Below are 222,843 nucleotides of genomic sequence, written 5' to 3' on the forward strand. Positions count from 1 at the left end.
GATATGACCAGCACCCTGATCATCGGCGCCACCGGGCTTCTCGGCAGCGAGATGGCGAAGGCCAGCGCGCGCAATGGCGACAACCTGCATGTGCTGGTCCGGCCGGCGACATCAAGCAATGAGGAACGCATGCGTCCGCTGAAGGACTTGGGGGCTGCCGTCCATGTCGGCGATCTCGACGACTATGACAGCCTTGTGCGGGCCGTCGGCAAGGTCGATCGGGTCATCAGCTCGGTGCATGTCGGGTCGGCCAGCGAGATGACGCTGGTACGCGCCGTCAGGGACGCGGGCGTCTCCCGCTATGTGCCGTCCGCGGGCTTCGGCCTCGACTTTGCCGCCGCCGCACCCGGCACGATCCAACCGCTCGACATCAAGCGGGCCGTCTTCGACGCGGTCAGGCAAGCCGATCTGCCTTATACGGTGATCTACACCAACGGCTTCTTCTCGACATGGGTGGCCACGCTGGGCGACCTGACGCGCTTCGGCTCGTCGCCGCTGCCGCCCGACGAGGTGACGCTTTACGGCGCAGGCAATGTGCCGGCGACCTTCGTCAGCGAGAAGGACATCGCCGCTGTCACAATGCGTGCGCTGGAAGATCCCAATGCCGTTCGCAGCGAAATCCGTATTGCGCAGAACAAGATCACGCAGAGTGCGATGATCGAGCTGTGGCGCCGGGTGAGCGGCCGTTCGCCGCACGTCAAGCAGATGAGCGCCGAGGAACTGGAGACGATGATCGCGGCGGCGCCAGGCCTTGGATTGCTGCGCGCGTTCTGGATCCGAGGCGAGACCGCGCTCGAGACGGCCACCCCCGAAGCGGGCGCGCTTTATCCGGAGCTGAAGTTCGAGAGCATCGAAAGCGCTTTTGTCGCGATGGCGGGCGCGGTGTGACTGTTAAACGGACGACGGAAGCCGCGCCCCGAGGCGCGGCTCCTGTCGTTGGCTTCCGGTGGCGGTTGACCCGACAGCTCATCCGGCCGATAGGTCCGCGCGAACAGCCCGAGACCTGCCGATGACCGACTTCAAAGATGCAACCCGCGCCGCCGACTCCGCCTGGCAGAACGATGTCCGCGCCGGCGTGCGCCATGTACGCGACCTCTCCTCCCTGCCGCTCGCGCCGGCCGAACGCGAAGCCGCGCAAGCCGCCGCCACGCTGCACAAGGTGCGCGCACCAAAAAGCTATCTCGACCTGATCGACTGGAACGATCCCGCCGATCCGATCCGGGCGCAGGTGATCCCGTCGCCTGGGGAACTGGAGGAGGCGGAGGGCGAGCTCGGCGACCCGATCGCGGATCACGAATTCAGCCCGGTGCCCAGGCTGACGCATCGCCACGCCGACCGGGTGCTTCTGTTCCCGACCTATCAATGCGCGGTCTATTGCCGGTTCTGCTTCCGCAAGGAATCGCTGACCTCGATCGGCCGTGGCTATACGCGCGAGGCGCTGGAGCCGGCGCTGGCCTATATCGCTGGCCATCCCGAAATCCGCGAGGTGATCCTGACCGGCGGCGATCCGCTGTCGCTCCCGGACGCGGCGCTGGCCGAAATCCGCGCCCGCATCGAAGCTATTGCCCATGTGCGGCTCCTGCGTATCCACACGCGCGTGCCGGTGGCGTTGCCTTCGCGCATCACATCAGGGCTGGTCGCGGCGCTGCAGGGCCGGCTGATGGTGACGGTGGTCACCCATTTCAACCACGCGCGCGAGATCACCGATGTCACCGACGCCGCATGCCTCAGCTTGCGGCAGGCAGGCTTCGTGCTGCTCAACCAGAGCGTTCTCTTGAAAGGCGTCAACGACAGCGTCGAGGTGCTGGAAGAGCTCTGCCGCGAGCTGATGTACCGGCTTGGGATAAAGCCCTATTACCTGCATCATGGCGACCTGGCGCGGGGCATGGCGCACCGGCGCACCACGATTGCCGAGGGCCAGGCGCTGGCCGAAGCGCTGCGGGCGCGATTGTCCGGCATCTGCAATCCGGTCTATGTGCTGGACCTGCCGGAAGGGGGAGGGAAGGTACCGCTCGGGCCGTGCCATGTCGAGGCACGGGACGGGCAGAGCTGGCGCATACGCGGGCTGGATGGCGCGGTGAGAGACTATCGGGAGGTGGTTGGCGTATAGGCCAACACCTATCCTGCGACAAACGCCAGCACGACCACGCGCGGGGCAACGCAATATGCGAGGCTGACCTTGCGGCCCATCCTCGTCGTCGCGCGGCCTGCGTCGAGGTCCACGGCGATATCCTCGTAGCCCAGCACTTCGCGATCGAGCGGATAGGCCGCCTTGTAGACCGCCTCCTTGGCGCAAAACAGAATGCGGCCGGCAAGCCGTCGGTCGGCCGAGCCCATCCGATCCGCCGCTGTCGAGACGATCGCGAAAATGTCGTCGGGCAGAGGTAGCGCCGGCTCGACGTCGATGCCGAGCGAGACGATGCGGCCAACAGGCGCGACCGCGGCCACCGCCATGTCGTCGTCATGCGCGAGCGAGCCCGTCATCCCCCCGGGCCAGGCGGGCGCGCCGGATGGCGAGCGCAAGAGCGCGAAACCGTCGAAGCCGGCATCGGCCAGCAGCCGGTGCGCGATCCAGCGCGCCGCGCCGCTGGCCCGCCGCATGGCCGGCTGGCGGGCGGGGATGGAGCGTGCCTCCGGCGGCAGCAGATGGACCTCGTCACGCCTGCGGATGATCCGGCAACCGGTGCGGATCCCGGCAGGGGCCATGGCGGCCATGGCGCGGGCGAGGGCGATTTCCTCGGACGGATTGGCTGACGGTGTCATCGACCGCCGGCCGGGAGCACGAGATCGGCGATCATTTCTCCGTCCTCGTCGAGCCCTTCCTCCACGAAACCGGCGCTCCGGTAGAGCCGCCGTGCCGCCTCGTTCCCGGGTTCGTAGCAGATCGACACGTGCCTGATGTGGCCGAGCCTTCCGATTTCCTCCAGCACCGCCCGCAGCGCGGCCTTGCCATAGCCCCGGCCCTGCCATGCGCGGTCGATCATGAAGCGGTAGATGCGCGCCTCGTCATCGTCCCGCGGCGCCTCGTACATCAGGAACCCGACGAGCTGGTCGCCAACCATCACGGCGCGTGGCCGCGCGTCCCGGTCGGATCCGGCTTCGCGCAGCGAGTCCGCATTGCTGGCGACGAAATCCATCTGCTCCGGAGCCAGTCGCAGGGCCGTGACCAGGGTTCGGTTGGCCTTGGTCACGGGAGCGATACGGATGTCCAAATTGCCGGGCGCGCCGTCCGTCAAGGCGCCGACGCCCTGGAGCCCTCGCTGACGGGCTCCACGAACCGATGCAGCTTGGCCGGGTTGCCACGCCAGATGGAATTGGGCTCCAGCTCCTCGCCCTTCATGACGAAGGCGTCGGCATCGACCATCGAACCTTCGCCCATCACGACGCCGTAGTGGACGAAAGCGGAAGGCCCGAGCGTGCAGCCCTTGCCGATGCGGATGAAGTCGGACTTGAACGCGCCTTCCTCCAGCGAATGGGCCTGGATCACGCAACCCTCGTTGAGCGTGACATCGTCGCCGATCTCGACCAGCGAACGCTCGGTCAGGTTGGCGCCGCCGTCATAGACTCTGCTGCCCACCTTGACGCCCAGCATGCGCAGGATCATCGGCCGGAACGGCGTGCCGCTGAACAGGCGCACGATGGGCGAATCCGCGAGCTTCCAATGCCGTTCGTGGCGCCAGAAGGTGACGTCGTAGATCGTCGTTATCCGAGGCTTCAGCTTGCGAAAGCCAAGGCTTGCCCGCTCGACGAAGATGTAGAACGGAATGGTTATCGCCGAGGTCAGAAGCACCGCCACGAAGAGGGCGACTTCCGCCCATTCGGTGTAGTAGTTCAGCGCCCGGTCCCAGATCGCCAGCGTGGCGAACAGCATGACCCATTGCGTCGCCATGAACAGGACGATCGTCACCAGATTGTGGAGGTTCTTGAGCGGAATGCGCCTGCGCCGGTCTTCCTCGTCGATGCCGGCGATGAGTTCCTTGTCGCGGTTCACCATGCGCGGGATTTCAAAGGGCGGCGAGCCCAGAAGGCCGACATTCTCGCGCAACGGCCCGTCGATCGGCACCATCACCTTGGTGCCGAGCAGGACGTTGTCGCCCGTGCGTCCATCCGGCGGATAGTAGATGTTGTTGCCGAGATAGTTGCGCTCGCCGATCCGTGTCGGCTCGAGCCGGAACGCGGAGGCGGACTTGTGCATGTTGATCATGAAAAGCCCGTCCGACACCATGGTCTGGGTGCCGATCTCGCACAGAAGCGGGTTTTCGTGCTGCTGGTTGGAGCCGAAATTGGAGCCGGTCTGCACCACCTTGTTGAGGTTCCAGCCGATGGCGCTCATGTAATGGACGATGGCCGAGCTGTCGCCGAACACCAGCCCGAGCACGCGGGAGTTGCTGGTGAACTCGGCAACCGTCTGCAGCCAGTAGCGGAAGCCGTAGAGCGTGTAGGTGCGGCCGGGTTTCAGGATCAGGCTGAACAGGCGCGGCACCAGCGTGGCGGCGAGGAAGGCCACGGCGATGTAGCCGAAAAGCGTGACCGTGGTGCCGATCGCCACAATGCCGATCGTCTCCTGATAATCGTCGCCGACATTCTCCCAATAGCTGTGGAACAAAAGCGGCAGCGGGGTGACAATGGCGAACAGGCCTACCAGCTGCACAGCCTCGTAGAGGAAGCGCCGGAAGCGGGGAGGGTTGACATTGCGCACCTTGCAATAGTCGGCCGTGGTCGGCACCGCCGGCGATCCATGCCAGTGTTCGCCGTCGGGAATGCTTTGCCCGCGCTGCAGCGAGGACGAATGGCCGAGCTGGCCATCGTCGCCGATCGCGGTGTCGATGTCGAGCGTGCAGCCGACGCCGACGAAGGCATCGCGGCCGATGGTCAGCGGCCCGGTGTGGATATAGCCGGCCTGGGCGCGATAGCCGAGGATCAGCGATTCCTTGCGCAGGATCGTTCGGTCGCCGATCGAAATCAGGTCCGTGCACACGGGCACGGCGCGGGATTCGATGACCACGTTCTTGCCGATCCTGGTCCCCAGAAGTTGCAGGTAGAGGCTGTAGAGCGGGCTGCCGCGGAACAGCACGACGGGCGCCGAGCGGATCAAGGTCTTGACCACCCAGAAGCGATAGTAGCGCAGCCCCCAGATCGGGAACGCTTCCGCCTTCCAGCGACCCACCAGCACCCATTTGGCCAGGATGGCAAAGCCCGACATGCCGAAAAACACGCCGGCCGACAGCACCACGCACCTGAAATAGAGCCGCAGCGGATCGTCGAGCGTGTCATAGACCCAGTTGAGGCCGCCATTGAGCGCCCACAACGCCACGTAGCTGTAGGTCGCGTAAAACAGCAACTGCGCCGCGCCGCAGGTCCAGTAGGCGAGGTCGGATGCCCGACGGGTGAGAACGGGCTCGGTGGTGGCCACCGTCATCTCTTCGGCCACGCTCAGGTGCTTGGCCAGGCGCGCCACGGTCGGATAGAGATAGATGTCGCGCATGGACGTCGTCGCCCATTCCTTGCGTGTGCGCACGCGGGCACAGAAATGCGCCATCAGCAGCGAGTTGGCGCCAAGGTCGTCGAAGAAATTGTCCTCGACGGACACGTCGTCGAATTTCAGCACGGCGCATAGCGCGTCGGCCAGGAAACGCTCATCGTCATTGCCGGGCGCCACCATGGCGCGGTCGGCCGAAAGCCGGACGCTGGTCGGTTTGGGAAGCTGGTGAAGGTCGACCTTGTTGGAGACCGTCATCGGGATCGCCGGCAGTTCCTCCAGGTAGGAGGGCACCATGTAGTCCGGCAGCCGCCGCTTCATCGTCTGCGCGATGTCGGCGCGCGAAAGCGCCGGCTGGCCGGCCTTGGGCGCGTAGTAGGCAACGAGTTCGACACGGCCGGGTTCGATCTCCCAGGTGGTGACGGCGGCCTGCGCGATCCCGGGCTGGTCCAGCAGCACGGCCTCGATCTCGCCGAGTTCGATGCGATAGCCGCGGATCTTCACCTGGGTATCGATGCGCCCGGCATATTCGATCTCGCCGACGTCGTTGATCCGGCCAAGGTCGCCGGTGCGGTAGATGCGCCTGGACGGGTTGTTCGGCAGGCCGAGGAAGTCGGCAATGAACTTCTGCTCGGTCAGGTCCGGCCTGTTGAGATAGCCGACCGCCAGCCCGATGCCGGCAATGCCGATCTCGCCCAGTTCACCGGGCTCGGCAAGTTCCGGCACGGAGGGGTCGAGAATGACGATCGAATAGGTGGGCAGCGGCGCGCCGATCGTCACCGGCCGGTCCGGCGTCAGCGCGCCCATGGTTGCCGTGACCGTCGCCTCGGTGGGGCCATAGGTGTTGAGGATCTGCCGGCCGGGCTTCGACCAGCGCACCACCAGATTGTGGGGGCAGGCCTCGCCGCCCACCAGCAGCGTGCGCAGGCTGGGCACGTCCGATGTCATCGACGACAGAAGCGTCGGGCTGCAGGCCATGCAGGTGATGTCGTGATGGCGCAGGAAATCGACGAGCTCTTCGCCCACCAGAGGCATCTGGCCCGGTGCCGGCACGACGGTCGCGCCGGCGACGAACGGCACCCAGATCTCCTCGGAGGAAAAGTCGAAGGCGATGGTCATGCCCTGGTAGACGCGGTCGCCCGGCCGGTAGCCGTAAGATGCCGCGGCGACGCGGATGAAGTTGACGAAGCTCTGGTGGCGGATGGCCACGCCCTTGGGGCGGCCGGTGGTGCCGGAGGTGTAGAGGATGTAGCAGATGTCGTCGGCTGGAGAGGGCGCCTTGTGCGGCTTCAGCGGCGCGCTGGATTGTTTGGAGATTTCGGCGGAAGCGCTGTCGATCAGAAGGTGCGGAACGGGCAGTTGACCGGCCCGCGATGCGTAGGCGGCAATGGTGACGATCAGGCTGACGCTGGCGTCTTCGACGATGAGCGCCATGCGCTCTTCGGGAAACGCGGTGGCCAGCGGCACGAAGGCGGCCCCCGCCTTCACCACCGCCAGCAAGGCCACATAGGTTTCGGCGGACCGGTCGAGGATGAGGCCGACCCGGTGACCCGGCTGCACGCCGCGCTTGATCAGCAGACGGGCGAACTGGTTGGCGCGGCTATCCAGCTCACTATAGGTCCAGGCACGGCCCTCGGAGATCACCGCCGGCAGCGTGGCGAATGTTTCGGCGAGTTGCTCGAAGACCTTGTCGAGCCGCTCGTCGGGCTGGCCTGCCCAGGCAAAATCGGCTCCCACCAGGACCTGGCTGCGTGCTTCGGAGCCGATTCCTGCAGCCAAATCGACGCTGCCGGAGCGAGCCTCGGGCTCTGCGCCCGATCTTGCCGTTTCCCTGTCCAGTTCGGCGATATCGATACCGTGGTCCATTTCCAAACTTTCTCGTCCTGGCGAAGCCGTCACAGGCGCATCTCGATCATGCCGCCGCTCGAGCAGGCATTGTCGGCTGCGCCGCCGCTGCAATTTGATCGTTGTTGATGGAGGTGGAATGACCGAAGCTTCCAGGACGGAAGATTCCGTTATCCCGGCCGGCGATCACCGACCGGCTGGCACCCCATTTCGGCCGGGCGGTTATCACAGAATCGGCCGCTCCGTCCTCACAATTCGGCAGCGTGGGCGCGCGGCACAGGCGTGCGCATCGCCCGGGGGCCGCCGGCGGCGAGCGACATGCCGGGCAGGGCACCCATCCATCCGTCCGAACCTCGTTGCATTGCCCCGTACCTATGCCGTGCGCCTGTGCGGCGGCCGGATTTCCGGCCGTTGAGGGATGCTTATGCCATCCGATCTTTTCGCCAGTTTTTCTGAAGTGTTGAATCTTGTTTCTGAATTGTGTCTGGCCGCCCTTCCGCATGGCCGCCGCCGCCGCTTCGCGCCCTTGCAGAAAAATCTCACGCCGCCCGGGAATAAAGCATGGCCTTCGCGGGTCTTGTTATCAGCGGGGCCGACCGGCCCGCGACGCGAAGAAACGAAAAGGATTATCGAAATGACCAAGCTCGCTCTCAGCGTGGCCGCGATGCTGCTCGCCTCGAGTTCCGCCTTTGCCGGCAGCGACCATTTCGGCGCCAACACCGCCGACCAGACGCGCGCCACCGTCGACACCAATGCCACCGCCTCGATCCCCTACACGGCGCGTCCTGACGGCGTCGACACAAAGGTGAGGACCGGGCCGAGCCGGCCGGCGACCAAACCCGACGCGGACGAACCCGGCCAGGGCATCTGGGGCAACTGAGTTCATGGAGCGGCACCGGCTCCCGACAGTGCCGCTCCGCTCCGCGATCGGTGACGAAGGGCCAGGGGCTTGGCCCTTCGTCATTCCCTTTGGCTTTCGCGACTTAGCCACCACTCAACACTGGAGATCACCATGTTCAGCATGACACGCCGCACAGTGCTTCAATCCGCCGCCGCCGCTGCCGCTTTCGGCCTTGCCGGCAAGCTGGAATTCACCCGGCCCGCTTTCGCCGAAACGGCGGTGGAACCCGCCGTCGGCTTCTACAAATACACGGTCGGCGACATCGAGGTCACCGCCGTCTATGACGGTATCTGGAGGAAGCCGCACGACCCGGCCTTCATCAAGGACGTCTCTGTCGACGAAACCAAGGCGGCGCTCGCCAAGGCCGGGCTGACCACGGACTTCATGCCCATTCCGCTCACCGTCGTCGTGCTCAAGATGGGCGGCAGGCTGATCATGTTGGACGCGGGCTCGGGCGTCGGCCAGTGGCAGACCAATGCCACGCATCTGCCGGCCAACATGGCCGCCGCCGGCATCGACTACAAGGCGATCGACACCATCATGATCTCGCATTTCCACCCCGACCATGTCTGGGGGCTGATGGAGAAGGGCACCAACGCGCCGGTGTTCCCCAATGCCGAGCTGATCGTCAATGCCACCGAATACAATTGGTGGACCGACCCCGGCAGGCTGGCCAAGCTGCCCGAGGGCCGCAAGCCGGCCGGCAAGCGCATCGCCGAGAACTTCCCGAAATGGAAGAACTGGAAGCTGGTCGAGGACGGCGCCGAGGTCGTGCCGGGCATCCAGATCATCGCCGCACCGGGCCACACGCCCGGCCACTCGGTATACCTCGCCAACTCCGGCAAGCAGCAACTGATGATCTCGGCCGACACCATGTATGTGCCGGCGCTTCTGGCGCCGCATCCGGAATGGCAGGGCAGCTACGACCAGGACGGACCGACGGCGATCGCCACGCGCCACAAGATCATCGATCGGGTGATCGCGGACGACATTCATATTTCCGGTTCGCACTTCCCGTTCCCGGGCACCGGCGTCTTCGTGAAAGACGGCAATGCCTATGGCTTCACGCCGGTTCAAGTTTGAACGCGGCACCCGGACAAAGCGAGAAACACAATGAAACAATTTTTCTTGGGCAGAAACGCCCTGTTCGGCCTGCTCGGCGCCATTGCCGTGCTGGCCGTCGTTCCCGTCGCAACCGTCATGCCGGCCTATGCGGTCGATGACATCGAGGGCGCCGACGCGCCCGACCTCACCGCCGTCCAGGCCAAGATCGACGCCAAGGACTACAAGGGCGCGCTGGCCGATTTGCGGGACCTCGCGCAGGACAATCAGCAGGCCGACGTCTACAATTTGCTCGGCTTCACGCTGCGCAAGACCGGCGACTTCACCACCGCGCTGACCTATTACAACAAGGCGCTGGAGCTGAAGCCCGACCACAAGGCGGCCCGCGAGTATCTGGGCGAGCTCTATGTCGAGACCGGCGACATGGCCAAGGCCAATGAGCAACTGGCCTCGCTACGGAAACTGTGCCCGGCAGGCTGCGACGAGCTTTCCGACCTGCAGAAGGCCATCGACACCAAGGTGACGCAGTAAGTTCCCCCTCACCCGGATTGCCGAGACCGAATTGCAAGGAACAATTCGGGTCAATCCGACCTCTCCCCGGGGGAGAGGAGGGCGCTGGCTCTGACACAAGTCTCTTCTCCCCAGCTGGGGAGAAGGTGGTCGCGAAGCGGCCGGATGAGGGGGCTTGGCGCTGACCTGGAACCTGGTGAATCCCGGTTCGGGCGCCCGTGGCTGGCGCCCATTGCCGGAGCCGGCGCCTCTCCCTCGAGCCGGCTCCGGCCCTTTCAAGCATCATAGGCGGCAGCCGTCCCCGCGCAGCGCCTGCACGGTTTCAAAAACATCGGAGCCCAACCATGACCCTGAACGAACGCGCCGCGAAGCCGCACCGCCTCGCCACCAGACTTTGCCTGAGGGATGCGACCCTGCTCGCCGGACGCCTGCTTTTGTCCCTCATCTTCCTGCACGAGGGCGTGACACTGGCCACCCATTTCGAAGGCGCCGCCAAGGCGATGGCGGCCCTTGGCGTCGGCCTGCCGCTGTTCGTTGCCGTCGTGGCGCTGCAACTGGGGGCAGGGTTCTCCGTCGCAACGGGCTTGCTGACGCGGCCTGGCGCCGTTGGTCTCGGCCTGTTCTGCCTGGCGACGGCCATGCTGTTTCACACCAACTTCGCCAGCCAGAACGAACTGCTGCATTTCGAAAAGGATCTGGCGATTGCCGGCGGCATGTTCATACTGGCCATGACCGGTGCCGGCAGGGTCTCGCTGGACTGGTTGTTGGCCTGTCACCTGCTGCGGCGGCGGCGCGACAAGGACATGGTGGCAGCGCTGCTTGCAGTCGAGAACCAGTTTTCCGTGCAGGTTAGGCCGCCGGTCTGAGGCGAGCCGCGCCCCCGCCCGGTCCACGCGCGTTTACGGCACGCACTTTGCTGGAACCAGCTTCGATGCTCCGCATTCTTTAAGCAGGGACTGAAGGAGCGTGACGTGAAAGCGATATTGGCACTGGTCTGCGGCTTTGTTTTGACTCTCGCGGTCTTCGGTAGCGGCCTCGGCTTTGCCTTCTGGGTGCTTGCCGCCAAGTCCCCGCATGAGGCAAGGCCGACGGTCAGCGTGGCGGAATTGTGGACCAGGAACGCGCGGCCGGTGGATAAGGCGGCGCAAAATCTCCAGCGCTTGCCGGCCGACCAGCCCGCCCCGTCCGATGTCGCCGTCAAGGAACCGGCACCGGACACGACCGCGACCGGTTCGATCGCACCGGCCGCTGCAGCCGATGCGCTGCCGGCGTCCCATGTCCGGTGGTGTGCCGACCACTACCGTTCATGCCATCCCGACGACAACAGCTATATGTCCTATAGCGGGCAGCTACGTCCCTGCGTCTCGCCCTATCTCGACGCCGGCGCCGACCAGGGTACGCAGCCCGCGGCGGCCGTCAGCTATGTCGCCGCGGGAGACGCCGCGTCGGCCGCCACGACGGCGCTTTCCGCCGACCATATCGATTCCTGCTTCAGCCGCTACCGCTCCTACCGGCCCGATGACAACAGCTACCAGCCATATTCCGGCGGACCCAGGCGTCAGTGCGAATAGCCACGCCGGCGGCGGGGCGGGCGGCTGCAAGGCGGCGCCTTATGATCTCCAATGATCACGCAAATTTTTTGGATCGTTCGCACCGGCGCGGCGTTCATGCCTCACACGAGTGGAGGAATGGAAATGAACGACGACCGAGACGACAAAATCAGGGACCGTGACGACAAGATCAAGGACCGTGCCTACGAGATCTGGCAACGCGAAGGCGCTGTCCATGGCGACCACGAGCGGCACTGGCACCAGGCCGAGATGGAGATCGACAGGGAAGCCGCCCTGCCGCTGACTGCCGACGATGCGCTGCCGCAAACCGGCGAGATCGCCAGCTCCGACGTGCTGACGGTCGAGGACCTGGCCATCCGCACCGGCATATCGGGCGACGAGGCGCAGGAGCTGCTCGACAGGCTCGGTACCGACCGCGCCGCGATCGAGCAGGCCGCGCGCGGGCTCAAGGCGAGGAATCGCGGCTAGGTCACGAAATTATCGAGGGAAAAGCCGTTCCGCGCCTTCCCTGGAATCGCCCTGACCAGCGCCCGAAAAGCAATGCCCCGGGCAGCCAATGCGGTCGTCTGGTGCTGTGCGGTCGGCAACATCCATAGCGGCATCAGCGACGGAAAATCGGGCGGAGCCAAATCAGTCGGAACCCTTGGCCGCCTCGAAGGTTCACCCTGTCCCAACCAAGGAGATGTACTCATGGACCATGCCAATCACGTAAGGCTGAGCAACGCCGAACTCACCGCTGACGTTCTGGACGGCGCCACCATCTACGGCCCCGACGACGAGAAGATCGGCTCGGTCGACCACCTGCACGGCAGCCAGGTGGTCATCGATGTCGGCGGCTTCCTCGGCATCGGCGCCAAGCCGGTCGCCGTCGCCGCCAGCGAACTCGATTTCATGCGCGACGAGGACGGCGACGTCCATGCCGTGACCAACTGGACCAAGGACCAGCTGAAAGCCATGCCCGAACACCGCGACTGACAGGGAGGGGGGCTCGGCGACTGCCGGGCCCTTCGTCTTTTCCAAGGGAGAGACCGATGATCAGGAAGCTGAAAGACGGAAAATACCGGCTTTATTCGCGCAAGAAGGACGAGAAGACGGGCAAGCGGCGGAATTTGGGGACGTTCGACACAAGGGAAGCGGCGGAGAAGCACGAGCGGGAGGTGCAGTATTTCAAGCGGCATTGAGGGGGGCAATGACCGTCAACGAGTGTGCGCCATTCATCCGATAGCGAGACGCGAATGGAGAGCCGATTCGTTAACATCAGGCGCTTACACGAGGCTCGTAATCTAGATTTGCAAGCGCGAGAGCGGGCGATGCTGCGTCCCACTGCAGACGGCGAGTTACTATCGAGAGATCCGGCGCGCTTACAACAAAACGCTCATCATAACGAGCGTACAACGTATCAAAGAAGCCGTTGAGCATCAAAGGGCTGCCCTCTGTCGGAAAACTATCCAGCAAATCGTTCTTTCGAGGGGCATGCATTTCAACGAGGCCAAAGCCTATTGCTTCATAACGGCTCACGTCATTGCGGATCCCACGACGGCCAACCAATTCGCGCAAGGCATTGTGGAAGCGGACTATGGCGGCAACTGGTTCGCCCCCTTCCGTTAGAGCAATGTCGTTCGCGGTTAACGTTTTCGCGGCCTCTGCGGTATCCTGCATATTGGCTGCGACCGAGGCAGCGTCACCCAGCGCCGTCTCTATGTTTCGATTAGCGCGGAGAAGGACAAGATAGCCAAGCACAAGAGCCGGATATGTAATGTGCAAATTAGTGCATTCATCAATCGTTTCTTCCATTCTATTAGTTAGGTTTCTAAACGCGCCAGTCACTCCTTTACATGAGACAGCCAGTACGGGTCCAATACCGTCTCGTGTCACAACGACATCCACATTTTTGGTCTTTAGTCCGCCGAGAACGGTTCGCTCACCGCCGCGAGACAACGTCGGTTCATAGTGGAGTTTTGGAGGGCGGCCAGCACCGCGCTCTACCTTGAATGGTGGTCTGGGTACAATATCGTCGGGGTCAAAGCCACCTTCAACCACCAGCCGACAGGCAACATACCAATGTAGAGGTTTAATATGGCTGGCGCTTTGAGTTTTTCCCGTGAACTCGGCGAACGCCGCGAGAGCCTCAGACTGACTGGTCCACTGACAGGTCTTCGCCTCTAGATTAATGGGCATAGTGTCTCCAGCCTTGGAGCGTTTTAACAGCGTCCTCTAGTGCTTCATCAATAGTGCCGACAAGCAAATGTTCTGCTGGAAACAATATCCGGGTGGCTTCTCTAGGCTCTAATTTCAACATGCCACCCCCAAGTGCATGACCTTCCAGTTCGCAGCTGAGGCGCACAAATGAGCTGAGCCACAGTGGGAGCAGTTTCTTAGCTAAAATTTTGTCTCTTATGCGAACGGAATGCACGCTATTAGTGCATGTAATCCCTGCAAGATTTTGGGCTAGATTCACCGAGCGACCTGACATGTAACTCAGAACGAAATCGGGCACTTGGACGTCTGGCACCGCATACCAAGGGGTGCGATTGCTGCACTTATAGCCAAGCCGAGCTTCGCGCCCGATGCTGCTGTCTAGATATTGCCGAATACTAAGCGGCAGTTCCTGCTCCCGCTTAAGGCGAAGTAGCAATATCTTGTCGTCACTTTTGGTCCATGCTGCAACGGTTGCATGTGTTATCTGTTTGCTGGGCATCGCGCGACCGTTGCGCAGGCTTGGGTGCAAGAATTCCGCCGGAATCTTAAGGCGCTTGGCTTCCGAAGGGCGCAGGTGAAAGAAATCATTGTCGCCGCTTACATATCCAATCCCAATACTCGCGAAATCCCCAAACCGCCTGCTACTTGGGTCACGAATGGCGGTTGTATAAATCTCCCGTACTTTCTCGGGCAGAAGATAGGGTCGCAAACGGCGAGACCAGGTAGTCCGCCACTCTTTCAAATCAATAAAGCAGTTGGGCTTTGGCCGCTGCCCGGCAGGTTTGAATTCATCGCAAACGGTAAGCTCAATATGTGAGGCCGAGCTGCCGCGTCCATCCGTATAGATGAGCCAGCAGTCCTCGGAGAGGGAGGAAAAAAGCTTCTTCCGGATGGCTATGATGTGAACTCGGGAGAAGGATCGTACGAGATATTCAAGCAGAGGCGCAGCATACGGTGCATGGCCTATTTCCGCTGGCACCACAAAGGCCATTCGCCCTCCCGGCTTCAGTAGTCCGGCGGTTGCCACGAGAAATGGAGCCCAGGAAGACGCAAGGCCGGTGAACTGCACCCCCTCGCGCGCGCACAATGCCAAAGCGCGATGCCGAACCTCACCCTTGAAGGTTTGATAGCGAATAAAGGGTGGATTACCTGCAGCACACTCGAAGCGTTCAGTGGTCGCTGCAGCCCAGGTAAAAAAATCGCCTTCGTGAACCAACGCCCAGGGAGCGACTGAAATTGCTGCCTGCGCTGAAATCGGGTTCTGTTCTATGCCGACCGTGTTGCGATGTGCCGAAAGAAACCGACCGTCTCCGCACGACGGATCGAGCAGGCGGTCCGAAGGATCTCGGATGGTCCAAGCAACAAGAGCCTGCGCAACATCGCCCGGTGTAAAATAGGCACCGGACCGTTTTTCGACAATATCGGCGAATCATGAGTCATCATGGCTTGACCTTGTAGGACTGGGTGGGTTCTTGCAATGAAAGAACATAGTGGGAACATGCGACCTCAGCAATAGCCAAATTCAATCAAAGGTTGACACGCTTGAGTCAATGCAACCCCCACCCCCATTAACCATTCGTTAACCATTCGCGCCCTAGCGTTTACCTCTCAGTAAGGATTCGCCAGCCGTGACTTTTGCCGCCCCCCTGGAGACCAAATCCATTCGCTTCCGCGCCCGTTCTTTCGTCGCCTTCACGCTGGCGCCGGAGGCGCCGATCGCGGCTTGGCTGGAGGGGCTGGATCACTGGATCGGCAATTCGCCGGGGTATTTTGCCGGGCGGCCCGTGGTGCTCGATTTGAACACGCTGAAGCCTGAGGTCGCCGACATCGCGCTGCTGGTCGCTTCGCTCGGCGCGCGCGGCATAAGGGTCTATGCGATCGAGCTCGAAGGGGCTGCGCTCGGGCTTGACCTGCCGCCGCTTTTGACCGGCGCCAAGGAGGCGACCACGGACGGCCTGCTTCCCGGCCGCAAGGGCAAGGCGGAGGCGGCGGAAGAAGCAGGCAAGCTGGAGACGGTGTTTTCGGAACGCGGCAAGGATGCTGGCAGGCCCGGCGAGGGCAAGGTCGACGAAATCAAGGCCGAGGCCGGCAAGAGCGAGGCCGCCAAGGCGGCGGACGCCGGCGTTGTGGAAACGGCGCAGGCCGGCACGCTGATGATCAAGTCGCCGATCCGCTCGGGCCAGTCGGTCTTCCACCCGCATGGCGATGTCATCGTGCTCGGCTCGGTCGCTTCCGGCTCGGAAATCATCGCGGCGGGCTCGATCCATGTCTATGGCACGCTGCGCGGCCGCGCCATCGCCGGCTCGCAAGGCAACAGGTCGGCGCGCATCTTCTGCCGCAGGAACGAGGCGGAGCTGATCTCGGTCGATGGCTGGTACACCACCGCCGAGGAGATGGAAGGCGTCTCGCGCGGCAAGGCGGTGCAGGCTTTCCTCGAAGGCGACATGCTCGCCGTCGTGCCGCTGAACTAGGGCGGCGCGATGCTGACGCCCGGTTTCACGGTTCCGGCCCGGACTGGCGCGGAGACAAGATCGCCGCGCGCAAGCTTCGGACCGGTTTGGGATGGCATGATGGCAGGCTCTGACAACAACCGTGCGGCGCACGGCAACGACAACAGGCAACGGAGGCTTTTTCCATGGGCAAGGTAGTGGTCGTCACATCGGGCAAGGGGGGCGTCGGCAAGACCACCTCGACGGCCGCGCTCGGGGCCGCGGTCGCCAAGACCGGCAAGAAGGTGGCGCTGGTCGATTTCGACGTCGGCCTGCGCAATCTCGACCTGATCATGGGCGCCGAGCGGCGCGTGGTGTTCGACCTCGTCAACGTCATCCAGGGTCAAGCCAAGCTGTCGCAGGCGCTGATCCGCGACAAGCGCGTCGACACGCTGTTCCTGCTGCCGGCCTCGCAGACGCGCGACAAGGACGCGCTGACGGAGGACGGCGTCGGCGAGGTGATCGACAAGCTGCGCTCGGTCTTCGACTATGTGTTCTGCGACAGCCCGGCCGGCATCGAGCGCGGCGCGCAACTGGCCATGCGCTTCGCCGACGAGGCGGTCATCGTCACCAATCCGGAAGTGTCGTCGGTGCGCGATTCCGACCGCATCATCGGCCTGCTCGACGCCCGCACGATGCGCGCCGAACAGGGCGAGCAGATCGCCAAGCACGTGCTGGTCACCCGTTATGACGCGGCGCGGGCCGCGCGCGGCGAGATGCTCTCGATCGACGACGTGCTGGAAATCCTCTCGGTGCCGCTGCTCGGCATCATCCCGGAAAGCCAGGATGTGCTGCGCGCCTCCAACCTCGGCTCGCCGGTCACGCTGTCGGAACCGCTCAACAACGCCGCACGCGCCTATCTCGAAGCGGCACGGCGGCTGGAAGGCGAAGATCTGCCGGTGGTGGTTCCCTTCGAGCGCAAGGGTTTCCTCGACCGTCTGCTCGGAAGGAGGGCCGCATGAGCATCCTCGACCTCTTCAAGCGGCGCACCAGTGCGCCGGTGGCGCGCGAGCGGCTGCAGGTGCTGCTGGCCTATGAGCGCCGCAGCCGTGGCCAGCCCGATCTCGTGTCCATCCTGCGCGAGGAGATCATGGCTGTGATCGCCAAGCATGTGCAGATCGACCAAGACTACATCCAGGTCTCGATGGATCGCGGCGAGACCATGTCGACGCTGGAAATCGACATCCAGATCCCCAACAAGAGCGCCGTGCCGCTGGCCATGGCGGGCTAAAAACCGCCGCGCTTTTTCCTCGCCCCACTCCAGAGCGGTTCAGCGTTTGATAGAATCGCTGAACCGCTCTAAATCTTTGTTTTCACGCAATTCCGGACGGAAAACCGCTACGCACTTTTCCTGAATTGCTCCAGGAGGGGGCGAGGAAGCCGGATTTGCCGAGGCCCGGACCGCCGGCATTTGTCCAGATCAGTTCAGCGAAAATTTCGACCTGAAGCTCTCGGCGGTGTTGCGGTTGGGATAATCCTGATCCGGTATCGCAACGCCGAGATGGCCGCACAGCGACTCCCAGCCGTCGCCAAGAGCGTGGACCAGCAGCCGCTCCGGTGGCACCCTGGCGTAAACCTCACGGACATTGGCCTCGTAGCAGGCAATGGCATGCGCCCGGTCACCGGGCCGGCCGCCGAACACCTGCTTGGCGATCAGGGCAAGGCCCAGCGACTCCTGATCCACGCTTCGCTCAAGCCCCGCCGCGATCGTTTTTTCAAAACTCTCCCACCAGTTTTCGGCCGAGCGGTAGGTCAGGATCACCCTGGCGTCCGGATAGAAGTCGATCAATTCGCGCCAGTAGTATGCCGAGGGCCAGTCCAGACAGGAGACATAGCCGCAGAGCAACTGGTTCCAGTCCGGCGCAGCACCTTGGGCCAGCGCACGCCACATCCGTTTCTGCTCCTCGTTGCCGATCGCTTCATGCATGTGATGACAAGGGCCGAAGCCGAGAATGGCCAGCGCCTCCCGCATCGAATCCGTGCCCGTTCGGCCGAAGCCGGTTCCGATTACCTTGATCGACATCTCCACACCCTCCCGTTCGATCCGCAAGCCGATTGCCGGCAGCATATCAGACCGCAGATGACGATCGCCATCGCCTTCGGCAGGGGCGAACAGCGCCGACGCTCAAACCGCCGCGAACGCCACGGTCTGCGCCGGAGGCTCGGCACCGGCTGCTCGCCGTGTCCAAATCACCAATGTCGAAAATTTACATTTCTCAACGGGGCCTTCCCTTGCGGAATAAGCGGATGTATGGATACATATTAGGAGTTTGTTAAATATCTGGTTTGGTTGCGTAAGAGGGAGTTCCGTATGAACTTCAAGAACCTGATCAAGCGTGCTGAAGACGTGGATAACGCGCTCCAGGAGTTGCAGGACGATCTGGCGGACGCCCTGGATGCCAGCCTCGACAGCGAATTCGAAGCACCGCCAAAGGGCGACGATGTCCCCGATGCCGCGTCAGGCGCCGACGCCTCGCCACCCAAAGCCGAAGCCGCGCATGCGGATGCCGCGGACAATCCGGACGGGGCGGGCAACGCCGAAACTGCTGGAACCGCGCAACGATTGATGCCCCATGCCCAGACCCGGCTGGCGGCGTTGAATGCTTTCGAAGGGATGTTCCACGACGCCAGGGATTACCTGGATGAGATCAATGGCAAACTGTCGGAGATCTCGACCTCGCACCATCTGACGCGGGAATTCCTCAACATCCTCCACACCGACATTCTTCGCGCCAACGAACTGGAGCTCGCAAACGCCGGGCTGATCGCCGAGCAGAGAATGCTGTCGGAAAAGTTGCACGACACCGCGGCAAAGCTGCGCGAGCGCGAGGGCGCGTGCGAATTGCTGCAGCAGCGCGAGACGAGCCTCGTCCAGGACCGGGAGACACTTCGCGCAACGCTTGCGGCGGTAAGGCTCGAACTCGCGGAGGCGGCCAACGCCAACGCCAAACGCGATGCCGAATTCGGCGACATCGCCAACCGGCTGACGGCCAGGACGGTCGAGGCAAACAGGCGCTTGCGCGAGAGCAAGATGCTGCGGGAAAAACATGTCAGCCTGTCGGCCGAACTCGACAAGGTGCTGAAGCGCGAGACCCAGGCGCGCCACAGGCTGGACGAGCTTTCGACAATCCATGCCAGCGAAGCGGCGCGGCTTGCCGAACTGCTGGCGGCGCTCGGCAAGAGCGAGAAGGAGGAGATCCGGCTGCAGAAGGCGCTCGAGGCCACACAGGCGAAGCTGGCCGAAAAGATCGAGTCGGCGAGCATGATGGAAGGCGACTGGGAAGCCGAACGGGCTCGCGCCCAGACGGAAATGGGCGGATTGCGTTCCGAGAAACAAGATCTGGAATCGCGGCTGGAGCGGGCTTCGAACGAAAACAGCGCAGCCGCCGCCGAGATTGCCAGGCTCAAGACCGACCTTGACGACGCGGTGACTGAAAAGAAAATCGCCGATGAAAGATTGGCCGCGCTCACGGATGAGAACGAAGCCGACAAGCTGAGCCTTTCGAAAGCGAACGCCAATCTTTCGCAGCTCACGCTGCAACAGGCGTCGGAGGACATCCAACGGGATGTCCAGCGGCAGGAATGCGAGGATCTGCGGGCTGAAATCGCGTCGCTCAACGCCCGGATCAAGGAATTGCTTCCCTACGAGCGGCTCCACAAGGCCACCAGCGGCCGGTCGCGCGAGGGCGAGGTGGTCGAGATCGCCGCCGTGGTGGCCGAGAAAGCCCGTGCAACGAGCCGGCGGCCCATCCGCAGGAACCTGCGCGCCACGTCATAGCTCGCTCGGCACACGCAGTCGCTGGCCCCGTTGCCTGGCGGCGTCCCGGCTTGGGCTGCCTTAACGATCCCGCCGGCCGCCGCCCTGGCGCAATCACACAGCCGCGAATACCACCGTCTGCGCCAGCCCGCCGCCCCGGCGGTTCTCCAGCGTCACCGTGCCGCCGTAGCGCTCGATGATCTCCTTGGCGATGGCAAGACCGAGGCCGGCGCCGGGAATGGATTGCAGGCGGCCGGGGTCGACGCGGAAGAAGGGCTCGAAGGCCTTGTTGATGAGGTCGGGCGGAATGCCCGGGCCGATATCCGATATGGAGAGCACGGCGCGCCCGTCGGCGAGGTCGAGCGCGATCGTGCAGGCCTTGCCGTGAGTGGCGGCGTTGACGATCAGGTTGCGCAGCGCCCGGCGCAGGCCGAGCGCGCCGGCGCGCACCGAAACCCCGTCGAGATGGCCGATCGAGACGGAATGGCCGAGCGTGGCCATCTCGGCTGATATGTCGCGGACCATCTTTTCCAGGTCCAGCGGCTCGACGGCATCCTGGTTGACCTCCTCGCGCACCAGGCGGATGGCGCTGTCGGCGATGCGGTCGAGTTCGTCGAGATCGTGCAGCCACTTGTCGCGCTCCTCGTCGAGGAATTCGGCGCGCAGCCGCATGCGCGTCATCGGCGTGCGCAGGTCATGGCCGGCGGCGGCCACCAGCCGCATGCGGCTCTCCATGGCGGTTTTCAGCCTGGATGAGAGCTGGTTCAGCGCATGGGCCGTCGCCTTGACCTCGGCCGAGCCTACCTCCGGCACGGGCGCCAGCACGCCGTCCGAACCGATCTTGGACACGGTGGCCTCCAGCATCTCGAGCGGCCGGATCAGCACAGAGGTGAAATAGACCGAGACGGCGGTGGCGCCGGCCACGATCAGCGAGATCCAGCCGGCGAGCACCAGCCATTCGCGCCTCGGCGGATCGATATGCGCAACTTCCAGGATCGCCCAACGGCTGTCGGGCAGGCGCATCGATGCGAACTGGGTGGGATCGTCGGCCTTCTCGCTGACGATGGCCTCGAAGTCGAAACCCCGGCGGCGCAGCAGATCATTGAGCATGGCCGTTTCGGCGCGGTCCACCTTGCCGGCGGCCGGCCGGTCGCTGAATTGCACCCGCAGCACATCGGGTATGGGTCCGGGCAGCAGCCGCACCACGAGCTCCATCTGCTGGGCAACCCAGGGCACGACGAGTTCCGGCGGCGGCCCACCGCCGCGCACGCTGAGCACGGCCACCGTCGCCAGGCCGACGACGCCGACGATCGAGGCGACCAGCAACAGGATCAGGCGCCGGCGCAGCGAGTTCACGCCTGCGCCTCCACGGTCTCGACGCGCGCGGTGAGCTGGTAGCCGCCATTGCGCACGGTCTTGAACAGCGGCCCGTCGCCGGTGTCGGTGAATTTGCGGCGCAGCCGGCTCATCAGCACGTCGACCGAGCGTTCGAGCGGATCGCGCTCGCGCCCTTGCGTGAGATCAAGCAGCTGGTCGCGCGACAGCAGCCGGCCGGGACGGTCGAGGAACACCTGCAGCAGGTCGAATTCAGCGCCGGTGAGATCGACGGCCACGCCTTGCGCGTCCGTCACCTTGCGGGTGTCCGGCTCCAGCCTGTAGCTGGCGAAACGATAGGCGCGGGGTGGGGAGGCCGGCGCTGCCTCTTCCGGCGTCGAGCGCCTGAGCACGGCGCGGATGCGGGCGGTAAGCTCGCGCGGGTTGAACGGTTTGCCCAGATAGTCGTCGGCCCCGAGTTCGAGCCCGATGATGCGGTCGACATCCTCCTTCAGCGCCGTCAACAGGATCACCGGGACGTGCGGCTTGCGGTCGCGCAGGGCGCGGCAGATATCGAGACCGGAACCGTCCGGCAGCATGACGTCGAGCACGACAAGGTCGAACTGGCCGGCGGCCAGCTTCTGCTCGCATTCGCGCCGATCGGCCGCCACCGAGACGCGAAAGCCCTGGCCGTCGAGATAGCGCCCGAGCAGGGTCCGGATTTCGCGGTCGTCGTCGACGACGAGGATATGGGGTTGTGGCTGCATCATCGTGCCCTTGCCCGCGATTATCGGGGCATGTCCTGATTATAGGGAGAGCGCCCTGAAGCGGCATGGAAAATTGCAACGCAATGTTTCTGGCCGGCTGATGGAAACATTCGGAAACAAATTGCCCTTTTGGGGAAACCTTCGGCAACACGCCGACGCGAAGCAGACAAACACGCTTCCTATCCTCCTGACGTCCAAGGCATGGATGAAAGGATATCGTCATGCGAAGCAGACTTCTTGCGCTCGGCCTGTTTTCCGCCGCCGCCATTCACCCCGCGCTGGCGGCGCAGCCCGAACCGGGCGCAGCGCCCGGCGAGCCACCCGTCACGGCAATGCAGGATGGACCAGACCATGGCCCGCAGGGTTTGGGCCCGCAGGGTTTCGGCCCGCATGGGCCGATGCGGCATGGTCCGCAGGGTTGGGGGCCGCAGCGCTTCGGACCCGAAGGCCTTGGCCCCCACCACATGGGGCCGCCGCCGGAATTCATGCTGGCCGCCCGGCTGGCCGCGCTCGAAACCCGCGTCGGCATCCGCGGCGAACAGCTCGACGCCTGGCGCGATTATACCAGCGCACTGCAGGCGGTGCTTTCGCCGCCGCGACCCGATCGCGGTCCTGGCGGCACCGGGGGGCCAGACAGCGGGCCGCGGGTAAAGGGTCCCGATGCGGGTCCTGTCGGCAAGCCCGATCCCTTCGCCTTCCAGGAAAGGCTGGCTGACGACGTCACGGCGCGGGCGGCCTCGGCGGCGAAGCTGAAGGACGCAATCGCCGAGCTGCGGGCCAAGCTCACGCCGGAACAACTCGAAATCCTCGCTTCGGCGGAACGCCCCAACGGACCACCCCCCGGTCGCTGGGACGGTTCGCCGGATGATGCAGCCAGTCCGGCAGGCCCGCCCAACGATGGCCTGATGACGTCGCCACCCCAGCCCGGGAATGGCTGACAACGCCGACCGGCTGCGCCGGCCGGCCCCGGTAGCCAACCCGTTCCCGGGCCGGCCGGTTTCCTTCCGGGATGGCGGATCGCGCCATCCCGAACCCTCGAGAATGAAGGCACGACGATGTGGGAAGCCCTGATGCTGCTGCGGCTGATCGCATCGGCCAGCCCTAAATTTCCGCTCGGCCATGCCAGACGGGCATGCCATGCGGCGCTGCCGGCCGACACGCTGAAGGGCGCGATCCGGCTGGACTTCGCCGCCTGGCGCCTGTCTCTCCCGCTTTCGCAACGGCCCGGCGAAAATCATGACCGCAAGATCGCGTAAGGCCGGCAAGGCGCTTGGCATGTCGGTCCCGATCGGCATAATGACGCGGAGGGCATCGCGGCCAGCCATTCGATCCTCGGGTGCGCTCCAGCCGAGAACAAGGGGCGCTACATGAGCCGCTTCGAAGCACTGCTCGATGCCGCCCGCGGATGGGCGCGGCCCTTCGTCACGACATCGACCGTTCCCAGCCTTGCCTCCGGCCGCCGGCGTTCGGCCTCGCTCCTCACGGCGCGATCCGATGCCCAGGCGGTCACCGCACCTCCAGCGAAAGATCGTTCAGCCCATGTCCATCCAGTCTAGCCAGTCCTCCCTGCCGGCTCGCCGGCTCGCGCCCTGGATGGCTGCGCTCGCAGCGGCCCTTCTGCTGGCGGCCTGCTCGCAGGAGGGCGGCAAGACGCCCGCGGGCATGGGCGGTGTCGGCAAGCCGGAAGTCGGCGTCGTCACGCTGCATCCGCAGTCGGTAGCGATAACAGCCGAACTTCCGGGGCGCACGGCGGCGTCGCTGATCGCCGAGGTGCGCCCGCAGGTGAACGGCATCATCCAGCAGCGCCTGTTCAAGGAAGGAGCCGAGGTGGTGGCGGGGCAGCCGCTCTATCTCATCGATCCGGCGAGCTACAAGGCAGCCTATGACAGCGCGGTCGCCGCCCAGCAGAAGGCGGAAGCGGCGGTGCCCACTGCGCAGGCCAAGTTCGACCGCTACGCTGGACTGTTGAAGCAGAACGTTGTTTCCAAACAGGATTATGACGACGCCGCCGCAACGCTGGCACAAGCGCAGGCGGATGTGGCCTCCGCCAAGGCCAGCGCCGAAACCGCGCGCATCAGCCTCGACCGCACCTCGATCACCGCACCGATCGCCGGCCGCATCGACAAGTCCACGCTGACGCCGGGCGCGCTGGTGACCGCCAACCAGGAGACGGTGCTGACCACGATCCGTTCGCTCGACCCGATCAATGTCGACGTCACGCAGTCGAGCACCAACCTGCTCAATCTGCGCCAGGCGATCTCACAAGGGCGGCTGAAGTTCAGCGGCCCCAATGTCAGCGTCAAGCTGAAGCTCGAGAACGGCACCATCTACGCGCAGACCGGCAAACTGGAATTCGCCGGCGCCAATGTCGACCAGACCACCGGCACATTCGCCCTGAGGGCCGAGTTCCCCAATCCCGACCGCCTGCTTCTGCCCGGCATGTATGTGCGGGCGCTGGTGGAGGAGGGGGTCGCCCAGAACAGCTTCCTGGTGCCGCAACGCGGCGTCACCCGCAACACCAAGGGCGAAGCGACGGCCATGGTCATCAATGCGCAAGGCAAGGTCGAGACGCGCGTGCTAGCCGTGCGCAACAGCGTCGGCAACAATTGGCTGGTCGATAACGGTGTCGGCGATGGCGACCGCGTCATCGTCGAGGGGCTGCAGCTCGTGCGCCCCGGCGGCGACGCGACCGGCGTCGAAGTGACGATCGACGGGGCCACCGGGGAGATCAAGGACCGGGGCCAGACATCGGCCCTGCCAACCCCATCCAAGACGGCCAGCACCGGCCAGCAGCCCGCCGCGACCGGGAACTGAACGATGTCAGCATTTTTCATCAACCGGCCGATCTTCGCCTGGGTGATCGCCATCGTGATCATGCTGGGCGGCCTTCTCGCGCTCACCACGCTGCCGATCTCGCAATATCCGCAGATCGCACCGACCACGGTCAACATCAGCGCCACCTATCCCGGCGCCGACGCGCAGACCGTCGAGAATTCGGTGACCAAGGTCATCGAGCAAGGCATGACCGGCATCGACAATCTGGACTACATGACAGCGACGTCGACCTCGACCGGTTCGGCCTCGATCACGCTGACCTTCACCAGTTCGGCCGATCCCGACACCGCCCAGGTGCAGACGCAGAACAAGCTGCAACTGGTGCAGTCGCAACTGCCGCAGGTGGTGCAGAGCAACGGCATCACGGTTTCAAAGTCGTCGACCGGCTTCCTGATGGTCATCGGCTTCGTCTCCAGCGACGGCAAGATGAACTCGACCGATCTCGCCGACTATGTCGACGCCACGGTCAATGACACGCTGAAGCGCGTCGAGGGCGTGGGGTCGACGCAGCTCTTCGGCTCCGGCTACGCCATGCGCATCTGGCTCGATCCAGACAAGCTCGCCAAATATGCGCTGATGCCGAACGACGTGGCGACCGCCATCCAGGCGCAGAACACGCAGGTTTCGGCCGGCCAGCTCGGCGGGCTGCCGGCGCGCAAGGGCCAGCAGCTCAATGCCACGGTGACCGCCAAGAGCCGGCTGCAGACCGCCGAGCAGTTCCGCAACATCATCCTGAAGAGCCAGACCGACGGCTCGCTGGTCCGCCTCAACGATGTCGCCACGGTCGAGCTCGGCGCCAAGAGCTATACGACGCAGGCCCATTACAACGGCAAGCCGGCGGCGGGTGTCGCCGTAAACCTGGCGACCGGCGCCAATGCCATCAGCACCGCCGAAGCGGTGCGCTCGACGATCAACCGGCTGAGCTCGACCTTCCCGCAAGGGGTCGAGGTCGTCTACCCCTACGACACCTCGCCTTTCGTGCGGCTGTCGATCGAGGAGGTGGTCAAGACGCTGGCCGAGGCGATCGTGCTGGTGTTCCTGGTGATGTTCATCTTCCTGCAGAATCTGCGGGCGACGATCATCCCAACCATCGCGGTGCCGGTGGTGCTGCTCGGCACATTCGGCGTGCTGTCGCTGTTCGGCTATTCGGTCAACACGCTGACCATGTTCGCCATGGTGCTGGCCATCGGCCTGCTCGTCGACGATGCCATCGTCGTGGTCGAAAACGTCGAGCGCGTCATGGCGGAGGAAGACCTGTCGCCGAAAGAAGCGACGCGAAAATCGATGAACGAGATCACCGGCGCGCTGATCGGCATCGCTACCGTGCTGTCGGCCGTGTTCGTGCCGATGGCCTTCTTCGGCGGTTCCACCGGCATCATCTACCGGCAGTTCTCGGTGACCATCGTCTCGGCCATGGTGCTGTCCGTGCTGGTGGCGCTTGTGCTGACGCCGGCCCTCTGCGCCACGATCCTGCGGCGTCCGAAGGACCACGCCACGCAGACCGGCCCGTTCGGCTGGTTCAACCGTACCTTCGATCGCGGCACGCTTGCCTATCGCGACGGGTCGCGCGGCATCATCAACCGGTCGTGGCGTTTCCTGGCCGTCTTCCTCGCCATCGTCATCGCCATGGGCTGGATGTTCGCGCGGCTGCCAAGCTCGTTCCTGCCGGAAGAGGACCAGGGCATCCTGATCACCTCCGTGCAACTGCCGGTCGGCGCGACGCAGGACCGGACCGAGCGCGTGCTGGCGCAGGTGACCGATCACTATCTCAACGACGAGAAGGATGTGGTCGACGGTGTCTTCACCGCCTCCGGCTTCGGTTTCGGCGGCGCCGGGCAGAATGTCGGCATCGGCTTCGTGCGGCTGAAGGATTTTGCCCAGCGCAAGTCGCCCGCAATGGCGGCGCAAGCGATCGCCGGCCGCGCGATGGGCGCGTTCAGGAAGATCAGGGATGCGCAGGTCTTCGCGCTGGCGCCCCCCGCCATCCAGGGTTTCGGCAACACAAACGGCTTCGATTTCTACCTGCAGGACGTCAACGGCGCCGGCCATGACGCGCTGATCCAGACGCGCAACCAGCTTTTGGGTCTCGCCGCGCAGAGCAAGCTGCTCGCTAACACCCGCCCCAACGGGCAGGAGGACCAGCCGCAATTCTCGGTCGACATCGACCAGGAAAAGGCAAGCGCGCTGGGCGTCAGCCTTGCCGACATCAACAACACCCTGTCCAGCGCCTGGGGCAGCGACTACGTCAACGACTTCATCGACCGCGGGCGGGTGAAGCCGGTCTACATGCAGTCGGACGCGAATTTCCGCATGCAGCCGGAGGACCTCGACAAATGGCAGGTCCGCAATGCCAGCGGCGTCATGGTGCCGTTCTCGGCCTTCGCCTCCAGCCACTGGACATTCGGGTCGCCCCGGCTCGAACGCTACAATGGTTCGGCGGCGGTCGAAATCCAGGGCGCGGCGGCAGCGGGCGTGAGTTCGGGTGCGGCGATGGACGAGATCGACAAGCTCGTCGCGCAACTGCCGGCCGGCTATTCGCACGAATGGACCGGGCTGTCGCACCAGGAGCGGCTTTCGGGCAACCAGGCGACGTCGCTCTATGCGATCTCGGCCCTGGTCGTGTTCCTGTGCCTGGCGGCACTCTATGAAAGCTGGTCGATCCCGTTCGCGGTCATGCTGTCGGTGCCGATCGGCATCTTCGGCGCGCTGGCGGCGGCAAGCCTGTTCGGCCAGACCAACGACGTCTATTTCAAGGTCGGCCTTTTGACCACGATCGGCCTAGCCGCCAAGAACGCCATCCTGATCGTCGAGTTCGCCATCGAGCGGCAGACGGCCGGCATGGGGCTCGTCGAGGCGACGCTGGAGGCGGCGCGACAGCGATTGCGGCCGATCCTGATGACGTCGTTGGCCTTCATCCTCGGCGTCACGCCGCTTGCGATCGCCAGCGGCGCCGGCTCGGGGGCGCAGAACTCCGTCGGCATCGGCGTGATGGGCGGCATGATCGCGGCGACGGTGATCGGCGTGTTCCTGGTGCCGCTGCTGTTCGTCACGGTGCGGCGCATCTTCAAGGGCAGGGTGGCCAAGCCAGATCCCGGGCAAGATACGGGCGAAACGCCGGTGACGGCCAACCAGCAATAAGGGTCCTCCATATGACAGGTTTTGAACGTGGCTCGGTGGCCGCGGGGCGGCTCCTTGCGCCCATGCTCGGCGCGGCCTTGCTCGCGGGATGCGTCGTCGGTCCGGACTACCGGACGCCCATCCTGCCGATGCCGGCGAACTGGAGCGGCCAGAAGCTGGCGAAGTCCGCCGAGCCGGCGCAGCTGTCGCAATGGTGGCGGCGTCTGCGCGACCCGCAGCTCGACACGCTGGTCGAGGAAGCGGTCGCCGGCAATCTCGATGTCGCCACGGCGAAGGCCAAGATCCGCGAGGCGCGCGCCAGCTATCGGCAGAGTGCGGGCACACTGTTCCCGTCGGCCGAAGGCTCGGCATCGGCGACGCGCAACAAGACGGCCGCCGCTGCGGCCGGCGGCACCGCCAGCGATGCCTACAGCGATTACCAGTCCGGCTTCGACGCCAGCTGGGAACTCGACCTGTTCGGCGCCAACCGCAGGGGTGTCGAGGCCGCGCGCTATGGGGTGGATGCCTCGCAGGAGGAATTGCGCTCGACACTGCTGACGCTGGTCGGCGATGTCGCATCCACCTATACCCAGGCGCGCGGCTACCAGGCACGCATCGCGCTCGCCCGGCGTTCGGCCGCCTTGCAGCGACAGACCGCCGAACTCACCCGCACGATGGCGCAGGCGGGCACCGCGACCGCCGCCGATGTCGCCAAGGCGATGGGACAGGCGGCCAGCACCGAGGCCGCGGTGCCGACGCTGGAGGCAAGCTATGCCGAAGCGATGCATCGCCTATCCGTACTGACGGGTCGCCCGCCGGCGACACTCGGCGAGCGGTTGAAGCGCAGCACTGCGATCCCGGCGCCAAGGCTGCCGATCCCGACCGGGATTCCGTCCGACATCCTGTTGTCGCGCCCGGATGTGCTCATGGCCGAGCGGCAATACGCGCAGTACACCGCCAGGATCGGCCAGGCCGAGGCCGCGCGTTATCCCACGGTCAGCCTGACCGGGGACATCAGCACCACGGCCTACCGGCTCGGCGATCTCGGCAAGAACTCCTCGATCGGCTGGTCCTTCGGGCCGACGCTGAGCGTCCCGCTGTTCAACGCCGGGCAGTTGAAGGCGGCCGTCGAGGTCGCCCAGGCGCAGCGCGACCAGTATTTCATCGCCTACCGGTCTTCGGTGCTGACCGCGCTCGAGGATGTCGAGAATGCGCTCGTTGCGCTGGCGCAGGAACGCATCCGCATCGGCAAGCTTGCCTCGTCGGCGAAATCCTATGGAGATGCGGCGCGGCTGGAGGGCACGCTCTATAAGGCCGGCGAGACCAGTCTTCTCGACGTGCTCGACGCCCAGCGCTCGCTCTACTCGGCCGAGGATTCGCTGCTGCAGAGCCGCGTCCTGCTGGCGACCAACTACATCGCCCTCAACAAGGCGCTCGGCGGCGGCTGGGACGGCGCGGTCGATACCACCAAGCCCGAGATCGTCGACGTCAAGGCCCGGCCACGGATAGTATCGAAGCTCACGACGCAATGAACAAAATGTGCAACCCAAACCAACGGCGGTCCGTTTATAGTGTCTTCGAGGCAATGAGATGTCGCGTATCTACGATCTTGCATCCAATGGCGTCCGACGTGTCTATGAAAAACGCATAGACGCGCCGGCGATCCTCGATGCAGCCACCGACTTTCCGAACGCGGCGAAATTCATCGCTGCCTGGCGCGGCATACGCGACGAAGCGCTGGCCATGCGGCTGGGTAGGGCGCCGCGCTTCCATGACATCATGCCGGAGCAGGCCGGGATCTCGGCCAATGACGGCATCGACTGGCGCATGTTCGTGCTCAAGGCCTACGATGTCGGCATTCCCGAAAACCTGGCGCGGATGCCGGTTCTGAGCCAGTTGCTCGCCGAGTGCCCCGAGGTGAAATCGGCGGCCATCTCGTTCCTGGCGCCGCGCAAGCACATTCCGAGCCATCGCGGACCGTTTCGCGGCATCATGCGCTTTCACCTCGGTCTGGTCATCCCGCGGCAGGCCGATGGCCGCCCCGCGACCATCATGATGATCAATCATCAGGAGAAGCGGATCGCGGATGGCGAAGGCATGCTGTGGGACGACACTTTCCCGCATGAGGTGATGAACAATGCCGACGAGGCGCGCATTGCGCTGCTGCTCGACGTCTGGCGCCCGAGGATGCCGCTGGACATGGAAATCCTGTCCCGGCTGATCGTGCGCGGCGTGCAGGCGGGGATGCGCCACAGGGGCGTGTCCTTCTCCGGCTGAACCTGGCCACCATTCCACAACGCCAAATGGCGGCGGCACGAAGCGGGCTTCCCCGCCGCTCTTCGCCTGCTTGACAGCCTTAATTAATTTATTAACATTACAAAATAATAGGGAGGAGAACGATGGGTGTCCATCACGGAGCGATCCTGCGCATCCTGCGCGACGACGGTCCGCAGTCGCGTGCCGAACTGGCGCGGCGCACCGCGCTCTCACCGACCGCGCTGACCCATCTGACGGCGCATCTGCTCAGCGAAGGGACGGTCGTCGAGCTCAACCAGGCCGCTGCCGGCGACGCGCCCGTCGGCCGGCCGGCCATCGGCGTCGCGCTGGTGCCCGATGCACTGTCGGTGGTTGGCGTGCACATCGGCGCAGGCACCATCCATGCCACGATCACCGATCTCAAGGCCTCCTCGAAGGCCATGGCCTCGCAATATTTCGATACCGCCACCAGCGAACCGGCCGCCGTGATCGGCAAGGTGGTGCGGACCGTCGAGCAACTGATCCGCAAGACCGGTATCGAGCGGTCGCGCCTGATCGGCCTCGGGCTCGGCGTGCCTGGTCCGGTGGACACCAAGCGGCGGCGCAATTTGCAGTCGGTCAATTACGACTGGAAGAACGTGCCGTTCGCCGACGAACTCGAAAAGGCGCTGCGCATGCCCGTTGTGGTCGAGCACAATGTCAGCGCCATGGCGCTGGCGGAATCGCGCTACGGCATCGGCCGCGACGCCACAGCGCTGCTCTACATCTACCTGCGCACCGGCCTTGGCGCCGGCCTTGTCATCAACGGCATGCCGTTCCGCCCCGGCGGCTACGGTGCCGTCGAACTCGGCCATGTCCAGGTGATCGAGGATGGCGAACTTTGCGCCTGCGGCAACAGGGGCTGCCTGGAGACGTTCCTGTCCGAACGGGCGCTGGCCCGCGACGCGCGCATCGAGGCGCCGCACCCCAAGCGGCTGCTGGCTGCGTTGGAGACATATGCCGAACCCTGGAACGCGGCGCTCAAACATCTGACGACGGCGATCGCGACGGCGACCAACCTGCTCAATCCGGACCTGATCGTCTTTGGCGGCCATCTCGCCGAAGCGCCGGAAAGCTTCATCGATCATATCCGCCAGGGCGTTCCGCCCCGCGTGCTCCCGCCGATGCGCGATGTGCTGCGCATCGAGCGCTCGAGCCTCGGCCCTGGGGCCGGCGCCATCGGCGCTTCCGCCGCGGCCCTCGACCATTTCTTCTATTCGGGGGTTTCGCGATGAGCGGGGCAGCCAAGACGGCCCGCCCCGGCGGCAGACCGGCGGGAGGGCAGGGCGCGGACTACGCCAGCCTCGCGCTCAATCTCGTCGGGCTCGTCGCCGGTGTCGCCATCTGGTGGGCGCTGACGGCGGGCGGGGCTGTTGGCCTGCCGCCGCCGCCGCAGGTCGCGGCACGGTTTGGCGATGTCATCGCCAGCGGGCAGCTTGCCACCGATATCGCCTCCAGCCTGGTGCGGGTGCTGACCGGCTTCCTTCTCGGCGTGATCCTGGCGATCCCGGTCGGCTTCGTCATGGGTTGGTACAAGGTCGCACGCTCGCTCATCGAGCCGTACCTGCAGTTCTTCCGCATGATCCCGCCGCTGGCCATCATTCCGCTGGCGATCGTCACCATGGGCATCGACGAGACGCCAAAAATCTTCGTCATATTCCTGGCATCCTTCCTGGCCTGCGTCGTCGCCACCTACCAGGGCGTCATCAGCGTCGACAAGACGATGATCAACGCCGCGCGTGTGCTTGGCGCCAAGGACATGACGATCTTCCTGCGCGTCATCATTCCGGCATCGACGCCGTTCATCCTGGTTGGCGTACGCATCGGCCTGGGATCGGCCTGGGCGACGCTGGTTGCCGCCGAACTGATCGCCGCACAGAGCGGCCTCGGCTTCCGCATGCAGCAGGCGCAGCTCTATTACGACCTGCCGACCATCTTCGTCAGCCTGATCACCATCGGCCTGCTCGGCCTTGCCATGGACCGCATCCTTTTGGTGATCGAGCGTCGGCTCACCGTCTGGCAGGAGCGCGTGTGATGGTCCCCCAGATCGCCCCAAAGATCGTTTTCGACAACGTCACCCGACGCTTCGATCTCCAGGACGCCGCCTTCGTCGCGCTCGACCGGCTGTCGCTCGACATCGCCGACGGCGAGTTCGTCACGGTCGTCGGCCCATCCGGCTGCGGCAAGTCGACGGCGCTCAACATTGCCGCCGGCCTGCTCAAGCCAAGCGAGGGCAGCGTGCTGGTCGATGGCAAGGCCGTTGAAGGGCCGGGGCCGGAGCGCGGCATGATCTTCCAGCAATACGCGCTGTTCCCGTGGCTGACCGTTCGCCAGAACGTCGAGTTCGGGCTGCGCATCAAGGGCGTGGAGGCGTCGCGCCGGCGTGAGATCGCCGAGCGTTTCATCGACCTCGTGGGTTTGCGCGATTTCGCCGACGCACTGCCCAAGACGCTGTCGGGCGGCATGAAGCAGCGCTGCGCCATCGCGCGCGCCTATGCGGTCGACCCCTCCATCCTGTTGATGGACGAGCCCTTCGGCGCGCTCGACGCGCTGACCCGCGTGCAGCTTCAAGACCAGTTGCTCGACACCTGGAGCCGGGAGCGGCGCACTGTGATGTTCATCACCCATGATGTCGACGAGGCCGTCTATCTGGCCAACCGCGTCATCGTCATGGCGGCGCGGCCGGGTCGGCTGAAGGAGATCATCGATGTCCCGCTGCCTTACCCCAGAACCGAGGAAATCCGGCTTTCGGCCGAGTTCATGACCATCCGCAACCGCGTCTGGCAAGCCGTTTACCACCAGTGACGGCGAAGCCGTTTATCAGCAGTAACAGGAGGAGAGTAACGTGACACTGACAAGACGGAACTTCATGGCGTCCTCGGCGGCACTTGCCGCGTTGGCCGCCGGCGGCATTCAGGCCAAAGCGGCGGGAACGCCGGCGCGCATCGGCTACAACGGCGATTTCTGGGGCGCCAGCATTGCCGGCATCGCCGCCGACCAGGGTTTTTACACCAAGCACGGCGTCGACGCCGACATCAAGGTCTTCACCAACGGGCCGATCCAGGTGCAGGCACTCGGCGCCAACAGCCTGGAGTTCGGCTATCTCGGACCAGGCGCACTCTGGCTGCCGGCGACGGGCAAGGCCAAGATCATCGCCGTCAACGACGTCGGCTTCTCCGACCGGGTGATCGCGCAATCCGGCATCAAGTCGATCGCCGAGCTCAAGGGCAAGAAGGTGGCGATCGCCGCCGGCACTTCCGGCGACATGCTGCTGCGGCTGGCGCTGCGCAAGGCCAACATGGCGATGACCGATCTCGACATCGTGCAGATGGATCCGAGCACGATCGTGGCGGCCTTCGCCTCCAAGCAGGTCGACGCCGCCGGCATCTGGTATCCGTTCGTCGGCATCATCCAGAAGAGCGTTCCCGATCTGGTGGAACTGGCCAAGAACGATGACTTCTATCCCGAAACGACCTTCCCGAGCGTCTTCATCGCCCGCAACGACCTGATCGAGGGCAATCCCGACCTCGTCCGCAACGTGGTCCGCGCCATCAAGGATGCGCAGGACTTCCGCGCCGCCAACCAGGACAAGGCGATCGAGATCACCTCGAAACTGCTCGGCATTCCGGCCGACCAGTTGAAGACGGAGGCCGGCTACGGCCGTTTCATGACCTCGGCCGAGCTCATCAAGCTCACCAAGGACGGCAGCGTGAACGGCTGGTTCAGGACGATGAACGACCTGTTCAAGACCTTCGGCAAGCTCGACACCTCGCTCGACCCCAAGGATTATTATCTCGGCGATCAGTACATCGCGGCCTGATACCGGCTCTCGAACACAACGGGCCCCGGGGACCAGCCGGGGCCTGTTCCTGAAAAATCATACACCAGCGGCGAGTCCTTCATGAACGTCCTCTATATCGATATCGACAGCCTGAGACGCGACCATCTCGGCTGCTACGGCTACCATCGCAACACGTCTCCCGTCATCGACGGCCTCGCCCGCGACGGCATCCGCTTCGAGAACGTCTATGTCTCCGACGTGCCCTGCCATCCCTCGCGTACCGCGTTGTGGAGCGGCCGCCACGGCATGCGCACCGGCGTCGTCGGCCATGGCGGCACGGCCTGCGAGCCGTTCCGCGAGGGCGCCGCACGGGCCTGGGCCGGGACCTTCTACGAGGAGGGCTGGATGCGGGCGCTGCGCGATCTCGGCTACCACACCACGACGATCAGCAGCTTCGGCGAACGGCATGGCTGCTGGCACTGGTATGCCGGCTTCAACGAGATCATCAATCCGGGCAAGGCCGGCATGGAGAATGCCGACGAGGTGTCGGGGCTGGCGCTCGACTGGCTGAAGCGCAATGGCTCTGCTAAAAAATGGTTCCTGCATGTCAATGTCTGGGACCCGCACACGCCCTATCGGGCGCCCGACAGCTTCGGCGACCCCTTCGCCGATCAGCCCCTGCCGGAGTGGATGACGAAAGACGTGTTCGAGAAGAGCCATGCCGGCTACGGTCCGCACAGCCCGCAGGAACCCTCGGGCTTCGACATCGCGCCGGGCGGATCGACATACCGTCGCATGCCGTCGCCGATCGACGACATGGGCAAGGTCAAGGCCTGGTTCGACGGCTACGACACCGGCGTGCTCTACGCCGATCACCATGTCGGCCTCATCATCGAGGAGCTGAAGCGGCAGAACCTGTTCGACGACACCATCATCGTCATCGGCGCCGACCATGGCGAGAACCTCGGCGAGCTCAACGTCTGGGGCGACCACCAGACGGCGGACGAGTTCACCTGCAACGTGCCGCTGGTCATCCGCTGGCCCGGCGCCAAGGACATGCACGGCGTCAATTCCGGCCTGCACTATCATTTCGACTGGGCGGCAACGCTGATCGACCGGCTTGGCGGCAGCGTGCCGGCGCTGTGGGACGGGCAATCCTTCGCGACCGCACTCGCCACCGGCGAGGAGGGCGGCCGCGATTTCCTGGTGCTGAGCCAGGGCGCCTGGGCAGTGCAGCGCGGCGTGCGGTTCCGGCTCGACGGGGCCGACTGGCTGATGCTGCGCACCTACCATGACGGCTACAAGGACTTTGGGCCCGTCAGCCTTTTCAACCTCAGCGAGGATCCGCACGAGCAGCATGATATTTCCGCTAGCCGGGGCGACGTGGTCGATCACGCCAGCCGCCTGCTCGAGGACTGGCGCACCACGATGGCCAGGAGAAGCGACAGCGATGTCGACCCGCTGGTGACGGTGATGCGGGAGGGCGGGCCATTCCACTGCCTCGGCGAACTGCCGGGGTACCTCGAAAGGCTGCGCCAGACCGGCCGCGCGGCGGCGGCCACCGAGCTCGAGCAGCGCCACCCGGCACCGCCGCAACGGCGCAAATCGCTGAACTGAGGAGGACGCGGCCTCGCCTGACCGCGCCTATCCACTGCAAGGTTGCGCCGAGGCGGAAGACTCGCAACATCGACGTGCTCGGTCACCTTGCGGATGATCGCCGGGAATTTCCCTGCCGGCATGTACGTGCGGTCCTCGTCGACGTCCCAGAGATGCACGATGATCCCGGCCAGGATTCGGGATTGGCGCCGCAGGTGGATTCAAATTCCCGATTGTCAGAAGCGAGCATGTGCGCTAAATCCTGATTTCGATATTTCTAGGATTGTTGAGATATGGATGAGCGTCAGGCCCTGTCCGCCTTCGCGGCTCTTGCGCAGGAAACACGCCTGCGCATCCTACGGCATCTTGTGATCGCGGGGCCGGATGGAATCGCCGCCGGTGCCATAGCCGAAAAGGTCGAGGTCTCGGCGTCGAATGTAAGCTTCCACCTCAAGGAACTCGAACGCGCGGGGCTGGTGAGCGTGCGCCGTGATTCCCGGTCGATGGTCTACAGCGCCGAATATGACGCTCTGAGCGGGCTTATCCGCTTTTTGATGGAGGATTGCTGCTCCGGGCGGCCCGAGATCTGCGCTCCGGCGCTGGCGCCGGGCTGCTGCGCGGCCGGCGCGCGAGGGACGGTTCGATGACAGTCGAACGCCAATTCAACCTGGCGCGCCGTCTGGTCGCGGAAAGCCTTGGTACGGCGCTGCTGGTGGCCACCGTCGTCGGTTCAGGCATCATGGCGCAGTCGCTGACGAGCGACGGCGCGCTGGCACTTCTGTGCAACACGCTGCCAACCGGTGCGAGCCTGGTCGTGCTGATCACAATCTTCGGCCCGATATCCGGCGCCCATTTCAATCCGGCCGTGTCGCTCGCCCTGACACTGTCGCGCCGCCTGCCGGCCAACGATTGCGCCTTGTATGTGCTGGCCCAGCTCGCCGGCGGCATTGCCGGCACGGTGATCGCACATCTGATGTTCGGGCTGGCGCCGCTGGCGCTGTCGACGCATGGCCGCACCGGCGCCGCGCAATGGCTTTCGGAGGGCGTTGCGACCTTCGGCCTGCTCGCCGTCATCCTGGCGGGCTTGCGCTTCCAACGCGCGGCCGTGCCCTGGCTGGTCGGCCTCTATATCACCGCCGCCTACTGGTTCACCGCCTCGACATCCTTCGCCAATCCCGCGGTGGCCGTGGCGAGGGCGTTCACCGACACGTATTCCGGGATCGGCCCGGCAAGCCTTCCGGGCTTCATCGCCGCGGAATTCGCGGGCGCCGGCTTCGCCCTGGCGCTGATGACGTGGCTGCTTGAGCCGCAATCCGAAATCAAACCTCTTGTCGTCGAGGCCGGGCCATGACCGTCACGATCTACCATAATCCCGACTGCGGCACCTCGCGCAACACGCTTGCCATGATCAGGTCGAGTGGCGAGGAGCCGGTCGTCATCGAATATCTGAAACATCCGCCCAGCCGGGACCGCCTGCGTCAGCTTATTGCCGCCATGGGAATTCCGGTGCGCGCCTTGCTGCGCGAAAAGGGCACGCCCTATGCCGAGCTTGGCCTGGCTGATCCCAAATGGAACGACGAGCAGCTGCTCGATGCCATGATGACGCATCCGATCCTGATCAACCGGCCGATCGTCGAAACACCCAAGGGGACGCGGCTGTGCCGGCCATCCGAGCTTGTGCTCGGCCTGCTCGACCATCCGGCGGCCCACTTCACCAAGGAAGACGGCGAGGTGGTGGCCGGTGACCGTGGCATCACATGATCGGAGCCTTTCCGATCTCGAAGCCTCGGGACGCGCGCCGATAGCGCTTCGGGGCGCTGCCGCGCTGCTCGTCGTGGTGGCGATCACGAGATTGCCGGAGGGACGCACCGAGCGCGTGTGAAGCCCGACGGCGTTGCCGTTCATGCCATTTGGCCGTGCCCCCATCGAGGCATCCGCACTGCCTCACGACAGCCGGGCCCGTTCACCCTATTGCGTTGCTGCCGGGCTGGTTTGCCCCTGCCGGCACGGAGGATGAGCCACAAGTGACATCGACGCCGGTAGCCAGACGCGAAGCCGCACCCTTGCCGGTCGCGGCGCTGATGGGCGCCATGGTATCGATCCAGATCGGCGCCACCTTCGCCAAGTCGCTGTTCCCGGTGATCGGCGCGCAGGGAACGACGACGATCAGGCTGGTGGTCGGCGCGCTGATGCTGATCGCGGTGCTGCGGCCCTGGCAGATGCGACCCTCGCGCGCCACTCTGCCCTGGCTGGTCGCTTACGGGATGACGCTTTGCGCGCTCAACCTCCTGTTCTATGCCGCACTCGCCAGGATCCCGCTGGGCGTTGCCGTGGCGCTGGAGTTCTCCGGGCCGCTGCTGGTGGCGACGCTGACCTCGCGGCGGGCGAGCGACTTTGCCTGGATCGCGCTGGCGGTCGCGGGCATCGGGCTTTTGTCGCCCTTCATCCACACGCTGAAGCCGCTCGACCCGATCGGGGTGATGCTGGCGCTGGCGGCCGGCGGTTTCTGGGCGCTCTATATCGTGCTCGCCCAGAAGGCGGGCGCGGAACTCGGCACCCGCACCACCGCCTATGGCATGGCCATTGCCGCGGTCCTGGTGCTGCCCTTCGGCATTGCCGATGCAGGGAGCGGCCTGCTTGCGCCATCGATCCTGGTCAGTGCGCTGCTCGTCGGCCTGTTCTCCAGTGCGCTGCCGTTCTGGCTCGAGATGGTGGCGCTGACCCGCATGCCGGCGCGCATCTATGGCACGCTGACCTGCCTGGAGCCGGCGCTGGGCGCGCTGGCCGGCTTCCTGTTCCTGCATGAAACCCTGACCATGCCGCAAATGGCCGGCATCGCCGCCGTCATTGCCGCCGCCTTCGGCACCGCGCTGACGTCGCGGCCCCCGGTGCCGTCGCCGGAATAGGGGGCGGATCCGCCGACGCGGCTCATTCCGGGAAGGCGATTCCGACACCTCCGGCCGCCGCGTTCGCCAATCGCCGCCACCGCTCCCCCCATGGACTTCTCCAAAATACAACCCATATGGATTCCGTGGAGCTTTGAGCGTGACCTTCGCGCGGGTGGCCCTTCTTGCCGCAGCCCTTGTTGCCGTGGCTGTCGTTTCTCCCTTCTCTTCCGCCGGGAGTGAGAGGGTCGCGCTGAGCGTCGCCATTGACGGCGCCATCGGGCCGGCAAGCACCAGGCAGCTCGAGGAAGCACTCGACGTCGCCGTCAGGCGGGACGCCGCGGTCCTCATCCTTCAGCTCGACACGCCCGGCGGGCTGGTCACCTCGATGCGCGAGATGATCGCAGATATCCTGGCTTCGCCGGTGCCCGTCATCGGCTATGTCGCGCCGGCCGGCGCCCATGCGGCGAGTGCCGGCACCTATATCCTCTACGCCACTCATATCGCGGCGATGGCACCGGGCACCAATCTGGGCGCCGCGACGCCGGTCGAGATAGGCGGCCTGCCGTCGCTTCCCGGCGGCGAGAAGGACAATGGCCCGGCCAAGGACGAGAAGGACGCCACCGGGCGGCCGGCAGGCGATGCGATGATGGCCAAGGTGACCAATGACGCCGTCGCCTTGATCCGTTCGCTCGCCGAATTGCGCGGCCGCAATGGCGACTGGGGGGAGAAGGCGGTGCGCGAGGCGGCGAGCCTTTCAGCCAACGCTGCGCTGCAGGAGCATGTGATCGATTTCGTCGCCCGCGACACCACCGAGCTCCTGCAACTGGCCGATGGACGCACCATCGATGTGGCCGGCAGGAAAGTGGTGCTGGCCACGAAAGGGCTGCCGGTCGAGACGCTGGAGCCCGGCTGGTTCATCCGGCTGCTCGCGATCATCACCGACCCCAACACCGCCATCATCCTGATGCTGGTCGGCGTCTATGGCATCATCTTCGAGGCCACCAGTCCAGGTGCCGTGGCGCCCGGCGTCATCGGCACCATCTGCCTGGTGCTCGGCCTCTATGCGCTCAACCTCCTGCCGATCAACTATACCGGCCTTGCCTTGATGCTGCTCGGCATCGCCTTCCTCGTCATCGAGGCCTTCAATCCCACCGTCGTGCTCGGGCTCGGCGGCGTGGCCGCCTTTCTGTTCGGCGCCGCCATGCTGCTGAGAGTCGAGGCGCCGGGTTTTGCCATGTCGTGGGCCGTCATCGGCCCCGCCGCTGCGCTGACGCTTGGACTGGCGCTGCTGACCGGCACTTATGTCTGGGCGGCGCGGAGGAACCCGCCGCGCGTCGGCGGCGAGGCCATGCGCGGCCTGCCAGCCGAAATCCTAGATTGGCAGGGCGGCGAGGGCCATGTGCTGGCCCAGGGCGAGCGCTGGCGGGCGAAGGCCGACGAACCCGTCGCACCCGGCGACAGCGTCGAGGTGACCGGTATCAGCGACCTCGTGCTGACGGTGCGTCGGCGCGACGCGGCAAGGAAGGGAGCAAAACAATGAGCATCGGTTACGTGGCCTATCTGTTGCTGACGCTGGTCGTGGTCATATTCCTGTCCGCGGCCGTCCGCATCCTGAGGGAATATCAGCGCGGCGTGGTCTTCACGCTCGGCCGCTTCACCGGGGTCAAGGGTCCCGGTCTCATCATCCTCGTCCCCTTCGTCCAGCAGATGGTGAAGGTCGATCTGCGGGTGGTGGTGCGGGACGTGCCGCCGCAGGACGTCATTTCGCGCGACAACGTCTCGGTGAAGGTGAACGCGGTGCTCTATTTCCGCATCGTCGACGCCGAGCGGGCGGTCATCCAGGTCGAAGACTTCATGGCCGCCACCAACCAGCTGGCGCAGACCACGCTGCGCTCGGTGCTGGGCAAGCACGAGCTCGACGAGATGCTGGCCGAGCGCGACAGGCTGAACAGCGACATCCAGGAGATCCTCGACCAGCGCACGGACGCCTGGGGCATCAAGGTCTCCAATGTGGAGATCAAGCATGTCGACCTCAACGAGAATATGATCCGCGCCATCGCCAAGCAGGCCGAGGCGGAGCGGCTGCGGCGCGCCAAGGTGATCAATGCCGAGGGCGAGCAGCAGGCGGCGGCGAAACTGGTCGAGGCGGGCCGGATGCTGGCGGCCGAGCCGCAGGCCATGCAGCTGCGCTATTTCGAGGCTTTGCACGATATCGCCGGTGAGCGCTCGTCCACGGTGGTGTTCCCGCTGCCGGTGGATCTGCTCAGCCAGTTCATGAAGGGGCAAGGGAAGTGATGGAGGAGCGCGGAATCTCCCCCCTCGAGGGGGAGATGTCGCCAAAGGCGACAGAGGGGGTCGCCGCGCGTGGAGCGCCAACTCCCCTTGCGGCGCAGACAAGGCCGAGCCCGGTCGAACCGACCCCCTCTGGCCTGCCGGCCATCTCCCCCTCGAGGGGGGAGATCAGGCAGTTCTAAATCAGCTTCTCCAGCGTGATCGGCAAATCCCGCACGCGTTTGCCCGTTGCGTGGAACACTGCATTCGCGATGGCCGGCGCCATGCCGACGATCGCCAGTTCGCCCACGCCCTTGCCGCCGAGCACCGAGGAGTGCAGGTCGGGGATGCCGACCGAGATGACCTCGATGTCGGGGATGTCGGCATTGGTGGGGACGAGATAGTCGGCGAGGTTGTTGTTGACGATGCGGCCGTGGCGGCGGTCCATGATGCCTTCTTCGAGCAGCGCCTGGCCGATGCCCATGATGATGCCGCCCTTCCATTGGCTTTCGGCGAGCTTCGGGTTGTAGAGCCGACCGGAATCCAGCGCCGACACCACGCGCGACACGCGCACCGTGCCGAAATCCTCGTCGACGCGCACCTCGACGAAATGCGCGCACCAGGAGTGGCGGGAATAGTCGCCTTCCGTGTGCGGCAGCGCCATGGCGATGGTGGTGTAGTTCTTGTAGCGGTCCTCGGCGCTCGAATTGGCCGGCATGGTGTCGCCTACCGCTTCGATGCGGTCGCGGCCGACGCTTTCGAGCAGTTCGGAGATCGATACATCGGGACCGTCGCCGCGCGGCGCGGTGATACGGCCGTTGGCGACGACCAGCGTGTTGGCCTGCAGCGCGTGGAAGGGCGAGCGTGGATCGCTGATCGCAAGCCCGACCAGCTGGTCGAGTGCGGCGGTCGCGGCCTTATGGACGGCACCCGTCATCACGCCGGCCAGCCGTGAGCCGCCGGTGACGCCGGCGCGGGGGAAGCGGGAGTCCCCCAGCTTCACCACCACGTCGTCGGCGCTCACGCCAACCGTTTCGGCGGCGGTCTGTGCCAGGATGGTGTAGGTGCCCTGGCCCATGTCGATCGAGGAGCTTTCGACCTCGACCGAACCATCGGCCAGGATGCGCACGATCGCCTCGCCATAGGCGCGCCGCACCGGATAGGTGCCGGCGGCGACGCCCCAGCCGATCAGCTGGTTGCCGTCGCGCATCGAGCGGGGCTCAGGCGTGCGCCTGGCCCAGCCGAAGCGCTCGGCGCCCGCTGCAAAAGCTTCGCGCAACTGCCTGGTCGACCATGCCTTTTTCGCTTCCGGATCCTGCTCGGCATAGTTCCGCAGCCGGATTTCCAGCGGATCGATGCCGACTTCGTAGGAGAGTTCGTCGATGGCGCTTTCGATACCGAAGGCGCTGGGGTTTTCGCCCGGCGCGCGCATGGCGCCCGGCACCACCGAATTCACCCGCACGACATTCTGTTTCGAGGAGAAATTCGGCGTCGCGTACATGATCGAGGTGACCGACCCCAGCGGCTCGACCCACATGCCGTCGATCGAGGTTTCGTTGACGCCGCGATGCACGATCGACTGGATCATGCCGTCATGGTCGGCGCCGATCGTTACCGTCTGGCGGGTCGCGGCGCGGCCGCCATAGCCGGTGAAGGTCTGCGGCCGCGTCATCACCAGCCGCACCGGCCGGCCGAGCATCTTGGCGGCACATGCCGCTACCGCGCCATGGCCGAGCGCCAACGCCTTGGAGCCGAAGCCGCCGCCGATATAGGGCGACACCAGCCGCACATTCTCGAACGGCACGCCGAACCATTCGGCATAGGTGCGCGCCATGCCGTCCAGCCACTGGCTCGGCTCCCACACGGTGAGATGGTCGCCCTCCCAGCGGGCGATCAGGCCATGCGGTTCCATCGGCGCCTGGTATTCGCGCGGCGTGTTGTAGGCGGCGCAGATGCGCACCGGGGCGGAGGCGAAAGCGGCCTGCGCGTCGCCCCATTCCTTGGTCATGGCGTCGACCGGGATGCCGTCGCCGGCCTTGCCGTCGCTGAGGTCGACGATTGCCGGCGTCTCATCATAGCTGACCTTGACCAGCGCCGCCGCGGCGACCGCCTGCTCGAAGGTCTCGGCGACGACGGCGGCGACATGCTGGCCCGAGAAGGTGATGTCGCGCGCCAGCGGGCAATAGGGCTTGTCCGGCGGCGGGGTGCCGAACCAGTCCGACGCGGTTCTCAGGCTGATGATCGTGTCCGGTGTCAGGACCTTGAGTACGCCCGGCGCCGCCTCGGCCGCCTTGCTGGCGATGGCGCGCACCTTGCCGGATGCAATCGTGCTTTCGACAAGCACGGCATGGGCGAGGCCTTCGAGTTGCTGCTCGACGGCGTATTTCGCCGCGCCGGTGATCTTGGCCGGGCCGTCGACGCGCGACAGCCGGCCGCCGACCGCGTCGGCGCCGCCATCGGAAGCATCGCCATGTCTGATGCTGCGAACGGTCATGCCGCTTCTCCCAATGTGAGGATGGCGCGCGCCACGACACGCGGCGCGAGCTCGATCTTGTAGTGGTTGGCGCCATGGTCGACGGCGCCCTCGACGGCGAGCAGGCTGGCGGCCCGCACGGCGTCCGGTTCCAGCACCTTGCCTTTCAACGCGTCTTCGACCGCCCGCGCACGCCACGGCTTGGTCGCGACGCCACCGAGCGCCACGCGCAAGTCGCGGATGGTGCGGCCATCTGGTTCCAGTTCGAGACCGACCGCGGCACTGGCGGCGGCGAATTCATAGGACTGCCGGTCGCGGACCTTCAGATAGGTCGAGCGGCGGGCGGCGGCGGAAGCGGGGATTTCGACGGCGGTGATCATCTCGCCCGGTTCGATCGCGTGTTCCTTGTCCGGCGTTGCGCCGGGCAGCAGGAAAAAGTCGTCCACTAAAAGCTGCCGCTCGCCGAGATGCACCGTCGCGTCGAAGGCGACCAGCGCGGTGGCGAGGTCGCCGGGATACATGGCGATGCAGGCCTCGCTGGTGCCGAGCACCGCGTGCCCCCTGGTGACGCCGCCGATGGCCGAACAGCCGCTGCCGGGCTGGCGCTTGTTGCAGGCGGAGAAATTCGAGGGATCGCGGAAGTAGGGGCAGCGGGTGCGCTGCATCAGATTGCCGCCGATGGTCGCCATGTTGCGGATCTGGGCCGATGCCGCCTGCCACACCGCTTCGGAGACGGCCGGGAAGCGGCCCTTGATGTCTGCGTGGTCGGCGACATGGCCCATGCGGGCCAGCGCGCCGATCATGGCGCCGCGTTCGTCGACCGCGATCCCATCCAGCCCTTCGAGATGGGTGATGTCGACCAGCGTTTCGGGCTCGGCGACGCCGCATTTGGCGAGGTCGATCAATGTGGTGCCGCCGGCGAGCAGCATGGCGCCGGGCAGGGCGGCCGCCTGGCGCGCGGCCTCGGTCGAGGTGGCTCGAAGATAGGCAAAGTCCCTCATGACGCGGCCTCCAGCGCTGCCTGGCGCACGGCGGCGACGATGTGCGGATAGGCGCCGCAGCGGCAGAGATTGCCGGCCATGTATTCGCGGATCTCCTCATCCGATCCGGCATGGCCCTCGCGGATGCAGGCCACCGCCGACATGATCTGGCCGGGCGTGCAATAGCCGCACTGGAAGGCGTCCCGTTCGAGGAAGGCAGTCTGCACGGGATGCGGTTCGCCCTCCCGTGCAAGCCCCTCTATGGTGGTGATGGCGCGGCCCTCGGCTTGCGCGGCCAGGGTGAGACAGGCGAGCACGCGCTCGCCGTCGACATGCACGGTGCAGGCACCGCACTGGCCGTGGTCGCAGCCTTTCTTGGTTCCGGTCAGGCCGAGGCGATCGCGCAAGGCATCGAGCAGCGTAACACGCGGCTCGAGTTCCAGCGTGTGATGCTGGCCGTTGATATCGAGATGAACGGGAATCGTGGTCTTGCTCGTCATGGGCGTCTGGCTCCAGTTGCTTGACGCTGAGGGGAATGAAATTGCAGTCAGGGTAGGAAGGATCCACCGCTTGCCTGCCCTGGCGCTGCGCAGTCGCTTCGTGCGGGCCGCTCGTTCACCCCAGCATGTCCTCGATCCGGATCGGAAAGCGCCGGGGCCGCACGCCGGTCGCGTGCCAGACCGCATTGGTGACAGCGCCGGCCGTGCCGGTAATGCCGATTTCACCGACGCCCTTGATGCCGAGAGCGTTCACGTGAGGGTCGTCCTCGTGAACCAGCAGCGCCTCGACCGATGGCACGTCGGCATTCACTGGGACATGATAGTCGGCGAGGTTGGCATTCTGGATGCGGCCGGAGCGCCGGTCGGTGACGGCTTCCTCATGCAGCGCGAAGGAAACGCCCCAGATCATCCCGCCATAATACTGGCTGCGCACCAGCCGCGGGTTGATGACCCGTCCGGCGGCGAATGCGCCGACCAGCCGGGTGACGCGAATCTGGCCTAAATCCGGGTCGACCTTGACCTCGGCGAAGACGGCGCCGTGCGCGTGCTTGGCGTAGGTCTCCTGCGAGGCCGGATCCGGAGCACCCTTACCACGGCCTTCGATCTCGGCAAGGCCCGCGCGGGCGAGGATGTCGGCATAGCTTTCGCTGCGGCTTTCGTCGTCGCGCCGGTAAAGGCGTCCGCCGCGTGCCAGCACACCTTCATTGCCGGCGCCGAACAGGGGCGAAGCCTCGTTGCCGGTGGCGAGATCGGCCAGCCTGGCGATGACGGCCGCACCCGCATTGTGGATGGCCATGCCGGCCGTCGCCGTATGGCCCGAACCGCCGGCGATACCCGCATTGGGCAGGTCGGAACTGCCCGCCCTGAAATCGACCTGGTCGATGTCGAGCCCCAGCCCGTCGGCCGCAATCTGGGCAAAGGCCGTCCAGGCGCCTTGGCCCATATCCTGTGCGCCGGTCTCCATCAAACCGCTGCCGTCGGCCCTCAGCACCGCGCGTGCTTCGGCCTGGAACATGATTGCCGGGAACGTTGCGGTGCCCATGCCCCAGCCGGTGAGGAAGCCGTCGGCGTCGCGCATCCGCCTCGGCTGCAGCGGACGGCTCGCCCAGCCGAATCTCTCGGCCGCCTGCTCGTAGCATTCGCGCAGCGCCTTGGAGGAGAAGGGCTTTCCCGTCATAGGCTCCACTTCGGCATAATTCCTGAGCCGGAATTCCAGCGGATCCATGCCGCAGGCGTGGGCCGCCTCATCGATCGCGCTCTCGAGCGCGATCGAACCGGTGGCCTCGCCCGGCGCGCGCATGAACAGCGGCGTGCCGGTGTCGAGCCGCACAGCATCGTGCGAGGTGGCGATGGCCGGACTGGCATAGAGCGTGTGCGAGGCGTCCGCCGCCGGTTCGAAGAAATCGTCGAACGTGCTGGACGTGGTCCTGGCGTGATGGGAGATCGCGGTCAGCCGCCCTTCGCCATCCATGCCCATGCGCAATGTCTGGCGGGTCGGGGCGCGATGGCCGACCGGGCCGAACATCTGCTCGCGCCGGAGCACCAGCTTGACCGGGCGGCCGACAAGCTTGGCCGCCAGTATGCCGAGCACCTGCGGTCCGGAAATCATGCCCTTGGAGCCGAAACCGCCACCCAGGAACGGGCTGCGGATGTGGACGTTTTGGGGCGCGATGCCGAACAGGCCGGCAATGCGGCCCTGTGCCATGGCAAGGCCCTGGCTCGGCGTGTCGATCGACAGCCGGTCGCCATCCCAGGCGGCGACGATTGCGTGGGGCTCCATGGCGTTGTGGTATTGGGCCGGCGTCTCGTAGGTCGCCTCGATCCGCGTCCTTGCCGATTCGAGGCCGGCCTCGACGTCGCCCTTCTGCTGCACCGCAGGGCCGCCGACGCCGACACCGCGGGGCACGAAGCCTTCGGCGCCGTCGAGGCCGACGCGCGCCGGCAGGACCTCATAGCGCGGCGACAGTAGCGCCGCGCCTTCGGTCGCTGCTTCCAGCGTCTGCGCGATCACCACGGCAATGCTCTGGTTGGGATAGCGAACCCGATCGTTCTGCAGCAGGTCGAGCCGGAACATGAAGGGATGGTCCTTGGCATCCGGATCGGCGGCGAGCGCCGGCCGGTTCAGCGGCGTCATCACCTCGACCACGCCCGAATGCGCCTTGGCCGCCTCGACATCCAGCGAGACAACCCGGCCGCGCGCGATGCTGGAGACGGCGAGCGCGGCGTACAGCATGCCGGGCGGATGGTTATCGGCGGCGAAGCGCGCGGTCCCCGTGACTTTCAAGAATCCGTCGCGGCGGGTCAGCGGCTGGCCGATGCTGGAGCCATGACGCGTGTGGGCAGGCTGTTGGTTGGGGCCGAGTTCAAGCGTCATGACGCACTCCGGGAAGGGAGGAAAAGGGGGAAGCGGGCAGCGCGGGCATAAGAGCGGGCGTTCCGGCAAGGGCGGACATCAGCGTCCTGACGACAATGCGGCGGGCAAGCTCGATCTTGAACGCATTGTCGCCGGGTGGGCTGGCGTCGGCCAACGCGGCATCCGCGGCGCGAACGAACGCCGCTTCGTCGGCATCGGCGCCAAGCAGCACCGCTTCCGCCGCGCGAGCCCGCCATGGTTTGGCCGCGACACCGCCGAGCGCCAGCCGCGCGGCTCGGATCTTGCCGTCCCTGACCGTCAGGGCCGCGGCCGCCGAGACAACGGCGAAGGCATAGGAGGTGCGTTCGCGCATTTTCAGGTAGCGGGCGTGAGCGGCGAAGGACGCTGCTTCCGCCGGCAGGCGGATCGCAACGATCAGCTCGCCCGGCTCCAGCACGGTTTCGCGCTGCGGCGTGTCGCCCGGAAGCCGGTGGAATTCCTCCAGCGTCACATGGCGCCGGCCCTGCTTGCCCTCGATCTCGACCACGGCGTCCAGCGCCACCAGCGGCACGCAGAAATCCGAGGGATGGGTGGCGATGCAGGCATCGCTCCAGCCCAGGATGGCGTGCAGGCGGTTCTCGCCGCCCAGTGCCGAGCAGCCGGAACCGGGTTCGCGCCTGTTGCAGGCGCTGGCGGTGTCGTAGAAGTAACTGCACCGCGTACGCTGCAACAGATTGCCGCCGGCGGTGGCCGCATTGCGAAGCTGTGCCGAGGCGCCGGAAAGCAGCGCTTCTGCCACCGCAGGATAGGCCTTGGCGAAGGCCGGATCGTGCGCGAGATCGGCATTGCGGACCAGCGCGCCGATGCGCAGGCCGCCATCATCGAGCGTCTCGATGCGGTTGAGTTCCGGCAGCCGGGTGATGTCGACGATCCGTTCGGGGCTGGTCACGCCGCCCTTCATCAGGTCGAGCAGATTGGTGCCGCCGGCGAGATAGGCCGAACCCGGCTCGGCTGCCGCCACAAGGGCCTCGGAAATGGTGGCGGGCCTGACGTAATCGAAGTCTCTCATGCCGCGGTCCTCCGGTCGGTCCTGGCAAGTTGCTGCTGGGCTTCCAGGACGGCCTCCACGATGCCGCTATAGGCCGCGCAGCGGCATATGTTGCCGCTCAACCCCTCGCGGATGCGCTCGGGATCGGCGCCAGCCTGTCCTTCGGCGATCAGGCCTATCGTGCTCATGATCTGGCCGGGCGTGCAGAAACCGCACTGGAAGCCGTCATGGGCGATGAAGGCGGCCTGCACCGGATGCAGTTCTTCACCGTGAGCGACGCCTTCGATGGTCAGCACCTCGGCGCCGTCATGGCTGACTGCCAGCGCGAGACAGGAGTTTATGCGCTTGCCGTCGACCAGAACCGTGCACGCACCGCACTGGCCGCGATCGCAGCCCTTCTTGGTGCCGGTGAGCTCAAGCTGCTCGCGCAGCAGGTCGAGCAAGGTGACGCGGGGGTCTACTTCCAATTCGTGGTGGTGTCCGTTGACGGTAAGCGAGATGGGGAGGGTGGTGGTCATGGGCGTCTGGCTCCAGTTGCTTGACGCTGAGGGGAATGATCTGGCGCTTGGGAAGGAAAGGGCAAGGTCAGGCGGCGGCCGATCCGCGGCGGGTGGGGAGGGGTGACAGATTGCGGCTTCGAAAGACGTGACATACCGGCTCACCTGATTATATGATAAAGGTTCTCCACTAAAAGCGGAGGTGCCTCCGTTTATTACGTGGGGGCTGGCCAGGCATGGTTCAAGCCCCCATATCCCTGGTGGAGAAAAAAATTGGCTTTTGAGCCCGTCACGACTGCCGATCAGAAACCCGTCGCCGACAAGCCATTGCGTGCCGATGCCCGGCGCAATCGGGACCGGCTGGCCGTGGTGGCGGCTTCAGTCTTTGCCGAGCGCGGCATCGACGCCTCGCTGGAGGAGATCGCGCGGCGCGCCGGCGTCGGCATCGGCACGCTCTACCGGCATTTCCCGACGCGCGAGCATCTGGTCGAGGTGGTTTACCGCCGTGAGGCGGAGGGGCTGTGCGCGGCGGCCGGCGAGCTTGCGGCCAAATATCCCTCCGATGTCGCGCTGGAAGAATGGATGCGCCGCTTCGTCGACTATATCGCCACCAAACGCGGCCTGGCGACCAGCCTGCGCATCCTCCTCACCACCAATTCGACGCTGTTCTCCGACACGTCCGGCCGGGTCTCCCAGGCGCTGCGGCAACTGGTCGAGGCGGCGGTGGCCGACGGCACCATCCGCGCCGACGTCGACGCCTCGGACGTTCTGCATGCGCTCGGCGGCATCTACTCGGCGCCCGACACGCCGGAGTGGCGCGACCGATCGCGGCGGCTGGTCAAGCTGTTGATGGACGGCTTGCGGTTCGGGGCGGAGCGGCCGGCGAAAGGCCCGCGCTGAGCGAGGCGAGCGGCCGACACTCCCGATCCACCCGCTGGGCCACAAGGCTCGCACAAGCGCCGGAGCCCAAGGTGGAGCCGCACATCGTGCAGGCGGCGTGGAGGCTGAACCGGCCGTAACCACCGCGTGGCAGAAGGCTTGAGGGCTTGAAAAGCGCGGCAGTTCAAATCGAGACATTCGACGACCGGAATCTAATCATGGGCAAGGCGCCCATCGTGCGGGCCGTCTTCGAGGGGCGGGATATCTCACCGTTGTGGAATGGGCTGTTCGGGCGCATTTCGGCCGATATCACCGATGCCGCGGCGTTCCTGGACGTATCCATCCTGCTTCATGCCATCGGCGAGGAAGACAAGGCGGCGCTCAGCCAGAAGGCAGCGCTAGAGATCAGCCGCCAATACCGGGTCCGCAATGGACGCGGCACGGGCCCGAACGTGCTTGTCTTCATGACGGCCGGCGACTTCATGGCCAACACGCCCATCGAATTCCTGCTCGAAAACTCCGATGCGAACCTGCTGCTCTACTATGTCGACGCCGACACGGCGGACCTCGGGGATGTTCCCGTGCATGATGTCGCCTTCGTGGCGGTTGGCGAGTCCGCCGAGAATCTGGCGGTGCTGGCCAACCTCGACCGCTTGCTTCGCGGCTGGAGCGGGCCAATCATGAACAACGCGCCACGCCTCATCATGGCGCTATCGAGGGACGGCGTCGCCGAGGCGCTCAAGGACGAGCCTTTGATCCTTGCCCCGGCCGCCGCACGCGCCGGTCGGGCCGTGATCGAGCGGCTGGCTTGCGGGGAAATCGAGGTCGAGGCAATCCTCGGGGCGGCCACGTTTCCGGTAATTGTCCGACCGTTCGGGACGCATGCCGGCAAGGGAATGGAGAAGATCTCCACACGACCGGAGCTTTCGGCCTATTTGAATTCGCACGACGAAAGCCAATTCTACATCACGCCGTTCATCGACTATAGCGGCCCGGATGGCAAATTCCGCAAGCAGCGCGTCGCGTTCATCAACGGGCGCCCCTATGCCAGCCACCTCGCTGTCTCCGAGCATTGGATGGTTCACTACCTGAACGCCGGCATGACCCAGCACGAAGACAGGCGTGCCGAAGAGGCGTCGTGGATGGCAAATTTCGACAGCGACTTCGCGGTGCGTCACGCGCGTGCCTTCGACGCCCTTCACCGGCGCCTCGGGCTCGACTATTTCGCCATCGATTGCGCCGAGCTCGCCGACGGCCGCCTGCTGGTGTTCGAGGCGGATGTCGCGATGATCGTCCATTCCATGGATTTGGAGAGCATCTTTCCCTACAAGAAGAACGCCATGCGCAAGCTCTTCGCAGCATTCGAAGGCGCGCTGGAGCGGCGCGTGGCGCGCATAAAGCCGACCCCGACGATTGTTTGCGCCCACACGGGAAAACCCGCCGTCTACCAGAGAACGCACGACGACTGCCTGGTTTGCGCCCTGGCGATGCTTACGGGCCGCACCTACGAGGAGATCGAGGACATCGCGCGGGGCTGCGATCCGGCATATCCGCTCGGCGGCCCGATGAGCCATTCGATCATGCGCGGCGTCGCCAACAAATGCGGTTTCGTCCTGCTCAGCAGCATCTACATGCTGTGGGCCAAGCCCGCCATCATAGGCGTGGTTTCGCCGACCGTTCCCAACACCGGCCATGCCGTCTTCTGGGACGGCGAGAAGATCATCGATCCGGGTTGGTGCGAACGCGTCGACCGGTCCTATGTCGACCGATGCGGATTGGAATTCACGCAGCGGGCAAGCGATCTCGAACCGCTGATCAGCCACGACATCCAGATCTCCTACCTGGCCGGTGCCGTGGCGGCCAATGAACCGCTTTGATCGCAACCAACTCGCCACCGCCCTGACTTCGGAGACCATCATGCCTGCAATTCAGCGCGGGATCTCGCCGGTGCCGACGGGCTTGGAGCCGGAAACGGTTGGCAACCGCTCGGATTCGCCGGCGTCCGTTTCGTTCCTGCTCCAGACAGGCGGCGACAGGCGCATCTGGCCGGACGCGATCACGCGGCGCAACCGCTATGGCACGCTGGCAATCCCGGCGGACGATGAAATCTCATTCTCGTCGACGACGGCCAGCAATATCTCCCGCGAGGGGTACCTGGCGGCCGGAGCCGAGCTCGCGCGCCTGACCGATATCGCGTCGCCGTCCTCCGTCGCTTCCGAGCAATGGTTCGCCGACATCCGGGACCGGATCGCCGGCAATCTTGGCTGTGCGGGCGCGCATGTCGTTCTCGCCGCCTCTGGAACGGATGCGGAGCTTCTCGCGCTGTGCATCACCGTGGGCGTTTCCAGGCGCCCCTTGACCAATCTGCTTGTCGCGCCCGATGAAACGGGGAACGGCGTTCCGCGGGCGGCGGCAGGTTCGCATTATTCGGATTTGACCGCTCTCGGCAGTGCCGTCGAGGCCGGTGCGCCGCTTGAAGGGCTGCCGCCGGGCCGGATCGAGGTGCGCACGATCGCCATCCGCAACCAGACGGGCGAGCCTCGCCATCAGCATGACATCGATGCCGACATCATCGCTGCCGTCGAGCTGGAGCTCAGGCGGGATCGCGATGTCCTGGTTCATGTGCTCGACACATCGAAAACCGGTTTGCCGGCCGTGACCCGGCAAGCCGCGCGCCACGCCGCGGCCCTTGCCCCGGGGCGGGTGCGGGTTATCGTCGATGCCTGCCAGTTCCGCGGTTCGATCTCGCGACTGAAGCAGGACCTGGCGGATGGCTTCATGGTGGCCTTGACCGGGTCCAAATTCGTCGCCGGCCCGCCTTTTTCCGGCGCTCTGCTCATCCCACCGGCATTTGCCGAGGAACTCGCCGTGAGATCCGACATTCCGGCGGGCCTTGCGGAATACAGCGCCGCGCTGGACTGGCCCACGGCCCTCCGCCAAGGGATGAGGTTCAAGTTCAAGTCGGGATTGAACCTGGGACTGGGTCTGCGCTGGGTTGCCGCGCTTGCCCATCTCGACCGCTATACGGAGGTCGACGAATCCCGGCAAAGCCTGGTCAAGGCGCAGTTTGTCCGCTCGGTGCGCTCTCGAATTGATGCGGTGAAAGGTATCTCCCTGCACGAGGACGATGAGGGCGACCACCTCGGCTCCCGTGCAATGGTCCCGGTGACCCTCATGACCGGCGCAGGAACTTTCGCCTCGTTCGAGGCGTGCCAGGACATCCAGCTGTCGATGCGTGGCCTCCATGGAGGCCCGGTCTGCCATATCGGACAAGCCGTGCGCCTGGGGTCGCGCACGGTTCTGCGCATCGCCGCTTCCGCTGTCGATGTGATCGGCGTTTCCCAGGCGATGTCAGCCGGCCAGTCGCTGCACCAAGCCCTTACCCCGTTAGAATCAAGGCTCGACATCCTGCTTCACAAATTGTCGGCGGTGCTTCACCATCGGCGAGGCGCCTGATGGCGCGGGCGATCACGCAGGAACGCGTGGCGGCAACGGTTGCAGCCGAGACCTCGGCCAGCCTCGACCCATCGGACTGGGGCCAGTTCCGCGAGATCGCGCACGGCTTGCTGGACGACATGATCGCCCACATCGAGACGATCAGGCAAAGACCTGTATGGCAGCGGCCGAGCGATGAAGCGCGCGAGCGGTTTGCCCGCCCGCTGCCGAACCGGCCGCGCGACCTGGGCGATGTCCTGGATGACGTGCGCACGCACATCATGCCGTTCGCGACCGGCAACCTGCATCCGTTGTTCATGGGATGGGTTCATGGCGCGGGCACGCCGATCGGCATGGTGGCGGAAATCGTCGCCGGCGGCCTGAACATGAATTGCGGCGGCCGCGACCACGCCGGTCTGGTCGTCGAACAGCAGATCGTGCGCTGGATGAGCGAGGCCCTCGGCTATCCCTGTGGCGCAAGCGGATTGTTCCTCACCGGCTCGTCAATGGCAAACTTCGTCGCGGTGACGATCGCCAAGACCGAGGCGCTGGGCCAGTCGGTGCGCGAAACCGGCCTTCGCAACTGCGACCGCCAGCTCGTCGCCTACACCTCCGCCGAGGCCCATTCCTGCATCGCGCAGGCAATGCAGTTGTCCGGCATCGGATCGGCAAATCTGAGGACTGTCGCAGTCGACGATGCCGGAAGAATGCTGCCCGGCGCATTGCGCGACGCTATCGGGCAAGATCGGGCGAAGGGACTTCTGCCGTTCCTGGTCGTGGGCACTGCGGGGACGGTAAACACCGGGGCAATCGATCCGCTCGCCGAAATCGCGGAAATCGCGTCAAGGGAGAAACTCTGGTTTCATGTCGATGGCGCAATCGGTGCACTGGCCGTGCTGTCGGATTCGCTGCGCGACCTGTTCGCGGGCATCGAAAGTTCCGCATCGGTGGCGCTCGATTTCCACAAATGGGGCCAGGTTCCCTACGATGCCGGCTTCCTGCTGGTGCGCGACGGCGATGCCCAGAAGCGCACGTTCGCCCAGCCCGCCGCCTATCTGCAGCGTGGCGACCGCGGGCTCGCCGCCGGCGAAACCTGGCCATGCGATCTCGGTCCCGACCTGTCGCGCGGGTTCCGCGCCCTGAAAACATGGATGACGATCGAAGCGCTGGGAACCGATCGCATCGGCGGCTCGATAGCACACACCTGCATGCTCGCCCGCCATCTCGCCGAAGCTCTGGAGCGCCATCCGGCATTCCAGCTGAAGGCGCCCGTGGCGCTCAACATCGTCTGTTTCGGCATTCGCGGGGCGGACTCTGAGTTCACCCGCAACCTGGTGCTGGATCTTCAGGAATCCGGTCTTGCCGCGCCTTCGTGGACAACCCTCGACGGCGAGCTGGTCGTGCGCTGCGCCATCGTCAACCATCGCACCACAGAGGCCGACATTGACGGGTTCCTGGATACTCTCGACAGGTATCTGGCCGATCGCCGCTTTCTCCCGCCCGGTGACCGTCGCTCGTCATCGTGATTGACGCGGCGCCGACAGCGGGGTTGCCGGGTGCGGCTAAGGCTTCGCTTCGACCAGGATCACCAGCGATTCCGGGACGACGCCGTCGAACGCCATGGCGTCGGCGGCCTGCTTGCTCTTCATCGTTGCCGCCAGGGCGTCCATGTCGGGAACGTCCATCATCACGGCCACGCGTTTCGGGTTCTGCGGATCGACGAAGGTACGGATGTTGGTGATCCCAAGCGAGCCGAAAAGCTCCTTGCGCCTGGGCGAACCGAGCCAGTGCTTGGTGTCCTTCGTGATGTCGTGATGGCCAATGATTGTCGGCATGGCATCCTCCCTAAGGTGACGCCGGCGGCCGAAATCGCCCGCCTGATGCTGCGATCCACCTGTGCAAGCACTGAGCGCCGTTTCCCCGACGCTGTCAATTAGCTATTGCTTATACGGCGTTGCGAGATCCCGGCCTGACCAGCTTCATTGTCTTCTCCGATGTGCGGGGATGTCGATGCGGGGCTCGGGGTCTATTGGACCTGCCGGCCGGAGATCACCCGCAGCCAGGGAGCGAGGTGGAAGGCGCTCATCATGAGATACATGGCCGGCATTCCGGTCAGGGTCGGCCCGGAGAGCGGCGAGGCGCCCATGCACAGCATGGCTGCGTCACCACCTTGAAGACAGGAGAGCAGGGCCATCAGCGCAAAGGTTGGCGCCGCGGCGAGACACAGCCAGTCGGCGATGCGCGAGGCTCCCGTGGTTTCAGGAACGGTGCCGTCGGCGCGTGGGTGGATGTCGCTCATGGTTTCTACCCTTGATGTTGCGCCTTGTCCTTGGGGTCCTCTCCCCCGCCAAGGGCGCGGGAGAGGTGGGTTTTCCCGTCAGGGCCGTACTACTCGGCCTTGTTCCGGAACGCGGCCTCTCCGGCAGCAGAGACTTCCGCCCATTTCTTGTCCGCCCCGGCATCGTAATTGTCGTGCCAGTTCCACCAGCTGTAGAGCGGCGTCTGGGGATAGCCTTCGGGCGAATCCTCCCAGGCTTCCTGGCGGCCGAGCGGAGTGACGTCGAGATAACTCCACACCGTGCCCATCGCCTCGTCGCCGCGGTTGTTGATGAAATAGGTGCGGAAGACGCGGCTCCCGTCACGGATGAACACGTTGTGGCCGTGCCATTCGTCGACGCCGAAATCCTTGTCGAAGCTGTCGGTGATCGTGTACCAGGGAATTTCCCAGCCCATCCGCTGCTTCAGCCGCGCAATGTCGGGCTGAGGCGCGCGCGAGGCGTAGGCGAGCGTCGTGTTGCGGGCGTTGAGATGAGCGAGGTGGCCGACCTGGTCGGCGCCGAGCGAGCAGCCGCGGCAGGCGTGGTCCGGCCAGCCATAGACGCCCGGCTCGAAGAAGGCGCGGTAGACGATCAACTGGCGGCGGCCTTCGAAGAGGTCGAGCAGGCTCGCCTTGCCGTCGGGACCCTCGAAGACATAGGCCTTGTCCACTTCCGTCCACGGCATGCGCCGGCGTTCGGCCGACAGCGCGTCCTTGGCGCGCATTGTCGCCTTCTCCTTCACCAGCATCTTTTCGTGCGCGGCTTCCCAGTCCTGCCGTGAAACGATCGGCGGGGTCTTCATCGTCATGTGCTCGGTCATTGGTCTTCTCCTTTGTCGGTGATGGCGTCGTTGCGGTGTGTTGTTGCCTGGGGATGCCGGGTTGCCGCGGGCGCGGCGGGATCCGAAAGGTCCGGCGCGGCGCAGCAGGGGTGGCGTCCGGGCTGCTTGGCCGTATCGCTCGGCATGTCGAAATCGAGGTCGGTGGAGGCAGGCATTTTCTGGTTCTCCCTTGCGTGCCGTCATTGCCGGCACGACTTGCTGGTTGACGGTACTGACGTAAGTTAGGGGCGCGCGGTGCCGAGGTGGGAGTTACAAGTGTGACGGGATTTGCATGGACTCGCTGATCACCGCGGCAGCGCTGGCGCTGGCTGCCGGCGATCCGCTCGGCGCGCTCGATCGCGTCGCCCTGCGCGAGGATGCGCCGGCACTGGCGCTGCGCGGCATCGCCATGGCGCAGCTCGGCGACTTCGATCGCGCCAAGCTCTTGTTGCGGCGGGCCGCGCGTGCCTTCACACCGAAAGAGGCGGTCGCGCGCGCCAGATGCGTCGTCGCCGAGGCCGAGATCGCACTGGTCTCGCGCGATCTGGGCTGGCCGGCCAAGGCGCTCGACGCGGCCCGCACGGCACTGGAAAAGCATGGCGACAGCTTGAACGCGGCCCATGCCGGCCACCTCAAGGTGCGGCGCCTGCTCTTGATCGGCCGCCTCGACGAGGCCGAGCATGTGCTGGCCGGGCTGGACCCGGCGCCCCTTCCGCCGGCGGCCAGGGCCGCGCACGAGCTCGCCGTCGCCGGCATCGCCATGCGGCGCCTGCGGACCAGGCCGGCGCGCGCGGCGCTGGAATGGGCACGCCATGCCGCCCGCAAGGCCGGCATTCCGGGCCTTGTCGCGGAGGTCGACAGCGCGTGGCTGGCACTGGAGACGCCCGCGGCGCGGCTGATCGCCCAGGGTCGGGAACGACCGCTGTTGCTGGAAGAGGTCGAGGCGTTGCAGGGATCGCCGGCGCTGGTCGTCGATGCTTTCCGCTACTGCGTGCGCGGCGGCGGAGTCACGATTTCGCTGGCGAACCGGCCAGTGTTGTTTTCGCTGGCGCGGACGCTCGCAGAGGCATGGCCCGGGGACGTTTCGCGGGGGGATCTCGTGGCGCGGGCCTTCGGCGGCAGGCATGCCGACGAATCGCATCGCGCGCGCCTGCGCGTCGAGATCGGGCGGCTTCGCGCCGAGCTTCGCGCGCTGGCCGGCATCAGTGCCACCAAGAGTGGCTTCACGCTGGCGCCGCGCGAGGCGCGCCCGGTGATGGTGCTGGCGCGGCCGATCGAGGAGCGGCACGCGGCCGTGCTTGCCTTGCTGGCCGATGGCGAGGCCTGGTCGAGTTCGGCCCTGGCGCTGGCGCTTGGAACCGGCCAACGCAGCGTGCAGCGGGCGCTCGAGCCGCTTGCCGAGGCCGGCAAGGTGCAATCCTTCGGCCATGGCCGGGCGCGTCGCTGGATGACGCCGCCGGTGGCGGGTTTCACGACCACCTTGTTACTCCCGGCCCCGCTGCCGAACGGCTAAGGTTCAGGTGAGGCCGGCCTGCAAGGGCCAGCGGGATGACGACCACGATCGAGGACAGGACATGAAACATTCAGCGGCCGAAATCCTGAGGGAATATGGACCCTTTCCCGGTGCCAATACGGTGGCCGGGGTGAGCTTCGACGGCACCAACGTCTGGTTTGCCTCCGGCGACAGGCTGAATGCCTTCGATCCGCAGAGCGGGCAGGCGTTGCGTTCGATCGATGTCGCGGCTCACGCCGGCACCGCCTATGACGGCCGGCATTTCTTCCAGCTCGCCAAGGACCGTATCCAGAAGATCGATCCCGACACGGGCGAGGTGCTTTCCACCATTCCCGCCCCCGGCAATGGCGGCGATTCCGGCCTGACCTGGGCCGAGGGCACGCTGTGGGTGGGGCAGCACCGGGAGCGCAAGATCCACCAGATCGATCCCGAGACCGGAGCGATCCTGCGCACCATCGAATCCAACCGTTTCGTCACCGGGGTGACCTGGGTCGAGGGCGAATTGTGGCACGCCACCTGGGAGGGCGACGACAGCGACCTGCGCCGGATCGACCCACGCACCGGCAAGGTTCTGGAAAAGCTCGACATGCCTGCCGGCATGGGCGTCTCGGGTCTGGAATCCGATGGCGGCGACCGCCTCTTCTGCGGCAGCGGAAATGCCGGCGTGGTGAGGGCGGTGCGCCGGCCGAAATGAGCGGCCACGAATTCTCCGCCAGCGACTGGCCGTTGCGGGATGCCGAGCCTAGATAGGCTGGACCATTCCCCGCAAAAGGACGCTCCCATGCCCGAACAGATCACCTTGAAGGACGGCGCCGCCATTCCCCAGCTTGGCCTTGGCGTGTGGCAGGTCGATCACGACATCACCGCGCAGGTGGTGGGCTGGGCGATCGAGGCCGGTTACCGGCTGATCGACACCGCGCAGGGGTATCAGAACGAGGAAGGAGTCGGCGAGGCGATCCGTGCGGCCGGCGTGCCGGGAAGCGAGCTGTTCATCACCTCGAAGCTGCGCAACGGCGCCCACCAGCGCGACGCGGCCCTTCGTGCCTTCGACGACACGATGCGGAAGCTCGGCGTCGAGCAGCTCGACCTGTTCCTGATCCACTGGCCGGTGCCCAGCCAGGACAAATATGTCGAGGCCTGGAAGACGCTGATCGAGCTGAAGCAGGCCGGGCGCATCAAGTCGATCGGCGTTTCGAATTTCAACAAGGATCATCTGGAGCGCATCATCGGCGAGACGGGCGTGACGCCCGTCGTCAACCAGGTCGAGCTGCACCCGCGCTTCCAGCAGCGCGATCTCAGGGCGTTTCACGCCCGGCACGACATCCAAACGGAAAGCTGGAGTCCATTGGGCAGCGGCCGCCTGCTGAGCGACCCGACCATATCAGGCATCGCCCGCAAACACGGCAAGTCCGCCGCCCAGACGATGATCCGCTGGCACCTCCAGCAAGGGCTGGTCGTCATCCCGAAGTCGGTCCGCCAGGACCGCATCGCCGCCAATTTCGACGTCTTCGATTTCGAACTGGACGCGCAGGACCTCGAGACGATCGGCGGCATGGATTCGGCCGACGGCCGCGGCGGTCCGGATCCGGCGACGGCGGCCTTTTTGTTCTGAGAGGACGGGCCCCACGACGTGGGCCTGAAATTGCCCTAAATCCCCGACCCGTCCAGTTGTTGCGCATCGTCGCCTTCCCATGGCGCCGGCATCGAGGCGCCGCGGCTGAGATTGGCCGAAGGCATCGGCATCCAGCACTTCAGCTCCGGCTCGGCGTATTCGACGATCCGGCCGGGCGAGGAATCGGAGGCGCGCCAGCCTTCGTCGCCGAACTGATCGGCGCGCGACCAGTAGGCGAGGTCGACTTCCGCCGGCCCCTGTTCGGACGGGCGGACCGTAACGAGGATCCGGCTGCCGTCTTTCGGCGCGTTCGACATGTGGCGCCAGCGGTCGGGCTCGTCCATCTTTTTCCTCCTGTCTTGCCGTGGGATCGAGTGTCGCCTCGCCATCGGAGACGGTCAACCCAAACTTTGCACGACCCGTGCGGTTTCGATGGGCTGCTGGTACCACCCGGTCTGCCGGGAATGTATGATTTGTCGGATTGCACCAGCCGCATCCGTCCTCGGTCTGGCGATGGTCGCCTGGACAAGGAGAGGCATTCATGAGTGACAGGGTCGAGCCGATGCCGGCCGGGGGCGAAGTCAAACTGTTCTTCAGCCGCAACCCCAATCCGCGCCTGGCGGTCGCGGTGGCGCGCCATCTCGGGGCGAGGGTGACCTTCGAAGCCGCGTCGCCGTTCGCGCCTGGGCAGGCGGAGCGATTCCGGCCGCTCAATCCCAACCTTTCCCTGCCCATACTGGTTTGGCCCGGCGGCAGCCTGTGGGAGGCCGACGCCATCGCGTGCCGTCTGTCGCGCGACATGCGGTCGGATTTCTGGCGCGGCGGCCAAGCCGAGCCCGACATGATCCGATGGCTGAGCTGGGGCAAGGAGAATTTCGTGCGGGCCTGCGACATGGTGCATTTCGAGCGCGGCACCAAGCAGCGCTATCACATCGGCCCGATCGATCCGGAAAAAATCGCGGAGGGATTTGCGGAGTTCCGCAAGGCCGCCGCCATCCTGGAGGCGGTGCTGACCGACCGGCAATGGCTTGCCGGCAATTCGGTCTCCTATGCCGATTTCCGCATGGCGACCTTCTTGCCCTTCAACGATGTCGCCGGCCTGCCGCTCGACGATTATCCAGCCGTGGCGCACTGGTCCCGCCGGCTCGAATCCATCGACGCCTGGCGTGATCCCTTCAACGGTCTGGCCGCACCGCATTTGCCGCCGCTACCGCGACATGATGCAACGCGGGTGACGGGCACAACTGACGACCGGCGTATACCAAAGACAACTTGAAGACGCCGGCCGCCATTTGGGCGTTGGGTGCATCACGTTGGGGCACGATGCAGGGTCAGGTTAGGCGGATGGGGGGCGCCTTCAACCGGAACGCCCCGCCATGGTAAACAGGTGATTACTATCCACAGGCGAGGACCGGTAATCGGGGACGGATTGCCGGTTTGCGGCCGTTCATGGCGGCCATGTCGTCATCCTCTGGGCTGTGCGCAACGCGAATCGCCGGCCATGCCCCGCTCGACGGGCCGCGATCGGGTTGGTAAGCCCGTCTGCGAAGGAGCTGATGAGTCTGGCATGACCGTTGCGATCGAGATGGGACACACGACGGCGGGCGCCCCGGCGAAACTCGATCTCGAGGAATTGCTGGCGACCCGCCTTCTGGTGCAGGGCAATTCGGGCTCCGGCAAGTCGCATTTGTTGCGGCGGCTGCTGGAACAGAGCGCGCCCTGGGTGCAGCAGACCATCATCGACCCCGAAGGCGATTTCGTCTCGCTGGGCGAACGCTACGGCCATCTGGTGATCGATGCCGAGGAGCATACCGAGCGTGGCCTGCAGGCGGCCGGCGAGCGGGCGCGCATCCACCGTGTCTCCACGGTGCTCAATCTGGAAGGGCTCGATGCCGAGAACCAGATGCGGCGCGCCGCCGCCTTCCTCGGCGGGCTGTTCGAGGTCGCGCGCGATCACTGGTACCCGATGCTGGTGGTGGTGGACGAGGCGCAGCTTTTCGCGCCGGCGGTGGCCGGCGAGGTTTCGGACGAGGCGCGCAAGCTCTCGCTCGGCGCCATGACCAATCTGATGTGCCGCGGCCGCAAGCGCGGGCTGGCCGGCATCATCGCCACGCAGCGGCTGGCCAAGCTCGCCAAGAATGTCGCGGCGGAAGCCTCCAATTTTCTGATGGGCCGCACCTTCCTCGACATCGACATGGCGCGCGCGGCCGATCTCCTGGGCATGGAGCGGCGGCAGGCGGAAGCCTTTCGCGATCTGGAGCGCGGGCAGTTCATGGCGCTGGGGCCGGCGCTGTCGCGCCGCCCGCTCGGCCTGCACATCGGCCCGACCGACACGAGCCCGCGCAACGGCACGCCCAGGCTGATGCCGCTGCCTGAGGCGGCGCTCGAGGATGCCCGCGCCATCATCCTGGCCGCGCCGCCGCCCGAAACATCACGGCCGCAGCGCCGGGTGGCGTCGCCGGATCTGCTGGAGCAGCTGATGGCGGCGAAATCGGCGCCGCGCGACATTCGCCCCGAACCGGCCGAACCCGCGCCCAGCGCCGAGGATCTGGCCGAACGTCGCGAGCGGATGGACCGCATCCTGCGCGCCATCCTGGCCGAACCCGATGCGGGATTTCGCGTCATCGGCGTCCTCTACCAGGAGTTCGTCGTGCGCTGCCGCATCGAAGGGCTGGCCTCGGTGGTGCCGGACCTCCAGGAATTCCGCCGCATGCTGACACGCGCCCGCGCCGGGGTGGGGTCCGACATGGCCGAGGATGACGCGTGGCGGGATGTTTCGGTGCGCGCCTCACTGCTGCCGGAGGACATGCAGGGCGTGTTCATGATGATCGCGCGCGCCGCGAAGGAGGGCTGGCCGTGCCCGAGCGATGGCGCGATCGCCCGCGCCTATGGTTCGCACTCCATGCGCCGGGCCCGGCGGCTGCTCACCTACATCGAGGAACAGGGCCTCATCGTGTGCCAGCTCGACGGCGCCGGCCGGCGCACGGTGACGCTGGTCGAGCTCGCCTGGGCCACCGCACCGGGCGACCCCAACGCCGAGGGGGCGGAACAGGGAAGCCTGGCGCTGTGAGAAGGCCATGACGGGTTCAGCATCCGGCGGATCGCAAAGGCAGCCTGACGGCAATGCTGCCCGGGTCCGCATCATGGGGACGCCGCGATCCGGCACGAATCTCGCCAAGCACCTGGTCGAAACCCATCTCAAAGTGCCCGTCGTCTTCGACCAGGGCTTTTGGAAGCATGGTGTCTTTCCGGCCCTGATGAACGGGCGCGAGCTGAAATATGGCGACCTGCCCATCCTCGTGATGAGCAAGGACCCTATTACCCAGCTTCTGTCCTGGTTCCGTTTCACCAGGAACGGCAGCCTCTTCAGGCCGGCCAGGCGTCTCGGCCCGTTCCTCAACCAGCCGTTCGAAATCAGGCAGGACTTCACGCAACCGAAGCAGATGGAGTACAGGTTCCGCACACCCGCCGACTACTGGAACCAGTTCTACTTCGCCATGGAGGCGCTGCGCCGCACCGGCGCGCCGGTGCATTTCGTCTGCTATGAGCAACTCGTTTCCACGCCGGCGCTTTGCCTGGGTGCGATTTCCCGCTTTCTCGACCAATCCCCACCCTTCGCGGCCGGCGCCGCCGTGACGATTCCCCAATACGCGATCGGTGCAAGCAACGACATCGACCGACCCGCCGACCCGGCCGCCAAGCAGGGCCCGTTCGATGCCACGCGTGCGGATCTGGCATTCGCGCTTGCCAGGATCGGCTGGCGCAATGCGCGCAAAATTATGCGTGACGTCGACGATGACGTGCTCGATGCGACGGGACGGCATGGATTTCGCGAAACCTGGCGACAGGCAATAGGTCCCGCCGCGGTATTGAGGTCGTTCATCGGCTTCTGGTGAGGCCAGCCCCGCGCGGCGACGGCACCCCTTACTGGAGGGTGATGACACCGTCGATCGCCTGCCATTGCGATGGGGTGATGAGCCGGTGGTGGGCGACGTGGACGGAGTGAAGCGGTCCTTCGAGTTCGCGCTCCCTGGCGGCGAAACAGGTGTCGGAGGTTTCCGAGGTATCGGTCGGCGGCTGAACGCCGAAAGGCGACCAATCCCATTCACCCTGTCCGCGGCGGGCCGCGCTTTTCGCTGTCCGGTCCGGCGCGGGCCCTGCGCAATCGAGAGGAGGTACAGCCATGAATCGCGGGCAGTTTGAAGAACCGGTCACCCTTCTTGTCGGAATGGGCTTTCCGAGGACGATCGAAAGCGTGATGGACGCCTACCTGCTGTTGCAGGACTGGTCCGCCGCCAACCGCAACAGCGCCCATGCCCTTGCCCTCAATGCCTGCAAGGCGGGCATCGCCGGCGAGATCGACCCGCAAACGGTGCGGGCGACCCTGGTCACCTTCGCCCGCCGCAACGACATATTGCTGCCGAATACGCCTTCGCCGGCCGCGACGCTGGGCAGTGAGACGATGGGCAATGAAATGCATGCGGGGTGAGACGGCAGGTCCGTCCGATGTGCAGGCATCGCCCCACGGTTTTGGCGGGGCGTGGAGCTGCCCGGAACCAGCGATGGCCACTCAGCGTTGGATTTCCCGAGGCGAGGTGACGTCATGAGCATCCTGCAAAGCATCAAGGAAGCAGATGGACAGCTGACCGGTGGCGCGAGACCGGGCACGAAACAGGCGGCCGATCTGGTCAGGTCACGAAAGGCGAACGCGTTCAGATTTGCGGATGATGGGCTGGTGCCCAATCATCCGTCCTGGCCGCTGGTCGTCTATCGTGGCGCCGTAAGGCTGCCGGACGACTTCGATCCCGCGGCCGTCCTGGAAGAGCTTTTTGGTGCCAATGGCTGGGGGAATAGCTGGCGCAACGGCATCTACGACTATGTCCACTACCATTCGCGTATCCACGAAGTGCTCGGCGTGGCGCGGGGCACGGCGAAGGTTAGGTTCGGCGGCAAGAAGGGTCGAACGCTGGAGCTTAAGGCCGGCGATGTCGCGGTTCTCCCTGCCGGCACCGGGCATCAGTGCATCAGCGCGTCCGACGACTTTCTCGTGGTTGGCGCCTATCCGCCATCCGGTACTTATGACGAATGCACGACCACCGCCGATCACGCCAAGGCGGTGGTGACGATCCCCAGGGTCGGTCGTCCGCGCAAGGACCCGGTCCATGGAAGCAAAGGCCCGCTACTGGCGGCGTGGACGAAAGGCTGAGTTCGCCGATGAGGACGAGGTTGCCGGCGCAAGCCCTGCCTCGGCCGGAGCCCCAGGCCCGGTCGAAGCAGCAGGCCAAGTGCACGGCCGGACAAATAGTCATCACTTCGGTGGAACGCAGTTGGCCGCTGGAGGTTGGGAGCCGTCGAGTGCTTTACAACGGACTGGTAAGCGGAGAGTGCCCGCCTTCGGCCGACGCCGGGGCGGGCTCTTTTCGATCCGGCCTCTGCGGGTTTGACCGTTGCTCGTCACACGTAGGTGATTTTTAACCGAGGACGGCTGCCCGTTTCGCGCCAGGTCGCGCGGGCGGCGCGAGCGTCACGCCTTGCTTGTGCTCAGTCGCTCGAGCGCATCGACGATCAGGTCGCAGAATTTCCGATGGTCGAGCTTCATCGCCACGGTGTGGCGGAAGTCGGCCTGTTCGCTCGCCGTGCCGCCGAAATGGTGCATCCCGCCCATCTTCTCGAAATTGCAGACCGTCATGCCCTTGGTCCACCGGCCGGCGATTTCGACGCGGATATCGGCCTTCTCGGTGGTGAAGACGGTCGGGTCGATCATGGCCGCGACGCAGCATGCATCATGGATCGCGGGGTACTCGATCTGCAGGAGGCCGCCATGCGTGGTCGCTATGAACTCCCAGATATCGAGGATGAACTTGGCGATCGGGCCGCCGACGGCGCGCACCCTGTTTTGCAGGTCCGGAGTGGCCAGCGCCTGGTGCGTGAGGTCGAGGCCGACCATGGTGACGTCCCAATCGGCGCGGAACACGACGTCGGCGGCCTCCGGGTCGCCATGGACGTTGAACTCCGCCGCCGGCGTGATGTTGCCGCGGGTGTAGGCCCCGCCCATCGCGACGACCCGTTTCACGCGTCCGATGATGCGTGGATCCTTGCGGATGGCGAGCGCGATGTTGGTGTAGGGGCCCACCGGAACGAGCGTGACGGTCTTCGGCTCGTGCGCCATGACCGTGTCGATGATGAAGTCGACGGCATGCCGCTTGTCGAGTTCGAACGAGGCGGGCGGCAGCTCCGGCCCGTCCAGCCCGGTTTCGCCGTGGATCTCGACGGCCAGCACCTGCTCGCCGATGAGCGGGCCGGGCGAGCCCTTTGCCACCGGCACCTTGATGCCATAGGCGGTGCATACGGCCAGCGCGTTGCGCGTGGTGTTCTCGACATTGTGGTTTCCCGAGACCGTGGTGATGCCGAGAAGGTCGATATTCGGATTCCCCGCCGCGAGCAGGATGGCGATGGCGTCGTCGTGCCCGGGATCGCAGTCCAGGATGATCTTTTCCATGATGTCATCTCCCTTGCCGGTCGAGCCCCGTGGCCGCCCAGCGTGAACATTCCCGGCCCGCGCCTACTTGTCCTCGACGATCCGCAAATACGCCGCCGTCACGAACAGCACGATCAGCCCGAACAGTATTCGCCGCGCTCCCTCCGGCATCTGCAAAATCGTCAGCAGTGTCGTCAGCACGGTGAGGATCAGCGCGCCGACGATGGTGCCGGTATAGCCGCCGCGGCCGCCGAAGATGGAGGTGCCGCCAATGACGGCGGCGGCCACCGAGGGCAGCACAAGCGGTTCGGCGAGCGAGAGCGAGGGCGCTTTGATCAGGCCGATATAGAGCAGGCCGGTGATGCCGGCGAGCACGCTCGATGTGATGTAGAGCGCGGTGATGACCTGCCAGTACCGGACACCGGAAAGGCGGGTGGCGCGCTCATTGTCGCCGACGGCGTAGAGCAGGCGGCCGAAGCCGGTGCGGGCGAGCGTGAAGACAATGAGGCCGGCCAGCGGCACGTAAAGCAGTAGTGCGTTGGGGAAACCCCAGGTGACTCCGGTGCCCAGCCAGGCGAGGAAGTCGGGGATTTTGGCGCCCGACGCGATCACCGTGCGCTGGTAGACCTGCAGGCAGCCGGTGCCGATCAGGCTGGTGCCCAGCGTCATGATCAGCGGGTGGACGCGGAAGACGCCGACGCCGATGCCGTTGACGAGGCCGATCAGCACAGCCGGCATCATCGCCAGCAGGAAGGCCACCGCCGGGTCCTGGTTGACCACTTGCGTGGCCATGATGAAGGCGCTCATCGTCGCCACCGTGCCGACCGACAGGTCGATGCCGCCGGTCAGCATCGTCATCGTCTGGCAGCCGGCGAGGATCGCCAGCGGAATGGCGAATTTGATGGTGTTGGCGATCCAGCGCTCGTTGACGATGCCGGGGCGCAGGAGCTGCAGGATCACCACCAGGATGACGAGCAGGATGATCAGCGGGATCAGCGGCCGGTCGGCCATGAAGCGTTTTATGCGGCGGCCGAGGGGCACGGGCGCAGGCGTGATCGCGGTGCTGCTCATGGGGCGGCTCCTGCTCGCGATTGGGTGGGGCAAGCGACGCGTCTACCCCCTCTCTTCTTATGGAAGAAGGTGGATCGGAGCGCAGCGCCGAGACGGATGAGGGGTGGTGGACGAAATGAGGCGTCGGCGTTCCCTGGAACACCCCTCATCCGACCTCGCTTCGCGAGGCCACCTTCCCCCACAAGGGGGAAAGGAAGAAGCGCACGCCCATGCTCCCGCCTCATCATTGCCGCCCCCGCATGGTGATGAAGGCGCCGAACATCACCACGGCGACCATGATCAGGCCTTCGATGATGGCGGTGACGTTCGGATCGATGGCGAGCAAGGTGAGATCCGTGCGCACGAGGCGCAGCACGAAGACGGCGACGATGGGGCCGAGCAGACCGCCCTTGCCGCCGCCGAGCGCCACGCCGCCCAGCACAACCGCCGCGACGCTGGCAAGCAGGTAGGGACCCGGGATCGGAGCGCCGATGCCGGTGCTCATGGTCAGCGCGAGCCCGCCCATGGCGGCGAACAGGCCCGACAGCGCGTAGGCGATGATCCTCGTGCGGGCGACGGGCACGCCGCTGCGGAACGCCGCCAGTTCGCTCGAGCCGATGGCGTAGATGGAAAGGCCGAGGCGCGAGCGCCGGAGCGGGATCCAGACGACGCAGAGGCAGACGACCAGCACCAGCAGCGCCTTCGGGACCCAGGCGTCGACCGAGTCCGGCAAGCCCGGTATCGGCACGGTGCCCGAGATCATCGCCTTCAGCCATTCGGCCGCTGCCCCGCCCGGCGCGCCGAGCACCAGCAGGGCCGCACCCTGCAGCACGAACAGCATGGCCAGCGTGACGACGATGTCGGGCACGCGGGTGACGACGATGAGCACGCCGTTGAGCGCGCCGAGGACAAAACCCATGGCAAGCACGAAAGGCACCACGAAGAGCGCGTATTCCTCGCTGGCGCCCGCCATCATCGAGGCGGCGGTGACGCTGGTCAGCGCCATCATGGCGGCGACCGAGAGGTCGATGCCACCCGCGATGACGACAACGGTCTGCGCGGCGACGGCGAAGGCATAGGGCAGCACGGCCCGCGCCAGCGAGCCGAAATCGCCGCTGCCATAGCCGGGTTGGATCACTTTGGTGACGATGAACAGGATGATGAGGAGTGCGAACAGGCCTGTTACCCAGCCCTGGCGGCGCAGGAAATGGCTCATGGCGCGGCCTCCGGCGTATCGGAGGCATTGGCCGACGTCGAATCCGACGGATTCGCCGAGGGATCGGCGAGAATGCCGACATCGGCCCTGGCGCCGCGCGGCAGGCCGTAGGCGGCGCGCATCAGCGCCGGTTCGTCCGCCTCCTCGACCGGGAAGATATCGACGAGGCGGCCGCCGAAGATGACGATGACGCGGTCGCAGACGCGCTGCACCTCTTCCAGTTCGGAGGTGTAGAACAGCACCGATTTGCCGTGGCCGGCGAGCTCGCGCAGCAGAAGATAGATTTCCTGCTTGGTGCCGACATCGATGCCGCGCGTCGGGTCGAAACACAGGATGGTACGGGCATCCGCCGCGATCCAGCGGGCGATCGTCACCTTCTGCTGGTTGCCGCCGGAGAGGCGCTGCACCTCGCCCTGGGCGCGGGTGTCGATCTGCAGGCGCTGGATGGCGCTGAGCACGGTCGCGCGTTCGCGGCGCATCGGGATCGGTCCCCAGTTGCGCAGGGCAGCACTGAAGGGAAGTGCTATGTTCTCGCGCACCGAGCGCTGCATGGCGAGCGCCTCGGAGCGATCGCCGGGCACATAGGCGATGCCGGCGCGGATGGCGTCGATGGGGTGAGAAAACTTCGCCGGCTGGCCGTCGACCTCGATGGTGCCGCCGGATGGTTTGATCGAGCCGGCCAGGGCGGCGAACAGTTCGTCCTGGCCTTGGCCTTCGAGCGCCACGACGCCGGCCACCTCGCCGTCGGCGAGATCGAAGGACACGTCGTTGAGCTTGGTGCCGACGCGCAGATTGCGCACCGCGATCCGAGGCCGGGCAGGGGCGGGCGCTGCCTTCTGGGCGGCGGTGCGGGCGGCGACGTGGGTCTTGACGACGCGGGTGCCGAGCATCAGCTCGACAATCTTTTCCTCGACGCCCGGCTTGATGTCGACGACGCCGACGGTTGCGCCGTCACGCAGAACCGTGGCGCGGTCGCACAGTGCCGAGATTTCAACGAAGCGATGCGAGATGAAGATCACGGCGCGGCCGGCGTCGCCTTGGCGGCGCACCACGTCCAGCACCTTTTCGGCGAGGTTGGCGGGGAGTGCCGCCGTCATCTCGTCGAGCAGCAGCACGTCGGGCTCGACGGCCAGCGCACGGGCGAGGTCGAGCACACGCAACACGGCCAGGGGGATGTCGCGCGCGGTTTCGCGTAAATCGAGGTCGGGAATGCCGAGTTCGCGCACCCAGGCGCGGAACGGCTCGACCGGCGTGCCGGTCAGGCGCAAATTGGACAAGACGTCCAGATCGGGGATCAGCGACGGCTCCTGATAGACGGGCAGCAGGCCGGCGCGGCGCGCGGCGGCGGGCGAGCGTATGTCGCGCGCCTCGCCACGGATCAGGATACGCCCTGCGTTGGCAGAGATCGCGCCGGTCAGGATCTTCACCAGCGTCGACTTGCCGGCGCCGTTGGCGCCCATCAGCGCATGCACCTCGCCCGGCAGGACGGAGAGCGACGCGTCGCGCAGCGCGGCAACCGCGCCGTAATTCTTGGCGACGCCTGACGCGTCGAGGAGGGGATTGGCGGTCAAATCGTGTGGTTCTCGTTCCAGAAACTAATGCCGGTGCTCTACGGCGACCTTTCCTTCTCCCCTTGTGGGAGAAGGTGGCCGAGCGAAGCTCGGTCGGATGAGGGGTGTTCCAGGGAACACCAACGTCTCACTCCGTCCAAGCACCCTCATCCGTCTCGGCGCCGATCCACCTTCTCCACAAGGGGAGAAGGCGGAAACGCGGCTCTTGCTTACTCCCCCGGGCCCTTGCACGCCACGATCTGGTCCTTGGTGTACGTCGTCCAGCCCGGGATCATGATCGAGACCGGCCATTCGGGGCTGAGCGACGGATCGGCGGCGGCCTTCAGCTTGGCCTTGCCTTCCTCGGTGGCGTTGTCCCAAAGCTGCGGGTCGACCAGCACGGTCTGCTGTGCCGGCTTCTTGCCGTCGAGGATCTGCAGCGCCAGAGTCACGCCGGCGCCACCGATCGAGCCGGGGTTGGTCACCGCCGCCCCGACGAGGCCCTTGACCGAGCTCAGCTGGCCGACGAATCCCGCATTGTCGGCGCCGACCACTGGCACCAGCGGCGCCTGCGATTCGACCAGCGCGTCGACGATGACGTTGTCGATGCCGGAGGTCCAGACGCCGTTGAACGGCGTGCCGGTGGCCAGGAACGACAGCATCTGCTGCTTTGCCTGGTCCTGCTGCCAGCCGGTGAAGACTTCCTGCGCGACCTTTACATCGGGGAATTCGGCCAGCGCCTTCTTGAAGCCTTTGTCGCGGTCGCTATCGGCGGACGCACCGGCCGCACCGCGCATATAGAACACCTCGCCCTTGCCACCCATCTGCTGGAACAGCCATTTGGCGCCGAGATAGGCATATTGTTCCTGGTTGTTGGAGATGATGTAGGCCGAAGGCTCGGTGACCGCCTGGTCTACGGCGACGACGACGATGCCGGCCTTGGTGGCTTCCTCGAGACCCGCCTTGATGCCGGCCGGATCGGCGGGGTTGACGACGATGGCGTCGACCTTGGCGCTGATCAGGTTGCGGATGTCTTCGAGCTGGCCGGCCGCATCGGTGTTGCGGTGGGCGATGTTGAGCTTGGTCACTTCGCCCGAGGCGAGCGCCTGCGCCTTCATGGCGCACACCATCTCCTCGCGCCAGCCATTGCCCTGCACGGTGTTGGAGATGCCGATCGTGTATTTGCCGGCGGCGGATGACACGCCCACCGAAGCCAGCAGGGCAGCACCCGCAAGCAGCGGGACGATGGTCAGGATTTTCTTCATTTCAGTCTTCCTCCACATTGTTTTTCAGTTCCAGTTCAACCCGTTAAAGCACGCCGCTGACAAAATGAGTCACGCGGCGCGCTTCACTTCATTTGACGAAGGGGCGCAGCACGTCGCGGGCGAGCAGGAAGCCACGCTTCACTTGATCGTCGCTGCCTTCAAATCGCCTGTCCTCGTGTTCGATGATGATGGAGCCGTCATAGCCGGCGCGGTAGAGGCCGGAGAAGAAGCCGCTCCAGTCGACATCGCCGAGCCCCGGCATGCGCGGCACCTGCCACCCTATGCCAGCCGAAAGGATTCCGCGCTCGTACAAACCATCATGATCAATCATCAGGTCCTTGGCGTGGACATGCAGCATGTAGGGGCCGAACTCCCTGATGAAGCGCGCTTGGTCGATCATCTGCCAGACCAGGTGCGAGGGGTCGAAATTCATGCCGACCTCACCGCCCCAGGCTTCCAGGATGCGACGCCAGACCTGCGGCGAATAGGCGATGTTGTGCCCGCCGGGCCATTCGTCATGGCTGAAGATCATCGGGCAGTTCTCGAAGGCGATTTTTACCCCGTGGCCGCGCGCATGAGCGACGATCTCGGGCCAGATTTTCAGCGCTTCCTGCCAGTTGACGTCGACGGTTTTCGAGGCATCGCCGCCGCAGAAGGTGTTGACGACAGGCACGCCCATATTGGCGGCCAGCACGATGACCTTCTTCAGATGGCCGATGACGGCCTCGCGGTGGGCGGCATCGGGATGCAGCGGGTTGGGGTAGTAGCCGAGGCCGGAGACGGAAATGTTGTTTTCCGCCAGCGAGGCAACGATTTCCTTCGCCTGTGCGGCCGAGGTCGAGGCGGCATCGATATGGCTGGTGCCGGCATAGCGGCGAGTCGCGCCGGAGGTCTTCGGCCAGCAGGCGATTTCCAGCGCCTCGAAGCCGACGGAGCTCGCCCAGCCGGCAACCTCGCCAAGCGGCGTCTCCGCGAACGGTGCGGTGAGCAGTCCAAGTTTCATCATGCCTCCCTAGAGCGCGAACCCGCGATCGTTTCCTATAATGCCGATTGTTTGGATCGCTTCAACCTCGCGACCCATTCTGTTCCAGACTGTGTCGAACGGCCGCCATCGGATCATCCGAGAGCAGCTTTGCAAGCGCCGATGCGACGGCCGCGCGAAACGCAGCGTTCGCGGCAAGGCCGGGTTCGAAAATCGTGTCGATGGCCAGGATGGCTGAAGCCAGCGCCCGTGCATCGTCCCCGGTTTCGTCGGCGATCGCGGCGATCTTGCCGGCATAGGGATCCGATACCGGCCAGCGTTCGCCGAAGCGCGTCGAGGCCAGGATCAGATAGGCCATCCAGCCGGCGACCGGCACCGAGAGCAGTCCAATGCTCGCGCCCTGGCTCAGCCGATCGCGGATCGGGTTGAGCAGGCGCTGGACGATTTTCTGCGAGCCGTCGGTGGCGATCTGGTGATTGCGGTGGCGGATGGCGGTGTTGCGCAAGCGGCCAAGGCTCTGCTCGACATAGGCCGATGGCTCCATCCCGGGCACCGGCATCAGCGTCGGCAGCGTTTCCTCGACCAGCATGCGCCTGACGAAGACCGAAAGCAGCGGATCGGCGATGGCATCCGATGTGTGTTCGAGCCCGGCCAGCCCGCCGAGCGTGGCAAGCGTCGTTTGCGCCCCGTTCAGCACCCGCATCTTGAGATGCTCGAAGGGTGTGACGTCGTCGACAAAGGTGGCGCCGGCCAGATCCCAGCGTGGCATGCGGCCGGCAAATTTCTGCTCGATCACCCATTGCCGGAACGGCTCGCCGACGGCAACGGCGCTATCGCGGTAGCCGAACCATTGTTCGACGCCGCCGAGGTCATCGCGCGTCACCGCCGGCGCGATGCGGTCGACCATGGCGGAGGGGAAGGCGGCGTTGGCCGCGATCCATTCGGCCAGCCCATCGCCGCGCCATTCGGCGAAACTCCGCACGACATTTTCCAAGATGATGCCGTTTGTCGGAATGTTGTCGCAGGAGAGCAATGTCAGCTTCCCGCCACGCGCGGCACGGCGCATCTCAAGCGCCCTGGCCAATATGCCGGCCACGCTGCGCGGTGCTTCGGGGTTGGCGAGGTCATGGACGATGTCGGGATGATCGAGATCGAGTTCGCCGGTCGAGGGGATGTGGCAATAGCCTTTTTCCGTGACCGTCATCGTCACCAGTTCGATGTCGGGCGAGGCCAGCACGTCGAGCGCGGGCGCGGCGCTCTCCTGGCTGTCGACCACCTTCACGATGCTGCCGATGACGCGCGCCTCGACATGGTCGTTCTCACGGATCAGCCTGGTATAGAGGCCGCCCTGCCGGCCGAGCGTATCGGCAAGGGTGGGCGGGCGGATGTTGATGCCGATAATGCCCCAGCGGTCGAACCGATGCGACAAAAGATCGTCGGTGTATTCGGCCTGGTGGCAGCGGTGGAAGGCGCCGACGCCGAGATGCGCCATGCCGGGTTGGAGCGCGGCCCGGTCGTAGGACGGCTTCCGGACAGCGGCGGGAAGCCTCTCCAGGAGACCAGGGCCGAGCGTTTCGATGCTGCTCACCGGTTTGCGCCGATCACCGACTGCTCCTGGTCGATCACCGAACCGGTCATCGGGCCGGCGGCGTCGGAGAGCAGGAAGACGGCGAGGTTTGCGATATCGTCTGGTGCCAGCAACCTGCCGAAGGGCTGCGCGGCGTTGGCGGCGTCGAGCCATCCCGGGCCGTTGCCCAGCGTCTGCGCCTGCATGACGCGTTCGGCCGGCGTGTCGGTCCACCCGACATTGATGCCGTTGACGCGGATGCGGTCGAAGCGGTGGGCATTGGCGGCGTTCTTGGTCAGCGTCGCCAGCGCGCCCTTGGTGGCGGAATAGACGGCAAGCTCCGGCGAGCCGCAATGGGCATTGACCGACAGGATGTTGACGATGGCACCGGGCTGTCCGCGCTTCCTCATGTCGGCGATGGCCGCCTGCATCAGAAAGAACGGCGCGCGCGCGTTGACCGCGAACAGCGCCGCCCAGTCGTCGGGGGTGGCATCGAGGAAGGAGGCGCGGTCGGTGAGGCCGGCGGCGTTGACCAAGCCGTCGATGCGGCCGAAGCGCTCGATGCAGGCCTGCGCCAGCAAGGCCGGGGCTTGCGAATCCGCGAGGTCGGCGGCGACGAAAATCGCCGGCGTGCCCAATTGCGACAGCTCCGCCGCCACGGCGTCGCCCCGTGTCTTGTCGCGACCGGTGACCAGCAGGCCAGCGGCGCCCGAGCGCGCCAGCGTCTCGGCGATGGCGCGGCCGATGCCTTGTGTCGACCCGGTGACCAATATCACCTTGCCGTCGAGCCTGATCTCCATTCCTCCTCCCGGAACAAAGTTTCTATTTTTCGAAATATGGAACGATGGTTCCCGATAGTCAATTGTGCCAGCGGCGCCTTACTTACCGCGCCGTGCGGCGACCCCATGGACCAGCGCCATGCCGACCGCCAGCGAGGCGGCCAGCGAGCGGAAGCCGGCGAAGTCGGATTCCACCACTTCCAGCCAGCTGTCCGACAGCCGGGTCAGCGGGCTGAACGTGCTGTCGGTGATGGTGACGATGCGGGCCTTGCGCTCATGCGCCACGGCGACGAGGTCAGGCGTGATCGAATTGTAGGGGCTGAAGGAAACCGCCAGTACCGCGTCGCGGCTGCCGATGCAGCCGATCTGGTCAAGCGCGGTGGAACCGACATTGTCGACCAGCACGTTGCGCACGCCCTGCTGCGAAAGCGTCAGCGACAGATAGGCGGTGACGGGAAAGGCGCGCTTGGAGCCGATGACATAGATCAGGTCGGCGGTGGCCAGCAGCGTCACCATCTTCTCGAAGCTCTCGACGTCCAAACCGGCTTCGATGCGCCCAAGCGAAGCCTGCGAAGCGCCGACCATGCCGTGCAGGAAATGCAGATGCGCATTGGGCTCGGGTGTCTCCCGGTCCTGGCCGCGTCCTTCGGGCCACGATCCCTTCACGTGCTCCTTGAACAGGCCTTGGAAATCGGAAAAGCCGGAATAGCCGAAAATCTGCGCGAAGCGCACCAGTGTCGAGGGCTGCACGCCCGCCTGCGCGGCCACCTGCGCGATGGTGCCAAGAGCCACGTCGCTCGGGTGCTGCCACAGGAAGATCGCCACCTGCCGCAGCCGCTTGGGAAAGTGCACGGTGCCCGACGACAGCACCGCGCGCAGTTCCTCATAGGTCCGCGGCTGGATATAACCCAACGCCGCCAGGGAGCGTCCGCGCTTGCGCGTCGCCGCCTCGTCGGCACTGGACCGTCCGGATGACTTGCGTGCCCCACTCATGATTTCAGGCTAACGTGGCACGATCGTATTACAATATGGAAATTGGAAATCTTGTTCGAAAGTGCTAGGGGCTCGGCTCGGGTGCTGAGGGTTGGCCGAGACCTTCCCCGACTTCGTCATCCCCGGGCGGAGCAGGAGCGAAGCTCCGTCGCGAAGACCCTGGGATCCATGCCGTGACGGCTGTCGAGGAATGCAGCGGATAGGGATTCTGCACGGTAGCGGCACTTCAAAATCGCGGCATGGATCCTGGGGTCTGCGCCGCGTCGCTGCACTCCTTGCTCCGCCCCAGGATGACGAAGCGATAGGTAGGAGGATAAGGATGGTCTATGCGACATCGGACGGATCGGCGGGCAAGCGCCTGAGGGTCGGCATGGTCGGCGGCGGCCGCAATGCCTTCATTGGCGCCGTGCATCGGCTGGCCATGCGGCTCGACGACCAGATCGCGCTGGTCGCCGGTGCGCTGTCGTCCGATCCGGAAAACGCCGCCGCCTCGGCCGCCGAGATCGGCATCGCGCCGGAGCGCAGCTATGCCGACTATCGCGCCATGGCAACGGCCGAAGCCGCGCGGCCGGATGGCATCGAAGCTGTGGTCATCGTCACGCCCAACCATCTGCACGCGCCGATCGCCACGGCCTTCCTCGAAGCCGGCATCGACGTGATCTGTGACAAGCCGCTGTCGACGACGCTGGCCGACGCCGAAGCGCTGGTGGCGCTGACCAGGGCAAAGAAACGCCGCTTCGTCGTCACGCTCAACAACACCGGCTACGCCATGGTGCGGCAGGCGCGCGAGATGGTGATGGCGGGCGAGCTTGGCCGGATCGTGTCCGTGCACGGCGCCTATATCCAGGACTGGCTGACCAAACCGATCGATGCCGAGGGCCAGAAGCAGGCGGAATGGCGCACCGATCCGGCCAGGGCAGGGCAGTCGGCGGTGCTGGCCGACATCGGCGTGCACGCCTTCAACCTGGCGAGCTTCATCTCCGGCCGCGAGGCCGAGACGGTGTCGGCCGACCTGTTCACCGCGGTGCCTGGACGCCGGCTCGACGACAACGCCCATGTGCTGGTGCGCTGGACGGGCGGAGCGCGCGGCACGATCCTGGCCAGCCAGACATCGCCCGGCCACTACAACGACCTGTCCGTGCGCGTCTATGGCGACAGAGCCGGGCTCGCATGGTCCGGCACGCGGCCGGAGGAACTGCGCTTTACGGTCCATGGCGAGGAAACCCGCACGCTGGTGCGCGGCGGCCACGGCTCGACGGCGGAAGCCCGCCGCGTCTCGCGCATGCCGGCGGCGCATCCGGAGGGCTATATCGAAGCCTTCGCCAATTTCTACCGCGATGCCGCCGACATCATCCGCGCGCACCGGTCGGGCGCTGCCATCGATCCGGCGCGCGCGGCGCAGGTGCCCGACGTGGTCGACGGCGCACGCGGGGTGAAGTTCGTTGCCGCGGCGGTGGAGTCGAGCGCGGCTGGCGGGGCGTGGACGGCCGCGCGGTTTGGCTGAGGCGCGCGAAGCTTTCTGCTATAGAGCGCATGCCGGGGATTTCGAATGAGGGCTAGCTTGCCACTGGCAACCGTCGAGATCGAGCAAAGCTTCTCAGCCGGTCGGAATCCATTGCGTGCCCGAATGCATAGCCTTGCAATATGTCGCAGCCAAGCTCTTTGAGCACACGGGCGTGCTTCATTGTCTCGACGCCTTCGGCTATGATCTCGATGCCTAGGGATTTGCCGATTTCGATGATCGACGAGACGACCTGCCGTCGCTGGTGCGAGTTCACGATAGGATCCACCAACTGGCGATCTATCTTGAGGCGGCGAGGCTGCAATTTGAGCAGGCTGACAATAGAAGCATAACCGGTACCGAAATCGTCGATTTCGATGTCGATGCCGAGTTGCTTGATCTGCTCGACGTTCCACGTGACCAGATCATCGTTGTTGTCGAGGAAGATCGACTCGACGAGTTCAAAGGAAAAAGTCCCCTTTCTGATGTTGAGGTCACGCAAGCTCTTCAGGAGTTCCTCGTCTTGAAGGCGTCGTGCCGATACGTTGACCGACACGCGCGGAATACCGATCTTGTCGGCGGACCACGCTTCGAAATCCAGAAGCGATTGCTGGAGGACTTTCCGGTCAATTACCGACACGACGTTCAGTTCTTCAGCGGTCTTCAGGAAAGCATCAGGCGTCAGAATCCCCTTCTCTGGATGCCTCCACCGCACCAGCGCTTCAACGCCGACGATCTCCAGCGTCTTTGCATCAAATTGAGGCTGGTAGAACACGATGAATTCGTCTCGTTCGAGGCCGGCTAGAATCTCGTCGGCAATTCTCTTCGTGTTGACGATTTCGCTTTGCAGTTCTCCGCTGAAGAATTCGTAGCGGTTGCGGCCCCGCTTCTTTGCCCGGTAGAGGGCAATATCGGCATTCACCAGCAACTGTCTGGTATCGGCCTCTCTATCATTGTCGATCGCAATCCCGACGCTGACGCCAAACCGACATTGATGGCCGTGGTAATAAACAGGTCTGCGCATCTGCTCGATGATGTTGTCAGCGAGCGCCGCGGCCTGGCTGACATCGCCGTGCACCGTGCAGAGCACGATGAATTCGTCTCCTCCAATGCGAGCGACAAAACCGTGGTCGCCGACGTTGGACTTGAGAACGGATGACGCATGCACCAGCATTGCGTCGCCCGCCGCATGACCAAGCGTATCGTTGATGTGCTTGAAGCGGTCCAGATCGATGTGAAGCAGCGCCGCGCAGCCGCCGTTTACTCTGGCCTTTGCCGCATAATCTTTCAGCATCTGGTCCAGATAGCGCCGATTGGGCAAATCCGTCAGCGAATCGTGCAGGGCAATGTGTTCGATGCGCGCTTGGGCGGACTCGAGTTCGGTATTTTTCGACTCGGTCAACTGCTTTGCGCGAACCAGATCGGTGGTCAGCAAGACGTCTGCCGTCACGTCCCACTCCGCGCCGACCATTCGAGGCGAATTGTTTGCTATCTGGTAGAAGATCGCCGTGGACCGGACGTGACGGATTTCGCCGTTGGGCCGAACAACCCGGTATTCCGATGAATATGTGCTTCGCCCGGCTACTGCCTTGTCGAAATCCGCAAGCGCGCCAGGCAGATCGTCAGGATGAATGGCCCCGGCCCAGTCCGAATATCCGCGCGGTCCGCCATCGGGCTCCCTGCCGTAGATCTCGTTGACGCGATCGTCCCACGTCAGATGGTTGGTTTTGAGGTCGTGCTCCCACACTCCGATGGCCGACGCCTCCAGAGCAAGTTCCAGCCGTCGCGACAGCCGATGCAGTTCCCCGTAGTTTCGCTGCCTCTCCTTGATCAGGCGGCCTGCCGCCAGGGAGGGGATCAAGATCAGCGCGGCCGCTGCCGCCATGATCGCCCTCAGCAGCCATGCGTTGGCGGGAGTGGTGGGCCAACCGTTCTTGGGAATGGCGGCGATCTGCCAGGAGCCCGACGGGAGCAGAACGTCGGCCGTCACCGGATTGTTTTTGACGACGCGTTGGTCACCGAAGAACTGGACTCCCTTCGCGCCAAGGGCATCGCTGCCGATGAGCGCGACGTCAATCCCGAGATCCTTGTCGAGGAGACCCGTCGCCTGGTAAAGGCGCTGCACGTCGACGACCGCCGAAACGATGCCCCAGAACCGGTCGGTGTTGCCCGCGCTTTTCACGAATACCGGGAAACGACCGATGAAAGCCTGTCCTCCCTGCGCCAGATCGACCGGGCCAGCGAGAATGAGCCTGCGCTCGTCGCGCGCACGCAGGGCAGCCGCCCGCTGCTGGTCGTTCTTGCGGTAATCGAGACCGATGGCCTTCTCGTTGCCGGCCATCGGATACATCAAGGAAATGACCAGGTCGGGCGCGCCGGCAATATTGCGAAGTTGGGACTCTTCGCTGAACAGGCGGCTGGCAAGTTCCGTGAAGCGTTGCTCTCCCATGTATGGTTCGGTCGTGACCGCGGCGACCAGACCTCGAACCAGCTGAAGGTTGCCGTTGATGTTTCCTTCGAGCTTGGCGCGAATGACATTGACCTTGGCCAGCACATCCACGCGGGCGGCCTGGTCCGAAACGATCTTGTTCTGATGGTCCGCGAACGCCGCGCAAAGGGCAATAACCACAATCGCAATCCCCACCGGCATCCTTGCCGGCGAGAAGACGGCCTTGCTCACGCGGCCGAGCATTTTGGCGAAATGAGCCAAAAGGGCGAGGTTCCCTGTGCTTGTCAGGCTCCTGGGTGAGCCTCATCAGGGGAATATTAGTACGCAATAACTTAATTTTAGCCTTCACAGTCTTTAAAATTTTTGCGCTAAAATTTTTGCGCGTGCCGGCGCTGGTGCGGGCAATTGCACCAGCACTCGCCACATGGTGGCGTCAGTGGCTATCGACCTTTTTCTGGACGATCCGATACGTGCCAACGCCGCGCTTGGTTGCTCCAATTGAATAGGCCATCGGAATCTTTGGAGCGTTTTCGGGGAGGCCGTACATGTCCTTGCCGGCCCTCACCGCGAATGAAAAATGCTGCCAGGAAACCGCGTCATGCTCGTTGAGGAAATCGAGCGTGAGCCCGGCCGCGATCAGCGCGTTCACCACGTCGCTGATCGGATGGATCCACTCATAATATCGAGGATGCTCCAGGGTTCGTTCATCGCCGGTATAGGTCTGCTTCTCGTTCCAGACGAGCGGCCGCGCCACCGGCGTTCGCCAGTCGTCCTTCAATTCGAGGGCGGCAGCCTTGCGATTGCACTGGAACATCAAGGGATGGCCCTCGGCCATGTACAGCCGGCCGCCAGGCCGCAGAAGGTCGGCGACCACCCGCGCCCAACGAAAGACATCGTCAAGCCAGTTCACCGACCCCCAGGTGACGTAGACTACGTCATAGGTCTGGTCGAGTGCTTCGACCGCCTCGTATAGCGGCGCCTCCACGAAGCGAACGTCACTGCCTGCCTTGGAGGCGAAATCCCTCGCCGCGGCGACCGCCCTCGGTGAAAAGTCCAGGCCGGTCACGCTGCCCGCGCCGAGATTCCTCAGGCTGATCGTGTCCAGCCCGATGTGACATTGCAGATGGACGATGTCCTTGCCGAAAATGTCTCCGACCTCGCGCGTTTCCAGCTCATAGAGATTGGATCCACCGGCCAGCACATTCTCAATGCGGTAGCTGCCCGTTCTGTCGGTCGCGTGTATTTCGGCCCGATCGTCCCAATTCAGCAGGTTCGCGTCCAGAAACGGTTCCAAAATGCCCCCCATCTCAGCCGTTGCAAGGTTAACAGCTGGTTAATAGACATTGCAGCGAGCAGGCATGCGCGTCAATCCCGGAAGTCGCGCCCGTCGCGGCGCCCATTCCCGAGATCGAGACGATCGCTGTCATCAGCCCGGTGATGAAACAGCTGCTGGGAAGAGGCTCCCCGGTTCAGCGAGTCCGCCTTTGCCGGCCTTTGAGGTGACGAGTCAGCGATATTGCCGGCAATCACCCGACATCCAATTGCGCTACCAAATCCGACAGCATCGGCCGCTGACCCTTCAGCATCTTCACCTCGGCTTCGGCCAAGGTGAACCAGCCGGCTCTGTCGACCTCAGGGAATTCCTTCATCGTTCCGGACTTCGGCGGCCATTCCATGGTGAAGGTGTTGCTCTTGATGGCGGCCACATCGACGTCGGCCTCGACGGACCAGGCGATAACGATCTTGCCGCCGGGTTGCTTGTAGTCACCCAAGCGCGTGAACGGGCCATCGATGGTGATGCCAATCTCCTCGCGGGTCTCGCGTTGCGCCGCCGTCAGTTCGTCCTCACCCTCGACGAGGCCCTTCGGTATCGACCAGGCGCCATCGTCCTTCTTCACCCAGAACGGGCCGCCGGGATGCACCAGCAGCACCTCGGTGTCATCACCGCCGCGGCGATAGATCAGCAGGCCCGCGCTGCATTTTGCCATATTTGCATGTCCGTTTGCGGCATTGGTGCGAAGTCGGCGGATTCCGCGCCGATCATGGCTGCCGATCTTGCACGGGGAAATTACGACGCTATGTCAGGCACATCCGCATTGCACCTTATCGGCGAGTCCGGCAATCTGATAGCATCGTTTCCGGGGCGGCGTCGAAGGTCAGGTGAGGCGTCCGAATGCAGCTGAGTCTGATCGGCTACTACAGCGACTTCGTGGTCTATCCCCTGGTGATCGCCATATTGGGCGTGGCCGGGCTGGTCGAGGCCGGAGAGGAGGGGGCGCCGGACTGGATCGGCACTGTGCTGATCTGCCTCGGCCTGTGGACGCTGGTCGAATACGTCCTGCACCGCCTCGTTCTTCATCACATTCCCTGGATCAAGGACCTGCACGACCGCCATCATGTCGAGGAGCGCAGCCCGGTGGGCACGCCGACCTGGCTCAGCCTGGGCGTCCATGCACTGATCGCCTTCCTGCCCGTCTGGATGATCTCCGGTTTCGCAACCGCCAGCGCGGTGAGCTGCGGATTGATGCTGGGCTATCTCTGGTACGTCAGCGTCCACCACATGATCCATCACTGGCATCCGACCCACCCGAGCTATCTCTACACGCTCAAGCGCCGCCACGCGGTCCACCACCATGTCGACGAGAACGCCAATTTCGGCGTGACGTCGATATTCTGGGACCGGGTTTTCGGCACCGCACGGCTCTGAGAGGCGTTATTCGCTTTTTCTTGACAATCCGTGCTTGCCTGATGTTACTGCCGCAAGCCGCTTGGGCGTGGGGAAATTGCCGTGAAGAAGATCTATCGAAAGCCGGTGCTGGTGAAGCGCGCGTTGTTGTCCACCGTGACCGCCGCGCCGGTTAGTTCCGGGCGTTGACCCGGAAGGTGTGACGGCGAGGGGCTGAGGCACCTCCGCTCACAGGTCCTTTTGCGCCAGTTCCCTGAATTCGTCGGGCACCGAACGCGCCGCCTCCAGCGCCACCGTGCCGTAGCCGACCGCCTGTTTGCCGAAGCGCTCGCGGATCTTGTCAATGGCGCGGTCGGCGCCGAAGCGCGCGAGGCCTTTCTGGCTGCCGGGGCGGCGCTTCTCGTCGGCGAGGCCGAGCGGCAGGTCGAGCTGCAACTCGGCGCCTTCTTCCAGATGCGACACGGAAATCGCCAGCAGCGAGATCGTTTTCTCTGCGGCGTGGTCGGCGAGCGCGCCGCGCACCAGGTCGCCGGCTATCTCGGCCAGCATCGCGGTTGCCGAGATCGGCTGTTCCAGCGTGATCGAGCGCGTGACGGCGCTGAGATCGGCAAAGCGCACGCGCACCGTCACCGTGCGGCCGGGGCGGTTCTTGGCGCGCAACCGGCTGGCGACACGGTCGGCCAAATGCAGCAGCGTCGGCACGATCACCCGCGCCACGGCCGGCTTCTGCCCGAGCGCCGATTGCGCGCCGGCCGAGTGCGCCCGGCGCTTCGTCTCCAGCTTGCGAGAGTCGCGGTTCCACGACAGGGCCGCAAGCTTTTCCCCGGCGGCGGGGCCAAGCAGCCGGGTCAACGCGCCGCTGTGCGTCCGGGCCAGTTCGCCGATGGTCTCGACGCCGATCTCGGCCAGCCGCGCCCTGGTTGCCGGCCCGACGCCCCACATCAGTGCGACCGGCAAATCGTGCAGGAAGGAAAGCTCAGTGCCGGGGTCGACCACCACCAGCCCGTCGGGCTTGGCGACCTGCGAGGCGATCTTGGCCAGATGCTTGGTACGCGCCACGCCGATCGAGATCGGCAGGCCGAGTTCGGCCCGTACGCGGCGGCGGATCGCCGTGGCGATCTCCCGGGGAGAGCCGAACAGATGCGTGCAGCCGGCGACATCGGCGAAGGCCTCGTCGATGGAGATGCGCTCGACCACCGGCGTGAAATCGTCGAGCACCTTGATCGCCGCGTCGCCCAGCCGCTGGTAGTGGCTGAAATTGCCGCCGACGAAGATCAATTGCGGGCAAAGCTCGCGCGCCTTGCGCCCCGGCATGCCGCCGCGCACGCCGAAGGCGCGCGCTTCGTAGGAGGCGGCGAGCACAACGCCGCCGCCGACCGCGATCGGCTTGCCGCGCAGCGCGGGGTCGAGCAACTGCTCGACCGAGGCATAGAAGGCGTCGAGATCGGCATGGAGGATGGTGGCCATCGTTTCCATCCTGTTCCGCTCATCCGCGATTGCTGATAGACCGGAACATATAGAGAACAAAAGCAGACCCGTTGTCAATGCGGGATCGTAGGGGCCGTAGGATGCGCCTTTCGCCGCGAGGGAGAGGCCTACACAAGATGCTCCGACCGCAGCGCTGCCTTCATCCGCTCCAGCGCTGGTTCGCCGCCCCCGGCCAGTTCGTCGGCGATGCGGGCGAGGTGATCGTCTGCCTTGCGGTGCTTGCTGCCCCAGGCGCCGAGCGTGGCCAGCACCGGCAAGAGGTCGATGCCGGCTTCGGTCAGCCGGTAGATCGCCTTCAGCCCGTGGGTGGGATCCTCACTGCGGGTGAGGATGCCTTCATCCTGCAGCGTCTGCAGCCGCTCGGCCAAAGTGCGTGAGGAGATGCCCTCATCCGATTGCAGGAACTCGCGAAAATGCTTTTTGCCGGCGAAGACCAGGTCGCGGATGATGAGCAGCGTCCAGCGATCACCGAGCAGCTCCAGCGACAGGCTGATCGGGCAGCCGGATCTTTCACGCGTCGACATCGCTATGGTTCCACTTTTAAATCACTTTACTATTGACATCATTTTTGGACAAGTCAATACTTCCAAAAGTAAACCATTCCTGGGCTGCCGGAGCTGACGAGGAGACCCCGATGAAAAAGCTCATCCTTCAAATGCAGATGTCGGTCGACGGTTTCGTCGGCGCCAATGCCGAGCATCCGTGGCAGCTCTGGGAGTGGGGCGACGACAATGGCTGGGACGCCGAGTTGAAACAGGACTTCAACACCGTCTTCGCCGGAATCGACACCATCCTGCTCAGCCGCAAGATGGCCGAGGAGGGTTATCTCACCCATTGGGGCAATGCGGCGAGAAAATATCCGGCTGATCCGTTTTATGCCTTCGCCCAGCGCATCGTCGACGCGCGCAAGGTGGTGCCGAGCGACAGGCTCGAAGCCTCGCGGTGGGAGCGTACGACGGTGGCGAGCGGCGACCTGCCGCGCGAAGTCAAGGCGCTAAAGGCGGGCGAGGGTGGCGACATGGCCGTCTTCGGCGGCGCCGGCTTTGCGTCGGCGCTGATCGCGGCCGGGCTGGTCGACGAGTTCCAGCTGTTCATCAACCCGGCGGTGCTCGGTGCCGGACGCCGGATCTTCGACCAAGGCGGCTTCCGAAACCTGCGGCTGCTCGGCTCGAAGGCCTATGGCTGTGGCATGGTGGTCAACCGCTACACGCCGGCCGGGTGAGGGGACGCCCAAAAAATAGTGTTCGGGTAGAATCCTTTGCCCGCCTCTCTTCGTCTTCAAGGTGCGGTCGCCATCAGGGCGGCCGCGTCAAATGCTGAATGGAGAGACAGACCATGATCCTGGTGACAGGCGCCACCGGCCTGAACGGCAAGGCGATCGTGTGCGAATTCGCGCGGCAGAGGCGTCAAGCGCGGGCGCTGGTTCGCGATTTGGACCGAGCATCCGCGGCGGGGCTCGGCGTTTGAAGGGGAGATCGTGCTGGTCGTCGACAGGCTGCATGGCGAGGTCTGGCGGCAGGCATATCTGGTGCGGATCGGCGCCACGGGCGGGGTGATCGACAGCATCAGCGATTACTATGCCTGCCCGTGGATCCTGGAGATTACTTCGCATCATGAAAGATGATGCCGGCCGTGTGGCGCATGCCTGAGCGCAGTCGGCTGACGCCGTGGCGCAGATTGACGCGGTAATTGCCTTTCGTTCCCCGCACCGGCCGGTTGTGGACGGCAAAGGCCACCGCATCGCCCTGGCGCAAGGGCACCACCTCGACCCGGCTCTGCATGCGCGGCCGCTGTTCGGTCAGCGCGAATTCGCCGCCGGTGAAATCCTTGCCCGGCTCGGACAGCAGGATCGCCACCTGCAGGGGAAAGGCGAGGTCGCCATAGAGGTCCTGGTGCAGGCAGTTGAAGTCGCCCGGCACATATTGCAGCAGAAGCGGCGTCGGCCTGACCTGGCCGGCGGCATGGCATTGGTCGAGAAACGCGGCATGCGTGGCGGGGTAGCGCATGGCGACCCCCATGCGCTCGTTCCACCGGTTGGCGACATCGGCCAGCCTGGGATAGAGCGCGCCGCGCAGGCCGCCCAGCAGGTCCGGCAAGGGATAGCGGAAATAGCGGTATTCGCCCTTGCCGAAACCGTGCCTGGCCATGTGGATGTGGCTGCGGAAATGCTGCTCCTGGGGGTAGAGGCCGGCGAGCTGCCGGCACTCTTGCGGCGACAGCAGCTTTTCCATCACCGCGCAGCCGAAGCCGTCGAGCTCGGCGGTGAGCGCCGGCCAGTCGTAGGCGCCGATGCGTGTCTCGGCGGCTTCGACCAGCGATGGGGCAACCCTGGCGTCGGCGTTCATATCGCGGCCACCCGGTCCAGCAAGGCGCGCTTGCATTCGACTCCCCAGCGGTAGCCGGACAGTGTGCCGTCGGCGCGCAGCACGCGATGGCAGGGAATGCCGAGCGCGATGGCATTGGCGGCACAGGCCCTCGCCACGGCGCGGGCGCCGTCCGGCATGCCGAGGCGCCGGGCAAGGGCGGTGTAGGTGACGGTGGCGCCGCACGGGATGGTGCGCAGCATCTGCCACACGCGCTGTTGGAAAGGTGTGCCATGGCGCATGTCGAGCGGCAGGTCGAGGCCGGCAGCGGGCTTCTCGATGAAGGACGCTATCGCGGCGAGATCGCCGCGCAAGCCGGCCTCGTCCTCGAGCAGCACCCTGCCGGGAAAGCGGTTCGCGAGGTCCCGTTCCAGAGCCTTGGCGTCGGCGCCGATCAGGATGGCGCGGACGCCGATGGGGCCGCGCGCGACGAGAATGTGTCCAAGGGCGGATTCGCCAAGGGCATAGGTGATGGTGTCGAGGGCGGCAGCGCTGGAGGTCGCCGCCGGCATATGGGCTTGCATGTGGTTCATTGCCTTCACTCCTTCCGTATGCCTGAACCCTAGCCGCCTGCCGGCTGCTCCTCACTCCGGTGCTTGCTTTCAAATCGAACTCTGAGAATTTGGCTTGAAAGGAACCGTAGAGCGCTCAGCGTATTAGGCGATCCGCGTGACGGACACCTCGCCCAGCACGAACACTTCGCCCGACATCAGCCGCATCTCGATCTCGCCGGTCGCGGTGCGGTTCCACTCGGCCTTGCCGTCCTCGACAAGCGCGCCAATGGCAGCCATCACCAGCGCCTTCGCCTTTTCTTGGCCGACGGCAGCGCGGTTGGCGGCCTGGCTGTTCGCACTGGTGGTGGAAGACCTGGCCATCACGCGCATTGCCGGGTTCCCTGTCAGGCCCGCGAGGGCCGGCTGTCGGCTGCCTTCACCGGCCCGCCGGCCTCGCGGTCGAGCAGCACGCGTTTGCGCTCCGCGCCCCAGGCATAGCCGGACAAAGCGCCATCCCTGCGGATCACGCGGTGGCAGGGAATCGCCACCGCAAGGGCGTTGGCGGCACAGGCGGCGGCGACGGCGCGGGCCGCCATCGGCGCGCCGATACGCTGCGCGATCTCGGCGTAGGAGATGGTGCGACCGGGCGGTATGTTTCGCAATGCCTGCCAGACGCGCTGCTGGAAGGCGGTGCCGCGTACGTCGAGCGGCAGGTCGAGACCGAGCGCCGGCGCCTCGACGAAGCCGACGACGCGCGCGACGAGCGCCTCATAGTCGCCGTCGCCGCCGACCAGCCGCGCCTTGGGGAAACGGTCCTGCAGATCGCGCACCAGCGCGTCGGGATCCTGACCGAGCAGGATCGAGGCGACGCCCCTCCGGCTCGAGGCGACCAGGATGGTGCCGAGCGAGGATTCGCCGACGGCGAAGCGGATCTCCTCGTTGGCGCCGCCGGCGCGGTAGCGCGTCGGCGTCATGCCGAGCATGCCAGTCGATTTTTCGTAGAAACGCCCGCTCGAATTGAAACCGGCATCGTAGATCGCCGACGTCACGCTGGCGCCGTCTTGCAGACCCTGCCGGACCCGGGCGGCACGCCGGGCCGCTGCATAATCTTTCGGTGTCAGCCCGGTGACCGCCTTGAAAACGCGATGGAAATAGCCGGGGCTGCGGCCTGCTGCATCGGCCAGTTCGGCGAGCGACGGTTCGTCCTCGCTGTCCTCGATAAGGCGGCAGGCATAGGCGACCATCGCGGCGTTGCCTGCCTCGAGCGAAGGGCCGTCCGGATTGCAGCGCCGGCATGGGCGGAAGCCTGTCGCCCTGGCCTGGTCCAGCGTGTCGTGCAACTGCACGTTCTTCGGGTTGGCGCGCCGCGATGGACAGGATGGCCGGCAATAGACGCCGGTCGTCGCCACCGAATACCAGAATGCGCCATCGGCCGACTTGTCGCGCGCCACGATGCGCGCCCAGCGCGGATCATCGGCCACCGTCAGCGGCGCGGGTTGCGGATGTTTGGCCAAGGTGATGAACATAAGCGCATTGAAGCCGCCAAAAGCCGGCCTCGCCACCCGTTTCCTGCCAATGTCAGGAGGTGAGCTTGCCTTGAATGGGCGCTTTGGCCAATGGTCCGGTTTCAAACCGAGATACAATCAATCTCGCCCCAATTCGGGTAAAGAATGACAAGATTGATCCGATCCCGTGGAAGCCATTCATTCGCACATGCAATTGTTCAACCTGTCGCGAAAGGCTTTGGCCGAGGTGATCGGATCGTCGCCTCGGGCAACCGAGGTGCTGAACAGAAAGCGCGCCCTTACCCTCGACATGATCTTCAAACTGAACAAGGAATGGAACATTCCCGCCGAAATTCTCGTGCGACCCTATCACCTCGCAAATGAAAGGGGCGGCAAGCGCGCCTAAGCTTATCCATGCGCTTGCCGATAGCGCCGGCTCCTACGCCGCGCGTTTGGGTTCGACCGCGAAAGGGCTGAGCCCGAGCCAGGCCTGCATCTTCCTGCCGATGGCCTGGTCCCCGGTCAGGGCGACTTTCGCGCCGGCCTTTTCGACCGTGAGCACTCTCATCCAGATCGCCGTCATCGTGTGCAGGTCGGTCGACACATAGAGGTCGACGTCGAAGCCCGGATCGTACCAGCACAGGTCGACTTCGCCGTGCTTTTCCACGATCAGCCACCAGGAGCGCTTGGAGGCGGGGAGTTCCTGATACAGGAATTGTATCACCGTGCGTCCCTCGGGCAGCGGCGAGGGATTCAGGTTGCGCCGCATGTCCCACATCAGCAGCGACGGATCGAGGTTCTTGAGGGACAGGCGGGACTCGACCCATTTCTGGCCCCAGAAGCCCATCGCCTCGACGACCGGGCGCAAGTCGCGGCCGGCCTCGGTCAGCCGGTAGTCGAAGATCCCTTTTTGTCCCTGGACCTCCTTGCGCTCGACGATCCCCGCCAGCTCAAGCTCCTTCAGCCGTTGCGACAGAAGGGTCGGCGACATTTTGGGCACGCCGCGGCGCAGGTCGTTGAAGCGGGTCGACCCCGCCACGAGCTCGCGCATCAGCACCATCGTCCAGCGGGTGCACAGCACCTCGGCGGCCATCGATAGCGGGCAGAACTGTTTATATCCGTGCTGGGTCATGACTTGTGTCTCTCCCTCGAACCTGAGGCAACATTAGTCCTTCATGATTGAAGCGGCGAGTACAGAAACCGTACCGGCCCAGTACAGATCACGGACTGGCTGGCGTGGACCCTGCCATGCGAACCCTTTGGCCGGTGCACGGGATCCCCCTGTGTGCCGCAACCAGGAGACCACAATGACTGCTTACGTTATCGCGGACATCAAGATGAAGGATCCGAAATGGGTTCCGGCCTATGCCGCCTCGGTGCACGACCTCGTCCACAAGCATGGCGGCAAATATCTGTCGCGCAGCGGCAATGTGAAGACGCTCGAAGGCAAGCCGCTCGACACAACGCTGATCGCCCTGATGGCTTTCCCGTCGGAAGCCGCGGCGCGCGCCTTCACCGACGATCCGGCCTATGCGCCTTTCGTTTCGGCCCGCCAGGGTGGCAGCGACAGCCGTTTCCAGCTGATCGACGACACCGATCTGGCCGGAACGATACCGTATCTGCCCAAGGGATGACCGGCATTCGCCGCGTCGTCTTCGGGATCTCCAAACAGCAACAGCCACGGCGCTTGCCGGTCGCGCCGCCGTATTGTCGGCGGCCAGCCAGCCGTGCTTTTTCAACAGGAATGGAATGGAAATGAAATCGAACTTTCGCAACGGGCTTCTCATGGCGGGGGCCATGCTCGCCGTCTGCACGACCTTCGCACAGGCGCATCAGGAGGCGGCAGCGGGCGCGCCGGATGTCAGTCCGCTGGCCGAAAAGGTGCGGGCCGCCAACAGCCGGTTTCTCGACGTCAACGCCGCGACGGCGGAAGGCTATGCGCCCATTCCCTGTGCCAGCGGCATCACCGGTGGCGCCATGGGCATCCACTATGTCAATGGCGAGTATCTGAAGGACGACAAGATCGACATCGCCCGTCCCGAAGCGGTGATGTACGAGCCGATGGCCGACGGCACGCTGAAGCTGGTGGCGGTCGAATACATCACCTCGAAGGGGCCGGCCTCGCTTGAGGGACAGCTGTTCAACTTCAACAGTGCACCCAACCGCTATGGCCTGGGCCAATTCTACGAACTGCATGTCTGGGCCTGGAAAGGCAACCCGACCGGCACGTTCGCCGACATGAACCCGAAAGTGTCGTGCGAGCACGCGATGGCGCCAAGCCAGTAACCGGGATGGCCAGGCGGCATTGGCGCCGCCTGGCCAAAGCCTCGATTTCGCGTGAAGTCTCTCAGGCGGCCTTGATCAGGCCGAGCTGGGTGAGGGCGGCGACGCCGTCGTCGAGGCCGATTTCCTCGACGATCCTGCCGTCGATCACCTTCAGCACCGTGGTGCCGGTGAAGCGCATGGCGCGGCCGGTGGCGGCGGGCAGCGAACCGGCGAGGAAATCACCGAAGGCCGGGCCGGTATGCGTGCCGCCGCCTTCCCACTGGCCGACGACATAGTCGCCCTCGGCGATGAGATCGGCGGTGGCCCAGAAATTGAGATCCGGGAAAGCGGCTCGGAAATCGGTCATGAAGGCCTTGATGTCGTCGCGGCCGCGGCGCGGCTCGTGCAGCGAATACTTCAGCAGCATGTCGGGCGCGGCGACGGCGTCGACGACGGAGAGATCGCAGGTTTCACCCCAGAAGTCGGTGAACCATCTGACGACGACGGCTTTGTTGTCTTCCTGCTTGGTCATAGGGAGGTCCTCTTTTTGTCTGGCTCGGATCACCTGTGTCGATGATCCGAGGCATCCCTAGGACGACAGGACGCGCGCAAAACTCCGGTTCTTGCCCGCCAATCGAAAGACTGAAGTCACGATGGTCGCCGGGAGAGCAGGGATTCCGCCTCCTCTGCTGCCCGGTAACTGTTTCTTCTCTGGTTTTGCCGCAGATTGCCTACGGGTGGGGCAAGCGAAACGGACGATGGCGCGCCAGGGCAAGAAAAATCGCGACGAAGCGTTCTGGGTCAAGGCCCTGGAGAGCGCCGGTCTTGGCGTCTGGGACTGGGACCTTCGCACCGGCACTTGCTTCTACTCGGCGACCTGGGAGCGAATGCTGGGCTACGAGGAGAACGAGCTTGCCGCCACCAGCGACCTGTGGCTGCAACTCACCCATCCCGATGACCGCGAGCGTGCGCTGGCCAGCGGCGACCGCCACATTGCCGGGCTGGCCGACACCATCGAGACCGAACTCAGGCTCAAGCACAAGCAGGGCCATTGGATATGGGTGCTCGACCGCGGCGGCACCGTCGAGCGCGACGCCGGCGGCAAGCCGGTCAGGCTGATGGGCGTGCAGACCGACATCTCGAAGCAGAAGGCGGCCGAGGCCGCGCTCGAGCAGGTCAATATCCGATTCCGCCTGGCGCTCGCGGCCAGCGGCACCGGCATCTGGCACTATGACATGGCCACCAAAAAGAGCTATTGGGACGCCCGCACCAGGGACATGTTCGGCGTCGTCGCCGACACCGACGAGGTGGATGGCGACCTCTGGCACAGCTATCTGCATCCCGACGACAAGGAAGCGGCCGAACGGGCGCACCAGCCGCCACCCGGCTCGAACGGCGTTACCGCCTCGCAATATCGCATCATCAGGCGCGACGGCCAGATCCGCCATATCGAATCGCTGGTGCGCTTCATCGGCGCCGCCGGCGAGGCGGGCCAGATTCTCGGCACAGTGCGCGACATCACCGAGGCCAAGCTACGCGAACAGGAGCTTGCCTTCGCCGCCCGCCATGACGCGCTGACCGGCCTGTGGAACCGCGCCGCCTTCGACAGGCTGCTCGCCGATCAGATCGCCACCGGGGTGCCGCTTGCGGTGTTCTATGTCGATCTCGATTACTTCAAGGCGCTCAATGATTTCGCCGGCCATGCCGCGGGCGATCTGGCGCTGAAGAGCGTCGCGGCTGGTATCGGCAGCTGCCTGCCGCCATCGGCGCATGCGGCGCGGCTCGGCGGCGACGAGTTCGCGCTGATGGTGCCCGATTGCGACGCCGCGCAAGCCGAGCGGCTGGCCGGCGCCATCCTGGCGGCCGTGCGCGACGCCGATCTCGGCCTTGCCGCGACGTCGCGCCGGCTGGCGGCCAGCATCGGCATCGCCATCGTTCGCGACCGTGTCACCACGGTTGCCGACGCGCTGGCCTGCGCGGACGACGCCTGCTACGCGGCCAAGGCCGCCGGGCGTGATCGCTTCGCGCTGTTTTCGACCGATGCCGTCTCGGGGTCGGGCGGCCTCAACGCCGCACGCCTCGCCGCCGACACGGTGGACGCCATGGACGACGGCCGGCTGAAACTGTTCGGCCAAGAGATCCACCGGCTAGGCAGGCCCTGGGAAGAGAACCGCCATGTCGAGGTGCTGGCACGGCTTGCCGGAAAGAGCGGCCGGCTGATCCCGCCCGGCGAATTCATACCGGCGGCGGAGCGCTTCGGCGTTGCCGCGCGGCTCGACCGCTGGATCATCCGAACCGCGCTGTCACGGCACAGCGCGGCGATGAAGTCCGGCGCGATCACGCTTGGCTTCAACCTGTCGGCGCAGACGCTGAGCGATCCCGGGCTGTGGGATTTCGTCGACCGCATCATCGAGGAAACCGGGGCGCCGCATTCGGGCATCGGCTTCGAGATCACCGAAACCGCGGCGGTCACCAATTTCGATGCCGCCGAAACCTTCGTGCGCAAGGCGCGCGAGCGGCGCTGCAGGGTCAGCCTCGACGATTTCGGCGCCGGCATGAGTTCGTTCGAATATCTCAGGCGCTTTCCGGTCGACGCCATCAAGATCGACGGCTCGTTCATCGAGCACGTGACGGAAAGCCGCTTCGACCGCGAGATCGTGCTGGCCATAGCCAGCATCGCCCGCAGCCTCGGCTGCGCCGTCGTGGCCGAGAAGATCGAGCGGCAGGAGACGGTGGCCATGCTGGGCGATATGGGCGTCGAGTTCGGCCAGGGCTTCCTGCTGCACCGGCCCGAACCGCTGGAGCGGATCGTGGCGCGCGCGACGGGGATGGCCGGCGCATCGGGTCGCAAGGCGTCCTGACGAAGAACTTGATGCGCGAACACTGAACCGTTCAACGCGGCGCGTTGCGTTCAGCCGTGCTGGCGTACCGCCCCTGGCGGAAATTCCAGCACACCGGGTTCCGGCTTCCTGTGCTGTGCTTCCGTCACCGCCTCGATCAACAGATCGAGGGCCTCGCATGTCGAGCGGCTCGTCTCGTCATTGCCGTGCAGATAGTGGTAGGCGCGTTCGAGATGGAGACGGGCGGCTGAAAAATCGCTGGTCAATGGTCCCTCCATGATCCCGCCCTAATGTACCTTGGCCGACCTGACGAAACGCGCGGTAAATATCCACAGACGTCTTTTAGTCAAATGCCGAAGAGGCGAGACTGGTGGCGCCGTCGTGTCAGGAGTAGCGGCGCCGCGGCCTTGCGCGGTGTGGCGGCGCGGCTAGAGTCCGCTATTTCGCCCGAGGTGAAATCGATGATCGTCCAAGCCTGCATCAACGGCGCGCGTCCGCGCGATTTCCATCCCAGGCTGCCGCTGACGGTGCAAGCGATGGCCCACGATGCCGCCGCCTGCGTCGCGGCGGGCGCCGCCGAACTGCACATCCATCCGCGCGGCGCCGGCGGGCGCGAAAGCCTGGCCGCCGTGGATATGACGGTCCTTGCCGTGCGCCAGGCCTGTCCGGGCACATTGATCGGCGTATCGACCGGCGCCTGGATCGAGAACGATGTGGCGCGGACGCGCGCCGCTATCGCCGCCTGGCGGGAACTGCCCGATTACGCCTCGGTCAATCTCTCGGAGGCCGACGCACCCCATGTGATGGAGCTGTTGCATAAGCAGGGCATCGGCATCGAGGCAGGGCTTGCCACGAGGGAAGACGCGGAGCGCTTCGTGGCGCTTGCCGATCACCGCCGCGTGCTGCGCATCCTGATCGAGATCGACATGCCGGACCTGGCCACGGCCCTCGACGAGGCGCACCATATCGCCGCCGTTCTCGAACGCGCCGGCGTGCGGCGGCAGATCCTGCTGCACGGCGTCGACGGCACGGTCTGGCCGTTCGTGGACCTTGCGCGGCAAAAGCGCTGGTCGACACGGGTCGGGCTGGAGGACGGCAAGACGCTCGCCGACGGAACGGTGGCCAGGGACAATGCGGAAATCGTGGCTGCGGCGGTAGCGGCCTTTCACGGCGGAGTCGAAGACCGTACCGGCACATCCTGAGACGCGGCTCGGGCTGTCGCGAAGCGGGCGGCGCACGCGGGGGCGCCGCCACGTCGCGGAGGCGACCAGCGCAGGCGCGGCACAAATTAATTGGATGTAACTTGAGGAACAATTCAAATCAGGGCACGTTCAAGGATGGATGCGGGAGGAACCTGTCCAACTGTCTCGGAGCTCTCGCATGTCGCTTTCCGGCTCGACAACCCGCTACGGCAACCTTGCCCAGGCATTTCACTGGTTGACGGCGGTGCTGGTGCTCGCTGCCTTCTTGGTTTCGGCAGGTGGCCCGCCCGAACGGGTCTATTCGGCGGCCAGGGCGCCCACGCTGCTGCTGCATGAGTCACTCGGCTTTGCCGTTTTCTGCTTGTTGGTCCTTCGCCTGCTCTGGCGTCCGTTCGACCGCATTCCCGACGCGCCGGCCATGCCCGGCTGGATGGAGCTTGCTTCGAAAGCAACGCACTGGGCGCTTTACGCTCTGCTGTTCGCGGTCCCTGCGACGGCCATGATCGGCGCCTTGTTCGGCGGCCACCCGGTGACGGTGTACGGCCTGGGAGCGATCGGCCCGTTTTCTGGTACCTGGGGCGCTCCATTGGCTGAAATCCATGGCACGCTTGGCGATGTCATCATGTGGCTCGCCGGCCTGCACGCGGCAGCGGCCATCTTCCATCATGTCTTCCTTCGTGATCGCGTGCTGAGCCAGATGGTACCGGGCCTGCCCGACCCATCGGCCAGCCTCGGACGCCAGACACAGCCTTGACCCCAGAATGATAGGGATCGCCTGATTGACCACTGGGTGCCCTGCAGCGCCAGAAGCCGGCCTTGTCGGCATGGCCGTGATCGAGGCTCAACAGCAGCGGCAAAGTTGGTCTCACGGCGGTCTCGTGTCCGGGAGATATCATGTCCCGGGCGCGGTGTTCACTATTCCGCAGCGCCGCGTAGAAGGAGTTTCTGAAACTGGGCCGGTCGTTATTTCAGAAACTACCCTCAAATTGAACAGCTGTTGGAAGTTGATCGAATCTGACATATGGATTCCATTATTGCAGGAATGAGGATGTTTCTGAAATATGGATTTGTCAGCCCTATAGAGCGGGGGGTTACGACAAGCGGCTGGAATATCGTAGTTTCGCGCCGACCCCGGTCAATCATCCCTGGATCATCTCCGACCCGGAAGTCATAGACGTACTTGGTCGTGCCGACCGCGCATTGGGCGAATTGAACGCGTTCGCGCAGCTCGTCCCCGACATTGATTTCTTTATCAGCATGTATGTCGCGAAGGAAGCGACGCAGTCGAGCCGTATCGAGGGCACACAGACCAACATCGAGGACGCCTTCAAACAGATCGTGGACCTGTCTCCTGAAGCGCGCGACGACTGGGGAGAGGTACAAAACTACATCCAGGCGATCAATAGTGCCATTGTCGGCCTTGAGCGCCTGCCTTTCTCAGGGCGTGCGTGGCGAAACCAAGCAGTCCGGCGAATTTAGAACCAGTCAGAACTGGATTGGCGCGAGTCTAAGAAACGCAGTCTTCGTGCCCCCGCATCACGAGCATGTTCCCGAGCTCATGAGCGGTATGGAGAAATTCATCCATGACGACAGCCTGCGCGTACCGCCGCTCATCCGCATTGCCATCGCCCACTATCAATTCGAAACCATCCATCCGTTTCTGGATGGCAACGGGCGGCTGGGCCGCCTGATGATTTCGCTTTACCTCGCCTCGCAGGGGCTTCTTGTCAAACCCGCGCTCTATCTTTCCGATTATTTCGAGCGCAACAAGACAGCCTACATCGATCACCTCATGGCCGTACGCGAAGGCAACCATATGCGCGACTGGCTGATCTTCTTTCTGCACGGAGTTGAAGAGACAGCACGCGCATCTGCTGATGTGTTCCGCAAGATTCTGGTGCTCAAAGAGCAGATAGAACGGGAAACGCTGCCGCGCTTTAGCCATCGCCGCCAAGGAAACGCGCAACAGCTTATAAGACATCTCTACAGGCGACCATTGGTCGACGTGAAGGGCGTCACTATTCTGTTGGACACGACGACAAACACGTCTACGTCATTGATTGTCGATCTCATGGACCACGGCGTTCTAATCGAAGTCACCGGCCAAAGACGCAATCGGCTTTTCGTGTTCGAACGATACCTCCAGCTCTTCGAGAGGCGCCGAGATGGCTGACGTCCGCGCATAGATCGCGTAAGGTCCTCTGAAGGCAGCAGTCCGATTTCCTACTCCCATCCTAAGATCACAGCCGCAAGATTGTTGCGATCGCCTGATCGACCACCGGGTGCAGGCCGCTGGCCTGGAAGGACAGGCGGTTGCCGGAGCCGACATTGCTGGTCATGGCGATGGTCAGGTCCGCCTCGGGATCGTGCAGCATGACGGCGACATAGCCTGGAATGCTTCCCTGGTGCCCATAGACGGCGCGGCCGGCATAGGCGCTCTGGAACATGCCGGCGCCGGTCTCGCGCATGCGGGTGCCTGGAAAACTGGCCGGCACACGGTGTTCGAACATCTCGGCGAAGAAGGCTGGCGACAGCACCTTGCCGGAGAACAAGCCGCGCATGAAGCCCACCATGTCGGACGGCGTCGACACCATGTCGCCGCAGCCATAGGCGGCGCCGAACGGGAAGGAATCGGACGAGTCCTGCAACTGGTCGGAATAGGGCAGCACGCCATCCATGCGCCACATCTCGCCGCCCGAGGCGATGTCGGTGGGCGCGTTCGGCGCCGGCGGCGGACGGTGGTAGTAGCCGCGCACCATGGATTTTTGCGGAAACGCCTCGGTCGCCGGCGACCAGGTGTTGTCCAGGCCGAGGGGCTGCAGGATCGCGCTCCTGACATACCCCGCCAGAGAATCTTTCGCGACGGCCTCGATCACCAGGCCGGCCAGGACATAGCCGGTGTTGTTGTAGACGGCCGGGCCGCCCGGCGCCTTCTGCTTGTCGGAGGCGAAGGCGATGTCGACCAGCTGCCGGGGTGTCCACTGCCGGCTCGGGTCCATCGGGATGTAATACTCGAATTCCGGCAAGCCGCTGCGATGGTTGATCAGCTGGCGTGCAGAAATGTCTTTCGCACCCGGCAGATCCGGAAACCAGGAGGAGATCGGCGCGCCGAGGTCGACCTTGCCGGTCTCGGCGAGCTTGACGAGTGCTGCGGCGACGAAGGTCTTGGTGCAACTGCCGATCTTGAACAGCTGCTCGGGTGCGACGGCGGTGCCATGTGCGCGGTCGGCGAGGCCGGCGGTGAGGGCGGTCGGTGCGGCGCCGTTCCGGGCATAGGCCAGCGAGGCACCCACCGCGCCGTCCGCGAGGTAGCGGTCGAGAAGAGAGGTCAGATTTTCACGCATGGTTCACCTTTCTTCCTTCTCCCCTGTGGGAGAAGGTGGATCGGCGCGCAGCGCCGAGACGGTTGAGGGGTGGGTGACGGAGTGCCGTCGGTGCCAAGCTGGAACACCCCTCATCCGACCTCGCTTCGCGAGGCCACCTTCTCCCACAAGGGGAGAAGGAAGGGCGTCGCCGGCATCCTACTCCGCCATGTCGACGGCGGCGAAATTCTGCCGGCCGAAGGGATCGAGCACGTAGTTGAGCACGCTCTTGCGGATCGGGATCGCGACCATCGAATGGGCGATCGGCGCCACCGGCACCTCGGCCTTCAGGATCGCCTGCGCCTTGCCGTAGATCGCGGCGCGCTCCTTCGGGTCGGCGGCGACGCGTCCCTCGTCCAGCAGCTTCTCGAAATCCTTGTCGCACCAGCGCGAGCGGTTGGAGCCGCCCTTCACGCCGTCGCAGGACAGGAGATAGCTCAGCATGTTGTCGGGGTCGCCATTGTCGCTGCTGCCGCCGAGCAGGAACGCGTCCTGCTCGCCCGCCGCGGTGCGCTTGAGATATTCGCCCCATTCGAAGCTGACGATCTCCGATTGCACGCCAACCTTCGCCCAGTCGGCCTGGATCATCTCGGCCATGCGCTTGGCGTTGGGATTGTAGGGGCGCGACACCGGCATCGCCCACAGGCTGATCTTGAGGCCGCTTTCGTGGCCGGCCTCTTTCAAGAGGGTCTTGGCGCCATCGGGGTCATAGTCGATGCCGGCATCGGTGACGGCACCAAGCTGCGCCGGCGGCACGACGCTGCCGGCAACCGTGCCGGCGCCCGCATAGACCGCCTCGACGATGGCCTTGCGGTCGACGGCCTTGGCAAGTGCCATGCGCACGCGCACGTCGCCCAGGGGCTGGTGTTCGACGTTGAAGCCGAGGATGCCGATGTTCTGGCCCTTGAGGTCGAGCACGGTGATGTCGGGATCGTTTCGCAGGTCGGCGACCGCGCTTGGCGGCGGCGGGGCGGCGACCTGGCATTCGTTGGCCTTGATGCGCTCGACGCGGGTGGTCGGTTCGGGCGTGATGGCGAAGACCAGCGTGTCGATCTTCGGCGCGCCGCGCCAGTAATCCTTGTTGGCGGCGTAGCGGACCTGGCTGTCGGGCACATAGGCCTGAAGCACGAACGGCCCGGTGCCGACCGGCATGCTGTCGATCAGCTCCGGCGTGCCTGCCGCCACCATTTTTTCGGTCTGCTCCAGCGACAGGATCGAGAGGTAGTCGAGCGCCAGCCCGGCGAGGAAGGTGACGTTTGGAGCCGTCAGCGTGAAGCGCACTGTGTAGTCGTCGACCTTGTCAATCTTGTCGATCAGCGTGCCCATGCCGAGCGCGTTGAAGTACTCGTAAGCGCCGCCGCCGAGCTTGTGATAGGGATTGGCGGCATCGCGCTGGCGGTTGAAGGTGTAGAGCACGTCGTCCGCGTTGAAGTCGCGCGAGGGCGTAAAATGCTCGTTCGACTGGAACTTCACGCCGTGCCTGAGATGGAAGGTGTAGGTCTTGCCGTCAGGCGAGACGTCCCAGTTCTCCGCCAGGGCCGGCCCAACCTCCGTCGTGCCCGGCTTGAACTCGACCAGCCGGTTGAAGATCGTCTTGGCGGCGGCGTCCATGGTGGAATCGGCAATGCCGATCGCCGGGTTGAAGGTCTCGGGGTTGGCTTCCGAGCAGTAGACCAGCGTCTTGGCGTAAGCCTGCCCGCCGAGAAGGACGGAAGAGGCGAGAAGGGATGTGGCAAGCACTGCGCGCAGAACGGTGGATTTCATCGCAAACGCTCCTGATGACACTTTACGGATTGAGGGAAGGGCACGGAATTCATGGAGCCACGGCCGAGGCCAGGAAGCGATCGGGCGCCAGCGCCGACGCGGTGACGCCGAGTGCGGCGATGTCCCCGGGCAGGGGTTGGCCGCGCATCAGCGCCGCGCTCAGCCTCGCCAGCGTCAGCGACACCTGGAAGCCATAGCCGCCCTGGCCGCCGAGCCAGAAGAAGCCGGGCAGGCGCGGGTCGAAGCCGGCGACCGGCGTGCGGTCGGGGGCGAAGGTGCGCAGGCCCGCCCATGGCGTCGAGGGACGGCCGATGCGCATCGACGTCGCCTGCTCGATGCGGTCCACGGCGATGGCGACGTCGATGTCTTCCGGCCAGGCGTCGCAAGGCTCGGAATCGGTCTCGTCGGCGAGCGAGCCGATCAGCCTGCCGGCATCGGGCTTGAAGTAGAATTGCTCGTGCAGGTCGACCACCAGCGGCCAACCGGCAATGTCCATGCCGGCGGGCGCATCGAACAGGAAGGCGGTGCGCCGCTTCGGCTGGAAGCCGAGGCCCGGCAGCCCCGCCATGCCGGCGACGACATCGACCCAGGCGCCGGCGGCGTTGACGACGATGTCGGCCGAGTAAATGCCGGCGCTCGTTTGAACCCGATAAGCGCTCCCGTCGCGTGAAATGGCGCGGACCTCCTCGCCGGTGCGGATGATGCCGCCGCCGGCTTTCAGCGCCGAGGCGCTCGACCCCAGCATCTTGCCCGTGTCGACGTCGACCGCGTCCGGCTCATAGACGCCGCCGCAGGTGTTTTCCCTGGCAATGACGGGAACCAGTGCGTGGAGCTCTGCCGCCGACAGGCGGCGCACGCTCGGCACCAGCGCCTGCAACTCGCCGGCAAGCCGGTCGATGTCGGCATCGTCACCGGTCCATCCGACATGCAGTGCGCCACGGCGGTGGGCGACGAAGCCGCCTTCGACGATTGCCTGCCGGCTGGCCAGCGTCAGTCCGCGCACCAGACGGTTGCCATAGGTCTCGGTGAACAGAGCAGCCGAACGGCCGCTGGCGTGGTAGCCGAGATGCGGCTCGCGCTCGATGACGATAACATCGGCCCAGCCCGCCACCTCGGCGGCAAGCGAGAGGCCGGCAATGCCGCCGCCGATGACGACGATCTTGGTGGGAAAATTCGACTGCATCCGTTAGTCGTAAAAATAATTTCGTATCCAGTCAATATTTAGCGTATAAGAAAAATATTGCTCCGATTGATGAAACCGGGGAGTTGGACTACCTAGGGTGGAGAAGCGGCGTGGTCGCCGCGCCATGGAGCTGACAATGTCGGAGCAACCGAACCTCGGTGATTGTCTGCGCGCCTTGAGAAAAACCCATGGCTGGACCTTGCAGGAGGTCAGCACGCTCACCGGCGTCGCGGTGTCGACGCTGTCGAAGGTCGAGAACGACCAGATGTCCCTGAGCTACGACAAGCTCTTGCAGATTTGCGAAGGGCTCGGCATCCACGTGACGGAATTGCTCAGCGGCGACCGCAAGCAGCCGGCGGCGCGCACCCGCCGCTCGGTGACCTCGCAGTCCAACACGCTGCGCCAGCTGACCCGCAACTACGACTACCGGTATCTCGCCACCGACCTGGTGCGCAAACGCATGGTGCCGATCCATGCCTATGCGCGCGCCCGCACGCCGGAGGAGTTCGGTCCGCTGACCAGGCACGCCGGCGAGGAATTCCTGATCGTGCTCAAGGGCGAGATAGAACTGCACACCGACCAGTACGCGCCGGTGCGGCTGAAGGCGGGCGAAAGCGTCTACATCGATTCCACCATGGGCCACGCCTATCTCTCCGTGGGCGAGGGCGACGCCGAGATGCTCTGCGTCTGCTCGGGCGAGGAGCCGGACATGGAAGGCACATTGCTCAGCGTTCTGGAGACGGTGGAGGGCTAGGGGCTTCCCTGGCACCAGCCCGACGGTCGCGCCTCCGCACGCAGCGTGGGTCCTAGCCGAATTCCTGCCAGACAGGATGAACTCCGGACTAATAATGGCGACGGATTCAGGCTATCATTTCGTTGGCAAAGCGACGGGGATGGTCATGCGAGAGTTGCCAAGGAATGTCGATGCGGACGCAGTCATCGAGATCGGCCGTTACCTGGACGATCAGGCCAAGCTCGCACCGATCTCGCTCTCTCAAGCAATCGAGGCCGTTCGGAAGCTGGTCGAAACCAAGCTTACCGACTTCGATCTCGAAGAACTGATCCTCGAGAGTGCGGCGGCACGTCGTCTCGCCTTGCTTCTGGACACGTACAGGGACCGGCGATGACTATCCGGCTTCGACGCCGATGTTGCCGATCCTGGGTCCATTTCTCTGTCGCCTTGACCGCGCCTGGCAGGCGGAAGGATGCCGGATTGTGTTGAGTTTTTCTGCAGGCTGAATTCAGTCTTTCCGGTTCGAACTGGCCGCAAAAACCGGCTATACCGGCGCCGAAGCGGCAATTCCGGTGCCCGCCAACCCGATGAGGAAAACCCAATGAATTCAGAAAAGACAGCCGTCGTCGTGGCCGGCGGCAGCGGCATGGGGGCGGCAGCGGCCAAGCGGCTGGCGGCGGACGGGTTCAAGGTCGCCATCCTGTCTTCGTCCGGCAAGGGCGAGGCGCTGGCCAAGGAGTTGGGCGGGCTCGGCGTTACCGGCTCCAACCAGTCGAACGACGACCTGCAGCGCCTCGTCGACCTGACGCTGGAGCGCTACGGCCGCATCGACGTGCTGGTCAACAGCGGCGGCCACGGCCCGCGCGCGCCGATCCTCGAAATCACCGACGAGCAATGGCACACCGGCATGGACGTCTACCTGATGAACGTCATCCGGCCGGTGCGCATCGTGGCGCCGCTGATGGTCAAGCAGAAGGGCGGCGCCATCATCAACATCTCGACGGCCTGGGTGGCCGAGCCGAACGCGATGTTCCCGACCTCGGCCGTGTTCCGCGCCGGCCTTGCCGCCTACGCCAAGATCTTCGCCAACACCTATGCGGCCGACAATGTGCGCATGAACAATGTGCTGCCCGGCTGGATCGACAGCCTGCCCGCCACCGAGGAGCGCCGCGACAACGTGCCGATGCAGCGCTACGGGACGAGCGAGGAAATCGCCGCCACGATCGCCTTCCTGGCATCGGAAGGGGCGGGTTATATTACTGGACAGAATATCCGCGTGGACGGGGGCGTTATCAGGGCGCTGTGAGGTTGGACGGTAGGGCTTCCCCTTCTCCCCTTGTGGTAGAAGGTGTCGCCGAAGGCGACGGACGAGGGGTGTTCCAGCTTGGTGACACCTCTGAAATCACCATAGCCTCATTTCTTCCAACACCCCTCATCCGTCTCGCCGCTGCGCGCCGATCTACCGCCCGGGGGCGAGCCACAGGTCTCGCCCCGTCCTTCGGACCCCACAAGGGGAGAAGGCAAAAGGCGTCACCGCTGATCCGCATCCGTCAGGGTCCGCAGAAACGCCACGATATCGTCAATCTCGGGGTCGGTCAGCGCCGGCTTGCCGCCGGGCTTTTTGCCGTCGAAGGGTGGATCGGTGTTGAGGTTTCCCCAGTAAGCCTTTGGCAGATCGTCATATTTGTTGACGGTGCCGTCGGCGTTCCTCGGATACCAGCGGCCGGGGTCGGTGTCGCGGCTGGCGTAGAAGGCGACGGCGTCGCGCAGCGTGTGAAAATATCCGTTGTGGAAGAAGCTCTCGCGCAGCGCGACGTTGCGCAGCGTCGGTGTCTTGAACAGGCCGCAATAATCGGCGCGGCCGCGAAAGTCGGTGCGTTGCGGGCCGCACAGACCGAGATCGGCATAGGCGGGGTCGGCGTTGGCCGGAATGGCCGGGTTGCGCGGCACGGCGATGGCGATCAGGCCGAAATCGGTGAATTGTGGCGGCTCGCCGTCATTGGCGGGTTCGCTGAGATGACAGGAGGCGCAATTGCCCTTCGTCTCGTCCTCGAACAGTTCGCGGCCGTGCAACTCCCGCGCCGACAGCGTCGCCTTGCCGGCGAGGAAGGCGTCGTAGCGGCTGGAATAGGGATAGAAATCGGCGGCGCTCTGCTCGAACGTGCCGAGCGCCTCGGCGGCGGCGTCGAAGGCGTCGCCCGGACGGTCGAAGACATCCGGCCCGAACACCGCCTTGAAGTCATCGGCATAGAGCGTCTTGCGCAAGGCGGCGACGACCGCCCCGCCGTCCTTGTTGGCCATCTCGAAGGGCGAGAGCAGGGGGATTCTCGCCTGGTCCTTGCCATGGTCGACGCGCCCGTCCCAGGTCAGGCCGCCGGTCGGGCCGTTGTCGACGCTCTCGTCGCCTTCGTCCTCGGAATCGTGGAAGTGCTCGGTGAAAGCGGGTGCCGCCTGGAGATAGCGCAACGACGGCACCGCGCGCACGCCAGGCAGATCGAGATGCGGCCCGCCCATCTCGACCGGAGATGCCGAGGCCGGGCCGAAGGCATGGCGCGGATCATGGCAGGACGAGCAGGCCTGCTTGCCCGATGCCGACAAAGCGGGGTCGGAAAACATCTTTCGGCCAAGCGCCGTCAGGGCCTCGGCGCGCGCGAACGCCTGCGCGCGCGTCAGCGGGCCGGGATGGACGCCAGCCGGCCCCGCCGTGTTCGCGGGCGCGGCAAAGCCAAATGTCGAGATCGCGGCAATCGCGATCGCCCGGCTTTTCCATCGTCTCGTCGGCTTCTTCATCGTCTGATTGTATGGGACATGGTCGGCCTGGAAATAAGAATGCAGTGCTACGGATTGATGACCGGCCCCGGCGCTCACGAAAGCGTGTTCGCATGGGCGGCGGATGTCACAAAGGTGACAAGGCATCTACGTTAGCTGCCCCCATGGTTCCCCGCGCCATAGCCCCATAGCCACAGTCAAGCCACGAGGTCTTCCCATGACGAGGCTCAAGCTCCTCACTTCCTTCTGTCTGGCCGGTTCGGCCCTGGTTCCCGTCGCTGCCGCGAACGCGGCACCCCTCGGCTACGACAAGATCGACACCGTCGTCGTCGTCTATGCCGAAAACCGCAGTTTCGACAATCTCTATGGCGGCTTCCCCGGCGCCAACGGTCTCGCCAATGTCACGGCCGACCAGACGCGCCAGCTCGACCGCGACGGCAAGCCGCTCGCCGAACTGCCGCCGGCCTGGGGCGGCCTGACCGCCAAGGGGGTGACGCCGCCGGTGACCGAGGCGCAGTCGGCGCATCTGGCCAATGCCAGCTTTGCCATCGACGATCCCAACGGCTTCAACGAGAAGACCAGCGTGATAACCCGCGACCTCTGGCACCGCTTCTACGAGGAGCAGATGCAGATCGACGGCGGCAGGAACGACAAGTTCGTCGCCTGGGCCGATTCCGGCGGCCTCGTCATGGGCCATTATGACGGCTCCGGCCTGCCGATGTGGGCGGTGGCGAAGAAATACGTTCTGGCCGACAATTTCTTCCAGGGCGCCTTCGGCGGCTCGTTCCTCAACCATTTCCAGCTCGCCTGCGCCTGCGCGCCGTTCTATCCCAATGCCGACACCAGCCCGGTGAAGGACCAGATCGCCGTCGTCGAGCCCGACGGCGTGACGCTGAAGGTGGCCGACAATTCGCCGGCCTCGGCGCTCGACGGCGTGCCGAAATTCGTCAATGACGGCGCCATCACGCCCGACTTCTACGCCGTCAACACCATGCAGCCACCCTACCAGCCGAGCCACAACAAGCCGGCCGAGGGCGGCGACCCGAAGTTCGCCGATCCGTCGGCGGCGAGCACGCTGCCGCCGCAGCACGACATCACCATCGGCGACCTCCTGTCGCTGAAGGGTATCGGCTGGGCCTGGTACGCCGGAGCCTGGCAGGCAACGCTCGACGGCAAGAACGCGACGCCGGTGCCGAACTTCCAGTTCCACCACCAGCCCTACAATTATTTCGCCGCCTATGCGCCCGGCACAGCCGCGCGCGCCGAGCATTTGCGCGATGGCGGCATGGATGGCGCCGCCTTCATCAAGGACATAGACGACGGCAAGCTGCCGGCCGTCACCTTCTACAAACCGCAGGGCAATCTCAACGAGCATGGCGGTTATGCCGACGTGGCGAGCGGCGACCAGCATCTGGCCGACGTCGTTTCGCATCTGGAGAAAAGCCCGCAATGGAGCCACATGCTGGTCGTCGTCACCTATGACGAGAATGGCGGCTTCTGGGATCACGTCGCGCCGCCCAAGGCCGACCGCTGGGGACCGGGCAACCGCATCCCGGCCTTCATCATCTCGCCCTATGCCAAGATGGGCACGGTCGACCACACGCAATACGACACGACCTCGATCCTGCGCTTCATCATCGCGCGCTACGATCTGCCGGTGCTGCCGGGCATCGTCGCCCGCGACAAGGCCCTGCGCAACAACGACCAGCCGCCGATGGGCGATCTCTCAGCCGCGCTCGATCTGAGCCGATAGGGAGCGGGCGAACGCTGATGCCGCCGCGCCGCAGCGCGCGGTGGCCTCTCAGCCGCCATTCACAAGCGCGAGAATGAGTTTCTGCAGATTGCCGCCCTGGCCGAGTTCGACGCGGTCGAAATCGCGGCTTGCCTGCACCCGCGCCTTGGAGATCGCGTCGAGCCGGCGGACCACCTCGGCCCTGGTCTTGCTGCATTTGGGATCGTCTGGAACGGTCAGGCCGTCTGTCGCGGCTTCGATGTCATGAACCATTTTTATCATACTGGCGCCATGGACCTTCTCATGGGCACTGACGCCGGCGAGGAACACCTCCCAGCTCTTCTGGACGGCTGGCGGCAGCGGCGCCGAGGGGCTTGGCAAGGTGTAGGTGATGATCAGTTTCGGCTGCGCCGCCGTCAGCACGCAGGCCTTGCCGCTGGGCTTATAGTCCCTGACCCCCCAGGTCAGCTTGAAATTGGTGTGGGCGATGGCGCGGGTAATGCCGACATTCGGCCCGTTCTCGCCAATTGACCGGTAGAGCTCGATCCCGGACTGGCCTGAAATGGCGTAGGTCTCGACCTTCTCGACAGGCTTCCACTCGGCATGCGCCGCGAGCGGCAAGGCCACCAGGGCGGCGGCCGGAAGACACAGGCGGACACAGGCTCTCAACACTGCTCTCTCCGAGGCGCGCGGCCCTGCCATACAGGCAACGCCATTCAACGGCTTTTCCTATATGCTGCCGGCGGGTGCTGCAAATGTCGGAGGGAAGTCATGAGAGGATATCTCGTCGCCGTCGGTGGCTTGGCGGCATTGCTCGGCGCGCAACCGGCTTTTGCCGCTTCCTGCGGCTGGAGCGCGAAGATGGAAGAAGACGAGGGCGGCAGCGTGCTGACGGCTTCCGTCTGCGGCGGGCCGAAAGGCGACGCGCAGCTGATGCTGACCTGTTTCGACAATCCGGTTCTGAGCTACGATTTGGGTACCAGCGGCCAGCAACTGGAACCTGGCATCAGCGGTTCGTTCGACTTCAAGGCCGACGGCAAGACAGTAACGAAGACGCTGCAGCTCGAAGCCATGTACAATTATTTCGTGGCCGATCTGGCGAAAGCCGATCCGCTGCTCGACCTGCTGCGCGGCAAAGGCGATGTGTCGGTCAGCGCGGCCAGATATGGCGTTGTCAGTTTTCCGCTGAAAGGCTCGAGCGGGGCCATCAGCAAGGTGCTGGCGCAGTGCGGCAAGGCCAAGCCCGCGGCTGATGCGGATTGAGTGTTGGTGCTGTACGGCGGCTCTGGCTGAGGATCCATGTTGTCGTCATCCTAGGGTCTCCGCGACGGAGCTGCGCTCCTGCTTCGCCCTAGGATGACGAAGCGTGGATCTCTCAGGCTAACCTTCGAACTTCGCCGGCCATAGATCCCGCAAACCAGCGCCCTCCCGCAATTGCCGTGGCCCGTGCTGTCGCCGGTTCCGGCCTGGCGGCTACTGGCGTATAGCGGAAGGGTTCCAGGCCCTATTCAATTCGCGGGCTAAGCGCATATAGGTCAGCCAAGTTGACCTATATCCAGAACGTCCGGGGAGGCGTGCCGTGACCCTTTTGAACCTCTTGGCTTCGCGCTCGTCGCGCATGAAAGCTTCGGAAATCCGCGAGCTTTTGAAACTGCTCGACCAGCCCGACATCATCTCCTTCGCCGGCGGCATTCCGGACCCGGCGCTGTTCCCGGCCGATGCCATCCGCGATGCCTATGCCGATGTGCTCGGCGGCGCTGAGGCGGGGGCGGCCTTGCAGTACCAGGTTTCGGAAGGCTATCCGCCGCTGCGGCGCTGGCTCGCCGGGCAAATGGGCAAGCTCGGCATTGCCTGCGACGAGGCCAACATCTTCATCACATCCGGCTCGCAGCAGGCGCTGGATTATCTCGGCAAGCTCTTCCTGTCGCCGGGCGATACCGCGCTGGTGACGTGGCCGACCTATCTCGGCGCGCTGCAGGCCTTCAACGCCTACGAGCCGCGCTACGACCGGCTGCGGCCCGAGGGAGGCAACATGACGCCCGAAGCTTACCGCGCGGCGGCTGGGGCGAACGGCGGACGGGTGAAGTTCGCCTATCTGGTGCCCGACTTCGCCAACCCGACCGGCAACACGCTGGACCGAAAGCAGCGCGAGGCGGTGCTCGATCTCGCCGGCGAACTCGACATCGCCGTCATCGAGGACGCCGCCTACCGGGCGCTGCGCTATGACGGCGAGGGCGAGCCGCCGATCCTGGCGCTCGACTGCATCAGGTCCGGCGGCATCGACAAGGCGCGCACGCTCTATTGCGGTTCGTTCTCGAAAATCCTGTCGCCCGGCATGCGTGTCGGCTGGGTCTGCGCGCCACGTCACGTGGTCGAGAAACTGGTGCTGATGAAGCAGGCCTCGGACCTGCACAGCCCATCGGTCAACCAGATGGTGATGCATCGCGTCGCCGAATCCATCTTCGACGCACAGGTGGAAAAACTCATCGGCGCCTATCGCGAGCGCCGCGACGGCCTGCTTGGCGCGCTGGAAGCCAATATGCCTGACGGCGTAAGCTGGAGCCGCCCGGAAGGCGGCATGTTCGTCTGGGTGACCCTGCCTGAAGGAACCGATGCCACGGAACTCCTGGCACGGTCGGTGAAGGAGGCGCGCGTCGCTTTCGTGCCCGGCAATGCCTTTTATGCCGACGGCACCGGCCGCAACACGCTGCGGCTGTCGTTCACGCTTGCCGACCGTCGCGCGGTGAGCGAGGGCATTCCGCGGCTGGCGGCGCTGCTCAAAGGTTAGGCGCGCAGCCCTATCTCTTTGATTTGGAGACGGATTCAGATTCAGGTCGACTCGACCTGAAATCATCCGGCTCTAGGCCGGCACGTTCACCAGGTGCTTGAGCTTCGCAAGCCTGGCGCGGGCAAGCTTGCGGACTGGCTTTTGGAAACCTTCTTCGCCGGCTTCGACGACGAAGACCAACGTCTTGAGATCCAGCATGAACTCGTCGATGGCCCGCGTCGTCCTTTCGGACCTGTCCTTGAACCGGCGCAGCAATGCATCCGCTTCCTCGATGCCGCCGGCATCGGCCCCGTCGACCAGGGCTTCAAGCTTCTGAAAACAATCCAATCGAAATCCCTCCGCCGCGCCACGAAACTTGCCGTCAGCCGGAAAGTTCCGTCGGGTCTCGAAAATTGTCGCCGGTTGTCAGCTTGTGCACGCGCCCCGCGTCGACGCCCTGCTGCCCGTGTCGCGGCTGATTCCCCTGCCGCTGCGTTTTCCCGGTATTTTGGAAAATCCGGAAGCCGGGCCGGCAATGCGACAGGATTCTTGACCTGGGCGGCACTGAAATTGTCCTGCAGGGCATGGCCAGCGCCGGGTCTGGACAAGAGGCAAATCGGTCCAATACGGTGCGGCTTCAGGGAAGACGCGTGCGCGGGAAAGGCCGGTTGCTCGTTGAAAAAGAATGTCTTCTCATCGGTCGACCTGCCGCCGCATCTCGACGACCGCGCGCGCTTCACACTGTGGCAAGACATCCATGTCGCGGAGATATGGTCTGTCGAATACGCCATCTCCGGCAACCTGCCTTTCCAAGCGGATATCGAAGCCACCGCCATCGGGCCGCTGGTGCTCGGGCGTATGGCCGGGACGATCAGGCATGCCAGCCGAAAGACGCGCAACATCGCCGATGACGGCCGTGACGGCTATCTGCTGCTGGTCAATGACGGCGGCACCAATCTGAACGGCGTCCAGGCCAGCCGCGACTACAGCATCGGCAGGGGCGAAGGCGCCCTGGTGTCGGCGTCGGAAGCGCTTGAAATGACCGGCGGCGACCGCAATGTCTGGACCAATGTCGTGGTGCCCCGCGAAATCCTGGAAAATGCCTTCGCCCATGTCGAGGATCGCCTGGCGCTGACCATCGGCGCCGACAATGAAGCGCTCGACATGCTCAAGCGCTATTGCGGCTTCCTGGAAACGGGACCGGCATTGCTCTCGCCCGACCTTGTCGCCCATGCCACCGAGACGATCGTCGACCTGATCGGGCTGGCGACAGGCGCCAAGGGCGAAATCGCCGAGCTGGCGGGGGTGCGCGGGCTGCGCGCGGCGAGGCTGCAAGCCATCCTGCAGAAGATGCGGGACAACTTCGCCGACCCCGCCATCTCGGCCCAGCACATCGCCCAGCAATTGCGGCTTTCCGCGCGCTATGTCCATGACCTGCTGCAGGAAACGGGCTCCAGCTTCGCCGAACATGTTCTTGAGCTCCGCTTGCAGAGAGCCCATCGCATGCTGCGGGACCGGCGCAACGACCGCATGCGGGTCAGCGAGATCGCGCTGTTGAGCGGTTTTTCCGACGTCTCCTATTTCAACCGCTGCTTCCGCCGCCGCTTCGGCTCGACGCCGAGCTGCGCCAGATAGAGCGATTCAGCGTTCATTGACTCGCTGGCCCGCTCCAACCCCCTGTTTTCACGCAGTTCCGGACGGAAGCGCGACACCCAAGACAAGAACCCAAAGCGCGTCGGATAGGTCTTCGAACCGATCGACTGATGCCGAACGGCCACACTGATCGGCCGAGTGCCGCAGCGCTCTCCACGACAATTCCAATGCGGGTCTGCCCAAGACGCGGCCCGCGAACAATGCAAAACCTCGACGACACCCGGGACGCCGTGGAGCATTTCCACGGCCGGGGGACGCAACATCATTGAGGTAGCAAACAGTGAAAACGATTCTTCTCACCACCATCCTACTTGCGCCGGTCGGCATGGCATGCGCCGCCGACATCAGTGAAACCTCGCCTGCCGGCTATGACTGGTCCGGCCTTTATGCCGGCGCCGACGTCGGTTATGTGGCCGGAAAGTCCAATCTTTTCATAGCCGGCGGCGGCATCGGCGGAGCCACCGACCTTAACAGCTCCCTCGATCCGGATGGATTTATCGGCGGCATCCATATCGGTTTCAATCAGGAAATGGCGAACCGGTTTGTGCTCGGCGCCGAAGCCGACATTGCGTACAACAGTGTCGATGGACTGACGAACTTCGGCGGCAGCGCGTTGATGAAGAGCGAAATCAAGTGGTCGGGTTCGGCGCGGCTGCGGGCAGGCTATGCTTTCGATCGCACGTTGCCTTTCATCACGGCAGGCGTGGCCGCGGCCAAATATGAAGCGACCGTAATCAGCGGCACCCCCAGCGGCGACATATTGATCCACGACGAGACCCATACTGGCTGGACGGTTGGAGCGGGCATCGAGCACGCCTTTACCGACAGATGGATCGCGCGGGCCGAATATCGCTACTCCGATTTCGGCAGCAAGGAACTCTCGCTAGCAGAGGGGGTTGGCACGGCAACGAGCGTCGATCTGCAGACGCACGATGTCCGGGTCGGGCTCAGCTACAAGTTCTGACCCATCGAACCGAGCAGATCACGCCCTCGCGCCGGGGTTTGCTCGTGCCTGAAACGCGCCACCATGGACACTTACTGGCCCGCCTCGGTGATCAACACGAAGTGAGACGGCTGGCGCTGCGCGGCGGACACTGTCCGGAAATTTGCCAGCCGGGCCAACTTGCCAGAGATCCGGCGGAGTCGGGCAAGGCATGTCAGTTGACACCGCCGCGCGTATTGACGACGCCCGGTCCGAATTTAAATTCGGAGCCTTGCGAGGAGGTGTCTTCATGGAAATCCAGGAACTGCATCGCGGCCGGCTCATCGATCATATCCAGCTGGTGGTGAGGGACCTCGCCGCCAGCCGGCGTTTCTACGAGGCGGTGTTCCAGGCGCTCGATGTGCCGATCGGCGGCATCGGCGAGGATTATTTCTGGGCCGACGAGCTGTTCGTCTCCAGCGCCGACAGCCGGGCCGCGCTGGGAAAGCTGACCGGGCGCCACCATCTGGCCTTCCAGGCCAGGGATCGCGCCATGGTCGACGCCTTTCACGAGGCGGGGCTCGCCGGCGGCGGAAAGGACAATGGAGCGCCGGGCGAGCGGCCCTATCATCCCGGCTATTACGCCGCCTTCCTGCTCGACCCGGACGGCAACAACATCGAGGCTGTCCACCATGGCCAGGCCAACCGGAGCGTGGCTTCGGTGAAGATCACGTTCTGAGAGACTGTTTGGAAATTCTACTCTGGCGACCGTCTGGCGGCGTTTCTGAGCTTCCGGTGCTCGCGGACCCCAAATGTCTGCTGCGCGCCGGTTCTCGAAACCACCGCTATATGGCTCGCCAGTGCGAATTTCGAAACAGTCTCCCAGCGCCTGCTATTCCTTCTTCGTATCCTCTATACGAGATTGGGATTGGGCCGCCCAAGGAGTCCGCATGAAGCCCCCGACTGAAACCGTGCCGTTTTTCAGCCAGTGGGAAACTCCAGACATGACGCTGGCGGTGCTCGCCGATGGCGCCGAGGCCGCGTTGCGGCGGGATCCGCTGTGGCAGGGATCAGGCGCCGGCACGCTCGACGAATACGCGGCCTGGGCCGGCAATGTCTGCGGCATGGCGTGTCTCAAGATGATCCTGGCGACGCGTGGCCAGATCGTGCCGACCATCGAGCTGGCAAGACGGTGCACCGGATATGGCGGCTATGTCGTCGATGAAGGCTCGATCAGGGGCCTGATCTACGCGCCCTTCGTCACCTTCGTGAAGCAGGAATTCGGCCTCGAAGCCGAGGTGATGACCAATGTCGCGGCAACCGACATTCCGGCGATTCTCGCCCGGTCGCGCTTCTTCATCGCTTCGGTCAGCAGTTCGATCCGCTGGCCGGAGCGCGAGCCGCCGTCGAAGGGGGGCCATCTGGTGCTGGTGACGGAGGCGTCGCATCAGGGTTTCCGCTTTCACAACCCATCCGGCCATACCAGCGCCACACAGGCAAACGCAGAGTTGGCGCCAGCCGATTTCGATCGTTTCTTCGCCAATCGCGGCATTGCCGTCGCCATTTGATTTTCGACAGTTGAGGGATTTCGATGACCGGAAAGATCAGGGTTGCCATCCTTTATGGCGGTCGCTCGGCCGAGCACGAGGTGTCGCGGCTGTCGGCTACCAATGTGCTGAAGGCGATCGACCGGACGCGCTATGAGGTGGTGCCGATCGCGATTTCCCGGGGCGGCAAGTGGCTGCTGCAGCCGTCGTCCGAGGCCGTCGGAGAGGGAGCGGGGGCCCCGGTGTCGGAGGAAGGCGTGGAGGTCGCCCTGCTGCCCGGCGGCAAGGGCCGGCTGGTCTCAGCGTCGCAGGGCGGAACGCGGGCTGACCCGCCGCCGGTCGATGTCGTCTTTCCCGTGCTGCATGGCCCATTCGGCGAGGACGGCTCGGTGCAGGGCTATGCCGAGGTTGCCGATGTCGCCTATGTCGGCTGCGGCATCCTTGCTTCGGCCGTCGCCATGGACAAGGACGTCGCCAAACGGCTGCTGCGCGAGGGAGGCCTTGCCGTAGCCCGTTCGGTCACCGTCCACCGAGACAATGTCGGTTCTTTCCAGGAGATCGCCGGGGCGCTTGGGCTGCCTTTCTTCGCCAAGCCGGCGCGCCAGGGCTCGTCCTTCGGGGTGAGCAAGGTCAATGACCGGGATGGCTTCGAAGGGGCTGTCGAAACGGCTTTCCGCTATGATGGCAAGGTGCTGATCGAGGAGTTCGTCGAAGGCCGCGAGATCGAGTGCTCGGTGTTGCAACGAGCCGACGGCTCGCTCACGGTATCGGTGCCCGGCGAGATCATCCCCGCCGGCAAGCATGGCTTCTACACCTATGAGGCCAAGTATCTCGATGCCGACGGCGCTGTGGTCAACGTGCCCGCCGACGTGCCAGCCGCCGTCGCCGGCAGGGCGAGGGAAATGGCGGCGCAAGCCTTCAAGGCGCTCGGCTGCGAGGCCATGGCGCGCGTCGACTTCTTCCTGCGCGCCGACGGCTCCCTGCTGGTCAACGAGGTCAACACGCTGCCCGGCTTCACCGACATCTCGATGTATGCCAAGGCGCTGGCGGCGATCGGCATCGGCTACGCGGAGGTCATCGACGCGCTGATCGAGCACGCGCTGGCGAGGCATGGCGCGCGCTGATCCGGGCAGGGCGGCCTGTCGGAATGCCGGTGCGCCCCTGCAGCGCGGTCGCCGCGCCGGATAGTCTACCCTTTTGATGGCGTCTATTTCGTCGCTGGCTAATGTTGCGGCCGGCTCTATATGCCCGATCATGGGGCTGGCAGGGGAGACATGGAATGGCGGCCAATCGTCGAAATGGAATGACGTCGCCCGCGCATGGACTGGAGGATATTCTTTCGCCCGCCGCCTCGCATCCTCGAACGTCATTGCCCAACGTAGCCACCATCGTCACGACGGTGGCGGCGCTGTATTTCGGGCGTGAGGTTTTCCTGCCGATAGCGATCGCGCTGTTGCTGACATTCGCGCTCGCCCCTCTCGTGTCGAGCCTAAAACGGGCCGGTATTCCCCGGATTGCCGCCGTCATCGTAAGCGTGGTGGGGGCTTTCGCAGCACTTGCCCTGTTCAGCTTCATTGTCATCACGCAGGTCAGCGAACTGGCGCAGAACATTCCCGTCTATCAGACCAACATCCTGACCAAGATCCGCTCGCTCAAGGAGACCGGGGTTGGAGGGGGGGTCATTGCCAGGTTGAGCAAGGTGGTCGAACGTGTCGGCCAGGAGATCGACAGGCAGGACACGTCGGCGCCCGCCGCCGCCCCGGAAAAGCCGCCGCGTGAGCCGGTGCCGGTCGAGATCGTCTCGCGCGAAAAGCCGTTGGAGGTCTTGCAGAACATAGTCGGGCCGCTGATCAGCCCGCTCGGATCGGCAGGGCTGGTCATCGTCGTCGTCATCTTCATGCTGCTGGAGCGGGAGGATTTGCGCGATCGCTTTATCCGCCTGGTTGGTTATGGCGACCTTCACCGCACCACCGAGGCGCTTCAAGACGCCGGCAAGCGTGTTGGCCGGTACCTGCTGATGCAATTGGTCGTCAACATATTGTACGCGATACCGATTGCGTTCGGGCTCTGGATCCTCGGAATTCCGAATGCTTTGCTTTGGGGACTGCTGGCACTTGCCCTGCGGTTCGTTCCCTATATCGGTCCGGCGATCGGCATGCTGCTGCCGCTGTTCCTGGCGCTGGCCGTGGCGCCTGGCTGGTCGCTCGTGCTGTGGACAGCGGCCCTGTTCGTGGTGATGGAACTGATCACCGGCAATGTCGTCGAACCCTGGCTTTATGGTTCGCGAACCGGGCTCTCGTCGCTGGCGATCATTGTCGCGGCCATTTTCTGGACGTGGCTCTGGGGGCCGCTTGGGCTTGTTCTGTCAACGCCGCTCACCGTGTGCCTGGTCGTGCTGGGCAGGCACGTGCCGCAGTTTGAGTTCCTCGATGTCCTTTTTGGCAACGAGCCCGTGCTCGAACCCCATGCCCGCCTCTACCAACGTCTGCTGGCCGGCGACCCTGACGAAGCCACCGACCACGCCGAGGAGATGCTGGAAGAGAAATATCTGGTCGAGTTCTATGACAAGGTGGCCATTCCCGCACTCCTGCTGGGCGAGCAGGACCGTGCGCGTGATGTCATGGGCGACCTGCAAAGGCGTCAGGTGGCCGAGAGTGCCCTGGTGATGGTGGCAAACCTCGACGACAGCGCGCAAGAAGAAGCAGACGAAGAGGATGACCCGCCGGCGGCCGAAGAGGGGCACGAGGACAAGGATGCTTCCGGCGAAGACGAGCCCGAACTGCCTGACGGCACGGACCTGTCGGTGCTTTGCGCCGGTGGGCGTGGTGAACTGGACGATGCCGCCGCCGCCATGCTGGCACAGGTGCTGGAAATCCAGGGTGCGACGGTGTCGAAGGCGGGCTTCGCCGACCTGGAACTCGCGAACATCCGCCGCCTCGAACTCGAAAAGGTCGATACAGTCGTGGTCGGCTTCCTGAACCGGGATTCCGTCAAGCACGCACGGTTTCTGGTCCGCCGGTTGAAACGGGCGAAGGCGGCGTTGAGGGTGGGAATCGTATTCTGGTCGCAAAGCGCCAATGAAGACAAGGAAGCGGCCGCAAAACTCGCTCATGACATCAACGCGGATTTCGTGGCGCATGGCATGGTGGATGCGGTTGTGGGCGCACTGTCGCACGAGCCGCCGATCGCCCTCAAGCTCGTCGCCAAACGACGGATGCGACGACCGCGGGCCACACCCCGGAAGGTCTCGGCAGCCGCGAGCTAAGAGCAATTCCAGGAAAAGTGCGTAGCGGTTTTCCGTCCGGAATTGCGTTAAAACAAAGAGTGAGAGCACGCGATCATAAAACGGATCAATTCGGTCGTTCACATATTTGAAGCGACATCGCGGGAGGATGGCGGTTTCGGCTTGTGTGCCGGCCGCACCCTCGCGGGCTGGTGGGCGACGCGGGAAACGGGTTTGACTGGATTTCCAGCAAATGGTTTTTGCGCCTTGCGGTGCTGGAGCCAGTTGGAAGACAGTTCGGCAAGCAGGCTGCGCAACGTCTTCACGACATCCTCCTCTATCGGGGCGATGCAGTAATCTGCGAAGACCGGACTTGTTCCATGGCAGCCGCCGCCTGGGGTTTTGGCTATTGCATCGAGCCTGGCTGATGGAGGTCATCGCCGTTCTCGACGAACCCGGATCCAGGCGAAGCCGATCCGTTGCCCAAAGCGTCGAATTCGATTGCCGCGCCAAGCAGTTGAGCGGCCTGCAGGACCAGATGCTCAATGTCCTCGAGGGCGACATTCTCCACCAGGTTCCTGACCCTGATCCTTTCCGCCACCATCGTCACGTTGACGATGCCCGCGGTCTTGAACGTTGCGCGAACGGTGGAATAGACATCCTCACGCAGCTTTGTGGAGTACTCGTATCGCATCGAAACCTCCTGAGCGAGTTGGTTTCCTCAAGTCGGCACGATGCGCCCGATGCCGGTGCGTGGCAAGTAACAAATTAAAAATATCTGAATAAAATCAGATAGTTATGATAATTACACGAACGCGCAGCCTGCGTTCGATAGTGATCATTGGTAAGGCACTGGATTCCCCAACTGTCCTTGCTTGACGCAAGATGGGGAACTCCCTAACTGTAAGTGGAGTGAGGGAGCTGCTAACTTGCCGGATCTTGCGCAGGAGGCGCACATGGCCGAACTGGAACGCCCGGAACGACTGCAGATCATGTTGACCCAGGATGAGCTGGCGGCGCTGGAAAACTGGCGTTTCGACAAGCGCATGCCCAGCCGCTCGGCGGCAGTGCGCGAATTGCTACGCCGCGGCCTTGCCTCCGACGGCTTCCTGACGGCGGAATTGGGCGCGAAGTCGCAGGAGTTCGGCGTGCTCATGCCCAACGGCGATGGCAAGACGCCGCCCGAACAGGCGGAGTAAAACGCGGTAAAGCCTATCCGGCCCTGCGCCGGTGATTGCCTTGATCCGTTCGCGCCTTATCTGACTGGGGAAATGCAAGTGCAAGTGGCGATGAACGAAATCAGTGGCAGCGACAGACAGGGGCCGAGCGCCGACGCCCGGCTCGCGGCAATTGTCGATTCCTCCTTCGACGCGATCATCAGCAAGGACCTGAACAGCATCATCCAAAGCTGGAACCATGCGGCGGAACGCATGTTCGGCTACACCGCCGAGGAGGCGATCGGCCAATCCGTCCTCATGCTCATTCCCGATCACCTCAAGAACGAGGAGATCGAGATCATCAGCAAGATTCGCAGCGGTGACCGGGTGGCGAGTTACGAGACGACGCGCAAGCGCAGGGATGGAATGCTGATTTCCGTCTCGCTGACGATTTCGCCGATCAAGAACAGCGATGGAGAGATCATCGGGGCCTCGAAGATCGCCCGCGATATCTCCGTCGCCAAGGAGAGCGAGCGTCGCATCAGGCTGCTGATGCGGGAGGTCAACCATCGCGTGAAGAACCAGTTCGCGGTCATCCTGTCGATGGTCAGGGAGACCAGCAAGCGCTCGAACGGTCCAGGCGAGTTCGAGGAGTTGATCCGCTCCCGCATCATGGCGTTGTCGCGGTCGCACGATCTGCTCGTCACTTCGGAATGGGCGGGGGCGAGCCTGTTCGACCTGATCCAGGAACATCTCAAGCCCTTCGGCCGCGAGGAACAGATCCTGCTCTCCGGCCCGGTCCTGACGCTGCAGTCGAATGCGGTGCAGAACCTCGGCATGGCCTTTCATGAACTGGGCACGAACTCGTCCAAATATGGCGCGCTGGGCCGCGAAGGCGGCCGGGTGAAGATCAACTGGACAATCGGCTCCAAGGCGGAGAATCCAGGCGCCGCGGGCGAACGTGGATTCCAGTTGACCTGGGAGGAGACATCGACGCCGCATCCCGACGACCGGCGTGACGCGACCACCCGCAAGGGGTTCGGCACCGTCGTGCTACAGCGTGTGGCGCCGCAGTCGCTGGGCGGCTCCGCCATTCTGGAGCGATCGCCCGGCCATCTCAAATGGCAGTTGAGCGCGCCCTTGGCATCCATCATCGTGGCCCAGACCGGCACCGAGGCCGACGACAACTCACCGGGCTTTGGCATCTAGAGTGGTTCAGCGTTTGAATCGCTGAACCGCTCTAACTCTTTGTTTTCGCGCAATTCCGGACGGAAAACCGCTACGCACTTTTCCTGGAATAGCTCAAGAAATCGAATCCGGTCGCCACAGTCCGCTCGGCTTCCGGCGGTGCTTATTCAACCAGGATATGCGCCTCGCGCGCGGCCTCGACGAAAGCCTCCCTGGCGATATTGGAGGGTACGTCGCCGTTCGCCGCCCTGCGGCAGGCGCGCAGCGCGGACTGATGTTTCAGGCTGCCGGCATCGCGCCAATGCGTCGTCAGCAATTCGATGGCCTGCTGCGTGTTGGACAGATTGCGGGTGGCGCCGGTGACACCGACCGAGACCACGACGGGCTTGGAGAACCACGCGGTTTGCATTGGACCTTGAACCATGTTGCAGGCGTGGAACGCGTTCGGTCCCGCAGGGTTTCATCGCCGCCGATCACTGTGGCGTGAACTCTCCGGGAGCTGCCGGCGAACCAATGTCTAGAGGATGTTGGTCGTCACCTCGACGATGATCGCGGCACCTTCCAGTCCGCCATTGGGAATATGCACGACACGCGAGACCCGCAGATCCTGTGGACTGCCGTCGACCGACAGCGAAACGCTTTCTCCGATGCGCGGCACCGCCTGGAAGGTGGCGTTGGTGGCGTCCGGCCGGTTGTCGATGGATATGCGGCAATTGACGGTCATGGGTGTCTCCTTTGTCTGGCCATGCCGGTCGTTAACGCGGGGTCCCTGAAATGGTTTCAGGAAGCCGGGTCAGGAGAAAGCCCGTCGATGTCCGAGGCTCCTTCCGGGCTTTTAGTTGTTGGCTCTCGGAACGAAATAGTTGGTGGTGACCCCGTCGTCGCCGCTCCCGCGCGTGACTTTGACCACCGCATATCCCTGCGGCGCAATCGAGCCAACCTGGTCGACCTTCTTGCATCGGCCGACCATTTCGCCGTTCGGCCACGGTGCCAGTCTGGCTTCAAGGGCGGCCTGGCATTCCTCCGTCGATGAATAGACGACAGGATGCGAGTCCACGGGCCGACAGAGCGATACGTTACATGAGAGCATGACCATTACCGTCGCGGTTGCCGGATCCATGGCTTTCTCCTCCTGGCCGACACAATGAACGTGCAACAGGCCGCAAGGTTTCATGCCGATGGCAGGACCGCGCGCCATCCCCGCGATGTCCAAACCGATTGCATGCTCGCAGGGCATCGAGGCCGCTTTGTCGGGCGGCGAAGAAGGTTGGACCATACCTTCTTGCAAAATATGGTCCTACAGCTATTCGCGCCACCTTATTTGGACCGTCATTGCCAAACTTAGCTGGACTCCGCCGATTTGCCGCCACAGAAGTCTGGACTCGCATGCAGTGCGGTTCGAACAGGCCACCCGCTATCGAAAAACGTATGGCGAGATGGTGTCGAAGGCGTGTTTGATCTGCGGGCGCAGAACTTCAATATACTGCATGAAGTGATGCTGCAGATGTGCATTGTCCGCCGCAGCATGATCTTTTTCGAGAGCATGAAGCTGCTCGACCAATTCCGCATGTCGAATCCGAGCGGACTCGATTTTGTTGCGCGTCAGTCGCGTGATCCCGAGGAGGCGAGACGGGTCGAGGGATACTAGATGAGATTTCAAGTGATCGAGATTTCGCTCGAATGGTGCCGGTTCAAGGTGCATCTTCTGCTCCGTGTTGAGTTAGGAATAAATACCTATCAACATTTCGGCCAGAAGTCAAGGAAAGCGCTGTCGCGGCTCAGCCGCGGCCTAATACCGTTCTAATTAATAACACGCGGGATTCCATCCATGCGAAGACGGAGGAGTCGAAACCGGCCGTGTGAGGTAACCGATATTCCTCCGCAAGTGCCGCATCGCCGTCTTGCAATGTTGTGACGCGAGCGTGTGACCAAACGCCGACAAGCTCTGTAATCCTGCTCCCTAAAACGCGTTGCCGGCGTGCTCCTTTGAACGGAAGCACCAATCGTACCGTGTCGTTATCGGGCCAAAGTTCTACAATCAATCGAACCTTGCCGCCCATTCCAGCAAGGAACGCGTGGGAATTGCCCGGAATCCATTCCAGGTGATGTGCGAACTCTGAACGGAGTATGGCCCTCTGCAAGCCTTGGAAGAAGACGCTGCCCTGTTGAAGAGGCTCCCCAATAGCGGCTTCTACATCGCGCCGTTTGACGAAGCAGGCCCCAACTTTTCTGACGTCAAATTGGATGGGAACTCCCAAGTCACGCAAGTTTCGGACTGCTGTCGCCGTGGCGTAGCCAAGTTGTAGCGCGACGGCTTGGGCGGTCACGTGGTGTCTTGCGAAAGCCTCGACAGAAGTCTGAGTTACAGATGAAATTCGTTTGTTAGTGACACGGTGTTCGAGCGCGCCAATGCCTGCAAGTTTTGCTACGACATGTGGCGATACCGACATGAGTGACGCAGCCTTTGCCATCGTTAGGTATCCTGGCGGCGCGAGTTTCCGTCTGACGATAAATCTGGCCGTTCGGCCGCCCATCCGCGCTGCCGGTGGCGGCACAAGACGCAACTTGGCGAGGCCGCACCCTTCTTGCGACAACTCACTCACAGTCACCTTGTCATCAAGCACCAATTTCACCGCATCTGGGTACGAACATAGGGCCTTTGCCCGAAATTGATCCAGCGTCAGGCCTCCGCCAAGATCCGGTGTGCCCGTATGCCTAGAAAGGGCGCGGGATACGACCTTTTCCAGTACCTCTCGCTCATACCAAGATCTTGAACTGGGTGTAGCGGCGAACACAGAGTTGACCACGCCTGATTTGTAGAGAAGACCTAGCTGCTTCGGCGTGACTCCTAAGATGCTCGCCGCCTCCTTCGGCGCGCACAAAAGTCTTGCCTTCCGAGCAACCGCATCGACCGAGACGTCATGCGGTATGAGGTCAGTCGAGGAAGGCTTCTTGTCGGGGTCCCACGATGCAATCTTGAGCACTTCCGCGCGGGTCAAACCGAGCTGGGCTGCTGCCGCAGCTGTGTCGTGTTCAATTTGAGAAGGAGGAAATTTGCGGCGCAAGCGCCTGCACGCTCCGTACTCGACGACAAGGCGGTCGATGCAGTTCCGCACCGATGCAATGCCTTGCTCGTGTATTTTGTTAGTCTTTGCCGAATAGAGCCAACCGAGAACTTTCGGAGTATCGGTACAGGTGAACCTGCCTGACACCAGGTATGGCGTTGAACGAAGGTAATGTTCGCACAGGTCCTCGATTGATCCTCCGGCGGCCAGGAACTCGAAGCCGCGCTCAACTGCGTTCTGCTTTGCTTCGAGCCAACCGCACTTCGGCAGCGCATTTCGCCAACCGTGTAGCAAAATATTTCCAATTACGATGCAGAGGTAGATTGCATCATCGAGTTCGAGACTATCAACTTTCAGAACATTGGAAGGCTCACACACGCCGACCCGGCCACCAAGGTATCGGCTGAATGCTCCGGCCGAGCTTGCAATAAGCTTCTCGCTGTCTTCTAGGGACGGTCCGGAACGCCCCCATGCCCAGATCATGCCGTTCTTGTCGGTGCGCAATTCGCTGCCGTGAACAGGGCAGTAACGTGAAACGACAAGATCGAACCAAAATCGGTGATGGGATGACTCCTTGATGCACTCCGGACAATACCTCCGATGAGTGATCGACCAATCGCGCCGAAATCTAAGCCTTTGGCCACGCATAAAGACGACTGTCTCAGTTAAGTGCGGGGTTGAATTGCGGAGCATGTCGAGCCCGAGAATGGGGAGCTCCTCACAGAAGCTCAGCATTTCCTGAGGCTTTATGTTCCGTCCATTGAGTCCTAGAGCCATAGCAAAGGGTCGGATTGATAGCTGGCCGTTAAGCGCCGCCAATCTCAAAAAGAAGCCATGTGCCGGTTCATCAACGAGAGGTTCAATACCCCAGCGGCTGACAGCCGGCACCCGTATTCCTGAACCGACGCGATCAAGCATGCGAAACGCTCCGTTTGGAAAGCGCTCGTTGCGCAGATGAGAGTGGAATTTCACTATTCTCAGCAGGTATCTGACTCCAATCATGGACGAACGGATTGAAGGTCGTTTTCGGTGGCTTGATGGCGCTGTAAGCCATCGCAAAATGTTCAGATGTCACGTGCTCGCAGCCGTCATTGATGGCCAAACATCCGGCTTGGAATAAAAAGTTCTTCAGCTTGCCGATAATCCCGTCGGAGATCCAATGAAGACGCTGTGCGACGGATGCTGATCCGAGGCCTGACTTCTCTTGGAAAGGCATGCCCTCATCGAACTTTTCGCATAGGAGCCGAAACGACATCCGTTCCTCCTGGCTGTCCCATGTGTAAGGATGAAGGTGGGCATGCTGCAGTCCGCCCCGCCCAACAAGTTGCTTGTCATTGGCGAGGATCTCATAAGTCTCTGGCAAACCAATGCAAACGATGTTTAAGGCATCCAGATTGAGAATTTTGCGTAGCAAACGTTTTACGTCGACGGCCAGCCGGACATTCCTGCTGTCGCAAACGTCTTGGAACTCGTCAAAGATCAAGAGTTGAACATCGTGATATCTGAGCCCCTCCAGGATATTGTTCGTCAGCAAGGCGTTATTCATGCGCTGGGAGTGTAGCATTCCCAAGGCGTTGGAGAGGTTCTCGAGCACGGGTCTTAGGCCCCCGGTCGGTGCAGTTTCAACCAAAAGCACTGGCAAGATCATTCCCTTATCGCCGGGTACAGGCGGGAAGCGCCGAGCATATGCGGAGGCCGCAAAGGATTTTCCGGTCCTGCTATCTCCCACTATCGCGGACACGCATCCCGTGTCGTGGACGCCGCCTTTGACCGGCATGTGAAATCGAGATAGAGCGTCCATTCCCTCGGCGAGACGGTCATGATTGATGATGAGCCTCTTGAGGATCGCCTGCCGCTCGGCAGCGGGCAGTTGTGCGGCTCTCAGCCGGTCAGACGTTTCGCCCATCTGCTACGCTCCACGCTTTACGTTTCTTGAACTCTTCGAGATCGTCCATGTCGTCGGGAGGCCGGGACTTCGTGGCAGCGCCGAAACTGACGAATGCCGGATCGATCCCCGCCGCTTCGATTCCTCGACGGTTCTGTTCTGCCGCCGGGACTGTCGGCTGAGAGGACTGCGAAGATGGCGATCCAGAGGATTCCAGGAACGGTAGATCTGATCCGAGAAAGTCTGATCCACCGGTGTCAGGGACGGCCACGACTCGACTTGCCAAACGGTAGGCCGCTTCCTTCTGCAGGAAGCGCGCCAGCTTTTTCTGGACCGTCTTTGGACGTTTGCCCAAGAGTCGTGTCACCAAGCCAGCCAGCTCGGCCCGAACGCGCACCAATGCCTTGATGTCGATGTTTCCGCGCATCTGCTCGGTCGCCCGAGCTAGAATCACGCGGTGTTGGTGCAGTGTTATGCTTGCTGCATATTCCAGATGCGCAGCTGTCGCGGGCACTCGAATAACCTCACCGGCGTGGTGATTGATTAAGCTAATCTCCGCCAGTCGATAGGGATCGCGCACCACCTTGTATTTGGTTGAGGCTCGCCCTTCTCGCCTCACGCCATGTCGCGTGTCCGTCAGAATCGCAGATAGTTCCGGGCCCTCATATTTGATGTAGTCCCAAACAATGCCATCGCGCTGTATCGTCCTGAAGTCTGCGTCTCCCGCTAGCGATGTAAATAGATCCTGGTTCGGCGGTAAGGCCGCAGGGCATCTCGACGCAAGGTCACTCCAGACTTTCGACGGGATGTCGCCGTGACCACGGATGACCCCCAGGCCTTTCGTGATGCTCTGGTGGTAATCGTCACAGATCCATTTGGTAATAACGGCTTCGATTTCAGGAAGTGTCAGAGTCGCATTGCCAAGATTCTCGTAGTCTCGTCGCGCCAGAACGTTCTCCAACGTGGTTCCGGGCAGGAGGTGTAAAACGGCCACCCCCATTGACCTGAAGAACCTCTCCAAAGATCCTTTCATCCAGGGGGACCGTCGCGGCAGTCGCTCGATGTTAATCCCAAGCTCTCGCCCGGCTTCTTCGATGTTATTGCCGATGAAATGGAAGGCGTTGTCGACCCAGAGGTTCTCGATCCGCCCGTAGCAGGGCCAATTGCTGGATACTCCTGGCAGACGGTCCGATGACTTCGGATAGGTTGCATGTCGCAACCCCTCGAGGAATGAAGCGTAGCTTGGCGCTTCGAAGCCGATGGAAAAACCGGCGATCATCGCCGTTGCCCGGTCCCGAAACACGACCAAGTCAGGACGGCCGAAAATGCAGCCGCGCTCCCCGTCAACGACGATCACGTCAAGAGTGCAGTGGTCGACCTCAACGTCCTCATAGGGTCTCGCGGGCCGAGGACGCGTGGAGTAGGTCCGATTGTTGTTGGCAGCAAAATGCGGGCCGCGTCTATAGTGGTCGCGGGTCTGCCTATCAACCTGAGCGCATCTACGCTGAAAGGTCCTTTCGGAGGGCGGTACCAAACTACCATCTGACGCAAGAAGCTTCGAAGGAAGGGTGCTCTTGTCGAGCGATGTCCCGATCGTTTCATCAAATTGGCGAATGGCTTCGCGAACTTTTGCGTAAGCCGTGGCCTGGGTTATGCGGCTGACTGAGAGCCACAACTCTATTCCGCGTTGGATGGCATCTTCCTGCCAATTCGGCAGCTGCGGTCCTCGTCGCCCTTTGAGATGGTGGCGATCGGAATAGGCCGCGGTGCCAAACTGCCGTCCAAATTGCTCCGCTTCGTCAAGCCACGAGAGAACCGTCGTGAATCCTGGCGGTTTCTCGCCACGTCGAGACGCCAGTTCTGCGATGACGGGCTTAAGTATCGATCGCGACCGCCGGAGATGGTTGCCAAGCTTGCGGCACTCCTCCACATAGGCATGCTTTCTTACGTTCTCACCGTGGCTCGTTTCGCTCGTCAATAGTGGCGACTGGGGAACTGGCTTCGACTTGGCACCTGCTGGCATCCGTTCGACGACCAGATGGCCCGACGACATTAGACTGCCTATCTCGGTGTCTGACAGCAACGTGGGTCGTGCGTTCTGTCGGTCAACGAAAACCCACTGATCGCCCAGGCGCTGCTGGACGAAATATCGGCGGTCATGGATCTTGATCTCTGAGAACAGCGGGATTTCGAAAGCGCGCGCGCCATCCAGCGCATGGACCCCAGATTCCATTCTGAGGGTCTCCATTCTCTCGCTCATCGTGAAACCGTCTCAGAGAAGATAGATCCTTCGCTCAGTTGCTGCGCCAGATCGAACTGGATATTGCCGCGGTAAACCAGCGCCATGATCGTGGCGAAAATGGACGCCTTTGGCGCGAGCACCATCCCGTACAATGCTGCGAGTGTTCGAGGGCCGGTGCTGATTGCGTCCAATAAACGGAGTGACAGATCGGATTCATCTGCTCCGCGCGCGCGGCTTACAATGATCTTGCAGTTCGAAAGGCGTGGCTCCTTACGGATATCGAGCTCGGTTAATACACAGAAACGCACACCGTGATCGCACCAATAGGCATCGCGGATAAGGTGCTCCCTTTCGACCCAATTGGGTTTCGCCCTCAGAGCGGCAGCCTTAGCCTCAAGCACCACGATGGCACCTGAGGTCGTGCGAGCAACGACGTCGGGCGTGTAGGTACGGCGCTGTAGGCTGCCATGCTCAGCTGGAGCGAAATAAATCAATGAGTGCGCCTCTAGTGCGAAACTCTCAAATGAAGGGTCGGCTTCCAGCAGGGTATGAAGATCGCGCTCCAGCAGCGATCCGTGCTGCCTAGAACCCAACAGCTTTGATGCGCAGGACATCCCCACGATCAATCCGCGCCGGCTGAACCTAAGAGGCTGGCGCATTCGGGATGGGGCCTCGCTAAGCCCGAAATATTGGGGCGTGATCGACGATCGCGGCTGCACTCAACTCTCCTTGGTTGTTTGCCGTCTCCGAGCGGGATTGTTTGATCCCGACAAACTTTCGTGCCGAGTAAAGTCGTTATCTCAGCACTGTCAAATGATTTCTTCCAGTTCAATTTTATGAAGTCGATGTAAAGAAATTCTGGACAAGCGATGTATTCCACAGCTATCAACAGATTAACCAAGTATCGGTATCGTTAACGAAATTTATACTTGACTACTCATGCAAATGCGGTAGTAGTCAGCCCAACGAGACGGGATGAATTGAATGATGACCAACTCTCATAGAAATAGTTTGTTGCGATGGACGTTCGGCAGCTTGCCTTCGTGCAGGGATCTCTTCGCCCACTTACGCTGCGCGAGACCGCCACAAACTGACACCTGCAACCAACGCGACTGAAAAGGGCCGTACTAATGAATGCATACGCAATCTTGAAGAATGGGAACCTCGCGATTTTCGAGTCCAGCGAGGAGTTCATGCAATATTATGTTTCCTTGGGCCCGCCCATGGCTCCCAACGAAATCCCTTATGAAGATGGAAGGTTCATTCAATTCGGTGAGCATACTATCGGTCGAGATCGTCTCTCTGACCTAACCGAAATCGACTCGAACACGCTGAACGATTGGGCGAAATCGGGGATCCGGGTCATGCCAAAAGGCAAAATGCGGCCCTGGTCCGCCGATGTCGCCAGACTCTGCGCTATCCGCGATATGTTGGCGCTCGACATTCCACTTCTTCACGCAGCGAACATCGCCGGGAAGGTTTCCCACAGCATCCTCTATCATGCGTTGCGGCGGTCGGCGTCGCTCACACACGTCGTCAAAGAATGTGAGACAGGGATGTTTCGTACGGTTTCATCAAATCTGGGAAGCGACGAGGCAATTCTACGCCGCGCCTTTAAAGAACCAACCGGGAAAATCGCGGTTATAAAGCCGGAAAACCTTGCGGTTAAACTAAAGAAACGGATGTTGGACGACGGGCAGATTATGGGCACCGTCCTGGACCTCGATGCCGCTGGGAAACGGCTCGCGGAGCGGGCAGGCTGCTTCCTCGCGCAGATGGTGATCCGCTTGCCCAGGCGACGCGAATACGAGCCACACGACTTGGCATCGATGATCGGCTTGCCGACGCTGCAGTAATTTCAACGTAAGGAGTACGCTCATGTGTGATGGTGTTATTGAAAATGAGTTTGTAGAGTTCGACCGTGCCGAGATCGCACGTTTGGCCGGGGTGGACGAGGCTCAACTTGAGCAGTGGGTGGATCAGAAAGTAGTGGTAGCGCAAAAGAATGTATACGCCCTGATCGACGCTGCGGCAGCGGCGGCTCTAGCGAAGGCTGGTGTGCGCGACAGATACCTCTCGCGCTTCACAAAACTGGTGTCAGAGCACCTTGTATTCCACCTGTTCGACGTCTGCCCAAAAGCCATAGCGACCCAGAGGCAGGGGGCGCATGGCAAGTTGGTCCATGCTCCGCGCCATATGGGGATTATGGCAAACGCATTCGCGGCGTCTTTGGATCACGAACCGTATCGATTTGCACTGCTTGAGTATGGCATGTGCATCCAGCTAGCTGGTCGGGCACAGTCGCGCTTTCCCGATGGTTCGCGCGCCCATGCCACGCTGGACTTGCGGCGGATTGCTAGAGCTGTCGCAGGTCGGTTGCGGCAGCCCCTCGTTATTTCGGTATACCGCCCGGCGGATCGGACGCGCAAATCGGCTGGCCGAGCGCGTCCGATCACTTTGGACAAGACTGAAATCGGAAGAGAGGCAGACGGGTCCAAGGGAATGCGAAACGATCTATCAAATTTCCTCGCCATCGGATGAAAGAGCTTCGACGATCGCGGTGGCTCGAATGAGAGCTGTGCGAGCGGCGGAGAGTTCAATTGCCAATTCGAACGCTTGCCGATCGGCCAGCCGCATTACCGTCCTCATTACCGCTGGCGAGTTCCTAGCCAGTAGGATGAGGTGCAAGCCTCCAGGGCCATGATCTCCGTTTAACCAGTGCCTTGCACTACGGTCACTCGCACCCGTCCAGAGCATTACGGTTTTGGTCGCTAACCGGCTGGTGCCGACCTCGGATGCCAATGCTTTGGCGACTGCAGCCGCATAGGCGATTTCGGTCGCGTAAACGGGTCCCTCTGGAAGTTTATTGCCGCTTTTCGGAAACATATTTCCGGCTCCTTGAGCTAAAGTATCTTGCAGCTTCCTGCTTTTCCGCATGTGGCCCGAGATGGTAATCAATTGGAACCAGACGGGTGGGAGCGAAGCCCGGGCCCCGCGTTCCAGGATTCGAGCCGCCCAATACGTTCGCATGTCGACCGAACACCAGAAGTATTCGACCGACAACCAAGCGTCGGCAATACAGCGGTACGCCGACGCGCGCGGCTTCGAGATCGTTCGGACTTATGCCGACGAGGGCAAAAGTGGCCTACGCCTCGTTGGAAGGGACGCCTTGCAATCCCTGCTGGGCGACATTGAAAGCGGTCGCGCGGACTACGCAGCAATCCTTGTTTACGATGTCAGCCGATGGGGACGTTTTCAAGACCCTGACGAAGCGGCCGCCATCGAGCTTAGATGCAAGCACGCCGGAATCCGCGTGCACTACTGCGCCGAGCAGTTCGAGAACGACGGCAGCATCGGTTCTTCCATAGTCAAAACGGTCAAGCGGGCGATGGCCGGCGAATATAGCCGCGAACTCTCCGTGAAAGTTTTCGCAGGCCAGGCTAATTTGATCCGCCTTGGATTTCGGCAAGGCGGCTCCGCTGGATACGGTCTGCGGCGTGTCCTTGTCGATCAGAACCATACTCGGAAAGCGCAACTTGACCGCGGCGAACAAAAAAGCATCGCGACCGACCGGGTCATCTTGATCCCTGGACCGGAACAGGAGGTCGACATCGTACGAGAAGTCTATCGCAAGTTCATAGCTGAGAACCGTTCCGAACTGGAGATTGCCCAGGCTTTGAACGCTCGGGGCGTCATATCAGACCTAGGTCGGCCTTGGACGCGAGGAACGGTCCATCAGCTCCTCATTAACGAGAAATACATCGGAAACAACGTGTGGGGGCGCACGTCGTTCAAGCTCAAACAGTCGCATGTTCAGAATCCAGATGATGCCTGGATACGCGCCGATGGGGTGTTCGAGCCGATTGTCGACAAAGAGTCCTTCATCCGGGCACAATCCATTATAGCAGCAAGGTCCGAGCGTCTGTCGGACGAGGCCATGCTGGGCCTCCTCGGCACAATTCTGGCCAGGAACGGCTATCTCTCCGGCATGATTATCGACGAGGCAGAGGACTGCCCCTCGAGCAGCTCGTATCTGTCGCGCTTCGGCAGCTTGCTTCGCGCCTATGCTCTCGTCGGGTTCGTTCCGGATCACGACTATCGCTACCTGGAGACAAACCGAGCCCTGCGACGCATGCATCCTAATGTGGTGGCAGAAGTGATCGAGGGAATTAAGGCGGCCGGGGGAACTGTCGAACAGGAACCGTCAACGGACATTCTGACGGTGAACCACGAGTTCACCACTTGCATTGTAGTCGTCAGGTGCTTCCATACTGGGGCGGGTTCACTTCGCTGGAAGCTGCGGTTGGATACGGCGCTGAACCCCGATTTGACGGTCGCAATACGCATGGATCCAAGAAACGCGCAGCCGCGGGATTATTACCTGCTTCCCCGTTTGGACATGCATACGGCCGTCTTGCGCCTCTGCGAGCACAACGGGCTGTCACTCGATGCATACCGTTTCGATACTCTCGAAACCCTTTATGCAATGTCGCAACGAACTCCTATAGAGGAGGCAGCGTGATGACCGCAATGCCGGCGCAGCGGGTTGAGATGATCCCAGTCGATAGGATTGCGGTCGTCAATCCCAGGATACGCAACAAACGAGTCTTCAGAGATATCGTCGACAACATCTCTGAAATCGGCCTGAAAAGGCCGATTACAGTCGCGCGCCGGCCCGAGGCGGGAGGACCGTATTACGATCTGGTTTGCGGACAGGGTAGGCTGGAGGCCTACAAGGCGCTTGGCCAACAGCAGGTCCCAGCTCTTGTCGTCACTGCCGACCCCGAAGACTGTCTCGTAGCCAGCCTGGTGGAGAATTGCGCTCGGCGCAAACATCAAGCCATCGATCTTCTGAACGATATCGGCAGAATGAAACAGCAAGGGCACCCGATACCTGACATTGCAAGGAAGACGGGACTTACGACGGAGTACGTTCATGCAGTGGTCAAGCTTCTTGAGAAGGGTGAGCAGCGCCTTCTGCGAGCGGTTGAATCTGGCCAGATCCCCTTCAGCGTCGCGCTTGATATCGCGGAGGCGGATGACCAGGATATACAGAGCGCGCTACAGAATGCTTATGAGAAGAACCTACTTCGAGGACGAAAACTCCTTGCGGCGAAACGGCTTGTGGAGCAACGGCGCGTTCAGGGCAAGCGCCTGAAGAGCAACCCTCATTTGAAGCCAAGGAAGCTGTCGACCGATGCCCTCGTTCGCGCGTATCAACAGGACACTGATAGGAAACGCCTGCTGATCAGGCGTGCGCAGGCAGCGAGCAACCGCCTCATTTTTATTGCTGAAGCCCTGCGAAGGCTGCTGCAAGACGAAGAGTTCCGGGACCTTCTCACCAACGAGGGGCTAACGAGCTTGCCCAAGAATTTGGCGAAGCGTCTAGATCGGTTAGAGGCATCAAATCCATGAGCACAGCGGCAAAAACAGCTCTCGTGAAAATCGCGTTCGAAAAAGCGAGCCTGCGTATTTCGATCGATGAGATACTGCCTCTTAGGCAACTCACACCCTCGGTATTAAAGTCCGTGAAGTATGCCCAGATCGCTGCTTCCATTGCCGAGGTCGGCATCATCGAGCCGCCGGTGGTGGTCAGGGACAGCACTGACCGAAATCGATTCCACCTGCTTGACGGCCACATACGCGTAGACATCCTGCGAGCGCGTGGCGAGACCGAAGTCGTGTGCCTCGTGGCCACCGAAGACGAGGCGTTCACATACAACAAGCGCATCAGCCGGATTGCGATCATCCAAGAACACAAAATGATCCTGAAGGCCATTGAGAAAGGCGTGTCTGAGGAACGGCTCGCGAGGGCATTGAACGTCAACATAACCAGCATCCGCCACAAACGCAGCCTGCTGGAGGGCATCTGTCCGGAAGTCGTGGACTTGCTTAAGGACAGACACGTGCCGATCAACACGTTCGGAGAGTTGAAAAAACTGAAATCGATCAGGCAAATCGAGGCAGCCGAGCTGATGATAGCAATGAACAAATACTCGATCAGCTACGCGAAATCCTTGGTGGCTGCCACACCTGAGAGCCAGCTGGTGCGAGGCAGCAAGACGGTAAAGGGCCTAAGCCAGCAGCAGATCGACATGATGGAGGGCGAATCGGCCACGCTCGACCGAGAGTTCAAAGCGATTGAGCAGGATTACGGAAGCGATCACTTGGACGTCATCCTCGCGACCGGGTATGTGGCCCGTCTACTCGAGAACGCGAAGGTGGTGCGGCACCTGGCACATCGTCATCCGGACATTCTCGCGGAGTTCCAAAAAATTGCCGAGGTCCAGAAGGCAGCGTGACCTGGAGTGAACCGCGATAAACCCGGAGACCGCGGCGAGGATTGCAATCCTAGGGTCGAATGCAGGTGAATGCCGGCGGAAGCGCCCGATCTCACCTGGTCACCGACCAGCGCCCTAACATCGCGTCGGCTAGCCGGCTTGCATTATTTCCGCACATTCTTGGCGCCTCTCACGAGCAGCATTAGTGCTTTGTGTGTATAACAAGGGTTCGGATTCTCACGCTGCTTAAACCCTCTTGAAGATAACGCCTCGATGTGGTTGTCATCCAGCGGGGAGTGCTGGAATGTCCTTGAAGAAACTACCATTTGTCAGTTCGGTGCAGTTGGCGCGGATTGACGAGAGCCACGTGATTCCGACTGCATTGTTCTACGAAGGGAAAAAGCCGCATGTCGGTCGAGACGCGCGCGAACGTTGCACCTCTCCTGAACTGCTGATCGAAGATTTCAAGATCGAACTCGGCAACAATGACCCAGACCGTTTGGTCAGCCGTTCCAGCTTGACTAATGTTCCGCGACGCACGCCGGTAGGGTTAGCCAAAGACTTCTTCGATGAGACACTAAAGAAGATAAACGGCTGGCTTGCTTCGCAAGGGTTGCCCGTCCCGACGCGGATTCTAATCGCCGAGCCTCTCTCCCTCGGGGGCTCTGAACTCGCAGACGAGTCATGGCTCTCTCATTATCGAAAATCCATCAAGAAGGCTCTTTACGGGAAATTCGAAGAGATTGACTTCATGCCGGAGCCCTTCGCGGTCTTCCAGTACTATCGATATGGTCTACGCCATCCGGCTGTTGCGGAGCAAAGAAAGCACGTCGCACTGGTTCTTGATTTTGGTGGCGGAACTTTTGATGTTTCCGTGGTTGAAACGACGAAAGCTGGCGACATCAGTGGCGGCGGGGTCAACTCACGGCCTCTAGGCGCGACCTCTATCCAGGTTGGAGGTTTCTTCATCAACAGGATACTGGCCGAGGACCTATTATTCTCGGTAATAGGACCTCGCGTAGAAAAATCCAAGGTGCGGAAGGCGCTCACCTTCTTCTATGAGCACAAGAATGCCGATGAAGAAGAAATGGGTGAGTGGAGCGAGGAGAAGAGGGCGTTCTTCAAGCACATGAAGGTATTGCTTCAGGAGGTTGAGCGCGCGAAGATTGCGATTTGTAACAGTATTGCAAATTGGAGTATTTCGGCGGACTTGTCTGGGATAGCTCCCTATCCTATTTCAATTCCGGTAGATCCGTTCGATGGGCGGTCAGCTCGTGGGAACAAGAGGCTAGATGCTGCCAGAATACAGAAATTTTACACGGATCGGGTGTGGGCAGAAAAGCTTCGAGATGCGGTATCTCGAACAATTGATAGATCAAAGGATGCCCTAGCCGGGCAAGATATTTCGGTCGTTTTGCTATCGGGAGGATCGTCAAACATCCGATGGCTTCGATCTCTGCTTGAACGAGATCTGAAGTCTCAACTTATTAATGCTCAGATATTGGAGCTAAACGAAAATTTTGCAGAAATAGTGGCGAAGGGCCTCGCGACTGAATGCGCGCGCCGGTACTACACTGGCGGCCAAGGTGATTTTCGTGCTGTAACCTATAATCGCCTTTGCTTGCTCCTCAGACCTGATGAAGGAGAGCTCGAGAGAAAGCGCTTTAGACCAGTCAGCGAAAACCTAAAAGATGACGGGCGCGAGCCAAAGGAATATGACGAGGCGGTATTGCTTCCCGCAGCGAGTAGCCTGCGGGGGCTTATGGGCCAACCTTTGCGCTGGAAGGTCCGCCTTTCCAAACCGCCCAAGCACAACTTGAATTACTATTTCATGCGGTCGTCTTTCGACCCCGATGACTTGGAATCGCGCCATAATATTGTAGAAACTAAGGTGCAAACTCCACGGGGTGCCGTATTCCAGCAAGGGATCGAAATCGAGTTGGTCGTGCGGGAGGACGGCACAGCTGAGCCGCGCTTTTTTTATGGGAAGGACAATCTGAGAGACGGAAGCAGTGCCGTTGGCAATCCATTTTTCATGGACATGACGTTTGCTGCCGAAGAAGTACAAGGGGAAACATATCTCGGCTTTGATTTTGGAACGAGCACGTCAGCCTGTTCATTCGTGAGCAGTGCTGACATCCAGTGGATTGAAGAGCGATCAAAAAGCGCCAATTGGCTTGAGCTAGCCGAGCTTGTGAGTGAGCTGCCCTATCCCGCAGCAGCACCGTTGGCCAGGTATATGTCCGAGAAGGATGCACTCCGGCGGCTTGACCGAGGTAGAGAAGCGGTCGAAGCAATGCTGACGTTATCAGCCTACTTGGTCCTGGCAGAACACTGTACCTTAGCGAAGGTGAACAGCTCGCATTTTAAGGGGATGGGACATCGATCGGCAGGTCCCCTTTGGGCAATTCTTAAGAATTGCCTTAAGACCGCACGCACCGATCTGCCCTATTGTTCAGCGTTGCTGCCCTTAACCCAAAAGCACTTGCCCACAATAAACCAGTGGATTGATCAGATTGCCAATTCAAAACATGGACGTAGCTCAAACGTAGACTATGTGAGCTTCTTGGGTCTGCTGGGTAACGTTATTGCCAAGGCGTTTAGCGACAGTTGTCTAGGCGTGTTCGAGGGAGTAACCCCGAAAAGATTTAGCCAGGGAAGTTTCAAAGGGCTGTTCCGAGAGTTGCGAGGTCCATCACAGACGTTCATTCATGTACATGAATACGAGGGTCTCATCCCGTTCTCTAATGAGGATGTCTATGTTGCCAACCCGAAGGATGGAACGGCGATCAACCTTGCCCCATGGTATCTTTGGGGGCTAAACGCTTCCGGTCACCACAGTGAGATCGACCTCTTCGAGTATGACACCTCCAAACCAAATGGGTTTATTTTCAAATCCGTTCAGCCGGGCGGTGAGTTCATAATTTCGCCAGGCGGGCAGCTGGGAGAGACGGCAGCATTCATATCCGCAATGCGGGAGCGCGAGCAGCATAGAGGTTTGTTGCGAGGCTTGGCCTTTTCCGGTTTGGACTAACGGTACAACTAGGGGTTGGCCGCCAAGTTGCCTGCTCAGAGCCTCGCTCAGCGCGAACAATTTTTACATTCTCTAGAAACTTAAAGGCACACCAAGCAAATCGTGGCGTCCGGTTTCGGAACGTTTGATCAAAAGAGGGTAATGTGGCTCTATTTACAACTACGGCGTATCCAATGTCTTCCTTAGTGGAAGATATCGAGTACGGAAAAATCGGATTGCCGGATATCCAGCGCCCGTTTGTCTGGCCAAACAAGAATGTAAGGAATCTTTTCGACTCTCTTTATCGGGGCTATCCTGTGGGATACCTGCTTTTCTGGGAAACGGGTGCAGAAAGCACGGCGAAGACAATTGGCAGCAAAGAGCACCATAACGCCCCTTCGCTTGCAATCGTCGACGGGCAGCAGCGGCTGACATCGTTGTTCGCCGTTGTTAAGGGCCGAGAAGTCCTCAGATCAAATTTCAACAAGGAGCGAATCCGAATCGCCTTTAATCCGCTTCAGGAGCGCTTCGATGTGTCTGATGCATCAATCCTGAAGGACAAGGCATACATCCCCGATATCTCGATACTCTGGGAGCCTGGATTCGATATTTTTGTGTTCGCCGATGCGTTCATCGCAGATCTCACCTCCGTTCGCGAACTCACCACCACCGAAATCGGAAAAGCCAAGTCAGCTATCAGCAAGTTGCAGGGTTTGCCCCAGTACTCGTTCACCACGCTGACGCTCAAAGCGTCGGTCAATGCCGAGATGGTTGCCGAGGTCTTTGTCCGCATAAATGGCGAAGGCAAGAAGCTCAACCAATCCGATTTCATTATGACTCTTATGTCTGTCTTCTGGGATAAGGGTCGGGCCGAGTTGGAAGACTTCGCCCAGGCGGCTTCAGTTGGAGGCCAGGCTAAGCCTTCTGGGTTTAACCATTTCTTGAAGCCCTCTCCGGACCAGCTACTGCGAGCAACGGTCGGACTGGGTTTGAAACGAGCCCGACTGCAAAACGTCTACAGCGTCCTGCGCGGGCGCGACGCAGTGACTGGCGAGGTTGATATCGAAAAGCGTGATGCACAGTTTGCGCTTTTGACTGAGGCGCAGGCAAGATCACTCAATCTTACTAACTGGCACCACTTTCTCGGCGCGCTGACGTTAGCCGGTTATCGGCACGAGGGGATGATCTCGTCCGAAACTGCAATTATCTACTCCTACGTTCTGTATTTGATCGGGCTGGTCGATCACTCGCTGGATAAGCAGGAGTTACGGCAAGCCATCGCCGAGTTCTTCTTTATGGCATCTTTGACTGGGCGGTATACCAGTAGCCCGGAGACGAAATTTGATTTCGACTTGGCCCAATTGCGCGGGATCCCCGATGGACCAGCCTATCTGGCCAAGCTGCGCGAGATATGTTCCACGACCCTTACTAGCGACTACTGGACCATCACCCTGCCGAGCGACCTTGCCACGTCTGCTTCCCGGAGTCCGTCGCGCTTTGCCTACCAGGCTTCGCTTATCCTTTTGGGTGCCCGAGCACTATATAGCCCCCTCAAGATTACGGACATGATTGACCCGTCCCTGAAAGGACCGAAGGCCACCTTCGAGCAGCACCATCTATTTCCACGCGGGTACCTGACGAAGATAGCGATTACGGACCTGCGACAAGTCAACCAGATAGCCAACTTTGCCTTGGTGGAATGGCCAGACAACTTGAAGATTAGTGACCAGCCGCCATCGGCCTACGCTCCTACACTCCACGCCGCGCTGTCGCCCAAGGACCGTCCTGACATGATGCGCTGGCACGCCTTGCCGGCGAACTGGTGGGAGATGGAGTATCAACATTTTCTCCGTGAGCGACGGGGCCTGATGGCCCAGCTTGTTCACGAGGCGCACCGCAGACTCTGCGGCGATGTCGAGCCAGAAGCGCCCGTCAGGGTCTCGATTGAGGCATTGTTGGCCAATGGCGAAACCGATGCCGTTGAATTTAAGTCGACCTTGCGGACCAATCTTCACACTGGTCAGGTGGATGATAAGATGCACCTGGCGTCGCTTAAAACCATTGCGGGCTTTCTCAACGCCAAGGGCGGTACGCTGATGATTGGCGTCGGCGACGATGGCAAGGTTGTTGGCTTGAATCCCGATGGCTTCGCTAACGAGGACAAGATGGCGTTGCACCTCGTCAATTTGATTCGCGACCGGATTGGAGAACTGTTCCTGCCTTACATCCATCCACATTTTGATGAGCAGGACGGCGCGCGAGTGATGGTCGTGCAGTGTGAGGCTGGGCCGAAGGCCGCTTTCATCAAGGACGGGCCGGCGCATAGGTTCTTCGTCCGTGGTGCTAACGCTACCGCCGAGCTTTCCGGTAATTCTGTGACTGATTATGTAAAAGCACGGTTTCGCTGACGCTAACCCGACGATCGAATCCAGTCACGACCGCAAGGTCGTGACTGGAGTATTGAGCTGGCCGATTTTACTCGAGTGGAGATGGGATGCATGTTATAGGCTTGGCTGAAACCGCTCCCTCCCTTCGTGGGTCAGTCGATAAAAGTGTATTCGAAATCAATCATCGACGGGCAAGCGCAAGCGCCCTGTGCGGGAGTTAACCCGCATTGCGCCTTGGCTAAGCCTGCCACAAAGCAGATGGCGGTTGTCGGGCTTTTTGCCGGTGTCGGGGGATTAGAGCAGGGCTTCCATAGCCAAGGCCATCAGAGCGTCCTTTTGTGCGACGTCGATCCGCGTGCACGCGAGATCCTCGCGCTGCGCTTCCCGAGAGCGGCCCTGGTCGACGATGTCCGGGCTTTAAGGTCTCTGCCGAACTGCGATGTCTTGACCGCCGGCTTCCCTTGTCAAGATCTAAGTCAGGTGGGCCGCCGCAGGGGCATTTCCGGTCCCAACTCCGGTCTAATCGATGTCGTGCTGAACCTGCTCGCCAAAGCCAAGCCAGGGCCGACCTGGCTTGTCCTTGAGAATGTTCCATTTATGCTGAGTCTTGATAGTGGCCGTGCGATTAATCGGATTGTGACGGCTTTGGAGGCGATGGGGTTTGCCTGGGCATATCGCACGGTCGATGCGCGCGCGTTTGGGCTCCCGCAACGCCGGCGTCGTGTGGTGATCTTAGCGTCACGAATGAAGGATCCTCGTCCGGCTCTCCTCGGCGTCGATGCCGCAGCCCCGCAGCCTGACGAGCGCGGTTCCCACGCCTGCGGCTTCTACTGGACAGAAGGCAATACTGGCCTAGGGTGGGCCATCGATGCCACCCCGCCTCTTAAAGGGGGCTCGGCACTAAATATCCCATCGCCGCCGGCAATATGGTTTCCTCTTCGGCGGCTAATCGCCGTGCCCACGATCGAGGATGCTGAACGCCTGCAAGGCTTCGAAGCGGGTTGGACGCACGTCCCGGGCGAGGATGCCCAACGTGCACGCCAGCGTTGGCGGCTGGTTGGCAATGCCGTCAGCGTGCCGTTTGCCGGCTGGGTCGCCAGACGGCTGATGACAATGGACGGCTATGACGCCGACGGTGATCCCGATCTCGCCGATCAAGCGCGATGGCCGGGCGCCGCTTGGGGCATGGACGGCCGCAGGGGCAAAGCGTCGGTGTCGGAATGGCCCGAGATGGCAACGCAACAGCATCTAGCGACATTTCTGACGCACGGCGTAAAGGCGCTGTCCCGAAGGGCGACCGCCGGTTTCCTTTCCCGCCTTGAGCGAAGCAAGCTCCGTTACGAGGAGGCTTTTCGCCTGGACTTAACTCACCATATCGAGATGCATGACGAGGCCGAAGCATCCTAACCCGATCTCTGCGGCGACCACCAAGCGAATGAACGCGACATCTGGTCGAAACAATCCGCGCGAACGGGCGGTGCGATCCGCTCTGCATCGACGCGGCCTGCGCTTCAGGCTGCACCGCCGACTTCTGGCGAACTCGCGGAGGACGGTCGACATCGTGTTTCCACGCGCTCGTGTCGCCGTATTTCTGGATGGCTGTTTTTGGCACGGCTGTCCGTTACATGGTACGTGGCCCAAGAACAACGCTGAATGGTGGCGTGAAAAGATCGAGGCCAATATTGCGCGCGATAGAGATACGGATCGGCGGTTGCAGGAACTAGGCTGGACTGTTGTTCGAGTTTGGGAGCACGAAACGATAGAGGCCGCGATTGACAATATCGAACATACGCTGCGTATCGTCGAACCTAAGATAAAAAATGCGCCCCTATGAGCTCTATACGGCGATGGCTCGATGCGGAGCCTGCAGCTTCGGCTGCATAGGCCGCGGTTACGGCCCAATCGGCTCTGAAGTGATGATTTCATCGCTCGTAGCGGGGCGAAACCGATCTGATCGTGAGAAAGCAGGAATGCGCTCAGGGAATATAGACTGTACTGCGGTGGTGTTGGAAGTAGGCCCCGCTCTCGTTCGGGAACGGCCGCTGTAGCGGCCGCTCGATAGTGCGGAGGCCGAGTTTGGCCGCATCGGTCTCCGCTAGCTGGGACGAGAAAAGCGGCCGGCCATCGTCCTCGAATCCGATCAGACCACGATCGAAGAGGAAATCTGCCTGGGGTGCAAGCATCAGCCCGTTGAAGCCGTCGAGTCGTTCGGCTGCGGTGCTGCAGGCTCGCCATGGTTTAACGTGGCTCGCAATCAACAGGTTGGGCTTCTCAATACCTGTGATGCGGCAGACCGGCTCGATGTCGAGCACCCGTTTGCGAAAGAGACCTTGCCCGCGTCGTGCCCGCGTTAGCTGCTCACGGACAGTCCGGTCAAGAGATTTATCCTCCCGAATGTTCCTCTCGACGAGATCGTCAAGTGTCTCCGCGAAATCAGAGACTGTCTTGATCGGCGTCACGAAAATATCGGCGAAAGTAAATTTTGCCGCTTCAAAGATTAGGTCAATGACGGCGCGGCCGACTTCAGCTAAATATGCTTTTTGGTTGCCATTACCTGTCGTCGGCTGTATCGGTGAGTGCTTCGGGGGGAGGACAGGCGCAAGCCGCGCAATCAGGAGCTTGGGTCGGACCGCCAGAGGGGCCTTGAGCCACTGAACTGGGAGCAGCCAGCCGACCGAGCTCCAATAGGTGCCAACCAACCCAAATTCCTCCGGTTTGGGCGAGCTTATCGCGAAATCGGCGACGATGCCGATCCGACCCACGCGACCATCGGCATACGACAGGACTATATCGCCTGGACCTGCCACGCGCATATTGTCATAGAAGCGACTGCGCGCGCCATTAGCTTCAGTCACGGGGGACCAGAGGTATCCTCCCGCAATTTCCTGGCGCACGGTTTGTGCGTGATTTACCCACCAGTATCGCATTTCGCCTAGATGCATCTTCGCACTTCTCGTTGGCAAGTATGCCGCGGACATAACACTGTCGAAGCGGGCTGAGCTGCACACACCGACTGAAAGAACTTGCGTCACTCGGCGCGAAATACCACTGCGCAAGCCACGTCTAGCGAGGCACGGGATAGACTGATGTCGGCAACTTCGATCGATCACGAGGTCAAGGACCTCCAAAAGCATCGGTGCCAATGTTGCCCGGGAGCACAAATGCGATGGATCGCCCGACAGCAGCTGGATCGAGGGTCACCAACTTTGCTTGAGCGTGACCGGCACGTCGCGCGCCGGGCAGATCGTCGAATACCCGGCGCTATGACGCCGATCACCATTAGGCTGCGCGGCAGTATTGCAGCCGAGGCAGTAGGAGCTGTTGAAATATGTGGGCTCGGTCGAGGGAGGCGTTCCGGCTTCGATCTCAAGTGCCAATACTGTTGCGTCCGGCTGGATTTCTACAGACCGACTTGCAGCCTGGGCTTTTAACATGGAAGGTGTAGAAGGGGCCAGATTATCGAAGTAACCGCGAGGGTGGGGGGAGTGTTGGCGTGTCGACGCTACGAGTTGGTAGGCAGAATCGTTTGCTGTCTCCTGAACAATGGGAGATGCGGCTTGTCCTTCATTATCTAAAGTCCGACGGCCCGTCGGGCGGAGCGGCAATGTCGTACCTCGATGCTACACCCGCCGAGATCGCCACGGCCAGCGGCATAGAGGGTCTCGGCGATGAAGACGCCCAGAGGGGCTTCCTCGCGCACTTCAATCGTTGGGACATCTCCGATTGGCTGTCCGGTAGCCGGGTGCCTTCCAGTCGCGATGGCGCTATACCTGGCTATTTCCGCTTCTTGGTATTGACAGCCCTGGTCTCGGCTACAGAAACGGGAGCCGGCGAGACGCACAACTTTCGGATCCGGCTTGGGGAACTGCTCGGAGTCGACAGCCCGTTCAACTCAGTCTCCGGCGTCAACGCGTTGTGGCGCGCCTTGGCCGGTTGGTGCGAACGCAAGCGGGCCGCAGGCGAACCCTACCGGCGGATCGACCTCCCCTCGCCTGGGAACGCGAACCTGATCGGCATTGCCGTGAGGATTGCTTTTCCCTCATGGGAGGACCGAAGCGCTTTGACACAAATTTTGCGCGCCGTGTCTCCCGATGTCAGACGGTCTCCTGACCGGTTGGCTCAAGAATTGACCCGCAGCCGATATGCGCACGAATTGCCTCAAGCGGTGGCGTCGGCGCTACACGATTTCAACGCAGCCGTACGCTTGCGGCGGCGAATGCTTGTGGGTCATCGATTCTGGCGCCTTGTGCAGAGCATTGATTCTCGACTTTCTGGGGAGGAAGAGCGGGGGAGCCGGGTGCGCTGGCGACTGGAGGTTCGCTTCGAGGGCTACGAACTCGATCTCGCCCGTTTAAAACTATTTCGTGGACGAGGGGTAATGGATTTGGTGTCCTCATGGGAGGGCGCGCTGCAGGAACTTGAGGCAATGCCCCGCGAGACCTTGCCTAAAGGTTTGGCGGATGCGCTGGATCATGGCGTGTTGCTCCTTTCGGAGGCGCCAGGGATGACCTGGGTGTTGGACGAGGAGAGCCCGCCCGAGGATACCTTCGCCCTGCTCCTCGCGCGCCAAGGAAGTATTGCCACTAAATGGCCCCTGCGCACGGCGTGGCGCCCCCTCGAGGGACCCTGGCTCGCCTCTGGCCGGCTGGACGGTTCGGCGTTGAGTGCATTGCGTCGGAGCCTAGGCCTCGCGCCGGTGGGCGAAGCACGTCTCGTGGATCTTACCTTCGAAAAGGGGGTAAAGACTGACCACTCTACGTGGCTGGGCCGACCCGGCTTTTTGCCCCAAATCTTCGCTTCGTCCACCAGCACCCTGGTTGTACAGCCGGTCGAAGGCGCCGAAGGCGTGCTTTCGGTCGCCGGGACCGCGCCTTCATGGGACCTCGTCACGGAAGCTCCGCTCTCTGGCCGTTGGCGCGTGCGCGCCGTGGAAAGCGGGAGCGAAACTGAGAAGGTGATATGCTTCGAACCGACGGCGCGTGAACGCTGGGAGTTCAGAAGTCTCGATGACCGCTTCGAACCCGAACATGACGTTTCTACCGTTGGCGTCTCGCTTTGGAAGCCATGCTCCCCCCAAGTCGGACTCCCGAGCATCAGGCCCGAGCTCGACAATGCGCTGGAAGCGATTTACGCCGGTCCTGCGAAGGGATGGTCCGAGGCCGATCTGATTCGGCTGCTGCTTCCCGTCATGCCCCACAAGCATTTCGTATGGGATTTTCTGCGTGGGTTGGCCGAGGCGGCATGGCTCGATCCCTTCGTCCTCAAGTCATGGCGAGCGCGGCTGTGGCGGCTTCGCCCACCGCACCTAAGAGAGATTGCACCGAAGAGTGTGGTCGTGGCCGGAGCGTTGGGCGCCGCCGCTCGCTGGCGACTTGGGGACGTGGCCCGCGCCGCGGGTGGACAGCTAACATTCCTACCAGGGGTCTCCGAATGGGCTATCTCTCTGCCGCTTATCGAGGGTGTATCGGCCGCGGACCTGGCTCGCGAGCTGCAGTGGCCGATCACTGATCCGGAGCGCCCTCAGCTAGCTGCTGCACCGAACTGCTGGCCCGTGGAGCCGCGGTCGGGACAGGGTCGTGAACTGGCGGGAGTTTGGTCGTTCGATTCCGGCCTCTTCGTTTCACCCGACGATCGGGCGACTACCAATCTCGTCCGCTTGGAGCGGCTAGTGCGTGCGCGCGGCGACGATCGCGACATCTACCGAATCAATGGCCGAGGCGAAACGCTCCTCGCAAGCTCGCGCACATCAGCGATCCTTGAGGCATACCGCCGGTCGACTCGGCTATTGTTTGATTGGCAGGACGGGAAGTTTCGTCGTCTTGCGCGGAGCGGGCACTTGCCGTTGGAAATTGCGAGGGCGCTGGTCGCCCATGCGTCACAGGCATCCGGTCCTGTCCTGCAAAGCGACGGCAGTTGGACCTATGCCTACCCGGCTGACGCGGAGGCGGCAACTTGGGTGGCGCGGACACTCGGATCCGCAGTAAGCGTCAAGGGTGGGAGCCACCCCCTCGATTTCCTTGACCTGATCGTCGCCCGACGGCGAAACGGTGGACGCCTAGTCTGGGGTGAGCGTTTGCAGCGCGAGTTTCTATCATGAGTGACCATCTCTTCCTCGGTCGTCCCGCCTTCGATCCCAGGCCTTACACTCGTGTCGATCCGCTTGCGCTCGCCGAATCGGGTACCTGGCATGTTTACCGAGAATGGTCGAAGGCCCTTCCAACGGAAGGGCGTGCGTTCGCGCCCCGACTGCAGGGATTTAGCAGCCGATGTTTGGTTGCCTTTAGGGTGGAGCCGAACGGGAAAGGTACTCAGGATCGGGATCAGTTCGTCGTCGTCGACCCGCGAGAAGTTTGCGAGGTCCTCGACTTCCGAAAGGCCGACGCCGAAACCGCCCGGCGTCAGTTGGTTGAAGTTGGACAGCCGCGGCTGCTCGCCGGATCGGACAGCGTTGTAGCGGCACTCGCGGGCGGGCTATGTGTCTTAGTGAAGATGGTGCGCCATCCCTCTAGCGACCTTTGGGTCGCCGACACCAGCGGGCTGGAGCACCTCCAGACGTACGCCTTTGACGAGCGACTGTTCGAAGGTGATCAGGTGGAGGAGCGATGGGTGACAGTGCCCGGCTCAACCGTCGGCGCGGCTATGGGTGCTGTGAACTGGTGCCCCGACACGGAGTTCCTAGATACCGTACTGAAGCGGCTCCGCAAGACGAGCCAGCAAGGGCCTAGCGCGCCTACGCGCGCCCAGATCGGACAAATCGTCATGCAGTTCGATCGAGCGGGTCTTCTTCCGAATAGCGGTCGTGATCTTGAGCCGATGCGTGAACGACTGCAAACTTTTGCACCGTCCGTCGGAAAGAACGTCCTAGCCATGGACGAAATCGTCGAGACACTTAGTACCTTGACGCCCATCCGTGACCGCTTGGCTGCCGAGTTGTCCGAGCGCAGGGTGGAGCTAGAGGGTGAGATCCGGCGCGAGCTTGAGGCCAATCTCCTTCACGAATTAGAAGACCGAAGCGGAGAGCGGGACCGGTTGGCACAAGAGGTAGCGGCCCTGGCGACGGATGTTGTAGCGAGACGAGCGGAGCTCGACAGAGAACGCGTGGCCTTGGACGAGGCGCGCTCCACCCTTTCCGAGGAGCTCACCCAGTTGCTGGGAGAACTGGGCGAACTGCCGCCCGATGCAGACGCAAGGATCGCCGTCTTGGGCCGCCGACTCGCTGCAAAGCTGGGCGAGGCAGGGGCCGCCTTTGAAGTGGCGGCCGAAGGCGGGCCGCCGTGGGCGACGCCGCACGTTTCGGGCGGTGAGATCAAGCCCTGGAGCGAGTTCGATCAAATCCTGCAGGCGACGGCAATTAGATGGGGTTATACCGTCGACGACGTCCTACTGGCGGACGTCGCGGTTAGAGGGGGGCGGCTCGTGGTCCTGCCAGACAGGAGCGCTGCAGCGTTTGTAGCCTGCTATGCCGATCTGGTTGCGGGCGGGGGATACGGCCGCCATGTGCTCGATCCGTCAGTTATCTCACTCGACGATCTCTGGCACTGTCCGGGATCGGCGCGACACAGTTGCTTCGCAAAAACATGGGCGGCGGCGCGTCTAGATCCCGCGCGCTTCCACGTAGTGCTTCTGGACGGGCTTCATCGTACGCCCACAGCGCTTTGGGTGCCCGGCCTCCTTGAGGTGATGCAGGATCCACGACGCCCTCGAAATCTACTTATTTTTGCCGGCCTTGGAACTGCGTCGGTGGATCCTGACCGAGATTGGCGCGGCGCCTTGCCTGAGGTGGTCGCGCTCTGCCCGCTCGCCACAGACGGCGCCTCGCCCAGGCTTCTTAGCCGCGCGGTCGGCGCCACCCCGCAGCCAACCCGACTCAATGCGCTCCTTGCGCCCGAGCCGACGGCCGCGGAGGTAATGGACTTCTTCACCGTAGCAGAATTGGAAGCCTCGGCTGCCGTTTTGGAGGTTGCGTGTCAGGTTCATCGCGCGGCTTGGGTCCTGGGAGCGGAGCGAGCGGCGAGCCTCGCCGCGGCCGTGGCAGGGCTGAAGAACGAGGCGTCCGCTGGATTGTTTGCCGGTAGCTCATGGCTGCGGGAACGGCTCGGAAACAAAGTCTGAGAAGGATGGGGAAACATGCTGGATCCGTTGGGTGGCTTCGAGCGCATTCGCGAGCTCTACATTTCCTATCTAGATACTGCCTTCCGGGTTCGACGCCCGACGCTTGCTGATAGACGGCGGGCGCTGCTGCGATCGAGCGGAACCTTGGCAACGGCGCCATTTATCGAACCGGTACCCCGTTACAAGGCTTCCAACCACGCCCTGTCGGATTTCGTGACGACCATGGTTGGGGAAAACCCGCTCGCACACTTCTCGCGAGAAGGACGGCGGGCGTTCGCAGAGCTTGGGGTCTCCGGCCTTTTCCCTGGCGTGCCGGGCGATGATGAACTCCTGAGGACCCATCTTTTCAAACCGTACCTCCATCAGATGGAGATGCTAGCAAGAGGCGCTCGGCCGGGCCACCCCGGCATAGTCACCTCGGGGACTGGTTCAGGGAAGACGGAGGCCTTCATGCTCCCGATCCTGGCCACCATGGCGGAAGAAGCCGTCCGTTGGCCGGCACCCGGTGCCGGTTATCTGCAGGGCGAGTGGTGGCGGACAACACCAAGCCAGTTCCGTCATCATCGCGAGCACGAGCACCCTGATCGCCCTAAAGCTCTTCGCGCGCTCGTCCTATACCCCATGAACGCACTGGTCGAGGACCAGTTGACCAGACTGCGAAAAGCGTTCGATTCGCCCGAAGCTAACGAGGTCATGGACCGCCGATTCGCAGGCAATCGCCTATTCTTCGCCCGTTACACCAGCGCCACGCCCGTAGCAGGGCACCTGCAGCATCCTCGCCGTGGGCATACGCGCCGGGAACAAGAGGCGGCCGCCCGGCGTGTCAAGCGCGTCGCGGATGCGATAAATAGCTACGCGGAAGACCAGGAGCTTGCCCGCAGTCACGATCAGCGGCATTTGGACGAGGACCCGACTCGATATCTGTTCCCATCGGCCGACGGCGCTGAGCTGATCGCCCGCTGGGACGTGCAGGCCACTCCGCCCGACCTCCTGGTAACCAATGTGTCGATGCTCGGGGCGATGCTTTCCCGCGAGATCGAGCAACCGATCTTCGATCAGACCCGCGCCTGGCTCGAACGCGAGAAAGACTCCTACTTCTTCCTGGTACTCGACGAGCTTCACTTGGTGCGCGGGTCTGCGGGTACCGAGGTGGCGGGCCTTATCCGCGCACTCATTCACCGCCTAGGGCTAGATCGGCCCGAAACCCGCCACAAGCTGCGCGTTCTGGCCTCCAGCGCCTCCTTGCCGCTGAGCGGAGTGGAGCGCGAACGCAGCTTGAGGTATCTATACGACTTTTTCGGACCCATGGGGACCTATCCGGCCCCGGGAATCGAAGGTGCGGCTGACCAGGAAGCGTGGGCCGAGGCCATAGTGACGGGCGAGCCGGAGATCGACGCCATTGAAGGTGCTCTGCCGATGGACGGTCGGCCGTTCGAGACACTCGTTGACGTGCTCGCGCCGGACCAGGACTACGTGGGCCGGGTGGCGCGCACCGAAGAGCTGGACGCCGCGATCCTCGCCTGCGGAGCCGTGCTCTCACCGAACAGCGGCGGGTCGGACCGGCCGGCCGCCGTCCAACAGGCGGTTGAGGGAGCGGCCGCGCTGTTGGCGCACGCATGTCGCGTGGCCGACGGCCCTGCAATGCGTGCCACCGCGGCCGACGAACTCGCCATAAGGATCTTCGGAGCCGTGGACGGTTCAATGAAGGCGCTTCGGGGGCTTACCCTGCTGCGTGGTATCGGTGAGCGTCTGAGGGAACTCTACGGCGTAAATGTGCGGGACGGCGTGACCAGCTTTCGAGAGCACATCTTCATCCGTAGCATTGAGGGTCTGTTCGCTACCCCGACCGTCACCGTAGGCGGGGGTATCGAGTTCGATGGCGTGACCGTCGAGCGCGGGACTACCTACGCCCATGATGGCGGCGATCTGCGCCGGATTTTCGAGCTTGTTTATTGCGAGGCGTGCGGTGAGGAGTTCGTCGGCGGCCGGCGGGGCGAAAACCCGATGGGTCCGGGGTTGCCGGTCGAGCTCCTGCCTGCTTCTCCCGATCTTGAGTCGCTTCCCGAAACCGGAGGCGAGGGCAATTACGAAGATCTCTCATATGAAGATTTTGCCATCTTCTGGCCGTCGCGTCGGGAACCAAAACAGGGAGATAACACGACCGAGACCTGGGTGGAGACCGTACTCGACACGCGCAACGGTGTGGTCAATCGGGGAGGCGAGAGCGGTCGAGATCGGGTGGAAGGGCGCCTCTTTCACCTGCCCCGGCGACCAGGTAGTCGGGAACTTCGGCGGCTGGGCAGCGCAGGCCCGAACTGTTGTCCTGCCTGTGGCGCCGACTATTCCGGGCGCAGTGCCAAATTTCGGCAATCGCCGATCCGGAATTTCCGCACCGGCTTCGCCAAAAGCTCCCAGCTGGTCGCGACAGAAATCTTTGAGCTTCTTCACGCGAGCGGCGATCCCGCCAAGGCGGTGGTGTTCTCCGATAGTCGACAAGATGCGTCGCGCGCCGCGCTCGACATTGAGCGCCGGCACCATCAAGACAGCCGCCGCCAACTGCTCCTCGAAGCCCTGCGGGAGATCGCCGCACAGCCAATCGAGTCGGTAGCCGAGCTCAACTCAGGGCGACTTGCAGCGCTAGAGCGCGGGGACGAAGTGGAACTCGCCCGGCTTACATCACGGGTCGCTGAGACCCGCGCACGCGGCGATTCTGACCGTATTCCCCTATCCTCTGTAGTGGAAACGGCTCCTCAGGCCGGAGCACCGGCGAAGATCCAAGCAAGTCCCTTGCTCTCCCGGATGGTTGGCCTGGGTATGCACCCGACCGACGAAATCGGGATCTCGAAAATTCCTTCCAACGTCTCCTCAGGCCAGCAGTCGTCGCAGTTCGAATGGCAGGAACTGTTTCGAGAGACCGACGAGCGGGTCGACTGGATATCTCAAGGGGATCAACTCGCGATCGCCGAAGCTCGCTTGGCCGTTACCCGTAACCAACGCCCGCTCGTGGACGACGTGCTTTTTGCGAAGACTTATTTTGCTCTGGAGGAAACTGGACTGGGCTACCCGACCCTTTTCCCCCGGCAGGAAAACGGTGCCGACCGTCTGGATGCCTACCTACGGGTGTTCGCCGATGCCTATCGAGTCCTGGGCAACAAGTGGGTGGAGAGAAACGACCGTCGAAAAGATTGGCCAGATGCTCACGCAGTAGGCGCTCGCCGAGTTCGGGACTTCGCAGCTGCCAGTGCAGCGGGCGACGCACACACCGAATTGGACGACGTCCTCTCGCGCCTGTCAGCGCTCGGCCATGTGAATGGCTTCATAGAGCCCGATCGCTTGCGGATTCGGCTGGTCGGTCCGGATCATCCCTACACGGAATGTGAAAATTGCTCACGCGCGCACTTGCACCGTGGCACCGGTGTCTGCACGCGATGCCAACAACCGTTGCCAAGCGGCCCCAAAGGGCCCGTAGCGGAACTGCGCGCGCGTAATGTTCTGGCAAAGAGAGTTGAGCGAAGCACGCACGATGGCTATGGCGCGTTCCGGCTAAGATGTGAGGAGTTGACGGGGCAGACCCGTTCGCCAGCGGAGCGCCTTCGCCGATTTCGCGGTATATTCGTCGAAGGAGCCGGTAATTACGACGCCGCCTTGGACCGCAAAGCCAAGGAGATTGATATGTTGTCTGTCACCACCACCATGGAGGTTGGGATCGACATCGGGACGCTGCAGGCGGTCTACCAGGCCAACATGCCGCCCCAGCGGTTCAATTACCAACAGCGGGTCGGGCGGGCCGGTCGACGCGGCCAAGCCTTCTCCCTAGTTGCCACGCTTTGTCGGAGTCGGAGTCATGATCTCCACTACTTCGCCCATCCGGCGGCGATCACCGGCGATGCGCCGCCGCCGCCATTCCTGACCACTGATCACTTGGCCATTCCGCTTCGGCTGCTCAGGAAAGTTTGGCTAACCGCCGCATTCGCCAGGCTAAGGGACGCCCATGGCATTAATTGGCCGGGAGACGATGCTAGGCCCGAGGTTCATGGCGAGTTCATGCTCTGCCCCACGTTTTATGACGAGCACGCAGGTTGGGGCGACGAACTGGCCGACGCCCTACGAACTACGGACGACGCGCGTCGCACCTTCGCGAGGGCGCTAGGCTGGGGAGTCCCGGGCCGTGAAGAGGCCCTACTCTCAGCCGCCACGGTGGACCGACTGATGAACGAGATTGCGGCGCTTTCGGAACTCGGCGGAACCACAGCAAGTAATCTGTCGAGCTTCCTCGCCGAGCAGGGGTTGCTGCCGATGTACGGCATGCCGACACGGGTGCGAGATCTCTACGTCGGTATTGAGCCCAATGATCTGGGCGAGCCGGATTGGGACACGATTGACCGAGAGATGGACCTCGCCATTTACGAATTTGCGCCTGGGCGATCCCTCGTGCGCGATAAGCGCAAGCACACGGTCATAGGCTTCACTCCGGCTCTCGGCCGCATTCAAGTGGGAACTCAAGGCCGGGCTATGATAATGACCTCGGCGGCTGCGATTTGGTGGAGCGACAGCTCGTGGATTGCCTCCTGTCCGGTTTGCAGCGCCACGAACACGTCCGACCAGCGAGTGTTCCAAGCTCGCCCTTGCGGCGACTGCCAGAACGACGTGTCCCCCGACGCCTTCGAGCTCTACCACCTGCCTGCAGCGTTCCGGACTTCCTTCCAGCCGACCCCGGTGGATCAAGATGAGGAGTCGGGGCAGACCGTCTGGCGAGAGACGTCTAGCGAAATCGAAGCAATTGAGACCACGACAGTGGCGGGCGCCAACTTCGCTTTCGCAACCGGAGCGGGAGCTCGTATAATAAGGCGTAACCGCGGTCCGATCGGAGAGAACGGACCCGAGGGATTCGTCGTCGCCGAGGTGGTCCAGAAAAACCTCAAGGTTCAAGAAAGTCCGGCGGCGTGGGTGTCACGGGTGCCTGGCCAAGCCATCTTACTCGATGAGTCGGCTGATCCAAATCGGTGGCAGCGCGCCACCGACGCGGCCGGTGCGGTGCTTGAGGCAAGCACAGTGCGGCTAATGTCCCGCAAGAAGACCGATTCTCTGTACCTGCTCATGGAGGATGTGCCGCCGGGGCTTGCTTTCGACCGCGTCGGCACACGTGAGCCTCACGCCACCAGCGTGCGCGCGGCCGCTATATCGGCCACCCAATTGTTAGTCCAGAGAGCGGCGTTGGAATTGGATCTCGGCCCCGAGGAGTTCGAGGCGCTCGAACCAAGACTGCGCGACGGGCGACCCTTATTGCAGATCGCTGATTACCTTGTTAACGGCGCCGGCTTTTGCCGGCGCATTGCCTCGACCGCGGAGGGCCGGCCCATGGTCGCTAGCCTAGTGGAGTCCCTTGTTAACAACGTAGAAGATCGGCTGGTACGCCCGTTTTTCCAAGACGATCATCCTCGGGCATGCGCGAGGTCCTGCTATAGATGCTTGCAACGGTACAATAACCGTGGTTGGCATGGTCTGTTAGACTGGCGCCTTGGTATCGGGTTCCTTCGAGGGCTGCTTCAGTCGGATTGGCGCGCGGGGCTCGACGGACGGTGGGATGACAGTCCGGAGCTCGCCGACTGGCATCGGCTGGCGGCGGAAGCGGCGGAAGAAATTCGTCGCCTGGATCCTGACAATCGCACGGTGGAGCGTCACGGTCCGTTAGATCTACCCGTGCTCTTCAAACCCAATGGCCGCGGTCGAGAGGCTTTCGTGCTTGTTCACCCGTTTTGGCGGTTAGATACCGACTCTGTGGCGACAGGTCCGCTCGCCGAGACCGTCCGGTCCGTGGGAGCGGACGAGGTTTGGTTCGTCGACACCTTCGACGTAGCCCGACGCCCGGTAAAGGCCATTGAGCAAGCAAGACTTCGTTCACCGCATACGCCCTGAGCATCATGAACTTGCGGCGACACTAGTGACCAGATGCCTGAGCATGGCGGTCTCGCAACAAGGGTGACGCACAGGCTGCTGCAAGTCAGCGTTCGCCCTATGGCGCATACCGAAGTAGGTCCAAACTCCTCTGGCGCAGTCCAGACTTCTGTGTCGTCCGACACGCTTGGTTCCCGCTCATGGGCTCGAACCACGATTCACGCCTTCAAAGGGCGCTGTCCTACCATTAGACGAAGCGGGAGAAGCAGGACGTTATGGCGTCTGCGCGGCTTGCCGTCAAATCGGACCTGTCGATCCCGGCCGTCAATCCGGGAAATCCAGGCCCGGGTCCTGGCAGCGGTAGACCGGGCAGTCGCCATCGCGGGACGGAATATAGGCCGACATCGGCACTTCAGGCCAGTCGCACTCGTTGCCGAACTGCCTGACATAGCGGTCATAGGTGTTGGGGCCGGTGGTCAGCACCACGGCGCGGTGGCTCTGGATCGCGGCCCTGATCTCGGCGCAGCTCATGGAACGGCTGTCGGGCCGGGCTTCGGCCAGGCCGGTCGCCGCGAGCACGACGCTCATGGCCGTCAACAGGATCGGAACGCGAGTGGACATGGTGGTTCTCTTCAGTTCGGAACGATCGCGGGGCGGCCGGTCCGGATGTGGCCGCATGCATTGTCGCACACAACCCCTGTCATGTCCCTTGGTTCCGCGACCGGGCTCGCGCCGCGCGCTTTTGAGGTGCCACGCCGGCGGCCACGCAACCAAATCGGGCCTCGCGCATTGCTGGGCATGGACGGCAGGAAGCCTTACGAAACACCGCAATGGCGGCCCGGAAACGAGGGCCGCGAGGCGATGTGCTGCTCGTTCTGCGGCGGCCGCGACCACAGCTATGAGGATTGCCCGCGAATGCCCGTTCCTTTCCTCCCCGCCGAACCAGAAGGCGAGGACATCCCGGGAACACCGGATCGCTGAGCCCGGAATCGGGTCGCCCGCAATCCTTTGTCCGCCCTGAGCGAGCCAGCGCCGACGTCGGGACATCTCATCATCGGAAGGACATCATGGAACAACTCGTCGAGGAATTCGGCCATCCGACCTACACCTCGTTCCCGGTCATCGCGGCGCGGCTGTTGCTGGCGACGCTTTATGGCGCGGTCATCGGTTTCGAGCGCGAATGGCGCAATCGCTCCGCGGGGCTTCGCACCCATATTCTGGTCTGCGTGGCCGCCGCCACGTTCGGCATCCTGACGATCGAGATCGTCCATGCGCCGATGTTCGCGCAGGATTCCGTCAACGTCGACCCAATCCGGGTCGTCGAAGCCGTCACGGCCGGCGTTGCCTTTCTCGCCGCCGGTTCGATCCTGTTTTCGCGCGGTGAGGTCCACGGGCTGACAACCGGCGCGGGAATGTGGCTCGCGGGCGCGATAGGCGTCGCCTGCGGCCTTGGCCTGTGGCAGGTGGCCGGGTTCGCCACGCTGATCGTGCTGATCGTGACGGGGCTTCTGTACCGGCTCGAACCCCAGGCCGGCCTGTCGGAGGCGGGTGACGAGAAACCCGCTCCGGACCGCACGGACCAGCGGCGCGAATAGGCTTTTTCGCCAACCTTCTGGGCCGACCGGCGTTGTCTCCATGAAGGGAAGGCCGCCGCGGGCGGCACTTTAACGAAGGAGGCCCAGATGAAACCTCTCGCCGTTGCATCATGCGCCGCGATGCTGGCCCTGGCGCTGCCGGCAGCGGCCCAGACAGCTCAGCCGACGCCAAACCAGCAGTCCGACAAATGCCGGGCACAAACGGACCAGGGCGGCAAGCAGCCGTCGGGCGGCGACCTTAGCGAAAAGCTCAACGATTGCGGAGGCGTGTTGAAGCCGCCGGCCATCGGCGATCAGGGCATGGCTGCGCCGGCGCCCGACGAAGGCAAGACGCCGGTCATCAAGCCGGGCGAAGTGCCGGCCCAACCGCCCAAGCAGTAGTGCTGATTGGAGGACATTGTCGCCGCGGCAGCGGAACCTCGCGGAAGACGAAACGTTTCTGCAGAGAAGTTGATCTGAAAGGATTACCCCGTGAGAGATATTGCCAAAACCGCAACGTTGCTTGCCTCTATTGCCATTGTAATCGTGCTGATGCTGATGGCGCCGAAGGGCATCGGCTTCGAGGCATCGCAACCGATCGTCAGCGGGGACCTGCCCGAACAGTGATCGAAAGCCGTTTCGCGACAAAAAGCAGGCGAGCCGGCCTGCTTTTTGTTTGCGCATTGCATTGGTTTGCCCAACCGAGGCCGGCGTGATCGCACAGCGCAGCGCCGACCCGATTTTCACGTCCTGCCTGATGGAACGGGCCGCGCTTGCCTGAGGCCGGTCGAGCAGCATCTCACTCTGGCTTTCTGGAGCCCGCCCACCTCACGCGTCGTATCCGAGCCATGCGGGCGACCCGCACCGGTGTAGTCAAATCAATCAGCTATCTCATTTCACGCTATGGAGGATCTGCGCTTCGCGCGCGGCGTCGATCATCGCCCGCATCGCCTTTTCCGGCGGCGCCCAGCCATCCAGCGCATCGCGGCAACTGCGCAGGGCCGCCCGATAACGCCGGCCCTGTCCGGCCGGCCAGTCGCCGAGGCATTCCAGCCCTTCCCAGGCGCTGCGCACCACGCGCTCCCGCTCCGGGGCGAACTTCAGGCGGATCGGTCGAGGGAACATCTTGTCGTTCAACGGTCGTCTCCATGAATCGCGCATGTCGGCCAATCCAGCACAATCCATGCGCCGAGGAAGCGCCGGATAACGTGACCGACAGGGGAGGGTTCCAGCTCCAAACGATCAATTTTCAATCGCGTGTGACGGCATCCGACGAGGACCTTGGCGCAGGCGCATTCCCGCCGTTCGACTGGAGCCGGTCATGCTCGAACTGCTCGGTGCCGGGCAAGGCATGCAGCCAGGTTTCGCGCCGGACGGTCCACAATTCGTATTGCGGTGCCAGATCCGTCGGTGCGAGGTCGAGACTGCCGAGCATGACCTCGGCCTCGTTGGCGTCGACCCAGGCGACGCGGCTGCCACAGCTCGGGCAAAAGCTGCGTGTGCCGTAGCTCGCCACTTCCCCCGATGTCTCGAAGGCATTGCGTGGCCAGATGGCAAAGGCCGAATAGACCGAACCACCCGCCTTGCGGCAATCCTTGCAGTGGCAAAGACCGACCCGCGAGGGCTGGCCGGTGACGACGAAACGCACGCTGCCGCACAGGCAGCTGCCGGTCCTGCGTGTTGTCTCGGACATGGTCGCGGCCCTCCGTTTTCGCCAGCCTGGCTTCGTCAGCCATCAGGCTGTGCCAGCCGGATGGCTTCGTCAATGTGGCATGCCACGGGCCGGGCGGGACAGGTGCTCGTCTGCCATTTCGTTGGCCAGGATGAGAAACCGGGAAAAAGACATCCTGTTCACCGTACCGCCGGGCCCGGTTGACGCGGCCCGCAGCATCGGTCAACGCGAGGCCGGCGAAATGGTTGCCGCCTCGCGGACGTCCGCGGCTATCCGCGTGCGGCCATGTGGTTGTCGAGCTTCTTGCGCGAGGGGCCGTAGCGCTTGATGATGGTCTGCGCCTCGCTCTGCGGAATGCCGTATTTGCGCGCGAAGGCGGCAACCTCGTAGGTTTCCTCGCTCGAGACCAGCTTGCGGTCCTGTTTGGTCTTGGATTTGTCGTCGGGCATGTCGGGCCTCTCTTTGCCGCAGGGTCGCGCGCCATCGGGGTTCGGCAGGCGACGCCGGGATCAGACATAACAGCGATCGACGCTGCTGGTTCCAGGAGCGCGGCGATGGACAAGGCGTCCAGCCGGCCGCGAGCGGTCGGGTCAGGCCGACGGGGTCAGGCCGACGGGTGGATCGGGTGGTCGGCTTCGTGGGAGCCGGTGTCGCCGCACTCGGCGCAAGGCATGGAGGCACCAGGACAGCCGCGATGATGGGTCCCCGCGGGACAGCAAAGGCCATTGGAAGCCGTCCAGCGCGGGCACTGGAAAACCTGCCCGGTGCCGCCACAGCCGCTGCACTCCAGGACCGATGACCGGACGACATAGGCTCTCGTCCCTAACCTGACACTCGCGCCCAAAACTCAACCTACCCAAAATCAACGCACCGGACACGCCTGTGCATTAGCCCCGGCTAACGATATCACGTTGCTGGTTACGGACAAGTTTCAGGATCGTTAAGTGTCCGTGAACGCCTGGCGCCTAATCGCGGCGACCGGCAATCGAGGCCTTGGCGTACTTGCTTCCCTTCAAGGGAGAGGATCATCAGCCGTCAAACCGAAGCCGAAGAGAAAAATCCGTGTCCCATGTCGGATCCGTGCACAGCGGCGCGTCCTTGGGGCTAATGCAGTTCAAGGAGAACGATCCATGTCGTCACAAATCGTACAATCGCCGTGGCAGACCGCGGCGCTTCTGGTTGCCCGCCTGATCTTCGCCGCCGCCTTCCTGATGGCGGTGACCTTCAAGTTCATGGGCATGGGGGCGACGGCAGGCTATATCGCGGCCGCCGGTTTCCCGTTTCCGCTCTTCCTCGCCTGGTGCGCGGCGATCCTGGAGGTGGCGCTGGTGCTGTGTTTCCTCAGCGGCGCCTTCTTTTCGCAGGCGGCCCTGATCGCCGCCGCCTATGTGCTGTTCCTGGCCTTTGCTTTCCACGGGCCCAGCCGCTGGGCCGGCAACCAGGCCGAGTTCGGCTTCTTCGTCGACCATTTCTCATTCCTGGCCGGACTGCTGTTCGCCGCGGTGCATGGACCGGGACGGGTACTGTCGCTGAACCTGGGATGGCCGGGCAGGGCGTAAGCAGCCCACCCGGGGCAGGGCGTAAGCGGCCCGCCCGGGGCAGGGCATAGGCAGCCCGCCCCGGCAGGCTTGAGCACCAGCCCAAGGCAGGGCCGGGAAGGCCTTACATCTGGTCGTTATAAGGCTCCTTCATCTGGCCGACCATACGGGCCAGCTTCGAAAAGGATGGCATGTCGGCCTCCGGCTGGCATTGGTTGGCGAGTTCCAGCAGCCGGATCGGAAAGTTGACGGCGTCGCGGCTCGACGCCGACATGCCTCCGGACCGCTCCTCGCCGGTTTCCGAGGCTTCGGCCTTGCGCAGGGCGATGTCGATCTCTTCCGATGTCAGCAGCCCCTTTTTGACCAGGACGTGGTTGATCGAGGCGACGGCCATCAGCAGGCCTTCGAGTTGCAGGTTGGCGACATTCATGGCGGGTGCTCCAGTGGTTAGGGTCCAAACGCGCGAGCTGGGTTTCCGATCCGACCTGGAGCAGCGCCGCACCGGCCTTGTCGCGGCATGCACCTATTCCTGGGTCAGCTGTTCGCCATATTCGCGCCACAGCGCCGTGGCCTCCAGGCCGCCAAGGCGCGGGATCGAAGGATCGCCGCAGTCTATGGCGACGGCGCTGATGTCATAGTTGGGGAAAGCGTGGGCGACGAAGCGGACCGCTTCGCCAAGCGAGTTCACCCGGATGATCGGGTCCGCCTGGCCCTGGCCAGTGCTGCGCACACCCGACACCGTGGCCGGAGCGTGCCGCATCCTGAAAACGGATGCCATGGCTGGTCTGTCCATCGTCCTCTCCCACAAGGCCGTGCGACGGGAATCATTCCATGAGCTACCGCCGATGATTTCACAGGAGCGGGCTGATGAAAAGCCGGGATGAATGTCAGGGCGCGGGTTATACCCTTCCGGTCAAATGTGAATTTTTTCCTAGAAAGTCGTTGACCTGGTGAGGGCAGCCATGCTACATATTTGTCCATGGTGCTGATTTGCGCCGATGACCCGCCGCCGAGGCGGTTTTGTGTTTTTGGCGATACCGTCGGACGAGGCAGCGTGGCTGCCGCTTGGACCTTGGCGCCGACCCTCTTGCCCGAGGAATCCCATGCCCCGCTATGCCACCATCATCACCGGCGATGACGGCCGCGAACTCGTCAGCGCCATTGGCGAATTCGAGGGCGCCGCACCGCAGGCGCGGCTCGGCCGTATCGAGGCGGTCGCGCCCGGCGTGCTGATCGGCATGGTGCGGGACGCAACCGGTGGCTTCTGTTTTCCGCAGGCAGGCGACGACCGCGCCGTCGGGCTCGCCGTGGCGAGGCTCAAGGCACGAGCCGGTGCGCCGGACGCCGCCCGGGCGGCAAGCCCGAAGCAGGCCAAGAGGGCGAGGAAGAAAGTCGACCGTGCGAAGAAGCCCGCCAGGCGGGCCAGGCCGGCGCCGAAAGCCGGCACGACGGCTTGCGCCAGCGGCGCCCAGCCCAATGCCGTGGCGCCGGCCAATGGCTGACCAGGCCGATGCCGGGCCGAAGCGCGGCAGGGCAAGAGCGGCCAGGCGCAAGCCCTCCGTCGGCTCGCCGGCTCCAGCACTGCGCCGCAAGCGGACGAAGAAGACGCTTGGCGACGATTTCCTCGCCGCCGTGCGCGCCGATTTTCGCATCCATGGCGCCGGCGTCCTCGCCGAAGTGCGGGCCGACAAGCCGGACCAGTATCTGAAGATCGTGCTTTCGGTGCTGCCCAAGGACATCGATGTCGCCATCAACCAACTGGACATACTGAGCGATGAGGAGATCCGCAGCCGCATCCGCGCCCTCGAAGCCGTCCTCCGGCCGTTCCTCGACGCCCCCGCCGATCCCGGTTCCGCCGATGCCGGCGAGCGCGGAATATCTGGCGCTGCTGGCGGAGCTTGACCGCCGGCGCCGCGGCAACCAGCTCGCCGCCTACAAGCCGTATAAACGCCAGGCTGAATTTCACGCGGCTGGAGCGGCCAACCGCGAGCGGCTGTTCATGGCCGGCAACCAGCTCGGCAAGACAAGGGCAGGCGGCGCCGAATGGGCGATGCACCTGACCGGGCGCTATCCCCAGTGGTGGCAAGGCAAGATTTTCGAGACGCCGGTGCGCCTGTGGGCCGCCGGCGTCACCGGCGAGGGCACGCGCGACAACCCGCAGCGCGTGCTGGTCGGCCCGCCGCAGCGGCAGGCGGAATGGGGCACCGGCATGATCCCGGCCGATGCCATCGTCGACACGATCATGGGCCGCGGCGCGCCCGGCGCGCTCGACAGCGTCGTGGTGCGCCATGGCGGTGGCGGCGACGTACAGGCGGGCGAGAGCGTGCTGTCGTTCAAGAGCTTCGAGAAGGGCCGCGAGAAATGGCAGGGCGAAACGCTGCACGGCGTCTGGTTCGACGAGGAACCGCCGCTCGACATCTATTCCGAAGGCCTGACCCGCACCAACGCCACCGACGGCATCACCATCGTCACCTTCACGCCGCTGCTGGGGATGTCGGATGTGGTGCTGCTGTTCCTGTCGGCGGGTGAGGTGGAGAGCATGGGGAAGGGGTGAACGCTCTCTTCCTTCTCCACAAGGGGAGAAGGTGGCCTCGCGAAGCGAGGTCGGATGAGGGGTGTTCCAGCTTGGCAAGGACGGCACCTCTTGGCGCACCCCTCAACCGTCTCGGCGCTGCGCGCCGATCCACCTTCTCCCCTTGTGGGAGAAGGCAAAGTGCTGCCGCGCCAACCGCAAAAAATAACGCCTTTACAGAGCGATACAGCCAAGGCTTCGCAAGCTGATTCCGGAACTCCCCCATGTCCCGCCACGTCACCTTCATGACCATCGACGATGCCGCTCACTACAGCGCCGAGCAGCGTGCCGCGATTGTCGCCGCCTATCCCGAACATGAGCGCGAGGCCCGTGCCCGGGGTGTTCCGGTGCTCGGCTCCGGCCGCATCTTCCCGGTGGCCGAGGCGATGATCGCCTGCGAGCCGTTCCGGCTGCCGCGCTATTGGCCGCGCCTCGGGGCGCTTGATTTCGGCTGGGACCATCCCTCGGCCGCCGTCGAGCTCGCCTGGGATACGGAGGCCGATGTCGTCTATGTCACCAAAGCCGCGAGAGCCTCGCAGCAGACGCCGGCGATGCAGGCGCTGACGCTCAAGCCCTGGGGCGAGTGGCTGCCCTGGGCCTGGCCGCGCGACGGCCGCCGCGAAACGCTGGAAGGGGCGGGCACCGCGCTTGCCAAGCAATATGCCGCCCATGGGCTGAACATGCTGCCCGGCCATGCCCGCTTTGCCGACGGCTCGGTTTCGGTCGAGGCCGGGCTGATGGAGATGCTCGACCGCATGCAGAGCGGCCGCTTCAAGGTGTTCTCGACGCTCTTGCCCTGGTTCGAGGAGTTCAGGCTTTATCGGCGGTTCTATTGGGACGCTGTGGCCGGCGCCGAACTGCCTGATGGTGTCGACTATGCCGTCTTCGATTTCGCCGTGAACAGCGGGCCGGGCAGGGCGTCCAAATATCTTCAGGCGATCTTGGGCGTCTCCCAGGATGGCCGCATCGGGCCTGCCACGCTCGGCGCGATCAAGGCAAAACCGGCCGGCGTTGTCATCGACCAGCTTTGCGACGCGCGGCTGGCGTTTCTCCAGCGGTTACCGACATGGGCAACATTCGGGCGCGGCTGGTCCGATCGCGTCAAGTCGGTGCGGGCGCGGGCCTTGCTGATGTCGGCGCCGGCGGCTGTGCCCGCGCTACCCGCAAAGCCGGTGCCGGAAGCGACTCCGCCAACGGCCGCGACACCCGGGGACAACCCGCCAGCACCCGGGCCGGCCTGGCCGGCGCCTGACGGGATGCCGATGGCCGCGAAGGCAGGCGGGATCATCGCCGCCTGCCTGCTCGTCGTCCTCGCCGCCTGGCATCACATCGCCATCGCCCTTCAAGGAATGTTTTGACCATGGCCACCGTCATTCAACCGACCATCCGCCCAACCAACAAGCTGACCGCCGCGACGGTCGCCGCCGCCGTCGTTTCGGTGTCGGGTGTCTTCGTCCGCAACATGTGGCCCTCCTGGTACGACGCCGAGACATGGGCCACGCTCCTGCCCGTCGCGGTCTTCGCGGTCGGCTACCTCATCAAGGATGAACCGAACCGATGAGTGCGCTGCTCACTTTCCTGCTCACCAATCCGACCATTCTGGGCGTTGGCGCCGCAATCCTGGCGGCGTTTGGCTGGGGAGTTCGTCAGCGGCTGGCCGGCGAACGCGCCGAGCGCGCGCGACAAGCCGCCACCGAGGCCGAGGCGCGCGAGGTTGCCGACCAGGTCCAGAACGACATCGGTGCGCTGCCCACCGCTACCGCCCGAAAGGAGCTCAGATCATGGGCAAGGGATTGATGCTCGCAGTGGTCGCCGCACTGGCCGCGACCGCAAGCTGTACCACGGTCAAGGGCGGATTTTGCGCGCTGTCGAGCCCATTGCGGCTGTCGACGGCCGCGGTCGACGCGCTGTCGGATGCCGAGGTCAAGGCTTTGCTGACGCACAACCGCAAGGGCGAAAGACTGTGCGGATGGAAGCCATGACGATCGTCTTCCTGCCGGTGGGCTCGGTCCTGTTGCTTGGCGGCGTGATCATTTTCAGCGCCGGGTCGGTCTTCGGCTTTCTCGTTGCGAGGGTGGTCAAATGATGCACGATGTGTTCGACCTGCTTGGCATCAAGGGGCCGGTGGTTGCCGCCGGTCTCGCTGGCGGTGTCCTGCGGGCTTTATCGCGGCACCGCTACAAGCTGCGCGAAATGGTGGCGTCGCCAATCTGCGGCGCTCTCGCCGCCGCCTATTTGACGCTGCCCATGGTACAATATGCCCGCGCCACGGGGCTGCCGCTGGCCGGTGACGACACGTCGACTCTGGCGGCGGCTTTCCTCATCGGCGTCTGCGCCATGTGGATCTCGGATATCCTGTTCGAAGTAATCGTACGAAAGTTCAGGCCAGCCTCGGAGGAATGACCCGAGGTCTTGCCCGGCGCCGGGAATCCTGTTCGACGGCTCTGTCGAGCCAAAGCCCGCCTTGGCTCGCGCCAGGGCGGGGCTTTTTTGCATTTGCAGCTCAAAGCGCGTTTGAACTCACGAATTGCGGTCCGCTACTGCTCCTGGTGCGCGCGTCGCTCGCCACGCGGGCAGCAGCGGCCAGATGCTGGTCGTGGCCTGCGCCATGAACATTCTGGCTTTAGGGCCGTGGCCACGGACAGGGCGCGAGAATGGCGGCATGCTGGTGATGCATCGAGTATCCGGGATGTTCAAGTGGGGTCAGGCGTGCGGACTATTCTGCCCGGTGAGGGCAACGGGGCGTCGAAATTCCCGCTCGAACTTGGTGCTGCAATGGCACACAAGTATACTTTTTTGTAAGCTTTGATGTTGGGGGCTGTTCGGCAAACCGGGCGATGTGGTCTAACGGCCGCATGGCGGGAATTGACGACTCCATCGATGGTTGGGTGGCGGCAGGGTTGCCCGCCGTGGGGATCGACTCGTCGTCGGTCTGGCCCGGGCTGCTTCGTCATCCGTGGTATCTGCTGGCGCTTTTGTGCCTGATGCAGATCCTGTGCTGGACGGTGGTGCCGGCGCTTGTCGATCCCGCGCCGCCCGGCGACGTCGTGGAAGGTTTCATGTGGGGCCGCGAATGGGTGCTTTTGACCTACAAGCATCCGCAACTCCCCGGCTGGCTGCTCGAAACCAGCCATCTTCTGACCGGTTCGTTCCGCTGGCCCCAATATCTAGTCGCTCAACTGACGATCTCGGCCACCTTCGTCCTGGTCTATCTGCTGGCCCGCGACATGCTCGGACAACGCCGCGCGCTGGCAGCCGTGCTTTTGATGCCATCGATCTATTTCTTCGGCTGGCCGACCCCGCAATTCAATCATGATTATGCGCAGATGCCCTTCTGGGCCGCCATCTGCTGGCTGCTTTGGCGCGCCGGCCGCGGCGGCGGGCCAGGCTGGTGGCTGGCGCTCGGACTGGTGTCGGGCGTCGGGCTCTATGCCAAGTTCTCCACCGGCCTGCTACTTGCCTTCGGCGCTCTTTGGCTCCTGTCCGACGCGCGCGCACGCAGCCGGCTGGCGACACCCTGGCCATGGTTCGGCCTGGCCGTTTTTCTCACAGTCGCCGCGCCGCTGGCCATTGCGCTCTACCGCATCGATTTCTTGCCTCTGACCTATTTCGCCGACCGCGATGCTTGGGTATCCGAACATCGTGCGCGCCTCTACTACATCGGTGTCCAGATGGCCGGGCTCTCCGGCTTTCTCCTGGTGCTGGCGATATCGGGGCTGTTGTGGCGCTCACCAGCCCCGCGAGAGCCGGTCGAGCGCGGTAAGCTGGCCTATCTGCTGTGGATGGGGCTGGGCCCGGCGACGCTGATCATGGTCGCCTCCTTGTTCACCGGCACCGGCGAAGCCTGGGGGGCGCCGATGTACAATCTTGTCGGCGTGGTGGTGCTCGCCTTCCTCGGCCAGCGGCTCGGCGCCGTCGAGATGCGAAGGCTGGCGATCTGCGCCTTCGTCTGCATCCTCACCATGTCAGGCGCCTATGCGGCCATTCGCTGGACGGGCTGCAATGTGCGGGGGCGCATGGATGCTGTCTGCTGGCCGGCGCAGCAGATCTCGGACGAGGCCGAGGTCGTCTGGCACGCGGCGGCGCCCGGCCGGCTCGACATCGTGGGCGGGGACACGAATCTGGCAATGCTGGCGGGCCTCAATGCCTACGACAAGCCATCGATCTTCACGGACCTCGATATGCGGTTCGCGCCCTGGATCACGAGGCAGCGGCTGCGCGACCACGGCATGCTGATGGTTTGGCGGGGCCCTGGCGTGCCCTCACAATTGCGGGCATGGTTGAACAACATTCCGGTCAAGACCGTTCTCTTCAACTGGTCGCGCGAGGCGCCGCCAGTGGCGATCAGTTTTGCCGCCATCCCGGCTGGCAACCGTTACCTGCCAGTCGCCGCCAGCAGCCGAACCCGGCATCCGCGCAGCTGAGCGGCGTCATACAACCTATCTCCGAGGCGCTTTTCTTGAGTGCTACCCATTGGCCGCTCGTCCGACTGGACGAAGCAGGCGACAATGCCCATTTATGGGGATATCCAAATTTGTTTTCGCGCAATTCCCGACGGAAAACGGCTAAGCTTTCTCCGGGATTGCCTTTTGAGGAGACGTTACATGGCGACTTCGAGCGAACGTGCAGTGCTTGCCGGCGGCTGCTTCTGGGGCATGCAGGATCTGATCCGGCGCTTCCCGGGCGTCCTTGCCACACGTGTCGGCTACAGCGGCGGCGACGTGCCGAACGCCACCTATCGCAACCATGGCACGCATGCCGAAGCCATCGAGATCACCTTCGATCCGGCGAGTATCAGCTTCCGTCAACTTCTGGAATTCTTCTTCCAGATCCACGACCCGACGACGCGCAACCGCCAGGGCAACGATGTCGGCATGAGCTATCGCTCGGCAATCTACTACACCAGTGAGGAGCAGAAGCGCGTGGCGCAGGACACTATCGCCGACGTCGACGCCTCCGGACTGTGGCCCGGCAAGGTTGTCACCGAACTCGCGCCGGCCGGTGCGTTCTGGGAGGCCGAGCCCGAGCACCAGGACTATCTGGAGAAATATCCCAATGGCTACACCTGCCATTTCGTCCGGCCGGGCTGGAAACTGCCGGTTCGTGAGAAGGCGGTTTCGTAAGGTCACGGGTCGCTTCTGGCCGCGGGCAGGCATGGACGCTTCGTCGATTGCCAAAGACTACCAACAGCGAACTGTCGACCATCCGTCCGGCGGTTGACAGTCCGCTGCGTTGCTGACCAACTGCGCAGGCTGGATCGATTTCAAGGGGGGTGAGCATGAGGAAGACCTACGAAAAGCCTGTTTTGATGAAGCGGGAAAGGCTCTCGAGTGTTACCGCGGCAGCACTGCTCTCTCCCAAACCGGGCTGACGGCTCGGCCGGCCGTTTGGTCTTGCCAGGACGGATTTCCGAGGGTGCTTGGATCGCTGGCGCGGCGGCATGCGACGTGTTGCTCCGCCAGACTTTGGGAAGATGATTTCTTCCGAGCCTGCGTCCCATGCTGGGCAGCTCAATGCGGTTTTCATACTGGACGTTTCTGCTTACACCGGGCCGCTGCTTTCCGGCTGGATAGAAGCGGGCAACCGTATAGGCGCGATTATCGTGCCTGGCTTTCAGCGCCCGTCCAGAGGCTTCAGCATTGGCAATTTTCGGCGCAGGCTGAGGCGCCGGCTTCTGCTCATGCGCCATCTCGGCAACACACCGGTGAAGCTGATCGAATTCCGCCGGCCGTACGACTGGAACGAGCTTGGCCGACAATTGCCTGATATCGCTGCGGACGTACTGATCTGCTACGCTTTCCCGACCTTGATCCCACAACAGCTGCTCGGCCTCTTTCCCAAGGGTGGGCTTAATTTTCATCCGGCGCTGCTGCCGAACTACCGGGGTCCGCATCCTCTGCATCGCCTCGTCACGGATGCCCAGCATGCCGTTCACGGCGGCGTGACACTGCATAAGATGTCCGCCAATTTCGATGACGGCGACATTCTCGGACAAGTGCCGTTCTCCGAGGCAGCCTGGGCATCGCGGCGGGACATGATCGACAGCGTGGCGACCGCGATGCGCAGGCTGGTGCGCGAGGTGGCGCCAGCCTATTGCAAGGATTTGGTGTCCGGGATGCGGCAGCCGACCGGTGATTTCGTCTGGGCGCGACTTGAGTGGGATCACATGGTGATTTCATCCGACATGTCGATCGAGCATGTTGGGCGTTTGTGGCGCGTGCTGGGCGCCAATCCCGGTATTTATCTGGACGTCGCAGGCCGCCAGGTCAGGTTGGCCTTCCAGATCAGCCGACTTGGTCCGCCAACGGGAAAGGGTCCGGTAAGGCGATGGGGAAGGGTGGAGTTCGATCTTGCCAATGGCCGGGTGCTTTACCTCACCTACGGCCGCCTGCTCAAACGGCTGATGAAAATCGACGCTGCGCTGCCACGCTCCCAGGCCGGAAAGCCGTCCCCTGAAATAAGGGTGTTTGGCAAGGTGGATAACAGCACAAGGGTCACGACAGGCTGGTCGTGGCGGATACTGAACCGGTGCGCATGGAATTGCGGACCGAGGTCCGCAACTCCTATGCCGCGAAAAGCTACTTTCCGCAGTTCTTGTCGTTCACGGTCGGCGCGGTCGCGTTGCCGTTGGCATCCATCTGCGCGCCCTGCGGATTGGTCGGGCAATTCTTGTCAGCGTTGGAGTTCATGTCGCCCGGCGCGACCGTCGTGCTGCTGGTTGAGCCCTGATCGATCGTATTGGGCGAAGCCGGCGTGCTCGGGTCTACAGTGACCGACTTGCCGCTGCCGCCGGACCCGTCCGCGCCGGCTGCGCTATTGCTTTGCGCCATGGCGGATGTTGCAAGGGCAATGGTGAAGGCCGAAGCCGCGAGGATTTTCATGAACATGGTCGTCTCCATTTCTGTTAATTCATCGCCGTAACGGTCATACGTAAACCATTGACCGTTATATCTCTTCATTCCGCGAGAAACTGCGTCACGCGTTCCTGCAATTGCGTCTGCGACTGTTGGGACAACCTCTCGGCATCGCGAAGGTTCCAGACAAATTTCCGAGCCGGCGGGACACGATCGCCTCGCGCTGGTCGAACGCCTTTGGCGCAGCTTGCCGAAAAAATAGCTTCCCCAACCGACCGAATGGTGCTTTAACGCCGCCATCCACAGGGGTGCTCCGTACGGTCGGGGCTGAGACGGGGGCGGCAAGCCCACAGACCCTAGAAGCTGATCTGGGTAATACCAGCGGAGCGAGGCGGGCGATGTTTTCAGGCGCACAGGTTTCCCTATATCCCATGGCCGACGATTTTGTCGGTGTCATCCTGGGGGCGCTCGGCGCGCTCGATCCGTATCGCGACAAGCTCAGGATCGAGACGGACGAGATCTCGACCCTGCTGGTCGGCTCCCCCGAAATGTTGTTCCCCGCGCTGCGCGACCTTTTCGTGGCTGCGTCCGGCAGCGGCAAGCATTGTGTGCTGTCGGCAATCATTTCGCGCGGCTGCCCAGGTGAGCCAGACGATCCGATCTGCCGCTCCGACACGTTCGGCGGACCTGCCGGCCCACTCGGCCCGCGCAAGGAAGCCGCCATCGCCGCCGTGCGTGGCGCGTTGGCCACCGGCCAGCCAGCGGCGGCGCAGTTCTCGCTCTATGTGATGGGCACGAACGACCACATGGACGAGATCTATGGATGCATCGATTTCCTGAAGCAGTCCGGCGTCTACGAGCGCTCCAAGAATTTCTGCACGAAGCTGCGCGGCGATGCCGGCGCGATTTTCTCGGCGCTCGATGAAGCCTTCTGCCGGTTCGGGCCGGGCGCCGGCCACGTAACCCTCGATGTCACGGTTTCGGCAAACAGTCCCACTGCCGTCTGAACCGCTCGCGCCGATGCGCGAATGCCGTCAAGGTCATCCTCCCGTGGCTTCATCGTCATTCAACCCGCGCCACCTCGCGGGCCTCTTCGCCCAGGCAGCGCCGGCCGTGATATCCATCGGTCTGCTGCTTGTGGCGTGGGAACTTTACGTGAACCATTCCGGCATCAAGCCGACGGTTCTGCCGGCGCCTTCGCGCGTCCTCGAACAGGCGATGCTCAACCGCGACGCGCTGCTCGACAACGCCATTCCCACCATCCGCGCCACGCTGATCGGTTTTGCTTGTTCGCTCAGCGCCGCCTTCGCGCTGTCGATGCTGGTCGACTTCTTCCAGCCTTTGCGACGGGCGCTGTTTCCCGTCTTCATCGTCAGCCAGACCTTGCCGCTGGTAGCCATCGCGCCATTGGTGGTGCTGTGGTTCGGTTTCGGGCTGACGCCCAAGATCATGCTGGTGGCGTTGGTCACCTTCTTCCCGATGCTGGTGGCCCTGGTCCAGGGCTACGAGGCCACCGAGGTCGAAATCGGCCAGATGCTGCGCTCCATGGGAGCAGGGCGCTGGCGGGTCTTCTGGCTGGCACGGCTGCCTTCGGCACTGCCCTATTTCTTCGCTGGCCTCAGAATCTCGATCACCTATGCCGTGGTTGGCGCCATCTTCGCCGAATACGCCGGGGCGGCCAAAGGGCTGGGCATCTACATGCTCAACGCCAAGAACAATTTCCGCCCCGACCTGGTGCTCGCCGCCGTCGGCGTCAGCGCCGCGCTCACCCTCGTCCTGTTCGGGCTGACGGTGCTGCTGCAGCATCTTGCCATGCCTTGGGAACGAGCCGCCGGCAGGCAAACCGCCGGAAAAGGCCCGCACGCATGAGCCGGCTGGAAGTGCGGCATGTGCGCAAGGCGTTTGGCGGGCTCGAGGTGCTCGCCGACATTTCGCTGCGCGTGGATGCGGGTGAATTCGTCTCGATCCTTGGGCCTTCGGGCGCCGGCAAGTCGACGCTGTTCCAGCTTCTGACCGGCGCCGAGCATGGCGAGGGTGAGATGTTCTTCGACGGCGCGCCGCTCGACGATCATGGCAGGCATTTCGCTTTCATGCCGCAGCGCGACGCACTGATGCCGTGGCGCCGCATTCTCGACAACACGACGCTTGGGCTCGAAGTGCAAGGCGTCCACCGCAAGGCGGCGCGATCGCGGGTCGCGCCGCTGTTTGCCGAGTTCGGGCTTGCCGGCTTCGAGCGGCATTTTCCGGCACAGCTTTCGGGCGGCATGCGCCAGCGCGCGGCGCTGCTGCGCACCGTCGTGCAGGAACGCGACATGTTGCTGCTCGATGAGCCGTTCGGCGCTCTCGATGCACTGACCCGCGCGGCCATGCAGCGCTGGCTCGAACAGATGTGGCGGCATTATCGCTGGACGGCGTTGCTGATCACCCATGATGTGCGCGAAGCCGTGTTCCTGTCCGACCGCATCTATGTGCTGTCGGCGAGGCCGGCGCGTGTCGTGCGCGAGATCAAGGTGCCACTGCCGCGCCCGCGCGATCCGGCCGGCGCACGGCAGTCCGGGATACTCGAGGCCGAGATTCTCGATATTTTGCTCAACCTCCAGCCATCCAAAGGACATGACCATGACTGACTTGACGCGCAGGCAAGCTCTGCTGCTCACCGTTGCCGTTGGGGTGCCGCTGATCACCCGATCGAGCCGCTCCTTCGCGGCAACGCAAAACGTCACTGTCGCGCTGGACTGGACGGTCAACACCAACCACATCGGGCTGTTTGTTGCCCGCGACAAGGGATTTTATCGCGAGGCCGGCGTCGAGGTCGAGATACTGCCCTACACCGACACCGGCGCCGGCACGCTTGTCGCCGTCCGCGTCGCCGATTTCGGCATCAACGGCACCATCAGCCTGTTCACCCAGAAGGCCGCCGGCGCCGACTTGAAGGGCGTCTATGCTGTGGTGCAGTCAGAGACAGGCCGGTTGGTGTTCAATGCGGCGCGCAGCGAGATCAAAAGTCCGAAGGATCTGGATGGCCTGACCTATGGCGGTTTCGGCAGTGCCTGGGAGAACGCGCTGATCTCGACCATCATCCGCCATGATGGCGGCAAGGGCGATTTCGAGACGGTGACGCTCGGCACTTCCGCCTACGAGGCGCTGGCCAGCGGCGCGATCGACTTCACGCTCGAAGTGTCAACCTGGGAGGGCGTCGAAGCCGAACTCAAAGGCGTCAAGCAGCGCAGCTTCGTCTATGCCGACCATGGCGTTCCCGACGAGCACACGACGCTCATCTCTTCGAGCGAAGCGTATCTCCAGGCAAACCCCGAACTGGCGTCGTCCTTCATCCAGGCCACGCGGCGCGGCTATCAGTTCGCGGTCGATCATCCAGAGGAAGCCGCCACGCTGCTGATCGCCGCCAACAAGGATGCCCTGACCAATCCGACGGTGATCCAGGCCTCGCTGAAGGCACTGATCGAGGGGCACTATCTGCGCGGGCAAGACGGAGCCATCGGCATCATGGATCCGGCCAAGATGGAAGCGATTGGCTCCTATCTCTTCGCTGCGGGCATCCTGCATGATGTCGATGGTAAGAGTGCGGTGCAACGTCCGGATTTTGCGGGATATTTCAGCAATAGATACTTCAGATAGGCACCGGTGCGGAAACCGCGAAACGGTCCGCGTCGTCCGATATTGGAAGAAGGATATCGCCAAGATCGCAGCCCGACAAACCGCCAATCGGGACCTTGCCTATTCGCGTCGCCTTCGATCGGCTTGATGCCGATCTGATCTTCTCGGTTAACTGCCCGGCAATGGTTGCGTGCGAAGGTTCCCCGAGGAATCATCGGGATGCTCGCCTTGCTCATGTCAAAAAGTGACGCACTTTCGCGTGCAGCCGACAACAGGCTTTTGTCCGCAGCGCGCAAGCGCGAGATTCTGCTCGACCTGCGCGAAGGCTTCTTTCGCACTTGCGCCCTGCTGTGCGCGGCACTGTTCGTCTATCGCGGCGTCTATCAACTTATCGAGGATCCGACGCGGCTCAATGCAGCGCTGGTGGCGATTTCCGAGATACTCACCTTCACCTGGCTGCTTCTGTCGCGGCGTCCGGTGACGCGTGACTGGAATCCGCTTACGGTCATCGTTGCGGTGACAGCCAGTTTTGGCGTTGCGTTGATCAGCCTCCAACCGGGCACTGCGCTCGTCCCCCTTTATGTCGCCGCGCCGTTGCAGTTCATCGCGTTGTTGTTCGTTATCTGGGGCAAGATCTCGCTAGGGCGCTCTTTTGCGATCCTACCCGCCAATCGAGGCGTGATGACGGGCGGTGCCTATCGGCTTGTGCGGCATCCGATCTATGCCGGCTACCTCGCCGGCCATGTGCTCTTCCTTTTGTCGGCCTTTTCCTTCCACAACCTCGCCGTCTATTCGGCGATCACCTATCTCCAGCTTTACCGCGTCTTGCGCGAGGAAGCATTGCTGGCCACCGTGCCGGAATATCGCGCCTATATGGAACGCGTGCGCTACAGGCTGTTCTACCGGCTATTCTGAGAGCAAGATCGCCAAGGCACTGTAGTCAATCCCACTTGGCGTCGGCGTGATCGCACGCCGCTGAGGCCGAAGGAGACCGCGGAACCAGCCGTGAGGCTTCAACCGCACTCTCCTGGCCTCCGGTTGGTCGGAAAGCCCGCCGTCCAGGCGGGTTCTCGGGCCAAGTGTTCCTTAGCCGCGATGGTCCGGCGGAACGCCAGTCCCCCTAAAACGTTCATACATTGCAACATCCGAAATGGCGCGATGTTGAAACAGCGCAAAAGCGCTAATTCAGGAGCAGGGAAGGCCATGGGTCTCGGAACGATACTTATCATTATTCTTATTCTCGCGCTGCTAGGCGGCTTCAGTGGTCTCGGCGGTGGACCGTTCTACGGAACCGGTTATTACGGTGGTGGCGGTCTCGGACTTGTGTTGATCATTGTCATCATCCTCGTCGTCCTGGGGCGCATTTAGCAGGTCGACCCCGGCGTCGGTCGCAATAGCGTGAACACGCTCGGGCACAGGATTGTGATGTAGGCAAGCCGGCTTGTGATCCGGCATTCCCGCGGAAATCACTTATGGTGATTGCGGTCCACACCCCCCGTGGAGGACAGGGTCCCACCCCTCCATCCTCCTCCAAGGCCCGCTCCGGGTAGCCGGAGCGGGCTTTCTTTTTCATCAAAGCATTGCCTCCAAGCAAAGCACTGCCTCCAAGCGTTGGCTCGCCATCCGACGGATGGCCGGCGGCTTGGGCGAAACGTCCGTCCGCACCGATCGTTGACAGAGGCCACGCGGCAAGATATTGAACAGGGTTATACAGGTTCACTGAACAGGTACGCATATGAAACGGCGCGCGGTTCAACTATCTCCCGGCACGGCCAAGCCCGAGCTGATCGCGACCGTTCTCGAGCATGAGATCCGCTCGGGCGTTCTTGGTTTCGGTGACAGGCTGCAAAGCGAAAACCAGCTCGTCCAGCGCTTCTCCGTCAGCCGCAACACCGTCCGCAAGGGTCTCGAGGAGCTCTCCAGCCGCGGGCTGATCACCACCAAGGTCGGCATCGGCTCCTTCGTCACTTTTGACGGCAAGCCGGTCGATGACAGCATCGGCTGGTCGAGGGCGCTCGCCAATGCCGGCGCCAACGCCGAAACACGAACGCTGCGGCTGGAGGTGATCGAGGACGCCGAACTCGCGACCTTGCTGGACGTCGAAAGCCCCTTCTTCATCGCCGTTGACCGGGTGCGCACCAATGCCAGCGACGGTCACGCCATCTCCATCGAACGCAGCCGCCTGCCGCTGTCGCCAGAGCTGGAAGATGTGCCGCTGCGCGGCCTGCGCGAGGGTTCGCTGCATCAGACGCTGCGCGGTGCGGGGCTCATACCAGATCATGGCGAGGAGTGGGTCGACATCGAGATGCTGAACGCCGACGACGCCGCCATCCTCGGCTGCCCGCAAGGCACGCCATTCCTGCGCGGCCGCCGGCTGACGCGTGCGGCGGACGAGCGGCCGATCGAATACGTCACCAGCCTGCTCAATCCCGCGCATTTCGCGCTGCATATGAGGTTCTGAGCGATGCCGGACAACACCACGCTTGATCGCGCCATGGGCGCGCTTGCCGGCGGCGCGCTGGGCGATGCACTCGGCATGCCGACCCAGCTTCTGTCGCCGGCGCGGATTGCCGAACTCTATGGCCATGTCGAGGATTTCGTTGCGCCCTTCGCCGACCATCCGGTGTCGAAGGGACTGCTGGCCGGCACCATCACCGACGATACCGAACAGGCTTTGCTGCTTGGCCGCATCCTGATCGAGTCCGGCGACAGCTTCGACCACGCGCGCTGGGTCAACGCGCTGCTCGAATGGGAGCGCGAGGTCAAGGCGCGCGGCAGCTACGATCTTTTGGGGCCATCGACCAAGCGTGCTATCGACGCCATCAACAATGGCGTGCCGGCGGAAGAGGCGGGGCGTAGCGGCGATACCAATGGCGCTGCCATGCGTATCGCGCCGGTCGGCATCATGATGCCGCTTGGGCCGCTCGATGCCTTCGTCGGCAAGGTGGCCGAGACCTGCCGGGCGACGCACAACACCTCGATCGCCATAGCGTCGGCGGCAGCCGTCGCGGCGGCTGTCAGCAGCGGCGTCTCCGGTGGCGACTGGCGCGCTGCCTCGGGTAGCGCGGTCGCGGCGGCGCGGCGAGCGGCGACGCTGGGCCATTGGGTGACCGGCGGCGACATCGCCGCCCGGATCGTCTGGGCACAGGAACTGGTGCGCGGCAAGGCGCTGGGAGACGCGATCCGGCTGATCACCGAGCTGGTCGGCACCGGCGTCGCCAGCCAGGAATCGGTACCTGCTGCCTTCGCTGTGCTGGAAGTCGCCGGCGGCGATCCCTGGCAGGCTGCGGTCATCAGCGCCAATCTCGGCGGTGACACCGACACGATCGGCGCCATCGCTGCCGGCATGGCTGGCGCCTGCATCGGCTTCTCACGCCTGCCGCAGGATCGCATCGCCTGCCTCAAGGGCATCAACATGGCGCAAATTCGGGAGTTGGCCGCCGATCTTGTCGCGGCGCGGACGTCCAACGGTCGCGTCGGCAGGACCGGTTCCGGCAAGGATGCGGCATGAGTGGGCGTCTCGTCCATGTCGGCAGCGCGGTGGTGGACTATGTCTACCGCATCGACGCCTTGCCTGCGCCCGGCACGGAGAAGACGGCATCGAGCTATGCGCAGGTCGCCGGCGGCGGCTTCAACATGATGGTCGCGGCCAGCCGCACCGGTATGAAAGCGGTGTTTGGCGGCCAGCTCGGCAGCGGCCCGAACGGCGATTTCCTGCGTGCCGCCTTCGCCGCCGAAGGCATCGAGACGCTGACGCCGCCATCGCCGCTGATGGACAGCGGCAATTGCGTCGCCATGATCTCCAGCGACGCCGAACGCACCTTCGTCTCGTGGCCCGGCGCCGAGAGCGTCCTCAGCCTCGACCTGATGGCGCCGGTGGTGGTCGCGGCGGATGATTGGGTGTTCACGTCAGGCTACACTCTGAGCTATCCCGGCAGTGGCGATGCGCTGACCGGTTGGATCGAGGCGCTGCCGGCAGGCATCCCCTTCGTCTTCGATCCGACGCCGATCATAGCGGACATTCCACGTGCCATTCTCGATCGTGTGCTTGCCCGCACGACTTGGCTGAGTTGCAATATGGCGGAGGCGGCCGAGATCGCCGGTCCCGGCGGCGCCGAGGCCCTCGGGGCGCGGCTTCTAGCGGATCATTGCCCAAAGGCCGATGGCGTCGTCATCCGAGCGGGCGCAGGCGGATGCCTCGTCCAGTTGGCCGATGGCACGGCTCGGACCATAGCCGGTTTCAAGGTGGCGGCCGTCGATACCAATGGCGCCGGCGACACGCATATCGGCGCCTTCGTTAGTGCACTGTCGCGTGGCGTGCAGCCGTTCGAAGCGGCGCGCTATGCCAACGCGGCGGCCGCCATTTCGGTGACCCGCCATGGCGGTTCATCGGCGCCGGCCGATGCCGAAATCCAGATTTTTCTGTGCCAGGCCGCCGCGACCGGCGCGCCAGGCCAGACACAGAAGGCCCATCAGACAGCCTGACAAGCCCCGCCAAGCGGGCAAACAAAGAGAGGAACCCAACATGCGCATGCCAAGACTGACTGTTCTGCTGACGGCGACCGCCGTCTTCACCACCGCGCTCACGCTGGCCGCCAGTGCCGCCGAGGTGCATGTGCTCAACTGGAAGGGCTATGGCGCCGACGAGCCATGGGCCGTCGAAGCCTTCGAGAAAGCGACCGGCAACAAGGTCGTCAACGACTTCTTCAATTCCGAACAGGAAATGCTGACCAAGATCCGGACCAACCCCGGCCTCTATGACGTCGTCATGATCAACGCCGCCTTCAACGACCAGGCGATGGCTGAAAAGCTGATCCAGCCGATCGATACCTCGAAGCTGCCGAACTATGTCGATATCAGCAAGGACAAGGCCGGGTCGCCGATGCTCGACCATGACGGCAAGGTCTATGGCGTGCCATGGGTCTGGGGCCTGACCGCGCTCGCCATCAACGACAAATCCTTCGACAAGCCGCCGACGAGCATTGCGGAGATGTGGAACCCGGCCCACAAGGGCCGCGTCATCATCCGTGACGACGCGGTCGAGGCGGTGCAATTCGGCGCCATCGCCACCGGCCAGAACATCAACGACATCAAGGACATGAACGCGGTCAAGGCGAAGCTCACCTCGCTGATGCCGCAGATCAAGACGTTCTGGAGCTCGGAGAACGACTGGAACCAGATGGTCGCCTCCAACCAGATCGACATCGGCACCTATTGGAGCGGCTCGGCCGACCGCGCCAAGACGCATTTCAAGCTGCCGGTCTCGCTGGTCATTCCGCAGGAGGGCGCCGTTGCCTGGCTCGACGCCTTTTCCATTCCCGTCGGTTCCAAGAACGTTGCCGGTGCGGAGGCTTTCATCAACTACATGATAGACCCGAAATTCTACGTTGAATGGGTCACCAAGGTCGGCGCGCCAGTGTCGGCCAACACCAAGGCGGTGGAAGCGCTTCCGCAGGACGCCTTCAACCGCAAGGTCATGGGCGATCCGGCGGTGGCCAAGCGCATCCAGTTCCAGGCGCCGATCACCGACGCGCAGCGCGAGGCCTATCTGGCGCTCTGGCAGCAGCTCAAGGTCGACGTGAAGTAAAATGGTCCCGGCCAGCCGGCGGTTCGCGCCGGCTGGCCTCCAATCCTGGGGAGGAGCGCAGCATGGCAGTAGAGGGCGCGGTCGCGTCGCGCAGCGGACTGAGATCGGCCCTGCCGCTGCTGGCGCCGGCCTATCTGTGGCTGACGGTGGCGATCTTTCTGCCGCTGTCGGCCATGGTCTTTTTCTCCTTCATGACCGATCTGCCGCTGGCCGGAAAGCCGTGGGCCTTCACGCTGGGCAACTATGCCGCCTTCTTCTCGCAGAGCCTCTATCTGACGTTGCTGCTGGCCTCGCTGCGCCTTGGGCTGGAAGTGACGCTATGGTGCGTCGTCATCGGCTATCCCGCGGCCTATGTGCTGGCCAAGGTGCTGAAGGGCCGCAGCCGCGAAGCGATCTTCCTGCTGGTCATCCTGCCGTTCTGGTCGAACGGGCTGGTGCGCATCTTCTCCTGGGCGATGGTGCTGCGTGAAGGCGGCATCCTCGACACCGCGGCCAACGCGGTGCTGCCGTTCAAGATCAACATCGACCTGATGTACTCCTATCCGGCCGTCATCATCGGGCTGGTGCACTCCTACGTGCCCTACATGGTGCTGACCTGCTATCTCACGCTGCAGGCCATCGACGACTCGCTGATCGAGGCCGGCCGTTCGCTTGGCGCCTCGCGGCTGCAGGTACTGAGGCGGGTGATCATCCCGCTGTCGCTGCCCGGACTGGTGGCGGGCGCGGCACTCATCTTCGTGCCGGTGGTCGGCTCGTTCATGGAGCCGCGCATCCTCGGCGGACGCACCGGTACCTTCTACGGCACGGTCATCGAGGACCAGTTCGTCGCCGTGTTTAACTGGCCGCTCGGGGCGGCATTGTCCTTCATCTTGCTTGCCGTCGTGCTCGTCATCCTGGCGATTGCCTCGCCGGTGCTGAAGAGGGCCGCCTGATGGTGACGACGCGCATCTTGGAATGGCTGGGTCGGCTCTATGTCGGGCTGCTGCTCGCCTTCCTCTATCTGCCGATCATCATCATGGCGCTGATGTCGTTCAACGTCTCGCCCTTCTATCAATTGCCGTTCGAATGGACGACGGAATGGTACGCCTCGCTCTGGCGGAACGAGCAGCTGATCGCGGCCACCTGGAACAGCATCGAGATCGCCGTCATCACCACGATCATTTCGACCGTGCTCGGCTCGGCGGCATCGCTGGCGCTCTTCCGATACGAGTTTCGCGGCAAGAAATTCCTGCAGGCGTTGCTGTTCCCGCCGATCGCCATTCCGTGGCTGATCACCGGCACGGCAATGCTGATCTTCTTCTTCGGCGTCGGCATCGGGCGCGGCCTGTTCGCCATCCTGCTTGGCCATGTGGCGCTGGCGTTGCCCTATGTCATTGTCGTCGTCTCAGCCCGGCTGCAGACTTTCGCACCGGAGCTGGAAGAGGCGGCGCGCTCGCTTGGCGCCAACCAGTGGCAAGTGACCAACCGCGTCACGCTGCCCTGGATCATGCCAGGCGTCATCGCCGGCGGGCTGTTCGCGTTCGCCGTGTCGTTCGACCAGTTCGTGGTCTCTTATTTCCTGGCGACGCCGGGTCAGACGACGCTGCCGGTCGAAATCTACGCCGCGATCCGCAAGGGTTTCACGCCGGAGATCAATGCGGTCTCGACGATCATCATCGTCGTGTCGATGGCGCTGATGCTGCTGACGGCACGCTTCTTCAAATTCGGCGGAGAGAAATAATGGCCGGCGTCAAGGTATCGAACGTCTCGCGCAGCTTCGGCGCGCACAAGGCCCTGGACGATGTCTCCATCGATTTCGCCGATGGCGGCTTCTACGCGCTGCTCGGGCCATCCGGCAGCGGCAAGACCACATTGCTCAGGCAGATCGCGGGCTTCGACTTTCCTGATTCCGGCCGCATTGCCATCGGCGGCGAGAGCGTCGAGCGGGTACCGGTCGAGAAGCGGCGCATCGGCATGGTGTTCCAGAACTACGCGCTGTTTCCCAATATGAGCGTCGCCGACAATGTCGCTTTCGGCCTGTCGGTGCGTGGTGAATCCAAGGCGGTCATCGCCACCGAAGTGCAGCGCGCACTGGATCTCGTGCAGCTCGGCAAGCTTGGCGCCCGGCGTCCGCACCAGCTCTCCGGCGGCCAGCGTCAGCGCGTGGCGCTGGCGCGGGCGATCGTCACCAAGCCGCGCGTGCTTTTGCTCGACGAGCCATTGGGCGCGCTCGACAAGGCGTTGCGCGTCGACATGCAGATCGAGTTGAAGCGCATCCAGCGCGAGATCGGCATCACCACCATCTTCGTCACGCACGACCAGGAAGAGGCGCTGACGATGAGCGACCGCATCGGCATCCTGCGCGACGGGCGGCTGGTGCAGGAAGGGCCGCCGGAGGAGATCTACGACCGGCCGAAGAGCGAATTTGCCGCCACCTTCCTCGGCGACGCCAACATCTTCCGCGGCGATGCAACCGGCAACGGCATCCGGCTGCCAGACGGGACGGCGATCGCGGCCGATGTGGGCGACCGGCTTGCCGCCGGCGCCAAGGCGAGTTGCGCGGTGCGGCCCGAGCGCATCCGCATCGCCACCAATGCGGAAGCTGCGGACGGTCAGGCGAACATGCTCAAAGGCCAGGTTTCGAAGCGCATCTTTGCAGGTAACAACAGCACCTACTTTGTCGAACGCGGCGGCCAGACCTTGAAAGTCATCGTGCAGAACACTGGGGCCGATCGGCTGGCGGAAGGGCAGGAGGTCGTGCTGCGTTGGTCGCCGCAGAGCACCGTGCTGATTGCGGCAAGCTGACCTTCGCTCTGGCTCTTGCCAGGCGGCGGACAATGAGAAACACCATAGCCGGGCATAAGTCCGGAGCATTCGATGACCCTTGAATTGACGGCGCGCGACCGATCCATGCTCGACGGCGAGCAAGGCCTATCCGCAGCCGCCGCCATGAAAATCCTCGTCGCCTTCTCCAACGCGATCGGCGCGCGCAGCCTGCTCGACATCACCGGTGCCCATATCGATGGTTGTCTCTACCACGGCAAGGCAGGACTCGATTTCGTCGAACGGCTGGTCGAGGGCGGCGGGCGTGTCCGTGTGCCGACGACGCTCAATGTCGGCTCATTCGACCTCATCCATCCCGGCATGGTGAAAATGCCGGAGGCTGAGGAGGTGCCGGCGCGGCGGCTGATGAAGGCGCATCTGGAACTCGGCTGCCAGGCGACCTTTACCTGCGCGCCTTACCAGACGCGGTTTCGGCCTGAATTCGGCCAGCAGATCGCCTGGGGTGAATCCAACGCCATCGTCTTCGCCAATTCGGTGATCGGCGCGCGCACCAACCGCTATGGCGACTTCATCGATTTGTGCTGCGCCATCACCGGGCGTGCACCGGCCTGGGGCCTGCATCTCAGCGAAAGCCGGCGCGGCAGGATCCTGTTCGAGCTGGGCCTTGCCAATCCGGAACCAAGCGACAGTTTGTTCGTCGGCGTCGGACTGATCATCGGGCAAGCGAGCGTCGATCGTGTCCCGGTCATCACCGGACTGCCGCAACCGCGCGACGAGGACCAACTGAAGGCACTGGGCGCCGCCGCGGCAACGACCGGCGCCGTAGCACTGTTTCATGCCGTCGGCATTACGCCGGAAGCCGGAACGCTCGATGAGGCGTTCCAAGGCAAGGCGCCTGACGAGACGATCCGTGTCACGCGGGCGGACATCGATCACGCGCTGTCCAGATTGTCAGGAGTGGCCGACGGTGCGCCGCTTTCCGCCGTGTCGCTGGGCACCCCGCACTTCTCCCACGAAGAATGGATGCGCCTGTTGCCGATGCTGCGCGAGGTCGCGCCGGGCAGGGGGATCCCAATCTACGTCAACACCGGGCGCGCGACGCTGACGCGATTGCAGGAGCAGGGTGCGCTCGACGGCATGGCGGCGTTCGGCCTGATTCCGGTCGCCGACACCTGTACCTATGTCACCTCCATCCTCGAACGCCTCGACGGCGTGGTGATGACCAATTCAGGCAAATGGGCGCATTACGCGCCGGGCAATATCGGCGTGACCGTCGCCTTCGCCGAGATGAGGGATTGCATCCGTTCCGCTGCCGTGGGGCACGTCGTGCGGAGCGCGTCATGATACGCCCGGTGGAAACGGAAGTTACCGAGCGATCCGGTACATTCCAGCTGGCCGGCATCACGGAAGGGCAGGCCCTGGTGATTTCGCAGCCGCTCAGCTTCTGGGGCGGCATCGACGTGGAGACCGGCGACATAACAGACCATTCCCATCCCGGTCTTGGCCAGAATGTCGCCGGCAAGATCCTGGTCATGCCGAGCGGGCGCGGATCGTCTTCTTCCTCCTCGGTGCTGGCCGAGGCAATCCGCAGGGGCACGGCGCCGGCCGGCATCCTTCTGGAGCGGCCGGACCCGATCCTGGCGGTCGGCGCCATCGTCGCCGAGTTTCTTTACGGGATCAGCATGCCACTCGTGGTCTGTGACATTGCCGGCCTGCCTTCCGGCGGGCGTATTGCGGTCGGTGTCGGCGCGGATGGCGAGGCGATCGTCAGATTTGTCGGTGCGGCGACCGCCGGGGGAGCTGCGGTCTGACGCGGTTTTTCTTGCTTTGGACTCGCGTTCCACCTGCACCGTCCTGATGGGAAATGATGGTGCAGGCCTTGGCCGACGCCGGGTCCGTGACGTTATATCCTGTTCTCTAGGAGGACTGGATGGCGAGCATGGATTTCGAGCCGGACGTCGAGGTGCGCGTCAGGGAATACCGGATCGGCTGCGTCGGCGCCGGCATGATCATGGCCGAGTGCCACCTTGCTGCCTATGTGCAAGCCGAATTTCCAGTGGTGGCGATCGCGTCGCGCACGAAGGCCAGCGCCGAGAAGGTGGCGAGGCGCTGGGCAATTCCAGCCGTGCACGACACGCCGGAGCAGCTGATCGAAGACGACAATGTCGAGATCGTGGACCTTGCCTTTCCTCCCGACCAGCAGCCGGCGTTGATCCGCCATGCACTGAAGCAGAAGCACATCAAGGCGATCCTGGCGCAGAAGCCGTTGGCGCTATCTGTCGAGGAAGCCGTCAAACTGCGCGACGAGGCGGCAACTTCCGGCAAGATCCTCTCGGTCAACCAGAACATGCGCTATGACCAATCCATGCGCGTGCTGAAGCAGATCATCGATACCGGCACGCTCGGCGAAATCGTTTTCGCGCAGATCGACATGCATGCGATCCCGCACTGGCAGGCCTTCCTTGCCGATTACGACAGGCTGACACTGGCCAATATGAGCGTGCATCATCTCGACGTGCTGCGTTTCCTGTTCGGTGATCCCTTGGAGATCACGACGCTGACGCGCATGGATCCGCGCACGACCTTCGAGCATTCCGACGGCATCACGGTGTCGACCTTGCGGTTTCCTTCCGGCTTTCTGGCAGTCTCGCTGGAGGACGTGTGGTCCGGGCCGCGTCAGCAGGGCTATCGGGACGATCAGCACATCAACTGGCGCGTCGACGGCACAAAGGGTGTCGCCAAGGGCACGATCGGCTGGCCGACAGGCGTTGCATCGACCTTGACCTATGCCTCCACGGAAACGACCGGTGGAGAATGGGTCAGACCAAGCTGGGAGACGATGTGGTTCCCACATGCCTTCATCGGCGTCATGGAGCAGCTTCAGTATGCGGTGAAGACGGGCACGCCGCCGGCTCTGTCGATCGCCGACAACGTCAAGACCATGGCGCTGGTCGAAGCCGGCTACCGCTCGATGGCTGAGGGCCGCACGGTCAGGCTTTCCGAGATCGCTACCAACTGAACGTCTGTCGCCTAATAGCATGGCGTCTGAATCGCTTACCGGGAGGACTTCACCCCATGATGCAGGCAGGAATTTTCACCGGTTATTTCCCCTATGAATTGGAGGAAGCCGCCAGGCGCATCCGCGCGCTCGGTTTCAACACGGTGCAGCTCGACCTGCATTTCAGGGATATCGACCTGTCGGCCGGGCAGATCACCAGCGACAAGGCGAAAAAGGTCCGCGATACATTCCGCGACCACAATCTGCCGGTTTGCTGTATTTCAGGCTACACCAACATCATCCATCCCGACAAAGCCGAGCGCGAAAGGCGCGTGGGCTATCTCAAGGAGATCATCCGCAACGCGCGCGATTTCGGCTCGCCCTATGTGATCTCCGAAACCGGCACCTACAACACCGAATCCGACTGGGTGCATCATCCCAGGAACAAGACCGAAGAGGGGTTCCAGGAATGCCGCAAGGTGATCTCCGACCTTGCCCATACGGCCTATGACCACGGCGCGGTGTTCCTGCTCGAAACCTATGTCAATAATGTCGTCGGCTCGGTCGAAGAGACGGTGAAAATGTTCGCGCAGGTCGATCACCCCGGGCTCGGCCTGTTGATGGACCCGACCAATTATTTCGAGGCGCACAACATCGATCGCATGGACCAGGTGCTGAACCAGGTGTTCGACACGCTGACCGACAAGATCAGGATCGCGCACGCCAAGGACGTCAAGCGCTCGGGCGGCGACAAGTCGGAGAAGCACGCCGACATCGGCGACGAGAACGCCCATGAGGGGCTGACATTCCGCGGCGTCGGCGAGATCGAACTGCCCGCACCTGGTCTCGGCTCGCTGAACTATGACCTCTACCTTAAGCGGCTCAGCGAGAAGCACCCGAACATCCCGGTCATCATCGAGCACCTGACCGAGGACGACGTGCCACGCGCCAAGACATTTCTGGACGGAAAACTCCGCGCCAACGGCCTGTGAGGCGAGCGGGAGACGGCGATGGTGAAGCGCGATTACAGCCTTGTCGGCGAGAGCACCAGGCTTGCGATCGAGACGGGCTTGGCCTCGGCCGAATGGTACCACACTGATGTTTCCCGCAAGGCGATGAAGGAATTGATGCAGCGCTCCGACGGACCGGCAATCCGCGACACGGTGATCTGGCTCGCCGCGATCCTGGGCTCCGCCGCCGGCATTGTCTGGTTCTGGGGTTCGTGGTGGGTCGTGCCGTTCCTGTTCGTCTACGGTGTGCTCTACGGCTCGTCGAGCGACTCGCGCTGGCATGAATGCGGCCACGGCACGGCTTTTCGCACGCGCTGGATGAACGACGTCGTCTACCACATCGCCTCCTTCATGCTGATGCGCAATCCCGTGCAATGGCGCTGGAGCCATGCCCGCCACCACACTGATACCATCATCGTCGGCCGCGACGCCGAGATTGCCGTCATGCGTCCGCCGGATCTGCTGAAGGCGGCGCTGGCCTTCACCGGCATTCTCGACTTCCGCTATTCGCTGCCGACGCTGGCGCGCCAGGCTTTTGGCACGCTGTCTGACGACGAGAAGAGCTACATACCCGAAATGGAGTGGGCAAAAGCGGTGACTGCCGCCCGCTGGCATGTCGCGATCTATGTCGCGACGATCGCTCTCGCGATGGCGCTGAGGTCATGGATACCACTGGTGCTGATCGGCCTGCCGCGCCTCTATGGCACCTGGCACATGGTGACGACCGGCCTGCTGCAGCATATCGGCTTGGCCGACAATGTCGTCGACCACCGGCTCAACACCCGCACCGTCTACATGAACCCGATCAGCCGGTTCATCTACTGGAACATGAACTACCACGTCGAACATCATATGTTCCCGATGGTTCCCTACCATGCGCTGCCCAGGCTGCATGAACTGATCAAGTATGATCTGCCGAAGCCCAATCCGTCGATGTGGCATGCCTACCGCGAGGTCTGGCCGGTCCTGCTCCGGCAGCTGAAATACGAGGACTACTATCTCAAGCGCGAACTGCCGCTGACGGCGAGGCCCTATCGCGGCGAGTTCCACGAGGTCGATATGTCGGCGGCGGCCGAATAGCGGTCGCGAATGTCCGCGGGAGATCGAGATGGCGGATTGGGTTGACGCTTGCGTGGTTGAGATGTGGAGCAAGAGGATGTGGCGGGGGGCTTGTCATGGACGAGATCATCGAATGCCCTAAACACAATGGCCGCTTCAACTACAGGACCGGCCAGGCCAAAGGGCGCTTCGGTCTGCGTCGACCTTGCAACCTATCCGGTGAAGGTAGAGGCCGATAGGGTAATGATCCAGATATGAAGCGGGGGCACGATCAACCGATCGGCATCGCGACAGCAAGCAACAGAGGGACGTTTCAATGAGCCGGAAGAGACCAACCGTTGCCGATTTGCGCGCCATGAAGGGTAAGCGTCAGCTGACCATGCTGCGCGTGCTGACCATCGATGAGGCAGAGGCCGCCGAACGGGCGGGGGTCGACATCGTCTCGGTGCCGCCAGAACTGGTGCTCAATCCGCAATATCGCGATGCGGCGCCAAGCCTGTTCACCATGCCGGGCGAGAATTTCTTCGAGATCGGCACTGCGGATGATTTCCTGCGCTGGGCCTTCCGGCTCTACAAGGCAGGCGCCGACGCGGTTTATTGCAGCGCCGGCTACGCCACCATCAAGCGGATGGCGGACGACGCCATTCCCGTCATCGGTCACGTCGGCTTGATCCCGTCCCGCGCGACCTGGACCGGAGGCTTCAAGGCAGTCGGCAAGAGTGCCGACACCGCCATGCAGATATTCGAGGCGGTGAAGCAGCTGGAGGCGGCCGGCGCGATCGGCGCCGAAATAGAAGTGGTGCCGGTCGAGGTGGCCAAGGCGATCTCGGAGCGCACTTCGCTTATCATGCTGTCGATGGGCGCGGGCACCGGCTGCGACGCGCAATATCTGTTCGCCGACGATATCCTTGGCCAGAACAGGGGCCACATGCCGCGCCACTCAAAGGTCTACCGCAACTTTGCCGCCGAGTATGACCGGCTGCAGGCGGAGCGGGTGGCGGCATTCTCCGAATATGTCGCCGACGTCAACAGCGGCGCCTATCCCGAGGACAGGCACATCGTGCACATGGACCCGGCCGAGCTAAAGCTGTTCCTGGACAAGGTCGGCCGGAGCTAGGGCCGGCCGCCAGGCATTGCCCGCCAGTGCGGCGTGAAGTGCTTCCGCATCGACCCCGAGTGGCCGGTCTTCCTTCAGCGTCGGAACGAGCGCGCGTATCGCAGTGTGGATCGCTGATGTGCGTGGCGCCAGCGTCAACGCTTCGCGCAGGTCGACGGCTTGGGCTGCGGCCATCAGCTCGAAGGCGATCAGCCGCCTCCACAGCGCGATTATCGCAGCGCATTTAGACACTGTCAGGGGTGTCTGCGTGGCATGATCCTCGACGCCCTCGGAAACCGGCAGGAAGTCGAGCATCACCGGATTGGCCTTGTGGCGGATGGCGGCCAGGATCGATGTCGCGGTCTTCTGCAGCGGCACGAAGCCGGCCGACGCGCCTCCGACCGGCGACAGATATTTCGGCAAGCCATTGCGGCCCGAGCCGGTGAGCTGGATGAAGCGGGCAGCGCTGGCAGCCGCACATTGAGCGATTGCCAGGCTTAGCGCCTCGAAGGCGAGCGAGAGCGCCGCGGTGTGGAAGTTGCCGGTCGACATCACCACGCCGTCGTCGGCCAGAACCAGCGGGTTGTCGGCGGCGGCGTTGAGTTCGATCTCGACGGCACGTTTTGCCTGACCGATCGCCTCGATCAGTGCGCCATGGATCGAGGGCATGCAGCGGATCGACAGCGGATCTTGTATTGTGGTGGGCCTCGGCGCTTCGTCGCGGGCGAGAAGATCGTGCAGCGCCTTGGCGGCCTCCTGTTGGCCGGCGGCGGGCCGCGCCATGTGCAGGCGCGGATCGAGGATGGTGGGGTTGGCGCCAATGCCTTCCATGGTCAGCGCGCCGGCCTGCTGTTGCTGGGCTAGCGCGGACAGCGCATCGATCACCACGAGCGCGCCGCCGCCGGCGGATACCGCGGATGCGTTGATCAGCGACAGCCCGTCCTTGGGCGCCAGGCCGATGGGGCCGAGGCGGGCCATCATCAGCGCCTTGACTGCCGGCATGCGCCTTCCCTGATAATCGGCTTCGCCTTCGCCGATCAGCAGGCGGGCGATCGCGGTCATCAACACCAGGTCGCCGGCGCCGATCGAGCCGAGCGACGGCATCACCGGATGGACGCCGGCATTGAGGACGTCGACCAGGGCGACGAACACGGCGGGTGAGAGGCCGGAGCCGCCGGCCGACAGCATTGTCAGGCGGGCGAGCATGGTTGCCCGCACGGCCTCGACCGGCAGCGCTTCGCCGACCGCGCCGCTGCGGCCCTCCAGCAACTGCCGCTGGAAGGCGCTGGCGTCACCCTCGACCGATGTGCCGAGATTGGCGCCGAGACCGGTGTTCAGGCCATAGATCTGCTGACCGGAAGCGGCGGCCTGGTCGAGCACCTTTCGCGCCTTCTCCAGCCTGCCGAGGACACCGGGTCCGATCTCCACCTTGCGCGCTTCGCGGGCGACGGTCGCGACATCGCCGACACCGACGCCGGCCCCGGTGAGGACGAGCGCGCTCATGCGAAGCGCAGCCTCTGGCCGATGCCTTGCGCCTGTGCCTTGGCCAGCATCGCCTTGCCCAGAGCGATGTCGGACAGCGACAGGCCGCGATGCCAGAACAGGATTGTCTCGTCGTCGCTTTCGCGACCCGGCTTGAGGCCAGCGGCGATCTGGCCGAGCTCGGCATGCAGCGTCTCTTCGCTGAGCCGCCCGGTCTCGACATGGGCGCGCAGCGAGCCGAACTTGCCGCCTTTGCACTGCCCCCAGTCGTCGACCACCATCTTCTGCATGATGTCGGTCAGCGACAGCTCCACCGCGCTCATCGTGCCATAGGGGACGACCAGCGCGCCCCGCTTGATCCATTCCGTCTTGAGCAGTGGTTGCGGTTCGGGCAGGCGCGAAGCTTCGATGACGATGTCGGCGCCTTCGACGCAGCTTTGCCAGTCGGCCACCGCCCTGACCGGCTTGCTGAGATCGGCGGAGAGTTTCGCTGCAAATCCGTCGCGGCTTTCGGGCCGGCGCGAATGGACGCGGATCTCGTCGAAGTCGAAGAGATGGTCAAGCAGGCGCACGTTCCAGTAGGCGGTGCCGCGCGCGCCGATATGGGCCAGCACCTTCGAATTCCTGCGCGCCAGATGTTTGGCGCCGATGGCGGTGACGGCGCCGGTGCGCATGTCGGTGATGACGGTGGCGTCGAGAATGGCGCGCGGCGTACCGGTGCGCGGGTCGAACAGATTGAGGATGGCGAACTCGGAAGGCAGCCCTTGCAGATAGTTGTCGACATAGTCGCCGACGATCTTCACGCCCGCCGCATCGAGTGGCGCCACATAGCCGCGCAGCACGTTGAAATGGCCGTGGAAGGACGGGTCGGGCTCCAGGTGGACGCGCGGCTCGATCACCGTCTGGCCCTTGCCTTGCGCCACGAGCCCGGCCTCGACCGCGCCGATGATTTCTCCATCGGTCATGGCAAGGGCTTCGATGTCGAGGGCATTGAGGTAGTCGATATAGATAGGCTTCATGCGTGCATGGTTCCTCGGAGTCCCCGTTCACTCCATAACAGGCAAACAGGCGGCACGAAAGTTTGTTGGATAATCTATGGGCTGAGCCAGCCGAATGCTGTTCAAACCGGGCGAAAGTTCCGCCGCGTTGCCTTGCCTTGAAGCGGAGCTTTCGCCGGTGCGCCAATCAGCGAAACGGATCACCAAAAGTGCTGGATTTTCCGGATATTGCGCCAGTTTCGGCAATCATTCCGGCCACCCGTCGAATATCGTCGCGAGCATGGATTGTTGAACGCGGATTCATTTGACGAAGCGACGCTGAGCCGATTAGCTTTCCGTCCCAGGGGTGGCAGGGCTGCCACCGGGGTAAGACGGACAATGAACGCAATCGGTCGGCCGAGTCTCAGGAGTCTGAACCAGGAAGGCATTGTCTTTGCCATCGCGGTGGTTCTGTTCGTCGCCGCGGCGATCGGCCTGCCCGGCTTCATCGATCCCAACAACCTCGTCGCCATCGTGCGCTCGGTGTCGGTGCTCGGCATATTGGCGCTCGGCATGGCCGTGGTCATCATCGGGCGGGGCATCGACTTGTCGGCCGTGGCGATCATGGCGATGTCGGTCGCCTGGTACCTGCAACTGCTCAACACCGGAACACCGGATGGGCTGGCCTTCGCCTATGTGCTGGCCGGCGTGCTCGCCATCGGGCTGCTCAACGGCTTTCTCGTCGCCTACGCCGATGTGCCGGCGATCTTCGTCACGCTGGCGACCGGTTCCTTCGTGTTCGGCTATGTCCGTTCGCAATTGATCACGCAGGATGCCGTGCCGGTCCCACAGGGTCACTGGGTGGAACTGCTCGGCGGCCTGCGCTTCCTCGACATCCCGATCGAGGTGTTCGTCTTCGCGGGGCTCGCCTTCCTGTTCTTCCTGTTCCTGCGCTACACCAAATGGGGCCGCTATATCTATTTCGCCGGCGACAATCCGGTCGCGGCGCGCAACATCGGCATTCCGGTGCGGCCGATGCTGGTGCTGCGCTATGTGCTCTCTGCTTTCGTGGCGCTGATCGCAGGCCTGCTGACGGCGGCCAGCCTGCATTCGATCAACACCCGGATCGTCAATTCAACGCTGCTCTATGACATCGTGCTGGTGGCGGTGATCGGCGGCATCGGGTTGTCGGGCGGGCGAGGGGGGGTGCGCAACGTGCTGGTCGGAGCGGCTCTGATCGGCATCCTGCTCAACGCCATGACCATCATCGACATCCCGCTGCTCTACCAGAACCTGATCAAGGCGGCGATCCTGCTCGGCGCCATCATCGTCGACGGCATCATCAATCCGCGCGACGAACAGACTGCACAGCAGGGCGACATTTAGAGCAGATGGGCTGGCCCATCTGCTCGGGGTACCCGGTGGGATCAAGACGATCTTCCGGCAATGAAAACCGAACCAGAGGATGAGACATGAAACCGATCAGAACACTCATGGCGGCGGCCACAGCCCTTGCTGTCACCGCCTTCGTGGCGCCGACTTTCGCTGCTGACGATCCAGGCCCCGCTGCCTATGCACAAGCGCTGAAAGGCAAGCGCGTCATGCTGGTGCCACTGGCGATGGGCTTCGACCTGGCACAGGGTTGGGCGCATTATCTGAAGAAGGAGGTCGACGCATGGGGCGGCACGTTCGAGACGCGCGATCCGAACTGGGTCGTCGATGCCGGCGCGCAGGCGATCACCGACGCCATCTCGTCGGATACCAGGCCTGATGTGCTGATCATCCATGCACCGGACCTCAACTCCTATTCCAAGCTGATGAAGAAAGCGCAGGCCGCCGGCACCTATGTGATACTCGTCGACAATCCGGCCAACTTCCCCGCCGACGCTTTCGTCGGCAGCGACTGGGACCGGCTCGGCCAACTCGAGGCGGAAGCGGCGATCAAGGGCTGCGGCGAGAACTCGTCCAAGAAAATCGGGCTGGTGCAGGGCGACCAAGCCAACTCTTCCAGCCTTTATCAATATGCCGGCATCATGAAGGTGCTGGACAAGCATCCCGACTTCAAGGTCGTGGCCAAGCCCGACTCCAACTGGGACGCGACGACCTCGCGCAATGTGACGACGACGATGCTGCAGCAGAACCCGGACATCTGCTCGATCATCGATTTCTGGGACGGTGACGCCACCGGCGCATCGGCCGCGATCCGCGACGCCAAGCTCGACGGCAAGGTGTTCCTGGTCACCACCGGCGGCGGCGAAAAGGCGGCCGATTGCGACAAGCTGCAGGACGGCACCTATGGCGCCGTGGTGATGACCGATCTCGCCCGCCAGTCGGGCGACATGAACGCCATCATCAAGTTCCTGCTGCAGAGTGGCCAGCCGGCCGGTACCTCGCACACCTACATCTACACGCTGGAGAAGGCGACGACCAAGGCCGACCTCAAGCCCGAGAGCTGCTGGGATTTGAAGGCGCTGCAGGCCGAGGCGGCGGCGAAGTAGGTCGATCGTCTCCTGTAGGTGTCAACGAGGTGGCCGGATTGCCCGGCCACCTCTTCGCTTGTTTCTCTTGCAGCAGTGACCTGATGACCTTTCGCGAACGCCTCCAGTCCTGGCGCTACAATCTCGTGCCCGACCATCTCGTCGGCGAGATACTGACCAAGCGCTGGACCGACAACGCCATACCCTTCCTGGCGCTGGTGGCGACGCTCGGCGTGTTCGGCTCGATCATTCCGGGCTTCTTCAAGCTATCCTCGCTGCAGGAATCGACCCGGCAGCTCGGCGAGTTCTCGATGGTCGTCACCGGCATGACCGTGGTGATGCTGGGCGGCGGCATCGATCTGTCGGTCGGTTCGATCTTCGCGCTGTCCTGTTTCTCAGCCGTCTATGTCTTCTTCATCCTTGAACAATCGATCTGGCTGGCGCTGGCCGCCTCGCTGGCCACCGGCCTGGTTTTCGGAGCGATCAACGGCTATCTCGTCGGCTATCTCAGGCTGCGCGCCTTTCTCACCACGCTGGTGACCTTCATCTTCGGGCGGGCGCTGTTCGATATTCTGGTCACCACCTACGCCGCCGACGTACAGCTTTCGCAGGCCAAATCGGATGTGCTGGATTTCATCGGCGACAGCACCTTCTGGGGGCTCTCGGTCTCCGTGTGGCTGGCGATAATCCTGGCAATCATCACCCATATAGCGCTGACGCGCTCACGGCCGGGCTGGCATGTGCTGGCGGTCGGCGGCTCCCGGCGTTCGGCGCACAATGCCGGCATCCGGGTGCGCCGCACGGTGTTCATGACCTATGTCTTTTCCGGTTTCTGCGCCTCCATCGGCGGCTTTCTTATCGCCTGCCGGCTGAGCGGGGCAGGGCCGGGGACCGGCCTCAACCTCGAAATCATGGCGCTGACGGCGGCGGTGGTCGGCGGTGTCAGCCTTGGCGGCGGCCGAGGCTCGGTGATCAAGGGGCTGATGGGCGCCATCATCGTGCTGACCATGACCAATGGGCTGATCCGGCTGGGCTACGGCACCGGAACCAACCAGATGGTGCTCGGCATCATGCTGGCGGTGGCGGTGACCATCGACATCCGCTGGCTGAAGAACCGCCACAAGGTGTTGAACGAGGTCTATGTCGCGCCGGTCTATCTCAAGATGGGCGAAACACTGTCCGCGGTGCCGGGCTCCGGCACGCCTTACGCACTCGACAACCGGTTGTCGGCCGCCGACCATATCGGGCTTGGCGAACTGGAAGGACCGGAAGACGTCATCCTCGACCGCGACGACCATCTCTATTGCGGCACCCGCCACGGCGAGATCGTCCGTTTCTTCGCGCCGGATTATGTCAGGTCGGAAGTGTTCGCCCACATCGGCGGCTTTCCGCTGGGGCTCGCGTTCGACAAAGCGGGCAATCTGATCAGCTGCGTCGGCGCCATGGGGCTCTACTCGGTCTCGCCGGATCGCCAGGTGAAACGCCTGTCGGCGGAGACGTCGCGTTCCTGGACCTCGATCGTCGACGATGCGCGGCTGCGCGATCCCAACGACTGCGACATCGCGCCGGACGGCCGCATCTATTTTACGGATTCAACGAAGCGATACGACGCTCATGATTGGGCGCTGGACTCGATCGAAAACCGCGCCACCGGCCGGCTGCTGGTCTACGATCCCCGGGATGGGTCGACAAGGACGCTGCTCGACGGTTACCGCTACACCAACGGCGTCTGCATGGCCCATGACGGCAAGTCGCTGTTCTTCGCCGAAAGCTGGGCCTGCCGCGTGCATCGCTACTGGCTGCAAGGGCCGAAGGCCGGCACGGCCGAATGCGTCATCCGCGACATGCCGGGATATCCCGACAACATCAACCGCGCCTCGGACGGCAATTACTGGATGGCGTGGCTGGGCATGCGCACGCCAAGCTTCGACCTCTCGCTGCGCCACCCCGACATGCGCAAGCGCATGACGCGCCGGCTGCCGCAGGACGAATGGCTGTTCCCTAACATCAACACCGGCGGCGTGGTGAAATTCGACGACAAGGGCGGCATCGTCGAGGCGATGGGTGACTTGACAGGCGGCGCTCACCCGATGGTCACCTCGATGCGCGAGCACAAGGGATATCTCTTCGTCGGCGGCATCCTCAACAACCGCATCGGCCGCTACAAGATTTCAGGCGCCGACCCGAACTGGACCAGCCCTGCTTCGTACTGGGGCGCTCAGCCATGATCCTCGATCCGATCCTGGACATGTTCCGTGGCAAGGCGGTCACCATCCCGCCACTCGACGGCGCCTTCCGTCCCAACACGCGGCTCGACGATGCACCGGCTTTCGCCGAGTTGACCGAGCCTGACAATCTGCTGGTTGCCGATGGCCGGCTGCTGGCATCAAGCGGCAACGCCGTCCACGTGATTGCTGCTGGTGCGGAACCTTTCGTGGTCGAGACCTTTCCGTCTTCCGTCACGGCGCTGGCGATGTCGCCTTCAGGCGAACTGACGGTGGGGCTGGAGAGCGGCAAGCTGTTGATCGCAAGCAGGGAAGTGTCCTTGCCGGCAGATATCGGCTGCGTCACCGCACTGGCCTATGCAGGAGACGGCACGCTGTGGCTGGCCAATGGTTCGGCCGAATTCTGGCCTTCGCAATGGGCCGCCGACCTGATGAAGAAGGGCGCCTCCGGTTCGCTTTGGAAACGGGACCCGGCCGGTGGCGCGTTCCGCAAGGTGGCCGGTGACATCGCCTTTCCCTACGGGCTTCACACCCTTGGCAGCGATGTGCTGGTGAGCGAGAGCTGGCGTCACCAACTTGTGCGCTTCGATGGCGCGACCGGCAACCGCTCGACGGTGCTGACGCATCTGCCGGGCTATCCCGCGCGACTCGCGCCGGCCAGTGATGGCGGCGCTTGGTTGACCCTGTTCGCCCCGCGCAACCGCCTGATCGAATTCGTGCTGCAGGAAACGACCTATCGCCAGGACATGATCGACCAGGTGCCGCCGGCCTACTGGATTGCTCCCGCGCTGGCATCCAACCGCAGTTTCCTCGAGCCGTTGCAATGCGGCGGCATCCGCACAATGGGCATTCACAAGCCATGGTCGCCGAGCCGCTCCTACGGGCTGGTGGTCAGGCTGGATCAAAAGTTGCAGCCGCGATTCAGCCTGCACAGCCGCGCCAATGGCTCGCGCCACGGCATCTGCAGCGTGGTGGAGAAGGGCGGCCAATTGTTCATAGCTTCCAGGGGTGGCGACTGCATTCTGGCCGTTGACCTCGCCATGGGAGGCTTCTGATGGAACCGATCGTTCGACTGGAGAATGTCACCAAGACCTATCGCGGCGTGCCGGCGGTGAAGAACGTCAGCTTCGACCTGCGCAAGGGCGAGATCCATGCGCTGCTCGGCGAGAACGGCGCGGGAAAATCGACGCTCACCAAGATCATCGCCGGGGTCGTCGACGCCACATCCGGCAAGATGTTCCACAACGGCCGGGAGATCGCCTACGCCTCGCCGCATGCCGCACTCGAAGCCGGCATCGCCATGGTGTTCCAGGAGACCAGCCTGGTGCCGTCGATGACCGTGGCGCAAAACCTCTATCTGGGCACGGAAAAGTTCCTCAACCGGCTGCGCGGCACGTATATTTCGGCGCAGCAGTTCCTGCAGTCGCTGAACTTTCCGGTCGATCCGAACGCCATGGTGGCGACGCTGGGTGCCGCCAAGCGGCAGATGGTCGAGATCGCGCGCGCCGTCCACCACAATGCCGAGATCATCATCTTCGATGAACCGACGGCGACGCTGACACCCGAGGAAAAGCGGCATTTCTTCGCGCTGATCCGGCGGCTGAAGACGAACGGCGTGTCGATCGTCTTCATCAGCCACGCCTTGGAAGAGGCCCTGATGATCGCCGACCGCATCACCATCCTGCGCGACGGCGAGCTGGTCATCACCGACGAAACGTCGGCCTTCGACCGGGACGGGATCGTCGCCGCCATGGTCGGGCGCACGTTGTCGGGCCAGATCTACCGCCAGCGTGACGAGGCCAGGCTGCGCAAGGCCGGCAAGAAGGTGCTGTCGGTGCAGGACATCTCGATGAGCAATGTCGTGCGCAACAATTCCTTTTCGATCTTCGAGGGCCAGATTACCGGCGTGTTCGGGCTGATCGGCTCCGGCCGCACCGAGACCTTCAAGATCGTGTCGGGCATCTACAAGCGCGATTTTTTGCGCGGCGGCACGATCGAGCTGGATGACAGGCCGGTGCGCTATCTCGTGCCGAGCGAAGCGGTGGCCGACGGCATCGTCTACGTCACCGAGGACCGCAAGAGCGAAGGCATCTTCGAGACGATGGGGATTGCCGAGAACCTGTTCGGCGGGCTGCTGGCGGCTGGCCGCGAAAAGGCCTGGGTGATCAACCAGCAGGAGATGCGTCAGCTTTCGGCGGAATGGACCAAGACGCTGAACATCAAGACGATCAACGACAATGCGCGTGTGGTCGAGCTGTCCGGCGGCAACCAGCAGAAGGTGGTGATCGGCAAGGGGCTGGTGCAGCAGCCGCGCATCGTCATCTTCGACGAACCGACGCGCGGCGTCGATGTCGGCGCCATCGCCGAGATCCACCAGATCATCAACCGGCTCGCCGACGACGGGCTCGCGGTGGTGGTCATCTCGTCCTATTTGCCGGAGATCATGAACCTGTCGGACCGCATTCTCGTGTGCCGGCAGGGGCGTATCGTGGAAGAGTTTTCGCCGGCGGAGGCGACGGAGGAGAAGATCATGTATGCGGCGGTGCATTAGGATGTGCCGATATTCAGGTGAGGCCGGCCTGCAAATGGCTGATACCTGCGCTTCCGGTGCTCACGTACGAAAAGTACGCTCCGCTCCGGTTCTCGCTATCAACCATTTTCGACTCGGCCTGACCTGAATCTCAACACATCCTGACGCTGCCGCTATGACGCAGAAAGGGCTAATGTGCCAATCAAATGAATGGACTGCGGGAGGCTATTGAGCTTCCGATTCAATCAACCGGCGCCGAAACGAAAGGACCACATCATGGCCACCACAAAACTCCTCAGCGACACCGAGGTGGAGAAGATCCCGGCGGTCAAGGCGGTGTTCGACGATATCCGCGTGACGCGCAAATCGGATTTCGTCAACAATTTCTGGCGCGGGTTGGCCAATGACCCGGCAGCGCTGAAGCGGATCTGGGAGCAGTTGAAGGTGGTGATGGTCGCGGACAGCGCCATCGACCCGCTGGCCAAGGAAATGATCTACATCGCGGTTTCGACGGCCAACGGCTGCTCCTATTGCGTCCACTCGCACACGGCGGCCGCGCGCGCCAAGGGCATGACCGACGCGCAGCTTGGCGAACTGATCTCGATCATCGGCTTGGCCGGCCAGACCAACCATCTGGTCACGGCCATGCAGATCCCGGTCGATCCGCAATTCGAGGTGAAAAGCTAGCCGCCGGCCGGGGCTATCGGCGCGGCGCGAACATTTGTCCCCATGCTGTTAAGGAAGTGACATGTAACGGCACTAAGGAAGCCACACGCGAAGTCGCCGGCCCGTGGTTTTCCGGCAGCCGGCTCTCGCAGTGGAGCCGGCATGAAAATCGTCCAGATCACCGATACCCATTTCAGCCCGACCAAGCCGCATTTCAACGGCAATTGGGCGCCGTTGGCCGCCTGGATCGAGCAGAGCGGCGCCGACCTCGTCATCCACACAGGCGACCTCAGCGTCGATGGTGCCGACAAGGATGCCGACATCAGCTTCTGCATGAATCTGATGCGGGAGATTTCAGTCCCGATGCTGCTTGTGCCCGGCAATCACGATGTCGGTCATCTGCCCGGCTCGCTGCAGCCGGTCAATGCCGAACGCCTTCAGCGCTGGCGTCAGCTGGTCGGCCCCGACTACTGGAGCGAAGACGCTGGAAATTGGCGCTTCATCGGGCTCGACAGCCTGCTGATGGGCTTTGAAGACGCCGAAGAGGAAAAACAGTTCGAATGGCTGCAAACCGTGCTGGAAAGCCGCGGCGGCCGGCGCCTCGCGCTTTTCGCCCACAAGCCGCTGTTCATCGACGAACCCGGTGAAGGTGATACCGGCTATTGGAGCATCCGCCCGGCACAACGCCAACGGCTCTACGATCTGATCGCCGCCCACGACGTCGCGCTGTTCGCCAGCGGTCACCTGCACCGGGCATGGCAAGGCAAATACGAAAACACAGCGCTGGTATGGGGCCCATCGGCGGCCTTCGTCGTCGGCGACATGGAGCGCGACATGCCGGGCGAGCGGCTGCTCGGCGCGGTCGCCCATGATTTTGGTGACAGGGTCACCAGCAAGATCGTCGCGGTCCCCGGCATGGCCGTCCACGTCCTCGATGACATGGTCGAGGAGGTTTATCCGCACGAGGCGCACAAGGTTCGAAAGAGGGTCGCGTCATGAGTGCGCTCTCGCTTCGCGGCCTGAATAAGTCGTTTGGCGGCAATGCCGTCCTGAACGGCGTCAGCATTGATGTCGAAGCGGGCGAGTTCATTGCCCTGGTCGGCCCCTCGGGCTGCGGCAAAAGCACCTTGCTGCGCATTCTTGCCGGGCTTGATCATGCCGACAGCGGCGAGATATTCGTCGGCGGCAAGGACATGTCGGCGGTTGCCGCGGCCGACCGCAACATCGCCATGGTGTTCCAGTCCTACGCGCTCTATCCGCATCTGACGGCTGGCCAGAACATCGCGGTTCCGCTGGCCATGAAGCGGTTGAGCCGGACGCAGCGGCTGCCGCTGGTCGGCTCCGTCCTGCCAGGCCAGAAAGAAATCCGCACCGGCATTTCGCGCGATGTCCGCGAGATGGCGACGGTGCTCAAGATCGACCATCTGCTCGACCGCAAGCCGGGACAGATGTCGGGCGGGCAGCGGCAGCGCGTGGCCCTGGCGCGCGCCATGGTGCGCCATCCCAGCATCTTCCTGATGGACGAGCCGCTTTCCAATCTCGACGCCAATCTGCGCGTCCATGCCCGCGGCGAGATCGTCGAACTGCACCGCCGCGCCGGCGTGCCGACGCTCTATGTGACGCATGACCAAGCCGAAGCGCTTTCGATGGCCGACCGCGTGGCGGTGATGATTGGCGGCAATCTGCTGCAACTGGCCGCCCCCGAGACGATCTACAACGATCCGGCTCATATCCAGGTCGCCCGTTTTGTTGGCCAGCCCAGGATCAACATCATACCGGCGCTCGCCGAAAACGGTCGGGTGAGTTTTGAGGGCATCCGGCTGGCTCTGCTTGAGAAAGTGGCCAATGGCCCGGTCAGCCTCGGCATCCGGCCCGAATTCGTCAAACTTTCGCCCAGCGGTCGGAGCGGCCTTGGCGGGCGGATCGAGCGCCTGGAATTCCTGGGATCCGAAGTCATTGCCCATTGCCGGCTGGACGCGACCGGCGACATCGTCATAGCCAAGCTGGCGCCGCACGAGGCGAGGAACCTGATTGCTGGAATGCCGGTGGGTGTCTTTCTGTCACCCGAAGAGGCCATGGTCTTCGGGCCGGAGGGAAGGCGGCTGCGCACGGCGAGTGCCGCGCCCGCGCGCCAGGAGCCGGCCTATGTCTAGCGTCGCGGTGGCGGGCAATGTCCCGAGCGCCGCCGCATTTCATCGGCGCAGCGAGGACCGGATCGCCTGGCTGCTGGCGGCTCCGGCGATCGTGCTTTTGCTGCTGTTCGTGCTGCTGCCGGTGGTTGCCGTCATCTTTCTCGGCTTCACCGATTTCGAGCTCGGTTACGGCAAATTCCGCCTGGTCGGTTTGGAGAATTACGCGCATCTCCTGACCGATCGCACCTTCCGCAGATCACTGTGGAACACGTCGGTCTATACGGCGATCGTGGCGCCGGTCTCGATCGTGCTCGGCCTCGGCGTTGCCTTGCTGATCGAAGGCGAGCCGCGAGCGCGCGGCTTTTTCCGCACCGTCTATTTCCTGCCGGTGGCGTCGCTGATCGTCGCCATGGCGACCGTCTGGCAATATCTTTTCCATCCGACGATCGGGCCGCTCAACGCGCTGCTTTCGCTGGCCGGCATTCCCGGCCCGAACTGGCTCGGCGCCTCGAACACCGTGCTCTACAGCCTGTCGATCATCGGCGTCTGGCAGTCGGTCGGTTTCAACATGGTGCTGTTCCTGGCCGGCCTGACGGCGATCCCGCGCGAGCTCTATGCCGCTGCTCACGTCGACGGTGCGAAATCGGCGCTCGACCGCTTCTTCCTGGTCACCTGGCCGATGCTCGGGCCGACGACATTGTTCGTCGTCACCATCAGCATCACCAATGCGGTGAAGGTCTTCGAAACCGTGAAGATGCTGACCGACGGCGGACCCAACAAGGCCTCCGAAGTGCTGCTGTTCACCATCTACCAGGAAGGCTTCGTCTATCTGCGTGTCGGCTATGCCTCGGCAATGACGGTGGTCTTCCTGGCGATCCTCGTCGTGCTGATGTTCCTGCAATATCGCGTGTTGGACCGGCGGGTGCACTACACATGACCAGCATCCCGGCCGGCCGCTTCATCCGCTTCACGCTGCTTTCGCTTGGTGCGCTGATGATCCTTGCGCCCTACATCTTCATGATCTCGACCGCGGGCAAGACGCAGAGCGACATCTTCACCTCGTCGCTGTCGCTCATGCCTGAGCACTTCTACTTCGCCGAGAATTTCGCCAAGGCGCTGAACAAGGTGCCAATGGCAACGCTGCTGTGGAACGGCGTTGTCGTCTGCGGCCTGATCTTCTTCTTCCAGGTGCTGGTCGCCATCCCTTGCGCCTACGCCATGGCCAAGCTGAAATTCCGTGCCGCCCGGCTGATGATGGTGCTGGTCATGCTCGGCCTGCTGGTGCCGATCCACGCCACGGCGCTGCCGCTCTATGTCGCTTTCGACCGCATGTCGCTGCTCAACAGCTACACCTCGCTGGTGGCGCCGTTCACCATATCGGTGTTCGCGATCTTCATGTTCCTGCAGTTCTTCCGCGCCATGCCCGATGACCTCATCCACGCGGCGCGGCTGGACGGCATGTCCGAACTCGGCATTGTCGCGCGCGTCATCGTTCCCAACGCGTGGCCGGCCGTCACCGCCTTCGCGATCTTTTCCGTCGTCGCCCACTGGAACGATCTCTATTGGCCGCTGATCGTCGTCAGCAAGCAGGCCTACGCCACGCCGCCGCTCGGCCTGATGTATTTCCGCGCCGCCGAGGCAGGCGACGACTACGGCGCGCTGATGGCCGCCACGCTGATCATCACCCTTCCACTCGTCGTCGCCTTCCTGTTCGCACAGAAGCGCTTCGTCGAAGGCATCACCATGACCGGTCTCAAAGGTTGACCGGGTCGAACCAGGAGCACGAGCACATGAAGCAACTTCCCAGGATTATCGCGGCGGCGGCGGTCTCGCTGACCTTCGCCCTTCCGGCCTATGCCGACACGACGCTGACGGTCCATTATCCGATGCCCGGCTTCTTCAAGAACGTGATGGACACGATCTCGAAGAAGTTCATGGAAGAAAACCCTGATATCAAGATCCAGTTCGCCAGCCCGTCCGCCACCTACGAGGAAGGCATCCAGACCATCCTTCGCCAGGCCGGCACCGACGAAATGCCCGACATCACCTTCATCGGCTTGAACCGCCTGCGCATGGTCAACGAGCGCAACGTTCCCGTCGATCTCGGCCCGCTGGTCAAGAAGGAAGGCAACATGGCGGAGCTCGGCTTCTCCGACACCATCCTGAAACTGGCGCAGGTCAACGGCAAGCAGGTTGGGCTGGCCTTCGCCACCTCGAACCCGATCATGTATTATAATGCCGACCTGGTGAAAGCCGCCGGTGGTGACCCGGACAATCCGCCCAAGACCTGGGACGAGGTGATCGCGCTCGGCGGCAAGATCAAGGCGCTCGGCAATGGCGTCGACGGCATCGACTTCCGCTGGCAGGGCGACGACTGGATGTTCTCGGCGCTGCTGTTCGGCGCTGGCGGCAAGATGCTGAACGAGGACGAGAGCAAGGTCGCGTTCAACGGGCCTGAAGGCGAGAAGGCGGTCGAGATACTGCAGCGGATGGTGAAGGAGGGCGGCATGCCGGTCTTCACCAAGCCGGCTGGCGAGCAGGCTTTCGCGGCCGGCAAGGTCGGCTTCGAATTCCAGACCACCGGCGCCTTGGTCAACACGATCAAGAATGTCGGCGACAAGTTCACGCTGCGCACCGCCAAAATCCCGCTGATCGATCCGGTCAACGGCCATCTGCCGACCGGCGGCAATGCCGTGGTCATCCTGACCAAGGATCCCGCCAAGCAGGACGCCGCCTGGAAGTTCGCGAAATTCGCAGCTGGCCCTTATGGCGCGTCGGTCGTCGTGCCGGGTACGGGCTATGTCCCCAACAACGAGCTCGCGGCGAAATCGCCGGAATATCTCGGCGATTTCTACAAGAAGAATCCGCTGTTCCAGGCCGGCCTCAGCCAGATGCCGCGGATGATTCCGTGGTATGCTTTCCCGGGCACCAACGGTGTGAAGGTGACGCAGACCATCGTCGACAACTTGTCCCGCATCGTCGACCAGTCGGCTGAGCCGAAGGCAGCGCTCGCTGATGCGGCAAGCGACGTCGAAGGCATGCTGCCGACGCAATAAAGCTTTGCCGGAACATCGCCGCGCCCACGGCGCGGCGATGCCGGACGGTCAAGCCGGTCGATAGACCTTCTCTGCCGTATTCCAGAAGATGTCCGCCTCGGCGGCCGCGCCGTGCTTCGCCACCGCATCGCGGTGCGCCTTGATCAGCTCGGCGTGGCTGGTCCACAACTTCTCGATCGGGAAGTTGGAGCCGAACATCAGGTGGTCCGCGCCTAGTATCCCGATCGCGTTGTCGACGATATAGGCGATCAGCGCCGGATCGTTGCGGTGGACGAAGGTGCCAAGACCGGACAGCTTGGCGTAGAAGTTCGGCGCCGCAGACAGCGTGCGCAGGCCAGCTTTCCAGGCTTCCGTGGTTTCCTGATCCATGCCGGTCAGCATGCCGGCATGGGTGAGGATGAAATCGATTTCGGGATTTTCCCCGACCAACGTCAGCCCGTCCTTCATCTGCGCAGGAAAAAGCTGCAGGTCGAAGGACAGGCCATAGTCCTTCAGCCGCGCCACATTGGCTCGCACGTTCGGGTCGATGACCTGATCGGGACCCGTGGCGAACCGGAAGGCCGGCGTCTCGTGCCAATGCAACTGCATGCGCACGCCGCGCAGCAGCGGATATTTTTTCAAGCGGTCGATCTGGGGTCTGGCATCGTCCACCGTCATGTCGGTATAGCCGACGATGGCGTGCGGCCAGCCGGTCTCATCAGCCGTTTTCTGCAGGAAGGCGACTTCCTTTTCGAAATCCTCCTTAGCCCAGTTGGTCTGGACGTAGACCGCTTTTTCCACGCCGGAACCCTGCTGGTCGGCGAGAAACTCCGCGATCGGGTAGTCGCGGCGGATCGGCTCGTAGGGGCCGAAGATGCGCGGCACCATCGGCCCGACCAGCCACGGCTGGTCCTGCTGGCGCCAGATGTGGAAATGTGCGTCGATGGCTTTCTGCATCATGATACCCTTTTCCAGATTGTCGCTGCCCTTGGGGCAGGGCGGGCAAGCGACAGGATGAAATCGGTGAGGCTGCTCATCGACGAGCCGTCGACCAGATCGTCGAGCACCGGCAGGATGGCGCGAAGTGCTGCCGTTGCCGGCTGGAACCTGGGGTCGCCGGCCAAAGGTGTCGCCAGCGACAGCCGGAAGGCGCGGGCGCTCAGCCGGCGCATCGCCGTTTCCAGTTCGGCATGGTCGCCGCGCTCCAGCGCATCCGACAGGATGACGACCGCGGCCCCGCGCGCGAACGAGGAGAAGCGTGGTACCGACAGGAAGGCAAGCAGCGTCGGACCCATGCGGGTGCCGCCGTCCCAGTCGTCGACCTGGGCTGCCGCGCGTGCCAGCGCCTGGTCGCGGTCGCGTATGCGCAAAGCCGTGGTGATGCGGGTCAGACGCGTGCCGAAGGTGAAGATCTCGGCGCGATCCGCGCCTTGCACGGCGGCGTGCGCGAGCTTCAGATAGTCCGATGTATGCAGCTTCATCGAGCCGGAGACGTCGATGAGGATGAGGAACTTGCGCGGCACGGTCTGGCGGCGGCGCAACAGTGGCGAGGGGACATCGCCATCGGCACTGACGATTTCCCTGAGCGAGCGGCGCAGGTCGAGCTTGCCGCGCGAATGGGTGCGCACCGTGCGGAAGGAGCGGCGAGCAGGCAAGGCGCTCGACAATTGGCGGCGAAAGCCGCTCAGCCTGTCGTCGTCGCGCTGGAAGTCGCGGACGCTCAGCTGCTCCAGCGCCGAGGAAAGCTCACCGCCTTCCTGACGCTGTTCGGCTTCGATCCGTTCGTCGTCGGCGCCGCCATCATCCGTGATACGGGTTTCCTCGTCGGCGTCGCCTTCGACCACGGCCGATGCGTTGCCGTAAAAATGGCTCTGGAAATGCACCTCGAATTCTTCGCGGCGGTCGGGTGGCGGCGCCAGTGTGGCAAGAGCCGCCTCGCGGATGTCGGTCATCGAACGGGGCCCGAGCAACGTTACCGCCTGCATGAAGCTGGAGACCTGTTCGGGGGCTATGGCGAAACTGTAGGAGCGCAGCAGGCGACAGAAGCCGAGGAGGGGTGCGGCCGCGCGGGGTAGGCTCTCCTCGCCCCGTTTACGGGGGTCCGAAGGACGGCTCACGCCAGCGCCTCCTCGACGATGCGGCCGAGCTCGGTCGCGATATAGGACAAATCCTCCTCGTCCTTGATCAGCACTCCGATGGCGCGGCGGAAGGCTTCCGGCCACGGGCTGCCGCCTTTCTCCAGAATGGTCGCGGCGTTGGCCCATTCGACCGCCTCGGCGATACCGGGTGGCTTGGCCAGCGGCCGGGCCCGAATGGTCCGCACCGCTGCCGCAACGGCGCGCGCGGTGGCCTCGGCCACTTCGCCGGCGCGCAGCATGATGATGGCTGCCTCGCGTTCGGCGTCGGGATAGCCGATCCAGTGATAGACGCAGCGGCGACGCAGCGCTTCGGCAAGCTCGCGGGTGCGGTTCGAGGTCAGGATGACGATGGGCTGTGCCTCAGCGCGGATGGTGCCGCGCTCGGGAATGCTGATCTGGAAGTCGGAGAGGAACTCCAGCAGCAACGCTTCGAATTCATGGTCGGAGCGGTCGATCTCGTCGACCAGCAGCACCCGCTGCCGCGGCGCCTTCAACACCTGAAGCAGCGGCCGGGCAATCAGGAAACGGTCATCATAGATGTCGATCTCATGCTCGCCGGCATGACGAATGGCGAGCAGTTGGCGCTGATAGTTCCATTCGTAGAGCGCGTGCGCGGCGTCGATGCCTTCGTAGCATTGCAGCCGCACCAGATCGCGGCCGAGCAGCCCCGCGATCGCCTTGGCCGCTTCCGTCTTGCCGACGCCTGGCGCGCCCTCGAGCAATAGCGGCTTGCCGAGCCGAATGGCGAGAAAGATGGCTGTGGCCAGGCTGTCATCCGCGAGATAGCGCGAGGCGGCGAGATGCTGTGCCACCGCCTCCGGCGATGTTGCGACAGTCTCGGTGTTCGCCTCGGGCATTTTCGGCACTCAGTTGGAAGCCTGCGCCTTCAGCGCGCGCAAAATGCGCTCGGGCGTGATCGGCAACGTGTCGATGCGCACGCCGACGGCATCGAAGACGGCGTTGGCGACCGCCGGTATTTGCGGGTTGGCGCACATTTCGCCGGGACCCTTGGCGCCATAGGGGCCGTCGGCCGACGGCCGCTCCAGCACGATGATCTCGGTTTCGGCGAGGTCGCCGGGACCGGGCATCAGGTACTGGTTGAAGTCGGTGCCGCCATGGTCGCGGTTGGGATAATAGGGCTCGGTCGTCTCATAGAGCGCATGGCTGATGCCCATCCAGGAGCCGCCGACCAGTTGCTGCTCGACCATCTTCGGGTTCAGCGCGCGGCCGATTTCGAAGACGTTCTTCACCGTCAACACGGTTACTTCGCCGGTCTCGTCGTCGACCTCGACCTCCGCCACCGTGCAGGCGTGCGCGTAGCAGGTCGACGGCTTCATCGCGCCGGTTTCCTTCTCCGGATAGGAGCGAGGGATCAAAAACATGCCGCGGCCGGATATCGATCGACCGCGCTTGAAATGCGCCGAAAGCGCGACGTCGAAGATCGACATCGATTTCTGTGGCGCGCCCTTGACCAGGATGTTGCCCTGGCCGTCGGTTTCGAGGTCCGACGCATTCACCTCCATCTCCTCGGCCGCCACTTCCAGCATCACCTGGCGCGCTTCCCTGGCGGCCTGGATCACGGCATTGCCGGCGCGGTGGGTGCCGCGTGAGGCGAAGGTTCCCATGCAGTGCGGGCCGGTATCGGTGTCGGCGGTGTCGACGACGACGCGGTCGGTCGGCACGCCGATCGTCTCGGCGCAGATCTGCGCCATGATCTGTTTCATGCCCTGGCCAAGATCCACCGACGACAGCGTAACCATGAAATTGCCCGTCGGGGTCGAATGCACCAGCGCCTGGGTCGGGTCGCCACCAAGGTTCATGCCCGTGGGATAATTGATCGCGGCCACGCCGCGTCCGCGCCGGATCGCCATCTCAAGCTCCGTTCTTGTAGGAGGACATCGCCATGTATTTTTCCGCCACCGGCCAGTTGGCGGCGCGCGAGGCTTCCTGCATGCATTCGATCAAGGCCGCCCCTTCGGTCGGCTGGCGGTGCGCCTTCATGTCGCCGTCGCGATAGGCGTTGATGAAACGGAATTCGAGCGGGTCCATGCCGATCAGCCGCGCCAGCTTGTCCATCTGCACCTCCAGCGCGAAGTCGCCAATGGTGACGCCGAAGCCGCGCATGGCGGACGACGGTGTGCGGTTGGTGTAGACGCAGTAAGTGTCGATCCAGACATTGGGAATGGTGTAGGGGCCGGGATAGTGCCCAGCGCCCTTCTGGGCGCCATAGGGCGAGTGGCGCGAATAGGCGCCGGCATCGGTGTAGCCGGTGACTTTTCGCGCGATGATACGGCCGTCCTTCATGACGCCGTCCTTGATGACGACCTTTTCGGCCGCGCGAGGCGAGGAAATCTGCATCTCTTCTTCGCGGCTGTAGATGAAACAGACCGGTCGCCCGGTTAGCTTGGCGCCGAGGATGGCGATCGGTTCGACAATGACATCGACCTTGCCGCCGAAGCCGCCGCCGACGGTGCCGCCTACGAAATGCAGCTTGCTGCCGGGCATCTGCAGGATGATCGAGGTGTTGTCGAGGGTGAAGAACATCGCCTGCGTATTGGTGTAGCAGGTGAAGCGGTCATTGCCTTCGGGCGCAACCACGCAGCCTGTGGTTTCGGTCGGCGCGTGCTCGATGGGTGAGGACTGGTAGCTCTGCTCGAGTACGTGATCGGCTTGAGCAAAGGCCGCGTCGACATCGCCGAAGCGCACCTTGCGGCACTCGCCGCTGTCGTAGAGGTAATAGTTCTGGCCGTGATATTCATTGACGACGGGCGCGCCGGGCTTCAGCGCTTCTTCCATGTCGAAGACGGCGGGCAAAACCTCGTAGTTGACCTTGACCTTGGCGACGGCTTCCTGGGCGGCTCGCTCCGTTTCCGCCAGCACGGCCACCACGGCCTCGCCCTTCCAGCGCACCTTGCCGTCGGCGAGCACCGTCTCATCCTCGGGCCCGACCTGGATCAGGATCAGGATGGTGTAGACATTGTGCGGCACGTCCTTGGCGGTCAGCACCTTGACCACTCCCGGATGCTTCTCAGCCTCGGAGGTGTCGATCGAGCGGATGCGGGCATGGTCGTGCGGGCTGCGCACCATCTTCAGGTGCAGCATGCCGGGGAAATTGCGATCGGCGAAGTAAGCGGTCCTGCCGGTGACGTGGCCGGGTGAATCCGAACGTGGCCTCGGTTGGCCGATCTCGTGCAGGTCGTCCTTGCGGACATCGGCGAAATAGTCCTTGCGCAGTTCCATTCCTTGGTCCCTCAGGCCGCGTTCTGCGAGTTGGCGCGGGCGGCGGTGAGCACCGCCTGGATGATCGGCTCGTAACCCGTGCAGCGGCAGATGTTGCCGGACAGTGCCTCGACGACGTCCTCGCGGCTTGGATCGGGCGTGTGGTCGAGCAGTACCTTGGCCGCCATGATCATACCCGGCGTGCAGAAGCCGCATTGCGTGGCGAATGTGTCGAGAAAAGCGCGTTGCAGCGGGTGCAGCACGCCGCCTTCGGCGAGGCCGGATGTGGTGGTGATCGTTGCACCGTTGCAGGTCTCGGCCAGCGTCAGGCAGGAGAGCCTCAACTCGCCGTCGATGATGACCGAGCATGCGCCGCACGTGCCCTGGTGGCAGCCGCCCTTTGGCGAGGTATCGCCGATCTTGTCGCGCAAGACATTGAGCAGCGTCGTGCCGCTGTCGATGAATTCGGCCTTTTCAGACCCATTGAGCGTGAATTGAACCGGGACCTTTGCCATTCTTCCTCCTTGCGCGCCTGCCCCGCAGGGCAAGCGCGCGCCCCCGATGTGTCTTTCGCCTAACCCAGCAGCAGCCGCCCGAGATGGACCGGCAGCACTTCGGCGCGATACCAGGCGCTGGCGATTGGATCGGTGATCGGCGCTGTGCCTTCACCCGCGGCGGCCAGAGCCGCCGCGATGCCGTCTTGACCAAGCGTCTTTCCCAGCAGCGCTTTTTCGGCTGCCTTGGCGCGCACCGGCCTGTCGGCCATGCAGCCGAGCGCGATCCGCGCCGAGGACACGGTCCCGTCCGCAGCCTGCTCCAGAACGACGGCGATGCTCAGCACCGAGATCCCCTTGGGCTTGACCCGCGACACTTTGAGGAAGCGGAGGCTGTCGGCCTTGGTGAAGCTGACCGATGTGACGATAGCGCGGCTGTCATCCCGGCCGGCAAGAAAGGTCTCGATGGGTGTTTGGCCCTCGTCGGTGTTGACCGTTGCATCGAGCGCCAGCAAGGCGAGGGCAAAATCACCATAGGGCGCAGGCGCGAAAAGATTGCCGCCGACGGTCGCCATGTTGCGGACCGCCGGGCCACCGACGGCACGCGCGGCCATGGCAAGGGAACCGAGTTCCGGATGGCGGGCGATCCGCGCCATTGTCACCGAGGCGCCGATGCGGACCTTGCCGCCGCTGACCTCGATGGCGGACAGGGCCGGGTCGGTCGACCTGACCAGCCCGGAAACCGAGACGTCGCCTTCATTGGCCGCGCGGACGACGAGTGTACCCCCGCCGAGATAGCGTGTGCCGGCCGACTTCAGCGCGGTATTGGCGTCCTTTACCGTTGCAAAAGTCTGCAGCGCCAGCGCCATCGTGCGCTCCTTCAGTCCTGGCCGAAATGGTTCTTCAGGGCATTGAAGCCGCCCTGGAAGACATTGGCGCCCATGCCCTCGGCCAGCTTGTCGGCTTCCTCCGGCGCTGCGTCGAAGCTGGCGCTCCATTCGGCATAGGTGCGGTCGCCGTCGGTGACGCGCCTGAGCTGAAGCGTGGCCTTGTGGTTGGTGAGCGGCTGTGGTGTCTCGAGGATGGAGTAGCTGACGAGGAAATCGTCATCGGAGAAGTCGAGGAGTTTTTCACGCAGGCGGGCGCCGCTGGCCAGCTGGAAGTTGCGCACGCAGCCGATCGTGGTCGCGTCCTTGCCGTCCTCGATATGGCTTTCCACCATGCGCGGATGCCAGTCCGGCAGGCCGTTGAAGTCCCGGATACGGGCCCAGACCTTTTCGACCGGCGCGTCGATGACGCTGGAGATGGTGACCTTGGCCATGTGGAGTTCCCTTGCGAATGATCGTTGCGGCAAGGTAGGGCGCCGGATCGGGCAGCGCTTATCAATGCGTCTTGAGTGTGTATCAACCAGTCTGAAAAACAGCGGGCCGCCGGCTCAGGCCATTGCCCGCGCGGCCTCGCGGTAGAGCGTCGGCGGCACACCGACATGGTCGCGGAAGAAGCGCGAGAAATTGCCTTGCGTGGTGAAGCCGAGACTACAGGCGACCGAGATCAGCGGCTCCCGCGACCACTGCAACTGCCGCACCGCTTCCTCCATGCGCAGCGTGTTCCAGTAGACGTTGGGCGTCAGATTGGTCTGTTCCTTGAACAAGGCGAAGAAGTGCGGCCTGGACAGGCCAACGGCGCGGGCAACGTCGTCGAAGCAGATGCGTTCGCAGACATTGGCCTTCATCAACTGGATCGCCTTGCGGACGCGGAAGTCCTGCATGGTGTTTATGCGGCCGCGCGCTTCCTGCGGCGCCGAAGCGTCGGCGGCATCGAGCACTGAATCGATGAAGCGCTCGATCTCGTAATTGGCGACATCGTCGACGCTTTCGTTGTCGGTGAGATGATCGAGCAGGCTGGCGGCGGCCTGGTGCAGCCACGGCTCGAGCGCGATTGCCGCCCGCGAGAACAGCGGCGCGCTGGACGGCAGGTCGCGGCGCCGCCGCGCCCAGTCCGGGTCGATGTAGAAGGCCAGGAACAAGCCCGGCCTGCCGTCCTGGGACAAAACGTGGCTATGCGGCTGCAGCGAGTTGATGCCGGCGGCGGTGCCCGGGCCGAGGCAGACCGTCTCACGGCCGATGGTCATCTCGCCAGCGGTGCCTTCGAGCCAGATGATCAGATGTGCCTCGACATGGGCATGGGTGACGAAGTCGCTCGAGACATTCAGGACAGAAACATGTCCGAACCGGCCCCAGTAGAGCCTGATCGCTTCCGTCATGGATATATCCTCCCGCAAGCGACTGGCCTCCCTTCGCCTGCATGGGGATTGTGCGGCTGGTTTTCGGTATCCGTCAAGGCATCGGTCGTAGGCCGGTACCAATGGCGGCCGGCTTCAGCCGATTTTCAGACTGAGCGATAGGAACCGGAACGAATAGCGCTTCGACGCCGAGGAGCCCTCATTCGCTGCGCCTGAAATTGCGGACGCGGTCGAACAGAACCGCCAGCAGGATGGCGCCGCCGATGAAGGTGCCTTGCCAGAAGGCGTTGATGCCAAGCAGGCCAAGGCTGTTGCGGATCACCTCGATGAGGGCAGCGCCGACGATGGCGCCGAAGGCTGTGCCGACGCCGCCGGCCAGGTTGGCCCCGCCGATGACGGTGGCGGCGATCACTTGCAGTTCCATGCCGTTGCCGAGATTGGTGGTGACGGCGCCGAGCCAGCCGGTTTCGACGATGCCGGCAATGCCGGCCGACAGCGCCGAGATCATGTAGACGGCGACCTTGATCTGGCGCACCGGCACGCCGGTCAGCGTCGCCGCGTGCTCGTTGCCGCCGATGGCGAAGATGTGGCGGCCGAACTTGGTCCAGCGCAGGACGAAGCCGGTGATCAGCGCGAGCACGATCATGTAGAGCACGGGATTGGCGATGCCGAAAAGCCAGGCGCCGCCGCCAAGCGCCAGCAGCTTGGCGTGGTCCGGCCCGAACTGAAAGACCACGGTGTTGTTGGAGGCGACCATGGCGAGGCTGCGGGCGATAGACAGCATGCCGAGCGTCACCACGAAGGGCGGGAAACCAAGATATGCGATCAGAATACCGTTGAAGGCGCCGATGGCGAGCGCGGTGGCGACCGAGGCCAGGATGCCGATTTCGATGGAGTAGCCGGCATGCATGGTCACGGCCAGCACCATCGAGCACAGGCACAGCACCGAGCCGACCGACAGGTCTATGCCGCCGGTTATGATGACGAACGTCATGCCGAGCGCGACGATGGCGACGAAGGTGATGTTGCGGGTGATGTTGTAGAGGTTCTTCGAGGTGGCGAAGGCATCGGTGGCGAAGGACAGGAAAAGACAGGCAAGAATGACGGCGATCACCACCCAGAACGTCTGGCTGGAGAACAGGCGCGACAGGAAAGTGTGCTGTTTCTGCGCGATCGTCTGGTCAAGGGTGACTGCCATTATCGACCTTTCCTGCCGGCCGCGAAACGCGCCAGCGCAATGAAACCCGGTTTAGCCGCCGCTCTCACGCCGCCTGCTCGATGGCGCCGGTTATCAGCCCGGTGACCTCCTCGGGCGAACTGGACGCGATCGTCTTGTCCGCGACCTTGCTGCCGCGCCGCATGACGATGACGCGGTCGGCGACGTCGAAGACGTCGGGCATGCGATGGCTGATCAGCACGACCGCGATGCCCTGGTCACGCAGATGGCGGATGAGGTTCAGCACTTCGGCGACCTGCCTGACCGAGATTGCCGCCGTCGGCTCGTCCATCAGCACGATCTTGGCCTGCGACAGCATGGTACGGGCGATCGCCACCGCCTGGCGCTGGCCGCCCGACATTTGCTTGACGAGGTCGCGCGGGCGGGTCTCGGATTTCAGCTCGGCGAAGATCTGGCCGGCGCGCCTGTACATGGCCGCATAGTCCAGGATGCGGAACGGGCCGACGCCACGGCGCAATTCGCGGCCGAGATAGACATTGGCCGCCGCCGTGAGATTGTTGCAGAGCGCCAGGTCCTGGTGAACGATCTCGATGCCGTGCTGGCGCGCCTCGACCGGCTTGTGCAGGATCAATTCCTTGTCGTCCATCCGCATCGTGCCATGGCTCGGACGGAAATTGCCGGCGATCATCTTGACCAGCGTCGACTTGCCGGCGCCGTTATCGCCCATCAGCCCGACCACCTGTCCGGGCTCGATCGACAGCGACACGTCGTTGACCGCCTGGATGGCGCCGAAATGCTTCGAGATGTTGGTGAGTTCGAGAACCGCCACCAGCCTTTTGCCTCCCCATGCCTTGCTGCGTGCCTGACGGGGCGCAGCTCTTGCGTCGCGCTCCCAGCTCCTCCCGGAAACAACGATGACGGGCATTTACGCAAATGCCCGTGCGGGCGTCAATTGTCGGACGAACAGGAAGGGGGTATTTGTCCGATGAATAGTGACGCGTGTTTTCGAAAAATCCGTTTTGTAGGACAAATAGCAATTGACGTTGGCGGCTCGCCGTTATTAGCTGATGGTCGGAGGAAGATTTGCCGGTCCCAAGCCGTTGTCGACGGCCGGACCGGTGGGAGATCATCGGTCGTGCCGGCGCGTGCCGGTCCGGTCGCATCTGAAAATGCCAATCGGCCTTGCCTGACGGCTCAAGCGTTCGACTTGCCGTCTGGCATCCAGGCTGGTTTGTGTGGCGGGCACGCCGTGTCCGTCTGTTTCCAAGGGAGGACTGACATGAGGAAAACAGTTTTGCTCGCCGCCGTCGCCGCCATGGCGTTGGGCGCCGGGCCAGCTTTGGCCAAGAAGCAGCTCGTCATCGTGGTGAAGGGCCTCGACAATCCGTTCTTCGAAGCAATCCACCAGGGTTGCGAGAAATGGAACAAGGAGAACGCCAGTTCGGAATATGAATGCTTCTACACAGGCCCCGCATCGACTTCCGACGAGGCCGGCGAGGCGCAGATCGTGCAGGATATGCTGAGCAAGGCCGACACGGTGGCGATGGCGATCTCGCCGTCCAACGCGCCACTGATCGCGCAGACGCTCAAGACCGCCAATCCGACGATCCCGATCATGACCGTCGACGCCGATCTCGCCAAGGAAGACGCGGCACTGCGCAAGACCTATCTCGGCACCGACAACTATCTGATGGGCAAGAAGATCGGCGAGTATATCAAGAAGGCCAAGCCGAATGGCGGCACGATCTGCACCATCGAGGGGAATCCCGCGGCGGACAATATCCTGCGCCGCGCGCAGGGCATGCGAGACGCGCTGACGGGCAAGGAAGGCCTCGCGGCGCTTGCCGGCGAAGGCGGCTGGACGGAAGTCGCCGGTTGCCCGGTGTTCACCAATGACGACGGCGCCAAGGGCGTGCAGGCGATGACCGATATCCTCGCCGCCAATCCCAAGCTCGACGCGTTCGGCATCATGGGCGGCTGGCCGTTGTTCGGCGCGCCGCAGCCCTACCGTGACCTGATCGGCCCGCTGAAGGACCGGCTGGCAAAGAACGACTTCGTCATCGGCGCCGCCGACACGATCGGAGACGAGGTGGCGATCGCCAGGGATGGCCTTGTCACCGCGCTGGTCGGCCAGCGGCCGTTCGAAATGGGCTACAAGGCGCCGTCGGTGATGATCGATCTGGTCGAGGGCAAGAAAGTCGACGATCCGGTTTTCACCGGCCTCGACGAATGTACCAAGGACACGGTCGACACCTGCATCCAGAAGTAGGTTTTTCGATCCGGGGCGCTCGCCAGCGGGCGCCCCCTACCTCGATGGATGATTGGGCGGACATTTCAGGGGCCAACGGCTCCCGATTTGTCGTGCCCATGCTTCGGATTTTTCGGCAACCGAGTTGGCGAACCCGACAGTTCCGGAGTGTGCCCGGGACAAGATACGGCCGACGCATTGGAACGTGGATGCCGGACGAGACGTCAAACAGGCGAGCCAACCGGGCCAGGGCGCAGGCCGGTCGCAGGCCGGCCGCGGCGCGCCGGGCCGACGCGGCGCATTTTGCCGGCGCCAGTGTCCATACCTCGCTGGCTGGCGAGATCGGCCTGCGGATCGTGCGCGGCGACTATCCGCCCGGCACCATCCTGCCCAACGAGGCCAAATGGGCCGAAACCTTCAATGTCAGCCGTTCGGCGGTGCGCGAGGCGATCAAGATGCTGATGGCCAAGAGCCTTCTGGCATCGCGTCCCAAGATCGGCAGCTGGGTCGAGCCGAAGGAGCGCTGGAACCTGCTCGACCGCGACGTGCTGGCCTGGTACGCGACCGCACCGGATCGCGAGGCGTTCCTGCGCACCGTTCAGGAGTTCCGCCACATCATCGAACCGGAGGCGTCGGCCTTCGCGGCGATACGGCGAAGCGACGAGCAGATGGCCGAGATCAGCCTGGCTTGCCGCGAAATGGGCGAGGCGGCCAACCTGGCCGAGCGCATCCGCGCCGACACACGCTTCCATCTCGCTATCCTGCGCGCGTCGGGCAATGATCTCCTGGTGCCGCTCGGCGTACTGATCGAGTCGGCGCTCGACCATCTCTTCGCCTTCACCACGCGCCAGGTCGGCGATCAGCGGCGGGCGCAGAAACTGCACGAGGCGATCGAGAAAAGCATCCGCCTGCAGCGTCCCGCGGCGGCGCGCAACGCCGTGCACAAGCTGCTCGCCGACACCGATGAGGGGATCGGACGGGGTCGGCGGTAAGCCAGCCGTCCGGGTCCTCAGATCGTCTGCTTCTTTCCGTCCTTCATCGGCATCAGGTCGACGCCGTTAATCTTGGCGATATGGGTCGCCAGCATAGGCACGAACTGCTCGGCCGGACCGGTTGCGTGAGCGCCGGCGAAAGAGTTCTTGGTGGCGTTGCCGAGCGGGTTGGCGATGCCGGCCGCGCCCGCCATCGACTCCAGATAGGTCAGGTCCTTGAAGGCATTGGCGATGGTGAATTTATGGGCATCACGGTCGCCTTCCAGCGTCCAGCGCATGAAGGTCTGGTAGAAGCCGCAATCCATGCGGCCGTTGCGGATGACGCTATCGAAACGCGGCGGCGAGATGCCGACCTTCTCCGCCAGGGCCAGTGCTTCCGAGTAGATGGCGGCATAGCCCAGCGAGATGAAATTGTTGAGCAGCTTCATGCGGTGGCCATCGCCGGTATCGCCGATATGGACGATGCGACCGGCCCAGGTGTCGATCACCGGCTTGACCCTGGCGAAGACGGCGTCGGGCGCACCGACCATGGCGTCAAGCGTGCCCTCCCAGGCTTCCTTCGGCGTGCGGCTGAGCGGCGCGTCGACATAGTCGACGCCGAGCGCGTTGAGTTCGGCCGCGAGCGCCACCGTCGAGACCGGATCGGAGGTCGAGCAGTCGACGACGACCGAACCCCTCTTCAAGCCCTCCTTGAGGCCGCCGGGACCGCGAATGATGGCCTCCACCTCGCGCGAGCCGGTGACGCAGATGAAGACGATGTCGGATGCTGCCGCCACGTCGCGGGAGGTCGGCGCCTCACGAGCCCCTCGGCCGAGCAGGTCTTCCGCCGGTTTGCGGTTCTTGCGGCCGAGGAAGGTGAGGGGGTAACCCTTGTCGACGATGTTCCTGGCTATGCCGTGCCCCATCAGGCCAAGGCCGACAAAGCCGATCTTCTCGCTGCTGGCGGTCGTGTTCATGCTGTCTGTCCTGTTCCGCGATTATCGATAATGTCATCGCTGTTTTAGCCATAGACGGTTGCGGAAAGCAATATTGTCTGACAATACACGTCAATCCCAGGGCTTTTCGTGGAGACCAGAATGACGAAGCGGATCATGTTCACCGGCGGCAGCGGCAAGGCTGGGCGCCACGTCGTGCAATATCTGGTGGAACAGGGTTGCCAGGTGCTCAACATCGACACCAGGCCGCTCGACAATCCCAAGGTGCGCACGCTAATCACCGACATCACCGACAGTGGCCAGGTGTTCAACGCATTGTCGAGCTATATGGGGCTGCACGAATTCGATCCGTCGCTGCGCCCGCAGCCGGTCGATGCGGTGGTGCATTTCGCCGCCATCCCGCGCATCATGATCACGCCCGACAACGAGGTGTTCCGCATCAATGCCATGGGCACCTACAACGTCATCGAGGCCGCGGTGAAGCTCGGCATCCGCAAGGTGATCATCGCTTCCAGCGAGACGACCTATGGCCTGGTGTTCGCCAACGAGCCGCGCAACCCCACCCATTTCCCGCTCGACGAGGAGTATGACGTCGATCCGATGGACAGCTACGCGCTGTCCAAGATCGTCAACGAGAAGACGGCGCGGGCCTTCGCGCAGCGCAATGGCACCGACATCTACGCCTTGCGCATCGGCAACGTCATCGAGCCGCATGAGTATTCGCTGTTTCCGAAATGGTTCGCCGATCCGGGCTTTCGCAAACGTATAGCCTGGAGCTACATCGACGCGCGCGACCTTGGCCAGATCACGTTGCGCGCCATCGAGAAGGATGGGCTGGGCTACCAGGTGTTCAACGCCGCCAATGACGACACCTCGTCCGATCTGCCGACCGCCGAACTCCTGAAACGGTTCTATCCCGGTGTGCCGGTCAAGGGCGAGCTCGGCGAATACGAGACGCTGCTGTCGAACCGCAAGGCGCGTGACATGCTCGGTTTCCGGCCGGAGCATAGCTGGCGCAAATACGTCAAAACCGCCTGAGCGTGGCCGAATCGCGGCTGGGTTGTGCATAGAAGCCGGCTTTGCGGCCCAACGCGCGCACCGCGCTTGACAGCTTCTCCAAACCGGCCTTTCTGGAACCATGCGGGACGCGAAGCCGAGCAAGGAAAAGTCGCCCAAAAAGGCTGTAGCCGCCGAACGCCCGGCCGGTGTTCGCCGGCCAGACGCGGCGCGTATCCCGGGCTCCAGCGTGCATACGTCGCTGGCGGGCGAGATCGGCCTGCGGATCGTGCGCGGCGACTATCCGCCCGGCACCATCCTGCCCAATGAAGCCAAGTGGTCGGAGACCTTCAGCGTCAGCCGGTCGGCGGTGCGCGAGGCGATCAAGATGCTGATGGCCAAGAGCCTGTTGGCGTCGCGGCCCAAGATCGGCAGCTGGGTCGAACCGAAGGAACGCTGGAACCTGCTCGACCGCGACGTGCTGGCCTGGTACGCGACGTCGCCCGACCGCGAGGTGTTCTTGAGAACGGTGCAGGAATTCCGCCACATCATCGAGCCGGAAGCGACCGCCTTTGCCGCCATGCGGCGGACCGACGAGCAGATGGCCGAGATCAGCCAGGCCTGCCGGGAGATGGGCGAGGCGAAAAGCTTGCAGGAACGGACCCGCGCCGATACGCGCTTCCATCTCGCAATCCTGCGTGCCTCCGGCAACGACCTGCTGGTGCCGCTCGGCGTGTTGATCGAATCCGCCTTCGATCACCTTTTTGCCTATACGACGCGGGAACTCGACGATTTGCAGCTCGCCCAGAAGATGCACGAGGCAATCGAAAAGAACATCCGCCTGCAGCGGCCGGATGCGGCGCGCAACGCCGTGCGCAAGCTGCTGGCCAATACCGACAACGTCATCCGTTCGCGATAGATTTCCGCGACAAGGCCATTTGGGAGCAGGTGTTTCCGCCCCTCAGGCTGTCGAAGCAAATTGTGGCCGGCAACGCCAAAAAGTTCGAGAGCCGGTGTCGGATCGGCCGGGTGTCAGCCGTCCTTGGGGTATCGAACAGGAACCACAACGGAGTATCGACATGCCCAGCACCGTACGTCTGCACCGCGTTCTGACCACCAGCCCGGAGAAGGTCTACCGCGCGTTCCTCGAGGCCGATGCGCTTGCCAAATGGCTGCCGCCGAACGGGTTCACTTGCACGGTTCATCACTTCGACGGCAAGGTCGGCGGCACGTTCAAGATGTCGTTCCGCAACTTCACGACGGGCGACAGCCACTCGTTTGGTGGTGAATATGTCGAACTCGTCGCGGGCGAACTCCTGCGCTACACCGACAGGTTCGACGATCCCAATCTTTCCGGCGAAATCGAGGTGACCGTGACGTTGAAGAAAGTGTCCGTCGGCACCGAAGTGAACATCACCCAAGCCGGCATCCCGGACGTCATTCCCGCGGAAGCCTGTTATCTCGGCTGGCAGGAATCGCTGCGGAACCTGGCCAAGCTCGTCGAGCCCGATATCAAATAGCAGGGCGCCGCGCGCCACGGCCCGCAGCCCTTCGCCAGATCTTACGGGCGAGGAAGGCTAATCCTCTTTTGGACGCCCGAATGCGGCGCGCAGTTCGTCCTTGGCGTCCTCGAGGACTTTCTTGCGCGCCGCGGGCAGGTTCTTTCCGGCCCTGTTGATGTAGAAATTCAGCATCGACATGGCGGACTGGAACGGCTCGGCCTTGCGGCGATGGCTGTGTTCGGCCGATCGCTTGAGCGAGGTCGCGATCTTCCTGGCGTCGTCGGATTCGAAGATGTGCTCCTCGAGATCCAGCGCATCGCTGTGCTCGGTCACCTCTGCCGACCATTTCTGCTTGGTGGCGGTCATGGCTGGACTCCTTTGCGGGGTTGCTGATCGGAAACTCCAGATATCGGCGTCGGTTCCGCCTCCGGTTCGGCCTGGAGCCACCGATTTGGTCTTTGTGGCGCTGCTGTACTCCGGGAATGCGTCGATAGTGGCCAAAACAGCAGCGGTCGAGACCGCCGACAGGAAACGCCCTTGACCCGTACTGACTTGAGCCGGTCCAACCCCGGCATCGACAGTTCCTACGCCTGGATGCGGCTGGCCATCTCGATGCTGCTGGCGACGATCGGTGCGGTCGGCATGTGGGCCGTCGTCGTGGTGCTGCCGGCGGTGCAGGCCGAGTTCGGCGTCGACCGTGCCGCAGCATCCATGCCCTACACAGCGACCATGGTGGGCTTTGCCGCCGGCAACGTACTGGTCGGCCGCGCCATCGACCGAATGGGCTACTGGATTCCGGCGCTGTTCTCCTCGATCACGCTTTCCGCCGGTCTCATGCTCGCGTCCCTGTCGACCTCGATCCTGCAATTCACCCTCGCCCAAGGCGTGCTGATCGGTCTGGGCACATCGGTGATCTTTGGACCGTTGATCGCCGATATCTCGCACTGGTTCAATCGCCGCCGCGGCGTCGCCGTCACGGCGGCGGCGGCCGGCAACTACCTTGCCGGAACGATCTGGCCAACCATCATGCCGACGCTGATCAAGGCGGAAGGCTGGCGCTTCACCTATGCCGCCATTGCCATATTCTGCCTGGTCACCATGGTGCCGCTGGTGTTGTTGCTGCGGCGCGGCGCTCCCGAAGCGGCGGCCGCCGGCTCGCCCGGGAGCCGACCTGTGCAGCCGATTTCGCTGTCGCCGGCAATGATGCAGATGCTGCTGGTCGTCGCTGGACTGGGCTGCTGCGTGGCGATGTCGATGCCGCAAGTGCATATCGTCGCCTATTGCATGGATCTTGGCTACGGTATGGCGCATGGCGCCGACATGCTGTCCATCATGATGGCCGCGGGCGTCGTCAGCCGGCTTGCCTCGGGCTTTGTCGCCGACCGCATCGGCGGCGTCAAAACCCTGCTGATCGGCTCGGTGCTGCAATGCCTGTCATTGCTGTTCTATATCCCGTTCGACGGGCTTGCCTCGCTCTATGTCGTGTCGCTGGTGTTCGGCCTGTCGCAAGGCGGCATCGTGCCTTGCTATGCGATCATCGTGCGCGAATACCTGCCGGCCAAGGAGGCCGGCCAGCGCATCGGCATCGTCATGATGGCGACGATCTTCGGCATGGCGATCGGCGGCTGGATGTCGGGCTGGATCTACGACCTGACGGGGTCATACGCCGCCGCGTTCCTGAACGGCATCGCCTGGAACCTGCTGAACATACTGGCGATCGGACTGTTCATGTGGAAGGCAAGGCACAAGGGCGTCGTGGCCGCCTGAGGCGAGAGCCAAGCACAGCCACTCGGTGGCTAGACTTGACAACAGGCATTCATCGCGCGACGCCAGGGGCCGATGGGTGCGGCAACAGGCCGGTGAAATGGCGAGGGCTGGAGAGATCGCATTGCGGGCGCGCTTGAATAGCCGGGCGCACGAGCCAAGACCTTGATCAAGCCCCGCTCGCGCAGGGGCGGTGGCCGCCCGACCATATCGGATGTGGCACGCAAGGCCGGCGTCGGCGCCATCACTGTATCGCGTGCGTTGCGCGAGCCGGCGCGCGTTTCCGAGGAATTGCGCCGCCAGATCCAGGCCGCCGTCGATGATCTCGGCTATGTGCCGGACCCGAACGCACGCGCGTTGGCCTCGGCCCGGGCTGAAGTGTTCGGCGTACTGGTGCCTTCGCTGACCAACAATGTCTTCGCCGAGGTGGTTCGCGGTATCTACGACAGCCTGTCGGACAGCCCGTTCCGCATCCAGCTTGGCAACACGCACTATTCCGGACTGGAGGAAGAGCGGTTGCTGCAGGTGTTTGGCTCCCAGCGACCCGCCGCGCTGATCGTTGCAGGCATCGACCAGACATCAACCTCGCGAAAATTGTTGGAGAATGCCGGTTGCCCGGTGGTTCAGGTGATGGAGACCGGACCCGATCCTGTCGACATGATGGTCGGCTTCTCACATATCGACGGCGGCAGGACTGCGACCGAGCACTTGATCGAGGCGGGGTATCGCCGGATCGGTTTCATCGGCGCGCGCATGGACCCGCGCTCGCAGCGGCGCCTTGCCGGTTACCGCCTGGTGATGGAGAAGGCCGGCCTCTTCGACCCGCGCCTGATCACCACTACGCCGGTGCTGTCCAGCGTGTCGCTTGGCCGCGAACTGTTCCGCGATGCTCTTGCCAAGATGCCGACGCTCGACGGCGTGTTCTGCAACAATGACGACATCGCGCTCGGCGTGCTGTTCGAATGTCATCGCGCTTCGATCCACGTGCCGAAGACGATCGGCATCGTGGGCTTCAACGATCTCGACATGATGCAGGTGGCCTTTCCCTCGATCACCAGCATCCGCACCCATCGCTACGAAATCGGCAGGCGTGCGGTGGCCATGGCACTGGCGGCGATATCGGGTCACAGGCCGCAGGAGCGCGTCGTCGATCTCGGCTTCGAGCTGAAACGGCGCGAGAGCACGGCGCGCTGAGGCATTTTAGAGCCTGCTGAAACGTGACTTTACAGGGGCAAGTGGTAGCGCTACCATTCGGAGCCGACGTAAGGACCACCTGCTGTTTATTATGTACAACCGACAGGGCTTCCTTGTTTATTATCGATAATATGATAGACTGACAGCCGCTCAAAGGAGCGACAGGGAGGTATCAGGTCGGCGGCGGCCATCTGATGTGCGGGCTAGCGCGGGAGGTGCTTGGAACGCGAAATTGTAATGCAGCCAAAACAAGTCGGAACTGCAACTGGGAGGAATATCAATGATCAAGTCACTCGTCGGTGGCGTCGTTGCCGCCACTGCATTCGTCATGTTGAGCTCGGCGGCGATCGCCGCAGGCCCAGAAATCGTCAAGGGACCCGCAGCCGAGCCGGACTGCTTCGCCCCATGGGCAACCGATACGCAATTCTTCAAGTTCCCTAAGAAGGCCGGCCCATACCGCATCGCGCTCGCCAACGGCTATATCGCCAACACCTGGCGTATCCAAATGGTACAGACCGCCAAGGCCTATGCCGCACAACCGGACGTCGCCAAGAACTTGAAGGAATTCAAGGTCGTGTCGACTGGCGAGGATGTTCCGGCGCAGATATCCGCGATCAACAACTTCATCGATTCCGGCTTTGACGCGATCGTCGTCAACGCGCAGAATCCGACAGCTTTCGGGCCGGTCATCAAGCGCGCCAAGGAAGCGGGGGTCGTGCTCGTCGCCTTTGACAACATCCTCGACACCAAGGACGCCATCAACGTCAATGTCGACCAGAAGGGCCTCGGCCAACTTTGGGGCAAGTGGCTGGTCTCGCATGTTCCCAATGGCGGCAAGGTGCTCGAAGTGCGCGGCGTGGCCGGCACTTCCGTGGACACGGACCGTCATGCCGGCATCCACGAGGTGCTGGACGGCTCCGGCAAGAAGTGGGCCGTCACGGAGGTCGTGGGCAAATGGGACGACGGCGTGGCGCAGAAGGCGACCGCCGACGCAATCGCCACCAACGGTCCGTTCGACGGCATCACCGGCCAGGGCGGAGACACTGGCATCGTGCAGGCAATGATGGACGCCAAGCATCCATTCGTGCCCTTCGGCGGCGAGACGGAGAACGGCTTCCGCAAATTCTGTGCCGCGCATGCGGCGGATGGGCTCAAATGCTCGTCGGCCGGCACCGGACCAGCCCAGGTGGCCGTCGCCATCAAAACGGCGATTGCTGCCCTGGAAGGCAATGTCGTGCCCCAATCGGTAAAGTTGCCGTTGGCGATCGTCGAGGACCCCAACTTCAAGGCAGGCCAGGATTTCTTCCCCGACCAGTCCGATAATTTTTTCGTCGGCAATTCCTTCCCCACCTGCGGCATCAATTTCACAGCCCAGGAAATCATGGGCCAGACCAAGGAAAACAAGTAGTCGGACAGGCCGGCGGCGCGGGGAGCAAACCCGCGCCATCGGCCGCATGCGTCGATCGGAAATAGCCTGGGAGGGCTGATGGACAGCGTGGTTCCGCTCCTGCGTGTGGAAGGCGTATCCAAGCGCTATGGCGGCGTACGAGCGCTGGAGAAGGCTGATCTGTCAGTTTCCACCGGCAGCATCCACGCCATCCTCGGTGAAAACGGCGCCGGTAAGTCCACGCTGATCAAGGTCATGGCCGGTGTCGTGGCGCCCGATGAGGGCCGCATGATGCTGGACGGTCGCGAGGTGAATTTCGCCTCTCCCGGAGCGGCCAACAGAGCGGGCATTGCCTGCATCTTTCAGGAACTGTCGCTGATCCCTGAGCTCAGCGTCGCCGACAATATCGTCATTTCCGATCCGCCCAAACGCTTCGGCATGATCGACCGCAAGGCGCAGCGCCGCGTTGCCGAGGACGCACTGGCGCGGGCGGGCGCCGGCGACATTCATCCGCTGGCGCTGGTCAAGGACCTGCCGCTGTCACGGCGCCAGATGGTGGAGATCGCCAAGGCCCTGGCGCGCAAGCCGCGCATCCTCATCCTCGACGAAGCGACCTCAGCGCTGACGGCAACGGACGTCGCGAATATTTTCGGCGTCTTGAAGCGCCTGCGTTCAGAAAGGCTGGCGCTGCTCTACATCTCGCATCGCATGAACGAGATCGCTGAACTTGCCGATCAGTGCACCGTATTCCGCAATGGCCGCAACGTCGCCAGCTACAAGGCCGGCTCGAAGAGCGATAACGAGGTGGTCGAGCTGATGATCGGCCGGGAATACAGTCATATATTCCCGCCTAAACCGGCAGCGGCGCCTGTGAGCGCCGCCCCCAGGCTCGAGGCACGCAAGCTTTCCTGGGCCGACCGGCTGGACAACATCTCGCTGACGGTCAGGGCAGGCGAAGTGGTTGGCCTCGGCGGGCTCGACGGCCAGGGCCAGCGCGAACTGCTGCTTGCTTTCTTCGGCGTGCTGCGCGGCCTCTCGGGCGAGGTGCTGATCGACGGCAAGCCGGTGACGATCACCAGCCCGGCGGCGGCCCGGGAGGATGGCGTCGGCATGGCGCTCATTCCGGAAGACCGCAAGACCGAAGGATTGATGCTGCCGATGACGGTGCGCGAAAACCTGTCTTTCGCCGCGCTCGACCGGCTGTCCAAAGGCGGCATCATCGACCGTGCCGCCGAACAGCGGCTCATCGACGACATGGTCGGCCTGCTGGCGATCAAGACGGCGAGCCTTGACATTCCGGTCGGCGCGCTGTCGGGGGGCAACCAGCAGAAGGTGGTGATCGCCAAATGGCTGATGCGCCAGCCACGCATCATCCTGCTCAATGATCCGACGCGCGGCATCGATGTCGGCACCAAGCAGGAAATCTATCAGCTGATGCGCAAGCTGGCGGACGCCGGCGCGGCGATCCTGTTCTATTCGACTGACTATGACGAACTGGTCGGCTGCTGCGACCGGGTGCTGGTGCTCTATGACGGCGCGGTCAAGCGCGAGCTGGTTGGCGCCGAGATCACCGAGCGGGCGCTAATATCAAGCGCACTCAACATCCATGGCGAGGGGAACCCGACGAGCCAGGGGGCGGACGCGTGAAAGGGATCATAGCGTGAAGGATTGGCGCTACTGGCTAGCCGAACAGCGTGGAACGCTGTTGGCGCTCGGCATCTTCATCGTCATGTTCATCATCTACACATCGAACCATCCGGCGGGCTTTACTGCCAATGTGGTGCAGACGGCGGCCAACAAGGGCGTGCTGCTGGCCTTCGTCGCCATGGCACAGACGCTGGTAGTGCTCACAGCCGGCATCGACCTTTCGGTCGGCATGATCTTTCTGCTTACCAATTGCCTGGCGTCCTGGCTGGTCGTGGGCACGCCAATGCAAACGGCGCTGGGCGTCATCGCCGTGCTGGCTGTCGGCTTGTTGTGCGGGGCGATCAACGGCGCCATCGTCATTTATGGGCGCCTCCAGCCCATTGTCGCCACCATTGCCACCGGCGCCGTCTTTTACGGCATCGGGCTGCTGCTGAGGCCGTTTCCTGGCGGTTCGGTCAACGAGGATCTGGCCGATGCGCTGACCGGCCGCGTGTTCGGCGTCGTGCCGGCGAGCGTTGTCGTCCTGCTGGCCGTCGTGCTGATCGTCTGGGTGCCGTTCAGCCGCTCGGTGCTGGGTCGGGCCGCCCGCGCCGCCGGGTCGTCGGAGACGGCGGCCTACATGTCAGGGGTGCCGATCCGCAGGGGCAAATTCGCCGCCTATACGCTGGCCGGGCTGCTGGCGGCGATCGGCGGGCTGTTCCTGACCTTCTTCACCTATACGGGCGAGGCCGCCTATGCGAGCGGCAACGCCTACACGCTGTTCTCGATCGCCGCGGTCGTGCTGGGCGGCGTCTCGCTGTTCGGTGGCAAGGGCAGCGCCATCGGGGCCATTTTCGGCGCGCTTGCCTTTCGCACCATCGGCGACCTGCTGTTCGTGTTCGATTTCGATCCGCTCTGGCAGCCGCTGTTCCAGGGCGTTATCCTGCTGGTCGCCGTCAGCCTCGGCGCCTTCGCACTGTTTCGGGTCCGCAACCGGCTGGAGTGGTTCCTGTGAGCGAGACGACGCTTGGCGGCATTGCCGGCCGCATGCCGAAATTCATCCGCCGCGCCGATCCGGCTGTGCTGACCGCCTTTGCCTGCATCGTGGTGCTGCTGTTGGTGGGCAGCCTCTATTCACGAAGCTTCCTGTCGCCTGAATATCTCTTGCAGCAGCTCAAGGTGGCCTCTTTCCTCGGCGTTATCGCCACCGGCATGATGCTGGTCATCCTGCTCGGCCAGATCGACCTGTCGGTGCCATGGGCGGTAGCGGCTGGCGCGATGATGGCCTGTGCAGCCGCCGCCTACGGACCGGTCGGGGTGGCGCTGGCCATTCCATTCGGTGTTTTCTGCGGCGTCTTGATCGGCGTCGTCAACGGCATCGGCGTTGCCTATCTGCGCATTCCCTCGATGATCATCACGCTCGCCACCAACGCCGTCGCGCAAGGGCTGATGGTGGTCTACACCGGAGGTTTCTCCCCGCAGGATTCGGCGACCGGCGCCATGCGCTACCTGGCCACCGGCTTCACCATTCCGGGCGTCCCCAACGCGGTCATCATCTGGGCGCTGATCGGGGCAGCGATGGTGTTCGTCCTGACCCGCACCGGCTTTGGCCGCGCTGTCTATGGCATCGGCAACCGCGAGCGCGCCGCCTATCTCTCCGGCGTCGACACAAGAGGCGTGGTGATGATCGCCTTTGCCGTCTCCGGAGGGCTCTCGGCTTTCGGCGGCGTGCTGCTGGCTGGCTACGCCTCCAAGGCCGCGCAATCGATGGGTGACGCCTATCTACTGCCGTCGATCGCGGCCGTGGTGCTCGGTGGCACCTCGATCCTCGGCGGGCGCGGCTCCTATCTCGGCACCGTCGCGGGCGTGATCCTGATCACGCTGCTGCAATCCATCCTGTCGGTCTTGCAGATGCCCGAGGCGGGACGGCAGATCATCTATGGCGTGGTCATCGTCGCCATGCTGCTGCTCTACGGCCGCGCGCCGGCAAGCCGATAGTCGTGGACGAAGAAGCAGCGCAGGCGCTAACGAGCGCTCCCGGCTCAGTGCCTCCGGCCATCGTAGTGATGGGCGTCGCCGGTTGCGGCAAATCCGCTGTCGGCATTGCGCTGGCAGCGGCGCTCGGCGCCGTCTTCATCGAGGGCGACAGGCTGCATCCGCCGGAGAATGTGGCGCGCATGGCACGTGGTGAGCCGCTCACCGACCAGTTGCGCGAAGGCTGGCTTGACGCGATCGGCGGGCACATCGCGGCGTCGATCGGCAAGGGGCAGGGCGTGGTCGCAGCCTGCTCGGCGCTGAAACACAGCTATCGCGCGCGCCTCCGCGGTTTTTGCCCGGACATCGACTTCCTCTATCTGGAGATCGATCCCGCCACCGCGCGGCGGCGCGTTGGCAATCGCAAAGGCCATT

Annotated in this window: 220 protein-coding genes, 1 tRNA gene, 4 pseudogenes and 1 riboswitch (2 of these 226 running past the window's edge); of the genes and pseudogenes, 144 read left to right on the forward strand and 81 right to left on the reverse strand. The window is 63.5% G+C overall.

Annotation, left to right across the window (positions count from 1 at the left end; translation table 11 throughout):
- The 3 genes from LB556_RS18350 to LB556_RS18360 all read left to right on the forward strand — a co-directional run.
- Window positions 1-7, forward strand: partial view of a DUF1127 domain-containing protein gene (locus LB556_RS18350; protein WP_224569153.1) — the final stretch only. Its footprint begins 176 nt before the window's first position; 7 of the gene's 183 nt are visible here — the last part of the coding sequence; its start codon lies off the left edge, out of view; it ends in the stop codon at window positions 5-7.
- Complete coding sequence (locus LB556_RS18355; RefSeq protein ID WP_224569154.1) at window positions 4-888, forward strand: NmrA family NAD(P)-binding protein; 885 nt, start codon at window positions 4-6, stop codon at window positions 886-888. The genes LB556_RS18350 and LB556_RS18355 overlap by 4 nt, the downstream gene beginning before the upstream one ends.
- A gap of 121 nt (window positions 889-1,009) precedes the next feature.
- Window positions 1,010-2,110 carry a KamA family radical SAM protein gene (locus tag LB556_RS18360; protein WP_224569155.1) on the forward strand — a complete coding sequence of 367 codons (1,101 nt, stop codon included), beginning with the start codon at window positions 1,010-1,012 and terminating at the stop codon, window positions 2,108-2,110.
- Window positions 2,111-2,118: 8 nt separating this feature from the next.
- Here LB556_RS18360 and LB556_RS18365 read toward each other — a convergent pair whose 3' ends face one another.
- Genes LB556_RS18365 through LB556_RS18375 form a run of 3 tightly spaced genes read right to left on the reverse strand, consistent with a single transcriptional unit; the run spans window position 2,119 to window position 7,345 of the window.
- Window positions 2,119-2,763 (reverse strand): 4'-phosphopantetheinyl transferase, encoded by a 645-nt coding sequence (locus LB556_RS18365; RefSeq protein ID WP_224569156.1) that lies wholly within the window; start codon window positions 2,761-2,763, stop codon window positions 2,119-2,121.
- Window positions 2,760-3,236 carry a GNAT family N-acetyltransferase gene (locus LB556_RS18370; RefSeq protein ID WP_224569157.1) on the reverse strand — a complete coding sequence of 159 codons (477 nt, stop codon included), beginning with the start codon at window positions 3,234-3,236 and terminating at the stop codon, window positions 2,760-2,762. Before LB556_RS18370 ends, LB556_RS18365 begins: the two co-directional genes overlap by 4 nt.
- Complete coding sequence (locus LB556_RS18375; RefSeq protein ID WP_224569158.1) at window positions 3,233-7,345, reverse strand: Pls/PosA family non-ribosomal peptide synthetase; 4,113 nt, start codon at window positions 7,343-7,345, stop codon at window positions 3,233-3,235. The genes LB556_RS18370 and LB556_RS18375 overlap by 4 nt, the downstream gene beginning before the upstream one ends.
- Window positions 7,346-7,958: 613 nt before the next feature.
- Here LB556_RS18375 and LB556_RS18380 point away from each other — a divergent pair.
- The 8 genes from LB556_RS18380 (at window position 7,959) to LB556_RS18415 (ending at window position 12,549) form a co-directional block, all read left to right on the forward strand.
- Window positions 7,959-8,204: a DUF680 domain-containing protein gene (locus LB556_RS18380; protein WP_224569159.1), complete on the forward strand. Its 246-nt coding sequence runs from the start codon at window positions 7,959-7,961 to the stop codon at window positions 8,202-8,204.
- Between the two features lie 132 nt (window positions 8,205-8,336).
- Window positions 8,337-9,308, forward strand: a complete 972-nt coding sequence (locus LB556_RS18385) for an MBL fold metallo-hydrolase (protein ID WP_224569160.1) — start codon at window positions 8,337-8,339, stop codon at window positions 9,306-9,308.
- Between the two features lie 30 nt (window positions 9,309-9,338).
- A complete protein-coding gene (locus LB556_RS18390; protein WP_224569161.1) occupies window positions 9,339-9,818 on the forward strand; it encodes a tetratricopeptide repeat protein in 480 nt (159 codons plus the stop codon).
- Window positions 9,819-10,141: 323 nt separating this feature from the next.
- Complete coding sequence (locus LB556_RS18395; RefSeq protein ID WP_224569162.1) at window positions 10,142-10,663, forward strand: DoxX family protein; 522 nt, start codon at window positions 10,142-10,144, stop codon at window positions 10,661-10,663.
- Between the two features lie 105 nt (window positions 10,664-10,768).
- Window positions 10,769-11,368, forward strand: a complete 600-nt coding sequence (locus tag LB556_RS18400) for a BA14K family protein (protein ID WP_224569163.1) — start codon at window positions 10,769-10,771, stop codon at window positions 11,366-11,368.
- A gap of 123 nt (window positions 11,369-11,491) precedes the next feature.
- Window positions 11,492-11,836 (forward strand): DUF2934 domain-containing protein, encoded by a 345-nt coding sequence (locus LB556_RS18405; RefSeq protein WP_224569164.1) that lies wholly within the window; start codon window positions 11,492-11,494, stop codon window positions 11,834-11,836.
- A 222-nt stretch (window positions 11,837-12,058) separates the two neighbouring features.
- Window positions 12,059-12,343: a PRC-barrel domain containing protein gene (locus tag LB556_RS18410; protein ID WP_224569165.1), complete on the forward strand. Its 285-nt coding sequence runs from the start codon at window positions 12,059-12,061 to the stop codon at window positions 12,341-12,343.
- Window positions 12,344-12,399: 56 nt separating this feature from the next.
- Complete coding sequence (locus LB556_RS18415) at window positions 12,400-12,549, forward strand: hypothetical protein (protein WP_023677295.1); 150 nt, start codon at window positions 12,400-12,402, stop codon at window positions 12,547-12,549.
- Window positions 12,550-12,625: 76 nt separating this feature from the next.
- On the opposite strand, the gene LB556_RS18420 is transcribed toward LB556_RS18415, so the two are convergent.
- Window positions 12,626-13,546 carry a hypothetical protein gene (locus LB556_RS18420; protein ID WP_224569166.1) on the reverse strand — a complete coding sequence of 307 codons (921 nt, stop codon included), beginning with the start codon at window positions 13,544-13,546 and terminating at the stop codon, window positions 12,626-12,628.
- Window positions 13,536-14,558, reverse strand: a complete 1,023-nt coding sequence (locus LB556_RS18425) for a hypothetical protein (protein WP_224569167.1) — start codon at window positions 14,556-14,558, stop codon at window positions 13,536-13,538. Before LB556_RS18425 ends, LB556_RS18420 begins: the two co-directional genes overlap by 11 nt.
- Window positions 14,559-15,195: 637 nt before the next feature.
- Here LB556_RS18425 and minC point away from each other — a divergent pair.
- The 3 genes from minC (at window position 15,196) to minE (ending at window position 17,287) form a co-directional block, all read left to right on the forward strand.
- On the forward strand, window positions 15,196-16,038 hold the full coding sequence (minC, locus tag LB556_RS18430) for a septum site-determining protein MinC (RefSeq protein ID WP_224569168.1): 843 nt from the start codon (window positions 15,196-15,198) through the stop codon (window positions 16,036-16,038).
- A gap of 164 nt (window positions 16,039-16,202) precedes the next feature.
- The gene (gene minD / locus LB556_RS18435) at window positions 16,203-17,018 is read left to right on the forward strand and encodes a septum site-determining protein MinD (protein WP_023774841.1); all 816 of its coding nucleotides are present in this window, start codon (window positions 16,203-16,205) and stop codon (window positions 17,016-17,018) included.
- A complete protein-coding gene (gene minE, locus LB556_RS18440) occupies window positions 17,015-17,287 on the forward strand; it encodes a cell division topological specificity factor MinE (protein ID WP_224569169.1) in 273 nt (90 codons plus the stop codon). Before minD ends, minE begins: the two co-directional genes overlap by 4 nt.
- Before the next feature lie 189 nt (window positions 17,288-17,476).
- On the opposite strand, the gene LB556_RS18445 is transcribed toward minE, so the two are convergent.
- Window positions 17,477-18,079, reverse strand: a complete 603-nt coding sequence (locus LB556_RS18445; RefSeq protein WP_224569170.1) for a sulfotransferase family protein — start codon at window positions 18,077-18,079, stop codon at window positions 17,477-17,479.
- A gap of 288 nt (window positions 18,080-18,367) precedes the next feature.
- Between LB556_RS18445 and LB556_RS18450 the strand changes: the two genes are divergently transcribed.
- On the forward strand, window positions 18,368-19,834 hold the full coding sequence (locus LB556_RS18450; RefSeq protein ID WP_224569171.1) for a hypothetical protein: 1,467 nt from the start codon (window positions 18,368-18,370) through the stop codon (window positions 19,832-19,834).
- A gap of 93 nt (window positions 19,835-19,927) precedes the next feature.
- Here the strand turns inward: LB556_RS18450 and LB556_RS18455 are convergent, their stop codons facing one another.
- Both LB556_RS18455 and LB556_RS18460 read right to left on the reverse strand, forming a co-directional pair.
- Window positions 19,928-21,169 (reverse strand): ATP-binding protein, encoded by a 1,242-nt coding sequence (locus LB556_RS18455; protein ID WP_224569172.1) that lies wholly within the window; start codon window positions 21,167-21,169, stop codon window positions 19,928-19,930.
- A complete protein-coding gene (locus LB556_RS18460; protein WP_224569408.1) occupies window positions 21,166-21,894 on the reverse strand; it encodes a response regulator in 729 nt (242 codons plus the stop codon). Before LB556_RS18460 ends, LB556_RS18455 begins: the two co-directional genes overlap by 4 nt.
- Before the next feature lie 221 nt (window positions 21,895-22,115).
- On the opposite strand from LB556_RS18460, the gene LB556_RS18465 reads away from it, so the two are divergent.
- From LB556_RS18465 to LB556_RS18550, 18 genes are all read left to right on the forward strand, one after another.
- Entirely contained in the window at window positions 22,116-22,832 is a 717-nt protein-coding gene (locus tag LB556_RS18465) for a hypothetical protein (RefSeq protein WP_224569173.1), read from the forward strand.
- A gap of 117 nt (window positions 22,833-22,949) precedes the next feature.
- On the forward strand, window positions 22,950-23,150 hold the full coding sequence (locus LB556_RS18470; RefSeq protein ID WP_224569174.1) for a hypothetical protein: 201 nt from the start codon (window positions 22,950-22,952) through the stop codon (window positions 23,148-23,150).
- Between the two features lie 111 nt (window positions 23,151-23,261).
- Window positions 23,262-23,450 carry a hypothetical protein gene (locus tag LB556_RS18475; protein WP_224569175.1) on the forward strand — a complete coding sequence of 63 codons (189 nt, stop codon included), beginning with the start codon at window positions 23,262-23,264 and terminating at the stop codon, window positions 23,448-23,450.
- Entirely contained in the window at window positions 23,434-24,708 is a 1,275-nt protein-coding gene (locus LB556_RS18480) for an efflux RND transporter periplasmic adaptor subunit (protein WP_224569176.1), read from the forward strand. The genes LB556_RS18475 and LB556_RS18480 overlap by 17 nt, the downstream gene beginning before the upstream one ends.
- 3 nt (window positions 24,709-24,711) lie before the next feature.
- Window positions 24,712-27,867, forward strand: a complete 3,156-nt coding sequence (locus LB556_RS18485) for an efflux RND transporter permease subunit (protein WP_224569177.1) — start codon at window positions 24,712-24,714, stop codon at window positions 27,865-27,867.
- 11 nt (window positions 27,868-27,878) lie between these two features.
- Entirely contained in the window at window positions 27,879-29,378 is a 1,500-nt protein-coding gene (locus tag LB556_RS18490) for an efflux transporter outer membrane subunit (protein WP_224569178.1), read from the forward strand.
- 58 nt (window positions 29,379-29,436) lie between these two features.
- Window positions 29,437-30,123 (forward strand): aspartyl/asparaginyl beta-hydroxylase domain-containing protein, encoded by a 687-nt coding sequence (locus LB556_RS18495; RefSeq protein ID WP_224569179.1) that lies wholly within the window; start codon window positions 29,437-29,439, stop codon window positions 30,121-30,123.
- Between the two features lie 122 nt (window positions 30,124-30,245).
- Entirely contained in the window at window positions 30,246-31,376 is a 1,131-nt protein-coding gene (locus LB556_RS18500; protein ID WP_224569180.1) for an ROK family transcriptional regulator, read from the forward strand.
- A complete protein-coding gene (locus LB556_RS18505) occupies window positions 31,373-32,176 on the forward strand; it encodes an ABC transporter permease (RefSeq protein ID WP_224569181.1) in 804 nt (267 codons plus the stop codon). Before LB556_RS18500 ends, LB556_RS18505 begins: the two co-directional genes overlap by 4 nt.
- 11 nt (window positions 32,177-32,187) lie before the next feature.
- Entirely contained in the window at window positions 32,188-32,946 is a 759-nt protein-coding gene (locus LB556_RS18510) for an ABC transporter ATP-binding protein (RefSeq protein ID WP_224569409.1), read from the forward strand.
- Window positions 32,947-32,992: 46 nt separating this feature from the next.
- A complete protein-coding gene (locus LB556_RS18515; protein WP_411908598.1) occupies window positions 32,993-33,961 on the forward strand; it encodes an aliphatic sulfonate ABC transporter substrate-binding protein in 969 nt (322 codons plus the stop codon).
- 81 nt (window positions 33,962-34,042) lie between these two features.
- Complete coding sequence (locus LB556_RS18520; RefSeq protein WP_224569183.1) at window positions 34,043-35,539, forward strand: sulfatase; 1,497 nt, start codon at window positions 34,043-34,045, stop codon at window positions 35,537-35,539.
- A gap of 272 nt (window positions 35,540-35,811) precedes the next feature.
- Window positions 35,812-36,165, forward strand: a complete 354-nt coding sequence (locus LB556_RS18525; protein ID WP_224569184.1) for an ArsR/SmtB family transcription factor — start codon at window positions 35,812-35,814, stop codon at window positions 36,163-36,165.
- Complete coding sequence (locus LB556_RS18530) at window positions 36,162-36,869, forward strand: aquaporin (RefSeq protein ID WP_224569185.1); 708 nt, start codon at window positions 36,162-36,164, stop codon at window positions 36,867-36,869. Before LB556_RS18525 ends, LB556_RS18530 begins: the two co-directional genes overlap by 4 nt.
- Window positions 36,866-37,279 (forward strand): arsenate reductase (glutaredoxin), encoded by a 414-nt coding sequence (gene arsC, locus LB556_RS18535; RefSeq protein WP_224569186.1) that lies wholly within the window; start codon window positions 36,866-36,868, stop codon window positions 37,277-37,279. The genes LB556_RS18530 and arsC overlap by 4 nt, the downstream gene beginning before the upstream one ends.
- A 263-nt stretch (window positions 37,280-37,542) precedes the next feature.
- Window positions 37,543-38,424, forward strand: a complete 882-nt coding sequence (locus LB556_RS18540; RefSeq protein WP_224569187.1) for an EamA family transporter — start codon at window positions 37,543-37,545, stop codon at window positions 38,422-38,424.
- A 139-nt stretch (window positions 38,425-38,563) separates the two neighbouring features.
- Window positions 38,564-39,946, forward strand: a complete 1,383-nt coding sequence (locus tag LB556_RS18545) for an NfeD family protein (protein WP_224569188.1) — start codon at window positions 38,564-38,566, stop codon at window positions 39,944-39,946.
- The gene (locus LB556_RS18550) at window positions 39,943-40,701 is read left to right on the forward strand and encodes a slipin family protein (protein WP_224569189.1); all 759 of its coding nucleotides are present in this window, start codon (window positions 39,943-39,945) and stop codon (window positions 40,699-40,701) included. Before LB556_RS18545 ends, LB556_RS18550 begins: the two co-directional genes overlap by 4 nt.
- Before the next feature lie 175 nt (window positions 40,702-40,876).
- On the opposite strand, the gene LB556_RS18555 is transcribed toward LB556_RS18550, so the two are convergent.
- The 6 genes from LB556_RS18555 to LB556_RS18580 all read right to left on the reverse strand — a co-directional run bounded on the left by LB556_RS18555 (window position 40,877) and on the right by LB556_RS18580 (window position 48,549).
- Window positions 40,877-43,171: a xanthine dehydrogenase family protein molybdopterin-binding subunit gene (locus LB556_RS18555; protein WP_224569190.1), complete on the reverse strand. Its 2,295-nt coding sequence runs from the start codon at window positions 43,169-43,171 to the stop codon at window positions 40,877-40,879.
- Complete coding sequence (locus LB556_RS18560; RefSeq protein ID WP_224569191.1) at window positions 43,168-44,151, reverse strand: FAD binding domain-containing protein; 984 nt, start codon at window positions 44,149-44,151, stop codon at window positions 43,168-43,170. Before LB556_RS18560 ends, LB556_RS18555 begins: the two co-directional genes overlap by 4 nt.
- Window positions 44,148-44,630 (reverse strand): (2Fe-2S)-binding protein, encoded by a 483-nt coding sequence (locus tag LB556_RS18565; RefSeq protein ID WP_224569192.1) that lies wholly within the window; start codon window positions 44,628-44,630, stop codon window positions 44,148-44,150. The genes LB556_RS18560 and LB556_RS18565 overlap by 4 nt, the downstream gene beginning before the upstream one ends.
- A 115-nt stretch (window positions 44,631-44,745) precedes the next feature.
- On the reverse strand, window positions 44,746-47,004 hold the full coding sequence (locus LB556_RS18570) for a xanthine dehydrogenase family protein molybdopterin-binding subunit (protein ID WP_224569193.1): 2,259 nt from the start codon (window positions 47,002-47,004) through the stop codon (window positions 44,746-44,748).
- On the reverse strand, window positions 46,994-48,052 hold the full coding sequence (locus LB556_RS18575; protein WP_224569194.1) for an FAD binding domain-containing protein: 1,059 nt from the start codon (window positions 48,050-48,052) through the stop codon (window positions 46,994-46,996). The genes LB556_RS18570 and LB556_RS18575 overlap by 11 nt, the downstream gene beginning before the upstream one ends.
- Window positions 48,049-48,549 (reverse strand): (2Fe-2S)-binding protein, encoded by a 501-nt coding sequence (locus LB556_RS18580; protein WP_224569195.1) that lies wholly within the window; start codon window positions 48,547-48,549, stop codon window positions 48,049-48,051. The genes LB556_RS18575 and LB556_RS18580 overlap by 4 nt, the downstream gene beginning before the upstream one ends.
- 252 nt (window positions 48,550-48,801) lie before the next feature.
- Between LB556_RS18580 and LB556_RS18585 the strand changes: the two genes are divergently transcribed.
- The 4 genes from LB556_RS18585 (at window position 48,802) to LB556_RS18600 (ending at window position 54,368) form a co-directional block, all read left to right on the forward strand.
- Window positions 48,802-49,428: a TetR/AcrR family transcriptional regulator gene (locus LB556_RS18585; RefSeq protein WP_224569196.1), complete on the forward strand. Its 627-nt coding sequence runs from the start codon at window positions 48,802-48,804 to the stop codon at window positions 49,426-49,428.
- Between the two features lie 197 nt (window positions 49,429-49,625).
- On the forward strand, window positions 49,626-51,284 hold the full coding sequence (locus LB556_RS18590) for a RimK family alpha-L-glutamate ligase (RefSeq protein WP_224569197.1): 1,659 nt from the start codon (window positions 49,626-49,628) through the stop codon (window positions 51,282-51,284).
- Between the two features lie 40 nt (window positions 51,285-51,324).
- A complete protein-coding gene (locus LB556_RS18595) occupies window positions 51,325-52,863 on the forward strand; it encodes a hypothetical protein (RefSeq protein ID WP_224569198.1) in 1,539 nt (512 codons plus the stop codon).
- Window positions 52,863-54,368, forward strand: coding sequence for a pyridoxal phosphate-dependent decarboxylase family protein (locus LB556_RS18600; protein ID WP_224569199.1), 1,506 nt, complete (start codon window positions 52,863-52,865; stop codon window positions 54,366-54,368). The genes LB556_RS18595 and LB556_RS18600 overlap by 1 nt, the downstream gene beginning before the upstream one ends.
- A 36-nt stretch (window positions 54,369-54,404) precedes the next feature.
- Here LB556_RS18600 and LB556_RS18605 read toward each other — a convergent pair whose 3' ends face one another.
- From LB556_RS18605 to LB556_RS18620, 4 genes are all read right to left on the reverse strand, one after another.
- Window positions 54,405-54,677, reverse strand: a complete 273-nt coding sequence (locus LB556_RS18605; RefSeq protein WP_224569200.1) for a hypothetical protein — start codon at window positions 54,675-54,677, stop codon at window positions 54,405-54,407.
- A 191-nt stretch (window positions 54,678-54,868) separates the two neighbouring features.
- Window positions 54,869-55,141, reverse strand: a complete 273-nt coding sequence (locus LB556_RS18610; RefSeq protein WP_224569201.1) for a hypothetical protein — start codon at window positions 55,139-55,141, stop codon at window positions 54,869-54,871.
- Between the two features lie 89 nt (window positions 55,142-55,230).
- Window positions 55,231-55,980, reverse strand: a complete 750-nt coding sequence (locus tag LB556_RS18615) for a DUF899 domain-containing protein (protein ID WP_224569202.1) — start codon at window positions 55,978-55,980, stop codon at window positions 55,231-55,233.
- Window positions 55,977-56,156 carry a hypothetical protein gene (locus LB556_RS18620; protein ID WP_224569203.1) on the reverse strand — a complete coding sequence of 60 codons (180 nt, stop codon included), beginning with the start codon at window positions 56,154-56,156 and terminating at the stop codon, window positions 55,977-55,979. Before LB556_RS18620 ends, LB556_RS18615 begins: the two co-directional genes overlap by 4 nt.
- Window positions 56,157-56,272: 116 nt before the next feature.
- On the opposite strand from LB556_RS18620, the gene LB556_RS18625 reads away from it, so the two are divergent.
- From LB556_RS18625 to LB556_RS18635, 3 genes are all read left to right on the forward strand, one after another.
- A complete protein-coding gene (locus tag LB556_RS18625; protein ID WP_224569204.1) occupies window positions 56,273-57,493 on the forward strand; it encodes a helix-turn-helix domain-containing protein in 1,221 nt (406 codons plus the stop codon).
- A 61-nt stretch (window positions 57,494-57,554) separates the two neighbouring features.
- Window positions 57,555-58,187: a PQQ-binding-like beta-propeller repeat protein gene (locus LB556_RS18630; protein WP_224569205.1), complete on the forward strand. Its 633-nt coding sequence runs from the start codon at window positions 57,555-57,557 to the stop codon at window positions 58,185-58,187.
- A gap of 87 nt (window positions 58,188-58,274) precedes the next feature.
- The gene (locus LB556_RS18635) at window positions 58,275-59,105 is read left to right on the forward strand and encodes an aldo/keto reductase (RefSeq protein ID WP_224569206.1); all 831 of its coding nucleotides are present in this window, start codon (window positions 58,275-58,277) and stop codon (window positions 59,103-59,105) included.
- A 35-nt stretch (window positions 59,106-59,140) separates the two neighbouring features.
- On the opposite strand, the gene LB556_RS18640 is transcribed toward LB556_RS18635, so the two are convergent.
- A complete protein-coding gene (locus LB556_RS18640; protein ID WP_224569207.1) occupies window positions 59,141-59,449 on the reverse strand; it encodes a hypothetical protein in 309 nt (102 codons plus the stop codon).
- 197 nt (window positions 59,450-59,646) lie between these two features.
- Here LB556_RS18640 and LB556_RS18645 point away from each other — a divergent pair, with 197 nt between their 5' ends.
- From LB556_RS18645 to LB556_RS18655, 3 genes are all read left to right on the forward strand, one after another.
- Window positions 59,647-60,381, forward strand: coding sequence for a glutathione S-transferase family protein (locus LB556_RS18645; protein WP_224569208.1), 735 nt, complete (start codon window positions 59,647-59,649; stop codon window positions 60,379-60,381).
- 291 nt (window positions 60,382-60,672) lie between these two features.
- Window positions 60,673-62,175 (forward strand): ATP-binding protein, encoded by a 1,503-nt coding sequence (locus LB556_RS18650; RefSeq protein WP_224569209.1) that lies wholly within the window; start codon window positions 60,673-60,675, stop codon window positions 62,173-62,175.
- Between the two features lie 7 nt (window positions 62,176-62,182).
- Window positions 62,183-63,001: a hypothetical protein gene (locus LB556_RS18655; RefSeq protein ID WP_224569210.1), complete on the forward strand. Its 819-nt coding sequence runs from the start codon at window positions 62,183-62,185 to the stop codon at window positions 62,999-63,001.
- Between the two features lie 28 nt (window positions 63,002-63,029).
- Here LB556_RS18655 and LB556_RS18660 read toward each other — a convergent pair.
- Window positions 63,030-63,134, reverse strand: a pseudogene (locus LB556_RS18660) (protein usg); the annotation flags it as partial.
- A gap of 154 nt (window positions 63,135-63,288) precedes the next feature.
- On the opposite strand from LB556_RS18660, the gene LB556_RS18665 reads away from it, so the two are divergent.
- Both LB556_RS18665 and LB556_RS18670 read left to right on the forward strand, forming a co-directional pair.
- Window positions 63,289-63,594 carry a DUF982 domain-containing protein gene (locus tag LB556_RS18665; protein WP_224569211.1) on the forward strand — a complete coding sequence of 102 codons (306 nt, stop codon included), beginning with the start codon at window positions 63,289-63,291 and terminating at the stop codon, window positions 63,592-63,594.
- A gap of 114 nt (window positions 63,595-63,708) precedes the next feature.
- The gene (locus LB556_RS18670; protein ID WP_224569212.1) at window positions 63,709-64,311 is read left to right on the forward strand and encodes a cupin domain-containing protein; all 603 of its coding nucleotides are present in this window, start codon (window positions 63,709-63,711) and stop codon (window positions 64,309-64,311) included.
- Between the two features lie 318 nt (window positions 64,312-64,629).
- Here LB556_RS18670 and LB556_RS18675 read toward each other — a convergent pair whose 3' ends face one another.
- The 9 genes and pseudogenes from LB556_RS18675 to LB556_RS18715 all read right to left on the reverse strand — a co-directional run bounded on the left by LB556_RS18675 (window position 64,630) and on the right by LB556_RS18715 (window position 74,985).
- Window positions 64,630-65,604, reverse strand: coding sequence for a nucleoside hydrolase (locus LB556_RS18675; RefSeq protein WP_224569213.1), 975 nt, complete (start codon window positions 65,602-65,604; stop codon window positions 64,630-64,632).
- 63 nt (window positions 65,605-65,667) lie between these two features.
- Window positions 65,668-66,654, reverse strand: a complete 987-nt coding sequence (locus tag LB556_RS18680; RefSeq protein WP_224569214.1) for an ABC transporter permease — start codon at window positions 66,652-66,654, stop codon at window positions 65,668-65,670.
- A gap of 223 nt (window positions 66,655-66,877) precedes the next feature.
- Entirely contained in the window at window positions 66,878-67,849 is a 972-nt protein-coding gene (locus tag LB556_RS18685) for an ABC transporter permease (RefSeq protein WP_224569215.1), read from the reverse strand.
- Entirely contained in the window at window positions 67,846-69,420 is a 1,575-nt protein-coding gene (locus LB556_RS18690; RefSeq protein ID WP_224569216.1) for a sugar ABC transporter ATP-binding protein, read from the reverse strand. The genes LB556_RS18685 and LB556_RS18690 overlap by 4 nt, the downstream gene beginning before the upstream one ends.
- 209 nt (window positions 69,421-69,629) lie before the next feature.
- A complete protein-coding gene (locus LB556_RS18695; RefSeq protein WP_224569217.1) occupies window positions 69,630-70,664 on the reverse strand; it encodes an ABC transporter substrate-binding protein in 1,035 nt (344 codons plus the stop codon).
- 88 nt (window positions 70,665-70,752) lie between these two features.
- Window positions 70,753-71,670, reverse strand: a complete 918-nt coding sequence (locus LB556_RS18700; RefSeq protein ID WP_224569218.1) for a sugar phosphate isomerase/epimerase family protein — start codon at window positions 71,668-71,670, stop codon at window positions 70,753-70,755.
- 32 nt (window positions 71,671-71,702) lie between these two features.
- Window positions 71,703-73,234: pseudogene (locus tag LB556_RS18705) on the reverse strand (mannitol dehydrogenase family protein).
- Complete coding sequence (locus LB556_RS18710; RefSeq protein ID WP_224569220.1) at window positions 73,231-74,013, reverse strand: SDR family oxidoreductase; 783 nt, start codon at window positions 74,011-74,013, stop codon at window positions 73,231-73,233. The pseudogene LB556_RS18705 and the gene LB556_RS18710 overlap by 4 nt, the downstream one beginning before the upstream one ends.
- Window positions 74,014-74,091: 78 nt before the next feature.
- Window positions 74,092-74,985, reverse strand: a complete 894-nt coding sequence (locus tag LB556_RS18715) for a MurR/RpiR family transcriptional regulator (RefSeq protein ID WP_224569221.1) — start codon at window positions 74,983-74,985, stop codon at window positions 74,092-74,094.
- Between the two features lie 319 nt (window positions 74,986-75,304).
- Here LB556_RS18715 and LB556_RS18720 point away from each other — a divergent pair, with 319 nt between their 5' ends.
- Window positions 75,305-76,489 carry a Gfo/Idh/MocA family protein gene (locus tag LB556_RS18720; RefSeq protein WP_224569222.1) on the forward strand — a complete coding sequence of 395 codons (1,185 nt, stop codon included), beginning with the start codon at window positions 75,305-75,307 and terminating at the stop codon, window positions 76,487-76,489.
- A 52-nt stretch (window positions 76,490-76,541) separates the two neighbouring features.
- Here LB556_RS18720 and LB556_RS18725 read toward each other — a convergent pair whose 3' ends face one another.
- From LB556_RS18725 to LB556_RS18735, 3 genes are all read right to left on the reverse strand, one after another.
- Window positions 76,542-79,178 carry an EAL domain-containing protein gene (locus tag LB556_RS18725; protein ID WP_224569410.1) on the reverse strand — a complete coding sequence of 879 codons (2,637 nt, stop codon included), beginning with the start codon at window positions 79,176-79,178 and terminating at the stop codon, window positions 76,542-76,544.
- 190 nt (window positions 79,179-79,368) lie between these two features.
- Window positions 79,369-80,229, reverse strand: a complete 861-nt coding sequence (locus LB556_RS18730; RefSeq protein WP_224569223.1) for a class I SAM-dependent methyltransferase — start codon at window positions 80,227-80,229, stop codon at window positions 79,369-79,371.
- Window positions 80,230-80,461: 232 nt separating this feature from the next.
- The gene (locus LB556_RS18735) at window positions 80,462-80,923 is read right to left on the reverse strand and encodes an NUDIX domain-containing protein (protein ID WP_224569224.1); all 462 of its coding nucleotides are present in this window, start codon (window positions 80,921-80,923) and stop codon (window positions 80,462-80,464) included.
- A gap of 185 nt (window positions 80,924-81,108) precedes the next feature.
- On the opposite strand from LB556_RS18735, the gene LB556_RS18740 reads away from it, so the two are divergent.
- Window positions 81,109-81,642: a sterol desaturase family protein gene (locus LB556_RS18740; RefSeq protein WP_224569225.1), complete on the forward strand. Its 534-nt coding sequence runs from the start codon at window positions 81,109-81,111 to the stop codon at window positions 81,640-81,642.
- 207 nt (window positions 81,643-81,849) lie between these two features.
- On the opposite strand, the gene dinB is transcribed toward LB556_RS18740, so the two are convergent.
- The gene (gene dinB, locus LB556_RS18745; protein WP_318011296.1) at window positions 81,850-83,097 is read right to left on the reverse strand and encodes a DNA polymerase IV; all 1,248 of its coding nucleotides are present in this window, start codon (window positions 83,095-83,097) and stop codon (window positions 81,850-81,852) included.
- A 119-nt stretch (window positions 83,098-83,216) separates the two neighbouring features.
- Entirely contained in the window at window positions 83,217-83,633 is a 417-nt protein-coding gene (locus LB556_RS18750) for a winged helix-turn-helix transcriptional regulator (protein WP_224569227.1), read from the reverse strand.
- Window positions 83,634-83,743: 110 nt separating this feature from the next.
- Between LB556_RS18750 and LB556_RS18755 the strand changes: the two genes are divergently transcribed.
- The 3 genes from LB556_RS18755 (at window position 83,744) to LB556_RS18765 (ending at window position 84,733) form a co-directional block, all read left to right on the forward strand.
- Entirely contained in the window at window positions 83,744-84,331 is a 588-nt protein-coding gene (locus LB556_RS18755) for a dihydrofolate reductase family protein (protein ID WP_224569228.1), read from the forward strand.
- Window positions 84,332-84,444: 113 nt separating this feature from the next.
- On the forward strand, window positions 84,445-84,576 hold the full coding sequence (locus LB556_RS18760) for an NmrA family NAD(P)-binding protein (RefSeq protein WP_224569229.1): 132 nt from the start codon (window positions 84,445-84,447) through the stop codon (window positions 84,574-84,576).
- A 10-nt stretch (window positions 84,577-84,586) separates the two neighbouring features.
- On the forward strand, window positions 84,587-84,733 hold the full coding sequence (locus LB556_RS18765; protein ID WP_224569230.1) for a hypothetical protein: 147 nt from the start codon (window positions 84,587-84,589) through the stop codon (window positions 84,731-84,733).
- Here LB556_RS18765 and LB556_RS18770 read toward each other — a convergent pair.
- The 4 genes from LB556_RS18770 to ada all read right to left on the reverse strand — a co-directional run bounded on the left by LB556_RS18770 (window position 84,711) and on the right by ada (window position 87,492).
- Window positions 84,711-85,454, reverse strand: coding sequence for a 2OG-Fe(II) oxygenase (locus LB556_RS18770; RefSeq protein WP_224569411.1), 744 nt, complete (start codon window positions 85,452-85,454; stop codon window positions 84,711-84,713). The genes LB556_RS18765 and LB556_RS18770 overlap by 23 nt on opposite strands.
- Window positions 85,451-86,005 carry a methylated-DNA--[protein]-cysteine S-methyltransferase gene (locus LB556_RS18775; RefSeq protein ID WP_224569231.1) on the reverse strand — a complete coding sequence of 185 codons (555 nt, stop codon included), beginning with the start codon at window positions 86,003-86,005 and terminating at the stop codon, window positions 85,451-85,453. Before LB556_RS18775 ends, LB556_RS18770 begins: the two co-directional genes overlap by 4 nt.
- A 123-nt stretch (window positions 86,006-86,128) precedes the next feature.
- Window positions 86,129-86,356 carry a hypothetical protein gene (locus LB556_RS18780; RefSeq protein ID WP_224569232.1) on the reverse strand — a complete coding sequence of 76 codons (228 nt, stop codon included), beginning with the start codon at window positions 86,354-86,356 and terminating at the stop codon, window positions 86,129-86,131.
- 14 nt (window positions 86,357-86,370) lie between these two features.
- Window positions 86,371-87,492, reverse strand: coding sequence for a bifunctional DNA-binding transcriptional regulator/O6-methylguanine-DNA methyltransferase Ada (ada, locus tag LB556_RS18785; protein ID WP_224569412.1), 1,122 nt, complete (start codon window positions 87,490-87,492; stop codon window positions 86,371-86,373).
- A gap of 193 nt (window positions 87,493-87,685) precedes the next feature.
- On the opposite strand from ada, the gene LB556_RS18790 reads away from it, so the two are divergent.
- A complete protein-coding gene (locus LB556_RS18790; protein ID WP_224569233.1) occupies window positions 87,686-87,877 on the forward strand; it encodes a hypothetical protein in 192 nt (63 codons plus the stop codon).
- 33 nt (window positions 87,878-87,910) lie between these two features.
- Here LB556_RS18790 and LB556_RS18795 read toward each other — a convergent pair whose 3' ends face one another.
- A complete protein-coding gene (locus tag LB556_RS18795; protein ID WP_224569234.1) occupies window positions 87,911-88,603 on the reverse strand; it encodes a winged helix-turn-helix transcriptional regulator in 693 nt (230 codons plus the stop codon).
- A 175-nt stretch (window positions 88,604-88,778) separates the two neighbouring features.
- Here LB556_RS18795 and LB556_RS18800 point away from each other — a divergent pair, with 175 nt between their 5' ends.
- Window positions 88,779-89,105, forward strand: a complete 327-nt coding sequence (locus LB556_RS18800; protein ID WP_023774036.1) for a DUF1330 domain-containing protein — start codon at window positions 88,779-88,781, stop codon at window positions 89,103-89,105.
- Window positions 89,106-89,220: 115 nt separating this feature from the next.
- Window positions 89,221-89,757, forward strand: coding sequence for a hypothetical protein (locus tag LB556_RS18805; protein ID WP_224569235.1), 537 nt, complete (start codon window positions 89,221-89,223; stop codon window positions 89,755-89,757).
- Between the two features lie 61 nt (window positions 89,758-89,818).
- Here the strand turns inward: LB556_RS18805 and LB556_RS18810 are convergent, their stop codons facing one another.
- Window positions 89,819-90,268, reverse strand: coding sequence for an ester cyclase (locus LB556_RS18810; RefSeq protein ID WP_224569236.1), 450 nt, complete (start codon window positions 90,266-90,268; stop codon window positions 89,819-89,821).
- Window positions 90,269-90,494: 226 nt separating this feature from the next.
- Between LB556_RS18810 and LB556_RS18815 the strand changes: the two genes are divergently transcribed.
- Window positions 90,495-92,597 carry an EAL domain-containing protein gene (locus LB556_RS18815; protein WP_224569237.1) on the forward strand — a complete coding sequence of 701 codons (2,103 nt, stop codon included), beginning with the start codon at window positions 90,495-90,497 and terminating at the stop codon, window positions 92,595-92,597.
- A gap of 50 nt (window positions 92,598-92,647) precedes the next feature.
- On the opposite strand, the gene LB556_RS18820 is transcribed toward LB556_RS18815, so the two are convergent.
- Entirely contained in the window at window positions 92,648-92,842 is a 195-nt protein-coding gene (locus LB556_RS18820; RefSeq protein WP_224569238.1) for a hypothetical protein, read from the reverse strand.
- A 195-nt stretch (window positions 92,843-93,037) separates the two neighbouring features.
- On the opposite strand from LB556_RS18820, the gene LB556_RS18825 reads away from it, so the two are divergent.
- The 4 genes from LB556_RS18825 (at window position 93,038) to LB556_RS18840 (ending at window position 95,951) form a co-directional block, all read left to right on the forward strand.
- Entirely contained in the window at window positions 93,038-93,778 is a 741-nt protein-coding gene (locus tag LB556_RS18825; RefSeq protein WP_224569239.1) for a 3-keto-5-aminohexanoate cleavage protein, read from the forward strand.
- Between the two features lie 178 nt (window positions 93,779-93,956).
- Window positions 93,957-94,532, forward strand: coding sequence for a cytochrome b (locus LB556_RS18830; RefSeq protein WP_224569240.1), 576 nt, complete (start codon window positions 93,957-93,959; stop codon window positions 94,530-94,532).
- A 446-nt stretch (window positions 94,533-94,978) separates the two neighbouring features.
- Window positions 94,979-95,257 carry a Fic/DOC family N-terminal domain-containing protein gene (locus LB556_RS18835; protein WP_263485354.1) on the forward strand — a complete coding sequence of 93 codons (279 nt, stop codon included), beginning with the start codon at window positions 94,979-94,981 and terminating at the stop codon, window positions 95,255-95,257.
- A complete protein-coding gene (locus tag LB556_RS18840; protein WP_224569414.1) occupies window positions 95,223-95,951 on the forward strand; it encodes a Fic family protein in 729 nt (242 codons plus the stop codon). The genes LB556_RS18835 and LB556_RS18840 overlap by 35 nt, the downstream gene beginning before the upstream one ends.
- A gap of 67 nt (window positions 95,952-96,018) precedes the next feature.
- Here the strand turns inward: LB556_RS18840 and LB556_RS18845 are convergent, their stop codons facing one another.
- The 3 genes from LB556_RS18845 to LB556_RS18855 all read right to left on the reverse strand — a co-directional run bounded on the left by LB556_RS18845 (window position 96,019) and on the right by LB556_RS18855 (window position 100,087).
- Entirely contained in the window at window positions 96,019-97,122 is a 1,104-nt protein-coding gene (locus LB556_RS18845; RefSeq protein ID WP_224569241.1) for a serine hydrolase domain-containing protein, read from the reverse strand.
- A 177-nt stretch (window positions 97,123-97,299) separates the two neighbouring features.
- Window positions 97,300-98,904, reverse strand: coding sequence for an ABC transporter substrate-binding protein (locus LB556_RS18850; RefSeq protein ID WP_224569242.1), 1,605 nt, complete (start codon window positions 98,902-98,904; stop codon window positions 97,300-97,302).
- Window positions 98,905-98,953: 49 nt separating this feature from the next.
- Window positions 98,954-100,087 carry an NAD(P)/FAD-dependent oxidoreductase gene (locus tag LB556_RS18855; protein ID WP_224569243.1) on the reverse strand — a complete coding sequence of 378 codons (1,134 nt, stop codon included), beginning with the start codon at window positions 100,085-100,087 and terminating at the stop codon, window positions 98,954-98,956.
- A gap of 136 nt (window positions 100,088-100,223) precedes the next feature.
- On the opposite strand from LB556_RS18855, the gene LB556_RS18860 reads away from it, so the two are divergent.
- The 3 genes from LB556_RS18860 (at window position 100,224) to LB556_RS18870 (ending at window position 102,126) form a co-directional block, all read left to right on the forward strand.
- Window positions 100,224-100,841, forward strand: a complete 618-nt coding sequence (locus tag LB556_RS18860; RefSeq protein WP_224569244.1) for a helix-turn-helix domain-containing protein — start codon at window positions 100,224-100,226, stop codon at window positions 100,839-100,841.
- Window positions 100,842-100,935: 94 nt separating this feature from the next.
- Complete coding sequence (locus LB556_RS18865; protein WP_224569245.1) at window positions 100,936-101,214, forward strand: hypothetical protein; 279 nt, start codon at window positions 100,936-100,938, stop codon at window positions 101,212-101,214.
- 207 nt (window positions 101,215-101,421) lie between these two features.
- Window positions 101,422-102,126, forward strand: a complete 705-nt coding sequence (locus LB556_RS18870) for an SDR family oxidoreductase (RefSeq protein ID WP_224569246.1) — start codon at window positions 101,422-101,424, stop codon at window positions 102,124-102,126.
- 224 nt (window positions 102,127-102,350) lie between these two features.
- Here LB556_RS18870 and LB556_RS18875 read toward each other — a convergent pair whose 3' ends face one another.
- Entirely contained in the window at window positions 102,351-103,610 is a 1,260-nt protein-coding gene (locus LB556_RS18875) for a cytochrome-c peroxidase (RefSeq protein ID WP_224569247.1), read from the reverse strand.
- A gap of 196 nt (window positions 103,611-103,806) precedes the next feature.
- Here LB556_RS18875 and LB556_RS18880 point away from each other — a divergent pair, with 196 nt between their 5' ends.
- Window positions 103,807-105,342 carry an acid phosphatase gene (locus LB556_RS18880; RefSeq protein WP_224569248.1) on the forward strand — a complete coding sequence of 512 codons (1,536 nt, stop codon included), beginning with the start codon at window positions 103,807-103,809 and terminating at the stop codon, window positions 105,340-105,342.
- A gap of 48 nt (window positions 105,343-105,390) precedes the next feature.
- Here the strand turns inward: LB556_RS18880 and LB556_RS18885 are convergent, their stop codons facing one another.
- Window positions 105,391-105,990 carry a DUF922 domain-containing Zn-dependent protease gene (locus tag LB556_RS18885; protein ID WP_224569415.1) on the reverse strand — a complete coding sequence of 200 codons (600 nt, stop codon included), beginning with the start codon at window positions 105,988-105,990 and terminating at the stop codon, window positions 105,391-105,393.
- A 102-nt stretch (window positions 105,991-106,092) separates the two neighbouring features.
- Between LB556_RS18885 and LB556_RS18890 the strand changes: the two genes are divergently transcribed.
- Together LB556_RS18890 and LB556_RS18895 are read left to right on the forward strand one after the other, a co-directional pair.
- A complete protein-coding gene (locus tag LB556_RS18890) occupies window positions 106,093-106,584 on the forward strand; it encodes a hypothetical protein (RefSeq protein WP_224569249.1) in 492 nt (163 codons plus the stop codon).
- 355 nt (window positions 106,585-106,939) lie between these two features.
- Window positions 106,940-108,109, forward strand: a complete 1,170-nt coding sequence (locus LB556_RS18895; protein ID WP_224569416.1) for a PLP-dependent aminotransferase family protein — start codon at window positions 106,940-106,942, stop codon at window positions 108,107-108,109.
- Window positions 108,110-108,181: 72 nt separating this feature from the next.
- Here LB556_RS18895 and LB556_RS18900 read toward each other — a convergent pair whose 3' ends face one another.
- On the reverse strand, window positions 108,182-108,436 hold the full coding sequence (locus LB556_RS18900) for a hypothetical protein (protein ID WP_224569250.1): 255 nt from the start codon (window positions 108,434-108,436) through the stop codon (window positions 108,182-108,184).
- Between the two features lie 327 nt (window positions 108,437-108,763).
- On the opposite strand from LB556_RS18900, the gene LB556_RS18905 reads away from it, so the two are divergent.
- The 6 genes from LB556_RS18905 (at window position 108,764) to LB556_RS18930 (ending at window position 115,475) form a co-directional block, all read left to right on the forward strand.
- Window positions 108,764-109,723 (forward strand): AraC family transcriptional regulator, encoded by a 960-nt coding sequence (locus LB556_RS18905; RefSeq protein ID WP_224569251.1) that lies wholly within the window; start codon window positions 108,764-108,766, stop codon window positions 109,721-109,723.
- Between the two features lie 343 nt (window positions 109,724-110,066).
- Window positions 110,067-110,705, forward strand: coding sequence for an outer membrane protein (locus LB556_RS18910; protein WP_224569252.1), 639 nt, complete (start codon window positions 110,067-110,069; stop codon window positions 110,703-110,705).
- Between the two features lie 268 nt (window positions 110,706-110,973).
- A complete protein-coding gene (locus tag LB556_RS18915) occupies window positions 110,974-111,402 on the forward strand; it encodes a VOC family protein (RefSeq protein ID WP_224569253.1) in 429 nt (142 codons plus the stop codon).
- 211 nt (window positions 111,403-111,613) lie between these two features.
- A complete protein-coding gene (locus tag LB556_RS18920) occupies window positions 111,614-112,231 on the forward strand; it encodes a C39 family peptidase (protein ID WP_224569254.1) in 618 nt (205 codons plus the stop codon).
- Between the two features lie 23 nt (window positions 112,232-112,254).
- Window positions 112,255-113,334, forward strand: coding sequence for a D-alanine--D-alanine ligase family protein (locus tag LB556_RS18925; protein WP_224569255.1), 1,080 nt, complete (start codon window positions 112,255-112,257; stop codon window positions 113,332-113,334).
- Between the two features lie 155 nt (window positions 113,335-113,489).
- Entirely contained in the window at window positions 113,490-115,475 is a 1,986-nt protein-coding gene (locus tag LB556_RS18930; RefSeq protein ID WP_224569256.1) for an AI-2E family transporter, read from the forward strand.
- A 98-nt stretch (window positions 115,476-115,573) separates the two neighbouring features.
- Here LB556_RS18930 and LB556_RS18935 read toward each other — a convergent pair whose 3' ends face one another.
- The gene (locus LB556_RS18935; RefSeq protein WP_224569257.1) at window positions 115,574-115,759 is read right to left on the reverse strand and encodes a hypothetical protein; all 186 of its coding nucleotides are present in this window, start codon (window positions 115,757-115,759) and stop codon (window positions 115,574-115,576) included.
- Window positions 115,760-115,839: 80 nt separating this feature from the next.
- On the reverse strand, window positions 115,840-116,127 hold the full coding sequence (locus LB556_RS18940; protein WP_224569258.1) for a hypothetical protein: 288 nt from the start codon (window positions 116,125-116,127) through the stop codon (window positions 115,840-115,842).
- Window positions 116,128-116,389: 262 nt separating this feature from the next.
- On the opposite strand from LB556_RS18940, the gene LB556_RS18945 reads away from it, so the two are divergent.
- Complete coding sequence (locus tag LB556_RS18945; protein WP_224569259.1) at window positions 116,390-116,632, forward strand: hypothetical protein; 243 nt, start codon at window positions 116,390-116,392, stop codon at window positions 116,630-116,632.
- Between the two features lie 90 nt (window positions 116,633-116,722).
- The gene (locus LB556_RS18950) at window positions 116,723-117,799 is read left to right on the forward strand and encodes a sensor histidine kinase (protein ID WP_224569260.1); all 1,077 of its coding nucleotides are present in this window, start codon (window positions 116,723-116,725) and stop codon (window positions 117,797-117,799) included.
- 142 nt (window positions 117,800-117,941) lie between these two features.
- Here the strand turns inward: LB556_RS18950 and LB556_RS18955 are convergent, their stop codons facing one another.
- From LB556_RS18955 to LB556_RS18965, 3 genes are all read right to left on the reverse strand, one after another.
- Window positions 117,942-118,187: a DUF982 domain-containing protein gene (locus LB556_RS18955; RefSeq protein ID WP_224569261.1), complete on the reverse strand. Its 246-nt coding sequence runs from the start codon at window positions 118,185-118,187 to the stop codon at window positions 117,942-117,944.
- Window positions 118,188-118,295: 108 nt separating this feature from the next.
- Window positions 118,296-118,502 (reverse strand): hypothetical protein, encoded by a 207-nt coding sequence (locus LB556_RS18960; protein ID WP_224569262.1) that lies wholly within the window; start codon window positions 118,500-118,502, stop codon window positions 118,296-118,298.
- A gap of 111 nt (window positions 118,503-118,613) precedes the next feature.
- On the reverse strand, window positions 118,614-119,066 hold the full coding sequence (locus LB556_RS18965) for a hypothetical protein (protein ID WP_224569263.1): 453 nt from the start codon (window positions 119,064-119,066) through the stop codon (window positions 118,614-118,616).
- A 162-nt stretch (window positions 119,067-119,228) separates the two neighbouring features.
- Between LB556_RS18965 and LB556_RS18970 the strand changes: the two genes are divergently transcribed.
- Complete coding sequence (locus tag LB556_RS18970; protein ID WP_224569264.1) at window positions 119,229-119,426, forward strand: hypothetical protein; 198 nt, start codon at window positions 119,229-119,231, stop codon at window positions 119,424-119,426.
- A 130-nt stretch (window positions 119,427-119,556) separates the two neighbouring features.
- On the opposite strand, the gene LB556_RS18975 is transcribed toward LB556_RS18970, so the two are convergent.
- From LB556_RS18975 to LB556_RS18990, 4 genes are read right to left on the reverse strand one after another with little or no spacing between them, the layout of a single operon-like run.
- Entirely contained in the window at window positions 119,557-121,761 is a 2,205-nt protein-coding gene (locus tag LB556_RS18975; RefSeq protein ID WP_224569265.1) for a TniQ family protein, read from the reverse strand.
- Window positions 121,754-122,749 (reverse strand): TniB family NTP-binding protein, encoded by a 996-nt coding sequence (locus tag LB556_RS18980; protein WP_224569266.1) that lies wholly within the window; start codon window positions 122,747-122,749, stop codon window positions 121,754-121,756. Before LB556_RS18980 ends, LB556_RS18975 begins: the two co-directional genes overlap by 8 nt.
- Window positions 122,733-124,988: a hypothetical protein gene (locus LB556_RS18985; RefSeq protein WP_224569267.1), complete on the reverse strand. Its 2,256-nt coding sequence runs from the start codon at window positions 124,986-124,988 to the stop codon at window positions 122,733-122,735. Before LB556_RS18985 ends, LB556_RS18980 begins: the two co-directional genes overlap by 17 nt.
- The gene (locus LB556_RS18990) at window positions 124,985-125,689 is read right to left on the reverse strand and encodes a hypothetical protein (RefSeq protein WP_224569268.1); all 705 of its coding nucleotides are present in this window, start codon (window positions 125,687-125,689) and stop codon (window positions 124,985-124,987) included. The genes LB556_RS18985 and LB556_RS18990 overlap by 4 nt, the downstream gene beginning before the upstream one ends.
- A gap of 474 nt (window positions 125,690-126,163) precedes the next feature.
- Here LB556_RS18990 and LB556_RS18995 point away from each other — a divergent pair, with 474 nt between their 5' ends.
- Window positions 126,164-126,826 (forward strand): hypothetical protein, encoded by a 663-nt coding sequence (locus tag LB556_RS18995; protein ID WP_224569269.1) that lies wholly within the window; start codon window positions 126,164-126,166, stop codon window positions 126,824-126,826.
- 22 nt (window positions 126,827-126,848) lie between these two features.
- Window positions 126,849-127,511 carry a hypothetical protein gene (locus tag LB556_RS19000; protein WP_224569270.1) on the forward strand — a complete coding sequence of 221 codons (663 nt, stop codon included), beginning with the start codon at window positions 126,849-126,851 and terminating at the stop codon, window positions 127,509-127,511.
- Here the strand turns inward: LB556_RS19000 and LB556_RS19005 are convergent.
- Entirely contained in the window at window positions 127,488-127,856 is a 369-nt protein-coding gene (locus LB556_RS19005; protein ID WP_224569271.1) for a hypothetical protein, read from the reverse strand. The genes LB556_RS19000 and LB556_RS19005 overlap by 24 nt on opposite strands.
- 61 nt (window positions 127,857-127,917) lie before the next feature.
- Between LB556_RS19005 and LB556_RS19010 the strand changes: the two genes are divergently transcribed.
- From LB556_RS19010 to LB556_RS19040, 7 genes are all read left to right on the forward strand, one after another.
- The gene (locus LB556_RS19010; protein WP_224569272.1) at window positions 127,918-129,492 is read left to right on the forward strand and encodes a recombinase family protein; all 1,575 of its coding nucleotides are present in this window, start codon (window positions 127,918-127,920) and stop codon (window positions 129,490-129,492) included.
- Window positions 129,492-130,385: a plasmid partitioning protein RepB C-terminal domain-containing protein gene (locus tag LB556_RS19015; protein ID WP_140898458.1), complete on the forward strand. Its 894-nt coding sequence runs from the start codon at window positions 129,492-129,494 to the stop codon at window positions 130,383-130,385. Before LB556_RS19010 ends, LB556_RS19015 begins: the two co-directional genes overlap by 1 nt.
- The gene (locus LB556_RS19020) at window positions 130,382-131,272 is read left to right on the forward strand and encodes a plasmid partitioning protein RepB C-terminal domain-containing protein (RefSeq protein ID WP_224569273.1); all 891 of its coding nucleotides are present in this window, start codon (window positions 130,382-130,384) and stop codon (window positions 131,270-131,272) included. The genes LB556_RS19015 and LB556_RS19020 overlap by 4 nt, the downstream gene beginning before the upstream one ends.
- Window positions 131,273-131,555: 283 nt before the next feature.
- Complete coding sequence (locus tag LB556_RS19025) at window positions 131,556-134,285, forward strand: Hsp70 family protein (RefSeq protein WP_224569274.1); 2,730 nt, start codon at window positions 131,556-131,558, stop codon at window positions 134,283-134,285.
- A 173-nt stretch (window positions 134,286-134,458) separates the two neighbouring features.
- Window positions 134,459-136,672 carry a DUF262 domain-containing protein gene (locus LB556_RS19030; protein ID WP_224569275.1) on the forward strand — a complete coding sequence of 738 codons (2,214 nt, stop codon included), beginning with the start codon at window positions 134,459-134,461 and terminating at the stop codon, window positions 136,670-136,672.
- A 213-nt stretch (window positions 136,673-136,885) separates the two neighbouring features.
- Window positions 136,886-138,058 carry a DNA cytosine methyltransferase gene (locus LB556_RS19035; RefSeq protein WP_224569276.1) on the forward strand — a complete coding sequence of 391 codons (1,173 nt, stop codon included), beginning with the start codon at window positions 136,886-136,888 and terminating at the stop codon, window positions 138,056-138,058.
- Window positions 138,036-138,485, forward strand: coding sequence for a very short patch repair endonuclease (locus LB556_RS19040; RefSeq protein WP_263485356.1), 450 nt, complete (start codon window positions 138,036-138,038; stop codon window positions 138,483-138,485). Before LB556_RS19035 ends, LB556_RS19040 begins: the two co-directional genes overlap by 23 nt.
- A gap of 142 nt (window positions 138,486-138,627) precedes the next feature.
- On the opposite strand, the gene LB556_RS19045 is transcribed toward LB556_RS19040, so the two are convergent.
- Window positions 138,628-139,506, reverse strand: coding sequence for an HNH endonuclease (locus LB556_RS19045; protein ID WP_224569278.1), 879 nt, complete (start codon window positions 139,504-139,506; stop codon window positions 138,628-138,630).
- A gap of 749 nt (window positions 139,507-140,255) precedes the next feature.
- Between LB556_RS19045 and LB556_RS19050 the strand changes: the two genes are divergently transcribed.
- The 3 genes from LB556_RS19050 to LB556_RS19060 are packed head-to-tail and all read left to right on the forward strand — an operon-like array spanning window position 140,256 to window position 150,679.
- Window positions 140,256-142,748, forward strand: coding sequence for a hypothetical protein (locus LB556_RS19050; protein WP_224569279.1), 2,493 nt, complete (start codon window positions 140,256-140,258; stop codon window positions 142,746-142,748).
- The gene (locus LB556_RS19055) at window positions 142,745-144,763 is read left to right on the forward strand and encodes a coiled-coil domain-containing protein (RefSeq protein WP_224569280.1); all 2,019 of its coding nucleotides are present in this window, start codon (window positions 142,745-142,747) and stop codon (window positions 144,761-144,763) included. Before LB556_RS19050 ends, LB556_RS19055 begins: the two co-directional genes overlap by 4 nt.
- A 15-nt stretch (window positions 144,764-144,778) precedes the next feature.
- Complete coding sequence (locus tag LB556_RS19060; protein WP_224569281.1) at window positions 144,779-150,679, forward strand: DEAD/DEAH box helicase; 5,901 nt, start codon at window positions 144,779-144,781, stop codon at window positions 150,677-150,679.
- A gap of 167 nt (window positions 150,680-150,846) precedes the next feature.
- On the opposite strand, the gene LB556_RS19065 is transcribed toward LB556_RS19060, so the two are convergent.
- Window positions 150,847-150,920 (reverse strand) — tRNA-Gln (locus LB556_RS19065).
- 62 nt (window positions 150,921-150,982) lie between these two features.
- On the reverse strand, window positions 150,983-151,279 hold the full coding sequence (locus LB556_RS19070; RefSeq protein ID WP_224569282.1) for a hypothetical protein: 297 nt from the start codon (window positions 151,277-151,279) through the stop codon (window positions 150,983-150,985).
- Between the two features lie 446 nt (window positions 151,280-151,725).
- Between LB556_RS19070 and LB556_RS19075 the strand changes: the two genes are divergently transcribed.
- The 3 genes from LB556_RS19075 (at window position 151,726) to LB556_RS31630 (ending at window position 152,859) form a co-directional block, all read left to right on the forward strand.
- Window positions 151,726-152,253, forward strand: a complete 528-nt coding sequence (locus LB556_RS19075) for an MgtC/SapB family protein (protein WP_224569283.1) — start codon at window positions 151,726-151,728, stop codon at window positions 152,251-152,253.
- 87 nt (window positions 152,254-152,340) lie between these two features.
- Window positions 152,341-152,634, forward strand: a complete 294-nt coding sequence (locus LB556_RS19080; protein WP_224569284.1) for a hypothetical protein — start codon at window positions 152,341-152,343, stop codon at window positions 152,632-152,634.
- A 90-nt stretch (window positions 152,635-152,724) separates the two neighbouring features.
- Window positions 152,725-152,859 (forward strand): hypothetical protein, encoded by a 135-nt coding sequence (locus LB556_RS31630; protein ID WP_263485386.1) that lies wholly within the window; start codon window positions 152,725-152,727, stop codon window positions 152,857-152,859.
- 264 nt (window positions 152,860-153,123) lie between these two features.
- On the opposite strand, the gene LB556_RS19085 is transcribed toward LB556_RS31630, so the two are convergent.
- The 3 genes from LB556_RS19085 to LB556_RS19095 all read right to left on the reverse strand — a co-directional run bounded on the left by LB556_RS19085 (window position 153,124) and on the right by LB556_RS19095 (window position 154,353).
- Complete coding sequence (locus LB556_RS19085) at window positions 153,124-153,369, reverse strand: DUF982 domain-containing protein (RefSeq protein ID WP_224569285.1); 246 nt, start codon at window positions 153,367-153,369, stop codon at window positions 153,124-153,126.
- 112 nt (window positions 153,370-153,481) lie between these two features.
- Window positions 153,482-153,925: a GFA family protein gene (locus LB556_RS19090; RefSeq protein ID WP_224569286.1), complete on the reverse strand. Its 444-nt coding sequence runs from the start codon at window positions 153,923-153,925 to the stop codon at window positions 153,482-153,484.
- A 248-nt stretch (window positions 153,926-154,173) separates the two neighbouring features.
- Entirely contained in the window at window positions 154,174-154,353 is a 180-nt protein-coding gene (locus LB556_RS19095; RefSeq protein ID WP_015317039.1) for a DUF3606 domain-containing protein, read from the reverse strand.
- Between the two features lie 681 nt (window positions 154,354-155,034).
- Here LB556_RS19095 and LB556_RS19100 point away from each other — a divergent pair.
- A complete protein-coding gene (locus tag LB556_RS19100) occupies window positions 155,035-155,463 on the forward strand; it encodes a DoxX family protein (RefSeq protein ID WP_224569287.1) in 429 nt (142 codons plus the stop codon).
- Window positions 155,464-155,566: 103 nt separating this feature from the next.
- Here the strand turns inward: LB556_RS19100 and LB556_RS19105 are convergent, their stop codons facing one another.
- A complete protein-coding gene (locus LB556_RS19105) occupies window positions 155,567-155,872 on the reverse strand; it encodes a hypothetical protein (protein WP_224569288.1) in 306 nt (101 codons plus the stop codon).
- A 93-nt stretch (window positions 155,873-155,965) separates the two neighbouring features.
- Complete coding sequence (locus LB556_RS19110) at window positions 155,966-156,235, reverse strand: hypothetical protein (RefSeq protein ID WP_224569289.1); 270 nt, start codon at window positions 156,233-156,235, stop codon at window positions 155,966-155,968.
- Window positions 156,236-156,545: 310 nt separating this feature from the next.
- Here LB556_RS19110 and LB556_RS19115 point away from each other — a divergent pair, with 310 nt between their 5' ends.
- The 11 genes and pseudogenes from LB556_RS19115 to LB556_RS32015 form a co-directional block, all read left to right on the forward strand.
- Window positions 156,546-156,944 (forward strand): hypothetical protein, encoded by a 399-nt coding sequence (locus tag LB556_RS19115; RefSeq protein ID WP_224569290.1) that lies wholly within the window; start codon window positions 156,546-156,548, stop codon window positions 156,942-156,944.
- The gene (locus tag LB556_RS19120) at window positions 156,937-157,344 is read left to right on the forward strand and encodes a hypothetical protein (RefSeq protein ID WP_224569291.1); all 408 of its coding nucleotides are present in this window, start codon (window positions 156,937-156,939) and stop codon (window positions 157,342-157,344) included. Before LB556_RS19115 ends, LB556_RS19120 begins: the two co-directional genes overlap by 8 nt.
- Window positions 157,301-157,996: a terminase large subunit domain-containing protein gene (locus tag LB556_RS19125; protein ID WP_224569292.1), complete on the forward strand. Its 696-nt coding sequence runs from the start codon at window positions 157,301-157,303 to the stop codon at window positions 157,994-157,996. The genes LB556_RS19120 and LB556_RS19125 overlap by 44 nt, the downstream gene beginning before the upstream one ends.
- A gap of 242 nt (window positions 157,997-158,238) precedes the next feature.
- A complete protein-coding gene (locus tag LB556_RS31635; protein ID WP_263485359.1) occupies window positions 158,239-159,372 on the forward strand; it encodes a glycosyl hydrolase 108 family protein in 1,134 nt (377 codons plus the stop codon).
- 2 nt (window positions 159,373-159,374) lie between these two features.
- The gene (locus LB556_RS19140; RefSeq protein ID WP_224569293.1) at window positions 159,375-159,575 is read left to right on the forward strand and encodes a hypothetical protein; all 201 of its coding nucleotides are present in this window, start codon (window positions 159,375-159,377) and stop codon (window positions 159,573-159,575) included.
- Complete coding sequence (locus LB556_RS19145) at window positions 159,572-159,811, forward strand: ABC transporter permease (RefSeq protein ID WP_224569294.1); 240 nt, start codon at window positions 159,572-159,574, stop codon at window positions 159,809-159,811. The genes LB556_RS19140 and LB556_RS19145 overlap by 4 nt, the downstream gene beginning before the upstream one ends.
- The gene (locus tag LB556_RS19150; RefSeq protein WP_224569295.1) at window positions 159,796-159,996 is read left to right on the forward strand and encodes a hypothetical protein; all 201 of its coding nucleotides are present in this window, start codon (window positions 159,796-159,798) and stop codon (window positions 159,994-159,996) included. Before LB556_RS19145 ends, LB556_RS19150 begins: the two co-directional genes overlap by 16 nt.
- A gap of 103 nt (window positions 159,997-160,099) precedes the next feature.
- The gene (locus tag LB556_RS19155) at window positions 160,100-160,417 is read left to right on the forward strand and encodes a hypothetical protein (protein ID WP_224569418.1); all 318 of its coding nucleotides are present in this window, start codon (window positions 160,100-160,102) and stop codon (window positions 160,415-160,417) included.
- A 452-nt stretch (window positions 160,418-160,869) separates the two neighbouring features.
- Complete coding sequence (locus tag LB556_RS19160; protein WP_224569296.1) at window positions 160,870-162,438, forward strand: glycosyltransferase family 39 protein; 1,569 nt, start codon at window positions 160,870-160,872, stop codon at window positions 162,436-162,438.
- 180 nt (window positions 162,439-162,618) lie between these two features.
- Window positions 162,619-163,137, forward strand: a complete 519-nt coding sequence (gene msrA, locus LB556_RS19165) for a peptide-methionine (S)-S-oxide reductase MsrA (protein ID WP_224569297.1) — start codon at window positions 162,619-162,621, stop codon at window positions 163,135-163,137.
- Between the two features lie 557 nt (window positions 163,138-163,694).
- A pseudogene (locus tag LB556_RS32015) lies at window positions 163,695-163,958 on the forward strand (formyltransferase family protein); the annotation flags it as partial.
- A gap of 634 nt (window positions 163,959-164,592) precedes the next feature.
- Here the strand turns inward: LB556_RS32015 and LB556_RS19175 are convergent.
- Window positions 164,593-164,901 (reverse strand): hypothetical protein, encoded by a 309-nt coding sequence (locus LB556_RS19175; protein WP_224569419.1) that lies wholly within the window; start codon window positions 164,899-164,901, stop codon window positions 164,593-164,595.
- Between the two features lie 261 nt (window positions 164,902-165,162).
- Window positions 165,163-165,276: riboswitch (TPP riboswitch) on the forward strand.
- Between LB556_RS19175 and LB556_RS19180 the strand changes: the two genes are divergently transcribed.
- The 20 genes and pseudogenes from LB556_RS19180 (at window position 165,267) to LB556_RS19275 (ending at window position 183,017) form a co-directional block, all read left to right on the forward strand.
- Window positions 165,267-165,875 carry a Ykof family thiamine-binding protein gene (locus LB556_RS19180; protein WP_224569298.1) on the forward strand — a complete coding sequence of 203 codons (609 nt, stop codon included), beginning with the start codon at window positions 165,267-165,269 and terminating at the stop codon, window positions 165,873-165,875. It overlaps the preceding riboswitch by 10 nt.
- Window positions 165,876-165,918: 43 nt before the next feature.
- Complete coding sequence (locus LB556_RS19185; protein ID WP_224569299.1) at window positions 165,919-166,737, forward strand: ABC transporter permease; 819 nt, start codon at window positions 165,919-165,921, stop codon at window positions 166,735-166,737.
- Window positions 166,734-167,495 (forward strand): ABC transporter ATP-binding protein, encoded by a 762-nt coding sequence (locus LB556_RS19190; RefSeq protein WP_224569300.1) that lies wholly within the window; start codon window positions 166,734-166,736, stop codon window positions 167,493-167,495. Before LB556_RS19185 ends, LB556_RS19190 begins: the two co-directional genes overlap by 4 nt.
- Window positions 167,488-168,504: an ABC transporter substrate-binding protein gene (locus LB556_RS19195; protein ID WP_224569301.1), complete on the forward strand. Its 1,017-nt coding sequence runs from the start codon at window positions 167,488-167,490 to the stop codon at window positions 168,502-168,504. The genes LB556_RS19190 and LB556_RS19195 overlap by 8 nt, the downstream gene beginning before the upstream one ends.
- Before the next feature lie 198 nt (window positions 168,505-168,702).
- On the forward strand, window positions 168,703-169,398 hold the full coding sequence (locus LB556_RS19200) for a methyltransferase family protein (protein WP_224569302.1): 696 nt from the start codon (window positions 168,703-168,705) through the stop codon (window positions 169,396-169,398).
- A 288-nt stretch (window positions 169,399-169,686) separates the two neighbouring features.
- Complete coding sequence (locus LB556_RS19205) at window positions 169,687-169,851, forward strand: DUF3309 family protein (protein ID WP_023769518.1); 165 nt, start codon at window positions 169,687-169,689, stop codon at window positions 169,849-169,851.
- Window positions 169,852-170,218: 367 nt separating this feature from the next.
- On the forward strand, window positions 170,219-170,944 hold the full coding sequence (locus LB556_RS19210) for a GntR family transcriptional regulator (protein ID WP_224569303.1): 726 nt from the start codon (window positions 170,219-170,221) through the stop codon (window positions 170,942-170,944).
- Window positions 170,945-170,947: 3 nt separating this feature from the next.
- On the forward strand, window positions 170,948-171,994 hold the full coding sequence (locus LB556_RS19215; RefSeq protein WP_224569304.1) for an ADP-ribosylglycohydrolase family protein: 1,047 nt from the start codon (window positions 170,948-170,950) through the stop codon (window positions 171,992-171,994).
- Window positions 171,991-172,968 (forward strand): PfkB family carbohydrate kinase, encoded by a 978-nt coding sequence (locus LB556_RS19220; protein ID WP_224569305.1) that lies wholly within the window; start codon window positions 171,991-171,993, stop codon window positions 172,966-172,968. Before LB556_RS19215 ends, LB556_RS19220 begins: the two co-directional genes overlap by 4 nt.
- Before the next feature lie 40 nt (window positions 172,969-173,008).
- The gene (locus LB556_RS19225; RefSeq protein ID WP_224569306.1) at window positions 173,009-174,070 is read left to right on the forward strand and encodes an ABC transporter substrate-binding protein; all 1,062 of its coding nucleotides are present in this window, start codon (window positions 173,009-173,011) and stop codon (window positions 174,068-174,070) included.
- Window positions 174,071-174,132: 62 nt separating this feature from the next.
- Window positions 174,133-175,002 (forward strand): ABC transporter permease, encoded by an 870-nt coding sequence (locus LB556_RS19230; RefSeq protein WP_224569307.1) that lies wholly within the window; start codon window positions 174,133-174,135, stop codon window positions 175,000-175,002.
- Complete coding sequence (locus tag LB556_RS19235; RefSeq protein ID WP_224569308.1) at window positions 175,002-175,790, forward strand: ABC transporter permease; 789 nt, start codon at window positions 175,002-175,004, stop codon at window positions 175,788-175,790. The genes LB556_RS19230 and LB556_RS19235 overlap by 1 nt, the downstream gene beginning before the upstream one ends.
- Window positions 175,790-176,854 carry an ABC transporter ATP-binding protein gene (locus LB556_RS19240; protein WP_224569309.1) on the forward strand — a complete coding sequence of 355 codons (1,065 nt, stop codon included), beginning with the start codon at window positions 175,790-175,792 and terminating at the stop codon, window positions 176,852-176,854. The genes LB556_RS19235 and LB556_RS19240 overlap by 1 nt, the downstream gene beginning before the upstream one ends.
- Window positions 176,855-176,926: 72 nt before the next feature.
- Window positions 176,927-178,177: an aconitase X gene (locus LB556_RS19245; protein ID WP_224569310.1), complete on the forward strand. Its 1,251-nt coding sequence runs from the start codon at window positions 176,927-176,929 to the stop codon at window positions 178,175-178,177.
- Window positions 178,174-178,644, forward strand: coding sequence for an aconitase X swivel domain-containing protein (locus LB556_RS19250; protein WP_224569311.1), 471 nt, complete (start codon window positions 178,174-178,176; stop codon window positions 178,642-178,644). The genes LB556_RS19245 and LB556_RS19250 overlap by 4 nt, the downstream gene beginning before the upstream one ends.
- Window positions 178,645-178,763: 119 nt before the next feature.
- On the forward strand, window positions 178,764-179,852 hold the full coding sequence (locus tag LB556_RS19255) for a Gfo/Idh/MocA family protein (protein WP_224569312.1): 1,089 nt from the start codon (window positions 178,764-178,766) through the stop codon (window positions 179,850-179,852).
- 56 nt (window positions 179,853-179,908) lie between these two features.
- Window positions 179,909-180,823, forward strand: a complete 915-nt coding sequence (locus LB556_RS19260; RefSeq protein WP_224569313.1) for a sugar phosphate isomerase/epimerase family protein — start codon at window positions 179,909-179,911, stop codon at window positions 180,821-180,823.
- 18 nt (window positions 180,824-180,841) lie between these two features.
- Window positions 180,842-181,921 (forward strand): fatty acid desaturase family protein, encoded by a 1,080-nt coding sequence (locus tag LB556_RS19265; protein ID WP_224569314.1) that lies wholly within the window; start codon window positions 180,842-180,844, stop codon window positions 181,919-181,921.
- 86 nt (window positions 181,922-182,007) lie between these two features.
- Window positions 182,008-182,158, forward strand: a pseudogene (locus LB556_RS19270) (Rieske family ferredoxin); the annotation flags it as partial.
- A 58-nt stretch (window positions 182,159-182,216) separates the two neighbouring features.
- On the forward strand, window positions 182,217-183,017 hold the full coding sequence (locus LB556_RS19275) for a 3-methyl-2-oxobutanoate hydroxymethyltransferase (protein ID WP_224569315.1): 801 nt from the start codon (window positions 182,217-182,219) through the stop codon (window positions 183,015-183,017).
- Here the strand turns inward: LB556_RS19275 and hutH are convergent.
- Both hutH and LB556_RS19285 read right to left on the reverse strand, forming a co-directional pair.
- On the reverse strand, window positions 182,982-184,499 hold the full coding sequence (gene hutH, locus LB556_RS19280; protein ID WP_224569316.1) for a histidine ammonia-lyase: 1,518 nt from the start codon (window positions 184,497-184,499) through the stop codon (window positions 182,982-182,984). The genes LB556_RS19275 and hutH overlap by 36 nt on opposite strands.
- The gene (locus LB556_RS19285) at window positions 184,496-185,497 is read right to left on the reverse strand and encodes an ornithine cyclodeaminase family protein (RefSeq protein WP_224569317.1); all 1,002 of its coding nucleotides are present in this window, start codon (window positions 185,495-185,497) and stop codon (window positions 184,496-184,498) included. The genes hutH and LB556_RS19285 overlap by 4 nt, the downstream gene beginning before the upstream one ends.
- 94 nt (window positions 185,498-185,591) lie before the next feature.
- On the opposite strand from LB556_RS19285, the gene LB556_RS19290 reads away from it, so the two are divergent.
- From LB556_RS19290 to LB556_RS19345, 12 genes are all read left to right on the forward strand, one after another.
- On the forward strand, window positions 185,592-185,768 hold the full coding sequence (locus tag LB556_RS19290) for a hypothetical protein (protein ID WP_224569318.1): 177 nt from the start codon (window positions 185,592-185,594) through the stop codon (window positions 185,766-185,768).
- Window positions 185,769-185,854: 86 nt separating this feature from the next.
- Window positions 185,855-186,841, forward strand: a complete 987-nt coding sequence (locus tag LB556_RS19295) for an ABC transporter permease (RefSeq protein ID WP_224569319.1) — start codon at window positions 185,855-185,857, stop codon at window positions 186,839-186,841.
- 86 nt (window positions 186,842-186,927) lie between these two features.
- The gene (locus tag LB556_RS19300; RefSeq protein ID WP_224569320.1) at window positions 186,928-187,953 is read left to right on the forward strand and encodes a sugar ABC transporter substrate-binding protein; all 1,026 of its coding nucleotides are present in this window, start codon (window positions 186,928-186,930) and stop codon (window positions 187,951-187,953) included.
- An 83-nt stretch (window positions 187,954-188,036) separates the two neighbouring features.
- Window positions 188,037-190,160 (forward strand): ABC transporter permease, encoded by a 2,124-nt coding sequence (locus tag LB556_RS19305; protein ID WP_224569321.1) that lies wholly within the window; start codon window positions 188,037-188,039, stop codon window positions 190,158-190,160.
- Window positions 190,157-191,212: a hypothetical protein gene (locus LB556_RS19310; RefSeq protein WP_224569322.1), complete on the forward strand. Its 1,056-nt coding sequence runs from the start codon at window positions 190,157-190,159 to the stop codon at window positions 191,210-191,212. Before LB556_RS19305 ends, LB556_RS19310 begins: the two co-directional genes overlap by 4 nt.
- Window positions 191,212-192,708 (forward strand): sugar ABC transporter ATP-binding protein, encoded by a 1,497-nt coding sequence (locus LB556_RS19315; protein ID WP_224569323.1) that lies wholly within the window; start codon window positions 191,212-191,214, stop codon window positions 192,706-192,708. The genes LB556_RS19310 and LB556_RS19315 overlap by 1 nt, the downstream gene beginning before the upstream one ends.
- Before the next feature lie 255 nt (window positions 192,709-192,963).
- On the forward strand, window positions 192,964-193,374 hold the full coding sequence (locus LB556_RS19320; protein ID WP_224569324.1) for a carboxymuconolactone decarboxylase family protein: 411 nt from the start codon (window positions 192,964-192,966) through the stop codon (window positions 193,372-193,374).
- Between the two features lie 141 nt (window positions 193,375-193,515).
- Complete coding sequence (locus LB556_RS19325; protein ID WP_224569325.1) at window positions 193,516-194,352, forward strand: metallophosphoesterase family protein; 837 nt, start codon at window positions 193,516-193,518, stop codon at window positions 194,350-194,352.
- Window positions 194,349-195,506 (forward strand): ABC transporter ATP-binding protein, encoded by a 1,158-nt coding sequence (locus LB556_RS19330; RefSeq protein WP_224569326.1) that lies wholly within the window; start codon window positions 194,349-194,351, stop codon window positions 195,504-195,506. The genes LB556_RS19325 and LB556_RS19330 overlap by 4 nt, the downstream gene beginning before the upstream one ends.
- Entirely contained in the window at window positions 195,499-196,422 is a 924-nt protein-coding gene (locus LB556_RS19335; RefSeq protein ID WP_224569327.1) for a carbohydrate ABC transporter permease, read from the forward strand. The genes LB556_RS19330 and LB556_RS19335 overlap by 8 nt, the downstream gene beginning before the upstream one ends.
- Window positions 196,419-197,249, forward strand: coding sequence for a carbohydrate ABC transporter permease (locus tag LB556_RS19340; RefSeq protein ID WP_224569328.1), 831 nt, complete (start codon window positions 196,419-196,421; stop codon window positions 197,247-197,249). The genes LB556_RS19335 and LB556_RS19340 overlap by 4 nt, the downstream gene beginning before the upstream one ends.
- 26 nt (window positions 197,250-197,275) lie before the next feature.
- Window positions 197,276-198,541, forward strand: a complete 1,266-nt coding sequence (locus LB556_RS19345; protein WP_224569329.1) for an ABC transporter substrate-binding protein — start codon at window positions 197,276-197,278, stop codon at window positions 198,539-198,541.
- A 48-nt stretch (window positions 198,542-198,589) separates the two neighbouring features.
- On the opposite strand, the gene LB556_RS19350 is transcribed toward LB556_RS19345, so the two are convergent.
- The 11 genes from LB556_RS19350 to LB556_RS19395 all read right to left on the reverse strand — a co-directional run bounded on the left by LB556_RS19350 (window position 198,590) and on the right by LB556_RS19395 (window position 208,619).
- Entirely contained in the window at window positions 198,590-199,477 is an 888-nt protein-coding gene (locus LB556_RS19350) for an amidohydrolase family protein (protein WP_224569420.1), read from the reverse strand.
- Window positions 199,477-200,553: a vWA domain-containing protein gene (locus tag LB556_RS19355; protein ID WP_224569421.1), complete on the reverse strand. Its 1,077-nt coding sequence runs from the start codon at window positions 200,551-200,553 to the stop codon at window positions 199,477-199,479. Before LB556_RS19355 ends, LB556_RS19350 begins: the two co-directional genes overlap by 1 nt.
- A gap of 80 nt (window positions 200,554-200,633) precedes the next feature.
- Window positions 200,634-201,515 carry an AAA family ATPase gene (locus LB556_RS19360; protein ID WP_224569330.1) on the reverse strand — a complete coding sequence of 294 codons (882 nt, stop codon included), beginning with the start codon at window positions 201,513-201,515 and terminating at the stop codon, window positions 200,634-200,636.
- Between the two features lie 9 nt (window positions 201,516-201,524).
- Window positions 201,525-202,529, reverse strand: coding sequence for a xanthine dehydrogenase family protein molybdopterin-binding subunit (locus LB556_RS31645; protein ID WP_263485364.1), 1,005 nt, complete (start codon window positions 202,527-202,529; stop codon window positions 201,525-201,527).
- A 1-nt stretch (window position 202,530) separates the two neighbouring features.
- Window positions 202,531-203,898 carry a xanthine dehydrogenase family protein molybdopterin-binding subunit gene (locus LB556_RS31650; RefSeq protein WP_263485365.1) on the reverse strand — a complete coding sequence of 456 codons (1,368 nt, stop codon included), beginning with the start codon at window positions 203,896-203,898 and terminating at the stop codon, window positions 202,531-202,533.
- A gap of 11 nt (window positions 203,899-203,909) precedes the next feature.
- A complete protein-coding gene (locus tag LB556_RS19370; protein ID WP_224569331.1) occupies window positions 203,910-204,392 on the reverse strand; it encodes a (2Fe-2S)-binding protein in 483 nt (160 codons plus the stop codon).
- Window positions 204,393-204,451: 59 nt separating this feature from the next.
- Entirely contained in the window at window positions 204,452-205,240 is a 789-nt protein-coding gene (locus tag LB556_RS19375) for an FAD binding domain-containing protein (protein ID WP_224569332.1), read from the reverse strand.
- Window positions 205,241-205,251: 11 nt separating this feature from the next.
- Window positions 205,252-205,692, reverse strand: coding sequence for an SRPBCC family protein (locus LB556_RS19380; protein ID WP_224569333.1), 441 nt, complete (start codon window positions 205,690-205,692; stop codon window positions 205,252-205,254).
- A 114-nt stretch (window positions 205,693-205,806) separates the two neighbouring features.
- Window positions 205,807-206,634, reverse strand: a complete 828-nt coding sequence (locus LB556_RS19385) for a helix-turn-helix domain-containing protein (protein ID WP_224569334.1) — start codon at window positions 206,632-206,634, stop codon at window positions 205,807-205,809.
- Window positions 206,635-206,812: 178 nt separating this feature from the next.
- A complete protein-coding gene (locus LB556_RS19390; RefSeq protein ID WP_224569335.1) occupies window positions 206,813-207,811 on the reverse strand; it encodes an ABC transporter permease in 999 nt (332 codons plus the stop codon).
- Between the two features lie 64 nt (window positions 207,812-207,875).
- Entirely contained in the window at window positions 207,876-208,619 is a 744-nt protein-coding gene (locus LB556_RS19395) for an ATP-binding cassette domain-containing protein (protein ID WP_224569336.1), read from the reverse strand.
- Between the two features lie 450 nt (window positions 208,620-209,069).
- On the opposite strand from LB556_RS19395, the gene LB556_RS19400 reads away from it, so the two are divergent.
- Complete coding sequence (locus LB556_RS19400; RefSeq protein WP_224569337.1) at window positions 209,070-210,059, forward strand: sugar-binding protein; 990 nt, start codon at window positions 209,070-209,072, stop codon at window positions 210,057-210,059.
- Between the two features lie 188 nt (window positions 210,060-210,247).
- Window positions 210,248-211,030 (forward strand): FadR/GntR family transcriptional regulator, encoded by a 783-nt coding sequence (locus LB556_RS19405; protein ID WP_224569338.1) that lies wholly within the window; start codon window positions 210,248-210,250, stop codon window positions 211,028-211,030.
- A gap of 17 nt (window positions 211,031-211,047) precedes the next feature.
- Here the strand turns inward: LB556_RS19405 and LB556_RS19410 are convergent, their stop codons facing one another.
- A complete protein-coding gene (locus LB556_RS19410; protein WP_224569339.1) occupies window positions 211,048-211,986 on the reverse strand; it encodes an NAD(P)-dependent oxidoreductase in 939 nt (312 codons plus the stop codon).
- 120 nt (window positions 211,987-212,106) lie between these two features.
- Here LB556_RS19410 and LB556_RS19415 point away from each other — a divergent pair, with 120 nt between their 5' ends.
- From LB556_RS19415 to LB556_RS19425, 3 genes are all read left to right on the forward strand, one after another.
- Window positions 212,107-213,003: an NAD-dependent epimerase/dehydratase family protein gene (locus tag LB556_RS19415; protein WP_224569340.1), complete on the forward strand. Its 897-nt coding sequence runs from the start codon at window positions 212,107-212,109 to the stop codon at window positions 213,001-213,003.
- Window positions 213,004-213,103: 100 nt separating this feature from the next.
- Window positions 213,104-213,880 (forward strand): FadR/GntR family transcriptional regulator, encoded by a 777-nt coding sequence (locus tag LB556_RS19420; RefSeq protein WP_224569341.1) that lies wholly within the window; start codon window positions 213,104-213,106, stop codon window positions 213,878-213,880.
- 160 nt (window positions 213,881-214,040) lie between these two features.
- The gene (locus LB556_RS19425) at window positions 214,041-214,481 is read left to right on the forward strand and encodes an SRPBCC family protein (RefSeq protein ID WP_224569342.1); all 441 of its coding nucleotides are present in this window, start codon (window positions 214,041-214,043) and stop codon (window positions 214,479-214,481) included.
- Window positions 214,482-214,538: 57 nt separating this feature from the next.
- On the opposite strand, the gene LB556_RS19430 is transcribed toward LB556_RS19425, so the two are convergent.
- Window positions 214,539-214,829, reverse strand: coding sequence for a DUF3175 domain-containing protein (locus LB556_RS19430; RefSeq protein WP_224569343.1), 291 nt, complete (start codon window positions 214,827-214,829; stop codon window positions 214,539-214,541).
- A gap of 171 nt (window positions 214,830-215,000) precedes the next feature.
- Between LB556_RS19430 and LB556_RS19435 the strand changes: the two genes are divergently transcribed.
- From LB556_RS19435 to LB556_RS19465, 7 genes are all read left to right on the forward strand, one after another.
- Window positions 215,001-216,230 (forward strand): MFS transporter, encoded by a 1,230-nt coding sequence (locus tag LB556_RS19435; protein WP_224569344.1) that lies wholly within the window; start codon window positions 215,001-215,003, stop codon window positions 216,228-216,230.
- A gap of 162 nt (window positions 216,231-216,392) precedes the next feature.
- Window positions 216,393-217,421, forward strand: coding sequence for a LacI family DNA-binding transcriptional regulator (locus LB556_RS19440; protein ID WP_224569345.1), 1,029 nt, complete (start codon window positions 216,393-216,395; stop codon window positions 217,419-217,421).
- Between the two features lie 280 nt (window positions 217,422-217,701).
- Window positions 217,702-218,829 carry a sugar ABC transporter substrate-binding protein gene (locus tag LB556_RS19445; RefSeq protein WP_224569346.1) on the forward strand — a complete coding sequence of 376 codons (1,128 nt, stop codon included), beginning with the start codon at window positions 217,702-217,704 and terminating at the stop codon, window positions 218,827-218,829.
- Window positions 218,830-218,907: 78 nt separating this feature from the next.
- On the forward strand, window positions 218,908-220,455 hold the full coding sequence (locus LB556_RS19450; protein WP_224569347.1) for a sugar ABC transporter ATP-binding protein: 1,548 nt from the start codon (window positions 218,908-218,910) through the stop codon (window positions 220,453-220,455).
- A 13-nt stretch (window positions 220,456-220,468) separates the two neighbouring features.
- A complete protein-coding gene (locus LB556_RS19455) occupies window positions 220,469-221,449 on the forward strand; it encodes an ABC transporter permease (protein ID WP_224569348.1) in 981 nt (326 codons plus the stop codon).
- The gene (locus LB556_RS19460) at window positions 221,446-222,432 is read left to right on the forward strand and encodes an ABC transporter permease (protein WP_224569349.1); all 987 of its coding nucleotides are present in this window, start codon (window positions 221,446-221,448) and stop codon (window positions 222,430-222,432) included. Before LB556_RS19455 ends, LB556_RS19460 begins: the two co-directional genes overlap by 4 nt.
- 2 nt (window positions 222,433-222,434) lie before the next feature.
- Window positions 222,435-222,843: the 5' portion of a gluconokinase gene (locus LB556_RS19465; RefSeq protein WP_224569350.1), read on the forward strand. The gene runs 140 nt beyond the window's last position; 409 of the gene's 549 nt are visible here — the first part of the coding sequence; its start codon is at window positions 222,435-222,437; its stop codon lies off the right edge, out of view.

The sequence above is a fragment of the Mesorhizobium sp. ES1-4 genome, assembly GCF_020164745.1.
In the GTDB taxonomy this organism is placed as follows: domain Bacteria; phylum Pseudomonadota; class Alphaproteobacteria; order Rhizobiales; family Rhizobiaceae; genus Mesorhizobium.

What these genes read in the sequence shown, in the direction of transcription:
- LB556_RS19225 (WP_224569306.1), top strand. Translation starts at nt 173,009, where the DNA reads ATGCGCATGCCAAGACTGACTGTTCTGCTGACGGCGACCGCCGTCTTC.
- LB556_RS18495 (WP_224569179.1), top strand. Translation starts at nt 29,437, where the DNA reads ATGTCGCGTATCTACGATCTTGCATCCAATGGCGTCCGACGTGTCTAT.
- minD (WP_023774841.1), top strand. Translation starts at nt 16,203, where the DNA reads ATGGGCAAGGTAGTGGTCGTCACATCGGGCAAGGGGGGCGTCGGCAAG.
- LB556_RS18995 (WP_224569269.1), top strand. Translation starts at nt 126,164, where the DNA reads ATGCAATATTATGTTTCCTTGGGCCCGCCCATGGCTCCCAACGAAATC.
- LB556_RS19375 (WP_224569332.1), bottom strand. Translation starts at nt 205,240, where the DNA reads ATGGCGCTGGCGCTGCAGACTTTTGCAACGGTAAAGGACGCCAATACC.
- LB556_RS18645 (WP_224569208.1), top strand. Translation starts at nt 59,647, where the DNA reads ATGAGTGACAGGGTCGAGCCGATGCCGGCCGGGGGCGAAGTCAAACTG.
- LB556_RS18420 (WP_224569166.1), bottom strand. Translation starts at nt 13,546, where the DNA reads ATGCCCATTAATCTAGAGGCGAAGACCTGTCAGTGGACCAGTCAGTCT.
- LB556_RS18595 (WP_224569198.1), top strand. Translation starts at nt 51,325, where the DNA reads ATGCCTGCAATTCAGCGCGGGATCTCGCCGGTGCCGACGGGCTTGGAG.
- LB556_RS18925 (WP_224569255.1), top strand. Translation starts at nt 112,255, where the DNA reads ATGACCGGAAAGATCAGGGTTGCCATCCTTTATGGCGGTCGCTCGGCC.
- LB556_RS18565 (WP_224569192.1), bottom strand. Translation starts at nt 44,630, where the DNA reads ATGACGAGCAAGACCACGATTCCCGTTCATCTCGATATCAACGGCCAG.
- LB556_RS18795 (WP_224569234.1), bottom strand. Translation starts at nt 88,603, where the DNA reads ATGACCCAGCACGGATATAAACAGTTCTGCCCGCTATCGATGGCCGCC.
- LB556_RS19400 (WP_224569337.1), top strand. Translation starts at nt 209,070, where the DNA reads ATGAGGAAAACAGTTTTGCTCGCCGCCGTCGCCGCCATGGCGTTGGGC.
- LB556_RS19190 (WP_224569300.1), top strand. Translation starts at nt 166,734, where the DNA reads ATGAGCCGGCTGGAAGTGCGGCATGTGCGCAAGGCGTTTGGCGGGCTC.
- LB556_RS19110 (WP_224569289.1), bottom strand. Translation starts at nt 156,235, where the DNA reads ATGGACAGACCAGCCATGGCATCCGTTTTCAGGATGCGGCACGCTCCG.
- LB556_RS18930 (WP_224569256.1), top strand. Translation starts at nt 113,490, where the DNA reads ATGGCGGCCAATCGTCGAAATGGAATGACGTCGCCCGCGCATGGACTG.
- LB556_RS18480 (WP_224569176.1), top strand. Translation starts at nt 23,434, where the DNA reads ATGTCCATCCAGTCTAGCCAGTCCTCCCTGCCGGCTCGCCGGCTCGCG.
- LB556_RS19100 (WP_224569287.1), top strand. Translation starts at nt 155,035, where the DNA reads ATGTCGTCACAAATCGTACAATCGCCGTGGCAGACCGCGGCGCTTCTG.
- LB556_RS19215 (WP_224569304.1), top strand. Translation starts at nt 170,948, where the DNA reads ATGCCGGACAACACCACGCTTGATCGCGCCATGGGCGCGCTTGCCGGC.
- LB556_RS19125 (WP_224569292.1), top strand. Translation starts at nt 157,301, where the DNA reads ATGCCGGCGAGCGCGGAATATCTGGCGCTGCTGGCGGAGCTTGACCGC.
- LB556_RS18605 (WP_224569200.1), bottom strand. Translation starts at nt 54,677, where the DNA reads ATGCCGACAATCATTGGCCATCACGACATCACGAAGGACACCAAGCAC.
- LB556_RS18365 (WP_224569156.1), bottom strand. Translation starts at nt 2,763, where the DNA reads ATGACACCGTCAGCCAATCCGTCCGAGGAAATCGCCCTCGCCCGCGCC.
- LB556_RS18775 (WP_224569231.1), bottom strand. Translation starts at nt 86,005, where the DNA reads ATGAACCACATGCAAGCCCATATGCCGGCGGCGACCTCCAGCGCTGCC.
- ada (WP_224569412.1), bottom strand. Translation starts at nt 87,492, where the DNA reads ATGTTCATCACCTTGGCCAAACATCCGCAACCCGCGCCGCTGACGGTG.
- LB556_RS18640 (WP_224569207.1), bottom strand. Translation starts at nt 59,449, where the DNA reads ATGGACGAGCCCGACCGCTGGCGCCACATGTCGAACGCGCCGAAAGAC.
- LB556_RS18355 (WP_224569154.1), top strand. Translation starts at nt 4, where the DNA reads ATGACCAGCACCCTGATCATCGGCGCCACCGGGCTTCTCGGCAGCGAG.
- minE (WP_224569169.1), top strand. Translation starts at nt 17,015, where the DNA reads ATGAGCATCCTCGACCTCTTCAAGCGGCGCACCAGTGCGCCGGTGGCG.
- LB556_RS19105 (WP_224569288.1), bottom strand. Translation starts at nt 155,872, where the DNA reads ATGAATGTCGCCAACCTGCAACTCGAAGGCCTGCTGATGGCCGTCGCC.
- LB556_RS18985 (WP_224569267.1), bottom strand. Translation starts at nt 124,988, where the DNA reads ATGAGCGAGAGAATGGAGACCCTCAGAATGGAATCTGGGGTCCATGCG.
- LB556_RS18725 (WP_224569410.1), bottom strand. Translation starts at nt 79,178, where the DNA reads ATGCTCGGCCGCGTGAGCAAGGCCGTCTTCTCGCCGGCAAGGATGCCG.
- LB556_RS18830 (WP_224569240.1), top strand. Translation starts at nt 93,957, where the DNA reads ATGTCGCTTTCCGGCTCGACAACCCGCTACGGCAACCTTGCCCAGGCA.
- LB556_RS19390 (WP_224569335.1), bottom strand. Translation starts at nt 207,811, where the DNA reads ATGGCAGTCACCCTTGACCAGACGATCGCGCAGAAACAGCACACTTTC.
- LB556_RS18575 (WP_224569194.1), bottom strand. Translation starts at nt 48,052, where the DNA reads ATGAGAGACTTCGATTACGTCAGGCCCGCCACCATTTCCGAGGCCCTT.
- LB556_RS19290 (WP_224569318.1), top strand. Translation starts at nt 185,592, where the DNA reads ATGCTGTTCAAACCGGGCGAAAGTTCCGCCGCGTTGCCTTGCCTTGAA.
- LB556_RS18735 (WP_224569224.1), bottom strand. Translation starts at nt 80,923, where the DNA reads ATGGCAAAATGCAGCGCGGGCCTGCTGATCTATCGCCGCGGCGGTGAT.
- LB556_RS18395 (WP_224569162.1), top strand. Translation starts at nt 10,142, where the DNA reads ATGACCCTGAACGAACGCGCCGCGAAGCCGCACCGCCTCGCCACCAGA.
- LB556_RS19335 (WP_224569327.1), top strand. Translation starts at nt 195,499, where the DNA reads ATGTCTAGCGTCGCGGTGGCGGGCAATGTCCCGAGCGCCGCCGCATTT.
- LB556_RS19175 (WP_224569419.1), bottom strand. Translation starts at nt 164,901, where the DNA reads ATGTTCATGAAAATCCTCGCGGCTTCGGCCTTCACCATTGCCCTTGCA.
- LB556_RS18815 (WP_224569237.1), top strand. Translation starts at nt 90,495, where the DNA reads ATGGCGCGCCAGGGCAAGAAAAATCGCGACGAAGCGTTCTGGGTCAAG.
- LB556_RS19425 (WP_224569342.1), top strand. Translation starts at nt 214,041, where the DNA reads ATGCCCAGCACCGTACGTCTGCACCGCGTTCTGACCACCAGCCCGGAG.
- LB556_RS18655 (WP_224569210.1), top strand. Translation starts at nt 62,183, where the DNA reads ATGACGGGTTCAGCATCCGGCGGATCGCAAAGGCAGCCTGACGGCAAT.
- LB556_RS19275 (WP_224569315.1), top strand. Translation starts at nt 182,217, where the DNA reads ATGAGCCGGAAGAGACCAACCGTTGCCGATTTGCGCGCCATGAAGGGT.
- LB556_RS18680 (WP_224569214.1), bottom strand. Translation starts at nt 66,654, where the DNA reads ATGAGCAGCACCGCGATCACGCCTGCGCCCGTGCCCCTCGGCCGCCGC.
- LB556_RS18960 (WP_224569262.1), bottom strand. Translation starts at nt 118,502, where the DNA reads ATGACCGTCAATTGCCGCATATCCATCGACAACCGGCCGGACGCCACC.
- LB556_RS18555 (WP_224569190.1), bottom strand. Translation starts at nt 43,171, where the DNA reads ATGACCGTTCGCAGCATCAGACATGGCGATGCTTCCGATGGCGGCGCC.
- LB556_RS19260 (WP_224569313.1), top strand. Translation starts at nt 179,909, where the DNA reads ATGATGCAGGCAGGAATTTTCACCGGTTATTTCCCCTATGAATTGGAG.
- LB556_RS18525 (WP_224569184.1), top strand. Translation starts at nt 35,812, where the DNA reads ATGGATGAGCGTCAGGCCCTGTCCGCCTTCGCGGCTCTTGCGCAGGAA.
- LB556_RS31645 (WP_263485364.1), bottom strand. Translation starts at nt 202,529, where the DNA reads ATGGCGATCCGGCGCGGACGCGGCGTGGCCGCGATCAATTATCCCACG.
- LB556_RS19410 (WP_224569339.1), bottom strand. Translation starts at nt 211,986, where the DNA reads ATGAACACGACCGCCAGCAGCGAGAAGATCGGCTTTGTCGGCCTTGGC.
- LB556_RS19240 (WP_224569309.1), top strand. Translation starts at nt 175,790, where the DNA reads ATGGCCGGCGTCAAGGTATCGAACGTCTCGCGCAGCTTCGGCGCGCAC.
- LB556_RS19000 (WP_224569270.1), top strand. Translation starts at nt 126,849, where the DNA reads ATGTGTGATGGTGTTATTGAAAATGAGTTTGTAGAGTTCGACCGTGCC.
- LB556_RS19210 (WP_224569303.1), top strand. Translation starts at nt 170,219, where the DNA reads ATGAAACGGCGCGCGGTTCAACTATCTCCCGGCACGGCCAAGCCCGAG.
- LB556_RS19350 (WP_224569420.1), bottom strand. Translation starts at nt 199,477, where the DNA reads ATGCAGAAAGCCATCGACGCACATTTCCACATCTGGCGCCAGCAGGAC.
- LB556_RS18980 (WP_224569266.1), bottom strand. Translation starts at nt 122,749, where the DNA reads ATGGGCGAAACGTCTGACCGGCTGAGAGCCGCACAACTGCCCGCTGCC.
- LB556_RS19235 (WP_224569308.1), top strand. Translation starts at nt 175,002, where the DNA reads ATGGTGACGACGCGCATCTTGGAATGGCTGGGTCGGCTCTATGTCGGG.
- LB556_RS19020 (WP_224569273.1), top strand. Translation starts at nt 130,382, where the DNA reads ATGAGCACAGCGGCAAAAACAGCTCTCGTGAAAATCGCGTTCGAAAAA.
- LB556_RS19265 (WP_224569314.1), top strand. Translation starts at nt 180,842, where the DNA reads ATGGTGAAGCGCGATTACAGCCTTGTCGGCGAGAGCACCAGGCTTGCG.
- LB556_RS18855 (WP_224569243.1), bottom strand. Translation starts at nt 100,087, where the DNA reads ATGCAGTCGAATTTTCCCACCAAGATCGTCGTCATCGGCGGCGGCATT.
- LB556_RS19255 (WP_224569312.1), top strand. Translation starts at nt 178,764, where the DNA reads ATGGCGAGCATGGATTTCGAGCCGGACGTCGAGGTGCGCGTCAGGGAA.
- LB556_RS18615 (WP_224569202.1), bottom strand. Translation starts at nt 55,980, where the DNA reads ATGACCGAGCACATGACGATGAAGACCCCGCCGATCGTTTCACGGCAG.
- LB556_RS18810 (WP_224569236.1), bottom strand. Translation starts at nt 90,268, where the DNA reads ATGACCAAGCAGGAAGACAACAAAGCCGTCGTCGTCAGATGGTTCACC.
- LB556_RS19195 (WP_224569301.1), top strand. Translation starts at nt 167,488, where the DNA reads ATGACTGACTTGACGCGCAGGCAAGCTCTGCTGCTCACCGTTGCCGTT.
- LB556_RS18955 (WP_224569261.1), bottom strand. Translation starts at nt 118,187, where the DNA reads ATGCAAACCGCGTGGTTCTCCAAGCCCGTCGTGGTCTCGGTCGGTGTC.
- LB556_RS18940 (WP_224569258.1), bottom strand. Translation starts at nt 116,127, where the DNA reads ATGCGATACGAGTACTCCACAAAGCTGCGTGAGGATGTCTATTCCACC.
- LB556_RS18610 (WP_224569201.1), bottom strand. Translation starts at nt 55,141, where the DNA reads ATGAGCGACATCCACCCACGCGCCGACGGCACCGTTCCTGAAACCACG.
- LB556_RS18450 (WP_224569171.1), top strand. Translation starts at nt 18,368, where the DNA reads ATGAACTTCAAGAACCTGATCAAGCGTGCTGAAGACGTGGATAACGCG.
- LB556_RS19070 (WP_224569282.1), bottom strand. Translation starts at nt 151,279, where the DNA reads ATGTCCACTCGCGTTCCGATCCTGTTGACGGCCATGAGCGTCGTGCTC.
- LB556_RS19315 (WP_224569323.1), top strand. Translation starts at nt 191,212, where the DNA reads ATGGAACCGATCGTTCGACTGGAGAATGTCACCAAGACCTATCGCGGC.
- LB556_RS18665 (WP_224569211.1), top strand. Translation starts at nt 63,289, where the DNA reads ATGAATCGCGGGCAGTTTGAAGAACCGGTCACCCTTCTTGTCGGAATG.
- LB556_RS18915 (WP_224569253.1), top strand. Translation starts at nt 110,974, where the DNA reads ATGGAAATCCAGGAACTGCATCGCGGCCGGCTCATCGATCATATCCAG.
- LB556_RS18670 (WP_224569212.1), top strand. Translation starts at nt 63,709, where the DNA reads ATGAGCATCCTGCAAAGCATCAAGGAAGCAGATGGACAGCTGACCGGT.
- LB556_RS18890 (WP_224569249.1), top strand. Translation starts at nt 106,093, where the DNA reads ATGAGAGGATATCTCGTCGCCGTCGGTGGCTTGGCGGCATTGCTCGGC.
- LB556_RS19015 (WP_140898458.1), top strand. Translation starts at nt 129,492, where the DNA reads ATGACCGCAATGCCGGCGCAGCGGGTTGAGATGATCCCAGTCGATAGG.
- LB556_RS18845 (WP_224569241.1), bottom strand. Translation starts at nt 97,122, where the DNA reads ATGCGTGAAAATCTGACCTCTCTTCTCGACCGCTACCTCGCGGACGGC.
- LB556_RS19080 (WP_224569284.1), top strand. Translation starts at nt 152,341, where the DNA reads ATGAAACCTCTCGCCGTTGCATCATGCGCCGCGATGCTGGCCCTGGCG.
- LB556_RS18895 (WP_224569416.1), top strand. Translation starts at nt 106,940, where the DNA reads ATGAAAGCTTCGGAAATCCGCGAGCTTTTGAAACTGCTCGACCAGCCC.
- LB556_RS18635 (WP_224569206.1), top strand. Translation starts at nt 58,275, where the DNA reads ATGCCCGAACAGATCACCTTGAAGGACGGCGCCGCCATTCCCCAGCTT.
- LB556_RS19385 (WP_224569334.1), bottom strand. Translation starts at nt 206,634, where the DNA reads ATGACGGAAGCGATCAGGCTCTACTGGGGCCGGTTCGGACATGTTTCT.
- LB556_RS18470 (WP_224569174.1), top strand. Translation starts at nt 22,950, where the DNA reads ATGTGGGAAGCCCTGATGCTGCTGCGGCTGATCGCATCGGCCAGCCCT.
- LB556_RS18695 (WP_224569217.1), bottom strand. Translation starts at nt 70,664, where the DNA reads ATGAAGAAAATCCTGACCATCGTCCCGCTGCTTGCGGGTGCTGCCCTG.
- LB556_RS18380 (WP_224569159.1), top strand. Translation starts at nt 7,959, where the DNA reads ATGACCAAGCTCGCTCTCAGCGTGGCCGCGATGCTGCTCGCCTCGAGT.
- LB556_RS18805 (WP_224569235.1), top strand. Translation starts at nt 89,221, where the DNA reads ATGGAAATGAAATCGAACTTTCGCAACGGGCTTCTCATGGCGGGGGCC.
- LB556_RS18520 (WP_224569183.1), top strand. Translation starts at nt 34,043, where the DNA reads ATGAACGTCCTCTATATCGATATCGACAGCCTGAGACGCGACCATCTC.
- LB556_RS19405 (WP_224569338.1), top strand. Translation starts at nt 210,248, where the DNA reads ATGCCGGACGAGACGTCAAACAGGCGAGCCAACCGGGCCAGGGCGCAG.
- LB556_RS19140 (WP_224569293.1), top strand. Translation starts at nt 159,375, where the DNA reads ATGGCCACCGTCATTCAACCGACCATCCGCCCAACCAACAAGCTGACC.
- LB556_RS19180 (WP_224569298.1), top strand. Translation starts at nt 165,267, where the DNA reads ATGTTTTCAGGCGCACAGGTTTCCCTATATCCCATGGCCGACGATTTT.
- LB556_RS19415 (WP_224569340.1), top strand. Translation starts at nt 212,107, where the DNA reads ATGACGAAGCGGATCATGTTCACCGGCGGCAGCGGCAAGGCTGGGCGC.
- LB556_RS19320 (WP_224569324.1), top strand. Translation starts at nt 192,964, where the DNA reads ATGGCCACCACAAAACTCCTCAGCGACACCGAGGTGGAGAAGATCCCG.
- LB556_RS18850 (WP_224569242.1), bottom strand. Translation starts at nt 98,904, where the DNA reads ATGAAATCCACCGTTCTGCGCGCAGTGCTTGCCACATCCCTTCTCGCC.
- LB556_RS19325 (WP_224569325.1), top strand. Translation starts at nt 193,516, where the DNA reads ATGAAAATCGTCCAGATCACCGATACCCATTTCAGCCCGACCAAGCCG.
- LB556_RS19095 (WP_015317039.1), bottom strand. Translation starts at nt 154,353, where the DNA reads ATGCCCGACGACAAATCCAAGACCAAACAGGACCGCAAGCTGGTCTCG.
- LB556_RS19055 (WP_224569280.1), top strand. Translation starts at nt 142,745, where the DNA reads ATGAGTGACCATCTCTTCCTCGGTCGTCCCGCCTTCGATCCCAGGCCT.
- LB556_RS18875 (WP_224569247.1), bottom strand. Translation starts at nt 103,610, where the DNA reads ATGAAGAAGCCGACGAGACGATGGAAAAGCCGGGCGATCGCGATTGCC.
- LB556_RS18465 (WP_224569173.1), top strand. Translation starts at nt 22,116, where the DNA reads ATGCGAAGCAGACTTCTTGCGCTCGGCCTGTTTTCCGCCGCCGCCATT.
- LB556_RS18740 (WP_224569225.1), top strand. Translation starts at nt 81,109, where the DNA reads ATGCAGCTGAGTCTGATCGGCTACTACAGCGACTTCGTGGTCTATCCC.
- LB556_RS18860 (WP_224569244.1), top strand. Translation starts at nt 100,224, where the DNA reads ATGTCGGAGCAACCGAACCTCGGTGATTGTCTGCGCGCCTTGAGAAAA.
- LB556_RS18405 (WP_224569164.1), top strand. Translation starts at nt 11,492, where the DNA reads ATGAACGACGACCGAGACGACAAAATCAGGGACCGTGACGACAAGATC.
- LB556_RS19330 (WP_224569326.1), top strand. Translation starts at nt 194,349, where the DNA reads ATGAGTGCGCTCTCGCTTCGCGGCCTGAATAAGTCGTTTGGCGGCAAT.
- LB556_RS18505 (WP_224569181.1), top strand. Translation starts at nt 31,373, where the DNA reads ATGAGCGGGGCAGCCAAGACGGCCCGCCCCGGCGGCAGACCGGCGGGA.
- arsC (WP_224569186.1), top strand. Translation starts at nt 36,866, where the DNA reads ATGACCGTCACGATCTACCATAATCCCGACTGCGGCACCTCGCGCAAC.
- LB556_RS19160 (WP_224569296.1), top strand. Translation starts at nt 160,870, where the DNA reads ATGGCGGGAATTGACGACTCCATCGATGGTTGGGTGGCGGCAGGGTTG.
- LB556_RS19155 (WP_224569418.1), top strand. Translation starts at nt 160,100, where the DNA reads ATGCACGATGTGTTCGACCTGCTTGGCATCAAGGGGCCGGTGGTTGCC.
- LB556_RS19450 (WP_224569347.1), top strand. Translation starts at nt 218,908, where the DNA reads ATGGACAGCGTGGTTCCGCTCCTGCGTGTGGAAGGCGTATCCAAGCGC.
- LB556_RS18685 (WP_224569215.1), bottom strand. Translation starts at nt 67,849, where the DNA reads ATGAGCCATTTCCTGCGCCGCCAGGGCTGGGTAACAGGCCTGTTCGCA.
- LB556_RS19420 (WP_224569341.1), top strand. Translation starts at nt 213,104, where the DNA reads ATGCGGGACGCGAAGCCGAGCAAGGAAAAGTCGCCCAAAAAGGCTGTA.
- LB556_RS19445 (WP_224569346.1), top strand. Translation starts at nt 217,702, where the DNA reads ATGATCAAGTCACTCGTCGGTGGCGTCGTTGCCGCCACTGCATTCGTC.
- LB556_RS18530 (WP_224569185.1), top strand. Translation starts at nt 36,162, where the DNA reads ATGACAGTCGAACGCCAATTCAACCTGGCGCGCCGTCTGGTCGCGGAA.
- LB556_RS18710 (WP_224569220.1), bottom strand. Translation starts at nt 74,013, where the DNA reads ATGGAGATCAGGCTCGACGGCAAGGTGATATTGGTCACCGGGTCGACA.
- LB556_RS19345 (WP_224569329.1), top strand. Translation starts at nt 197,276, where the DNA reads ATGAAGCAACTTCCCAGGATTATCGCGGCGGCGGCGGTCTCGCTGACC.
- LB556_RS18560 (WP_224569191.1), bottom strand. Translation starts at nt 44,151, where the DNA reads ATGAGGGACTTTGCCTATCTTCGAGCCACCTCGACCGAGGCCGCGCGC.
- LB556_RS18385 (WP_224569160.1), top strand. Translation starts at nt 8,337, where the DNA reads ATGTTCAGCATGACACGCCGCACAGTGCTTCAATCCGCCGCCGCCGCT.
- LB556_RS18570 (WP_224569193.1), bottom strand. Translation starts at nt 47,004, where the DNA reads ATGACGCTTGAACTCGGCCCCAACCAACAGCCTGCCCACACGCGTCAT.
- LB556_RS19030 (WP_224569275.1), top strand. Translation starts at nt 134,459, where the DNA reads ATGTCTTCCTTAGTGGAAGATATCGAGTACGGAAAAATCGGATTGCCG.
- LB556_RS19120 (WP_224569291.1), top strand. Translation starts at nt 156,937, where the DNA reads ATGGCTGACCAGGCCGATGCCGGGCCGAAGCGCGGCAGGGCAAGAGCG.
- LB556_RS19230 (WP_224569307.1), top strand. Translation starts at nt 174,133, where the DNA reads ATGGCAGTAGAGGGCGCGGTCGCGTCGCGCAGCGGACTGAGATCGGCC.
- LB556_RS18415 (WP_023677295.1), top strand. Translation starts at nt 12,400, where the DNA reads ATGATCAGGAAGCTGAAAGACGGAAAATACCGGCTTTATTCGCGCAAG.
- msrA (WP_224569297.1), top strand. Translation starts at nt 162,619, where the DNA reads ATGGCGACTTCGAGCGAACGTGCAGTGCTTGCCGGCGGCTGCTTCTGG.
- LB556_RS18600 (WP_224569199.1), top strand. Translation starts at nt 52,863, where the DNA reads ATGGCGCGGGCGATCACGCAGGAACGCGTGGCGGCAACGGTTGCAGCC.
- LB556_RS18825 (WP_224569239.1), top strand. Translation starts at nt 93,038, where the DNA reads ATGATCGTCCAAGCCTGCATCAACGGCGCGCGTCCGCGCGATTTCCAT.
- LB556_RS18650 (WP_224569209.1), top strand. Translation starts at nt 60,673, where the DNA reads ATGACCGTTGCGATCGAGATGGGACACACGACGGCGGGCGCCCCGGCG.
- LB556_RS18880 (WP_224569248.1), top strand. Translation starts at nt 103,807, where the DNA reads ATGACGAGGCTCAAGCTCCTCACTTCCTTCTGTCTGGCCGGTTCGGCC.
- dinB (WP_318011296.1), bottom strand. Translation starts at nt 83,097, where the DNA reads ATGGAAACGATGGCCACCATCCTCCATGCCGATCTCGACGCCTTCTAT.
- LB556_RS18780 (WP_224569232.1), bottom strand. Translation starts at nt 86,356, where the DNA reads ATGCGCGTGATGGCCAGGTCTTCCACCACCAGTGCGAACAGCCAGGCC.
- LB556_RS18485 (WP_224569177.1), top strand. Translation starts at nt 24,712, where the DNA reads ATGTCAGCATTTTTCATCAACCGGCCGATCTTCGCCTGGGTGATCGCC.
- LB556_RS18620 (WP_224569203.1), bottom strand. Translation starts at nt 56,156, where the DNA reads ATGCCTGCCTCCACCGACCTCGATTTCGACATGCCGAGCGATACGGCC.
- LB556_RS19205 (WP_023769518.1), top strand. Translation starts at nt 169,687, where the DNA reads ATGGGTCTCGGAACGATACTTATCATTATTCTTATTCTCGCGCTGCTA.
- LB556_RS18975 (WP_224569265.1), bottom strand. Translation starts at nt 121,761, where the DNA reads ATGCTTGATCGCGTCGGTTCAGGAATACGGGTGCCGGCTGTCAGCCGC.
- LB556_RS18715 (WP_224569221.1), bottom strand. Translation starts at nt 74,985, where the DNA reads ATGAGTGGGGCACGCAAGTCATCCGGACGGTCCAGTGCCGACGAGGCG.
- LB556_RS18800 (WP_023774036.1), top strand. Translation starts at nt 88,779, where the DNA reads ATGACTGCTTACGTTATCGCGGACATCAAGATGAAGGATCCGAAATGG.
- LB556_RS19300 (WP_224569320.1), top strand. Translation starts at nt 186,928, where the DNA reads ATGAAACCGATCAGAACACTCATGGCGGCGGCCACAGCCCTTGCTGTC.
- LB556_RS19010 (WP_224569272.1), top strand. Translation starts at nt 127,918, where the DNA reads ATGGTAATCAATTGGAACCAGACGGGTGGGAGCGAAGCCCGGGCCCCG.
- LB556_RS19075 (WP_224569283.1), top strand. Translation starts at nt 151,726, where the DNA reads ATGGAACAACTCGTCGAGGAATTCGGCCATCCGACCTACACCTCGTTC.
- LB556_RS31650 (WP_263485365.1), bottom strand. Translation starts at nt 203,898, where the DNA reads ATGGAACTGCGCAAGGACTATTTCGCCGATGTCCGCAAGGACGACCTG.
- LB556_RS18675 (WP_224569213.1), bottom strand. Translation starts at nt 65,604, where the DNA reads ATGGAAAAGATCATCCTGGACTGCGATCCCGGGCACGACGACGCCATC.
- LB556_RS18630 (WP_224569205.1), top strand. Translation starts at nt 57,555, where the DNA reads ATGAAACATTCAGCGGCCGAAATCCTGAGGGAATATGGACCCTTTCCC.
- LB556_RS19340 (WP_224569328.1), top strand. Translation starts at nt 196,419, where the DNA reads ATGACCAGCATCCCGGCCGGCCGCTTCATCCGCTTCACGCTGCTTTCG.
- LB556_RS19040 (WP_263485356.1), top strand. Translation starts at nt 138,036, where the DNA reads ATGACGAGGCCGAAGCATCCTAACCCGATCTCTGCGGCGACCACCAAG.
- LB556_RS18580 (WP_224569195.1), bottom strand. Translation starts at nt 48,549, where the DNA reads ATGACCACCACCCTCCCCATCTCGCTTACCGTCAACGGACACCACCAC.
- LB556_RS19150 (WP_224569295.1), top strand. Translation starts at nt 159,796, where the DNA reads ATGGGCAAGGGATTGATGCTCGCAGTGGTCGCCGCACTGGCCGCGACC.
- LB556_RS19250 (WP_224569311.1), top strand. Translation starts at nt 178,174, where the DNA reads ATGATACGCCCGGTGGAAACGGAAGTTACCGAGCGATCCGGTACATTC.
- LB556_RS18490 (WP_224569178.1), top strand. Translation starts at nt 27,879, where the DNA reads ATGACAGGTTTTGAACGTGGCTCGGTGGCCGCGGGGCGGCTCCTTGCG.
- LB556_RS31635 (WP_263485359.1), top strand. Translation starts at nt 158,239, where the DNA reads ATGTCCCGCCACGTCACCTTCATGACCATCGACGATGCCGCTCACTAC.
- LB556_RS18390 (WP_224569161.1), top strand. Translation starts at nt 9,339, where the DNA reads ATGAAACAATTTTTCTTGGGCAGAAACGCCCTGTTCGGCCTGCTCGGC.
- LB556_RS19305 (WP_224569321.1), top strand. Translation starts at nt 188,037, where the DNA reads ATGACCTTTCGCGAACGCCTCCAGTCCTGGCGCTACAATCTCGTGCCC.
- LB556_RS19370 (WP_224569331.1), bottom strand. Translation starts at nt 204,392, where the DNA reads ATGGCAAAGGTCCCGGTTCAATTCACGCTCAATGGGTCTGAAAAGGCC.
- LB556_RS18720 (WP_224569222.1), top strand. Translation starts at nt 75,305, where the DNA reads ATGGTCTATGCGACATCGGACGGATCGGCGGGCAAGCGCCTGAGGGTC.
- LB556_RS18445 (WP_224569170.1), bottom strand. Translation starts at nt 18,079, where the DNA reads ATGTCGATCAAGGTAATCGGAACCGGCTTCGGCCGAACGGGCACGGAT.
- LB556_RS18550 (WP_224569189.1), top strand. Translation starts at nt 39,943, where the DNA reads ATGAGCATCGGTTACGTGGCCTATCTGTTGCTGACGCTGGTCGTGGTC.
- LB556_RS19360 (WP_224569330.1), bottom strand. Translation starts at nt 201,515, where the DNA reads ATGCCCGAGGCGAACACCGAGACTGTCGCAACATCGCCGGAGGCGGTG.
- LB556_RS18865 (WP_224569245.1), top strand. Translation starts at nt 100,936, where the DNA reads ATGGCGACGGATTCAGGCTATCATTTCGTTGGCAAAGCGACGGGGATG.
- LB556_RS19295 (WP_224569319.1), top strand. Translation starts at nt 185,855, where the DNA reads ATGAACGCAATCGGTCGGCCGAGTCTCAGGAGTCTGAACCAGGAAGGC.
- LB556_RS19285 (WP_224569317.1), bottom strand. Translation starts at nt 185,497, where the DNA reads ATGAAGCCTATCTATATCGACTACCTCAATGCCCTCGACATCGAAGCC.
- LB556_RS19220 (WP_224569305.1), top strand. Translation starts at nt 171,991, where the DNA reads ATGAGTGGGCGTCTCGTCCATGTCGGCAGCGCGGTGGTGGACTATGTC.
- LB556_RS18920 (WP_224569254.1), top strand. Translation starts at nt 111,614, where the DNA reads ATGAAGCCCCCGACTGAAACCGTGCCGTTTTTCAGCCAGTGGGAAACT.
- LB556_RS19005 (WP_224569271.1), bottom strand. Translation starts at nt 127,856, where the DNA reads ATGTTTCCGAAAAGCGGCAATAAACTTCCAGAGGGACCCGTTTACGCG.
- LB556_RS19145 (WP_224569294.1), top strand. Translation starts at nt 159,572, where the DNA reads ATGAGTGCGCTGCTCACTTTCCTGCTCACCAATCCGACCATTCTGGGC.
- hutH (WP_224569316.1), bottom strand. Translation starts at nt 184,499, where the DNA reads ATGAGCGCGCTCGTCCTCACCGGGGCCGGCGTCGGTGTCGGCGATGTC.
- LB556_RS18475 (WP_224569175.1), top strand. Translation starts at nt 23,262, where the DNA reads ATGAGCCGCTTCGAAGCACTGCTCGATGCCGCCCGCGGATGGGCGCGG.
- LB556_RS19090 (WP_224569286.1), bottom strand. Translation starts at nt 153,925, where the DNA reads ATGTCCGAGACAACACGCAGGACCGGCAGCTGCCTGTGCGGCAGCGTG.
- LB556_RS18770 (WP_224569411.1), bottom strand. Translation starts at nt 85,454, where the DNA reads ATGAACGCCGACGCCAGGGTTGCCCCATCGCTGGTCGAAGCCGCCGAG.
- LB556_RS18625 (WP_224569204.1), top strand. Translation starts at nt 56,273, where the DNA reads ATGGACTCGCTGATCACCGCGGCAGCGCTGGCGCTGGCTGCCGGCGAT.
- LB556_RS18910 (WP_224569252.1), top strand. Translation starts at nt 110,067, where the DNA reads ATGGCATGCGCCGCCGACATCAGTGAAACCTCGCCTGCCGGCTATGAC.
- LB556_RS18945 (WP_224569259.1), top strand. Translation starts at nt 116,390, where the DNA reads ATGGCCGAACTGGAACGCCCGGAACGACTGCAGATCATGTTGACCCAG.
- LB556_RS19060 (WP_224569281.1), top strand. Translation starts at nt 144,779, where the DNA reads ATGCTGGATCCGTTGGGTGGCTTCGAGCGCATTCGCGAGCTCTACATT.
- LB556_RS19310 (WP_224569322.1), top strand. Translation starts at nt 190,157, where the DNA reads ATGATCCTCGATCCGATCCTGGACATGTTCCGTGGCAAGGCGGTCACC.
- LB556_RS19025 (WP_224569274.1), top strand. Translation starts at nt 131,556, where the DNA reads ATGTCCTTGAAGAAACTACCATTTGTCAGTTCGGTGCAGTTGGCGCGG.
- LB556_RS18750 (WP_224569227.1), bottom strand. Translation starts at nt 83,633, where the DNA reads ATGTCGACGCGTGAAAGATCCGGCTGCCCGATCAGCCTGTCGCTGGAG.
- LB556_RS19430 (WP_224569343.1), bottom strand. Translation starts at nt 214,829, where the DNA reads ATGACCGCCACCAAGCAGAAATGGTCGGCAGAGGTGACCGAGCACAGC.
- LB556_RS18425 (WP_224569167.1), bottom strand. Translation starts at nt 14,558, where the DNA reads ATGGCCTTTGTGGTGCCAGCGGAAATAGGCCATGCACCGTATGCTGCG.
- LB556_RS18375 (WP_224569158.1), bottom strand. Translation starts at nt 7,345, where the DNA reads ATGGACCACGGTATCGATATCGCCGAACTGGACAGGGAAACGGCAAGA.
- LB556_RS18460 (WP_224569408.1), bottom strand. Translation starts at nt 21,894, where the DNA reads ATGCAGCCACAACCCCATATCCTCGTCGTCGACGACGACCGCGAAATC.
- LB556_RS18870 (WP_224569246.1), top strand. Translation starts at nt 101,422, where the DNA reads ATGAATTCAGAAAAGACAGCCGTCGTCGTGGCCGGCGGCAGCGGCATG.
- LB556_RS19115 (WP_224569290.1), top strand. Translation starts at nt 156,546, where the DNA reads ATGCCCCGCTATGCCACCATCATCACCGGCGATGACGGCCGCGAACTC.
- LB556_RS19050 (WP_224569279.1), top strand. Translation starts at nt 140,256, where the DNA reads ATGTCGTACCTCGATGCTACACCCGCCGAGATCGCCACGGCCAGCGGC.
- LB556_RS18755 (WP_224569228.1), top strand. Translation starts at nt 83,744, where the DNA reads ATGAAAAAGCTCATCCTTCAAATGCAGATGTCGGTCGACGGTTTCGTC.
- LB556_RS18760 (WP_224569229.1), top strand. Translation starts at nt 84,445, where the DNA reads ATGATCCTGGTGACAGGCGCCACCGGCCTGAACGGCAAGGCGATCGTG.
- LB556_RS18360 (WP_224569155.1), top strand. Translation starts at nt 1,010, where the DNA reads ATGACCGACTTCAAAGATGCAACCCGCGCCGCCGACTCCGCCTGGCAG.
- LB556_RS18410 (WP_224569165.1), top strand. Translation starts at nt 12,059, where the DNA reads ATGGACCATGCCAATCACGTAAGGCTGAGCAACGCCGAACTCACCGCT.
- LB556_RS18500 (WP_224569180.1), top strand. Translation starts at nt 30,246, where the DNA reads ATGGGTGTCCATCACGGAGCGATCCTGCGCATCCTGCGCGACGACGGT.
- LB556_RS19245 (WP_224569310.1), top strand. Translation starts at nt 176,927, where the DNA reads ATGACCCTTGAATTGACGGCGCGCGACCGATCCATGCTCGACGGCGAG.
- LB556_RS19200 (WP_224569302.1), top strand. Translation starts at nt 168,703, where the DNA reads ATGCTCGCCTTGCTCATGTCAAAAAGTGACGCACTTTCGCGTGCAGCC.
- LB556_RS18700 (WP_224569218.1), bottom strand. Translation starts at nt 71,670, where the DNA reads ATGATGAAACTTGGACTGCTCACCGCACCGTTCGCGGAGACGCCGCTT.
- LB556_RS18950 (WP_224569260.1), top strand. Translation starts at nt 116,723, where the DNA reads ATGAACGAAATCAGTGGCAGCGACAGACAGGGGCCGAGCGCCGACGCC.
- LB556_RS18590 (WP_224569197.1), top strand. Translation starts at nt 49,626, where the DNA reads ATGGGCAAGGCGCCCATCGTGCGGGCCGTCTTCGAGGGGCGGGATATC.
- LB556_RS19380 (WP_224569333.1), bottom strand. Translation starts at nt 205,692, where the DNA reads ATGGCCAAGGTCACCATCTCCAGCGTCATCGACGCGCCGGTCGAAAAG.